This is a genomic window from Pararobbsia alpina, assembly GCF_965118125.1.
GTDB lineage: Bacteria > Pseudomonadota > Gammaproteobacteria > Burkholderiales > Burkholderiaceae > Pararobbsia > Pararobbsia alpina_A.
This window is the reverse complement of sequence record NZ_OZ221288.1, coordinates 2,593,776-2,824,461: the sequence shown is the minus strand read 5'-3', so window position 1 is coordinate 2,824,461 and position 230,686 is coordinate 2,593,776. Positions and strand designations below refer to the sequence as shown.

The following is a 230,686-nucleotide window of genomic DNA, read 5'->3' as shown; positions in this document are numbered from 1 at the left end:
GCCGAACTCAACGACGCCGGCTACCCGTTCGATCCGGCCTGGTTCGCACCGCACTTCGAATTCCGCTTCCCGGTCGTCGGTGAGCTGACCGTCGATGCCATCTCGCTCACGGTCCGCTCTGCGCTCGAACCCTGGCATGTGATGGGCGAAGAAGGCGCGCCGGGTGGCACGGTGCGCTATGTCGATTCGTCGCTCGAACGACTCGAAGTCCACGCGCTCGGGCTGAACGGCGACCGCCACGTGATCACGGTCAACGGGCAGGCGATGCCGCTTCAGCCGACCGGACGCGCGACGGAGTTTGTCGCCGGGGTGCGCTTCAAGGCCTGGGCGCCTGCTTCGGCGCTGCATCCGACCATCGGTGTGCACGCGCCGCTTGTCTTCGATATTGTCGATACCTGGAATGGGCGATCCATCGGCGGCGGGCAGTATCATGTGGCTCATCCGGGCGGACGGAACTATCAGACGTTCCCGGTCAATGCCTATGAAGCGGAAAGCCGCCGGCGCGCGCGCTTTCTGACGATCGGGCATAGCGGTGGGCCGATGCGCGTCGAACCGGCGAAACGGAGCCTCGAATTCCCGTTCACGCTGGACCTGCGGCAGCCGTGAGGCCCGAGCCCATAACACCAACAACGGGGTCGCCCCTTTGGCTTTTCAATCTTCACTCCCGTTCGAGCCGGGCGTGCCGCATGCGGACGCGTTGCCGCTGCGCGCACTGCCGGTTCGCGACGGCCATTGGGACGAACTGCGCGAAGACCCCGCGACCCTGCGCGAACCGTGGCGGCGATTCTTTGAGCTGCTTGGCGAACATGGCTATGCGAGTCTCGGCCTGCGGGCCGATGCAGTGCGCCGGCAGGTCCGCGACAACGACATCACCTATAACGTCTATGCCGACAAAGGCAGCTCGCGTGCGTGGGCACTCGACCTGCTCCCGTTTCTGATCGACGAACACGAGTGGCAGCTGATTGAACGCGGCGTGGTGCAACGCGCTCGCCTGCTGAATGCCATCATCGCCGATGTGTACGGACCACAGACACTGTTGCGCGACGGCTATATTCCCCCTGCGCTGGTATTCGGGCATCCCGGGTATCTACGCCCTGTCAAAGGGTATGTGCCACCGAACGGGCAGTATCTCCAGCTTGTGGCCGTCGACCTCGCGCGCAACAACGAAGGCGAATGGACCGTGCTCTCGCAGCGCACCGAGGCCCCGTCGGGCCTGGGCTACTCGCTCGAGAACCGCCTGATTGTGTCGGACATCTTCGCTGAAGCGTTTCGCGAGATGCGCGTGCCGCGGCTGGCGTCCTCGTATTCGCAACTGATCGCCTCGCTCGCGCAGCTTGCCACGCACACGATGCGCGGCACCAATGCGAGCGGCCATCCGCATATCGCGCTGCTGACGCCAGGCCCCTACAGCGAAACGTATTTCGAGCACGTGTTTCTCGCACGCTACCTCGGCATCACGCTGGCCGAAGGCAAGGACCTGACGGTCCGCGACGACGTGCTCTACCTGAAGACGCTCGGCGGACTCGAACGCGTTCACGTGCTGCTGCGGCGCCTGGATGATGCGTTCTGCGATCCCGTCGAGCTCCGCCCCGATTCGACCATCGGCGTGCCGGGCCTGCTGCAAGTCATGCGCGCCGGCAATGTCGCGGTATCGAACGTGCCGGGCAGCGGCTTTGTCGAGTCGACCGGCATGCATGCGTTTCTGCCCGCCATCGCGCAACACGTGCTGGGTCAGCCGCTCGTGTTGCCGAGCGTGCCCACGTGGTGGTGCGGCGAAGCCGCCGCGCGAGAAGAAGCCCTGAGCCAGCTCGAGCACGGTTACGTGATGCCGACATGGCCGGGGCGACGCGAAGGCCGCGCGCTGGGCATGGAGCAAGGCGTGCAGCGTCTCGACGCATGGCGCGAAGAAATCGCGCAGTCCCCTGCTGCGTTCACGATCCAGGCGGCGATGCCCCTGTCCTGCGCGCCGCGCTACGACGACGGCCTCCTCGATATGCGGGCTGCCGTCGTGCGCTGCTACGCGATCGGCGACGCGCACGGCAACTGGCATGTGATGCCCGGCGGCTTTACGCGCTTCGCGGCGGAGCGGCAGTCCGCCGTATCGATGCAACTGGGCGGCAGCAGTGTTGACACTTGGATTCTGTCGAGCGAGCCTGCTTCGTCGTTTTCGCTGATGCCCGCGCCGCTCAAGCCGGCCGACCTCAATCAGAAGCACCGCACGATTTCGAGCCGGGCTGCCGAAAACCTCTTCTGGTCCGGACGATACGGCGAGCGCGCCGAGAACAGCGTGCGCCTGTGCCGGATGATTCTCGGCTCGCTCGAAAGCGACGACAGCAGCGCACTGTTTGCCACGCTGGTCGAACTCGCGCGACGCTCAGGCCTTGTGCCGCCACCCGATCCCGCGACGCGATCGACCTCGCGAGATTTCGAGCAGACATTGATCGCGTCGCTTGACGAAAGCTCGCCATGGCCCAGTGTTGGTCAAAACCTCGCAGGTCAGGCGATGGCCTCGGGCGAGGTGCGCGGCCGGTTGTCGAGCGATCACTGGCGCACCATCGTTGCCGCGCGCAACGACTTTCGCGACGCCCTGCGACGGCTCGCGCCGCGCATCGAAGCGGGTCAGTACAACCGGCTCGAAGTCATGACCGCGCTCGATCGGCTCGCCGTGCAGCTTTCATCGATCAGCGGCGCGCAGGGCGACCGCATGACGCGCGATGAAGCATGGCGATTGTTGTTCGTCGGTCGTCATATCGAACGCATTGCCTCGCTGTCGACGTTTCTGCGCGTGGCCGCCGCACAGCAGGCCATCGACACGCACGCGGGCTTCGACCTGCTGCTCGAGCTGTTCGACAGTACGCTGACCTACCGCTCTTTGTACCCGGGACGGTTCCAGTTGCTGCCGCTGCTCGATCTGCTCGTTGTTGAGCCGACGAATCCGCGCAGCCTGTTCGGCGTCTACGAGCGCCTCAGGAACAAGCTCGACGATCTGCCCACTCCGGCCGCGCATGCGCAACGCGCGTCGCTGTCATCGCTATTGCCGCCGACGAGCGAATTCCCTGCGCTCGACACGTTGTGCGAGCGCGACGAACGTCGGCAATACACGGCGCTCGTGCAGTTATGCGATCGCTTCGGTGCGTTGATGATGGCCCTGTCCAATGAGATCAGCGCGCGCTATTTCAGCCATGCGAATGCTTCGCACGCGTGGATGTCGGCATGAGCACGAAATTCCCGACGCAGCCTTTGCTGCGAGCCACGGCGTTGACCGCATGAACACGATCTTCCCGACCTTGCCTTCGATGCGGCCCACAGTGCTGGCCGTGTTGCACCGGACAACCTATCGCTATTCGACGCTCGTCGAAACCGCGCAGCACCTGGCCACGATCCGGCCCGTTTCGACGCCGTCGCAGGAAGTGCTTCAACACGCGGAACGCATCGAGCCCGAGCCGTCGTATCTGCACACGCGCGTCGACACGTTCGGCAACGAGGTCGTCTACTTCGCACTCGATACGCAGCATGAAGCCTTGCAGGTGACGAGCGAGACGACCGTACGCTTGCGGGCGCGCTGGGCAAGCTTTGACCCGGAAGCAACCGAGCCCTGGGAAAACATCGCCGCAGTCACGAGCTATCGTGCGGGGGCGCCCTATGTGCCCGAGACGGAGTTCTGCTTTGCTTCGCCGTACGTCGCATTGCACCCGTTGCTAAGCACCTACGCGCTCGAAAGCTTCGCGCCCGGCATGCCCGTTGCGCAGGGCGCGATCGACCTGATGCACCGGATTCACGATGAATTCGAATATCACCAGACGACAACCGACTTCGATACGCAAGCGCTCAGCGCGTTCAAGCTCCGCAGCGGGGTCTGCCAGGACTTTGCACAGGTGATGATCGGATGTCTGCGTTCGATCGGCATTCCCGCACGCTATGTGAGCGGGTATTTGCGTACGGTGCCGTTGCCCGGGCACGCGCGTCTGCTCGGCGCGGACGCATCGCACGCGTGGGTGTCGGTCTGGTGCCCGCCGTTCGGCTGGATCGATCTCGATCCGACCAACGATGTCATGGCCGATCGCGACCACGTAACACTGGCCTACGGGCGCGACTACAGCGACGTGTCCCTGCTGCGCGGCATGATCCTCGGCGGCGGTGCACACGCGATCGATGTGTCCGTCAGCGTTATGGAGCTGTAAGCAGGTTGTTGCGCATCGCGTTCGCGGTGGGGTTGGGGACGTTGGCTGTTAGTTGCGGGATCACGCTTGTGGTGCTCTGCAGCAAACGGGCCTGTATTACTTCAAATTCGTGAATAGTCACTTCCGCCCGCGGCCCTTTTTCATGTCGGGTGAGAGGCCTACATTTGATCCCAACGGCGAGCGATTCAAACCGAATCCAGCCAAAGCCCTAAACAGATCAAATTGTCAGGAGTGACACCATGAAGCGCGCTATCCTTTCCGCACTGCTCGTCTCGGCCACGTTTGCAGCAGCTGTTCCCGCCTTCGCACAAGACACGGGTCTGACTCGCGAACAGGTCAAGGCTCAGCTGGTATCGGCTCAAGCCAGCGGTCAGCTGGAACAACAACGCGGTCGCAATGAATTCCCGATCTCGCGTGCAGCCACGTCGGGTACGTACGCAGTCGCTACGCAACACAGCCAGGCTCACTACGCCAAGGTTTCGGTTCCGAGCAACGCTCAGGAATAAAGTGCTGCAGCATGAGCCGGTGCGAATGGCCGGCTCAAGCAACAAAAAAGCGCCCGACGGGCGCTTTTTTTATTTCAGCGAGATGACAGTCCATCCCGTTTTGCAACGCTGACGCGCTAATGCACGAGTTGCGTCCATACGTTCCGAATGCGACGCGCGCGATCCTCGAACAGATACGAGGCGATCAGCGCCAGAACCCCCGACACGATGCCGGTGCCGATGTGTTCGATATACGGGTGCGGCGGATGTCCGTTATGCGAGTAGATATCGCCCACGATCGTCAGAAGCCCGACAAGAATCGCATTGCCGTAGCGATTCCCGTACAGCGACGCGGCGGGCGTGAACGTCAGAAGCACGGCTAGAAGACCCGTCAGCACACCCGTCTTGAACGCGACGGCCCAATGCAGGCTGCTTGCGATGTTCGTCCAGCTTCCGGGCATGCACGTCATGCACGCGCTGGTCGGTTGCCATAAACGCGAAACGAACAGTTTGATACGGTGGTTCCATTCGGGTGCCATGGTGGTCGTCATCCATCGTGTCATCGGCTACGGGCTGGGTATCACACCCTCAAAGCATACGACGCCAGCCGCTTTGTCGCATGTCGCTGCCCCGACCTTACACCCCTCCATCCGCCACTAACGAAGCCCACACGGCGTAACCAAACCCAGAGGCAAACACACTCACGCCGCGAGATCGCTCATCCACGCGGTCAATTCATGCTTTCTCATTCTGGATTATGACTATGCTCTTGACATTCTGGATTACGGTCATTATCTTGATTGCCAGATGCTAGACCTTGATCATCGAACCGGCGAGCTAGGACATACCCCAACGTTGCTTAGCCAGTTCCTTCCCACGAGATCGCTATGAATAACCGCATGGATCCAGCCGACGCCGGAGTGATTGTTCCGAAGAACTCCGCCGCTCCGGGTTCGACACGCTGGATCGGAAAAGCTGTTGCCGTTGCTGTCCTCGCCGCCGTCGCCGCAACGGCCTATCACGTCCACGGATCGAACGCGGCACCGGTCGCCGCGCCACCTCCACCCTCTGTCGCAGTGAGTGCCCCCCTTCAGCGAGCTATCGAGGGCCGGCTGGGTTTCCTCGGCCAGTTCTCCGCGGTCAATCGCGTCGAGCTTCGCGCGCAAGTGGGCGGCACGCTCACGCAGATCCACTTCAAGGACGGCGACATCGTTCACAAGGGCGACCTCCTCTTCGAGATCGACCCCGAGCCCTATCAGATCAAACTCAGTGAAGCGACCGCGGAACTCGAATCCGCGAATGCGCGGTTGACGCTGGCCGTGCGCGAACTCGCGCGCGCACAGGAACTGCAACGCTCCGAAGCGGGGACGGTCGAGAACGTCGACCAGAAAGTCGCGGAACAACATGCTGCTCAAGCGGCAGTCGACAACGCCAACGCGCTGGTGCGCGATGCGAAGTTCGATCTGGATCGCTGCAAGGTCTACGCACCGTTTGGCGGCCGCATGGGCACCCACCTCGTATCGGTCGGCAACCTGATCTCCGGCAGCCGCGCCGCAAGCAGCCCGACGACGTTGCTCGCAACGATCGTCTCGCTCGACCCGATCTATCTCGACTTCGACATGAGCGAGAACGACTACGCTGCATTCCAGCGTATTCGCGCCACGCAACAAGGCCCGCTCGCCGACAAGGTCAACATTTCGCCGACGGGCGACGATGCGTTCACACGACAAGGCACGCTGAACTTCATCGACAACACGCTCGATCGTTCGAGCGGCACGATTCACGCACGCGCCACCATTCCGAACGCGGATCTGTCGCTGACACCCGGTGGCTTCTCGCGCGTGCAGCTCGCCGTGACGGCACCGCAGGCTACGCTGCTCGTTCCCGATGCGGCCGTACTCGAGGATCAGACGAGTCACATGGTGTACGTCGTCGGCGATGACGATGTCGCGACGGCGCGTCAGGTTGAAGTCGGTGATCTTCGCGGCGGGTTACGCGTCATCCGCTCGGGCCTCAAGCCGGGCGACAAGATCATCATCGACGGCATCCCTACGGTTCGTCCGGGCTCGAAAGTGTCGCCCCATGCGGGTTCGATTCAATTTACGTCCGAACAGGGCGACGAAGGGGCGAAGTCATGAAGCTCACCCACTTCTTTATTGAACACCCGCGCTTCGCCGCGGTGCTCAATATCTTCCTCGTGCTGATCGGCCTGGCAACGATGTTCAAACTGCCGATCGCGCAATACCCCAACATTGTTCCGACGACGATTCAGATTCACACGTCGTATCCGGGTGCGTCGGCCGATACGATTGCGCGCACCGTCGCAACGCCACTCGAGCAGTCCGTCAACGGCGTTGAGAACATGGACTACATCACGAGCCAGTCGACCAGCGATGGCCAGCTGACGATTACCGTGATCTTCAAGGTCGGCACCGATCCGAACACGGCGCTGTTGCTCACGCGCAGCCGTGTCGAAGATACGTTGTCGCGCCTGCCTCAGGAAGTGCAATTGCAGGGCGTGCAGGTGAAAAAGACGATCCAGGCACTCCTGCTCGGCGTGCACGTCTATTCGCCGGACGGCTCGCGCAGTCCCGAATACATCTCGAACTACATGCTCAAGGTCCGCGACCAGATCGCGCGCTTGCCCGGTGTGTCGGACTTCCAGTTGTTCGGCGAACGGCAATACGCGATGCGCATCTGGATCGATCCGGATAAGGCGGCTTCCTACAACATCAGCGCGAACGAGATCCTCACCGCATTGCGTGCGCAGAATGCGTCCGTGTCGGCGGGTGTGCTCAATCAGCCTCCTGTTGCGGACAAGGGCATCGGCGCCTATCAGATCAACGTCGACGCGCTGGGCCGCCTGACGACACCCGAGCAGTTTGCCGACGTCGTCATTAAGGCCGATCCGCAAGGACGCGTGACACGCATTCGCGACATCGGCCGCGTCGAGCTGGGCTCTGTCGACTATGGCTCGAAGGCCTACGCCGACAAATACCCGTCCGCACCGTGGTTCGTGATCGCGACACCCGATGCCAACGTCGTAGCTGTCGAGCACGAAATCTGGGACAAGATGGCCGAGCTGAAAAAGACGTTCCCGTCGGGCATCGACTACATCCGCATCTATGACCCGACGACGTTCGTATCGCAATCGATCGAGGAAGTGATCAAGACGATCGCGATCGCGATCCTGCTGGTGGTCGGCGTGGTCTACCTGTTCCTGCAGAACTGGCGCGCGACGATCATCCCGGTGATCGCGATTCCGGTGTCGCTGCTCGGTACGTTCACGATCCTGTCGCTGTTCGGCGCGTCCATCAACAACTTATCGTTATTCGGGCTCGTTCTTGCCGTGGGGATTGTGGTCGACGACGCCATCGTGGTGGTCGAGAACGTCGAGCGGAACATGGCCATGGGCATGTCGCCACGCGAGGCCGCGCATCAGACGATGAACGAAGTCTCGACGGCGATCATCGCGATCGCGCTGACCTTGTGTGCGGTGTTCGGTCCGACCGCATTGATGTCCGGCATCTCGGGCCTGTTTTTCAAGCAATTCGCGATCACGATTGCGGCATCGACGGTGATCTCGTGCTTTGTCTCGCTGACGCTGAGCCCTGCCCTGTGCGCGGCGCTGCTGAAGCCGCATGAAATGGAACACACGCAGGATCCGGCTTCGACGGCATGGGGCCGCTTCCACCACGCCACGTTTGGCCGGTTCAACGCAGGCTTCGAATGGCTGTCGGACCGCTATGGCAAGACCACGAGCCGTCTGGTGCGTGCGACGACCTTGATGCTGATCGTGTACGCGGGCCTGATTGCCGCGACGGGTCTGCAGATGGCGAGGATGCCGACGGGCTTTATTCCGGATCAGGACATTGGCTACCAGGCCGTGATCGCGTTCCTGCCGCCCGGGTCCAGCCTCGAACGCACCGACAAGGTGATCCGCGAAATCAACGACGTCGTGCTCAACACACCGGGAATGAAGGGTGTGACGCATACGTCGCCTGTGACGGGCTTTGATGTGACGACGGGCACCATTGCACCGAACGTCGGGACGCTGTTCTACGGTCTGCCTTCGCTCTACGGAAAGCACGTCAAGGGCGTCAACGCGGAGACGATGCTCGTTGAAATCCGCAAGCGCGTCGCCGGCATCAAGGACGCGGTGGTCGTCGTGATCAACCCGCCGCCGGTGCAAGGGCTGGGTTCGGCAGGCGGCTTCAAGCTGATGGTCGAAGATCGTGCGGGCCTGGGTCCCCAGGCGCTTGCGCAAGCGACCAATGCGCTCGTTGCCGCAGCGAACAAGGACAAGGTATTCGGCGGCGTCTTCACGCTCTACAACGCAGGCGCCCCGTCCGTGTACGCCGATGTCGATCGTCTCAAGGCTCAAAAGGTGGGTCTCGTGCCGACCGATGTGTTCTCGACGATGGAGCTCTATCTCGGTTCGCAGTACGTGAACGACTTCAATTTCTTTGGCCGCACCTATCAGGTCCGCGTTCAAGGCGATCAGGAATTCCGGCGCACGCCAGAGGACATCGGCCGACTCAAGGTGCGCAATGCCACGGGCGACATGGTGCCGATCAGCAGTGTCGCAACGTTCAAGAGCACAACGACGCCGTATCGCACGCCGCGCTACAACATGTATCCGGCAGCCGAAGTCATGGGCGCGGCAGGCCCGGGGCATTCGTCGGGTGAGGCGATCGAGCGCATGGAGCAACTCGCGGAGCAAGTGCTTCCGAACGGCATCTCGTATGAATGGACGGACCTCGCGCATCAGCAGAAAGAGCAGACGATGTCTCCGCTCGTGATCTTTGCGGCGTCCGCGCTGTTCGTGTTCCTCGTGCTGGCCGCCCAATACGAAAGCTGGAAGACGCCGCTCGCGATCGTGCTGATCGTACCGATGTGCCTGCTCGCCGCGTCGATCGGCCTGAATATGCGCGGCATGCCGATCGATATCCTCGCGCAGATCGGATTCGTGGTGCTGGTCGGACTGGCGGCGAAAAACGCGATCCTGATTGTCGAGTTTGCGAAGCAGCGGCAGGACGAAGACGGTGTCAACGCGGAAGACGCGGCAGTCCATGCGGCGCATGTGCGGCTGCGTCCGATCCTGATGACGTCGCTTGCGTTTATCGCAGGCGTCGCACCGCTTGCGATCGCCAGCGGCGCCGGCGCGGAAATGCGGCAATCGCTCGGGACCACGGTGTTCTTCGGCATGCTGGGTGTGACGATCTTTGGCCTGGCGTTCACGCCCGCGTTCTATGCATTCGTACGGAAGCTGGGCTCGCGCAAGACGCCTGCGGGCATGTCTCAGCAGCTCAGCAGTGGAGAGGCAAAATGAAATCGTTCATGATGAAGACGCACAAGGCAATCATCGGTAGTCTGTTTGTGAGCGCATTTCTCGCAGGGTGCGCCGTCGGTCCTGACTATGTCGCGCCGAAAGACGATCTGGTCGGCTTTCACAACAAGGACGCGGTCGCAAGCCGTCAAACGACGCTGCCTGCGCCGAAGCTCGACACGTGGTGGACCGGGTTCAACGATCCCGAGCTTGAAAAGGTCGTGCAGCGTGCGCTGGATCAAAACCTGAGCCTTCAGGCTTCGATCGCGCGTGTCACCCAGGCGCGTGCCGCGGCCCAGGCTGCCGGTGCCGCCCTTCTGCCGACGGTCGATGCGGGCGCGTCTTACACGGCCGAGCATCAAAGCACGCAGAGTCCGCTCGGTACGCTGGCCAGCGCGTTCCCGAACTACAGCCGCGATCAGAAAGAGTACGTCGTCGGCGCGACCGCAAGCTGGGAAATCGATCTGGCCGGCGGCCTGCGCCGCGCTCACTCGGCGGCGCGCGACGAGGAACAGGCCGCCGAGGCCCAGCAACTCGGCACGCGCATCACCGTGGCAGCGGACGCCGCGGACGCATACCTGCAGATTCGCGGCCTGCAGGCTCGCCTCGCGGTCACGCAAGACCAGATCGATACCGACGCGCATCTGCTCGATCTGGTCAAGGCGCGCAAGCAGGCCGGCGCCGCTGACGAACGGGAAGTCGCACAAGCCGAAGCGCTGCTGCGTCAGGCGCGCGCCACGCTTCCGACGCTGCGCGTGTCGCTTGAGGCGCAGCTGAATCGTCTCGATGTGCTGATGGGCGCTCAGCCCGGTACGTACGCCGCAGAACTCGGTGCCGATGCCGGCGCGATTCCGGGCGTACCGGCCATCGGCACAGGTGACCAACCTGTCGACGTGCTACGCCGACGGCCCGACATCATCGCAGCGGAGCGTCACCTCGCCGCGTCCAACGAGCAGATCGGCGTCGCGATATCAGGCTACTACCCGAAGATCTCGCTCGCCGGCGCCTTGGGTTTCGATAGCATCTCGACCAATCATCTGCTCAGCGCGAAGTCATTTCAGCCGGTCGGCACCGGCGCGCTTCAGTGGCGACTCTTCGATTTCGGCAAAGTCGATGCTGAAGTCAAGAATGCGCGTGGGTCGTATGCGGAGGCATTGGCCGACTATCGCGAGGCGGCCCTCAAAGCGACCGAAGACGTCGAAGATGCGTTCATGACGCTGTCGCAAACCGAACTTCGCACGCAGGAACTCGAACAGGAAGTGGCCGCGCTCACACGTGCACGCGATCTTTCGGAGAAGGCCTACCGTGCGGGTTCCATCACGCTGACCGATGTGCTCGACGCCGACCGGCAACTGCTCGATTCGCGTGATGACCTCGACGCGACGAAGGCCGATGCAGCCCGCGCGGCCGTCAGAACGTTCCGCGCATTGGGAGGGGGTTGGGACGCACCGCAGCAGCTCGCGCAACGATAACGATCGCGGATCAACCGACGCGATCGATACGACGCGAACGACGCGAGCCATGTGGATTATCATTCTTATCTACAGCAATTCTTGCCCTCAGGGAGCCGACAATGGGTCATTCGCAAGCCGACAAGGCCGAGACGCACGAACGGATCGTCGAGGTGGCCGCGCGCCGTTTTCGTGAAGTAGGACTCGACGGCATCAGCGTCGCGGACATCATGAAGGAAGCCGGCTTGACGGTCGGTGCGTTCTACAAGCACTTCGCTTCACGCGACGATCTCGTCGTCGAGGCGATGGCTGCTGCGTGCGACGACATGGCCCACTCGGCGCTGACAGCACAACCGAATCTGAAAAAAAGCATTCAGACGTATCTGTCTGAAAAGCATCGGGACGATATCGACGGCGGATGCCCGATCGCCGCGCTCGTCAACGACACCGCGCGCAGTTCCGACAATACGCGCGCGGTCTATGCGCAGCGGTTCGAAGAGAGCCTTGCCCTGCTCGAAGGCCAGATGCCGGAAGGCACGACGGGCAATCTGCGCGCAAAGGCCATGTTGATCTATAGCGCGTATATCGGTGCCCTGGGTCTGTCGCGAGCCGTGCCCGATTCCAAGCTGTCCCGTCAGATTTTGAACAACGTGTCGGCGGAATTGATTGCACTCTTTCCGACCACCAAGTCCGAGAAATCTGCCTGACGATCGATCGCCGAGGCGTTTGGCGTTTGGCGTTTGGCGTTTGGCGTTTGGCGTTTGGCGTTTGGCGTTTGGCGTTTGGCGTTTGGCGTTTGGCGTTTGGCGTTTGGCGTTTGGCGTTTGGCGTTTGGCGTTTGGCGTTTGGCGTTTGGCGTTTGGCGTTTGGCGATGATTCAACCTTTTCGTCCTTAGCCAGCGCCAATCCAGTCACGCTTCGTTTTCACGCGTTTCCTTCAGCATTCGCCACGAACACGCCGCGCCTATAAGCGCGAGAACCGCAGCGGTACCCATCACGATGCGAAAGGCGTCCACGAATGACGTATCGATCGCATGCTGGATCGATGGATCGGCGTATTGCGCTGAAGCAAGCAATGGCTTCTGGCGATCGATTTCAGCCCTGGCCGAATCATTCAGCCTCAATGGCGCCAGCGCGTGATCGAGACGCGCGTCGAACGAAGCGGTCAGCACGAAGCCAAACGCAGCGATCGCGACAAGCCCGGCAACGCGCGACACCGCATTGTTGATGCCGGATGCGACGCCCAACTCGCTGTCGGGCGCGGATCCCATTACCGTCGTGGTCAGCGGCGCCACGCAGACCGACAAGCCGAGTCCGAGGCCCAGCACCGGGGCGAAGAACGTCGACCAGTATCCGCCGTCCGCACCGGGTATCGCCATGCTCGCGAGCGCTGCCGCGACGACGCAACACCCGACCGTCAGCGAGGCGCGCGCGCCGTAGAGCGTCAACAACTTTCCGGTCCACGGAGACAAAGCGAACAGCGTCAGGATCAGCGGCGCAATCGCGGCCCCGGCCTGTGACGCCGTGTAGTGATGGATCTGGATCAGGCACAGCGGGAAGAAATACATCGAGCCATACATCGCGCCATACAGAAAGAGCGTGATGGCGTTGACGCCGACGAACACGGGCGACTTCAACAGCACAACCGGTAGCAACGGTGCCGCGGACCGCCGCTCGAAGACGACAAACATTGCCAGCAATACGACGCAGGCGATGGCTGAAGGAATCGCATACGCCCCGCTCCCCTGCGCGCTCAACAAGGCATAGGTCAACGCGGCCAGTGCTGCGACCATGCTTGCGGCTCCGGCCCAGTTCGGAGTCGGACGACTTTGCGTGCCGGAGCTGTCCTGCAGCCGCGACGCAAAGAACACAGCCACCACCGCCATCGGCAGATTGATAAAAAAGACGGCACGCCACGATACGTTGTCGATCAGCCAACCGCCGAAGAAGGGCCCGATGGCCGACATCATGGCCGTCGCGCCCGACCAGATCCCGATCGCACGCCCGCGCTTGGATGGGGGATATGCGGCCGTGATGAGTGCAAGGCTGCCGGGAATCATCGCGGCTGCGGCCACCCCTTGCACAGCGCGTGCGAGGACGAGGCCAACGAGCGAATGCGCGACGCCGCATAGCAACGACGACACGCCGAACAGCACATTACCGTAGATAAAGACCCGCTTCTGTCCGTACCTGTCTCCGAGCACGCCTCCGACGAGCAGCAGCGCCGAGAGTGTCAGGGCATAGGCCTCGACGACCCATTGCACTTCCCCGGTCGTCGCCGCAAAGATCACCTGAAGCTTCGCCGTTGCAACGTTCACGACCGTGCCATCGATAAACGCCATGCCCGACGCGAAAATCGCGGCAATCAACGCGTTGGTACCCTGGCGCTCGTTGGACTTGTCAGCAGGCATACTTCTCGTCACGAGAGTGGAATGACGGAACGTGGCCTCACCATCTTATGACACGTTCCGCCGGATCGCCATGCGGCATGGCGTCCACCGGCTGTCTTGAACGTGCCTCATCCCGGTTGTCATTGGACCGCAACAACACCGGCGCTGAATCGCAGCACAGATAAAAAAAGGGCGACCCCAAAAGAATCGCCCTCGAAGACTACACTCACTCGGGAGGTCTTCGTCAGAAGACGGCGGACTCGCACAAAGCCCGCATCCCGAAACGGAATATAGCAAGCGCAAGAGCGATGCGCACCGCACGTGGACGAACTTCAGTATTGCGGTCACGTCAAGAATGAGACGCCCCGAAGTCACCCTGCCCGCTTAGGTCTACCTCGACCCTCACACCGCCTCGGTCGAGCCATCTCATCTATTATGTATTGACCAACACAGAAATCGCTTGACGCGGCCAGATCATCGCTTCTACTATTTTGTATCGATCAACACATAAAGGAGTCTGTGATGGTACTGAACGGCAAGCGTGCATTGGTGACGGGGGCAAGCAGAGGTATTGGAGCGGCAATCGCAAAGGCGCTGGCAGCTGCCGGTGCGGACGTGGCGATCACTTATGAAAAATCGGCGGACCACGCTGCTGATGTCGTCAAGGCGATCGAAGCAGAAGGCCGTCGCGGCGTGGCGATCCAGGCAGACAGCGCGAACGCGTCAGCAGTCCAGGCCTCCGTTCAAAAGACGGTTGAAGCCCTCGGCGGACTCGACATTCTGGTGAACAACGCCGGCATTCTTCGCATGGGCGATGTGAAGGACATCTCGATCGAAGACATCGACGCGACACTGAACGTCAACGTACGTGCCCCGATCGTTGCGGCGAAGGCGGCCATTCCTCACCTCACCGCGGGCGGCCGGATCATTTCGATCGGCAGCTACTTCGCGGATCGCGTGCCGGCCTCGATACTCGGTGTTTATGCCGGTTCCAAGTCCGCATTGGTCGCATTCACCCAAGGCCTCGCACGTGAGCTTGGCGCCAAGGGCATCACGGCCAACCTGATTCAACCGGGCTCGATCAACAGCGATATGAACCCCGCCGAAGGCCCGTTCGCCCCGACGTTGAAGGCCATTACGGCGACGGGCGACTACGGCAAGGGTGAAGACATCGCGCAAGCCGTCGTTTTTCTCGCCAGCGCGAACGCCAGCTACATCACGGGCTCGACACTCACGGTCGACGGCGGCGCTAACGCCTGAGACTGTTTACGGTGCCGGCCACGCGGCCATTGCGATTTCCGCAGTGCCAGCGAGGTCGGCCCGCGTCGCCCCGTCGCGGGCCTGAATGGCCATGCCTTGAACGACACCCAGAAAGAAACGGCTGAGCCGATCGACGTTCGTCGATGCGGGTAGTTCCCCGGCCTTGACCGCACGGCGGATGCCTGAGCGAAACACCTTGAGTCCAGCCAACCGCGCGTCCTTGACGACTTCAGCGACCGGCTCCGGACCACCCTCTCCGATCGCATACAGATGGACCATGCACCCTGACGGGCTCCCCTTGCCTTCGGGCAACACGTCCGCGGCGGCCTTCAGCACACTTCGCACGCCATCCTTCGCAGTGGCTCCATCCGAGATGTGATCCCAGATCATCCGGTCCGCGGACGCGTTGTATCGTTGAAGGGCCTCCGCATAGAGGCTCTCCTTGCTGCCGAACGCTGCGTACAGGCTCGGAGAGCGAATGCCCATCGCATCGCACAGGTCGTTCATCGAGGTGGCGAGAAAGCCTTTTCGCCAGAACACCAGCATCGCTTCGTGCAACGCGGCTTCTCGGTCAAACGCTCGCGGTCGTCCAGCGGTCGCCATAACAATCCTTTTTTGTGTCGATTGACACATTAATGGACTAGCGACCGAAAATCAACCGCGCGCCGGACGACCGGCATGCCGACCCGACATTCTGGCCCATAGCGATCGCTTGATCCCTAAAGCAACGACCGGTACAGCCGTCCTGGACGACACGCTGCGACGACCTCGATCGCTACATCGGCAACGCCAACTCCGCCAGCTGATCACGCAGCGCCCGCTTCAATACCTTGCCAATCGCGCTTCGCGGCAGTTCGTCGATAACGATCACACGCGCAAGCCGCTGCACTTTCCCAAGCTGCCCATTGGCCCACGTACACAGCTCCTCGGGCACGACCGCGTCGCGCACGACGACAAAGGCCACCGGCGTTTCACCCCATGCCTGGCTCGGCGCGCCAATCACCGCAGCATCCGCGACCGCCGGGTGCTGCATCAGCACATTCTCGAGATCGACCGCGTAGACGTTGAAGCCGCCGGTGATGATGACGTCCTTCTTTCGATCCAGCAGATGAAGGAAGCCCTCAGGATCCAGCCATCCGACATCGCCGCTTCGCTGAAACCGGTTGCCGTTTTCATCGAACCAGCTCGCCTCGTGCGTGGCTTTTTGCTGGTTGTGATAACCCGTCATCATGCGAGGCGACCGCCCCACGACCTCACCGACCTCACCTTGCGGCAACACCGCCCCGTTCTCGTCGATGATGCGCAGATCGACATCCGAGAAAGGCTTGCCAACGGTATCGAGCTTGTCCGGGTTGTCCTGTGCAATCAGGCAGCACGACACGCCGCCTTCGGTCATGCCATAGAACTCGGTGAGGCCCCCCGCAGGCCAGCGCCGCAAGATCTCCTGCTTTGTCGAGCCCGACAACGGCGCACTCGTACTGAACTTGCTGTGAAACGACGTGAGGTCAGCCTGATCGAACTCGGGGTGCGCGAGCAGTCGCGTGTACTGAACGGGCACGAGAATCACGTCGGTCGGCCGCCAGCTGTGTGCGAGTGCGAGCCACTTGCCGGCATCGAACTTTTCCATCAGCTTGATTCGGCCGCCCGCTGCAATCACCGAGAACAACACAAATAGCGTGGTGTTCGAGCACAACGGCGTCGAAAAGATCGTGCGGGTGTCTGCGTTCAGCTTCCATCCGTCGACCACCGTGATCGACTCGACAGCCCGATAGAGACGACTCTGAAGAATCCCCTTCGGCACACCCGTCGTTCCAGACGAGTAAATCAGATTGAATCCGTGATCGAGCACGCGCGGCATGGGCGGCAGTGTGTCGTCGGCACCGCCGATCCATTTGACGATGGAAGACTCGTCGACACGCACGACGGTCGGAGGCAGGTCGGGGTCCGCAAGCGCACCGATCTCCTGCGCATACGCATCGGAGACAAACAACGCTCGCGCACCACAATCCTTGAGCATCGCAACCCAGGTCGACGGCGACGCATAAGTCGGCAACGGCACAATGCAGGCACCGGCCCGCAGGATGCCGATCATGAGTTCGACATACCACACCGAATTCGGCGCCAGTATCGCGACTTTCTCGTCTGGCCTGACGTTGGAAGCGATCAACGCATGTGCGATCTGATTCGCACGTCGATCGAGTTCGGACCACGAGATGGTTCTCACCGAATCGGATATCGCCTCGCGCTCCGGCAGGGTCCGGGCCCAGTCGGCCACGAAGAGATCGATGTCACGATAGTGCTGCTCTGGCAAACCCACGCTCATTGCGCTGTCTCCGCTGCGAGTCTTTGACTTTTCACGACACGACTTCGAAGAGTCCTGCCGCACCTTGTCCGCCACCGACGCACATCGTGACGACCACATACTTCGCGCCGCGACGCCGGCCTTCGATCAAGGCATGCCCCGTCATGCGCGAACCTGACACACCGTACGGATGGCCCACGGCAATCGCGCCACCGTTGACGTTGAGGCGCTCGTCGGGAATACCCAGCGTGTCGCGACAGTAGAGAACCTGGCATGCGAACGCTTCGTTGAGTTCCCACAGGTCGATGTCGTCGACCGTCAAGCCCGCTTTCCTGAGCAGCTTCGGCACCGCGAAGACCGGACCGATACCCATCTCGTCCGGTTCGCATCCGGCGACCGCGAAGCCGCGGAAGATGCCAAGCGGCTCGATGCCACGACGCTCGGCAAGCTTCGCGTTCATCAGCACGCATGCAGAAGAACCGTCGCTGAACTGGCTGGCATTGCCGGCCGTGATCATCCCGCCCGGCAGCGCGGTGCGGATATTCGCCACGCCTTCCAGCGTCGTATCCGGACGGATCCCTTCGTCACCGTCGATCGTGACCTCGCGCGTCGACGCATTGCCTTCCTTGTCGACCACGCGCATCACCGTCGTCATCGGCACGATTTCGTCGTTGAACCGTCCCGCCTCGCGTGCGGCCGCGGCACGCTGCTGACTGCGTACGCCAAACGCGTCCTGCGCGGCTTTGCTGACCTTGTATCGCGTCGCGACCTGCTCGGCGGTTTGCAACATCGACCAGTAGATTTCCGGCTTGTTTTCCATCAGCCAGGGGTCCTGCGCCATATGGCGATTGACCTCGTTCTGCACGCACGAGATCGATTCGACGCCGCCCGCGACATACACGTCGCCCTCGCCGGCGACGATGCGTTGCGCCGCCATCGCTATCGTCTGCAAGCCGCTCGAACAGAAGCGATTGATCGTGACGCCGCCGGTCGTGACGGGCAGGCCCGCGCGCAACGCGGCGACGCGCGCGATATTGCCGCCGGTGGTGCCTTCGGACAGCGAGCCGCCGAGCATGCAGTCCTCGACCTCGGCCGGGTCGATGCCTGCGCGTTCCACCGCATGGCGAACGGCGTGAGCGCCCAGCGTCGCGCCGTGGGTCATGTTGAACGCGCCCTTCCAGCTCTTGGCGAGTCCCGTGCGTGCCGTGGACACGATCACCGCTTCTTGCATACGTCTTCTCCCTGTCGTTGATCCGCTCTTTGCTTCATACCGTGCGAGGCGCGCTCGCGTTGTTCTTCGTCGCCGGCCGCACGCCGAGCAGCAGCACCACGCCCGACAGGACGAAGATGGCCATCATCAGCATCAGGCTGGTATAAGGTCCGCCGGTCTTGCCGTTGATCCAGACCAGCATCGGCGGGATGCTGACGGCACCGAGATTCCCCAGGCTGCTGATCAACGCGATGCCCGCAGCCGCGGTTTTCTTCGGTACATATTCGGCCGCCGTCGTAAAGAACACCGGCGTGAGCGCCGTGGTTCCGATCGTCATCACACACAGGCCGACGAGCGACGGTGCGAACGAGCCCTTCGAGATGGCGGTGATGGCGAGACCCACCGCGGCAAGAACAGTGGCGCCAAAGAAGTGCCAACGGCGCTCATGATTGCGGTCCGAGCTGCGCCCGATCATCAGCATCCCGGCGATCCCGCACACATTCGGCAGCGCCGCAAAAACGCCGACGAGAAACAGATCGCTGATCCCCCAGCTCTTGATCAGGCTCGGCACCCAGAAAATCATCGAATACACGCAGCCGATAAACAGGAAGTAGACGGCTGCCAGTGCATAGATGCGGGGATCGGTCAGCAGTTGCCGCGCCGAGACATGAGACGCTTCGGCGACGAACTTGTGCTCCGTATTGAGCTGCTCGCGCAACGCGGCCTTCTCTTGCGTCGACAGCCATGAGGCCTTTTCGGGGCTATCGTCGAGCAACAGGAACGTCACGATACCGAGCACGATGGCCGGCAGGCCGCTCACGATAAAGAGCCACTGCCAGCCGCCGAGCCCTGCCGCGCCATTGAGCCCGCGCATGATCGCGCCCGCTGCGGGCGGCATCACGATCAAGGCAACGGACGGCGCAATCAGGAACGTCGAGACGATATAGCCGCGTTTCTGCGCGGGAAACCAATACGTCAGAAACAGGATCACGCCCGGGAAGAAGCCCGCTTCAAAACATCCGAGCAGGAAACGCAGGATATAAAACGACGTTTCGTTGTGCACGAACAGCATGCCCGTACAGACCGCTCCCCAGCACACCATGATCCGAAGCAGCGTACGTCGCGCACCGATGCGCTCGAGCATCAGATTGCTCGGCACTTCGAAGATCAGATATCCCACGAAGAAAATGCTCGCGCCGATGCTGTACGACACATCGCTGAACGGCAGCGATTGCTTCATTTGAAGCTGCGCCATACCGACATTCACGCGGTCGATATAGGCGTAGACGTAGCAAAGAAACAGCAACGGCAAGATTCGCCAGAATATTTTGGACGATAATGCGCGGTTTTCGTGTCCCGCACCGACAAGCGCGCGACCCTGCTCGATTGAATGCTGTGCACTCATTGTCTCCTGCCTCCTATTTATGCCGGCCTTTTATTAAAATAGTTGACCGCAATATCATTGAAGCCCTGAATAAAACAAATCCATTTAAATAAAAATACCCTAAAAAAATATTTACAATATTGTTTTCGAGCAACGCGATCACGCCGATTGACTTCTGTTGCTCATTTGCAAACGCACATCCGGCGCTGGATCCGCTGCACAGACGACGCTTCATCCTCTAGCCTCAAGCTTCCGGCAAAAGCGTGTGCCTCACCATTGGCAAAACCCGCCAAACTTTTTCCTTCCCCGCCAAAAATGTAAATCTCAGGGTAAATCCTCAATCGGCTTTGGTATGTTCTGCCCTGACACTGAACGCCGGGATCAGGAAAGCACTTATTCTTTTCCCATATTTTTCAGTAGGGATCGACACACCGTCGGTTTCAAAATACTTGTCGCGGCGCTTTTCTGCGCGTTCAAATCAAAGCGCGAATCAAGCCTCGAATCAAACCACTGATATTGAACAGGACATTCAATGAAACTCAGCTTTGACGGCCGCGTGGCCATCGTGACCGGCGCCGGCGGCGGATTGGGGAAGCAGCACGCACTCGCCCTCGCGGCGAGAGGCGCCAAAGTGCTCGTCAATGATCTGGGCGGCGACGTCAACGGCGCGGGCGGAACGCACAGCGCCGCTCAGCAGGTCGTCGACGAAATCCGCGCCGCCGGCGGTGAAGCCATGGCGAGCGGCGCGTCGGTGACGGACTACGAAGCGGTTCGCAAGATGGTCGACCAGGTGATGGACGCCTGGGGTCGTGTCGACGTGCTCGTCAACAACGCGGGCATCCTTCGCGACAAGACGTTCGCCAAAATGGACCTCGACGATTTCCGGCGCGTGATCGACGTGCATCTGATGGGCTCGGTCCATTGCACGAAGGCAGTCTGGCAGATCATGCAGGACCAGCGGTATGGCCGGATCGTCATGACGACATCGTCATCAGGACTGTTCGGCAACTTTGGTCAGTCAAACTACGCCGCCGCGAAAATGGCCGTAGTCGGGCTGATGCAGACGCTGGCCCTCGAGGGCGCGAAGTACGGCATCAAGGTCAACTCGCTCGCGCCGTCCGCATTCACGCGCATGACCGAAGGGCTGTTTTCCGAAGAGATCGCAGACATGCTGACGCCCGAATCCGTAGTGCCGGCGATGTTGGTACTGGCTCACGAGAACGCACCGACGCGAACGATTCTGTGCGCCGGGGCCGGCACCTTCGAAGCGGCCCATGTCACGCTGACCGATGGTGTCTTCATCGGCACGGCCGACGACTCGCCGGAGCGCCTGTATTCGAAACTGGACACCGTATTGAGCCGCGAAGGTTCCGTCGCGGCAGAAGCCGGCAGCGTGCAGTCGATCAACGAGATCAAGAAGGCTCACGCAGCCGGTGCGGTGGTGCTCCCGTCACTCTGAAGCGAGCGCCGGTACGAACCCGGCGCCACGCCGGTCCAGCTTCGAAACGCCCGATAGAACGACGCGATGTCCCGAAACCCGAGATCGGAGGCGATCTCGGCGATCGCGTCGGTGGTCTGGGTCAGGCGGTGAATCGCGAGGTCGCGACGCAAGGTTTCCTTGATTTCCTTGACCGACGTCTGTTCATTCTCGAGCCGCCTGCTCAACGTGCGCAGCGACATGTTGAGTGCCTTTGCAACCTCGGCGGCGCCGAGCGAGCCCATATCGCCTTCGAGCAGACACGTGCGCACCTGATGTGTGATCGGCTGTTTCGCATCGGGCGAGCACAACCAGTCACTGGGCTGATGCAGAAGAAACGTCCTGAGCTCGTGCTCGGTCCTCTGGAACTTGAGGTCGAGTAGCGCGGCATCAAACCGAATGGCGCACTGAGGCTGATTGAAACGAAGCGGTCCGGGAAACAGCGCGTTGAGGTCGTCGAGATAAGGCGGTGCATCGAACGCAAAGTCCACCGACTCGAGCGGGATATTGCGCCCGATGAGCCAGGACATGAGCCCGTGGAAGACCTTGAGCATCAGCTCCAGTCCGAGCGTTTTACACAGACGCGGACCGTCCGGCTCGACGATATACAACCTGCCGATATCGCCCTCACGTCGCACGACGACTTCGAAGTCGTTCGTGAGCATATGAAGGAACCGGGTGTAGCGATAAAAGGCCACGGCAATGGTCGGCGCCGCGATCATGATGTAGCCCGCATACTTCATCGCACCACCGGGCATGCTGCGCGGAAACAAGCTCAGCATCTCGTCGTTTCTTTCCGCAGCCATGGCGCGATAGAGCGCGGAGAACTGCCCCTCGGTGATACGGCCGTTGATGGCATGGACCGTATCGTGAGCGATGCCGGCACGCTCGAGAAGACGCTGCTGGCTGTCGATATCGGTCTGCGTTTCCGCAAAGAAGGCACGCAGGTATTGTGAAGAGAGCGTCAGCCGGAGCGACGATGCGGTGTACGGAAGGCGCGACATGTCGGTGGATATCTTCGCAGTTTTCTCGACGCCCTGATGCGTCGCGGCACGCTTAGCGCCGTGCCAATACTGCGTATGCTACCGTGGGCGACGCCGATCGCCCAACATCATGCCGCTCAACAGAGCGTTCCGCCTTCAATCATCAGCCGTGCACGAATCAGACCGACGTCGGGACAACGAGAGGCTAACGACAGGCCAACGACTGGCCGCCGTCATGCCGACGCGAGCTTGAACACGCTGACCGCTTCAAGCAACGAGTCGGCCTGCGAGATCAGCAGCGCCGTTGCCGCCCCCGATTGCTCCACGAGCGCGACGTTCTGCTGCGTGCTGCTTTCCACGTGACGGATCATGTCGCGCAGCTCGCCGATCGAGTAGGCTTGCTGCACGCACGCGTCGTTGATCTCGCTCATGATCGACGTGACGTTGCGCGATGAGGCAATGACTTCCTCGATCGTCGAGCCCGCGATATCGGCAAGCCGACCGCCTTCGCCGACGCGCGCATTGCTCTCCTCGATCAGCGTCTTGATCTCTTTTGCGGCCTCTGCGCTGCGGCGTGCCAATACGCGAACCTCGCTGGCCACGACGGCGAAGCCCTTTCCGTGCGTTCCGGCCTGGGCGGCTTCCACGGCAGCGTTGATCGCAAGAATATTTGTCTGAAATGCAATCGAGTCGATGACAGATACGATCTCGCCGATGCGCTGCGACGACGTCCGGATACCCGTCATGGTTTCGACCACACGGCCAACGGACTCGCCCCCGCCGCCTGCGGTCAGCGAGGCCTCGTTGGCCAGCTTGTTGGCGTGTCCCGCGTTGGTCGCGTTGGCCGACACGCTCTCATCGAATTCGCCAAGCGCATTGGTCGCCTGCTCGAGCGCCGCTGCCTGACTGTTCGTGCGCGTGCCGAGGTCAGCCGTGCCATCCGCGATATCCCGACTTGCCAGCACCACGCCATCGACGGCGCCACGCACGCGTTCGACAAGCTGGGCGAGGCTGTTTCGCATTTGCGTGACGGTCGCCATCACGCTGTCGCGATCGTCGTCGCGAATGGGAGACGGACTGGCAAGGTCCCCTTCCCGGATCGCTTCAGCAAAGGCGATCATGTCGCGAGGATCGGCGCCGAGCGTGCGCGCCACGTTGCGCGACACAAACCAGGCGACGCCGACGGTCAATGCACAAGCGATTGCAGCAAGACCCGCCATCAGTAGCGTGAATTTCGCGCTGATACTGCGCGCCTGATCGCCTTCGTCCGCGCTCTGCGATTCCTCATAGTCGATCATCGTATTGACCGCGGCGAGCCACTCGACCAGAGCGGGACGCGCGGTATCGAGCAACAGCCTGCGTGCTTCGTCGGTCTTGCCGGACTCCTGAAGCGCGATGACACGATCGATCAGCGGGTCGCCTCTGACCTGAGCCGCCTTGATATGCGCGTAGATGGACTTCTCTTCCGGCGTGGCGTTATCGCCTTGAAGGAAAACACCCTCCAGCGGCTGAGCGGACTCGCCGTAATCGCCCTTGAGCTTTTTGATCCTGCCGACGACCGCGGGGAGTTCGGACGGGTCCACGAGGATCACATCACGAAGCGCAATCGATCGATCGTGCACGCTGCCGCGAAAGTTGATGGCGTAGCGCTCCTTGACGCCATTGCCATCGATGATGCTGTCGAGCCGCTCCCGGACGTTCTGCACCTGCAGGATCGCAATGACCGACAGTGCGACCAGGGCGAGCAGCACGACGCCGAAGCCCGTGAACAGCCTTGCCCGAATACTCCAGCGTTCAAATTTCATGATTTCCCCGGCCCGTGCATCGACAGGTCTGTTCCAGAGGCCTGTTTTATGGGCCTGCTGGATAGGTCTGCCCGATAGGTCTGCCTGATAGGTCTGTTTTATAGGTCTGTTGATGGTGTTGTGCGCAGATGGGCCGGACAACGTTTGCGTCAGCACATTGAGGAATGACACATTCGTCCGGAGTGACACAGGCGTCCGCCCACGACGACTAGTTCGTCGGATCGGCCCGCACGGTTACACCGCGTCTGGATTTCATTGCTCTGCGTCCGGATTCCGCACAGGCCACGGATTCACTCGTGCAAAAACTGAAATAATTTTTGAGTGCGTGTAACCAGCACGAGAAACGGCCCGAATTTACGTGTGTATCCAGCACGGATACCTTCCATCCTGACCTTTTGGAGATTCTCATGTCCGCCAAGACCAACGTCACTGCTGCACTCCTCGCTGGCGCTGTTGCAAGCCTGATCGCATCGACCGCCGGCGCAGCTCCGCTTACCGACGCAGAAGCCAAGGCCGCCGTCGCCGCTCATAAGGAAAAGTGCTTCGGCGTCGCACTGAAGGGACAAAACGATTGCGCAGCAGGCCCGGGCACGACCTGCCAAGGCACGTCGACGATGGACTTCCAGGGCAATTCGTGGAAGTTCGTCCAAGGTGGCACGTGCACGAGCATTCAAGTGCCGGGCGGTGGCCACGGCTCGCTCACGGCAATCAAGTCGTAATCACGCATCAGCACCACGGAGGGCGGCATGAACGACATCGTGAGAACTCCAGGCTCCGGCACGTCACGCCGCCCACCCGGGCTGACCTCTCGTCCGCCCGCGCTCGCCGGCACCAGTTTCAAGCATGAACATCTGCAGGCCATCCTCGAGCTTCCGCTGACGGAAGGCTTCTTCGAGGTGCATGCGGAAAACTATATGGGCGCCGGCGGCCCCCCGCATCGTGCGCTCGAAGCGATTCGCGAGCGCTATCCCATTTCAGTGCATGGCGTGTGCATGTCGATCGGCGGGCAAGATCCCATCGACCTCGGCCACCTTGCACGCTTTCGGGACGTTGTCGAACGGTACGAACCGATGCTCGTCTCCGAGCATCTTGCTTGGTCGTCCCACGGCGGTACCTTCTTTAACGATCTTCTTCCTTTGCCCTACAGCGTCGCCACGCTCAGGCAAGTTTGCGAACACATCGATCAGGTCCAGGAGGCCATCGGTCGATCAATCCTGCTTGAAAATCCCGCTACGTACATCGCGTTTGCATCATCGACGATGAGCGAAACCGATTTCCTGCGCGCGATTGCACTCAGGACGGGATGCGGCTTGCTGCTCGACATCAACAACGTGTTCGTTTCCGCGACGAATCACGGGTTCTCAGCTGAAGCCTATCTCGACAGTTTTCCGCTCGAACACGTCGGCGAAATTCATCTTGCGGGTCACGTCGAACAGCAGGATGACGAAGGCGAGCCTTTGCTCATCGATAGCCACAACCGGGCCGTCGACGCCCGCGTCTGGGACCTGTATCGAAGCGTGATCGAGCGCGTGGGGCCGACGCCCACACTCATTGAGTGGGACAGCGAACTTCCGGCATGGCCTGAGCTGCGCGCGCACGCGCAGACGGCTCAACACGTGATGTCGACCACGCACGCCCTTGCGGAAGAAGAGGTCAGTCATCATGGCTGAGCCTTCATTGGAACGCGCGGCGCAAGACTACGCAGCCGCCTTCGCACCCGGCCTGATCGCACCGACCCTTCCCGCGCCGGCCGACGTCGTGGCCGCGAACGGCAAGCAAGTCGCGAAGCGCTACAACGTCTATCGAAACAACGTCACAGTCAGCCTGATCGACGCCCTTGCGTCGATCTATCCGGCCGTCCAGCGGATTACAGGCGTCGAGTTCTTCAGGGCCATGGCGCGCTTTCATGTCCGCGCGACCCCGCCTTTTTCGCCGCTGCTGTTTGAATATGGTCGCGAATTCCCAGCGTTTATCGAGTGGTACGAGTACGCGCAGCACATGCCCTGGCTCGCAGATACGGCCCGCATCGAACGCGCGTGGCTGGATGCTTACCATGCGGCCGATGCCCGTCCGCTCGAAGCCACCGCGCTTGCCTCCATCGATCCCGAGCGGCTTGCTCAAGTCCGATTCGTGCCGCATCCGGCGACGCGGATCGTCCGCTCTCCGTACCCAGCAGTCTCCATCTTCGCGATGAACCGCGTCGAGGCGCCGACCGGGACGATGCAGTCGGCCGAAGCCGAAGATGCCCTGATTACACGACCCGATAACGAGGTTGTCGTCTCGCGCCTGCCGGCCGGCGGCGCCACGTTCCTTCAGACGCTCATCCAGGGTCAGCCCTTCCATGCGGCAGTCGAAGCCGCATTCGAAGAGACGCCGTCGTTCGACCTGGCAACGATTCTTACCGCAACGATCTCGGCCGGCGTGTTCACGGCTATCAACCTAGGAGAGTAGTCAACATGTCGACACCACAGACCGCCAAACCCGAGGCCTCGTCTGCCGTCGTTCGCATCGTGGGCCAGGCCCGACGTCTCGTCGAGGCATTCGCGCAACCCTGGTTCGTGCAGCTTGCGCTGAGGCTTGCCTTGTCTGTCCCGTTCTGGAAGTCGGGCATCCTCAAATGGCACGGGTTCCTCCAGCTCAACGACACCGCCATCGATCTGTTCACCGACGAGTTCAAGATCCATCTTCCAGGCGGACCGTATCCGTTTCCTGCGCCCGCTGTCTTTGCGTTTCTCTCGGCGTGCGGCGAAGTCGGGTTTCCGGTTCTGCTGACGCTGGGCATCGGCACACGCTTCGCAGCGATCGGCCTGCTTCTCATGACCTGCATCATCGAACTGACTGTTCCTGACGGCTGGCCGATCCACATCACGTGGGCCGCCATGGCACTGGGCATCGCTGCATGGGGACCGGGACTGATCTCGATCGACTACCTGCTCGGAGACCGTACGAGCCGGTCATGAAAACGCGTGATCTGGTCAATCGGCTCGCGAGCGACGTATCGCCCGTCGAGCGCAGCGTCGTCGCCGATGCACTCGGCACGGCGCTGATTCACGGTCTGGCCGGAAGCGCCACCCTGCTTGTCGTGCTGTACGGCGTGCGCAGCGACATGCCCGAATTAATCCTGACTCCGATGTTCTGGCTACGCCTCGCCTTCCCGCTGGCGACCATCGTTGCGGCAATGAAGCTCGCCGAACTTCTGGGCCGCCCCGGGGCAGAGGTCAGCCGTGCGTGGCTCGCCGTAGCGGCGCCCGTCGTCACGATGATCGGCGTCGCGTGCTGCCTGCTGCTGACCGTGCCGCAGGCATACCGGCTCGATCTCGTGCTCGGGACCACGTGGAGGACAGCAACCTTCAATATCGTCTTCGTCTCGCTGCCGCCGCTTGTCACGACGCTGCGCGCCATGAAGGCGCTGGCGCCCACGCGTCTCGCGCTCGCGGGCGCGGGGGCCGGCGTGCTTGCCGGTGCACAGGGCGTGCTCGTCTATTCGTTGAACTGCGCCGAAATGGAAGTCCCGTTCTGGGCTGTCTGGTACGTGCTGGCGATCACGGCGACGACGGGTCTCGGTGCGGCCATCGCACCGCGCTATCTGCGGTGGTGAATCCCTACGACGAGTGAGGCCATGGCGACATGATGTACGCCCACGCAGTGCCCTCGCATCCGACCGCCCATCCCCGTCAGGCCCCGCGGTATCGCTGATCCGCCCCTGGAAGACGCACGGCCAGCAGGTCGACTCCGGGGTGCTCAAGCACGCTCTTGCGTCTCGCGCTATGCTCGCCTTTCCGTTCCGAAACCGATTGCAGAAACGACATGAGCGACTCAGCCGAATACACGCCTCCCAAGGTCTGGACATACACGCAGCCTAGCGGCGGCAGCTTCGCGAACATCAATCGTCCGATCGCCGGGCCGACGCACGAGAAAGTGCTCCCCGTCGGCCAGCACCCCTTGCAGCTGTACTCGCTGGGCACGCCCAACGGCGTCAAGGTCACCATCATGCTCGAGGAACTGCTGGCGCTCGGCCATACCGGCGCTGAGTACGATGCCTGGCTGATTCGCATCGGCGAAGGTGACCAGTTCGGCAGCGGCTTCGTGGACGTCAATCCGAACTCGAAGATCCCCGCGCTGGTGGACCGCAGCGGCGCCAAGCCGGTCCGCGTATTCGAGTCGGGTTCGATCCTCGTGTACCTGGCCGAGAAATTCAATGCGTTCCTGCCGAAGGACATTCCCGCCCGCACGGAAACGTTGAACTGGCTGTTCTGGCAGATGGGTAGTGCGCCGTATCTCGGTGGCGGCTTCGGGCATTTCTACGCGTATGCGCCGACGAAAAACGAATACGCGATCAATCGCTTCGCGATGGAAGTCAAACGTCAGCTTGACGTGCTCGACCGGCGCCTTGCCGAAAGCGAATATCTCGCGGGCAGCGAATTCACGATCGCCGACATTGCGACCTTCCCCTGGTATGGCGGGCTCGCGAAAGGATGGCAGTACGGCGCGGCCGAGTTCTTGAGCGTGCAGGATTACAAGAACGTGCAACGCTGGGCCGAAACGATCTGGGCACGTCCGACCGTGAAGCGCGGACGCATGGTCAACCGCACGAGCGGCGATCCTTCAGAACAACTTCGCGAACGTCATGACGCAAGCGACTTCGAGACGAAGACGCAAGACAAGCTGACGGAATCGAATCTGTAAGGATCGAAAAAATCGAAAAGATTGAAAAGGCTTAAGTGATCAAGACCCGGCGAGCACTTGCCGGGTCTCGCATCAAAGCTTGCGGTTATCCAGTGCCAGTTCTTCCAGCGTGAGTTCGCGATCGGGTCCATGCGGCACCACCTGCTGACCCGGCTCAAGATGCAGTTGCGCGCCGTCCAGATAGACATCCACTTTGTTCGCCTCGAACGAGATCCAGTCGGCAATGCGCGCAACTTCAGGGTACGTCTCCGGATAGGACCACGCGGCGAGCCGCACGTCACCGATATCGAAGTAGCTGCACACACCCTTGTACGGGCAGAACGTCTTGTTCTCCGCCAGCTTCAGCGCGGCCAGATCGATGTCTTCGCGGTTCACATACCATCGCGGCGCAAACCCGGATTCGTACAGCACCTGCGGACGGGACGTCTGCGCAATCGTCGTTTCGCCATGCTTGACGATCAGCTGTCGCGACGTCTGGCGAATATCGATTCGGTGATAAGGATCGGCAGCATGGCCGACGATCCGCTCGTCCTCTTCGAAGAACGCGTCCATCGAACGCCATGCGAAGGCGACACGGCCTTTGAGATCTTCTGCGTGAGCCGGCAGATTGGTATGTTGCCAGGCCGCTCGCTGCACCACACGATCACCAACACGCACGGAGTACCAAGTCGTTTCGCCAAGGTCGGTATGCTGCGTCACATGCCCGGACTTTTCCAACACGCCTTCAACGATGTCGCTTTCGAGGAAATAGGCGACCGGGTACCGGGTCGGCTCGAAGAGCAGCAGCACCTTCTCGCTATCGGCAATCCACGTCTTTTCGAATCGCACGCGCATACGTCGCCGTAGCGGCTCGACGTAAAGCATCCGCGCCGGCAACGGTTGCGGGACCAGGAACTTGCCGATTGCTCCCGACGACAACGGTCCTTGCTGCCACGAAAGGCCCATGTTTATTTCCTCCTTCGACATGTGCAATGCAGGCACAAATGAAGCGAATACCCGGCTCCGGTCTGTACGCGTCAAGCGGACGCCCAAAGGCCGCACTGACGAATCAGGATACGGGCCAATGTACTCACACTCAATGTTTCGAGCCTAAGGTCTATGCGTTCGATACGTGAGTATCGCGACGACGTTGTGACGGGTCTCGCGCACTGTGAACACGAAACGGTGCGACCTAGAATGCGAGTCGACGGGGTTGCATGACCGTCACGCGCCGCTGCCGTTATTTCGCCGTTCGATGTCACTTTATCGCCAGATGAACCGCACTACATACCGAGAGACCGGTCGCGAGATTGAGGACCGACTCAGGCACCTCTTCGTGATGGGTCTCGAAGGGGACGCTGTCTCGTATCGGCAGTTTCTCGACTCACTGACTGGTCACCTGCGAGCCTATCTGCGCAAGCGGCTTCAACACTGCCCTGATGACGTTGAAGACATCGTCCAGGAGACGCTGCTCGCTGTGCACAATGCAAGACATACTTATGACCCGGACCAACCGCTCACGGCCTGGGTCCATGCGGTCGCGAGATACAAGCTGCTCGACTATTTTCGTTGTCGGTTTCGACGCGGTACGTTTGACGTGCCGCTCGACGATCACCTCGAGTTGTTCGGAACGTGTGATGCGCAGGCCAATGAAGCGCGCAGCGATATCGGCCGGCTGCTGCAGATGCTTCCGGACAAGCAGCGTCTTCCGATCATGCACGTCAAGCTCCACGGACTCTCGGTCGTCGAAGCGTCGGCAATGACCGGGCTCTCGCAATCCGCGGTCAAGATCGGGATTCACCGCGGCCTGAAGGCGCTGGCGCTCAAGACCAAAGGTCTGCTGTAAAAACGTATGCGCGCAGTGCTGCGCTTAACGAACGTTGCAGTGCCCCTGACCTCTGAACCGCAGGCCTGGAGCACCGTATTCACATCGATCACGCGGTCACCTTTCCATAGGCGTGCGTATCCCGCCCACCCGCAGAACCTTGGGCCTCGACGACCCGGGAGAGATCCTGCTTGAGCAAGTAGATCGCCACCACCAGCAAGACCAGATCCTTCAACAGGAATGCCGATACGAGCGTCATGGCCGGAAACCCACCGGCCGTCGGTTCCCAGGCACCCGGAACAAACGGGAAGATCGTGAACGTGGCAATAAAGCTGAACGTAGCGCCCAGTGCGCCGAGCGCGCCGAGCTTCTTGTTCCAGAACCCGAGGAACAACAAAGAACCGAAGGTCCATTCCGCGGTGCCCAGCAGAATGCTTGTCCCCTTGAGGCCCAGGACAGCAGGCATCCAGAAGATCAGCGGGCCGTGCGTGATCAGAGGCAGCAGTCCAGTGATCTCGGACTGCCACCACTTGTCATAGCCAAACCACGCGAAGATCACTACCATCGCAGCGCGAATGAGGTGGTAATCGAAGTCGCGCTTCAAGAGGCCCGACCGATTCAGTACATCGAAGACGTATTGCATGATTTCCTCCAGCATAAAGCGGTAAGCCCTTCGGACCGATGCCGGCCTGAAGTGCATGGACTTGAACAAGCGACTTCGGAAAGACGTTTCGTCAGTTCGCGTTCGTCAGTAAGTGGGTGCACTATACGAGGCGGGCTTGATACTTTTAATACCTTTTATGATCTAAAATGGACTAAAACGTATCAGAGCATGACGGCAATCAAGGCATTCACGGGTGCTGCGTGACTCCTGGATTGAATATCCTTTCGTCACCGCGTTCAATCCGCGTGGAGTATCTGATGGCGATACCTGCGTCTGCCTGCGCGCATGCGTGTGCGTATGGCTGCGCGTCCGGCGTCGATCCCGCGTATTCGCGAGCCGGTGTAACCAACGACAACCTGGGACCGAACTACGTCGAAGCGCTAAAAGAAGGCACGGCCACTGCGAAAGAAAACACGGCGACTCCGGCCACGCTGGAAGCCTGGGCCGCAGCGCGGACCCTCACTGACTTCGAGCCACCTTCGCTATCCACGCTTGAGTGGCCTCGATCGCAACCTTCCATAAGGACATCATGATTCGCTTCTATTTCCACACGACGCCCAACCCCGCAAAAGTGGCGCTGCTGCTTGAAGAGACACACCTTCCGTACGAAGTCATTCCGGTCGACACGCGAAAGGGCCAGCAGCACGAAGCTGCATTCCTGAAGATCAATCCGAATGGGAAGCTTCCTGCGATCGTCGATACGGACGGTCCCGGAGGTCAGGAAGCCGCTGTGTTCGACTCGACCGCCATCCTTCTCTATCTCGCGAAGAAGACGTCACAGTTTCTCGGCACCGAGGCCGACGAGCCTCAACTGTTGTCCTGGCTTCTGTTCATCGCGTCGGGTCTTGGGCCCTACTCGGGACAAGCCGTGCATTTTCAGCACGCGGCACCGGAAAAGCTGCCGTACGCGATCAACCGCTATCGTCGTGAGGCAGCGCGGCACTATCAGATTCTCGACGACCGTCTCGCGGATCGCGAATTCCTGGTCGGCGATAGCTACACGATCGCGGACATGTCCGCGTGGGGATGGATCGGCAGAGCCGGGGTGGTGTTCGCCGGCGCCGAGGATCCGCTCGCTGCGTATCCGAACGTCAAGCGCTGGTATTCGGCGATCGATAGTCGCCCTGCCGCATTGCGCGCCAAGGACTTGAACAAGCAATTCACGTTCAAGCAGGAGATGGACGAAGAAGCGCGACGCGCGCTGTTTCCGTCCAACTATCCTCAGGCGAGCTGATTCGCTGAATTCACGCGGAAGGATTCAACTCCATATCAAACACGCAGATGCTGTCGGTGCCGCTCTCGAGCATGGCGACAAGTGCCGCGCCGAGCTTCTGGTGTTCGGGGTGAATCAGGTAAGCGTTGAGGTCCGCGGCGTTGGCGAATTCCATCGAGAAGCCAAGTTCGAGGCCATTCGACAGGTTCTCTTCCGACACATTGCGTCCACTCGCGAAGTGGCTGAAACGGATGCCGTCGATGGCTCCGAGTGCTCCGATCTGGCCAATGAGGTCCTGTTGGGCGGAAGCGGGAATGTCCTGACGGAACTTGCAAAGCACGATGTGACGGATCGGCATGGTGGCGGTTGTCCTGAGTCGAAGAGGAAGCGATGCATCGGGCGAGTCAAGGCCAGACTGCGACGTACTCGATGATGCATTCGCACGCTAATACAGAAGCAGTCTAACTGTCGACGCCTGGACGAGCTTGCCAAGCCGCTGTGAACAACTTGGGATCGCGCCACCTTATCCACATTTTCTGTGCAGAAAGCTGTGGATATCTGTCGGAGACCGTTTTCAACTGGCTGATGCGTAAGGGCTTTTGTTGCCTGCATCGGTTTCGCGTCAATCGAGCATTCGTCGACTGCTTAGCGCGCAAGCCATGGGCGCTCTATATGCCACCGGGATCGTTACAGATGGATGGGTACGGCGACCACGGTGCGTGAGAGAACTTAGGGGCGTGCGAATACGTCGCCGCTCGACGCATCAAGCCGATATACGCGCGCTCGATGCGACGCGAGCGCAAAGCCCGAGCGGCGAGGTGCAGGTGCAGGTGCAGGTGCAGGTGCATAACCTCAACACGCGAACGCACGCGCCGCAAGATCTCAATGATCTGCGGACGACCCCGCGCTATATTGCTCCGCGGTCGACGATGCGAGCGTCAAGCTCGCACCCATGCGACCGCTTAAGACTCTTTCTGGTTGTGAATCTTGCGCTTGACGCGCTTCGATGCGAACAGCGTCAGGTAGTCGCGCACGCGCGCACCATCGCTAAGGTCGTGTAAAGAATCGAGATATTCGCGCTCGACGACATCACGCGGCGCCTGGGTTTCGGCAGCCAACCGCGTGATGATTTCGCCTTGCGTATGCGTATCGGTTTTCATTTCCGTCCCCCAAAAGAGAAAAGCTTCCAGTCGGCAGCCTGTAGCGCGAAATGAAACGTACGAGATCGGCAAACACTCTAGAACCGTGCCAGTCGCTCGTATTTCTGACTGTGCGTGCTCACTGAATTGCGGTATGCAAAACGCAATCCTGGCACTGCGGAGTCGCGATTCTAACGAAACAAAAGCGCAGCGTCATCAGGTGTACTGCCCATTTGTGTTACCGAATTCAGGGCACGACCGGATGCGGTGCTAACGAATCCACGGCGGCGTCTGTCCCCACTGTTCGATGACGAAGTCGATAAACAGCCTCACCTTCGGTGACAAATGACGCCGCGTCGGATACACAAGCCGGATGGGGTCCGGCGGCGGGTCAAACGCGTCAAGCACGCGCACGAGACGTCCTGCCCGAATCTCGTCGTTCACGAGGTAATCAGGCAAGTGAATGACCCCGACGCCGTTGACGGCAGCCGCAAGCAACGCCTCGGCGCTATCCATCTGGAGCCGGCGCTTTCCCGCATGATGGGGCGTCGCGGAGTCGTTGAACTGCCAGGCTTGCGCACGCCCGGCGCTCATAAAGAACAGGCATGGGTGATCGGCCAGCTCGGCGACCGTGGCCGGCGTTCCATGCGCGGCGAGATACGCGGGCGATGCAGAAGTAGGCAAGCACTGCTGCGCGACCTGACGCGCAATCAGACGTGAATCGGGCTGCCGGTCACCGATCCGCATCGCCACATCGATGCCTTCGTCGATCAGATCGACGTAGCGATCCGTAAAGCTGACCTCCGCGTCGACCGTAGGCCATGTTTTCAGAAACACGTCGATCAGGGGCGTCAAGTATTTGTGCCCGATCGCAGGCGGCAAGCTCAGTCGCAGGATGCCCGTGGGCTTTTCGCTGCGAGCTGCCATCGCGACCTCGATCTCTTCGAGTTCGCCCAGCAACTCGCTGCATCGTATGAAGTAAAGCTGCCCATCGTCCGTGAGACTCAGACTGCGCGGTGTGCGGTTGAGCAAGCGCACATTCAGACGGTCTTCGAGGCGCGCGATGCTTTTGCCGACCGCCGAACGCGTGACACCCAGCTGCCGCGCCGCGACCGTAAAGCTCCCGGCTTTGACCACGCTGACAAATGTTGCGATGTCGTTGATATTGCCAAGGGCCATGAAAGGTCTCTGTTGTTAAGCACGCACGCGAGGCAGCGAACCTCTACGCTGAACAGTTTCGTCAATCCGGGAGCGGCGTGGCATCAGGGCCCTGCTTCAGCCTCGCTCGAGACTGCATTCACGTCGTCGCCATCGTATCCGAGTCGGCGCGCACGTGCCCGCAAGGCGCTGCCATGGGGAACCCTATTCCCCATGATTCCCCCTACGCTTGCCTCCATTGCGCGCGATGTCTTGCGATACGCGACGGGATGCGATCACGCATTGATACCCCGCATAGGTACCCGCTACGAAGCACGCGCGCCCCCACTCTCTGGAGGCTTTATGGACACCACCCCCGTCACGTCAACCGGGACGAACACACCCCATCCGTCGGGTTCGACTTCCCCCGCAGCAGGCGCTGCCACGCGCTCGCCGTCCTGGCTCGCCGTACTGTCTGTGGCTGTCGGCGCATTCGCATTCGTCGCGACGGAATATCTGCCCGTCGGACTACTGCCGCCGATCGCACACGACCTCGGTATCACCCCCGGCATCGCGGGGCTGATGGTTACCACACCTGGGGTCGTCGCGGCCTTCTCAGCGCCTGCATTGCTGCTTGCAGCCGGCCGAATCAACCGCCGCGCCATTCTCTTGTTGCTTGCCGCACTGCTGCTCGCCTCGAACCTGATTTCAGCCGTCGCGCCAAATTTCGCCGTCATGCTGATCGGGCGCTTCGTGCTTGGCATGAGTCTTGGCGGCTTCTGGACGGTCGCACTCGGTGCGTCGGGCCAACTCGCCAGCGAAGAACGCGCCGCTCAGGCCAGTGCGACGATCTTTATGGGCATTACGCTCGCGACCGTTATCGGCGTGCCGCTCGCCACCCTGATCGCCGAGCTGAGCTCGTGGCGCATGGCGTTCGTCGCCACCGCGGGCCTCGCGTCGCTCGCCCTCGCTGCACAGGCGATCTTCTTGCCGTCGCTGCCGCCCAAGTCGGCCGTACGGCTTCAGGACCTGCGCTCGCTGCTGGGCCGCAGCACCTTGCTCAAGAGTCTGCTCGTCGTGCTGCTTGGCTTCGGTGCGCACTTCTCGTCGTACACCTATATCGCGCCGTTCCTCGAACAAAGCGCGTCGTTCACACCGGCTGCCGTGACGGCCCTGCTGCTGGCCTTCGGCGTCGTAGGATTTATCGCGAACTTTGCGATTTCCACGGTCGTTGCCCACCATCTGAAGCGCTCGCTCGGCTCAATGGTCGCGCTCGTCATGCTGGCCTTGATTGCTTTGCCGCTGCTCGCGCATTCGCACGCGGGTGTCGCGGCCGCGGTGATCGCCTGGGGCATCGCGTACGGTGCCATTCCGCTGTGCCTGAGCATCTGGATGAGCTTTTCGACGCCGGACCAGCCTGAAGCTGGATCATCGATGTTCGTGAGCACGGTGCAAACGGCGATTGCGTCGGGGTCGCTTGTCGGCGGTGCCGTCGTCGATCACTTCGGCATCCCTGCGACGATGCACCTCGGCGCGTGGCTTGCGTTCGCAGGCATCGTGATGATCGCCACGTTCAGCACGCGTCATGCGTCGCTTAAAGATGTGCTCGCGCGTTGAACGACGCCGCGCCTCACAACGCGTCGTGCCGCACAACGACGCTGTCCGGGTCGTCGTCGCGGCCGTCGCGGTCTGCCTGAAACGGCGCATCGCTCAGGCCGTAGTTGATCAGCGCGCTGCGCTCGAACACTTCGGCCATCCAGTCGACAAACACCCGCACGGTCGGCGACAGGTGCCGGCTATGCGGATAGACGGCTGAGATCGGCACGGGCCGGTGGCGGTACTGCGGAAACAGCTCGACCAGACGCCCCGCCTGCAAGTGCTCCCACGACATGAAGTGCCCGGATTGCCCCAGGCCGTTGCCGTTGACGATGGCCGACGTATAAGCCTCGGCGTCGTTCACGGCCAGCACGCTGCGCATCTTGACCTCGACGGCTTGCCCGTCGATCCAGAAGGCGAAATCCATCGCACGCCCGGTCCGGCTGAAGAAGTAATTGACGGCGAGATGCTGCCGCAAGTCTTCGATTGTCTCGGGCCTGCCACAACGCTCGAGATACGACGGGCTCGCGACCGTCAGCCGTTGATACAGCCCAAGGCGTCGCGCCACGAGGCTCGAATCGCTCAGTGCGCCGATCCGGATCGCGCAATCGACGCCGTCCTGCACGAGATCGACCGCACGGTCGCCAACGCCAATCATGACTTCGATATTCGGAAATCGCTGGTGAAACTCGTGGATATGCGGCAATACGATCATGCGGCCTAGCGCGCCAGGCACATCGACGCGCAACTTGCCGCGCGGCCCGGTCGATGTCTGCGTAAACGCACTCTCGGCTTCTTCGATATCGGCGAGGATGCGCACGCAGCGCTCGTAATAGGCCGCCCCGTCGGGCGTCAGGTTCAGGCGTCGCGTCGTGCGCTGCAGCAACCGTACGCCGAGGTGCGATTCCAGGCCCTGGATAATCGTCGAGACCGTCGGGCGCGGCAAATCGAGCGTATCCGCCGCCTTCGAAAAACTATTGGTATCGACAACGCGCGTAAAAACCTGCATTGCCTGAAGGCGATCCATGCGGCGCTCCGTGCTTAAGCGGTAGTGAGTTCAGTGTCATGCCGGTCTTGTTGCCGGCGAAGGTGAGGTGCCGCAATCGGTATTCCGCCCGGTAACAGATATCGGAACATCAACGTCCGGCGCGGGTCACCTCAAAGCTCAAAGCTCAAAGCTCAAAGCTCGATGCTCGATGCTCGATGCTCGATGCTCGATGCCCGATGGCCAATGCCCAATGCCCAAGCATGATAGCCCCGCCGCATCCGGATTCCACCGCAAACGGCAACGGCTAGCAGAGGATCTTCTTGAGCATGACCTTGGCGAAGATGTCGAGCGGCTCGCGCTGACGCTCGACGCGTGCCCGAAGCAGCGCGCCTTCCCAGGCACAGAGCAGGAACTTGGCGAGATCGGCGGCGCGAATCTGCTTTGGAATCGAGCCGTCAGTCTGGCCGGCCTTGATGGCCACTTCGATCGCCTGCGTCCACGACGCATACACTTCGGCGAGGCGCTCGCGTATCAGCTCGCTCTGATCCGACAACTCTGCGCTGAAGTTGCCGATCATGCAGCCCTCGGCAAACTCGCGCTCGGCGAAGTAGTTGTTCACCGCCTCGAAATAGCGCTTGATCCGCCTTAACGGCGCGACCTTGGGGTCCGCGAGTATCGTCGCGCAGGCGCTGATCTCGGGCCAATAGGCCGCCACCACTTCGGCGCCCAATGCTTCCTTGCTTTCGAAATGGTTGTAGAAGGAGCCTTTGGGCACGCCAGCGTCCGACGTAATGTCCTGGACACTGGAGTAGTTGAAGCCGTGCTTGAGAAACAGCTTCATTGCCGAAGCAAATATGTCGTCGCGGAGACTGTGTCGGGCCATACCGGGTAGCGTCGATGAGCGCGGTCGAATCGAAACCTGTTCATCATACAAGTGGGCCAATTCTCGTGCAGTGGCGCACGTGTGCAAATACGACGCTCAAGCCGCCTTAAGACGAGCTGGGTTTTCGGGAATCGGCGTCGAACCTGAACAGGCATTTGGCGTGCCCATATGCGCCCTTTGCCAGGCGCGCGGGCTTTCGCCGGTGAGACGCTTGAACCATCGCGTGAGATGGCTCGGATCGAAAAAGCCGCTTCCGGCCGCTATGCGTTCAAGAGACAAGCGCGTGTGCAGCAACAAGGATCTGGCCGTCGCGACACGCTGAGTCATGGCCCAGCGATGCGGCGTGATGCCCGTGCTGCGCTTGAATTCGCGCACAAAATGGCTTTCGGTCACGCCACACGCCTGGGCGACTTCGGCAATGGATAACGCCGGGCGACGATGGACCGCCATGATCTGTTTGGCGCGGCGCAGCTGCCATGATGAAAGCCCGCCTTGCGAAGGCCCAGTCGTTTGGGCCGGCGGCGGTACGTCCGCGCCGTGGAGCACGACAAAATATTCGGTGTCCAGGGTGCGCACGCTGAAGAATGGGGCGCGAGTCTGCACCTGCTGCCCTTGACCCGCCAGCGTGTAAAGCCGGTCTTCGTCGATCTGGATCGACGAAAACACACGGCCGAGTTCCGCCTCGAGATGTTCGTCGAATTTCATGAATGATCTGCCTTGTCGCATGCGTCGACGTCCGTTGCGCTGCCCGGCGTGCCGTCGCCCGTCGCTGCCTCAGCGGTATCAGCGACCTCGGCGGCATCGCCTTCATCACGGGAAGCGGGCCCCCTGCCGGCAGACATCACCGCATAACCTTCGGGAAACAACGTGTGGACCGCTTCGTGAAAGTGTCCGAGCGGTGCGACGCCCCGCAGTACGACCGGGCGCATCTCGCCTTTGTCCGCCCCATTCACCTGATCGTCCGCCCCATTCGCCCCATTCGCCCCACGCGCCTCATTCGCCCGATCATCCGCCTCATCTGCCAGCTCACCCTTCCGGTTCCGCTCGGCTTCATCCGCCCCTCCATCCGGGCGGGACAACACGGTGAACGGAATGCCATCGACGCCCAGCCGCGCGGCAAGCGCCTTGTGCCGCTCGACCCGAATCGCGTGCCAGCCGATATCGAGCATATGGCGCAAGTCGTCGGCCTCGTCGGGCTGCGTCGTCGCGATACGGACCAGCGTTTCGACATCACCGATATCTTCCCCGCGCTCGAACAGCGCCGAAAACAGCGCGCGATGGACTTCGTCGAAGCGTCCGCGATCGGCCGCCCAGCTCGCGACCTCGAACGCAAGACGGCTTCGCGTGGTGAACGACGGCATACGAATCGACACGCCTCGCTCGAACGCCAGCGGGTAAATCCGCTTGGCCCACGTCTCGTGACGCGCCGGCGAATCCGGCTCGACGAGCGCAAACGGCTCGGGACGCATCTCGAACGGGTGCCAGCGAATGTCGACACCAGCGCCGTAGACCGCCTTGAAAGCGTCCAGCGTGGCGATATGAATCCACGAATACGGGCAGACATAGTCGACCCAGACATCGATACGGATCCGGTGGATACCCGTCGTCACCTGCGCTCCTTGCTCAAACGAAATGACAGGTATTGTGACAACGGTCACGCTGGCGATAAATTGCGCCAGCGCTGAAAGACTAGTTGCGTTACGTGAACAATCGACACAGACGAAGCGCACAATCGCGGTGCGAACACGAGAGCACAGCGTGTTCATGCCGCGGTCGAATGGCACGATTTTGCTGTTCCGCGCTAGACTGGCCGTGAATTCGGGCTTCAACGCCCTTGACGGTGCGTGGCAACCCCCAGCGCTGCGTGCCGCCGCCTGCGATTCACTTACTGCCCAGAGGAGCTTCCCCGATGAACAAGTCTGCCGCCGCCGAACACCGCGCCGCCGCCCTGCACACGCCGACCGACCTCAAGCCCGAAGCGACCAAGGACCTGACGGCCGCGCTGAACCTGCTGCTTGCGGATTACTTTGCGCTCTATCTGAAGACGAAAAACTTTCACTGGCACATGTCGGGTCCGCATTTCCGCGACTATCACCTGCTGCTCGACGAGCAAGGCGATCAGATCTTCGAGACGACCGATCCGCTCGCGGAACGTGTGCGCAAGATCGGCGGCAATACGCTGCGCTCGATCGGCCAGATCGGCAAGCTGCAACGCGTGCTCGACAACGACGCCGATTTCGTGACGCCGCAAGACATGCTCGCCGAACTCGGCGACGACAATCGCCAGCTCGTCACGCACCTTCGCGAAGCACACGACGTATGCGATGAATTCGGCGATGTCGCATCGGCCAGCCTGATCGAAAACTGGATCGACGAAGCTGAACGTCGTGCGTGGTTCCTGTTCGAAGCAAGCCGGTAATTCGCGGCACGCGCAGAACCAGGGCTACCTGGCGCATTGCGCAAAAAAAGAGGGCCGCTCAGAGCGGCCCTTTTAACACCATGCGCACCAACACGTGCGCACCACACACTCACTGCACACTCAACACTCGGAACACTCGGAACACTCGGAACACTCGGAACATTCGGTCAACATCGACCCTCGGTCAATCCGGGTCAAACAACGATCCGGAGTGGAAACTCGATCAACACTTGAACGAGCCTGAATGACACCGGGTCGACATCGAATCACATCCTGTCCAACATCCTGCCCCGGCTAAGGCTCATTAACGATGGTCGCCGTGCCAGCCACGATCACCGTGCCAGCCGCGGTCACCATGCCAACCGTGGTCTTCATGCCATTCGTGACGACGCCATTGCTCGCGACGCCATCCGTCGTCGTGGTAGTACCCGCCGCGATAGTCCACCGCGACAGCCGGGCCATATGCAGGACCATAAGCCGGCGCCGGCGCCGGCGCATAGACCACCGGGGGCGCCGGCGTGTAGACCGGCACGCCGATACCCAGCGACACATCGACGTGTGCCATCGCGGCACTCGATGCCACAAGGGCCGCTGCACCCATCACACCAGCAATAATCAGCTTCTTCATGTTCGGCCTCCGTTGGACCTGGTAAGTCGATTGCGTTGAGTTCACTGTATTCGCCTCACGCACACACAGGTGAAACCTTATTGAGAGAAACGTAACGCCACATTACGGTGCCGAAAGGTTTCGAAGAAGCCCTCTAAAGCGGCCCTGCACGCAGATCAGAGAGGGTTCTGCGAGTGTCCGGGTCACTACGACGCAAGGCGCCGCATGCACGATCGATGTCCAATGCCCGTGCGGCCGCCACCGGGCAACGCGTGTAACATGAAGTCACAACTCAAACGGGATTCGACGGAGCGAGACATGCCTTCAGCCGAAAAGCGCGCACGCGTACTGGTCTTCGACGTCAACGAAACGCTGCTCGACATCACGGTGCTCGAACCGTTGTTTACGCGCGTATTCGGCCACGCCGGCGTGATGCGGCAATGGTTCGCCGAGCTGGTGCTCTACTCGCAGACCATCACGCTCAGCGGTCAATACATGACATTCGCCGAGATCGGATCGGGTGTGCTGACGATGCTCTCTTCGATTCACGCCGTCCCGGTGCACGCGCAAGATCGCGAAGAACTCGTCGATACGCTGCGTCACCTGCCTGCTCACGAAGACGTCGAACCCGCCCTCGCCTCACTCACTGATGCAGGTTTTCGGCTCGCGACGCTCACGAACTCCGCGCCCAGCGCAGGACGCAGTCCGCTCGATAACGCCGGGCTGTCGCACTGGTTCGAGAAACAGTTTTCTGTCGATGAGGTCCGGCGATTCAAGCCTGCACCGCAGACCTATGGACTCGTCGCGCAAGGGCTCGGCATCGAGATGAGCCAGATCCGGCTGATCGCGGCACACCCGTGGGACACGCTCGGTGCGCAAGCCGCGGGATGTGTATCGGCATTGGTTACGCGCACGGGCAACGCGGTGCTGCCGGTCGGACCGCAATCCGACGTCGTGGGACCCGACCTTCCCTCGGTTGCGGCCCGTATTATCGACGTGGACCGCTGACCGTCGGCTCAATTCACCGCAAGACTGTCACGCTCATCGCGAGCGCCGCTCGCGTATTGCTCGACGACGGCGGCCAGTAACTCGACCTGGTGAACCGCATCCGACGCCACGGACGACGGCGACGACGCCGTCAGAACGGGCAGTGCTTGCGGCCGCCGACCGCCTTCGATCGCATCGACCAGCACCTCGCGGCTTGCGGCAATCCACGCCGACACATCTGATTCCGTTTGACCTTGAGCCGCCCGCAGTCGCGCCCGCGCAGCCGTGCCCGCCGCACGCCGGCATAGCGCCAGCGCAGTGAGCGCGATCCAATGCGCGCCCGAATGATTGAGCGTCTCCAGCCGCGCACGTTGCAGCGACGCCTCTGCCTGATTGCTCGCGAGTCCGGCTGCGCGCCGCAGCGGCTCCATTTCGGCAGCATCGCGCGCACCCTCGCTTAACGCCTGAGCGAGATACTCAAGGTTCGCGCCAAGCGCCGACGCGAATCGCTCGCGGAAATCATCGGGCTCGCGCGTTGGCCACAACAAAAAGGTCGCCGCAAAGGCGATCACGCATCCCAGCACGTTGTTCGTCAATCGCTCGACGGCGTACACCAGTTCATGAGAGCCCGGCGTCGCAAAGCCGGCGACGAGCACAAACGCCGGCGTCAGAAACATGACGAACAGACTGTAGCTGACCGGCCTCAGCGCCATCGTTGCGACGACCAACGGAAACACTGCGATCGATACGACGACGGGCGAGTGAATCAACAAACCGATCACCGCGGCAATCAAGCCGCCGATCACGCTGCCCGCCGCACGCTCGAGACTCCGCGGCCAGGTCGTTGCGATGGACGGTTGGAGAATCAGGAGAATCGCCATCGTCGCCCAATAGCCGGATGACAGATGCAGCGCACGCACGACAAGAAAACCGAGGGTCGTCGCGACACCGACGCGCGCCGCGTGACGCAGACTCATGGAATTCCATGTGAGGTTGGCGCGCCAGGCCGTGTGCGCTCGCGCGAGCGACTCCTTGATGGCTTCGACAAACGGCTTGCGTTCTGTGATCGCGCTCTCGAGTTCGACAGGCGGCAATGCGCCGACGGCGCCAAACGGCTCGCCGAGTTCGCGCTCGAGCAGCACCGCCAGCCGAACGAAGCGATCGTGCTGGCTCGCAGGCCGCATCTGCGACGCCGATGCGGCTTCCTTGCCGCTCGCGAGCAAGACCGCTTCGAGCGAGATCAGCGTGCGCACCACGCGCGCTCTCGCACGTAGCGTCGCATGCTGACGTTCGCAGGCGTCGCTCACGCCGATCAGAAACGCAAACACATGTTCGGCATCGGCCAATGCGATCAACAAGTTGGCATGGATATCGCGCAGGTCGGAACGCGTCGGCCCCACCCGCTCGATCGCAGCGCGGGCCTCTTCGAGTGCAGCACGTACCTCGCTGCGATAGTGCGCGAGATGATGGGTCCAGTCGCCGAAGTCCGCATGCTCGCGCTCGAGCAATCGTGCGCAATCGCGACACATATCGGCAAGCCGCTGAAACGCCCGCTCGATCGCTTTACGGCTCGGTTCAAAAGGATGGATCCGCCAGAACAGCAGACTCAGCGCCGTCGCGCAGACGCACCCCAGCAAATAGATGGCGCCCAGGCGTGCGGCGTCTTCGAAGTGATGCGCAGGCTTGTCGACCATCACGACGCAGGCGGTCGCGGACAGGATCGTCACTTGGGCGACCGCGGGGCCCCACACCCGTCCGATCGCGCCACCGGCCGCGAAAACAAATACCGCCAGCGCGGCGGTCGCGACACCGAGGCCCGATGAGAGCGCGGCCAGTGCGCCCCAGATCGTCGACAGCACGGCGAAGCCGGCCATCGATGCAAAGCGCATGCGGTTCGATCCGGCCGCATCGGCGAGACACGTCCAGAACGCGCCGATCGCCGCCCACGCGAAATCGGGCCGATGCAGCACGTCGCCGATCACCAGCATGCTGGTTGCTGCACAGGCTGCGCGCAACCCTTCCGACAGGCTGGTATCGGCCAAGGCGAACGTCGTCATCCAGACAGGACGATGGCGCGTCATCGCATCGCCTGCATGTAGCGCGGCGCGCTGCAAGCGACGCCTGCTTCGAAACGAGGACAACAAGTCTTGCAGGGCGCGAGGCAAACGAAACATCGGACAGTGGGTCGGCTCGGTCAAACGAGCATGGTAGCCGCAAAACAAGCGGATCCAAAAACGCATGACCGGACGGCTCGCACCCAATGGCCACGCGAATAGGTCGAGGCATGAGCGACGTCAAATGCCTCTGGCACTTCGGCCGCAAGCAAGCGCCCGCAAGTGTCGGGCTGCAAGCGTGGGCCGTAGGGCGCCGCCCTCATCCACGTCGATCGCTGCTATGACCGTGGCGTGATCACGCGGAACGTCAGGTTGATCCGCTCGCCTTCGATCTTCGGTGCCTTGGGCACGCGATGCCGCCAGTCGAGCTGCGTGCGTCCACGCATCACGAGCAGGCTGCCATGCGTGAGTTCGAGCGTATGCACCACGCGCGTCTTGACGTGCTGAAGCTGGAACGTGCGCGCCACGCCGAGGCTAACCGATGCGATCACCGGCTCGCGGCCCAGCTCCGGCTCCTTGTCCGAATGCCAGCCCATGCTGTCGGCACCGGTGCGATAGCGATTGAGCAGCACGCTGTTGAAACGCACGCCGCACGTCGCTTCGGCCGCCGCCTTGAGTTCGCCTACGGCCTTCGTCCAGGACTCCGGCTCGTTCCGGATGCCCGAATACACATAGACGGCATCCGGCTCGCCCTGCCACGCGGTCAGACGCGGAAACGGCATCATTCCGCCAGGCGTGCGCATTGAATCCTGCTTCCATGCCACTTCATCCACGAGCAGCGCCTGCAGCGCAGTCGCCCTCTCGGGCGTCAGCCAGGCCGGATACCAGTCGATATCGGGTTTCGCGATGTCGTCAAAAAGGTCGAACATAGTGAGTCGAAGGGACCGGAACCGATCGCGCGCCGTCGATGCGTGCCTGGCTCCAGGCTGCCGTGTTGCGCCCGGTGACACCATACGCCTCGAGCGCAAACCAGAAAATCAGCGGCGTGGTCGTCGCGTCATCGAGGCGCACGGGCGCATCGGACTGCGGATAGTCAGCTTCAGGCGGCCGCGAAAACAGCGCGAGCAACTCCGCGCCATGCCGGCTCGCCAGACCGAGATCCGACAGTGCCTCTTCTTCGATCAGATGAAGCAGCCGCCACGTGAGCGGCAAACCGCGCCGCGCATAGCGCCCGGCAATATCGCGCACGACACGGCGGACGTCGTCCGCAGCGCGGTCGAACGCGCGGTCAAGGTATTCGCTATCGATCATGATGTGCCCAGCCAGAGTCCGGCCCGGCGCCGAACGGCACCGGACAAATACTGTATGTTTATACAGTATAGGCGCCTTCCGGCAAAACGCACACCCCGAAAAACAAAACCCCGGCCGAGGCCGGGGTTTTGCGCATTCTGGTCAGAGGACCGCGGGTTCAGGCCGGCTTGATGTTAGCGGCTTGCTTACCCTTGGGGCCCGCCTTCGTTTCGAAGGTGACCTTCTGGTTTTCCTGCAACGACTTGAAGCCGTCGACACGGACTTCAGAAAAGTGGGCGAACAGGTCTTCACCACCGCCATCAGGCGTAATGAAGCCGTAGCCCTTCGCGTCGTTGAACCACTTGACAGTACCGGTTTCCATCTCTTGTTTCCATAACAGGGTGACTGGCGCGATCGATGTCACGGGGGTGACGCCCTGACGAGTCCGCGATGCACCGCAATGAATGCGGCCCGCATACACTTTTCCGTCAGAAGGTGATCGGCCGGCAAACTTTATAGCAAACCCAAATGGGTGGGTCAAATCAGGACAATCCCGTGTCGCCGACTCCCGACGCGACGCTGTGTCGCACTGCAATTCCGCGTATTTCGTGCAACAGCGTGTCAAGTGCTTCGGCGCAAGCGCTATAGACTCGACCTTCGTATAGGCCTTCAAACAAGGCACTTTGACGCGAAATGTAATCGCCGGCATAGCGCACCGGCTTATACAGAGTCGCGCGTACTTGTTTGTCCTTACGCCATCCTGACTCGCGCAAACGATGGCGCGGCAAGATGGCGCAAAACGATGGTGCGTTTACTCGCGTTCGAGAAACGCGAGCGTATGCCCATGCGCCAGCGCGGCGGCATGACGGTTGTACGAAGCGCGGTGCGAACAATTGAAGCCGTGGTCGGCGCCTTCATACACATGAAACTCGCTATTGGCGCGACCGGCGAACTTGGCCTTGATCGCATCAACCGCGGATTGCGGAATATGCGCGTCGAGTGCGCCGAAATGAAACTGGATGGGCACCGTGATCTTGTCGGCCGTGTCGAGGTCGTTGTGAATGCCGCCGCCGTAGTACGCCACCGCTTTGTCGACAGCGCCCGTCGCGGCCGTTTTGTAGGCCAGGCGACCACCAAGGCAATAGCCGATGGTCGCGAGCCAGCTCCCTTCTTGCGTCATGCCACGCAAGACCTTGGCCGTCGCGACAATATCGTTGACCGCAAGTGCCGGGTCGCACGCCTGCATCAGTTCCATCGCGCGCTTGCGGTCATCGCCGTCGTACGTCAGGTTCACGCGCGGCTCGCTGCGCCAGAACAAATCGGGCGCCAGCACCACATAGCCATCGGCCGCGTATTGATCGGCCACCGCACGGATATGGTCATTGACGCCGAAGATTTCCTGAATCAGCACGATGCCCGGGCCCGAGCGTTCGCCATGACGCGGCAACGCAAGATAAGCGCCGAACGTACCGTCGGCGGCCTGAATGTCGATCCACTTCGATTGAGTATTCATGGAAGGTCTGTGTCACGTTGAGGAAATAATGACCGTGCGTGCAGAGTCGAGGAGGACACTGCGAATGGCGCTGCGTGCAGCTCTGGGTGTTGCGTTGCCATGCACGGCGAGAAACATCGTGTTGAAAGGCGCGTTGGCTTGATCTGGATCATGACGTTGCGGCGATGATGCCACCAACCGCGCCACCGCGTGCAATCCCTTCGCATCCGGCCCGGACACATATCGGTGAGCCCTGAAAATACGGGCTATGGCGCGCTTTCGCCGCATGCGATCTCGCATGAACGACATCGAGACCCTTCGAAAAGAAGGATATATGGCGCCGCCATGAACATTCACAAAGACCAGTCTAGAATGCCCTTGCACGAAACCGCGGATGTTGGGGATATCCGCGCGATCGCGACGATGCGAAGTCACCTGGGTCATGCCGGTTGCACACAGGGTCAGCGGGCGGGTGGTCTGCGCTTTATATCGCTGTCTATTGAGGAGTCGAAATGAAATTCACCCAGCTTCTTGTCATTGCAAGCAGTGCCGTCGCTTTGAGCATCGGATCGGCCAGCGTCTACGCGCAAGCGAGCGACGCAGCGCCGGCTGCAGCCGCTCCTGCGACATCGAGCAAGGCAGCCAATCGCGCACTCGGCCGTGCAGTCAAGCGCGCGCTCACGAAGAACAAGCAAATCGACGCCAGCAACATCTACGTGCGCGCACGCGACGGCGCGATTCGCCTGACGGGCTTTGTGCCGGAAAATGCGCAGATCCAGATCGCGGGTGATGTCACTCAAGGCGTCAACGGCGTCTCGTCGGTCGACAACAAGCTGACGGTTCGCCGCCCCGGCCACTAACCTTCAGTACGACGCGTTGCCGGCACCGCGCCGGCACGCGTCTGCGGTTCATAGAAATAGTAGTCGGCCGAATACGGCACACGCGCAATCCGGCCCGCAGACGATGCGTTGCACGGCATCGACGGCACCACCCCACCCGACGTATGCAGGCGCTGCACATAGCGCACTTGTCCGAATACCCCCTGATTCACGATCGGCTTTGCTTCGAGCAGCAACCACGGAATTGCGCCCTTCGACGGACTGTCGACATGCGCCTTCACCGTGCCGACGATCTTGCTGCCATCCTTGGCTTCCCACGTCGGTCCGCCGTAGTGAATACCGATGCGATGACGGTCTTCTGCAAAGAGCGTCGCTTCCGGTGACATGAAGACCCAGCCGTACTGCTGTGGATCCGTGGTTGACGCCGCGCAACGATAGTTCTGGACGCCGACGCCCAGCGCCTGAAACGCAAGCGTCTGATGGGCTGGCACCACGAGTTCCTGCGGAACGTCGGTCGGGTCTGCGCCCGAATCGGCGTAGGCGCTGCCGAGGCCTGCGACGGCCGATGCGGCCACGATGCATGACGTCACGACGTGCTTTGAGACCTTCATTTGCGGCTCCCTGATCCTGTTGACGCGTTCAATTGTTAACAACGATGTCGATGACTGGCTACGGCGCGTGTCACGCGCCCGCTGCGCCCGAGCGAACAGTTCTCGGCAAACCTGGCAACGCGGCTTGCTTCCAGGACCGCTGCGTCGTCCGCTGCCCGGCACTCTCGAACCCGGCCACTCAGACCGCACCCGTGCGTGCGCGCGACAGGCACATATCGCTGACAAAACACCTGACGTGGCATCCCTATTCGCCTGCTCACAAAAAATAATAGGTACGGATTAAATTCACTATATTCATCAATCCATTTTATATATGAATTTGACGTAGTCCATCGACAGGAACAGTATGGCGCCATCGTGAGCCACGAGACCGCCATGAACACCGCCGCCACCTCCGCCCGCCCCGTCCCCGCCATCACGGACACGACCGGCGCATCCGCGACGGGAACCGCCCATGCCGCGCAAAAGGGTGGCTACGGCGTCGGGCCAAGCCCAATTTCCCGACTCGTCTGGGTGACCGTATTGACCGGCGTCGGCGCAGGCATCGGCGGCATGGCGCTCGCATTGCTGCTGCATGCGATTCAACACCTGGCCTACGGCTACAGCCTCGATCGACTCATCGGTGGTCCGAGTTTCTATGCGGGCGTCAGTGCATCATCGCCTGAACGACGCGTTGCCGTGCTCGCCGCATGCGGGCTTGTTGCCGGTCTCGGCTGGTATGCGGTCTATCGTTTCGCCAAGCCGCTCGTCAGCATCAAGAAGGCCATCGGCGCCAACGATCCGCGCATGCCGGTCGTCGCGACAGTCTCCCATGCACTGCTTCAGATCGTGACCGTTGCGCTCGGTTCTCCGCTGGGTCGTGAAGTCGCGCCGCGCGAAATCGGTTCGACGTTCGCGGGCTGGTTGTCGTGGCGTGCGGGATTGTCGGTCGAGGAAAGCCGTGTGATGGTCGCATGCGGCGCGGGCGCGGGCCTCGCTGCCGTCTACAACGTGCCGCTCGGCGGCGCCGTGTTCGTGCTCGAAGTCTTGCTCGGCACTTTCAGCCTGCCCGTTCTTATCCCGGCCTTAGCGACCTCGGTCATTGCCGCGCTCGTCGCATGGATCGGCCTGGGCGACGAATCGCAATACACGGTGCCGCACTTCGCGCTCAATGCCAGCCTCGTCACGTGGTCGGTTATCGCGGGCCCTGCGTTTGGTGTCGCGGCGTTCGGCTTTAGTCAGATCACGCAACATGCACGCAAACACGCAGCGCGAGGCTGGGCCTTGCCGGTCCTGTCCGTGATCAATTTCGCAGCGATCGGCATGCTCGCGATCTACCTGCCGCAATTGCTCGGCAACGGCAAGACACCCGCACAGCTTGGCTTCGACAGCATGATTGGAATCGGACTCGCGGCCGTGTTGCTCGTGATGAAAGTCGCGATCACCGTGAGCTCGCTGCGAGCCGGCGCCGAAGGCGGTCTGCTGACCCCCGGCTTGTCGAACGGCGCATTGCTTGCGATCGTGCTCGGCGGTCTCTGGACACTGGTCTGGCCCGGCACGCCACTCGGCGCATTCGCGATCATCGGCGCGACGGCCTTTCTGGCTTCGTCGATGAACATGCCGATCACCGCCATCGTGCTGATGTCGGAATTCACGCACATCGATCACGACTTCCTCGTGCCGATGTTGCTTGCAGTTGCAGGGTCGGTCGCAGTGAACCGTCTCTGTGCAAACTGGCTCAAGCAACGTCAGGGCACACGCAGCAACGGCTCCATCGCGCAGTCCGTCGTCGCCGGATAGGCTGGCGCATCGATTCGTATTCGATGACTGCAAAGAAAAACGCCACAACGCTGCTGGGGAAGCGTTGTGGCGGTATGCGACGGCCACCGGAGGTGCGGCCGTCGTTGTATTGCGTCTTTTAACTGCTTGTCGGACTACAGGGTACAGCGGAGACGATCTGCTGCTTAGAACGCGGTCATGATGCCGGCGAAGACGCCGGTCATGCTGTGGCCGTAGTCGGGGTTGTTCGCACCGGCACCGCTCGTCGTGTTGTTGGCGCCGTTGTAGTTATTCGGGCCCCACGAGTCGTTGCCGAGGTCGATGTTCGACGTCGAGCTGTTATGCAGGTAAGCGGCTTCCGTGTACAGGAACGTGCGCTTCGACAAGTTGTACGTCGCTGCGAGCGTGTACATCGTCGCGTTACCGTTACCGTGGTTCACGTTCGTGTGGTACACAGCGCCCGTGATCGTGGCAGCCGGCGTGACCTGCCATGCCGCACCGCCCCACTCGTGGTCAGCCGACGTCGGAGCCGACACGCCACCCGGCAGGTTCGCTGCGCTCACTGCGTCCGTACCGAACACCGATGCGTCCGACGCTTGCGGTGCGTTCAAGTGTTGGTAACCTGCCCACAACTTGACCGGACCGAGCGTGTACGTACCGCCGCCCATGATCGAGCGCGATGCCGCATACAGATTGTTGAAGTTGCCTTGCGTGCTGCGCAGTTCGTCATAAATCACGCGAACTTCGAGCGGGCCCGTTGCGTAGATCGCTTCGATCGCATCGCTACGGCCTTGACCTGCGGGCAGAACACCCGAGTTCCAGTTCGTGTTGTTCGACAGGTCGTATTGACCCTTCAACGTCAGACCGAACCACTTCGGCGACGTGTACTCGAAGCCGTTGGCGATGCCCGGCCAGTTACGACCGTGCGTCAGCGTCGAGATGGCGTAACGCTGCATCAGCTGCGGGTCGAGTGCCCAGCTATCTTGCTGGAGTTCGCCTGCGCCGAGGTTACCGAGCTTGAACGTACCGTAGTTCTCGTTCGTCAGACCAACCGTTGCGTGACGACCGAACAGAGCACCCGACGAAGTGCCGTTCTGCGTGTTGAGCTGGCCTTCCAATTGGAAGATCACGGCGGTACCGCCACCGATGTCTTCGCTGCCTTGCATACCGAACCACGAGCAGCCCCAGTCGCCGCTTTCGGCAGCGATCTTGTGACCTTGCGGCGAACCGTTTTCGTACTGGATACCGTTATCGATACGGCCGTACAACGTGACGCTGCTTTGCGCTTGCGCTGCTGCGGCGATAGCCAGCAGCGAGGTAGTCAGAACAACCTTTTTCATTACGTCTCCTCGGTCAGTAAAAACGCGGGTGGGTGGGTCCGCGAACGACGGCGCCCCAGTCCGTCGTGCTTCCGTAGATGTGAAATACCCGCTTCACATTTCGGCGCAATTTTAAGAGCCTGTTTTTGATGCGGATTCCCCAAAACGCGTTAGGGAAAACGTTAGGGATACGTTGTGTTGCAGATTGATGAAGGTTGATGTACCGAAGCGATCTAGTCAGGCCAATATGACCAGATTCAAGACTCATCCATATAAAACAATGACTTACACCACGCTTAAAATAAACGTCATAACCATAAGCAGGTGTTTGTAAATAATGAACTGGTTAAGAATAAATTTGCTCGGGCAATCATATACAGGTTAGCTTTTTTATTAGGCAGATCGGGCGTTGTGTCGATGCGACGCCTGTTTGAACCTAAATCGGCCGATTTTTAGCCGATTTACTGGTTAACCCTTGCAAGCGCTTGCATAAAAAGATCGGCCCTCAGAAGGCCATGCGGGGTCTGCATGTGAGGCGGTAACAGTTATGCGCGGCGGGCATCCGGCGAGGTCCGCGAGCGTCCCCAACGCATGCCGGGCAGCGACGCTGCCCGATTTGACGCTTTGTCAGTCAATCGCAAGTGATGAACGAAGCCACTCCTTCTATTCAGAAGATCGGCGTCGGGGCGCCCGACGCATAGTTCGATTCAGCCGGTTCCGCGTTCCGGCAGCCTCCCCCGAACCCATCCTCTGAAAGGGATTGCTCCCATGCGTATTCACAACACGTACACATCTCAGCAGAACACGTCGACGTCGAATTCCTCGAGCTCGTCGAGCCTGACGGGCCAGTCGGCATTCGCCCAGGTGCTCGCCAAGCTCAACACTTTCGTGGACGGCAGCCCGTCCGACCAGATGCGCGCCGAAGTACTTGCTCAGCTTGGCTACACGGAAGACCAGCTCAAGGCCATGTCGCCGAAAGACCGCGAAGCCGCGGAAAAGAAGATTGCCGAGCGCGAGAAGCAGCTCACGCAACAGCAGGTGCAGCAGGCCGAGCAGAAGGCAAGCGGCTCGGCAGGGCTGGCGATCTGATCACGTCGATCGACCGCATCAAACGATCACGGCCGCGAACAGGTCGGGCCGCAAGCGATCGCTGAGTGCCGTGACGAAGCCTGACTTGATCGCAGGCGTCCGCGCCCGCGGCTTGACGAGCCCGTCCGTTGCGCTCGGCCGCGACGTCCGCCTGCCGTTAGACTTCAGGCTTGCACCCCACAGGCCTGAGAGCACCCCATGAAAGTCTGTATATATGGCGCCGGCGCGATCGGCGGCTGGATCGGCGTACGCCTCGCGAAGGCGGGTCATGACGTGAGCGTCGTGGCCCGCGGCGCCACACTCGACGCCATCGGCGAGAACGGTCTCCAGCTCATCGAAGCCGGCGAGACCCATACTGTTCAAGTCAGTGCGTCGGACCATCCGTCCGATATCGGCGTCCAGGACCTCGTCGTGATCGCCGTCAAGGCGCCCGCCATGGCATCAGTCGCCGATGGCATCGCGCCCCTCGTCGGGCCCGGCACCCGGATCCTGACTGCGATGAACGGCGTGCCCTGGTGGTTCTGTGCGGGCCTCGGTGGCACATTCGCGACCCACCGCCTTGCGTCCGTCGATCCCGACGGGGCCATTACTGCCGCGCTGCCCGCTTCCCAGGTCATCGGCTGCGTCGTGCATGCGAGCTGCCTGCTCGCCGCGCCCGGCGTCGTTCAGCATCACCAGGGCAATCGCCTGATCGTCGGCAACGCGTCGGCGCAGCCCGCGTCATCCGGTGCCGGCCCCGGCTCCGGCTCCGGCGCAAGCGATGACGCGGCCACGGACGTGCAGGCCCTGCTCGCCGAAGCCGGCTTTGCCGCGGAGCGATCGGACTTTATCCAGCGGGATGTCTGGTACAAGCTCTGGGGCAATATGACGATGAACCCCATCAGCGCGATCACCGGCGCGACGACCGACCGGATCCTGAACGACGACCTCGTTCGCGCATTCGTGACGAGCGTCATGCTCGAGGCCAAGGAGATCGGCGCGCGCATGGGTATTCCGATCGATCAGCAACCGTCGGACCGGCACGCGACGACGCTCAAGCTCGGCGCCATGGAAACGTCGATGCTGCAGGACGTCAAGGCGCGGCGAGCAGTCGAGCTCGACGCACTCGTGGGCGCCGTGCGTGAGCTCGGTGCGATGTCCGGCGTGCCCACGCCGTTCACCGATGCGCTGATGGGTCTCGCGCGATTGCAGGCGAGGACGTTGGGACTCTATCCCGCCTAGACCGGCATGAAGCGGCGCCACGGCCGCCCGCGACCGGGCGGAAGAGCGACCGGCAAGGATGGACGCGACCTACGAAGGGGCGACCCGCAAAGCATGACCCGATAGAGACAGGCTCGCAAAAAAAAGCCGGCAAGAGCGCTCCCTTGCCGGCCTCTCGACGAAGGCGCGTCAGCGCCTCACGTACCCTTCCTTACGGCCTGGCCGCTGTCACGTGCGCACGCAATATCGCGTCGACATCGATCTCCCGCGCCATGGCTTCGTAACCCGCATCGCTCGGGTGCAGGTGGTCGCCGCTGTCGAACTCGGCCTTCATGCGGCTTGGATCCGACGGATCGCGTGTCGCGTCGTCGAAATCGATCACGCCATCGAATGCATGGCTCGTGCGGATCCACTCATTGACCTTCAGACGTTCGCCCTCGCCCGCAGCCGTGCCGTAATCAGACTTATAGGTCTCGTTCGAACCCATGAACGGCACCAGCGTTCCGCCGAAGATCGGCACACCTGTCGCATGCGCTTGCGCGATCAATTGCTGCATCGCGCCGATAACGTCGGCCGCCTTGGCCGACTTGTCGCCGATATCGTTGATCCCTTCGAGCAACACGACCGCTTTCAGATTGGGCTGCGTCCAGACGTCGCGTGCCGCTCGCGCTGCCGCGGCGACACCGAACATCTGCAGATCGCGATTCGTCAGCAGCTCGTTACCGGCAATGCCCGCGTTCGACACCGCGAACGTCGGGCCCTTGCGTTTCACCATCTCGCGCGCAACGTCGTCAGGGAAACGCAGGTTCTTGTCCGTCGTCGACTTGTAGCCATCGGTGATCGAGTCGCCGAGGAACACCACGGTGCCTTCCACATTGCGCGGCGCGTCGACATCGACGCCGGAGACGAACATCCAGCAACTGACCGGACGTGAGTACGCGGTGGCCGCGCCGTCGGCCGCCTGGTTGCCATCGGCGAGATAACTCGTCGCAGTAGCAAGGAAGTGCTGTGTGGCGGGACCCGTCTTCGCCGGCACGAAGATATTCACCGCGAGCGAACTCAGCGCGTGCACAGGCAGCGCCACCGCATCGCTGATGGCTTCCCCGCCTGCGGGCACGACGATGGATCCGGCACCCGCGAACGTCACTGTGCGTGGCGTGATGGACGTCGAGGCGTCTGTCCCGCCCGAGGGTGCCACAGTGACCTGCCCGACCTTCAGCGGCGTCGTACCGCCCGCATTCGACACCTTGATCCGGATACGCTGACCGCCCGCGCTCAGATAGACGACATTGCGGATCGTCTGGTTCTCGAGGCCCACATCCGACGGACATGATTTCGTATCGAATGTCGCACCCGTGGTCGGGCTGCCTTGCCACGCATTGACCCAATGTCCCTGCGCGGCACTGTGAGGCGTCGAGCTCGTTTGAGCCGGCGTCGCTGCATTCGCCACGGAAACCGTCGCGAATGCACCGGCGAGCACCAGCGTGGATAACAGCGGGAAACGGCATGCTGTCCGTTGATCCATGTCCCCTCCTTTATTAGTGGAGGGGCAAGTATCGAACGAACTCGAATTTGTCAGATTTATGAATTTGACTATGGCGATTCCGAATATTTGCGGGTGACCAGAACGCGATGACCAGATCGCGACGCCACTCAACCTCGCGCGATCTATAAAAGAGCACCCGCGCAAACAATAAAACAACGGTCGACGCGCATTTGCGTACCCGGGCGCCACCTTAGGCTTTCCTTAACCGCACAGGGTGACGACATTCCGCACTGCAACAGCCATTCCAGCCGATCCGAGGCCGATAAAAAGCCTCCAGAACTTCCGCGAATCGCTAGTGATTTCAATCCCGCGGAATCGCTTAACCGCGAGGAATATTTCGCACTCGCTAACGCCGTCCTTGCGCCCCGCTGGGAAACGCTCAGCTAGCAGAGATATTCATTGCAAGCAAGCCCGTAATCGGGGCCTTTTGTGCCGCTATTTCTCGCGTATCAACCACTAGCGCCCGAACTACACTTAAGTAACAAAAGAGGTAACCGATTTTTAGGGATCGGCGGGGAGATTTCGAGATGAATCGGCAGTTAGTGCGTATACCGCAACTTCGTACGTTCAGTACGGTTCCGGTATGGAAGTGGATCAAATGGGGTCTGCTGGTCGGCTTTTTAGTTGTGCTGGCCATTGTGGCCAAGCTTTGCCAGATCGAAATAGAAACATCGCGCTGGCAAGCACACTATTTGTCCGAGCTCACTCGGGATATTGCGTTCAAGGTTGAACCCGGGCCGAGCCCGCATATCCGGTTTCCGGCCGACGCGCCTTATGACTCGCGGCTCGGTTATGCGCAGTTACCTTCATTCCAGAAGCGGCTCCTCGCACAAGGATTTGTCGTCCAGTCACAGGGACGCAGTTCCGAGCGCATGCTGCAGCTCGCCGACAAGGGTTTGTTCCTGCCGTATGCCGAGAAGGATCAGGCCGGCCTGAAACTCTTCGACGCGACCGGGGCTCCGCTGTTCAGCATGATCTACCCGCATCGCACGTATTCAGGCTTCGATGCGATCCCGCCTGTCGTCGTCAATTCGCTGCTGTTTATTGAGGATCGCTATCTGCTCGATCCCGACCAGCCGAACCGCAATCCGGCGATCGACTGGGGACGCTTCAGCCGCGCGCTCGCCGACCAGGGGCTGCGCGTGATCAATCATCGTCAGGCGACCCCGGGTGGCAGCACACTTGCCACGCAGATCGAGAAATTCCGGCATTCGCCCGACGGCCGCACCGCCAAGCCCACCGAAAAGCTTCGCCAGATCGCATCGGCCTCGGTACGCGCCTATCTGAACGGGCCGCAGACAATGCCTGCGCGCCGCCAGATCGTCGTGCACTACCTCAACTCCGTGCCACTCGCCGCGCGGGCCCACGTCGGTGAAGTCACCGGCCTCGGCGACGGCATGGCCGCCTGGTACGGACGCGACTTCGAAGAAATCAATCGCCTGCTGATGGCGCCCACGACGCCGGACAACGTCAAGGACCAGGGGCTGGCCTTCCGTCAGGCGCTGTCGCTGCTGATCGCGCAGCGCGCGCCGTCGTACTTCCTGCGTAGCGGCTACGCTGAACTTCAGCGCATGGCCGATAGCTATCTGCGTCTGCTTGCCGGCGCCGGCGTCATCTCGCCTGCGCTCCGCGATGCGGCGATTTCCGCCCACCTCACTCTCGCAAACGCGCCCGACTCCGATACGGTTTCCGAGTACCTGACTCGGAAGGCCGTGACCTCGATGCGTTCGCATCTGATCAGCGTGCTCGACGTCCCGGGCGTCTATCAGCTCGACCGGCTCGACCTGAGCGCCACGACGACGCTTGACAACACCGTTCAACAGGCCGTCAGCGCCAAGCTCGCCGCGGCGTCGACCAAGGACGGTGCCAAGGCGTTCGGCATGTATGGTTTTGAAATGCTGGGCGCAAACGACGATCCTTCGAATATCGCCTTCAGCTTCACGCTTTACGAGCACCGGGGCGATTCGAACCTGCTGCGCGTACAGACCGACAGCGTCAACGAACCGTTCGACATCAATCAGGGCGCGCGGCTGAATCTGGGCTCGACGGCCAAGCTGCGTACGCTGACTACGTACCTGCAGATCGTCGAGGAACTGCATAACAAGTACGCTGACCTGAGTGCTGCCGAGCTCAAGCGTGTTCAGCCCGACCCGTCGGATGCGTTGACGAAGTGGGCCGTCGACTATCTGTCGCAGACCGAAGACCACTCGTTGCAGGCGATGCTCAACGAGGCAGTCGAGCGCAAGTATTCGGCGAACCCGGGTGAAGTGTTCTTCACAGGCGGCGGCGAGCAGACTTTCACGAACTTCGACAAGGACGACAACGGCCGCATCCTGACCGTCCACGTCGCGTTCCAGAACTCCGTCAACCTTGTGTTCGTGCGCCTGATGCGCGATATCGTTCACTACGAAACGATCAAGGCCGCCGGGCCTTCGGATCAGTGGCTCGAGGACCCGGCGATTCGCAACAAATACCTGACGAAGTTTGCCGATCAGGAAAGCCAGGTCTTTCTCAAGCGCTTTTACGACAAGTACGGCACGCTGAAAGCGGACGAGGTGCTCGATCAGATGCTGCATGGCGTGCACAAGTCGCCGGCAAAGATCGCCACGGTGCTGCGCAGCGTCGCGCCGGATGAATCGCAGTCGTGGTTCAACACCGAGATGCGTGAGCAGCTCAAGGGCACGCCGGCCGGTACCTCGTTGTCGGACGATCAGCTCGAGACGCTGTACGACAAGTACGGCATCGATCGATTCAACATTAACGACCGCGCCTATATCTCCGGCGTGCACCCGTTGGCGCTGTGGCTGGCGAACTACCTGCGCGCGCATCCCGGCGCCCAGTACGACGAACTGAAGAAAGCCAGCCACGACGTACGCATCCTCACCTATTCGTGGCTCTTCAAGCCGCGCTTGCATGCGGTGCAGGATCGCCGGATCAAACGGATGATCGAGCTCAATGCGTATGAGGCCATCGACCAGTCGTGGCAGGCGCTTGGCTATCCGTTCGACGATCTGACGCCATCGTACGCGGCCGCGGTCGGCGCCTCGGGTGACCGCCCTGCGGCGCTGGCGCAGCTGATCGGGATCATCGCGAACAATGGCGAATCGACGCCGACCGAAAGCCTGACGAAGCTCGACTTTGCGGTTGGCACGCCGTACGAGACGCATTTCGTGCGTGCGAAGTCGGAGCCCAAGGCCCTGCTCTCGCCGGAGATCACCAACGTCGAGAAGGTGTTGCTGTGCGACGTCGTCCAGAACGGCACCGGCAAGCGCCTTGCGGCTGGCATGGTGTTGCCCGACGGCACCGTGCTGCCGGTGTACGGCAAGACCGGAACGGGCGACCAGCGCTTCAATGTCTACGGTTCAGGTGCCCGTCTGATTGAATCGCGCAAGGTCAACCGTAGCGCCACGTTCGTGTTCGCGCTCGGCGACCACTTCTACGGTGCGCTGAGCGCAAACGTCCACGAACCGTACGCCGCGAAGTACGACTTCACTAGCGCGATGGCTGTCCAGCTGCTCAAGTCGATGGCGCCGGATCTGCAACCGCTGCTGACGCAGAAGGACGAGGCGTCGAAGACCGCCGTAAAAAGCGCAGCAAGCGCGTTAAGCACGGCGTCCGGTTTCGACAAGACAACGAAGACCAACGATTGGGAAGCGGTCGCGGACTTCAACTAAGCGTTGAGGGCGCCCGCGCCCTACGTAGGAAAGAGCCGTTCCGCTTCCGTTCCCCGAAGTCCCATGTTGCGTATCACGTGGGACTTTTCCATTCGGGTCCGACAACGCGCTTTACGGATGCAACGGCAATCCCTTGATGGCTTTGTCGATGGATTTTTTGGGGCCCCGCAAGGCGATGCCGACGAGGTCCGGGGCGCCGGCGGGCTCGGCGATAAAGGCGGCGCGATTGTCGTCGTCGTTGCCGGTTTCGAACATCGCCTTGACGAACACGGACATCGTCAACTCACGCTGATGCGCTTGCTCGAACGCGCGTTGCAGACCCGACGCATCGGCGCTGTGAATGCGGATTGGCTGGATCAGTAACGCCGAATAGTGGCGTCCGCTGGCATCTTCGTAGGGTTTGCCGATCGCGTCCGGCGCAGATGCCGCGACGCCGGTCGCAAGAAACGCCGCCACATTGAGCTTTTGCCAGGAGGCCAGATCCTCGCGCACGACGATCGCGACCTTCGTATCGAATTCCATCTCTGAGTTCCGGTAATCGAGGTATTCCTCGGAACCGTCGAGACTACCCAGTGCGACGCGGCAAGTCTGGAAGATTTGTGCGGCGTTTGCCGTACTGCCCCGGCGTCATGCCATACGCGCGGCGAAACCATCGACCCAGATGGCTTTGATCGGCAAAACACAGCCTGTGTGCGACGTCAGCCGGCGCCTCGCCCGCGGCAAGCATTCTGTAGGCATGCGTCAGTCGTAACTGGATCAGGTACGCATGCGGCGCGACGCCGAATGCTTCCTTGAACGCCCGCGTCAGGCGAAAACGGTCGACACCGCATGCCGCGGCAACGTCTTCGAGGCTGATGTCGTCATTCAGGTGATCGTGCAGATACTCGCGCGCCCGATAGGCGATCGCCGGCATGCGCGGATCGCTGCCCGCGCCCGTTCGCCAGTCCACATGCGGTACGAGTTGCCGGAACATCCCGTCGATCGCCGCGTGCCGCACGATGCGCGGGACGGGCTCCCTGAACGCTTCGAATACGTGTGCGATCGACTGCGCAAGGCGCACATCGTCACAGAGCGTCTGCGGAAAGTGTGGCTGACCATCGAGCGGCAAATCGTTCGACCAGGCCCGCATCTCACGCATCAGCCAGTCTGGCTCGATGTACAGCATCGAATACGTGAATCCGCCTTCGGACGGGCCGTGTCCGTCGTGAATGTCACCGGGCTCGATCAGCAACGCGCGGCCCGGGGTGCTCCGGATCCGCGTACGGCGGCAGTCGAACTGCTGGACGCCCTGCTCCGTATAGCCGATCAGGTAGGTGTCGTGCCAATGGGCGTCGTATGCGTGCCCTTCGAAATGGGCGCGCAACGTCTCGACGCCGGTGTCCGCATCGACACGCAAATCGACCCAGTTCTGCTCTTTCATCGAACGCCCATCCGTTTCCCCGCCGCCCGCACGCTTGCCTCAATCAGCCATTCCCGACGCAACAGTGTAGCGCCGGATGCCGACGCGCGTTTCAGGTCTTCGCAAGCCGTCCTACGCTTTAAGCACAAACTCGTCGCTCGGCCTCGCCACGAGTTGCAGCGGCCAGACTTGTTCGATCCGCGTGCCTTCATAGTGCCCCGTCCCCGGAATCTGCGAAAGCATCGCCTCGGCCATGCGCATGCCCAGCTCGCGAGGCGCCAGCGTAAAGCCCGTCAGCGCCGGCGACAGATAGGCGGTCACCTCGCCCGTCAGCAGCCCCGTCGTGACGGCAATGTCCTTGCCCGGTGTCAGTCCGGCCTCATGGAAGCGCCGATACGCGCCGATGGCCATCGCGTCGCTTTGGAACAGCACCGCCGTCGGTACGTCCTCCATCGAAACCAGCGCGTCGGCGGCGCGATATCCGCCGCGTTCGCTGAATTCACTGTGCCGCACCAGCGTCGCATCGAACGCGAGGCCGTGACGCTTGAGGGCGCGCTTGTAGCTCTTCAGGTAGATATGCGCCTGCATCGCATCCTGCCCGGGCATGACGACAGCAATCCGCCGATGCCCGAAACCCGCGAGCCGGTCGACCGCCTGCTCGGCCAGAGCTTCGATGTCGAGATCGAGCCACGCGTGCTCGCCGCCCGATTCGCTGCGTCCAAAGGCGAGAAAGGGAATGTCTTGCGTCGCCAGAAAATCGAGCCGGCTATCGTGCCGCCGCGTGTTCGACACGATCAGCGCATCGACCTGGCGGCGCCCGACAATGCGCTTGATCTGCGTAAGCTCGCTCTCACTCGAATGGCTCTGAAACAGCGCGAGATCGAGTTGATGCCGCATCAGCACGGTCTGCATGCCGTCCGCGAGCGCCATAAAGAGCGCGAGCGGATAACTCTCCCCTTGCGTATAGACCGGCAGCATGAGCCCGATCGTATCGACGCGCCCCTTGCGCAAGCTGCCCGCCGAGATATTCGGCGAATAGCTCATGGCGGCGGCCGCCTCGAGTACGCGCTTGCGCGTGTCAGCACTGACAGGCCCGCTCGAATTCAATGCACGCGACACCGTCGCGATCGACAGATTGAGTTCCTTGGCCAGCGCCTTGATGCCTACGCTCACTTGTTTCCCCTATTGTTTACCCGCATCGGGTTCACGCTATGCCTTGCTTGCCATGGTGATCGACGCCGGCGCGCCACCATTGTGCAGCAAGCTTTTCGACGATTCGACATGCAACGTCAAGCACGCCGCGTCATTGTGTTTTTGTCCGTCAGCCATTGCGATTGATCGCATCTCGCCTTGACACCTTCCGGTCCAGCGACAAGAATTTGTCGTGTCGGCGGGAAACGTTTCCATAACTATACACGCTGACATCGCTGCTGCCGAGGCGTTTTTCCCGACCCGCCGCGTAATCATGGTCTTTTTTGCGGGCTTGGTCCCAGCCTGATGCGCGTTCCGTACGCCTATTTAGGGAAACGTTTCCACAAATCTCTGTAACACGACAGAGTCAGCACGATCCAGGACAGCGCCACTCACCCTTTGGAGGAGCACATGAAGCGAACTGTAGTTGCGATCTGTGCAGGCTGGAGCCTCGCCGCCGCGATGCTGATGCCTGCCGCGCACGCCGACACACCGACCCTGAACATCTGGGCCAACGACGAACAGAAGTCGATCACGATCGATCTCGCCAACGAGTTTCAGAAGCTGCATCCCGAGATCAAGGTTCAGATCCGCCGCGTAGGCTTTGCCGCGCTCAATGACGAAACGATGCGCGCAGCGATGTCGGGCAATGGTCCCGACATCGTGACGATCGACAACCCGAATGTCGCCATGTTCGCGGCACGTGGTGCGCTCGTCGATCTGACGCCGTACCTCGCGAAGTCGAAGGTCATCGACACCCATCAGATCTACACGGGCCCGCTCGAGAATGCGACATGGGATCACAAGGTCTATGCGATTCCGCGTGAGGTCAACACGCTTGCGCTGTACTACAACGAAGACCTGTTCAAAGCGGCCGGACTCGACCCCGACAAGCCGCCTCAAACCTGGGACGAGCTCTATAACGACGCGAAGAAGCTGACCAACGCGCCCAAGGGTGTCTACGGTCTTGGCTTCTCGGCAATTGGCACTGAAGAAGGTACGTTTCAGTTCCTGCCATTCATTCAAACCGCAGACGCCAGCTGGAATTCACTCAATTCACCGGGCGCAATCCATGCCGTGCAGTTCTGGCAGAAACTGATCGACGACAAGGTTGCGTCACCCGATACGCTGACCCGCACGCAGTCCGAAGCCGCACAAAGCTTTATCAACGGTAACGCCGCGATGGATATCGACGGCCCCTGGGAACTGCCCGGCATCTCCAAGGGCGCGAAATTCAAATGGCGTGTCGCGTTGTTGCCCGTTGAAAAGACCGGCGCACCGCGCGCATCCGCGCTCGGCGGCCTCGACCACGCGATCCTCAAGACGAGCAAGAACCCGCAGCTCGCGTTCGAATTCCTCGAGTACATGTACTCGCAGCAGCCGCGGCAGTGGAACGAATTCGGCCTGCTTCCGCCGTCCAAAAACGTCGTGACGCAAAATCCGCAATGGCCGGAGGCCTACAAGGTCTTCAGCGAGCAGATGGTCTATGCGCGTCCGCGTGGCCCGAACCCCGACTGGATGCAGTTCTCGAAGGCCATCTATACGGCGATGCAGCAGGTGCTCACGCACCAGGCCGATGCGGCAACCGCAATGAAAAACGCACAAGCCGAAGTCGACAAGGTCAACAAGCTCGCCCAGAAGTAACGATGAATATCCTGACTGAACAACGCGTCGTGCGGCCTCGTTCCGTTCGCGCCACAACGACCTTCTCGCGCAACCGGTTCGAGATCGCCATGGGCTCGCTCGCCCTGCTCTACCTGCTGTTGTTTGCCGGCATTCCGTTGATCTATAACGTGGTGCTGTCCTTCCAGCAGGTCGATCTGATGAGCCCCGCGTTCTTCGTCAGGCCCTTCGTGGGCCTCGCGAACTACCTCGATGTGATGTCACGTCCCGAATCGCGGATCGTCGTCGTGAACACGGTGCTCTTCGTTGCACTGTCGCTCGTGTTCCAGATCAGCATCGGCCTTCTCCTGGCGCTGTTGTTCATGCAGCGCTTTCCGGCCGCATCGTTTTTACGCGGCCTTTTTCTTGCAGGCTGGATCATGCCGGGGCTCGTGGTCGGCGCGATCTGGAAGCTCGTGTTCGCGGGCGACTACGGCGTACTGAATCACCTGCTGATATCAGCGGGTCTGATTCACGCGAAGATCTTCTGGCTGTCCGATCCCCACTTCGCGCTCTACGCCGTGATCATTGCGAATATCTGGCTTGGCGTGCCGTTCAACATGTTGCTGCTGTCGGTCGGACTGATCGGCATTCCGGCCGAGATCTACGAAGCGGCCAAGATCGACGGCGCGGGCCCGGTGCGGCGCTTCTTCGCGATGACGCTGCCGATGATGCGTTCGACGCTAGGCGCTGTCGTATCGCTCGGCGCGATCATGACGATGCAGCAGTTCGACCTGATCGCCGCACTCACGCAAGGCGGTCCGGCCAATTCATCGCAGGTTGCCCAATACTGGTCGTGGCAGCTCTCGTTCCAGACCTTCGAAGTGGCTCAAGGCAGCGCCGTGGCCACCGTCATGCTGGTGCTCGTGCTGATCGTGGCTGTCGTATATGTCCGGTCGATCCGGCATGAAACGACTGCGTGAGTACGAGTGCGTGAGTACGACTGCATGGACACGACTACATGAACATGACCGCATGAGAATGCCTGCAATGAAAAAGACCCTGCTGCTGGTCGTCGCGCTGCTTGTGACGGCCCTCTATCTATTCCCGCTGTACTGGATGTACATCACGGCATTCAAGAGCGCGGCCGAGATGTTTCGGTATCCGCCGACCTTGTGGCCGCTCGCACCCGAGTCGCACTTTGTCGCGACCTTTGTCGACCGGCAAATGTCGACCTTCCTTTGGAACTCGTTTGCGATCGCGTGCGGCACGACGATCCTGACGATCGTGCTTGGCACGGGTGCCGCGTATGCCCTGGCTCAAAGCCAGAATCGCGTCACGAGCATCGCCATCTTCGCGGTGCTCGTGCTGCAGGCGCTTCCGTCGTCGCTGATGGTCACGCCACTCTTTACGGCGTTCAAGACACTCGGGCTGCTCACGTCACCGCGCACCGCGGTGGTCCTTGCGCAGATCTCGAAGACCTTGCCGTTCTTTATCGTGCTGTGCCGTTCGAGCTTCGTGCAGGTCCCGCGCGACCTGCGTGACGCCGCGATGGTCGACGGCGCGTCGCCCGCGGGTGCGTTCTTTCGTGTCGTCCTGCCGCTCGCCGTCAATGGCGTGCTGGTGAGCGGCATCCTCGTGTTCCTGCAGTCGTTCGGGGAATACGTGTATGCGCGCTCGCTGATTCTCGACGATGCCTACCAAACCGCGACCGTCGGGTTGTCGACATTCGTCGGCGCAACGAACACCGACTGGATCGGGATCATGACGTACTCGGCGATCTATGTGACGCCCGTGCTCGGCATCTTCATGTTGCTGCAGCGTCGCATCGTCGGTGGCCTGACGGCGGGCGCGATCAAGTAGCTCACACGAATCCACGCGTACGACGAACCTTCGCCGGCGTGCTTTACGAAATCACACAGCAGGATCACTGACCGATATGGATGCCAAAGCCAACGTACCGAACTCTTCGACCCACGCCGGGCACGCGGCGCGACTCCCCTCCACACTCAGCATCCGCGATCACGCGTTGATCTGGAAGCTCAACGATCATCAGTTACGCATCGAGCCGTGGGGCGAAAACAGCCTTCGCGTACGTGCGACCAAAGCGCGCGAGATCGAGCTGAACGAGGACTGGGCGCTCTTGCCGGCACCTGCCACAACGCCGACCTTCACCGAAGATGCGTTCTCGATGACGATCACGCACGGCCAGATCAGCGCAACGGTCGACAAGCAGGGCCGGCTCACCTTTCACAATGCTCGCGGCGAGAAACTACTCGAAGAGCTCTGGCGCCAGCGCGATGTTGGCGAAGCGTTCTGGGGTGTCGGCCCGGGCAGCACGAAGACCATCAGCGCCCTGAAGACCGAGGGGCGCGAGATCCGTCCCGGCCAGGGCGACGCATGCGAGCTCACAGTCCGCTTCGAAGCCACACACGGAGAGCGCCTGTTCGGCATGGGGCAATATCAGCAGCCGCATCTCGACCTCAAGGGCTGCACACTCGAACTGGCGCAACGCAATTCGCAAGCAAGCGTGCCGTTCGCCGTATCGAGCCTCGGCTACGGATTCCTCTGGAACAACCCGGCCGTCGGCGAAGCCGTGTTTGCAAAGAACGAGACGCGCTGGCATGCGCGGTCGACCCGACAAATGGACTACTGGATCACGGCGGGCGATACACCTGCCGAGATCCTGCGTGCCTATGCGACCGCAACGGGAACGCCGCCGATGATGCCCGACTACGCGCTTGGTTTGTGGCAATGCAAGCTGCGCTACCGCACGCAAGCCGAACTGCTCGAGGTCGCGCGCGAATACAAGCGACGCGGCATCGACTTGTCGGTGATCGTGATCGACTTTTTCCACTGGACCAATCAGGGCGACTGGCGCTTCGATCCGCGTGACTGGCCCGACGTCCCCGCGATGACCAACGAGCTGCACAGCATGGGCATTCGGCTGATGGTGTCGATCTGGCCGACCGTCGACAACCGCACAGAGAATTTCCGGATCATGCAGGAGCGTGGGCTGCTCGTGCAGACCAATCGCGGCATCGGCATCGACTTCGACTATCTCGGCAAGACGAAATTCTTCGACGCGACGCATCCCGAAGCGCGGCGCTACGTGTGGGAGCAGGCCAAAGCTCACTACGCCGACCAGGGTGTCGACCTGTTCTGGCTCGACGAAGCGGAGCCTGAATATACCGTCTACGATTTCGACAACTATCGCTATCACCTCGGCCAGGTGCTCGAGGTCGGCAATATCTATCCGGCACTCTATTCCAAGGCGTTCTACGACGGTCAGGCGGCCGACGGGAAAACCGAAATCGTCAACCTCGTGCGTTGCGCATGGGCCGGCAGTCAACGCTATGGCGCGCTCGTGTGGTCGGGCGATATTCACTCGTCGTTCGACTCGATGCGCAATCAGCTGAGCGCGGGCCTCAATATGGCCATGGCCGGTATTCCATGGTGGACGATGGATATCGGCGGGTTTCATGGCGGCCATGTCGACGACCCCGCATTTCACGAGCTGATGATCCGGTGGTTCCAATGGGCGGTCTTCACGCCGATCCTGCGCATGCATGGCTATCGCGATCCGATGACGGAACCGGCCGAGGCCTATCGCGACGGTATCGCGCAGTGCAACACCGGTGCAGGCAATGAACTGTGGAGCTTTGGTCCGGCAACGTACGACGTGTTGCTGCGCTTCCTGAGAATCCGCGAAAGCCTGCGGCCCTATGTGCGCTCACTGATGGCACAGGCGCATACGGACGGCACGCCGCTGATGCGGCCCATGTTCTACGCCTATCCGGACCAGCCCGCTTGCTGGGAGATGGATGACCAGTATCTGTTTGGTCCGGACCTGCTGGTCGCCCCCGTGCTCGAGGCCGGACAGACTTCACGCACCGTGTATTTACCCGAAGGGAGCGCCTGGATCGACGCGTTCAGCGGAGCGCGTCACGCGGGCGGCACGCGCATCGAGCACACGGTCAGCATCGATACGTTGCCGGTATTCGTCCGCGAAGGCGCGCCGTGGCTGGATGCCTTCAGGCAAGAATGACCCGTCGTTGCCGGACGTGGCCGGTGATCCGCCTGTGAGCAAGAAAAGCGCTTCCGTTCAAGCATTGTCCAAAGGCGGGCACTGAATAACCAGTGTGCGCCGCGGTCGCCCGCTCGTCAGGCGCGCCATAAATTGCCTTCAATCGCCCGTATCGGGTACGGGTCATGCTGAGTGTTCCACGACGACCGCCTCACTGTCTGTGCCGTGATCGCAGGCGGGCTCTGTCGGATCAGCCTGTTAGGAGGAAGCCATGCTTTACTATGCAGCCGTGTTTTTCGTGATCGCCCTGATCGCGGCCGTGCTCGGGTTTGGTGGTATCGCCGCGGGCGCGGCAAGCATCGCCAAGGTCCTGTTCTTTATTTTCCTGGTGATATTCCTTGTCACGTTGTTCATGGGTTCGCGTCGACGGCTATAACCGTTGATAGCCGCAACGCCAAAACCGCAGCGTATTGCCCGGAGTGCGTTGGAATCAGCATAAAAGTTTCCAAGGCCCCGGCTGAGCAAAAAAAGATCCCTGTCGGCGCAGTCACGCGCCGTCAGGGATCTTTTCTTTGGACCTCGTATTGTCTGGTGCACATGGCGAGGAATGGCCCTTGCGATCCCTAAGGCAGGCAGTGCCCTATCAACCTGCACACAGAGCAAGGAGCCGACCATGGCAAGCACGCTTTTGCCACCCGATGAGCAAACGCCGGACGCCCCCAAAGGACACGGCACCGCCGCGCTCGGACCGAGCGATTCGTCCGACAGTGGCAGCGATATGTTCGGGGCCAAGCGCCACGAATTCGATGTCGACTCCGAACTCGACGCTCATGCGCTCGAGACCGGAGAGATTGAAACGTCGAGCGACACCGACCGCTACGGCACCGGCGAGCGCGCGGCCGCCGACGGCGATGAAAACCTTGTCGAAAACGCGGACATCGAGCCCGATCGGCTCCGCTCGGAGTTGAGCACTCGCGACGTCAGCGACGAAGGGATTCCTGATCAGATCGATGAGGATGAAGGTACCGACGCCGACTTCGACGTCAATCGCTAGCGCGCCCAGATGTTGATGTTGATGCGCGTCAAAACCCGTCAAGACTCAAGTCGAGGCTCAAGTCGAGGCTCAACTCAAGACTTATGTCGAGACGCACTCACACCCGGCAACACTTCACCAAGGAGGAAACCATGATCACGGATATCGACGTGCCCCAGCGAATCGAGGAGCTCGAAATGCTGCTTGCAGGCCTGTTCGATGCCGCCAAGCGTCCGACCGTCAGCAGTGTTGACGAAGAAGAACGCCGCTATTTTCAATTGTCATGGGTGACCGCATCCAGCGCCGACACCTCGCTCGATTCGCGTTGCGCGCTGACGGTCTGCTTCACGCGCGACCAGATCGACGCGTATTCACACATGCCGACCAACGCCCGCGACGCGTTTCGTGCGCGCCTCGGTCACGACCTGATCGGCCGCTTCAACACGACCCATGCGGAAAAGGTCGATTGCAGCGATTGCTCGGTCGAATACCAGGTCCGCGATGCGTTGTTGACCAAACGCGCTTAACGGCGCGCCGTCACGCGCGAGACGTCGACCCATGACATGACGTCAACGCGTGACACGCCATGCTTAATCGTCGACGCCATCGGACACCATGACGCCCCGGTCCGCGCGAGCCTGCGCGGATCGCCGGCGTATCCCGCGAAATGAGACGAACGAGCAGATATTTGGCCTAGCAGAGTATGCAAATGCGGTGTCGATGTTAATAGAATCTTCATCGATATCACGGCAAGTCATCGCCGCGATCATCGATAACCGCTTCTGATCGGCACGCAATCGCATGAGCATCCTGCATACGTTCAACTTGAATCGGCTGACTGTGTTTGTCGCGGTCATCGAGGCGCGCTCGATCACGGGCGCTGCGAGCAGGCTCGGCATGTCGAAAGCCGTCGTCACCACGCATTTGCAGCGTCTCGAAGCCGAGCTCGGTGTTGCCTTGCTGGCGCGTACAACGCGCCAGATCAATCCGACTGATGCGGGACGTACGCTGTACGAGGCAAGCCTCGATGTGTTGCGCCGGGCCGAGGACGCGCTGGCCGCCGCGCAGGATGGCGATGCGCTGCGCGGCACATTGCGCGTAGGCACGCCCGTCGATTTCGGCGCGCTCATCCTCACGCCGATGCTCGTGGAGCTGCGTGCGCGACATCCGGACATTCACGTAGAGCTGATTTCGAGCGACCGTCGCCACGACCTGATTGGCGAAAACATCGATATCTCGATTCACTTCGGGCCGCTAGCCGACTCGACACTGCGCGCGGTGAAGATCGGCGAGTTCGAAAAGTGGCTCGTGGCAAGCCCGGAACGTGCAGCGAACCTGTCGCCAGGACTACGCCCGGAGAATCTGGTGTCGATGCCTTTTGTCGGCTTTTCCGCGCAACCCAAGCCGCTGTCTGCGTCGCTTGTGTCGACGCAAGGCGAACACGCCGAAATCACGTTCGAACGCGGCTTTGTGGCCGACACGACAGCAGCCTGTCGCGCCGCCGCCGTCGCAGGGGGAGGTATTGCCTTCGCGACACGCTGCGTGATCGCGAAGGATGTGGCCGCCGGACGGCTCGTACGCGTCCTGCCCGAATGGAAATCGCCGATGCAGGATATTCACGCAGTGATGCCGCCATCGAGATTCCGGGGCGAAAAAGTCCGCGTCTTTCTCGAGGCCCTGAAAACACATACGCCGAATGCCATTAAGAGAATATATGGCGAAGCGCTTGAACCGACCCCCGCGCCCTTTATCAATATTGCGGATCCGGCGGAATCGTTGACGCTGATTGAATCATAAAGCGCGACTTCAATGCGCTGGCGGTCAGCCATACCGCTCAATGAATTTCAATGGCCCGCCATCACCGACCCGCGCGTGAATAGGCGTTCACGGGATATTCGCCTCGCCGCTTCCGCCCGAACCGCTCACCACGCCGAACCCGCCCCGCGCCACGTTCCGGCTGCCGCAAGCCTCCCCGGCGCTCTGTCATGCGTTTCACGCATTGCAAATCACTGCAATGCCTTTCGCGTTTGATGATTTCATTCATCGCTCTACTGCATGCAATCGATTCAAGATTCTTAGTCCAGAAACGCAATATCAAATCCGCATTTACTCAATAAGTTATTCCACAAATACAGACCGATTTATAAGCCGGATTACGGACTTTTTATTAAGCCGTGAATATCCTCTCCGTAAACAAAAACAACGCCAGCGATTCGATATTCACTCCATCGATATCGAACGCAAAGCGTGACGGCAGTGCGCCGAAATGCACGCATTCTCAATGTACGGAGAACGGTTTCATGGCATCGATCATCAACACCAACATCCTTTCGCAGATCGCCCAGAACAATCTGGCGACCTCGCAAACCGATCTGACCTCGGCTGTGACGCGTTTGTCGTCAGGCAAGAAGATCAACAGCGCGGCGGATGACGCAGCAGGTCTGGCGATTTCGGACCGCATCACGACCCAGATCAACGGTCTCACGATCGCTCAGCAAAACGCCACCAACGGCATTTCGCTTGCGCAGACGGCCGGCGCGGCACTGTCGCAGATCACCGCCAATCTTCAGCGCATCAGCGAACTGGCGACCCAGGCATCGAGCTCGTCGTACACCGACGCAGACCGATCGTCGATGAACCAGGAAGTCCAGCAGCGCCTCGCTGAAATCAACCGTATCGCGTCGCAAACGCAATACAACGGCCTGAACCTGCTCGACGGCTCGCTCGGCGTCGCGACGTTCCAGGTCGGCGCCAATGCTGGCCAGTCAATCAGCGTCGATCTGTCGAATAGCGTCAAGACATCGCAGATCGGTCAGACGTCGGCAGTCACGTTCAATATGGGCACGGCCACCGGGACGAACCTGTCGTCGGGCGGCCTGTCGATTCAACTCGGCAGCGGTCAGACGTACGCGATCGCAAGCGCGAGTCAGGGCAACCAGGCCGGCCAGGCCGCCGACAGTGCTTACGCCGCGGCACAAGCCATCAACAACGCCGACATCAACGGGCTGAGCGTCACGGCGACGAACGTGCAGAACGTTTCGATCGGTGCCACGGCAACGACGGCGACGTCGCTCGAGATCAACGGTGTCGACGTGTTCGATCCGGGCACGGGCCAGACGCTCGATAGCGGCTCGATCGTCAACGCCATCAACGCCAAGACGAATCAAACGGGCGTGAGCGCGTCGATCAACTCGGACGGCACGCTGGCATTGACGGCTGCAGACGGCCGCGATATCGACATCAAGGACACCAATGGCGGCGGCGTTCTGCAAACCGTCGGCGCGACACCGACGGCGATCTCGAACGTGACGCTGCAGGGCACGGTCACGCTGTCGTCGAGTCAGGTTATCGGCTTCTCGGGCTCGAACGCCACGACGCTGGCCGCTAACTCGAACAACGCGAGCGCAACCGGCAAGGCTGTCGACTCGGCGGCTTCGCTGAGCGGCACGTCGGCAGCGAGCGTCACGATCAACGGCACGGTCGTGACGACGGGTCAGAACTGGAACGCCTCGGATCTGGCTGCCGCGATCAACGCAGCGCACATCACGGACGTGAGCGCCTCGGCGGACTCGAGCGGTCACCTGCACCTCGAATCGTTCGCGAACGCCGGCATCACCATCTCGGGCACGGGCGCCATCGCAACCGACACGGGCCTGGCCGGCACGGGTACGACGATCTACACGGCTTCGACGGGCAGCACGAGCATCGCGAACATCGACGTCCTGCATATCTCCGACGCACAAACCGCGCTGCAAGCGGTGCAGTCGGCGATCTCACAAGTCGATGCGCTGCAAAGCCAGCTCGGCGCGATCCAGAACCGCTTCTCGTCGACGATCTCGAACCTGCAGGCCGCGACGCAAAACGCGCAAAGCTCGGAGTCGGCCATCGCCGACGCCGACTACGCGTCGGAAGCGTCAAACCTCTCGCGCGCTCAGGTGCTGCAGCAAGCCGGTACGGCAATGGTCGCTCAGGCGAACCAGATCCCGCAGACGGTCCTGAAGCTCCTGCAGTAAAGCGTTAGGCCAAGTCCTGAATCCCGTCGTACGGCGGGTTCAGGACTTCTTTCCTGTTCCTGGTTCACATGGCTGCCCTTCTCGAATACGTGACCGCTTCCGCGTCGCTCGCTTCTTCTGATGTGCTGGATTCGCCCGACTCCGTCGCATCGCACCCTGTTCTCGACTTCGCCGCATTGGCCGTCTTACCGGTTGCCGTGCCGGCGCAGCATTCAAGTGCCTTGCTTGGTTCGGACGGCTCGCTGCATCGAGGGCCGGACGCGAAGGCGCAGGATGCAAGCTACGCTCGACACCGGTTCACCTTCACGCCCGCCCAACGCACGCGCGCACTGGATCGATTCGCGGCCTACGATACCCCGAGTCCGATGACCGAATCGCAGGCGCGATACGTCTTCGACGCTGCGAGTGCGTTGATCGCAACGGGCGGAGCCGGAACAGGAAAGTCACTCACGCTCGCGCGCCGCGCGCTCGTTCTGCGCGAGGCATATGGATACGAAGCGAGCACCATGTCGATGCTCGCACCCACGCGCGAGCTGCGCCAATCGCTTGCGCACACGCTAGGCAACGAGGCCGCGCGCAGGCGCATCATGCCGCGCGACGCAAACGATGCGGGTGATGCCACGGATGTCGGTGATGTCGGTGATGTCACTGCCGTTGCTGATGTCGCTGATGTCGCTGATGTCGCTGATGTCGCTGACAGAGCGTATCTGGAGCACGCCGTCGTACGCTCGTACCAGTCCAAGGCGCTCGAACTGTCGCGCGGTCTGCTGCGCCCGGGCGCGCGCCTGTTCGAATTGCTCGGTACCTCCACCGAGACGATCGAACCGATCGAAACGATTGCAACGATCGATGCGCCCGCACCTCAGACCCACGTGTTCGGTCTCACGCCAGCCGAACTCGCCGCGAATGCCCTGCCGGGGCTGTACCCAGAACTCAGCGACGCACAGCGCGCATGGCTCAACAAGCTCTTTGCCGCCAATCATGCGGCCGACCCCGTGCTCAGCGAAGCACTCGATGCCTTGCGCACCGCCTCGCTCAACACCCCGTGCCTCGCAGCCGACGACGCAGAGGTGATCGAAGCGATGTCGCGAATCGACACGGTCGAACGCGAGGATGAGCGTTTCTTCGACCGCATCGAACGCGACTGGCGCTCGGCCGGACTGTGGCCGGTCGCTGGTGTGGAAGCTTTTGAACGTCGCGATCCGCGCGCAGTGATCGATATCGACGGACGCACGATGCATGCGCATGGCTGGATCGAAGCCACACAGACCTACGTCTTTCTTGGTACACGCAGCCGGATCCGCGAGCGCCTTCTCGATGAAGCGGATGCATCGAGCCCGACGCTCGCTCACGCCAACTGGAATCGCTCGCGCGTCGTGCTGGGCCTCGCCGGCGTGCGCGTCCTGTTCTGCAACACGGTGAGCCAGCTGCAGCAACTCGCGCAACAGATCAAATACCTGTCGGCACAGCGTCTCAAGGGATCCGGTGCCTTCATGATGATGGCGCCCGCCGGACACGTGCTGAAACCGATTGTCGATGTGCTCTACGAGATGGGCGCGTTCGCCGAGCATCTCGATCTCGACCCACGGGATATCCCGGGCGACACACCGCTCGGCACCGCGACTTCGCGGTTTTTCACCGCGCTGTACGACGCTTTCGATCGCGACAATATCGAGTCGGCTCCGCGACTCATGCGCAAACTCGCCACACGAGGGGAATGGCTCGATCGTCTGACGCCTCAGGCACTGCGTTGCATGCAGCATGTGTTCATCGACAACGCCGAACACCTTTCCCCGCTTGCTGCACGTTGGATCCGCAGCATGCATGAACGTCTTGCGGTCATTGGATCGGCGGACGATGCACCGTCGTTGCATGTCGTCGCCGATCCGTCTCAGGGTGGCTTTGGCGCGCAAGGCGCAAGCGTCACGTTGATCGAGCAATTCGAGAACGTCTACCCTGGCGTGTGTCGACGCGACGACCTCTTCGAGACGCTGTTCCAACACGACGCGCGCATTGTCGATACGGCGCGAGCGCTGACGGGTGCGCAACGCCGCAACACACTTCCTGCCCAGCGCGCGACGCTGATTTCGGCGCCAGCATCCATCGACAACGCACGCACGCCCGATGGCAATCTTCGTGAGATCGACCCGACCCGACGTGGACGTGCGCGTGACAAAGCAAAACCGTTCTTGCTGGTCGAACGCTGCGCCCCCTCAGAAGCCATCGATATCGTGCGCGCACTGCGCAATCGAGCGGAGCAACGACACCAGGACGCCGGTCAGATTTCCTCAATCCCGCATAGTGAGCAGGCGAGTCATCATTCGGCGATTCTCGTTCTGGCCCACGCACTCGACGAACCCGTCTTCACCGCGCTGAGACGTGCTTTCGGCACGACTCCGAGAGAACAGATTGCATTCGCAACCTGGGCGCAAATGTCCGCATTCACGGCAAATACAGTTGTGCTGGTCGGCGATTGCGCGCCATCGGGTACGCATGCTCTTCGCGAAACGTTTTACCGCGCAGCAGGCATCGAGCGCAGCTATGACGATATGCAGCGCGACGAAGCCAACCGGCTTGCATATACAGCACTGACGCGTGCGCACCACCGATGCATATGGATCGGCAACCCCTATACCCACGGCACGTTCCTTCGTATCGCTAAACGAAGCCGCACGTGCATATGCACGAATGGAGCCAGTGCAATAATCTCGATCAGCGATGGGGATGCGAGCGAACGAACAGTGTTTTCGACATGACGCAGCTACTCGCGCAAGCCAAATGTAAATAAAATCTCATCTACCCTCAAAGCCAGCGCTCGACTGCGTAGCGCGTATCTGGATCACGGCCGCGCTCCACGCGCATCCGTCATTGGCATGGATACACAGGGTTTCGGTCGCCACGCGCTACCGATCAGTATCCGCGGAGAGAATCATGGAAGTGAAATGGATCGAGGACTTTCTGGCCCTCGTTCAGTACAAGAGCTTTTCCCGCGCCGCCGAGGCGCGACGCGTCACCCAATCAGGCTTTAGTCGCCGCATTCAATCGCTGGAAACGTGGTTTGGCGCCGAGTTATTCGATCGAAGCACGTTTCCTCCTGTGCTGACCAGCGCAGGCAGCGTATTCGAGGACCTCGCCGAAGATCTGCTTGAACGGCTGCACGACGCACGCACCGTCGTGCGCAAGCAGCAACGCATGACCGGCCATGCGCTACAGATCGCCGCCGATCAGGCCGCATCTGTTCACTTTCTGCCAGACTGGCTTCAGTCGTTGCGCGTACGGAATGGCGATGTCCGTGCACGCGTCGTGCCCTCGTCGCTGCATGACGCCGTCGCTTCGCTGGTGAGCCGCAATAGCGATTTGCTACTCACGTATCTGCACACCCCGACGCCGATCCAGCTCGATGCCGCGCGCTACCCGGGACTGCTCGTCGGACGCGATGCCTTGCTTCCCGTCAGCAAGCCTTCATCGGACGGATCTCCGCTTTACCGGCTGACGTCGGCCAATCGCGCCTCGCTGCCCTATGCCGCGTATGCGAAGAGCGCGTACTTCAGCCGCAGCCTCGAAACGCAGTTCTCGAACAGCAGCCTGTTGTCGTCGCTCCAGCCACAGTACGAATCCGAATCGGATGAAGTGCTCAAGCGATTCGTGCTGAATGGCGCGGCACTCGCGTGGCTGCCGCGCAGCTCCGTCAAGCACGAACTGGCGACAGGCACGCTCGTCGAGGCCGGCGATGCATCCCACACCGTCGACCTCGAAGTCCGCTTGTATCGTGATGCCCTGAACCGCGCCGAACTTGTCGACAAGATCTGGTTCTCGCTCGCGTCGGTGGACTAGCTTACTTCGTGACTGCGGCGTCCTTCTCCGCAGTCTGAGTCTGACGTGCCGGGACTAGCGCGAGCAGCAAGTTGAGCCCTTCGGTCAGCGTCGGGTGTGCGATCGGCGCATCACGCAGTACGGTGTACGGCACCTTGCCGAGCATGGCGATCTGCACCGTCGACACGATTTCACCCGCTTCGCTACCCAGCATGGTGAAGCCGAGAATCTCATCCGAATCGGCGGCGACCAGCACCTTCATAAAGCCACGGGTATCCGAGTTCGTCCGCGCACGCGGCACCGCCTTCATCGGCAGTGTGGCCACGCGCACCGCAATGCCCTTTTGCGCGGCTTCGGTTTCGTTGAGTCCAACGCGGCTCAGTTCCGGTTCGATGAACATCGCATACGGGATATCGCGCCCGCGTGTCGTCTTCGATCCGCCCTTGAGCTGCGAACTCAGCACACGATAGTCGTCGAACGAGGCATGCGTGAACATCGGCGTGCCGGCGACTTCACCGATCGCATAGACATTCGTCGCAGACGTCTGAAGCTTGTCGTCGACCTTGATGATGCCGCGCTGATCCACCTCAACACCTGCGATATCCAGACCGATGTCCTTGGTATTCGGTACGCGACCCGTTGCAACGAGAATATGCGACGCTTCAATCGTCTTTCCGTCGCCCAGCGTCACCGTCACCGACTGACCTGAGCGCCCGGCCACCCACACGATATCGACGTTCGTACGGATATCGATACCGTCTTCCTTGAGCGAATCCGCAATCGCCTGGCTCACATCGGCATCTTCGCGGACCGCAACGCGCGACTCGCGTTGCAGGACCGTGACACGCGCGCCCAGGCGATGCACGGCCTGTGCCATTTCAAGGCCGATATAGCCACCGCCGATCACGATCAGATGCGAAGGGACATCTTCGATTTGCAGCGCTTCGACGTGGGTCAGCGGGTCGGATTCGCGCAAACCCGGAACTGGCGGCACCGCAGCGTGGGTGCCGGTGTTGATATATACGCGATCGCCCTGGATCACGCGTGTACCACCATTGTTGAGCTGAACTTCGAGCGTACGCGGTGCGATAAAGCGGCCATTACCGAGCACGAGATCGAAGCCGGCTGCCTTGAAGCCGTTGAGATTGAGTTCGACCATGCCGTCCACAACACCCTGGACGCGATCGCGCACCTGCTTCATGTTGACGCGCGCCGGACCGACCTCGATCCCGTACGCCGCCGCTTCATTGATCGCATGCGCGACACGTGCGCTGCGGATCAATGCCTTTGTCGGAATACACGCGACGTTGATACACGAGCCGCCGATCATGCCGCGTTCGATCACCGCGACGCGCTTGCCTGCCTTGGCCAGTTCCGTTGCAAGCGACTTGCCGCCTTTGCCGCCACCCAGAAATACGTACTCGAATTGTTCAGCGTTCTGCATGATTCACTCCGTAGTCATACACCGTGTCCATGCGGCGCGCGCGTTACGCTTCAGCGCGAAATTCTTCTGCGGGGTATATCGCCCGCTCCACTGCACTGCGCCGCTCCATGTATGCACGATACGGCGCGAGTTTTGATGCCGGAATGCGATATCAGCGCCATTTCATGCTCAAACGTCTCAAGCTCGGCGGACCGCTGGTCCGCCCAATGCCAGCCTGTAAATCCAGTCCGCCGATAGGCACCGATGGCCAGTTATGGCCATCCTTAGCGACCCTTCGCCACCCTCTTGGCGCCAGCCACCCTGGCCACCCTGCCCATAGCCGCCTATCACCATCCAAGGCCGCTTACAGGACTAGTGCGTTTTCATGAATAGTCGACGCGCCGATGAAAAGTCGTCGCCGAAAGCCTGCGGAGGCCGCTTGCTAAGGCCCGTGAAGAGTACGACGCGTTGAGCGCCCACGCAGACCGTCAACGGGGAATTTCATTCCCCTTGCCGTGGGCTAGTCTTCGCGCAACGTGCTACGGCACAGCGATGACGAAGGGTCGCCATCGCGCTTTAGCCATCTACTTGAAGGTTGCGCAATCATGGTCACGTCCACACAGACACCGGCGTCGTCACCCATTCGTGTCGGCATTGTTGGGATTGGAAATTGGGCTCGTCACGGACACGTCCGCGTGCTGAAGCTGCTCCCGCAATACGAACTCACGGGCATCTATAGCCAACGCAAGGAGGCGGCAACGCAGGCCGCCAAAGAACTGGGATTCAAATTCGTCGCGGACTCTCTCGATGAGCTCGTCAATCATCCGGATATCGATCTGGTCATCGTGCTGACGACCGCGCCTCAGCATGAGGAAGGCATTCGCGCCGCAATCGCCGCGGGCAAGCATGTGTATTCGGAGTGGCCGCTGACCACCAGCACTGCGACGTCGCGTTCGTTGATCGAAGCGGCCAACGCCCGCGGATTGCGTCACGTCGTGGGGCTTCAACGACGTCTTGCTCCGCACAACCGGTATCTGCGCGATCTGCTGGCACAAGGCTTTGTCGGCAAGCTGCGCTCGGTACGGATTCACGTGAGCATGAACTACTTCCAGGCGCTGCGTCACAACGCGTTGCGCTGGACCATTCCGGAAGAAAACTTCTCGAGCGTTGTCGCCATCTATGCGGGACACTTCCTCGACATGCTCTTCGAAGCAACAGGCTGGCCGCTCGACGTGTCGGCACTCAGCATCAGTCAATTTCCGAAGGTCACGATCAAGGAAACCGGCGAAGTCTTCGATTCGACGGCACCTGATCAGCTCGTAATGGTTGGCCACCTCGCGAATGACGCGGTGGTTTCGGTGCATATCGAAGGCGGCAAGCGCAACGGCTCGGGTGTGCAGATCGATATCACGGGCGACGAAGGCGATCTGCGCATCACGAACACATCGGCATTCGGCGATGTGGGCGACGACTACCAGATCGAAGGCGCACACGGCGACAACCTTCCGCTGGAGCCGATGCTCGTGCCGTCGTCTTACGACGTGCTTCCCGAATCCGACCTGCCTTCCGCGGTGCTCGAACTCGCGGAGCTCTACGCCGCCTATGCCGCCGACGTCGCGAACGGCACAAAGACCGCCCCGACCTTCGACGACGCCGTGCGCATGCACGAGCTGCTCGACGCGGTCGAGCAGTCGACGAAAACGGGGCAGCGGGTTTCGTTGGGTTGAACGCGCGGAGCTTTTCAAAAAACGCTCACGCCGCCTGATTAACGGTGGAAAAGGCGGTGACGGCACGGATCCGGGCGGCCATTGCGTCTAGACTGCTTGAACTGCTCGTTAAATCGAGCGCAAATCAATTGGCGAACGATTTAACGAGCATGAAAGTCAACCAAGCTGCCGCCCTCTCACCACGACTTCTTGACGAAAGCAAACGTCTCGGCGCATTGCTGGCACGCTTGCGAATCGCACGCAGCGTAAAGCAGAGCGAAGCTGCGCTTCGTGCCGGCCTGTCGCGAAACACAGCCTACCGCATCGAACATGGCGATCCTGGCGCAGCGATCGGTCAAATAATGCGATACCTCGACGCCATCGCGCCCGGCATGTCGCTCGGACTTCTCTATTCTGAAAAGGATCCCGCACTTGCGGCCCTCGCAATGCGCGAACGCAGATCTCGCGTGCGCGAGCTCACCGCAGCCGAACTAATGGAGCTGAACTTCTAGATTTTGATTCGCTAAAAGAAAAACGGATGACACATCTGTCGTCATCCGTTTTCTTGCGTCGCTTCTACCGACGTGCCTCAAAACCGATACGTCACACCCACCTTCACGATCGGATAAACACGCAGACGGTCGACCTTGTCCTGCAGGCTCGCTTCTTCCGCATTGACGTTGGCCTGACCTGCAGCCGCGACGATGTCGGAGGGCACGTCGTAGTCCACATGCGGACGGCCGAACGCGACGCCTGCGTCGAAGAATGCAGACAGGCCCTTCGATTGCGGGCTGTGACCGAAGCCGAAGCCCACGTACGGACGCGCCGTCGGGAATTTCGCCTTCGCGTGGATCGTCTCGCCATTGGCGTTCACGGTCACGCCGTTGATCGTGTACGTGCCCGACATCGGGTTTGCATCGGCGTCGATGTTGTCGCCGCCGAGCAGCACGCCCGCTGTCACATGGAACGGCACGATCGATGGCGCCGGGAACAGGTCGACAAACAACCCGCCGTGATACAGATTGAGCTTCGCGTCGTAGTTGACGTCGCCCGACGTGAACGAATGCGACACGCTGAACCCGTCGAATTCCGCGCGTACGTTCGCAAACGACGTCACCGAGTAGGCATAACCGATACCGATACCGTCAGTCCCTACGCCGCCGTAAATTTCGTGTGCTTGCGCCACCGACCCCACGGTGCACGCCAGGCCCGCGACCACTGCAAAAACCAGTTTCCTCATCGTCCATTCTCTAAAGGTGTGTCGAATGCCCTCGAGTCGTCACGGGTCAGGTCCAAAACCGTGTGTATCTTCGACTCATGCATTTCCAGGGCTCAGCAAGTGGCTTGATTGCGTGTTGTGTCCACCCGCCTTGTTATCGGCAACGCTTTGGAAAAAAAGAGGGCCGCAATCATGCGACCCTTGTTCCGCTTTCCTTCCGCTTGGTTACCTGCGCACCGCTGTCGTAGTCAAACCCGCATGGGCGCTTGCGATCCCGAATGTTCAGATGAAAGCGGGCCATCAACGTGGCCAGCCTGCTGCACATCCTGAGCTTGCTCAACACCTGTGTTCTGCCACACCGATGATGGAATGCCCACCTCGCCGTCGAACAACCAGCGCGCGGTGCGCAGCAGCGCGGCATCGGTAACTTCGACATCGCCTGCAGCGTTTTCACTGACCTGCAACTCGACGGTGAACTCGCCGGTCGGATGTCCGACCGAGACGCGTTTGCGCGCACCCGGCGGCACGCGGGCAATGCCATCGCATACGGTGCCCGCCATGACGGCCGCCGTGGCAACGCTTACCGCACCGAGCACGCCGATCGACGCATGGCATCGATGTGGAATGAATGACCGTGTATTGATTGTCACGCCCACCTGATCATGTAACGGTTCCGAGATCAGACACATTTTCGGAACGGTTCGCTCGGCGACGTCGCCCAGGTTCATCATCGGGCCTGCCTTCAGACGGATCGACTCGACACGCGCTTTGAGCGTCGCATCAGCATCGAGCTGTTCGCGCGTTTCGTAGCCCGACCGATCCAGATCGCGCGCACGCAGCAAGACAAGTGGCATGCCGTTGTCGATGCATGTCACGCGAACGCCATCGATCTCGTCGATCAGCGATCCGGTCGGTAACAAGGCGCCACACGTGGAGCCCGCCGTGTCGCGAAAGCTCAATGCGATGGGCGCGGCCGTACCCGGCACGCCGTCGATACGCGCATCGCCTTCGTATTCGACGTAGCCCCCGGGGGTCGGTACGGTGGCGATGGCGATTTGCTGCGTGTTGACCATATGTATCGCAACGCGCGTCTGCCCGGATTGCGCGGGCACGAGACCGCGCTCGATCGCGAACGGACCGACCGCGGCGAGCATGTTTCCGCAGTTCTGCCCGTAATCGACACGCGCCTCGTCAACGACCACCTGAGCGAACAGATAGTCGACATCGGCATCTGCGTGCTTCGACGGCGAGACGATGGCGACCTTGCTCGTCAGCGGATCCGCACCACCGACGCCGTCGATCTGGCGTCGGTCGGGCGAACCCATCACGGCGAGCAACACGCGATCCAGCTCGGCCTGGTCGGCAGGCAGATCGGACGCCAGGAACACGGCGCCCTTCGATGTGCCGCCTCGCATCAACATGCATCGAATGCGGGTCTGACGATGCACAGACGTATTTCGCATGCCTGATGGGCCTCCGGATGTTCCGCGTCATGTTCCGCGTAGGGATGCGGATATCACTCGATTCTAGGTGCCAGAGCGGGGCGCGAGCCTACGCAATCTGTGCGAGTACCGTTCCGTTTTACTTATTGCGCCTCTTCGTCGAGAGGCTCGATGGTCCGCCCCGCCTCGTCTTCGCGCATATCGGCGACAACGGCGCGTATGGTCTCGAGCAGCAGCCGCACAGCCGGCGCGGGCACCGAATCGGCACGCAGCGTCAGACCAATCTTGCGTTCCGTGCGCGGCAAATGAAGCGCGAGACGAACGATATCGCCCGATTCGATCTCGTGGCCAAGTTGGTGAGCCGACAGCGCAGCGAGCATATTCGAGCGGGTCAGCACACCGCGAATGATCGCGAGATCGGCGGTTTCGACCGCAGCAGGCGGGATATCGAGGCCCTTCGCCGCAAACAGGCGTTCGAGAATCCGCCGCGCCGGTGCATGAACGCGCGGCAGGATCCACTGCTCGCCCGTTGTCTGACTCAGCTTGAGTGAGGCCTTCGCCGCAAGCGGATGGCCGCGACGGGCCAGCACAACCATATCCTCGATCCACAGCGATTCGACGACGAGTCCGCTATCGGCAGCCGGTTCGCGCAATGCTCCAAGAATAAAGTCGATGTCTCCTGAACGAAGCTTCGCGCAAAGCAACTCGTACGCGCTTTCGTCGGTCACGATCATGATGCCCGGGTGTTCGCGGCTAAGCCGCGCAATCGCTTCCGGCAGGGCAAACGCACGCCCGAGCGGCAACGCGCCGACATGCACGACGCCGAGCACCGTACCGTGCAGCGCAGCAAGGTCTTCCGGGATCCGGCGCAGCTCATTGAGGGCGCGCTGCACATAGAGCGCGCAGGTGTCCCCGTTCGCTGTCAGCGACAGCCCGCGGCCGCTTCGGTAAAACAACGGTGACCCCGCCCCCGACTCGAGTGCGCGAATCGCGATGCTGATCGCCGGCTGGCTCACGTCGAAGGCACGCGCGGTGGTCGGCATATGCCGGTCGCGGGCGAGCCCCACGAAGATCTCAAGGCGCCGCGTATTGAGCAGACACGACGCCACGCCAAGCGTCGCCTGCGCCGGCCCTGCCTGTGCTTTGGGGATCAACAGGCGTGTGAGCGTCTGAAGCTCGTTAAACACACGCTGCGCACGTTCGGCGACGCAGCGGCCACTGGCCGTGGGCAACATGCCCGAAGGCGTACGTTCGAACAACGGCGCGCCGAGCATGTGCTCGAGCTCGTTGAGAGCGCGGCTCACCGCCGATTGCGCCTTGAAGACCTGCTTGGCCGCGAGCGACGCGCTGCCCGTTTCGATCACGTGCAAAAACACCTTGAGATGCGCAAGGCTCAAAAGGGTCAATGTCCCGTTGTCTCGTTCTTTCCGTGCTTTCATGGCGCTGCGCAACCTGAAGTGCCCGATTTGCCTTGAGTGTAGCGACGCCTGGGCCGTGTAATCAAACGCTGCGGCATCACTGTCGGGTCGGCGCCGCACTCCACTCCGGACAGCCTTGCCAACTCATGCAAGAGCGTTCTGTTTTTCTTATCGGCGGATCCAGGCCAACGCAGGAAATTGTGACCTGCGGCGCGCCCGTCAATGAACGATCAACTCAATATCCTTCCTTCCAGTCGATCAATTTAATTTTTACTTTTCAACGACTTACATAATTTTTCCCAAGCAGACGAAGATGCAGCACAGGCAAACATTGTCCTGACATCTCCCACGGCGGCATTAGCAGTTTTACTGATCGATCTGCCAAAACGCCTCCCCTCGCCCCCTACCCGTACCCCGCCAACCTCTCTATATTCGGATCCATGGACAACGGCCAGCAGGAACGCAGCAATGGCAAGGATTATTGGTGGAATCGGCACGTCGCATGTGCCAACGATTGGCGTGGCGTACGACAAGGGCAAACAGAACGATCCGGCATGGGCGCCGCTCTTCGACGGCTATAAGCCGGTTGCGAAATGGCTCGCGGACAAGCAGCCCGACGTGCTGCTGATGTTCTACAACGACCACGCGAATAGCTTCTTTTTCGATTGCTACCCGACGTTCGCACTCGGCGTCAGCCCGACTCACGACTTTGCCGACGAAGGTGCGGGCCCTCGCCCGCTACCGCCGATCGCAGGTCACCCGGAACTGGCGGCGCATATGGTCGACTGCCTCGTCAACGACGAGTTCGATCTCACTGTGTTTCAGGAGCGTCCGCTCGATCACGGCATCAATTCGCCGCTCGGCCTGCTCTGGCCGCACGACGGCGGATGGCCCGGCGCACTGATTCCATTCGAGATCAATGTGCTCCAGTATCCGCTGCCCACCGCGGCACGCTGCTACAAGCTCGGCCAGGCGATTCGCCGCGCGATCGAGAGCTTCCCCGAAGATCTCAAGGTCGTGGTCGTCGGCACGGGTGGTTTGTCGCACCAGGTGCACGGCGAACGCTCGGGCTTCAACGATGAATCGTGGGACATGACGTTCCTCGACCTGATCGTCAACGATCCTGAAGCCCTCGCACGCATGAAGCACGCGGACTACATCCGCCGCGGCGGCGCCGAAGGCGTCGAAGTCATCATGTGGCTCGCCATGCGCGGCGCGCTCGGCGGTGCCATTCAGGAAATGCATCGCAACTACTACCTTGCTACGAGCACCGCCATGGCCGTCACGATCTACGAGGCCGCCGAGGCGAAGGAGGTCGCAGCATGAATCCGCAGCTTGAAGGTCTCGAAGACCTGCCCGGTACCTATCCGTTCGATGTGAAGCAAAGCATCAAATGTATCCGCCTCAATCGCTTTTTCTGGCGACTGCGCGAGAAGGCATCGCGCGACGCATGGCTGGCGAATCGCTCGGCCGCCTATGACGAGGCGCGGCTGACCGAAGAAGAGCGGCGGCTCGTCGATGCCGCCGACTGGCTTGGGCTCATTCAGTACGGCGTCTGCTTTTTCGTGCTCGAGAAATTCGCGCGTGTCGTGGGCATCACGAATCTCGGTGTGTATGCGTCGATGCGTGGCGAGACGCTCGAGGCGTTTCTCAAGACTCGACGCGTACCGACCGCGGTGTAAGGCCGCGCCAACGACGACGCATCGGTATCGAACAACGCCGCGAGCCGATCGGCAGGCGGCGCATGCCGGCTCGTTGACCGGTCGTCGAAAGACGTCCGCGATCCAGCACCCGAATACGTACACCGCCCCGTACGGACATAAATCAAGCCGGATGCCTCAAGGCATACCGGCACAGGAGACAGACATGACATCCCCCGCCATCAACATCAAGTCGTATATCGACGAGCGCCCCGTCAAGGGTTATCAGTGGCTCGTCCTCGCCCTCTGCTTTTTTATCGTGATGCTCGATGGCATCGACACGGCCATCATGGGCTTTGTCGCGCCGTCGCTGATGCATGAGTGGCAGATCTCGCGTGCAGCCTTTGGTCCCGTCATGAGCGCGGCGATGTTCGGCCTTGCGGTCGGTGCGCTCGTCGCCGGTCCGTATGCGGATCGCGTAGGTCGCAAGCGCGTGCTGATCGGCTCGGTATTTCTGTTCGGCCTGTTCAGCGTCTGCTGCTCGTTTGCCCAGACGCCGACGCAACTGATGACCCTGCGCTTTCTGACCGGACTCGGTCTGGGAGCGGCGATGCCGAATTCGACCACGCTGCTCTCGGAATACATTCCCACGCGCGTGCGTTCGCTGCTCGTGACGATCATGTTCACGGGATTCAATCTTGGCTCGGGCCTCGCGGGCTTTATCGCGTCGTCGATCATCAGCGTGCACGGCTGGCGCGGCGTGCTCTTTATCGGCGGGATTCTGCCGCTCATCGGCGTGCCGTTCCTGATCTGGCTGTTGCCTGAATCGGCGCGCTTTCTCGTCGCACGTCAGCGTCCGGCAGCGCAAGTCTCGAAACTGCTCAATCGCGTGTGCGGCAGCCGGTTCGATGCGAACACCACCTTCACGACGACTGAGCCGGACACGGGCGGCAAGGCCCCCGTTCGCGTGCTGTTCAGCGACGGCTATGCCTTCGGCACGCTGATGCTCTGGACCACCTATTTCATGGGTCTTCTGATCATTTATCTGCTCACGGGCTGGCTGCCGACGCTGATCAAGGATGCGGGCTACCCGATCGAAAAGGCGGCATCGATCACGGCCATGTTCCAGATCGGCGGCACGGTCGGTGCGATTCTCGTGGGCTTCGCGATGGACCGTCTCGATCGCAACGCCGTGATCGGCATCGCCTATGTGCTCGGTGGCATCTTTATCTTCGCGCTCGGTGCAGGTACGTTGAGCTCTGACTGGCTGCCGCTGCTCGTGACCACCGCCGGGTTCTTTATGAGCGGCGCACAGACCGGCCTCAACGCACTTGCCCCGACCTACTATCCGACGCGCGTACGTGCCACCGGTGTGAGCTGGATGCTCGGAATCGGTCGATGCGGCGGCATTCTCGGCTCGCTCGTCGGCGGTGTGCTGCTGTCGATGGGCTATCAGTTCAGCGTCGTGTTCTCGATTCTGGCGGTGCCCGCGCTGCTCGCGGCGACCGCGATTATTCTCAATCGTGTCGCGGTTCGATTCATCACGTACGAAGTGAATTTCTAAACGCAGCCTGAGGCGGGCCCGATCGAGCACCGTTCGGGCCGAACCTTTCGCGCTACACTGAGCCTTTCGAAATTCAAGGGCTCATTCCGTGGCCAAGACGTCGACGATTCGCGACGTAGCCGAGCATGCCAACGTGTCGAAGGCGACGGTGTCTCGGTATCTGAACGGCAGCCTCACCCTGCCCCCCGACACCGCGCAACGCATCGACGCGGCCATCGTCGAACTGAACTACCGTCAGAACAGTCTCGCGCGCCGCCTGAGCCTTGGGAGCAGCGAGACCATCGGCCTCGCGATGCCCGACGTCGCCAACCCGTTCTTCGCCGAGATCGCGGACGAGGTCGAACTCGCCGCATCGGAGCGCGGCTTCGGTCTCTCGCTGTGCATCACGCGTAACGAACTCAAGCGCGAGTCGCTCTACCTGAGCTGGCTCGACACTCAACATCTCGACGGCCTGATCCTGGTTTCGAATCGCCCCGATGACGGCTCTCTTCGCGAGCTGATCGGCAAGCGACGCAACATCGTGCTGATCGATGAAGACATTCCGGGCACCGACGTGCCCAAGGTCTTCGTCGATAACGTACAAGGCGGCTATCTCGCGACGCGGCACCTGATTCGCGCGGGCCACACACGCATCGGGCATGTGTCAGGGCCGCAGACACTGTTCACCGTGCAGGAACGTTTCGAAGGCTATCGGCGCGCATTGTCCGAAGCCAATCTTCCGTTCGACCCCGACCTCGTCCGCTTCGGCTCCTATGAACGCCACTTCGGCGAAGCCGCGCTGTGCGAACTGCTCGCCCTCGCCGACGCGCCCACGGCGATCTTTGCGTCGAGCGACTACCTCGCGGTCGGCATGCTCGAGGCACTCCGCGACCGCGGCATCGAAGTCCCCCGCGACATGTCGATCGTCGGCTTCGACGACATGGAATTCACCAGCCTGCTGATGCCGCCGATTTCGACGCTCCGCCAGTCCGCGCGCGATCTCGGGCGCAAGGGCGTCGAGATGCTGCTCGCCCGTCTGGCGGGTGAAGCCCCTTCCACGGTTCATCGCCTTCCCGTGCGCCTGATCGAGCGCGCGTCTGTTGCACCGCCGCGAAAATAGCTCGATTTTTGAAATCGTTGACAGCACCTCGCCGACAGCAGTAACTTGTGTAAACCGGTTTACAAGCGTCGGGCGAGCCCTGCGGTTTCGCCTTTTCCGAAGTCTCATCCACTGGACCTTCCACGGATTCGAGCATCCTTCGCAGGCGTCCAGTCGCATCGCAAGGGGAAGTCAATGAACGCACATCCGCAGTTCCGCCAGACCCTGAAGACCGTCTTTGCCGCCGCCGCACTGGCCTCGATCCTCGGCTTCGCCGGCGCCGCCCAGGCCGCCGGCAAGAAAATCGCGCTGGTCCAGATCAACCAGGAGGCGCTGTTCTTCACGCAGATGGACGACGGCGCGCAAAAGGCCGCCAAGGCCGCCGGTGTTGACCTCGCGATCTTCAATTCGAACAACGATCCGAACGCGCAGAACAACGCGATCGAAACCTACATCCAGCAAAAGGTCGACGCGATTCTCGTCGTCGCAATCGACGTCAACGGCATCAAGCCCGCCATCACCGAAGCCAAAAAGGCTGGCATTCCCGTGGTGGCGATCGATGCCATCGTCGGCGGCGACAACGACGTCCAGGTCGGCGTCGACAACAAGAAGGTCGGCGTGGATATCGGCACGTACACGGCCGACTACATCAAGAAGTCGCTCGGCGGCAAAGCAGACGTGGGCGTGGTCGGCGCGCTCAATTCGTTTATCCAGAACGTGCGTCTCGACGGTTTCAAGAGCGGACTGGCCTCGGCGCCTGGCGCCAAGGTCGTCTCGGTCGTCGACGGACAGAACGTGCAGGACCAGGCGCAGACCGCGGCTGAAAACCTGATCTCGGGCAATCCGGAGATGAAGGTGGTCTATGCCACCGGGGAACCCGCCCTGATCGGTCTGGTCGCAGCCGTATCGGCGCAAGGTGCGACGGACAAGGTCAAGATCTTCGGCTGGGACCTCAGCGCGGCAGCCATCAAGGGTATCGATCAAGGGTTCGTGGCCGCCGTCGTGCAGCAGGATCCCGAAGGCGAAGGCAAGGCTGCCGTCGGCGCCGCGCTCAAGCTGATCGCCAAACAGCCTGTCGAGAAGAATATCTCGGTGCCGGTCACGATCGTCACGAAGGCCAACGTCGGGAAGTACCGCAGCGTGTTCAAGTAAGCCGAGTTTCAGCGGACGGGCCAGCGATCATGCCGGCGCGTCCGCGGATAGGGATGTCCGTGTTGCACGCCGTATGACGTATTGCACGCATGCACACGTCTTGCCGGAGGAACCGATGAATCAGGTTGTCACACCCGCAGACCCCGCTGCAGTTGCTCAAGCCGGCGTCGCGCCGCGCGTGCGCATGCGCGATATCGCCAAACGCTACGGTGCCATCCAGTCGCTCAAGGGCGTCAATCTCGAGGTCGCACCGGGCGAGGTGCTCGGACTCGTCGGCGACAACGGCGCGGGCAAGTCGACCGTGTCCAAAGTGCTGTCGGGTGCGGTGATTCCCGATAGCGGCACCATCGAAATCGACGGCCGGCTCGTGCACTTCAACGACCCCGGCGACGCGCGCGCCCATCACATCGAGATGGTCTATCAGGACCTGTCGCTGTGCGACACCGTCGATGTCGCGGGCAATCTGTTTCTCGGACGCGAGCCGATGCGTCGCGTGTGCGGCATGCCGATGCTCGACCACGCGAAGATGCATCGCGAGGCGCGCGAGATGCTTGAAGGCCTCGGCATCCGGATTCCGGATACCCGACTCGACGTCGAAAACCTATCGGGCGGACAACGTCAGGCCATCGCCATTTCGCGCGCGATTTCGTTCAATCCGAAAGTGCTCATCATGGACGAGCCCACCGCGGCGCTTGCTGTTGCCGAGGTCGAAGCCGTGCTCGAAATCGTGCGCGCCGTCAGCGCACGCGGCGTCAGCGTGATCCTGATCAGCCATCGCCTGCAAGACCTGTTTCTCGTGTGCGACCGCATCAGCGTGATGTACGAAGGCCAGAACATCGCTGATCGTGCGATCCAGGACACGAACCTTCAGGAAGTCGTCGATCTGATCGTGGGCCGCAAATTCATGGCGCGCTCGGCGCGCCCGCTTGCCCATCACGAATCCGGGAACTGATCATGGGTGTGACCGTGTCCGACTCTCCAGCACCGCGCCGTATGTCAATGACTCACCGGCTCGGCAAGAATACCGGCGTGGCAAGCATTGCCGCGTTCTTCGTTTTCTGCCTGATCGCGTTTACGCTCGCGACCGATACGTTTCTGACGGCAGGGAATCTGCTCAACGTCGTGCGCCAAAGCGCGCCGCTGCTGATCGTGGCGACCACCATGACGCTGGTGATCACGACGGCGGGCATCGACCTGTCGGTCGGCTCGACGCTCGCGCTCGTCGGTGCGCTCGCGGCCATCGCGCTCCATGCCGGTGTGCCGGACACGATCGTGTTCATCGGCGGCCTGGTCGTCGGCGCGCTGATCGGGTTGATCAACGGCTATTTCATCGCGATCGCGGGCATGCCGGCGTTTATCGTGACGCTCGGCACGCTGTCGATCGTGCGGGGTATCGCGCTGCTGATCACGCAAGGGTATTCGGTTCCCGTCGACGGCAATGGCTGGTTCGTCGAGCTGGGCCGTGCGTGGTTTCTCGGTGTGCCCTTGCCCGCCGTCATCGCGATCGCCGTGTTGTTCGCGGGCTGGGTGATCCTGCGGCACACGCGTCTTGGACGCTATATCGTCGGCATCGGCACCAACGCAGAAGGCGTGCGTCGCGCCGGTGTGAACACCCGCTCGGTCGTCATCAAGGTCTATGCGCTCAGTGGCGCGGCGGCGGGCCTCGCGGGTTTGATCACCACGGCGCGGCTGGGTAGCGGCTCATCGAATCAGGGCGTGGGATTCGAGCTGGCCGTGATTGCCGCGGTCGTACTCGGCAGCACGAATCTGTTCGGCGGACGCGGCACGATTCTCGGCACACTGCTCGGGGCGCTGACCATCGCCGTGCTCGGCAACGGCCTGATTCTGGTTCACGTGTCGCCGTTCTATACGCAGATCATCCAGGGCGCGATCATGCTGTTTGCGATCTGGATGAACACGCGCATCTTCTCGCCGCAGCGCCGGCGCAAGGGCTGATCGATGACATCGATTCCATCCCCCACGCGCAGCGAACCGACGATGCAGGGATCGTCCGCGTCTGCATCGCCTTCGTCTGCATCATCGTCGGCGTCGTCTTCATCGGCGTCCACGACATTGACGGCTGGAAGCCGCGCTTTCGGTCATCCAGCACCGTTGCCCATCGGTGTCGGCAGCGGCTACGTGATGACCGTGCTCGGACCGATTCCCGTCGCGCAGATGGGTATCACGCTGATGCACGAGCACATCCTGATCGACGCGTCCGGCAAGTGGGTCGCGCCCGCGTGCTGTTCGCAGCGCCATATCGGCGAGCAGAAGGTCCATATGGGCATTCTTGGCGCGCTGCGCATGAACCCGCTGATGAATCGCGACAACTGCCAGCTCTTCGACGTCGACCTCGCCGTCGAGGAACTCATGAAGTTTCGCGAACTCGGCGGACAAACCGTCGTCGATCCGACCAATATCGGCATCGGCCGCGATCCGCTCGCGCTGCAACGCATCTCGAGACGCACCGGGCTCAATATCGTGATGTCGACTGGCTTCTATCTCGAGCCATCGCACCCGGCCTACGTGCGTGACAAATCGATCGACGAACTCGCGCAACAACTGATCTTCGACGTCGGCGGCGCGGAAGAAAAACCCGACGTCCTCGCCGGACAGATCGGCGAGATCGGCGTGTCGGCCGCGTTCACGGCAGAGGAAGAAAAATCCCTGCGGGCAGCGGCGCGAGCGAGCGCGAAGACACGCGTGCCGCTCTCCGTGCACCTGCCCGGATGGGTCCGTCACGGCCATCGTGTGCTCGATATCGTCGAGGAGGAAGGCGCAGACCTCTCGCATACCGTGCTCTGCCATATGAACCCGAGCCACCTCGACGTCGCGTATCAGCATTCGATTGCGCAACGCGGCGCGTGGCTCGAGTACGACATGATCGGCATGGACTATTACTACGCCGACGAACAGGCACAGTCGCCTTCCGATGAGGAGAACGCGCGCGCAATCCGTGCGCTCATCGACGCCGGCTATATCGACCGTGTGCTGCTGTCACAAGACGTGTTTCTGAAGATGATGCTCACGCAATTCGGCGGCAATGGGTATGGCTACATCCTCGAGCATTTCGTGCCTCGCCTGCGTCGGCATGGCGTGAGCGATGCGCAGATTGAAACAATGATGGTGACGAACCCGGTCCGGGTGTTTTCGGACTCGGGCGATGCAACCCAAGGTCGGCGCAGCCGATGATCCCTGCACCAAGGAGATTCGAATGAAAAAGTCCGTTTTGCTCGCCGGCGAATCGTGGACGAGCACGGCTACGCACGTCAAAGGCTTCGACCAGTTCGCGTCGGTTACCTATCACACCGGGGCTGAACAGTTTCTTGCCTTGCTGTCGCAGGGGGACTATGTCGTCACGCATATGCCAAGCCACGATGCGCAGACGCACTTTCCGCAAACCGTCGAAGGCTTGCAGGCGTACGACGCGATCATCCTGTCCGATATCGGGGCCAACACGTTGCTGCTGCACCCCGATACCTGGGCCAAAAGCCAGCGCACGCCGAATCGCCTCAAGGCATTGCGGGACTATGTCGATGCCGGCGGCGGGCTCATGATGATCGGCGGGTATCTGAGTTTTCAGGGCATCAACGGCAGCGCGCGCTTTCGCAATACGCCCGTCGAAGAGGTACTGCCCGTGCGTTGCCTGCCCTACGACGACCGTGTCGAAGTGCCGGAGGGATTCACGCCCGCCTGTGTCGCATCGCATCCGGTCATCGAAGGCCTCACGGAACCGTGGCCGCATTTGCTCGGCTATAACGAAGTGGAACTCAAACCCGATGCAACGCTGATTGCCGAGGTGCCCGGCACGCATCATCCGCTGCTCGCTGCCGGACAGTACGGCAAAGGCCGCACGCTCGCGTGGACCAGCGATATGTCGGTGCACTGGCTGCCCCCCGAGTTTTCAGACTGGAACGGTTACGCGACGCTCTGGCGCAATTGTCTCGACTGGCTGACCGAGGGCCGCGGCAAGGGCTGAGCGGCAACGCCGCGCACGGCCCGACCCGGGTCGGGTCGGCGCGCATGCAGCGCATGCAGCGCATGGAACGCAGTAGATCGCAGCAGTCCATTGTTCGGCGCCATGCGCTTTCCCATGCTTGCATGCACCATCGCATACCGTCAGATAAGGCATCTATGAACACGCTGGATCCCGTTGCCCTCACTCGCGAACTCATTGCGTTGCCATCCGCCAACCCGCCCGGCGACGAGGAAGCGTGCGCACGGTATCTCGCCACCCTGCTCGAAAAGCTGGGTTTCGACGTCGTGCTTCATACGTTCGGCGAGCGACGGTTCAACCTGATTGCGCGCCTGGTCGGCACCTCCGTCGGCGCACCGCTCGGATTCACAGGCCATCTCGATACCGTACCGCTTGGCGCGGCCGAGTGGACGCATGATCCGTTCGGCGGCGAAATCGCCGACGGAAAGCTCTACGGCCGAGGCACCAGCGATATGAAGGCCGGCATTGCGGCGTTTATCGTCGCGTGCGCATCATCGATCGACACCGTCCGCCGAGGCACGGGCGTACATCTGATCCTGACTGGCGGCGAAGAGACCGGGTGCGACGGCGCGCATGCATTGGCTGCCGATCACCCGGAGTTATTGCAGTCGCTCGGCGGCCTCATCGTCGGCGAGCCCACCGGGAATCGCGTATTGCTGGGGCACAAGGGTGCGCTGTGGCTGCGCGGCATTGCGCGCGGCGTGACCGCGCATGGCGCGATGCCCGAGCAAGGTATCAACGCGATTCGCGTCGCGACCGACGCGTTAGCGCATGTCTGGGATTTCAGCGTCGGCGATGCGCACGAAGTCATGGGCAAACCCACGCTCAATGTCGGCACCATACGCGGCGGACTCAATATCAACTCGGTGCCCGATCGCGTCGAGTTTACGATCGACATGCGCACCGTGCCTGGTATCGAGCATCATTGCGTCGCGGACCGATTGCAATCACAGCTGGGCGACGTCGTGCTGTCGCCCGTGATTGATTTGCCATCGGTGTATTCGGAACCGTCCGACGCGTGGATCGCGCGCGTGATGGACATCGCACGCCCCTACGACGATCTTCCCGCCGGCCCGCGCACCGCCCAATACTTCACCGACGCCGCAGTACTTAAACCCGCCACCGCATGGCCGCCGACCGTGATTCTCGGTCCGGGCGAAACGGCGATGGCGCACAAGACCGACGAGTATTGCCGGGTCGATCGGCTCAACGATGCCGTCGCGCTGTATGGCGCGATTCTGCGCGACTGGATCCAGACATCATGATGTGGCGATCGTGAACGACATCTCTCATCCGGCTCCCGCCTCGCATCCGTCGTATCCATCGCACCCGGCACGCGTCATCGTCGTCGGCAATGCAGCAATTGACCTCACGCTGCGCGTCGATGAACTGCCGCGTGCGGGAGAGACATCGCTCGCGTTATCGACGCGCTTCGACTTCGGCGGCAAGGGCGCCAACCAGGCCGTGATCGCATCGCGCGCGGGAGCACATGTCGCCCTGTGGGCCGCGGTCGGCAACGATGCCGACGGCGAGCGCATCGTCGTCATGCTCGAGCAGGAAGGCATCGATATACAGCATCTCGAACGGGATACGCACGCGACCGACATGTCGATCGTTACCGTCGATGCGTACGGCGAAAACACAATCGTCACGCGCAACGAGGCGGCCAACGCCTATCTGCCCGATATCGACCAGCTCGAAGCGGCAACACGGCCCGGCGACTGGGTCGTGTTGCAAGGCAACCTCGGCGAGGCCGTGACGCGCGACGTCTTGCGTCATCTGCATCGCGGCGGCCGGCATACGATGCTCAATCCCGGCCCGGTGCGCTTCAACTGCGTGCCGATGCTGCACGACGTGGATGTGCTCGTGGTCAATCGTGTCGAAGCCCTGACGCTGACGAAGCAACCCGACGCCGAACACGCAGCGCGCATGCTCTGCGAAGCCGGCACCGCGCACGCGCTTGTGACGCTCGGTTCAGACGGTGTCATCGTCTGCGATCGCGACGTCGCGACACGACAGGTCGCCGCACCGCGAGCCCATGCGATCGACACCGTCGGTGCGGGCGATGCACTGTGTGGCGCGCTCGTCGCCGGGCTTGCGCGCGGCTCGACCCTCACCGCCGCGTTGCCGGCCGCGATGCGTGTGGCCGCTTACGTCGTCGAACATCCCGGCACCTATAGCAGCTTCCCCGAGCGCGCCGATATGCGCGTGCTGACCGACTCCCTGCAGCCTCTCCAGACCCGCACATCATGAATGCATCCAACGTGGTCGGCCGCGGCCGAACCGACAGTCTTCAACAGATCTTTCAACGCGCACGCGGCATCGTTATCGGCGTGATTCATTGCCCGGCGTTTCCCGGTGCGCCACGCTACGATGGCCAGTCAAGCGAAGCGCTCTACGAAACGGCGCTCGCGGACGCACGTGCATACGCGCAAGGTGGCGTCGACGGACTCATTATCGAAAACCATGGCGATGTGCCGTTCTCGAAGCCCGAAGACATCGGCCACGAAACGTCGGCGTTTATGGCCGTGACAGCGGACCGGATTGCAAGAGACACGGGACTGCCGATCGGGATCAACGTCCTGGCCAACGCATCGATTCCGGCGCTCGCGATTGCCGCCGCCAGCAATGCAGCCTTCGTGCGGGTCAACCAGTGGGCGAACGCTTACGTCGCCAACGAAGGGATCATCGAGGGCGAGGCGGCTAAAGCGTTACGCTATCGCGCACAGTTGCGGGCACAGGGCGTACGCGTGTTCGCCGATGCACACGTCAAGCATGGTGCGCATGCCATTGTCAGTGACCGCTCGCTTGAGGAGCTTGTGCGCGACGTCGAGTTCTTCGATGCGGACGCCGTGATCGCCACGGGACAACGCACGGGCGATGCGGCGAGCGTCGACTATCTGCGCCAGATCCGCGCCGCAACGCAACTGCCGCTGCTCGTCGGCAGCGGCTGTACCGAGCACAACGTCGCCGAGATACTGTCCGTCGTCGACGCGGTGATCGTCGCGAGTTCGCTCAAGGTGGGCCGTGTGTGGTGGAACCCTGTTGACGAAACCTATGTGCGCGATTTCATGCGCGCCGCGCGTGGATAGCACGAAATTATTTTGGCGCATTGCCAAATCATTTTGTGGCTTGCAAGGTGTGTATTCCTAAACCGGTTTCCTATCTGCATCTGATCTGAAGCCGGCACACCTTGCCGCGTTGTGTCCGTTGTATGACGCGAGCAAATGCATCGGGTCATGAAGCGGATGAATAACTCGACTCAAGTTTCACCTCAGGCCCCTACACCATACGGGCACGTCGAAGAACACGTGCACGTTTCGCATCAGTCAAGTCCGGCCAATCAGGCACGTCAGCCGCATCCGGCACTTCACGATGGCGCATCGCTTGGTGACGCGCTCGCGATGCGCTCGCAGCAGCGCCCCGTTCTCGATGTGACAGATTTGAGTCATGCCTTCGAGCGAGACGACGGCGAGCGCACCGCTGTCTTCGATCGCCTCGAATTCAGCGTCGCCGCAGGCGAGATTGTCTCGATCGTTGGTCGCAGCGGTGCGGGCAAGAGCACCTTGTTCAATCTCGTTTCGGGTCTGCTCAAACCGCAGTCGGGGCGTATCTCGATCGCGCCGCACGCGGACGGTAGCGCGGGGCGTATCGCCTATATGCTGCAGAAAGACCTGCTGCTCCCCTGGCGCTCCGTGTTGCAAAACGCACTGCTGGGCGTCGAGTTGTTTCGCAAGGTCACGCGCGAAGATGTCGACCGCGCGCGGTCGATGCTGTCGAAATACGGCTTGCACACCGTCGCCGACGCCTACCCGCATGCGCTATCCGGCGGCATGCGCCAACGCGTGGCCCTGACCCGCACCTTGCTCGTCGATCCCAACGTCGTCTTGCTCGACGAACCGTTTTCCGCGCTCGACTATGAAACGCGCCTTGCGCTCGAAGACGACGTCATGAGCCTGCGCGACAGCACGGGCACGAGCGTCGTGCTCGTCACACACGATATCGAAGAGGCCATCGCGATGAGCGATCGCGTGATCCTGCTCGGCGGACGCCCCGCGCGGATCGAAGATTCGATCGATATCGAACTGAGCGTGCACGGTCCCCGCACTGCGGTTTCCGCACGCGAGTCGGCCGAGTTTCGCACCTACCACTCGCGCATCTGGGACGGGTTGCGCAGCACATCGATCTATCACGCAGGAGCCCCGGCATGAGCGAAGTTGTCATGCAACGTCGTGCGGTCAGCGCAGCACGACGCAAGCGTTCGAAAGCGCGGCGCAGCGCATCAGGCATTGTCGCCGCCATCATGATCGCGCTGATTGCGCTCTGGCAGATCGCCGCAACGCACGGCTGGATCAACGGCAAATTGCTGGGGTCACCGCTTGGCATCTGGCAGGCGGCACAGACCGGCCTCACGCAAGGGACGCTCGTTACCGACACGTGGGCCACGCTCTACGAAACGGTGATGGGTCTTGTGATCGGCAGCGGTCTCGGTCTGGGCCTCGGACTCATGCTCTGGTTCGTGCCGCGTGTCGCCGGCGTGGCCGAAGGCCTGTCCGTCATTCTGAACAGCATTCCGAAAATCGCGCTCGGGCCGCTGATCGTCATCTGGTTCGGCTCCGACATGACCTCGAAGATCTGGCTCGCGGGCATATCGACCTTCGCGGTCGCGATGATCTCGTCATCCGCGGCGGCTCGCGAAGTCGACCGCGATTTGCTGAACCTCTTCCGGTCATTCAACGCAAAGCCCCGGCTGATCTTCACGAAGCTCATCGTGCCGAGTGCACTGCCGTGGATCTTCTCGACGCTGCGCGTGAATATCGGCTTCGCGTTGATCGGCGCCGTCGTCGGCGAATACATCGCATCGCAAACCGGCCTGGGACATGAAGTCTTCGTTGCCGGATCCCTGTTCGACCTCAATACCGTATGGCTCGGCATCATCGTGCTCACGCTGATGGCGGCCCTGCTGACCTGGATTGTTCAACTTGCCGAGAGCCGGATCGTCACATGGAAGTCTCAACGATGAGCATCACCACACCATCCCGCACCGTGTCGCAGACCACCGCGATATCGCAAAAGCCGCTGAATAAGCGCCTGGTAACAGGTGCTGCGCTGACGGCACTCGCCTTCGCGGCCATGGCGTCGATGCAGAGCGCCCACGCTGCGGACAAAGCCGTGATCTATCAGGCCTTTCAGTCGATTCAATACTTGCCGCTCTACGTGGCCATCGACAAGGGCCTCTTTGCGAAGAACGGCCTCGAAGTCGAGAAAGTCACAGCAGGCAGCGGCGCTGCCGGCGTCGCTGCCGTGATCGGTGGTCATGCCGATTTCTCCTTGCAAGACCCGATGACGGCCTGCCTCGCCAATCTGAAGGGCGCCTCTCTCGTGCATGTGGCCAACGTGGTGGCCGGCGTGCCGGTGTGGATCCTGACGCCGCCCGATTCGACGCTCAAATCGTCGGCCGAGCTCAAGGGCAAAACGGTCTCGACCGCGTTGCCACCGTCGACGACCACGTATCTGCTGCAGCGCCTGATCAAGGAACAGAACATCGCCGACGTCAATATGAACACCGTGCAGATCGGCACCGAGCTAGCCCCCGCAACGGCCGGCCGTGCCGACGCCGCGACCGTGTATGAGCCGCAGGCCGACCAGGGCATCGCCGCCGGCTTCAAGATTCTTTACGCCTTCCCGAAGGCCTACCCGGGGGGCTACGCCTTCTCGGCCATTGACACACTCACGTCAACGATCAAGGCTAAACCTCAAATGGTGGCGGCCTTCGTCAAATCGATCGGCGAAGCCGAAGCGCTGATTGCGCAATCGCCCGAGACAGCGCGTGCGGTCGCCGAAGCTGAGTTTCCGTCGCTCGACAAGAAGATCGTCGATGCTGCCGTCGATCGTCTGATCAAGGGAAATATCTATGCGACATCGCCCGAGATATCTGAGCAGGCATTCCGCAATGCCCTCGACCTGCAGGAGTACATCGGCAATATCAAACCGGGAACGGTCACGTACGCGAACTCCGTCGACAATTCGTTCGCGCGCGACGCCGCCAAACAGGTCGCGTCGAAATAGGACGCTTGCGCGATGAACGAACTTGCAACCGCCTCATCGGTATCTGTCATTGACACAGTGATCGCTGCGCGCGGAGACGCGGGCGCCTGCCAGAAGCAGCTTGATATCGCGACGTTGCGCGCGGACGCGTGCGAACCCTGGCTCCATGCGTTCACGTATCGGCCCACGCAGCAGACCGTTGCCGATGCTGTGGTCGACAGTCCGCTTGCGGGGCTGCCCATCGGCGTCAAGGACCTGGTCGCGACAAGCGATATGCCGACGACGTATGGGTCACCGATCTACTCGGGCCATCAGCCGGCAAACGATGCATGGATCAGCGCGCAAATCCGTCGCATGGGCGGCACGATCTTCGGCAAGACCGTGTCGACCGAATTTGCGTGGCGCGAGCCGGGTCCGACGGTGAACCCGTGGAATCCATTGCATACGCCTGGGGGGTCATCGAGCGGATCGGCCGCAGCGGTCGGCGCGGGCATTGTGCCGCTGGCGATCGGCACGCAGACGGTGGGTTCGATCATCCGGCCCGCTGCGTATTGCGGCGTGATCGGATTCAAGCCGAGCCACGGTCGCATTCCGACCGAGGGTGTTCACCCGCTCGCGCCCTCGCTCGATCATCTGGGTTTCTTTGCAAAGCAGGTCGATCTTGTGGCGTTGGCCTATGCGCTGATCGTCGAGAACAAGCCTGAGGTCATCGACGACGTCGCGAGCTGGAACGCGTACTTCAACCCACGCAAGCCCACGCGTCTGGCTGTCGTCCGTACACCGTTCTGGGATCGCGCCAGCGACGACCAAAAGGCCAACTTCGATCAGGTGCTGAGCGCCCTTGGCCAGCACGGCGTCGAACTCGTCGAACGCGAGCCGTACCCGGCCATGCCGGCGATGATCGACGCATTGATGACCATTCTTCGCGTCGAAGCCCACGAGGGCATCGAACCGCTCGTGGCGCAGTACCCCGATCAGGTCAGCAAGCACATCCGGACGCTGACCGCCGCCGGAGCAGAAACGTCGCGAGACAGCTACCTGAGCGCACTCGCGCTGCAGCGTCGCCTGCGTGAGCAATCAGCCGAACTGCTCGGCGACTGTGACGCCATCGTCACCCTCCCTGCAACCGGCGAAGCGCCGCTCGGCCTGCTCGACACCGGCGACGCGACCTTCTGCGCCCCCTGGAGCTTCATCGGCACCCCCGCCATCACCCTACCCTCAGGCCGCGCCAAAACCGGCCTGCCACTCGGGTTCCAGCTCGTCGGTGCGTTCAACGACGACGTGCAGGTGCTGAGGATGGCGGCGTGGGTCGAGGGTCGACTGGGCCACTTCAAATAGGTGCGCGAGAGAGAATCCAGTTCGGTGCGACTACAGGAGACTCGCATCGACTCGAGGGACCTCTTGCGCGATTTTTTGCAAGCGACGCGCTTGAGCGCACACGTAGTCGGCGATCCGCGCGACTGTCGCTCGCTCCTCACCCGAGTAGGCGTCAGAGGCTGCCAGCGACGGGGCCAGGGTAAGCGCCAAGTCCGCCATTTTGGTCAGCTCGCGCGCGAGTTGTGGTCGTGGTGTGTCAGTACGCCTTGCGAAATCAGCAAGCGCAAATGGCGAAATGTCCTCCATGCGGAACACGTCCCCGTAGGCCATCGCCATATCGCCATCGATCTTGTCGCCATAGACATGAACACACACGAGGTCATATAGCGGTGCAGGAGCGAGCCCTTCCTTTTGCACGCGAAACGAAATGTTCTTGCCATGGGCATCGCTGTTGCCGAGCAAAAGTTGCAGCAATGCGAACCGCAGCAAGAATTGCCGTGCCTTCGCTGAAGCGACCATCATGTCAAGCAATGAGAAGAGTCGTTCAAAACTCACGCCTTCGCGAATGTCGCGCACGTCGGCTCCCGCCCCGAGGTTCCGCTCATATTTAAAGGTCGACGGCACATCCAGCGCTTGGCAGGCGTCAATCACATGGATCCTTGTAACGGCTTCCGCCCGGGCCTCAACCTCTTTACTCCACAGCACTGTTCGATCAAATCGCTCGATCAGCAAGACCGGTTCGGGCAGACGTCGAATCGTCACGGGGGCGACGGGCAAGCCCATCCGTGCGGCGAGCGTCATGCAGAAATGTTCGTTAGCCACCATGTGCGGCGTGAACGGATTCAGGCTTTCGGGCTTAAGCAAATGCGTCGAACTGAGTGCGCCGTCGGCAAAAGACAGTTCGTCACCTTCGACGAGGACCTGCAGCTTGTCCTGATACCCGGCAAGCGAGAGCCGAACCTTTCCGTCCCAAACAGGAAACGGGAAAGCATCGCGCTCACGAATGCGTTGGCTCAGCTCCTCATGCGAAAGCCGTCGGCGGATCGGTTCGATCTCTTGCTTTAGTGCTGCGCGGGCAGCCTCTTCGGAATCCGCATTCAGCGCGAGAAAGCTCAATGCACCCACGGGCTCCTTTCCGAGCGCGTGTATCAAAGCAAATGTATTTGCCTTGGATACCTGATTGACGATCGCCGCGATATCGAGTGCGCGCCCTTCGGGAAGCAAGTTCTCGAGAAATCGATGCACGGCGCCTGAGGCAGCAGCGTCACCACTGAGCGGAATGGCTGGCGCAAGAAAAAAAGCTGACCGCGCCTTGACCCATTCTGCGGCATAAGCAAACGCGTAGCGGTCCTCACGTGCGTCGAACGAAAGCTGGCCCACACCTGTCCCGCCGGTCGAAACATGAAGCACATGCCGCGAGATCATCGAATCCCCTTTGTGCAATGACGCCGTCAGTCCGAAGTCGACGCGACGTCGGGACGTGCCGGATCAAACTGCGAGGCCATTTCCTTTGTTGTCACGATCATGCTGAGCCCGAATCCCGACAAGATCCGAAGAAGGCGGTCGACACCGATCGGACGTCCGTTTTCCAACCTTGAAAGCACGTTCGCGGCGACCCCGCACGCGTGTGCCGCGTCATCAATCCGAAGCTCCAGTTCGAGCCGACGGTGGCGAATCAAATGACCGAGGCCCTCTAATTCCCGGATCTGCGGGACAGGTGTCGGACCGCGATAGGATCGTGTGCTCACAATAATTTCTCTATAAAGAAACAATCATCCCTACAGGGCATTATAGGCACTAGTTTCTCTAAAGAGAAATTATTGCGTTGATGCTCGTTGCGCGCCGGTAATTTCTCTTTAGAGAAATTTTATCGGACTTTGCTCCATCGATTCGTGAGTTTCCCTCTTCGGGCCAACCCCTAGTTGACGACTGAAGATCAAAAGCGCACATTTCGCGGAACCGGTTCCGAAACCGGTTCCGGAATCGGTTTCATCGTCACTTCGGAACCGGTTTCAGACAGCACTTAATAAGGAAGCCAACGTGTCCTCCAAGTGGACGATCAGCGATATTGCGCGCGAAGCCCAGGTCTCGAAGACGACCGTTTCACGCGTGCTCAACGGACGGCCCGACGTCGATGCGGAGACGTCCGCGCGCGTGCTCGCCCTGGTCAAGGAGAGCGGCTACGTCCCAAGCGCGCGGGCGGTTCAGCTCGCGAAGGGCAAAGCCAACGCAATTGGGCTGCTCGCCCCGTTCGACACCTCGGCGTGGATGATCGAAGTACTGCGCGGCGCAATGGAGCGCGTGCAAGCCGCCAACTCGAGCCTCGTGCTGCATGCCTATCCGAGAACACCGGCCGATGAGGCCCGCCTCGCCGGCGAGTTGCGCAATGGCGCGATGGACGCCTTGATCGTGGTCTCGCTCCAGCGCCCCCTTCCCGTGCTCGAAGCCGCGGCCGCCGAAGGCCTGCCCGTGATCGTGCTCGACGACTATGGCTTCAATGGCGCGCTGCCCGCCGTCGTTCCCGACGAAGGCGCCGGTATCTCGGCAGCCGTCGACCATCTTGTCGATGTCGGCCGCACGCGTTTCGCCTTCCTGGCAGGTCGCCCCGACAACCCGGTCACGGCGCCCCGCCTCGAAGCGTTCCGCGCGGCACTCGCACGGCGTGGGATCCCGCTCGATTCGCACTGCATCGCATCCGCTGATTTCACGCTCGAATCCGCGCAGTCAGCAACGGCGGCTCTGCTCGCTCGTGGCGCCGTATTCGACGCGCTGTTCGCCTCGAGCGACGCGATGGCCATCGGCGCGATGCGGGCCCTCAAGCAACACGGCCTGTCGATTCCCCGCGATGTCTCCGTGGTCGGGTTCGACGATTTCGCGTCGGCCGAATATGCGGAGCCGCGCCTGACGACGGTCCACAACCCGCTTTACGAAATGAGCGCACGCGCGGCGACGTTCGTGCTAGACGCTGTGAGTGAGAACCGGCGCATCGCACCCGTACGCGACCGCGTTCGCACGTTTCTGAAGGTGCGTGATTCGAGTGACCCAGGCCTCAAGGCCGCCCCGGTACCCACCGGGCATCTATAAAACCCACGGAGGAGATCCGTCATGAGTCGTCTTTCGCGATCGCTGCTTGGCGCAGCGTATGTCGCTGTATCGGGCGTTGCCGGGCTGTTGGGATTCACAACGACGGCCCACGCTGCGGGACCGGTCATCGCATTTCTGATGCCCTGCTCGACGTGTGCGGACCGGTTCGAAGGTCAGGACAAGCCCGCGTTTATCGCCGCCGTCAAAGCGCTTGACCCCACGGCAACTGTCATCGCCAACAACGCACAAGGCTCGGCCGACACACAGGTCAGCCAGGCGGAGGCCGCGTTGACCAACGGCGCGACCGTCCTTGTCGTCTCGCCGTTGACCGAAGCCGCAGGCGCCGCGATTCTCGCCAAGGCCCGTGCGCAACACGCAGCGCTGGTGTCCTATGACGGGCTGCTCACAGGTGCGCAATCGGACTTCTTCGTCTCGTTCCAGAACCCGCGCGTCGGTGTGTTACAGGGTCAGTTTCTGATCGATCACCTGCCCAAGGGCGCAACGATTGCAGTGATCAACGGCTCGCAAGACATCGCACCCGGGCGTGAATTCAAGGCGGGCGCGCACGAGGCGATCGATCCGGCCGTCAAAGCCGGCAAGCTCAAGATTGGTTTCGAAGCGGATACGCCCATGTTCGATCCGGCCAAGGCCCAGGCCGAGATGGAGCAAGGGCTCACCACGCTGAACGACAAGGTGGATGGCGTGCTCGTCGCCAACGACGGCATGGCGGGCGCCGTTGTCGCGGCGCTCAGCGCTCGTCACCTCAACGGCAAAGTGCTCGTGACAGGGCAGGATGCGACGGATGCCGGCTTGCAGCGCATTCTGACCGGCGACCAGACGATGAGTGTCTACAAGGCCATCAAGGCTGAAGCCACCGCCGCAGCCAAGGTCGCACTGCTGCTTGCGCACAACAAGACAGACGATGCGAAGAAGCTCGCGACAGGCAGCGTCGACAGCGGCGCCGGTCAGGTGCCGTCGATCCTGCTCGAACCGAAAATCGTGACGAAGGACAATATCAAGCAGACCGTCATCGCCGACGGCTACACGACACTCGACCGCATCTGCGTCAATGCCGCAGCTGCATCCCCCGTCTGCAAAAGGTAAAACCGTGAGCAGCCCGATCATCGATCCACTCACTGATCAACGCGACGGCGCGCGTATCTCCCGCCTTGCCTTGCGCGGCATTCGCAAGCGGTTCGGCGCCGTCGTCGCACTTCATGGCGTCGATTTCCACGTCGACGCAGGGGAAGTCGTTGCCCTGCTCGGCGATAACGGCGCCGGCAAATCGACGCTGACGAAAATCATGTCGGGCGTCTACCGGTCCGACGAAGGCGAGTTCGTATTCGAAGGCGTGCCGCGTGACGTCACCTCGCCCGAGGACGCGAGCGCACTGGGCATCTCCGCCGTCTATCAGGATCTCGCTCTCTGCGAAAACCTCGATGTCGTGGAGAACCTGTTTCTCGGACGCGAACTCGGGCCACGCAATGTACCCGCACCGTTTCGGCCTATCGACCGCTACACGATGGAAGCGCGCGCGGCCGAGGTTCTGTCCGGGTTGGCAGTTCGGCTACCTTCATTGCGCCGCCCGGTGTCGATGCTCTCGGGCGGCCAGCGCCAGGCCGTGGCCGTCAGCCGTGCCGTGCTCTGGGGCTCGAAGGTCGTGCTGCTCGACGAGCCGACCGCCGCGCTCGGTGTCGAGCAAACCGCAATGGTGCTCAATCTCGTCCGGCAATTGCGCGATCGCGGCCTCGCGGTCGTGCTGATCTCACACAATCTGTCCGACGTGTTTCGCGTGGCCGACCGCATCACGGTGTTGCGCCTCGGGCGCTGCGTCGCGAACTTCAACACATCGGACGTCAAACGCAACGACGTCGTCGCCGCGATCACGGGTGGCAACGAACTCGAGGAGATCGGATCATGACGACGTCGACGGCCCCTGCTCACGAGGAGCCCATATTGCTCACGCATCTCCGCGAACGGTTGCGTCACGGCGAGTTCGGCCCTGTGCCGGTGTTGATCGGTCTGGTCGTGATCGCGCTGATTTTCCAGAGCCTGAACCCGAACTTCCTGACGCCGCGCAATATGTCGAATCTGATTCTTCAGATCGGCGTGGTCGGCACGATCGGCGTCGGCGTGGTGCTCGCCTTGCTGCTGGGCGAAATCGACCTGTCGCTCGGCGCGGTCGCCGGCGTCTCGGCGGCGGTGCTCGGCGTCTTGCAGGCAGGATATGGCTGGCCGGGCTGGCTCGCGCTACTTGTCGCGCTTGCATCCGGCGCGCTGATGGGCCTGCTGCAGGGCCTCATCATCGTGATGCTTCGCGTTCCATCGTTTATCGCCACGCTGGCGGGCTTGCTTGCCTGGCAAGGCGTGCAGCTGATCCTGCTTGGTCCGACGGGAGAGCGGCTTGTCGTCGACCCGATGATTCGTGCGATTGCGTCGGGGTATCTGAGTCCGCTTGCCGGGTGGCTCGTCGGTGTGGTGGTCCTGCTGGTCGCTGCCTTGAGCCTCATGCGCCAGCGTACGCTGAAAGCGCAAGCCGGCCTGCCCCATGAATTCACCCGCGGCGCCCTCTCACGATATGTCACGTTTGCGATTGCACTCACATTGATCATCGGCGCGCTCAACGCCTACTTCGGTGTGCCCTACATCCTGCTGCTGCTCGGCGCACTCGTTGTCGCGCTGACGCTCTTTACCGAACGCACCGTCACGGGCCGCCACATCTATGCGATCGGGGGCAACGCCGAGGCCGCGCGTCGGGCCGGCATTCCCGTCGCGGCGATTCGTGTCGGCGTGTTTTCGCTGATCGGCGCGCTTGCCGGACTCGGCGGCGTGATCAGCGTCTCCCGGCAATTCGCCGTGTCGATCGGCACCGGCGGCGGCACGCTGCTGCTCGATGCAATCGCCGCAGCGGTCATCGGTGGAACCAGCTTGTTCGGCGGCCGCGGTCGCATCTATCACGCGATCCTCGGTGCACTTGTCATCGGCAGCGTCGCGAATGGTCTTGATCTTCTGGGCTCTCCATCAAGCACGAAGAACATCGCGACGGGCTTGATTCTCGTCGTCGCAGTGGCGCTCGATGCAGCGAGCCGCGCAGGCAAAAGCACGCGCTGAACGGATTTGAACTTCGGGCGCGCAAGCGCCCTCAACAAGGATAGGTATGTCTTCTTTCCCGAACGATTTTCTCTGGGGAGCGGCCACCGCCGCGTATCAAGTCGAAGGCGCTGTATCGGAAGACGGCCGCGGCCCGTCGATCTGGGATGTATTCGCCCACACGCCCGGCAAGACGTTGAATGGCGACACGGGCGATATCGCCTGCGATCAATACCATCGTCTCGACCAGGATCTCGACCTGATGGCCGAACTCGGCATCCGGCTCCATCGCTTTTCGATTTCATGGTCGCGCGTGTTGCCCTACGGTAAAGGCGCCGTCAACGCCAAGGGCCTCGACTACTACGAGCGCATGGTCGACGGACTCCTTGCGCGCGGCATCCGTCCGATGGCGACCCTGTATCACTGGGATCTGCCCCAGGCCTTGCACGAGAAAGGCGGATGGGCGTCACGCGATACGGCGATGTACTTCGCGGATTATGCGACTTTGGTCAATCGCCGGATCGGCGATCGCATCGCCTTCTGGAACACGCTCAACGAACCGTGGTGCGTGGCCTTCCTCGGGTATCGGGATGGCCTGTTTGCGCCGGGCATCCGCGATGAAGCGCTGGCCTATCAAGTCGTTCATCATCAATTGCTCGCGCATGCGCACGCCGCAGCACAACTGCGCGACGATGGCACCAACGGCAAGATCGGGCTTGCACTGAACCTCGTGTCCGAAGTGCCTGCCACCGAGTCGGATCTCGATCGCGCCGCGGCAACGCGGATGGATGCGCTCGAAAACCGCATCTTTCTCGATCCGCTGTTCAAGGGGCAGTACCCCGAAGAAGTGTTGCGGTTCGCCGAGCCGTCGACCGATTTCTCATTCGTTCGTGAAGGTGATCTCGACGCGATTCGCCGGCCCATCGATTTTCTCGGCGTCAACTTTTACGAACAGCACATCACGAGCGCGGATCCTGCCGACCCCGAACGCAAGGTTCGTGTGACGGTGCCGGGCAAGCGGCGCACCGCAATGAATATCGGCGTGACGCCGGGCGGCTTGTTCGACGTGCTGACGCGCGTGAAGCGCGACTATGGCGATATGCCGATCTATATCACCGAGAACGGCATTGCCCAGGAGAATGTCGTATCGCCCGACGGCATCGTGCACGACACCGCACGCATCGAATACTGGGCCGAGCATATCGACGCGGTCTCGCAGGCGATCGATCGTGGCGTCGACGTGCGTGGCTATATCGCGTGGTCCCTGCTCGATGTGTTCGAGTGGCAGGTCGGCTACTCACGCCAATACGGCATGGTGCATGTCGATCGGGCAACGATGAAGCGCACGTGGAAGGACAGTGCCCACTGGTATCAGCGCGTCATCGACAGTCACGGCGCGATGATCGAACCAGTCCACGCACACGAGTAAGCCGGCACCGGCTCCGGTGCCGGGTTTCCCCTAACCCTGCCTGTCTCCTTGCCGCGCAAAGGCATTGCCGGAATTGATGGAAAACCATCAACATTCCCGGTGCCTTTGCAGGGTCATTCCACTACCGTACATCCCAACGAAGCGCACATCGCGCCTCGAACTCAAGCGCCACAAGGCGATCCGGGATTGTCGGACTGACGGAAATCCCGCAGACAGGAGACACGCATGGCCTCGATGCCCTCGAACGGTGAAGCCCAACCCGGCCTGACCGACTCGACGTTTGACGACCGGATCAGCGAGGCCTGGTATCAGCCGCGCATTCCACGTCCGGTGCTCAAGGAGCTGATGAAGCGCAGCGATGCGAAGGGCCTCAAGGACTTCGGCCTCTGGATCGCGCTGCTGATCGCATCGGGCGTCATCGCCGGCTATACGTGGGGCACGTGGTGGGCGGTGCCGGCCTTCTTTGTCTACGGCACGATCTACTCGTCAAGCGACGCACGCTGGCACGAGCTGGCCCACGGCACGCCGTTCAAGACACGCTGGCTCAACGACGCGTTCTATCACCTGTCGTCGTTCATGACGATTCGCGAGGCGTACTGGTGGCGCTGGAGCCATGCGCGGCACCACACCCATACGTACTTCCAGCAACGCGACCCCGAAATCCAGGTCGCGCGCCCGACGAAAGTACTGCCGATCCTTCTCGACTTCTTTGCGGTGATCGGTGGCACGGGCGAAGTGCTCAAGACCGTGCGCCATGCGCTGGGCCGCGTCGATGCCGAGACAGAGACCTTTCTGCCGCCGAGCGAGAAGGCCAAGATGATTCTCTCGAGCCGGATCTACGTGCTCGTCATCCTCGCCACGATCGCCCTGGCCGTCGCGCTGCACAGCTTCCTGCCGCTGATGTTCGTCTGGACCCCGCGCTTCTATGGCGGCTGGCTTCACCAGTTGCTTGGCCTCACGCAGCACGCCGGCCTCAGCGTCAACGTCAAGGATCACCGGCTCAATACGCGCACCGTGCATGTGAACCCCGTGTTCCGGTTCCTGTACCTCAACATGAACTATCACCTCGAGCACCACCTGCTGCCGATGGTGCCGTTCCACGCGCTGCCGCGCCTGCACGAGGCCATCAAGGATCAGTTGCCGCCTGCGTATCCGAATCTGCTCGTCACGTATCGCGAGATGGTGCCTGCGCTACTGCGTCAGCGGCATGAGCCGACCCACGTGATCGAACGTCAGCTTCCTGAGCGCGTGCGCACTGCGGAACCGCCGTTCGCTGCTCAGCCCAATGCGTGATCCGGCATCACAGCAATCGCATTACTCGCAGCAATCGCATCAGCAGCACGACAACACACAGCACGGGACGCACGCCGTACCGGCAAGGCGAATGGAATCAGGAGACATCATGGCCGAAATCGCACAACTGAAATGGGTCGTTGCCTGCAACGTCGACGATATCGACGAAGAGGATGTGATTCGCTTCGACCACGGCGGCGCAACGTACGCGATCTACCGGCTCGAGAAAGGCTTTCATGCGTCCGATGGCTTCTGCACGCATGAGAAGGCGCATCTGGCGGATGGATTCGTCGTGAATGGCGAAATCGAATGCCCGCTGCATCAGGGCCGCTTCGATATCGCAAGCGGTCAGCCGAAGAGCGCGCCGGTCTGCGTCAAGCTGCGCACGCATCCGGTTCGCGTTGACGGTGACCAGGTCATGATCGGCATTGCCGACAAGGACGCAGCATGAGCCCGGCCACGCCCACATCAAAGCCAGCGTCTGTGTCCTCGGCACATGCTCCGATGGTCATCATCGGCGCGGGCCAGACAGGCGCGCGCACGGCGCATGCATTGCGCGAGAACGGCTGGGAGGGCGAGATTGCATTGCTCGGCGACGAGGGCATCGCCCCTTACGATCGCCCGCCGCTCTCCAAGAGCGTGCTGCTTGGACAAAAGACCGCAGGGGAATGCGCACTCTACGACGACGCGTTCTACCGGGACAACCGGATCGATCTGCGCCCGCATGCCCGAGTCGCCGCGATCGATCGCGCCGCGCGTCGCGTCACGCTCGGCAACGGCGACACCCTGCCGTTTCATCGCCTGCTGATTGCCACGGGCGCCGAACCGCGACGCCTTTCTGTACGCGGCGCCAATCTGCGTGGCGTGCACTATCTGCGTACGTTGCCCGACGCGCTCGCGATCGTCGACGCGCTCGCGCCGGGCCAGCGCATTGCCATCGTCGGTGCCGGCTTTATCGGCCTGGAAATCGCGGCCACTGCGATCACGCGAGGTTGTGAGGTCGTCGTCGTTGAAGCCGCGGCACGCGCCCTGATGCGCGCCGTGCCCGAAATCGTCGCGGGCTATCTGATCGAGCGCCACCGCGCCATGGGTGTCGACGTGCGCTTTGCGACGCAGGTCGACGCCGTGCTCGGCGAGTCGCGCGTGACCGGACTCAAGCTCTCCGATGGCGCAACGCTCGACTGCGATGCCGTCGTCGTCGGCATCGGCGTGACGCCGCGCACGGCGCTCGCAGAAGCAGCGGGCATCGATGTGGCCGACGGCGTCGCTGTCGACGATACGCTGCGCACCAATGATCCGAACATCTTTGCGGCTGGCGACGTCTGCTCGTTTCCGCATCGCCTGTTCCGCCGGCGCATCCGCCTCGAATGCTGGCGCAACGCCGAAGACCATGCGCGCGTCGTCGCCCGCAATATGCTCGAGTACGGCGAGACCTATTCCGCCGTGCCGTGGTTCTGGTCCGATCAGTACGATATGACGATACAGATCGCCGGCATGCCTGCCTTCGGTACGACCAGCGTGGTTCGCGAGACCGGCACCTCGTCGCGCGTGTTCTTCGCCCTCGACAATGACGGCGTTTTGGTCGGCGCGAGCGGTGTCGGCGTGACGGGCGAGATCGCGCGTGATGTGCGCGTCGCGCAGGAACTCATCGCCCGACGTGCCATCGTGCCACCTGCCCTGCTCTCCGATCGCTCGACCAAACTCAAGTCCCTGCTCACCGCGGAGGCCGTATGAGCCAGCGCCTGCTCGTGTTTCAATCGATGTGGGCGATGGAACGTCGCCATACGGACGGCTTCGAGCGAACGCTTGAAGAGAACATCGCGATGATCGCCAACGCGGGATTCGACGGGGTCAGCACGCACTACGAAGATCGCGCGAAAGTGCGGCGCCTTGCCGAATTGCGTGCCGCGCATGGCGGCCTGCAAGCTGAAGGTCAGTGCTTTCCGCGCACGGTCGACGACCTCAAGCCTGTGCTCGAGATCGCCAGCGAGTTCGGCGTCCATCACATCGATCTTCAGCCTGACGTGCGACCGCGCACGCTCAAGGAAAGTCTCGAACTGATCGACGGCTGGACGCGTCTTGCCGAACAAGTCGACTTTCCGGTCTACATCGAGACGCACCGCGACCGCCTCACGACCGACCTCTACTTCACGCTCGATCTGCTCGACGCGCGACCTGATCTCAGGCTGCTTGGCGATATCTCGCACTTCCTCGTCGGGCGCGAGTTTGCGTGGCCCGTATCCGACGAGAATCACGCGCTGATGCACCGGATCCTCGACCACTCGTGGGCCTTTCACGGCCGCGTCGCGAGCCGCGAGCAGGTGCAGATCGAGATCTCCTTCGAGCCGCATCGCATGTGGGTCGATCTCTTTCTCGACTGGTGGCGCTACGGATTCGAATCGTGGTGCGAACGCGCGGGCGCCGACGATTCGCTGACGTTCACGTGTGAACTCGGTCCGAAGCCCTACGCCATCATCGGCCGCGACGGTAACGACACAACCGATCGATGGGTCGAGTCGCTGCTGATGCGCGACTGGATTCGCGAGGTGTGGCACGGCGTGCAAACGCGGCGCGAGGCGCAGGCGGTGCCCACATGACGCATCGCAAACGAGCGTCTGCCCCGTCACTCAGTCCGCCGGCGGCAGATTCTCGCGCAGGATCACGGTGACAGGAATCTGCTGAGGCAGTGCGACGCCGGGTTCGCGATGGTAATGCCGAAGGATCAACTCAATGGAGTGCACGGCTTCGCCGGTCGCATTCTGGTCGATCACGGCATCGAGCGTCCCTTCGATCAGCAAGCCTCGCGAGACGTCGCTGAGTTCATGGCCGACGAGCACGGTGGAGCGTGAGCGGCCAAGGCCTTTGAGCGCGGTGCCGACCCCTTCGTCGCCGACGGAAATGTTGTAGATGCCGCGCAGGTCCGGAAAGCGCGCAAACGCATCGCGAGTCAAACGCTCCGTGCGTGTCGCGTCTTCCCGGCTCTCGACAGTCTGAACGATGTCGCAACGCGGAAACCAGCGTCGCAGCACCGAGCGGAAGCCGTTTTCCCGCTCTTCATGGCCGAGGAAATCATGCATGCCTGTGATGACGAGTACCTTGCCCCCCGGCTCGCCGAGAAACCGGCCCATGAGTTCGCCGGCCACACGGCCCGCGCGGCGGTTGTCGATGCCGACATAGGCGATGCGGCCCGTCCCGGGCAGATCGCTGGCAAGCGTCACGACGGGCATCGAGAGACTGACCTTGCGCACAGCGGCACTGATATCCGGATGTTCGTAGGTCACGACAACCAGCGCATCGGCCTTCTGTGTGGCTCGCGCAATCGTCTGCACGACGCTCGCCGGGTCGAACTTGTCGAGATAGGTGACGACGCAGATCACACGCTGCGACTCGAACGATTGCTGCGCAAGCTCGAAGCCGTGCTTGAGATTCAGGTAGTACGGATTGGACGGATGCTCCATCACGATGGCCACGCGCAACCAGCGGGCCGGCACATTGCCGAGCGCGCGATCCAGCTTGAGCTTGCGCGCCCATTCGAGCACACGTGCTTCCTTGTCGCGTGCGACGCCCCCTCGTCCGTTGAGCACCCGATCGACCGTGGCCTCGCTGACGCCTGCCGCTTTCGCGACATCCGCCATGCTCGATTTGCGACGTGCCGTATTCGTCATCGGTCGTATCGGTCGTGAGTCAAACGAAATAAAAAGGATTGCAGGGGTCTGCGATGCGTATGCCGCACCATCATCGCATCGAGACCCTTGCACCATCAAGGGCAGGCCCGAAAAACCTGCCTCAATACGGAGACACGCTCCCTTGACCTCAGGGTCGCCCGGGGAGTCGTTCAGGAGGAATCGGGTAATGAAGACAAGCCTTGACCATCAAACCACGGCGATGTCCGCCGCAACACGTATCGAAGCCACGATCGGGACGCAGGCGGCCTCGCGGGCTGAGTCGCGGGCTGGACGCAAGCGTTGGGCTGCCGCCGCATGCGGCCTCGCCTTGCTGCTCGGAGGCGGCGGCGCGATGGCCGCCGATGCACCGGCGCAGCCGCTGAATATCGTGATGCTCACCCATGGCGCCGCAAGCAACGCATTCTGGCAGGCGGTCAAGCGCGGCTTCGACGACGCGTGCGCGAAGGTTCATGCGCAGTGCCAGATGGTGTTCACGCAGACCGATAGCTCGATCGAACAACAAACCGCCAACTTCCAGACGGCGCTCGCGCGCAAGCCCGATGCGATCCTCACGACGATTGTCGACGACAAGGCGATGACGTCGCTGATCAACGACGCGCGCAGCAAGAACGTGATGGTCATTGCCTACAACGTCGATCAGACCGGCGGCGCTGCAGGCGCGGCGAAGCGTCAGGCATTCGTCGGGCAAAACTTCGTTCCTGCCGGCCGCAACCTCGCAAACCAGCTGACCGCGCAGTTTCCGAAAGACGGGCCGGTGCGCGTGCTGATCGGCGTCAGCGCACCGGGGCAAAACTGGGCCGAGCAGCGTGCCAAGGGTGTGCAGGAAGGACTCGACGACTGGAAGCGCGCCAACCCGAATCGCCAGCTGACTGTCGATCGTATCGATTCGAGCACCGACCTTGCCGTCACAGGCGATCGCGTCGGCGCCTATCTGACGGCGCACCCCGACACCACGGCCTACTTCGACATGGGGTTCTTCCATGCATCGGTCGCACGCGTGCTCAAGGATCGCGGCGTCCCGCCGGGCAAGGTTCTGCTCGCCGGCTTCGATATCGTGCCGCCCGTGCTCGAGATGATGAAGGCCGGCTACATCCAGGCCGAAGTCGACCAGCAGCCCTATATGCAGGGGTTTATCCCGGTCATGGAAGTCTATCTGTCGAAGACCGTCGGACTGGCGCCTGCTGATGTCAACACAGGCAACGCCATCGTGACGCCCCCGCAAGCGGGCAACGTCCTGGCATTGTCGGAAAAGGGGCTTCGCTAAGAAGCGAGCGTGATGCGCCGCTCAACATCGCGACGCCCGCCACATTGCGCGCCGACGTCTCTTGTCGGACTTGCATGTGTATTGCGGGGGGCAACGCCATTCGATCGGTCGTTGGGTCGTTGGGTCGTTGGCTCGTCGGGTCGGGTCGTCGAGCGGATTGAATCTCTTTGACTTCGGTCGGAGGCCGGTGTGAAAAAGCTTCTGAAAATCTATTTGCAAAAGCCCGAACTCGCGGGCGTCGTGCTGCTCGTCGTGCTGATCGGGTTGTTCCAGGTACGTTCGGGCGCGGCGTTTCTGAGCGCGGACAATCTGCGCGGCATTCTGGGTGTGCTGCCCGAGGCCGGCCTTGTCGCGATCGGTGTCACGGTACTGATGATCTGTGGCGAGTTCGATCTGTCGGTCGGTTCGGTTTTTGCACTGATGCCGATGACGATCACGTTGATCGTCAACGCGGGCGTGCCGTTCTGGATCGCGCTGCCGATCGGACTTGCCGTGGCCGCGGGGGTCGGTTTGCTCAACGGCCTGATCACACTCGCGTTCAACATACCGAGCTTTATCACGACGCTCGGCATGCTCTTCATCGTGCGTTCATTGACCGTTGTCGCATCCGGGGGCTTTCCGCCCAACCTGCCATCCGATCAGATGCCGATCGATCTGTTCGTCCACTACATCGGACCGAACGGCCTGTTCCGTGCGTCGTTCGTCTGGTTCGTCGCGATCGGCCTGGGGACAGCGTTGCTCCTGACGTCGACCAACCTCGGGAACTGGATCAAGGCAACCGGCGGATTTCTCGAAGCGTCCGTATCGAGCGGTGTGCCGGCACGCCGCGTGAAGTTGTTCTGCTTCGTGCTGTGCTCGGTGCTCGCGGGCTTCGCGGGCATGCTCCAGGTCTTCCGGCTCGGCGCTCCGCTCCCCTCGATCGGTGACGGCATGGAGCTGCAGGCTGTGGCAGCAGCCGTGATCGGCGGTACAGCACTCACCGGCGGCATCGGCAACGTGCTCGGTGCAATCGTCGGCGCGCTGCTGATCCGCGTGATCGACAACGGCCTCGTACTGACTCAGGTCGACGCGAACTGGTTCAAGTTCGCCGTCGGCGCCCTGACGATCGTCGCGGTCGTCGCCAATGCATGGATGCGCCGCACGGCGCGACGCATGAAGGTACAGCTATGAACACTGTGACGACATCATTCGGTTCGGACGAACTCGATTCCGCGCTGGCCGCGGCTCGCGCGAGCGGCGCGTATGCACACGGTCTTCAGGACATCGCCGATGAAGACAAGGTCGACGGTCTCGCATCGGGCGGCTATCCGGGTGCGCAGCACGAAGCACGATCAAACGCGCGATCGGGATCGGTCCTGGTCGGCGTACGCGACCTTCATAAGTGGTATTCCGGCGTGCACGCGCTGAAGGGCGTCACGCTCGATTTCAAGCGAGGCGAAGTCGTCGGTCTGCTCGGCGACAACGGCGCGGGCAAATCGACGCTGATCAAGATTTTGTCGGGCGTGCATCGCCCGGACGACGGCGAGATTCTGTTCGAAGGCGAACCGGTGCGAATCGGATCGCCGAAGCAGGCCATGCGCCTGGGCATCGAGACGATTCACCAGCACAACTCGCTCGTGCCCTCGCTGTCGATCGCGCGCAACTTGTTTATCGGTCGCGAGCCTTTGCGTTTCTCGATGTTCGGCATCGGACCGATGAACTACGCGCGCATGCGTGACGACGCCAATCGCGCGCTCGCCGATGTGGATCTGCATCTGCGATCCGCCGACGCACTGCTGGGCGAATTGTCCGGCGGACAACGTCAGGGCGTGGCGATTGCACGTGCGATGCACTTCAAGTCGAAACTGCTGATACTCGACGAGCCGACCAATCACCTGTCGGTCAAGGAGACCGACAAGGTCATTGGCTTTGTGCGTGGATTGTCGACGCAGGGTGTGACCGGCATCTTTATCAGTCACAACCTCCAGCACGTGTTTCACTCATGCGATCGCATTGTCGCCATGGCGCGTGGCCAAGTCGTTCTCGACAAGCTCGTCCACGAGACGTCGCCCGAGGAAGTCACCGAGATGCTTTAGGCAGACAACGTAACACCGGAGCCAGCCCATATGGATCGGGCTGGCACGGCAGGCACACTCAGGGAGGAGTCGTGCAACAACCCGCCACTATGGATAGGAATCACGGATGAAGACAAAGGCAGCGATTGCATGGAAAGCCGGCCAACCCCTGACCGTCGAAGCGGTCGATCTCGAAGGACCGCGTGCGGGTGAAGTGCTGATCGAGGTCAAGGCGACCGGAATCTGTCACACCGACTACTACACATTGTCGGGCGCCGATCCTGAAGGCCTGTTCCCGGCAATCCTCGGTCATGAAGGCGCGGGCGTCGTGGTCGACGTCGGTCCCGGTGTCGGCAGCCTGCGCAAGGGCGATCACGTGATTCCCCTCTATACGCCCGAATGCCGTCAGTGCAAGTTTTGCCTCTCGCGCAAGACCAACCTGTGCCAGGCGATCCGCTCGACCCAGGGCAAGGGCCTGATGCCCGACTCGACCTCGCGCTTCTCGCTCGACGGCAAGCCGCTGTTTCACTACATGGGCACCTCGACGTTCTCGAACTACATCGTCGTGCCGGAGATCGCGGTCGCCAAGATCCGCGAAGACGCGCCGTTCGACAAGGTCTGTTATATCGGCTGCGGCGTGACCACGGGCATCGGCGCGGTCGTCTATTCGGCGAAAGTCGAAGCGGGTGCCAATGTCGTGGTGTTCGGTCTGGGCGGCATCGGCCTGAACGTGATCCAGGGTGCGAAGATGGTCGGCGCCAACAAGATCATCGGCATCGACATCAACCCGGGCCGCGTCGAGCTTGCGAAGAAGTTCGGCATGACCGATTTCATCAACCCGAAGGACGTGGGCAATGTCGTCGACGCGATCGTGCAGCTGACCGACGGCGGCGCGGACTACTCGTTCGAATGCATCGGCAATGTGACGACGATGCGCCAGGCGCTCGAATGCACGCACAAGGGCTGGGGCCAGTCGTTCATTATCGGCGTGGCGGCTGCGGGTCAGGAGATCAGCACACGGCCGTTCCAGCTCGTGACGGGCCGCGAATGGAAGGGCTCGGCCTTCGGCGGCGCACGCGGCCGTACCGACGTGCCGACCATCGTCGACTGGTACATGGAAGGCAAGATCAATATCGATGATCTGATCACGCACCGCCTGCCGCTCGAGAAGATTAACGAGGGCTTCGATTTGATGAAGGCCGGCGAATCGATCCGGTCGGTTGTGCTGTACTGAGATTCTTAACTTGTGAAATTTCAACGAGCTTGATCGCCAACCTGATCAAGTCCCGTAACCGGGCAGTGTCGATGTCTCCAGCGTGAACTTGACGAGCCGGGGCGAGACCGCCGTGCACGCCTCAAAAACACGGCAATCTCCCTCGGTGTTTTTTGTCCTAGCGGGCCCCATCTTCCGGAGCAGCTGCAAAGACTCGCGCACGTCAAATAGCCTTGGCGGCAGCACGCGTTTGAGCATGCTCAAACGCCGGCTCAAACTCATCGAGGTCCGCCGCCTTCATTCCAACCGCGGCTGACTTCGCGACACGCTTCCAGCCACGCACCGCCGTATGCACCTCTTGCAGTATGTGGATCGCGTCTATTTTCGGCAATTGAAAGCGAGGCGCTGCGGCCAGCACAGATTCGATCGAATCAACAGGACCGGAATCCTCGGTCAGCCAGAGCTTCAATTCCGGATCTTTATCAGGGAACGGATTGATATCGAATGCCGGTGCGAGACGCCAAAGCCCATTTCCGACATATAGAAAGCCGTGGTTCTGGAGATGGTCGTCTACGTTCGTGATCAGCAAATTGAAGACGATCCTCCGCCAAAGTTCTGCAAGGTCACGTTTTGGATCCGCACTCACGACAAGGATGCGTTCGGCGATCTGGGTGTATGCATAGTCACCCTGCCTTGATGCCTGAAGCATCGAGGCAGCTGACAGGTAGTGAACGCGTCCTCCCCCGGCGACCCGGTCAAAGCGCCGAATCAACGCAACCGGCACATCGTCGGACATTTCTATCCTCGATTGCGCGACGTTTATCCCCGCCTCATGAGCCAAATGAAGCGCCAGGACCTCACCGCGTGTCACGCATCGCTCGTCGCCCACGCTGGGGAACTTGCCGATCGCCAAATGCCCGTCGTTGTCCAAAATGGAACACTTCGGCCGCATCCCTCCTAGCGAAGTCCCCCTTCCGCGGAGATAGCGAAGATCCGCCGCCGTTTCTTTTCCTAGTTCAACGGCGCGTGTGGCACTGATCAAGTCGCGCAACTCGATCAGAGGCGGAGTGCCTCGTCCACCCTCTTCAATCGTCCGAAGACAGTTACCCGACTCGTCCAGCAACCGCAAGGCACCCACGCGGCTGATATCGTCGACTCCCAGAAGGTAGTCCATCTCGGTCAGTGCAGCGCTAGTTGCCCGTCGCGCCGACGCATCGGTTGCTTTTCGACGCTTCGCATGATCGCGAGCGATGACTCGGCAACCCCAGCCGTCGGGCTCCGTGTCAGCGAAACAAAAGTGAAAAACTGAATCGTCGCGAGTCGGCGCGCGCCGATATTGGTGGCCTTGCACCAGTGGAAGATCGGGCGAGATTGAAAATCGCTCCGGCGCGCTCAACCAGGAATCCGCGTAAGCAAAAGCGGAGTTTTCGCGCGAAGCTTCCTTCGCGTAGGTGAGCGTTCCAGCGTCGCGCCCAATGTCGCCGATCGCGACTCGTACAGTACGCCGCGCGACTGCCGGATTCACATCGCCCCCGTATCCGGCGTTAGTCGCCGGGTACGAACGCGTTGCGGCACTTGCTCGTTCATCAACGTCAAGCCGATTTCATCCACGGATGAATCTAGAACCTGCGCAAGCCGGTCGAGTTCGCCGAGCACGTGGAAGGCGCGCAATACAACGCCGAACGCGACCTGCGGATCGCCGTGTTCCAAACGACGAAGTGTCGCCGTCGACGTCTGAATACGTTCGGCCATCGAAGCCTGTGTCAATCGGCGCCGTCTGCGCGCAAGCGCAAGATCATGGCCAAGCTTTACCAGCGCCCTTTCAACGGGCACAGGAAGTGTTTTCTCGACAATCTTATCGCTCACATGTGAGCGCTTAGCCTGTTTTAACGACGCCATGTGAGCGTTTATCTGGCGGTATTGAATCATTTCAGTATCGGAGCGCGCCTCGGACAAGTCAAGCCTTGTTAAGTTAAGCGATCATATATGCACGTTTAATCGGAATTAGCGATCACATATGAGCTATTAGAAGTCTGCCGTTTTACGTCGCGGAAAGCTTTCAAAAAGCGATGACTTCCTCGCGTGGTCGTCAGAGGGGCAAGCGCAGGGCACCGAGGAAGTACAGCTACGAAGCGAGGAGGCATGTCGAAAAAAGGACGCCTGAGGACTCACGAAGAGGAAGCGCTTGCGTCTTCGGCACGACGAATTGGCGCCTCGCAAATACATCACAACATGATATGTGTGCAATTACGAAACGTTTTGGGCAGGCGTTTCGGGGTGTCGGGATGACGGGAAATGCGGCTACCTTACGCATAGATTCACCTTCCCCGCCTGTTTTAACGGCTGATCGCGGCGACATCGCGAATGTTTAATCAGACGAGCGAAATAGCGCCGCGGCGGCCCTTCGCTGTATCCCGTGTTACGCCGCATTTCCGTGTAACGCGCTGAAACGCGAACTGACCCTTTTGCGCGTTCCATGTATCAGTTCTGAAACGTCTGGCCGATGCACTGGCGGAAATCGACAGTACGTCTGAAGCTTTCCCTTACCCACATTGCCCGAGCCTGCGCTGGCATACCCATTGCTCTAGTGGCCCCGGTCGCATCCACCAGTGCGATGCACCGCAGACATAAAACAAGTCGCTAACGACACATGGGCCAACTTTCGTTTCAACCGGGGAAAATCGGGGAAGGCATGCGCCAGGAGCACGGCTCCGGGTTCGCCTTCGCATCTGTGCTTGCCGCAGTCGCGCTTGCCGCGTCGCTCGTGACAGCGCCTTCATTCGCCTTCGAACAAGCCATCTCGCCGGCACCCGCACCGGCCGAAACCAGCACGCCCGAGCCGCTCGACTCGACACGCCATGACGTGTCCGAACACGCGCCGATTTCGAATTCGTCGACACCCAAAGGCGAAAGCAGCGCAACGCCCAAAGCCAGCGACAACCCGCCCGTCTTGACCGAACACCGGCCGCTCGAGGAATCGATCCACGGCATCGTCACGAACCAGGTCATCACGCTCGTCGGCCAGGACTTCTACAACGCATTCGTCTCCGCCTGGCGCGGCACGCCGCTGTCCGAGCGCTACAACATCTCCATCTACGAACGACCCTCGGCTCGCTGGGGCAGCCTGGTCTGGGTCGAGTTCCAGCATCGGCGGCTCTTCGAAGCGTTCCTGCCGCCGACACGCAATCGTATTCGGCCCATCGCAGAGCGCGCGGCCGACCAGGCTTATCACAACATCGTCCAGGCAGATCTCGACCGGTTGCTGTTCCGGGACCCCGATCTCGCCGCCGACGAAATGTAAAACGCAGATGTAATCAGAGTCCAACCATGAAACGCTTCCTTGCCATCGCATTCGCGTCAGCGACCGTCGCTCTGGGGACGACGACCGCCTACGCAGGCTCGCTTGTGTATCAGCCCGTGAACCCGACATTCGGCGGTTCACCGGACAACGGCGCCTATCTGCTGTCGACCGCCAACGCCGTCAACAAGCATCAGGCACCCGCCACGGACAGCAGCCTCACGGGATCGTCGCCGCTGTCGGAGTTCAATCAGGAACTCGAGCAGGCCATTCTTTCGCGTCTCGCCACGTCGATCACGTCATCAATCGTCGGCACGAACGGCACGCTGCAACCCGGCACGATCTCGACAGGGCAATTCACGGTACAGGTTCAGCAGGTCGGCAATGGCATGCTGCAGGTCACGACGACGGACACGACCACCGGGCAAACCACGACGTTCCAGGTGAGCCAATGATCCGTCTTGCACTCTATACAGGCCTCATCGCCGGAGCACTGGTTCTTGGCGGTTGCGCGTCACCGGTTCAGACGTTCGACAACGCGGCGCTGACACCCGCCACGGCCTTCACGAACGATCTCGCCGCCCTGCCGCAACCGAAGGGCAAGATGGTCGCCGCAGTCTATGGCTTCCGGGATCAGACGGGTCAATACAAGCCCTCGCCCGACAGCTCGTTCTCGTCGCAGGTCACACAAGGCGCGGCGTCGGTGCTCGTCGATGCGCTGCGCACGTCGGGCTGGTTCGTGCCGGTCGAACGCGAGAACCTGCAGGACCTGCTGACCGAACGCAAGATCGTTCGCGCGCTCGAAACCCCGGAAGACAAGGGCAAGTCGATTGCATCGATCGGCGCACTCACGCCGGCAAGCGTGGTCATCGAAGGCGGCATCGTCGGTTACGACGAAAACCTGCGCACGGGCGGCCTCGGCGTCAACTACCTCGGCATCGGCGGCGCGACGCAGTATCGCGTCGACCAGGTCACGATCGCGCTCCGCGCAGTCGATATCCGCAATGGCCAGATCCTGAACAGCGTATCGACGACGAAGACCGTCTATTCGTACGAACTCACCGCGGGCGTCTACAAGTTCGTCGGCTACCAGAACCTGCTGCAGGTCGAAGCTGGCGTCACCTACAACGAACCCGCTCAGCTCTGCGTGAAGGAAGCCATCGAAGCCGCCGTCATGTACCTGATCGTTCAAGGCATCAGCAGCAATACGTGGGAACTCAAGTCGCCTGCCGACTGGAGCTCTCCGATCATTCAGAAGTACGCAGTACGCGACCCGGGCTTCCGCCAGGTTCAGGCACCGGCCAAAACGGCGGAGCCCACGCCGCCCGCGCCGACCAAGGGAAGCTGATCTTCGCGGCGGCCGACGCGCCCCCGCGCGTCAGCCGTCGTCGCACCACCTGTCGTCTAGCAGCACCTGTCGTGTTTCCGCGCCAGCGTGCTGCGCCAGTCGCACATTGCCTTGCTGTCTTGCCGCATTCCCGAGCTGTCATTCGCTGTCGAACTCCGAACTCCGAACTCCGAACTCCGAACTCAATAGAGGAGCTGTCACGTGAGAATCCGTTCTCCGTTCCGCCCGAGCATGGGCCGCGCTTCGCGTGCCCCGCGCGGATCGCATTCGTTCACCGGCGCATCGCGCATCGCAACGATCTCGCGCGCGGCACGCATTGCCACGCTGCTGACCACACTGATGCTGGGCGCCGGCGCCTACAACGCGTTTGCACTGCAGCCCGCGCCGGCCTCCGATCTCGGTGCCGACGAACCTGCATTCGCTGCCGGCGGCAACGTCGCTCACATCACGCAGGGCGGCTACGCGCAGTCGGCCACGCTCGACCAGAGCGGTCGCAACAACGTCGGCATCACGACGCAAGCGGGCGCCAACAACGTGGCCTCCGTCATTCAGGCCGGCATCCAGAACAACGCGTCACTGACGCAGAACGGTCAATGGAACCAGTCGGCGCAATCGCAGCACGGTAACGGCAACACGTCGTCCGTCACGCAAGTCGGCAACGCGAATTCGAGCTCGGTCACCCAGAACGGCAATTCGAATTCGGCCCAGATCCAGCAGTACGGCAATAACAATTCCGCGCAGGTCGTTCAAAACGGCCAGCACGACACGATCGCAATTCGCCAGAGCGGTAATGGCGGATCCGCAAAAGTCGTTCAGCACTAGGCAACTGACGGCTGACATTTCCACGCCTAACAACACGGAGCACATTCATGAAGGTCAAGAGCATCTCCCTCGCAGTGACCGCAGCCCTCGCACTTGGCTTCTCGATCGGCGCAGTGGCCGGTACGCAGAACGAAACCGCGACGATCAATCAGTCGGGTGTCGCTCAATCGGCATCGATCGATCAAAACAACTCGGCTAACGACGTTGCCACGATCAATCAATCGAACTTCCGCAACGATGCTTCGATCAACGAAAAGAACACGGGCAGCAACACGGCCGCTGTGACGCAACAAGGCCAGAAGGACGACGCTTCGATCAAGACGACGGGTGGCGGCTACAACTGGACGTCGGTCTACCAAGGCGGCAACCACGACGACGCAACGGTCAAGCAAACGAACGAAATCGCCGACACGACGAAGGTCACGCAAACGGGCGACTACAACAGCGCTTCGATCCAGCAAAGCGGCGGCCACAACAACTACGCAACGGTGACGCAGTCGTACGGCGGCAACACGGCTGATCTCGCGCAAGAAGAAGCCTACTCGTCGTCGACGACGATCGGTCAAGGCGGCGGCTTCGCGAACTACGCTTCGACGACGCAATCGGGCACGAACGAAAGCATCTCGGTCTCGCAAAACGGCTACTTCAACACGGCATTCGTTTCGCAAAACGGCTCGAACGACCACGCTACGGTTTCGCAACAAGGCAGCGGTCACTACGCAAGCATCACGCAACACTAAGCCTGTCGGCTGCTGTGGCCTTGCCTGATCGGGCGGGCCGCGACATCGATGGTCTTCGTCAGTCTTGTCGACCGGCGAAGCCGGCGCGGCGATCGCTGCGCCGGATAGTTGAACCCGAAGGACATGTGGGGTGCTTCAGGACGGACTTTGGGGGTTTCTCTTCAGGTTTCCGGTTGAAGTGCGTTCCTGAGGTTCCCCGTGTCCTTCGGGGTTTTTCCGTGGCGGTTTTTGATCAGGCGTTCCCATTTCCATGTTCGCACCCTCGACTGCCGGCATGCGCACGCATGCGGCGCACATGCAGACCCGTCCGAACGACGTCTACAGCACGGCGCTGACGTTCTGCTGCGCCGCCGGTCTCGTTGCGTCGATCTTCACCGTCGCCAATCAACTCGAACACAACGCAGCCACGCGCGATTCGTATGCCGACGCCGTCGCCTGGAGAGAAAGCGCCGGTGCGATCATGCGCGCCGATCGCAGCGTGCCGCGTGAAGGTGTTTCCGGACCGGCGACAGATAGCGCCTCGCGCAGCGACGATACCCTCCAGGCTCCGGCCATTCGGTATGCGGCGCCCGGCATCGATACGCCGGCATCCAGCGTCAATGCGAGCGGCCGTCTGATCACGGGGCCGATCCGCCGTGCACCCGAGGCTTCGAACGCGGCATCGCCGGCTCAGGACGTCGAACGCGCGGCTGAAGCGACGAGCGCCACGTCAACGTCGGCCACGTCCGCAACGTCCATCACATCCGTCACGCAGTCTCCGCGTGTCTACGCGCCTGTGCTTGCGATGGAAAGTCCGCGCGATGCGAACCTGCGCGTCGCCCCGGTCAACGTACCCTCGAAGGCCGGCACATCGGCGCTCGCACCGCACCTTTCACCGGCGCCCGTACCGGGCCAGAGCCCGGCTCCCGCCCCTGCGCCCGCGCCCTCGGCGCCCGTGCCGCCGCCCGTCGCTGTCCGACCCGACTCGCCGTCGTTCGCAACGCCTGCACCGGCTCGCATGGCGCTCGTTGCCCCACCGACGTCAGACCCCGGTCAGTTTGTCGTGCCGCATGCGGCGGCCAACCTCGTTGCGCTTCATCACGGCAGCGACGCCGATGCGTCCAGGGACATCGACCCGGCCGTGCTTGCCAAAAACGGCAAGGACCTCGGTGGTCAGACCGTATCGTTTGTCGTGGGTGGGGAGATCAGTCTCGACGCGAATGCGAAGACGGCGAACCATCTGACCATCACGCGCTACACCGCACTCGATCCGCGCATGAACCGCGGCCTGCTCGAGAAGTGGCTGAGCCTGGAAAGCGACGACGCGACGTCGGGCAACGTGCGCATCACGGGCGTCGTGCGTCCCGATCAGGCCGGCGAGCGCGTGACGATCGATGTCACGGATATCGCGGCTGCGGACCCTGCGGCGCAGTGATCCGCCCGATGTGCGGAAGATTCAAACCTTGAAGCGGCTCGCACTCTGCTGCAACACGCGCGACTGATCCTCGAGCGACACAGCCGCTGCCGTCGTCTGCTCGACGAGTGCCGCGTTCTGCTGCGTGACCTCGTCCATCTGCGTAATGGCGCGGCTGACCTGTTCGATGCCGTCAGCCTGTTCCTTCGACGCAACCGTCACGCTGTCGATAATGCCGTTGACCTTCTCGATCGAACCGACGATTTCGCGAATCGTGGCGCCTGCGCGCTCGACGAGCTCGGCACCGTCATTGGCCTGACTCGTTGCGGTATCGATCAGCGCCTTGATTTCCTTGGCCGCGCCAGCCGAACGTTGCGCGAGCGTGCGCACTTCAGTCGCCACGACCGCAAACCCGCGGCCCTGCTCGCCGGCGCGCGCCGCTTCGACGGCAGCGTTGAGCGCCAGGATATTGGTCTGGAATGCGATCGACTCGATTGCACTCGTGATCGACGCCATCTGCTGCGACTGTGCGTTGATCTGCTGCATGGCTTGCACCACGCGCACCATCAACTCGCCGCCCGAGCGCGCGACGTTGCCGGCATTGGCCGCCACATCGCTCGCGACCGAGGCGCTCTCGTGGTTGTGTTTGACCGTCGCAGTCATCTGCTCCATGCTCGCGGCCGTTTGTTCGAGCGCAGCGGCCTGTGATTCGGTGCGGCGCGAGAGATCACGATTGCCGGCTGCGATTTCCTGCGTCGCCATCGCCATCGAGGCGGTGCTCGTGACGATTTCTTCGACGGTGTCTTTCAGGCCGTCGCGCATCTGCGCGAGCCCGCGCATCAACTCACCCATCTCGTCCGCGCGATCGGCATCGATCTTCACCGACAGATCGCCGTGCGCGATCGAACGGCATGCAGCGAGTGCCTTGCCAAGCGGCACGGCAATGGCGCGATGCACACCCAATCCCGCGGCCACCGCAAACACTGCGCTGACCACGAGCAACAACGCCGAAGCGATGGCCACGGTGTTGAGCCGAGTCAGGAAATCGTCATAGTTGGATTGCCCCGAGCTCATCAGGCTTTCGTTGAGCTTGTTGGACGATTGTGTCAGTGCGAGCGACAACTTGGGCGTCGTGTTCATTGTCACGTCGCGTGCCTTGTCGGTGTCGCCGGCTTCGAGTGCCTGCAGGGTCGGGTTGATTCCGGACTGCACCAGCGCGTCCATATCGCTCGATACGGCGTCGGCGAGACGTTGCTCGTCCGGGGTCTTCGGCAATGCCAGAAAGCGCTGATACGCCGACTGGGCGGTCGACATGTAGTCGCGCACCTTCTTCAACAGCACCTTGCTCTCAGGGCTTCCAGGCGCGACCGGGCTCAGGATGCCGCGATCGATCGTCACGCGCGCGATCGCAAGGTTGTATTTGAAGTCGCCCAGCGCGATCGCGGCGGTCATCTGCACGGAATACGTCTGCTTGAGCGCCGAGCGCCCGGCACGCGTACCGTACTGGCCGAGTGCCGCCGTGGCGAGCAACAGGACGATCAGGCAGCCAAAGGCCGCGAAAACAGAGGCTTTAATGGAAAGGCGCTTGAACATAGGAGTCGTCCGCAAACTTCATGGGCCGGGGGGAACCCCGGCTTTCAAAAGCGTTAACGGCTATATTTCCGGGCGCTGCAGGGCAGCAAAATTAAAAAATATTGCTGACAGGTCCCTTGGAGCCGGCTGACATCGCTGCGACATCGCCTCGACATCGATGCGACTTATGGGCGACACACGCACGACACGGTCCGCTCGGCTCGACTCAAGTCGCTTGCGTTTCCTCATCGGAATGGCCGGTGCCCGGCGAGCGATCCTGCGGCGGGCGCTCCCGCATCAGCAGGCGCAGCAACGCAGGCAATAGCAGCAACACGAGCGGCAACTGCACCACGAGCCCCGAAATGATGGCGATCGCAAGCGGCTGCTGCATCGCCGATCCTTGCCCGAGCGCAAACGCGAGCGGCATCAAAGCCAGAATGGCTGCGATCGTCGTCATCGCGATCGGTCGCAGCCGGTTCCGGCCCGCGTCGATCAGCGCCTGCTCGAACGGAACGCCTTCGTCACGCACCAGGCCTTGCAGCTCCGACACATAGAAGATTGCAACTTCAGTCACGATCCCGATGATCATCGTCATACCCATCATGGCCGAGATATTGAGTTCAATACCCGTGATCCACAGCCCGACAAACACCGCTCCTGTCGCAAGCAAGGGCATCGCCATCACCGCAAGCGCAATGCGGAAGCGCTCATAGAGAAAGAGCAGCAAACCGAACACCAGTGCGACTGCCGCTCCGAACACCGTGACAAGTCCCTTGAACGCGATCTGCTGTTGCTGGTAAAGACCGCCCAACTCGTAATAGACGCCGTGCGGCAGCAGATTCGCGTCGCCCAGCACGCGTTGCACGTCGGCGATGGTCGAGCCCAGATCGCGCCCATCGATACGGGCCGTGACGGCCACCATCCGCTTCAGATTGTCGCGGCTGATCTCGGGCTGTCCCGTCACCGTCACGCGATCGGCAACGCGGCGCAGCGGAAACAGGTGCCCGTCGGGTGCACGAATCTGCAACTGTCCCAGTTGCGTATCGTTGAGTTTCAATGCCCCGGCCACCCGGACTCTCACGCCGATCGTTTTCGGCCCGTTCTGGAACTGCGTGGCGACGGCGCCATCGACCATGTCCGACACGGCCTGCGCAACGGATTGCACATCCATGCCTTCGGCCGCGACGGCGTCGGGTCGAATATGGAGTTCGATCGCGTCTCCCGCCGGATTGATCCCGTCTTCGACGTCCACGATGCCCTGGACCTTCCCGATCCGATCGGCAACCTTGCGCGCGGTGGCGTCGAGCGTCGCCGCATCGTCGGAATAGATCTTGATCTGCACGGGTTGCGGCACGGCCGTCAGGTCGCCGATCAGGTCCTCCATCAGCTTGGCGAGTTCGACACTCACGCCGGGCACCTGGGCCTCGACCTTCGAGCGGATCTCCTCCATGACGGTATCGAGTGGCTCACGATTCCCCGATTTGAGCCGCACGAAGAAGTCACCCCGATTCGGCTCGTTGAGGTCGCCGCCGAGACCCGCCCCGGTACGGCGCGAATAGGTGGCCACGTTCGGATTTGCGCGGATGATCGTCTCGACCTGCCGCATCAAACGGTCCGTCTCGGTGATCGAGGTGCCGGGCTCGGTGTGATAGTCGAGCACAAAGCCGCCTTCATCCATCGAGGGCATAAAGCCGCTGCCCACCCGCGTAAAAGCCAGCGCGGAAATCATGATCAGCGGTATCACGCCGGCAAGCACCCATATCGGGCGCCGTGTCACCCGCTCAACCAGCACCGCATAGCGTGTATTGAGCCAACGCGCGACGCGTGTTTCGCGGTGTTCCTCAGCGTCGTGCGCCTTGAGCCAGCGGTCGCAGAGAATCGGCACGGCAAGCCATGTCACCAGAAATGAAATCAGCAACGCGCTGGCCATCGTGATCGACAGTGCCTTGAAAAAGGCACCGGTGACGCCTGACAGGAACGCAAGCGGCACAAAAATGATCAGCGTCGCCGCCGACGAACCCGCCAGTGGCCGTGTGAATTCAAGCGCAGCCGCCATCACGCGCCCGTGAAACCCCTGCGAGCCGCCTTCGCGCATGCGACGCACGATATGCTCGATCATTACGATCGCATCATCGATAACCAGCCCGACTGCCGCGGCCATGCCACCGAGCGTCATGATATTGAAGCCCATGCCGAACACGTCCAGCAGCAGGATCGTCGCGGCCATCACGATCGGCACGACCGCCACGGCGATCAAGGTGATCTTTGCATTGCGAAGAAAGACAAAGAGCGTCAGGGCTGCGAGCACGACACCGATCAGGATGGCGTCGCGCACGCTGCTGGCCGATGCAATCACGAGTTCGCTCTGGTCGTACCAGTTCGCGAGTTCGACGCCCGGTGGCATCTGGTGTCGAAAGTCAGCAAGCTTTGCGCGAATGGCCTTTGCCATCGCTACGCTGTTGGCTCCCGGTTGCTGATAGATATTGATCAGCACCGCATCGCGGCCATCTGCCGTCACGCGCATCCATTGCGGTACGACGCCTGCACGCACGTCCGCGATATCGCCGAGGCGAATCTGCGTCGCACCGTTGGCCGCGACGACGACTTGTCTGAGCGCGTCGATGTTCGTGACGGTCGAATTCGCAATCACGAGAAACAGCTTGTCGTGATCCTCGATGCGCCCCGTTGCCATCAACACATTGCTCGACCCAATCGCCTTCGACACATCGGCAAGCGAGAGCTTGTAACCCGCCAGTCGACCGGGATCGATCGCCACTTCGAGTTCATCCTGTGCACCACCGACCGTGTCGACACGCGCAACGCCTGCGACCGAAGACAGCAAGGGGCGCAATTGAAACTGTGCGAGGTCACGCAGCGCCGACAACGATTGCCGGTTTGACGTCAGGCTATACGCAAGCACGGGAAAGACGGTCGGATCCATCCGGCGCACCTGCATCGACGTGCCCTGAGGCAGCGTCGGCAGAATTTCGCCGATGGCAGACTGCGCCTGCAACACAGCCTGGGCCATATCAGTGCCCCAATCGAAATTGATCGAAATCTCAGCGGACCCACGGCTGGTCTTCGATTCGACGTCGCGCACGTTCGGCACACGTCGCAAGGCTTCTTCGACCGGCATGGTCACCAGCGTCGTCATCTGTTCGGCCGGCCGATCGCCGGCGTCGAGCGTGACCACCGCACGTGGGAAGGAGACATTGGGGAACAGCGAGATCGACAGGTGAAATGCCCCGATCACACCAGCCATCGCAAGCAGCGCGATCACAAACAGCAGCGAGCGCCGATGCATTTGCATCCATTGACCGAAATTCATGGTGCGGCACTTCCGTTCGCGCTCTTCTCGATCGTGACGGCCATGCCGTCCTTAAGCTCGTAGTTGCCGACGACAACGACCGGCTGCGCCGCGTTGAGCTTGCCGTCCACACCATAGCGATCGCCATCCTCGGCGCGCGTCGCCACTTCGACACGATGTGCGTGATGGTCATCGCCGATCTGAAACACGTAGGCACCTTCATCGTCGGTGAGCACCGCGGCGCGTGGCACGATCCAATACGTCTGGGGATGCGTTGCGATATCGGCCCGCACGCGGGTACCTGCAATCAACGCGGTCTGCCCGAGCGCGACCGATACACCGACGTTGACGAGCTGCGTCTGCGCATCGATCGACGCGCCGACCATGACGACGTGGCCGACGACGGGTGTCTTTGCGAGCGCACTCGACAGACCTCGTATCGTCGCCGCATCGCCCACGCGTACCGAGGTGGCATCGGACGGCTCGACGCCGAGCAATACGTTGGAATGGTTCGGCGTCGAAGAGGCTGTCGCCGACGACATGGCCGTCGACCTCGTTGCCTTCGATGCCGATGCAGTGCCTGTCGACGCGTCCTTCGCGAACGGCTGCGCGCCCGATCGAGTCGCGTCTTGCCCGCTTGTGCCGGTCGTTGCCGCGAGCTGGAGAATGGCAGCGCCCGCCTGGATCTGATCGCCCTGGCCCACCGAAATCTGCGAGACCACGCCGTCGAAAGGTGCGACGACTGTCGTCGTCCCTGCCCCGACACCCATCTCGTCCTGCGCCGTCTGTGCCTGGCGTGCATCGAGCAAGGCCTTGCGCGCGGTCGCCAACTGCGATGTCGTCGCGAGCCCGGTGTCGTACAGCGATTGGGTGCGCTCGAACTCGCCCTGCGCCAATGCAACCGCGCTTTTCGCCTGACGGGCAGCGAGTACAGCCGCCGGGTCGGCCTCGACCACGGCAAGCGGCGCGCCTCGTCTGACCGATTGCCCCGCTTGCACACGAAGCTGGGCGATCCGGGCGACGTACGGAACACTGATCGTTGTCACGTTCGACGATGCAGTCCCCACTACGCCATACGCATAGACGGGCTGCGCAAGCGGCGCGCGCTGAACCGGCGTGGCCTGCACGGACACGCTGGCATGATCCTGAGCATCGACTGTCGCCGACCATGCTCCATGACAAAGAAGCAACACAAGCATCGCCGGCATCCGCCGCAATGCGTAGCCAGAATTATTTCGCATGAGATTCGGTGAAATTCAAATCAGGGGATCGCGCGTCGGGAATCGCACTGCCGAGCAGCGCTTGCAGTCCGACACGTTGCTCATCGAGCGACTCACGCAACGTCGCGATATCGATACGTTTGGTGAGCGCCGCGTTTTGCGCGTCGACATACGCGCCAAGAGCGAGGTCGTGGTGCGTCCACGCCTGTTCCGACTCGCGTGCGGTGCGTTCGACTTCGGGGAAGGCAGCCTGCACGTCGTCGAGTTGCCGGGCAAGCACCACGCTGTCCGCACGCAGACGCGCGACGTCCGCATACACCTGGTTCAGGCGAACCTGATATTCGTCGCGCAGCCGCTCGCGCGTGGCCTTTTCGATCGCCACGTTGCCGCGGTTGCGATTGAAAATCGGCAGGCTCATATTGATCTGGAACCCGCTCGTGTAGATATTCGACGTATCGCGTGCCCGCACGAAGCCGACCGACAGGCTCGGGAATTGATTCAGAATCGCAGCGCGATATTTCTGGTCTTGTGCCTCGTATCCCGCTTCAAGCGCGAGCAGATCGGGGCGCCTCCGGGACAGCCCCGCGAGTGCTGCGTCAATGGTTTCGTCGTCGACACGCACCGCTTCGTCCGAATCCACCAGATTCAATGACACCTCGGGCGCGAGTCCGAGCAGCGCATTCAGATCGTGATGCGTCTGCAACGCCGTGCGTTGGGCATCGGTGTATTGCTTGCGTGCGTCCTGATATGAAGTCAGAGCAGCTGCCAACGCGTCATCGGTGATGTCATGCGTTCGTTGTGCTCGCGACATGCGCTCGTAGCGCATCTGTGTCAGATCACGCTCGCTTTGCAGCAGTGGCAATGTCGCGTCTTCAAACCGCGTTTTGATAAACAGCTGCTTGGCTTGCGCGACAACTTGCCACTCCTGCCAGAGCAAGCCGAGATCGGTTTTCGCTACGCTCGCGTCAGCCGAGCGGCTGTTCGCCCCGCGCGTGACAACGGCCATCACATCCATGCTCAGGCCGTAGCTGAACGCACGCGTCGCGCCCTGCAAGCCCGGATAGTCGCTCGATACACTCAGTTGCGGATCAGGCAACAGCCCTGCTGAGAATGCTTGCGCACGTGCGATGCCGAGATCGTCGCGCGCCAGTTTGAGGTCGGGGTTGTTCGCGACCGCAAGCATCGCGACTTCTTCGATATCGAGACCGTCGGACGGATCGAAACGATGCGCGGCCAGTTCGGGCAGCGGCATGGTCGATGGATCGATCGTGATGCGGTCGAGCGCCGTTGCGGACGTCGACGTCTGCGAGACAGACAACGGCTCGTGCCGATAGGTCTCGCAACTCGAAAGGAATACGGAGGCGCCGACCGCACACGCGATCGACAAGCCGCGGTGCGCAGCGAACGCACGTGCTAGGTCACGGAGGAAATACCTGCAAGGAACACGCAAATCGAGACTCCCGATAACGCGTTGCCTGCTTGCGAATGTCCAGAACTCGAAGCAATGCAACGCAACGGGGGTCGATTCTCGTCAGCGGGAGCTTAAGTCCGCCTTAACTGAAAATAAGGGGCGATCAGGTCACCGGCGCCGGGTTGAACAGCACCAGCTGATTGTGAAGCCCGAGTTTCTCGGCGCATGTCTGCTGTTTGCCGCTGGCGATCTCGAGCATCGAGCGGAACAGTTGCCAGCCGATATCCTCGATCGTTGCTTCGCCGGTTGCGATACGTCCCGCATCGATATCCATGAGATCGAACCAGCGACGCGCGAGATCGGAGCGCGTCGCCACCTTGATCACGGGTACTTCAGCGAGGCTATACGGCGTGCCGCGCCCTGTCGTAAAGACATGCAGGTTGATGCCCGCCGCGACCTGAAGCGTGCCGCAAATAAAATCGCTGGCCGGCGTCGCCGCGTAAATCAGCCCCTTCTGCCGGACCTTGTCTCCGGGCGCAACCACACCCGAGATCGGCGAGTTGCCCGACTTGATGATCGAACCCATCGCCTTCTCGACGATGTTCGACAGTCCACCCTTCTTGTTGCCGGGCGTCGTGTTTGCGCTGCGATCGGCACCGCCACGCTTGAGGTAATCGTCGTACCACTGCATCTCGCGAATGATCTCGTGCGCGACGTCCGCATTTGCCGCGCGACGCGTCAGCTGATCGACGCCATCGCGCACCTCCGTCACTTCCGAGAACAGTACGGTCCCGCCTGCGCGCACCAGCAGGTCTGTCGCGAAACCGACTGCCGGATTGGCCGTGAGTCCGGAAAACGCATCGCTGCCGCCGCATTGAACGCCGACAACAAGATCCGATGCCGGGCACGTCTGTCTGCGTCGCCGATTGAGTCGCTCCAGATGCGACTCGGCCGTCGTCATGATCGAGTCGATCATCGACTGGAAGCCCACGTGCTCGTCATCCTGCAAGCAGACGACTTCTCCATTGAGCGCGTCTTCCGCACCCGCATCGTCGACCGAACGGATCGGGATCGTGCCAGCGGGCATCAGACGCGTCGGCTGCAGCTTCTCGCAGCCGAGACTCACCAACATGACTTCGCCGCCGAAGTTCGGATTCAGGCTGATATTGCGCACCGTGCGAATCGGCACGTTCGCATCGGGCGCATCGATGGCCACACCACAACCGTACGTGTGTTCGAGGCCCACCACGTCATCGACGTACGGATAGCGAGGCAGGAGTTCGCGCTTGATGCGTGCGACCGCGTGTTCGACGACACCCGACACACACTGCACCGTCGTCGTGATCGCCAGGATGTTGCGCGTGCCCACCGAACCATCGGCGTTGCGATAGCCCTCAAACGTGTAGCCGTCGAGCGGTGGCATCGGCGGCGGCACGGCGGTCGCGATCGGCAGGTTGTCGAGCTCGGGCGGACTCGGCATGCGAATCACGTGCTCGTTGATCCACGAGCCGCGCGGCAATGCTTTCAGGGCGTATCCGATGACCACGTTGTAGCGGATCACCGGGTCGCCTTCCGCGAAATCGGTCAGCGCGACCTTGTGCCCCTGAGGCACCCGCTCACGCAGTTCAAGGCCATCAGCGAAGCGCGCGCCTTCGGCAAGCCCGCCGTTGTTGACGACGATCGCGACGTTGTCTTGCGGGTGAACTCGGATATAAAGCGGGGGCAGTTCCATGAAGCTTCCTTGCGGCCTTGCATGGCCATTCATTGGTAAGTCATCCTACAACTCAAATGACCCTTACAGCAATAGTTTCGAGGAATTATGGCTTATTTTTCATTGGGGTGTTGTCTGACGATCAGAGATGTCATACGATGACTGACATCAACACTTCATCGCGGCACCCGAGCCGTACGAGTCCACCATGACGACACCGCAAGAACTCAAGCAGATCATCTCCGAAGGCCTGCTCTCGTTTCCCGTGACCGACTTCGACGCGCAGGGCGAATTCCGCGCCGACACGTACGCCGAGCGCCTCGAATGGCTTGCGCCGTATGGTGCATCGGCCCTGTTTGCGGCGGGTGGCACGGGTGAATTCTTCTCGCTGACGCATGCGGACTATACGAACGTGATTCGCACCGCGACGCAGACCTGCAAGGGCAAGGTGCCGATTCTGGCCGGCGCCGGCGGCCCGACGCGCGTGGCGATCGAGTACGCAAAGGAAGCCGAACGTCTCGGTGCGAACGGTGTGCTGCTGATGCCGCACTACCTGACCGAAGCGTCGCAGGAAGGTGTCGCAGCGCACGTCGAACAGGTCTGCAATGCCGTCAAGAATATCGGCGTGATCGTCTATAACCGCGCGAATTCGAAGCTCAACGCCGACATGCTCGAGCGCCTCGCGGACAAGTGCCCGAACCTGATCGGCTTCAAGGACGGCGTGGGCGATATCGAAAGCATGGTGACGATCCGCCGACGTCTGGGCGATCGTTTCTCGTATCTGGGCGGATTGCCCACCGCGGAAGTCTATGCCGCCGCGTACAAGGCACTTGGCGTGCCGGTGTATTCGTCGGCGGTGTTCAACTTCATTCCGAAGACCGCGATGGACTTCTACCACGCGATCGCACGCGACGATCACGAGACCGTGGGTAAACTGATCGACACGTTCTTCCTGCCGTACCTCGCGATCCGTAATCGCCGCCAGGGCTATGCCGTCAGCATCGTGAAGGCCGGCGCGAAGCTCGTAGGCCGCGATGCCGGCCCGGTGCGCGCACCGCTGACGGATCTGAACGAAGAAGAGCTTGCTCAACTCGACACGCTGATCAAGCGACTGGGCAGCCAGGAGCCGGCCGCGTCGAATACGCGCGCGGCGGCGTGACCGTTCGCTGTCGCGTGCCATGCACACCCACCCTGTAGCACGACGCCCGTAGCATCTGCAGCACCCGGCACAGCCCGCATCGCCTGCTCAGGCTTTGCGGGCTTTTTTGTGCCACCCGTACGGCAAAAAATAAGGGCGTCGACTCATCGACGCCCTTTTTACTGCGCGCCCCGCTTAGTGCGGGTTATTCCTTCGTAAATCGTCCGTCACGCAGACGCCACAGCCCAAGCGGGTTGTTGTCGGCGAGCGCGGCCGGCAGCAGCGCAGCCGGGAAGTCCTGATAGCAGACCGGACGCAGGAAGCGCTCGATCGCCATCGTGCCGACCGACGTCGTGCGACTGTCCGAAGTCGCCGGGTACGGGCCGCCATGCACCATCGCATGCGACACCTCGACACCCGTCGGATAACCGTTGACGAGCAGGCGCCCCGCCTTGTTCTCGAGAATCGGCACCAGCCGCTGAGCCAACGCGATATCGCCCTCGTCCAGTTGCAGCGTCGTCGTAAGTTGCCCCTCGACGTGAGCGGCAACCGCCAGCAATTGCGCGGCATCGTCGCACGCGATGATGATTGACGCCGGACCAAACACTTCGTCCTCGAGCGCATGCGTGCCCAGGAACGTCGCCGCATCGGTCACAAACAGCGCAGCGCGCGCTTGCGTCGGGCCCGTTTCCTTCGCGCCACGCGCAGCCGTCGTCACGCCTTGCGTGGCCATCAGACGGCCCTCGCCCTTCGCATACGCTTGCTGAATGCCTTCGGTCAGCATCGTTTGCGCAGGCTTGCCGGTGACCGCTTCTGAAGCCGCTGCGATAAACGCGTCGAGTGCCGGCCCGCGGATCGCGAAGACCAGGCCCGGGTTGGTGCAGAACTGTCCCGCGCCGAGCGCGAGCGAGTCGACATAGGCACGCGCCATAGCTTCGCCACGCGCAGCCAGCGCTGCGGGCAATGCGAAAACCGGATTGATACTGCTCATCTCGGCGTACACGGGGATCGGCACACGACGCGCCGCCGCGATACGCATCAGCGCCGTGCCACCGCCGCGCGAGCCCGTGAATCCCACTGCGCGAATCGCCGGGTGGGCAACCAGCGCCTCGCCCACCGCATTGCCTGCGCCGAGCACCAGCGAGAACACGCCGTCAGGCATGCCCATTTCCTTTGCGACGTGCTGGATCACACGACCGACCATCTCTGACGTGCCGAGGTGAGCACCGTGCGCCTTGACGACGACCGGGCATCCGGCGGCCAGCGCCGATGCGGTGTCACCACCCGCCACCGAAAACGCGAGCGGGAAGTTGCTCGCGCCGAACACCGCCACCGGGCCGAGAGGAACTTTCTGCATACGCAGGTCGGAGCGTGGCAACGGCTTGCGATCCGGCAACGCCGAATCCAGCGTGGCATCGAGCCAGCGGCCGTCGGCGACGAGTTGCGCGAACAGCTTCAATTGCCCCACCGTGCGGCCACGCTCGCCTTCGAGACGCGCCTTCAGCAAGCCCGACTCCTCATGCGCACGCTCGATCAGTGCATCGCCCAGATTCGCAATGCCATCCGCAATGCGCTCGAGAAATTCTGCACGACGGCTCAAAGGCAACGCGCGATACGGCTCAAAGGCCTGCTGAGCCAGTACGCAAGCTGCATCGACATCCTTGATCGACCCGGCACCGAACACCGGCGTCGCAATCGCCTGCCCTGCCGCGGGGCTGAACGCCTTGATCTCGCCTTCCGCACCCCGCACTGCCTTCGCTCCGATGAGCATTTCGCCGCTGATCTGCATCGCTTCTCCGTGATTCCTATCGCTATTCAATATCAGTCATCGTACAACATACATCTTTGTATCTTCAAGGCCAACGCTTCATGTCACCCCTGTCACGACGATGAAACGCTTATACAACAAGGCTATTCGACACAAAATGCATGCATGGATTGGTGCTGGTATTTACCCTTATAAACGGTAAAAAACACGCGATCCGGGTTGTCGTGGTTCGGTCCATGTCATACGATGACATATATCCAAGACCACAAACGAAGCTGCTCGAGACACCCCATCCGCCGTGCGCCCGACAGGGTACGCCAAAGCGCCGACATTGGTGTGACGCGGATTCAGGACTAAACCATGGAAATGAGCCGTACTGTGAATGCCATCGGCGCCGCCGAACGCACGCGGGTCCGCTACTGGATTCTGCTGCTGATCTTCGTGATCACCACGCTCAACTACGCGGACCGTGCCACGCTCTCGGTCACCGGATCGGCGATTCGCAAGGAGTTCGGCTTCGATGCGATCCAGATCGGCTATATCTTCTCGGCGTTCAGCTGGTCATATGTGCTCTCGCAATTGCCCAGCGGCTGGCTGCTCGACCGCTTTGGCGCACGACGCGTCTATGCATGGAGCATCTGCCTGTGGTCGGTGTTCACGCTGTTTCAGTCGACGATCGGGCTTGCGGGTAGCGCGGCCGCATCGCTGGTGGCGCTGTTTGCGCTGCGCTTTGCGATGGGCATCGCCGAAGCGCCCGCGTTTCCTGCGAATGCGAAAGTCGTTTCAAGCTGGTTCCCTACCGCGGAGCGGGGCACGGCATCGGCGATTTTCAACTCCGCGCAGTATTTCGCGGCGGTCGTCTTTACGCCGTTGATGGCGTGGATTACGCACGCGTTCGGCTGGCACTACGTCTATATCGTGATGGGCATCACGGGGCTGGCACTCGCACTCACGTGGCTCAAGAGCATGAAGAGTCCGGCCGATCACCCGCGCGTCAATCGCGCCGAGCTTGAGCATATCGCGGCGGGTGGTGGCCTTGTGCAGGGCCATCAAAATGTGCGGGCCCGAAGTACAGATACGGCGAACAATGCGTCCGCCTCCCCGAATGCGTCGTCGGCGACGCCGCATCAGGGACCGGCTCGCGCCCCCAAGGGCAACGGCTTCGCGCATGCCCGCCAGCTACTGTCGAATCGCATGCTGTTCGGCGTGTACCTCGCGCAATACTGCATCAACGTGCTGACGGCGTTCTTCCTGACCTGGTTTCCGATCTATCTTGTTCAGCAGCGTGGCATGACGATTCTGCAGGCGGGCCTGATTGCTTCGCTGCCGGCGATCTGCGGCTTTGTCGGAGGCGTGCTCGGCGGCGTCATTTCCGATTCGCTGATTCGGCGCGGCTTTACGCTGACCGTAGCGCGCAAGGTCCCGATTATCGGCGGCATGCTGCTGTCGACCACGATCATCGGCTGCAACTACGTGACGACCGACTGGATCGTCGTCGCGCTGATGTCTCTGGCGTTCTTCGGCAAGGGCGTGGGCGCACTCGGCTGGGCAGTGGTCTCGGATACCTCCCCCAAGGAGGCACTCGGGCTGTCCGGCGCGATCTTCAATATGTTCGGCAACATCGCCGGTATCGTGACGCCGATCGTGATCGGCTACCTGGTGGCCAAGACAGGCTCATTCAACGGTGCGCTCGTGTTTGTCGGCGCCAACGCGTTGTTGACGGTGTTCGCCTACCTCGTGATCGTGAAGGACATCAAGCGGGTCGAACTGCGCGCCGAGTGACGCCCGGGCGCATCGGAGCCGGTCGCAGACGTACGACGAGCGGCGGTGCGGGAGGGATCAGACCTGCGCAGATCGAATCTGCATGCGCCCTCCGCGGCAACGCAAAAAACAACGCCGATTAACGAGTCATCAGACAACTACTATAATGAGGGCCATCGTCCCAGCTTGATTCGATTCGAACCAGGAGCGCATCTGATGCCAGCCACGTCCCCGACTTCCGCACCGCCGGCGAGCCGCGCGCGCAATCTTGCGCAAACCGTCGTCATGTATGTGAAGGAACAGGTTGCGGCCAACAAGCTGATGCCGGGCGACAAACTGCCGACTGAATCGGAGCTGATGCGCGAGCTCGGTGTGAGCCGTACGGTCGTGCGCGAAGGCATTTCGCGGCTCCAGGCCGGCGAGATCATCGAAACGCGTCACGGAATCGGGAGCTTCGTGCTCGAACCGCCGCGCGAAAAGCTGGGTGTGGAGATGGTGCCCGCGACGACCGTCGAGGATCTGCTTGCGATTCTCGAACTGCGGATCAGCCTCGAAACCGAAAGCGCCGGCCTTGCCGCACAGCGCGCCCAACCCAAGGACATCGCGCGAATCCGCTCCGCGCTAAGCGCCATCGAAGCCGCTGCACGCAACGGCGGCGACAGCGCGGCAGCCGACCTCGAGTTTCATGTGTCGATCGCACGTGCGACCGGCAATCGCTACTTCGTCGACATCCTGACGCAAATGGGCAGCGCCCTGATCCCGCGGAATCGAATCGACTCGGCCGGCATCGCAAAGTCAGACCCCAAAGCGTACGTCGCGCTCGTGAACCAGGAACACGAAAGCATCCTCGACGCCATCGCCCGCAACGAAGCCGACGCCGCCCGCGCGGCCATGCGCATGCACCTGTCAAACAGCCGCGAACGACTCCGCAAAGCCGCAGACCGCACGAAGAGCGTCAAACGCTGATCAATTGAGGCAAAGCATCATCGTGAGCGGGTGGATCGGCGAAGGGCTGAATCCATAGTGCGAGTAAAACTGAGCTGCTTGCGCGTCGATCGCATGTACGACCATCGCTCGCACACCCATCTCGTCGGCGATAACGCCCGCTCGCTTAACGGCATCCTTCAGCAGCGCCAGACCTAACTGGGTGCCCGATGCTTCGGTATCGCGCGCGAGTCTCCCGAGCACAACGACCGGAATCGGATCGGGCATATTCCGACGAATCTTGCCTGTAGCATGCGTACGAGCCGCTGCGCCAGCGGAAAGCGCGTAATAGCCGAAGACCCGACCGCCAGCATCGATGGAAACAAAAACGCGGCTCGCGCCGCTTTGATGATTTGCGAACGCCCGACGTCTTAGCCACTCATCGAGTTCTGGCTTCCCACAGGAAAATCGACTGACATCATGCTCTGCCGCAAGCGGCCGCGGGGCCGAGAGCGTCAGAATCATTCACTGCCCTCTTGCCAGGGGGCCTTCACTTCCATCAAGCGTGCGAGACCCGCGTTGGGCGTTTTTGGCGCATCGAGCAAGTCAGAAAACTGTTTGAACTTTTCGGCATCCAGCCCGAAAAACACACGATCCAGGATGACCGTCTGGGCGCGTTCACAAGCGACTTCCAACATAAAATCGGACCGGTTTTTGCCAAGCAGGCTGGCGGCGTAGTCGATCAGATCACGCTGCTCCGGCAAGGCACGCAGATTAATGAGCGCGTCGCGCATGGCGAACTCCATGACGTGTGTACAACAGATACACAAATCTTAGGATCGCGTATATCTGTTGTCAACACGCCGAGAATCCGGCCACCCAAGTCCCAATATCAAATCGGAATCGGAGCACCGGACTTCCTGGATTGATCCGAACAAGCCAAGCCTGTCGTCTCGCGGCCATGCGGATCGCGAAAAGACTATGTTGATATCGGCCTTCCATCTCGAATTGCCGAATCCACTCGGATCATTGCGTCGGTCGCGTTTGCACTACGACTCACTGACACCGCACTTGCCCGATGCGGGCCTGGAACTAACTGGCCTGCAGGTCCGGATTGCTGCGCGCGAGTTCGGTGAACCAGTCGATAAACGCTTTGACGCGTGGGCTCAGGTTGCGGCGGTGGGGCAGGACGATCGACACGGGGGTCGACGGGCATTGGTAGTTCGTGAGGATTTCCTTGAGTTCGCCGTTGGCAATGTGATCGGCGACCATGTAGCGCGACGGCTGGATGATGCCGTACCCCTTGCATCCCGCACCGATATACGTCGACCCGTCATTGACGGCCAACGCGCATTTCATTTCGATGCGCGTGAGTTCGCCGTTGACCAGATAGTCGAACGGGAAATTCTTGCGCGTGCGCGCAGACACGTAATTGACCGCCGTGTGCTCGCTGAGTTGCTCGAGCGTCGCAGGCTCGCCAAAGCGTTCGATATACCCGGGCGACGCGCACGTCACGATCCTCGCACGCCCCATCGCCCTCGCGACGAGACTCGAATCCTCGATCGAACCCATCCGGATCACGCAATCCACGCCATCCTGGAACAGATCGATATTCCGGTCGGCCAGTCCGAGCCGCACTTCGATATCCGGGTACTGCTCGTAAAACGATCCGAGTGCAGGAATCAGCAGTGCGCGTGCAAGCGTGCCCGACGTATCGACGCGCACCGTACCCGAAGGCTTCTGCTTGTGCGTCGACAACGACGACTCCGCATCGGCGACATCGGCGAGAATCTTGACGCACCGGTCGTAAAACACCGCCCCGTCCTCGGTCACGCCCACGCTGCGCGTCGAGCGATTGAGCAAGCGTGCGCCGACGTGCTCTTCGAGTAACTGAACGGTCCGGCTCACTTTGGCCGGTGAAAGGTCAAGCATCTCCGATACCTTCGTAAAGCTGTTGGCATCGACGACCTTGACGAAAATCTGCATGGCTTCGAAGCGATCCATGTTCTTGGCCTGCGCGTTAGAGTTGTGGACACACCCAAGATCATCTTAGGGTGTTTCCGCATTATCCTCTCGCCGGCGCATCCCTCCCATACGCCAAAATGCCGCCCGAGACCGCCACGCAACGGTTCGCGCCCTGCTGCCCATGTTGCATATGCACGACGCGACGTCCTGCAAGCCCTGCCTATTGCGGTCCGAGCTTGCGAATCAGTGCGTCGAGTTGCGACATTTCGTCGTCGGTCAGATCCGTCAGCGGCGCACGCACGGGGCCCGCGTCGCGACCGACCAGCTTCGCCCCCGCCTTCACAATGCTCACCGCATAACCCGCACGACGATTGCGAATCGCAAGGTAAGGCAGGAAGAAACTGTCGAGCAGTTGACCGGTCGTCGCATGATCATTCGACGCGATGGCCCGATAAAACTGCAGCGCCGTCTTGGGAATGAAATTGAACACGGCCGACGAATAGACCGGCACGCCGAGCGCCTTGTAGGCCGCGGCGTACACCTCGGCGGTCGGTAATCCGCCCAGGTAGGAGAACCGGTCGCCGAGCCGGCGACGGATCGTCACCATGCTTTCGATATCGCCGACGCCATCCTTGAATCCGATCAGGTTCGGGCACTTGTCCGCGACACGCTCGAGCATGTCGGCGTTGAGCTTCGAATTCGCTCGGTTGTAGACGATCACGCCGATGTTCGGCACCGCGCTGCACACTTGTTCAACGTGCGCGGCAATGCCTTCCTGCGAGGCCTCGGTCAAATAGTGCGGCATCAGTAGCACGCCATTCGCCCCCAGACGTTCCGCCTCCTGCGCATACTCGATGGCGACCCGCGTCGGGCCACCTGCGCCCGCGAGAATCGGCACCTTGCCCTTGCAGGTCTGAGTCGCCGTGCGAATCACGTTGGTGTAGTCCGCCTTGCTCAGCGAAAAGAATTCACCCGTGCCGCCGGCCGCAAACAGAGCAGTCGCACCATACGGCGCGAGCCATTCGAGACGTGCCGCGTACGTATCGGGACGGAAGTCGCCGTTCGCGTCGAAGTCCGTCACGGGAAACGAAAGCAAGCCCTCGGACACAATGCGCTTGAGTTCCTGTGGAGTCGTCATAGTCGAATTCGTTTGAGTAACCGGTGGTCTATAAGGGCAACGGGTTCAGCTCGACAAGCCGTCCGATTCAATCCGTCCGCATGCACTTGAGAAACTCGCGGATATCGATTCGCTGCGGTCAATGCAGCGAATTCAATCGTCGGGCTGTCGAGGCGTTCATCGGACAAGGCAAGGACGTTTGTTGTCGAACTTCCAGTTCGGAACCAGGTATTGCATGGCGATCGCATCGTCGCGCGCGCCGAGGCCGTGTTCGAGATACAGCGCGTGAGCCTTCTCGATCGCATCCATATCGATCTCGATGCCGAGGCCCGATTTTTCAGGGACCTTCACCTTGCCGCCGACGATCGTGAGCGGGTCACGCGTCAGGTATTGGCCGTCCTGCCAGATCCAGTGCGTATCGATTGCCGTGATCTTGCCCGGTGCCGCAGCAGCAACCTGCGTGAACATGGCAAGCGAGATGTCAAAGTGATTGTTCGAATGCGAGCCCCATGTGAGCCCCCAGTCGTTACACATCTGCGCCACGCGCACGGAGCCCTGCATCGTCCAGAAGTGCGGGTCAGCCAGCGGGATATCGACCGATTGCAGTTGAATCGCATGGCCCATCTGGCGCCAATCCGTTGCGATCATATTGGTCGCTGTCGGCAAACCCGTCGCGCGACGGAATTCAGCCATGACTTCACGGCCCGAATAGCCGTTTTCCGCGCCGCACGGATCCTCGGCATAAGCGAGCACGTCGTGCTGGTCACGGCAGAGCCGCACGGCTTCGGCGAGTGACCACGCACCGTTCGGGTCGAGCGTAATTCGCGCCTTGGGGAAACGCTCAGCCAGCGCCGTCACTGCTTCGATTTCCGCATCGCCCGCAAGCACACCGCCCTTGAGCTTGAAGTCGTTGAACCCATAGCGCTCGCTGGCCGCTTCCGCGAGCCGCACGACAGCCTCAGGCGTCAACGCCACTTCCGTGCGCAGGCGCTCCCAGTCGTCGCGGCCATTGGCACCACTCGCATACGGCAGGTCCGTCTTTGCGCGATCGCCGACGTAAAACAGATAGCCGAGCATCTCGACTTCGTCGCGCTGCTGCCCTTCACCGAGCAGCGCCGCGATCGGCACACCAAGATGTTGGCCGAGCAGATCGAGGAGAGCGCACTCCAGCGCCGTTACGGCGTGAATCGTCGTGCGCAGATCGAACGTCTGCAGACCGCGGCCACCCGAGTCGCGATCCGCAAATTGCTGGCGAACCCGATTCAGCACCGCTTGCGTATTGGCGATTGACTGGCCCACGACCAGCGAACGTGCATCATCGATCGTCTTGCGAATGCTTTCGCCGCCCGGGACTTCGCCTACGCCCGTATGCCCCGAACTATCGCGCAGGATCACGATATTGCGCGTGAAGAACGGGCCATGCGCGCCGCTGAGGTTCAGCAGCATGCTGTCGCGACCGGCGACGGGTACGACACGCAACTCGGTGACGGTTGGCGTCGTATGCGTTTGAGAGGAAGTGGCAGACATAAGCATGGTTCTTTGAAGTCAATAAGTACGATTCGGTTCGATGCAATGGCACGCGTGCAAATGGGCTGAGTGCGTCTAGTGCGCCTCCCGATGTCTCGGGTGACCCGTCGGTCCCTGTTCGGCCCTGTGATTCCTTGCCAGAAACGCGGCCGCTGCGGCGGCCAGCGACGCGATGCCCAGGCCGTAGAGGCCGCCAGAAATTGAGCCGGTATGTTGCTGCAGATAGCCAAATGCGGCCGGTGCGAAAAAGCCGCCGAGATTGCCAAGCGAATTGATCAGCGCGAGCACACCCGCGGCAACGCGCACGTCGAGATAGCCCTGCGGAATCGGCCAGAACAGCGACGATGCGGCCTTGAAGCCGATCGCCGAAAAGCAGATCGCGACAAACGAAAAGAGCGGGCTGCCATGAGTCGACGCGAAGAGTCCGATCGCTGCGATGACGAGCGCCACGGCGAGCCACGCTTGCTGGAATTTCCAGCGTGCCGAGACGACTGCAAACACATACATGGCGACAATCGAAATGAGCCAGGGAATCGAGTTAAGCAGACCGACTTCAAAATCACCCAAGTGGCCCATCTTGCGAATGATGGTGGGCAGCCAGAACGTGACCGCATAAATCGTGAGCTGGATCGCGAAGTACAGCAGACAGAACAGCACGATCTGCGGATCCTTGAGCAGTCTCGCAGCCGGAACACGCCCGCCACCGGCCGCGTCGCGCTCAGTTTGCTCGGCCGCGATCGTCGATGCCAGCACGCCCTGCTCCTCTGCGGTCAGCCACGAAGCATCGCGAATATGTGACTTCAGGATCATCCAGCTCGCGCCGCACAACACGATCGAGAAGCCGCCTTCGATCAGGAACATCCACTGCCAGCCCTGCAGGCCAAGGCCTTGAATCGATAGCAGGCTGCCCGTAATCGGTCCCGAGAGCACCGATGCGAATGCCGACCCACCGAGGAAAATGGCGACGGCCTTGCCGCGTTCCTTTTGCGGCAGCCATTGCGTGAAATAGAACACCACGCCCGGGAAGAACCCTGCTTCAGCGACACCGAGGAGGAAGCGCAACGCATAGAACGACGTGTCGTTCCAGACAAACGCCATCGCACCGGCGACAAGCCCCCACGTGCCCATGATCCGGGTCAGCCACGCACGCGCGCCAAAGCGTTGCATCAGCATGTTCGACGGCACTTCGAACAGCGCATAACCCACGAAGAACAACCCGCTGCCGAAACCGTAAGCGGCTGCACCAATGCCCAAGTCTGCCTTGAGGTGCACGTTGACGAAGCCGATGTTCACGCGATCGATGTAGTTCGCGATAAACATGATCAGGAACAGCGGCAGAACGTGCCGCTTGACCTTGGCGACCGCCGAGTCGAGCGGGTTTGCCGGGGATGCACTTGCTGAAGTCACGCCTGTCTCCGCCTACGTGATATGTTGTCTGACGACATTCTACGACTCGCAAGTTGAATGACGACTCAGCGTTTACCCTGCGACAACTTCAAAATTCTGGCAAAACCCCGCCGGTTAAGGCTCAACGGTTACGCGTCATCATGAATCTTTCGAAATAGGATGTCTGACAACATAGCCAGAGCATTCGTTGAAGTTCAGGCGATCCCGCTTGCCGCCTCGCCGGCCACCGCACCCTCGTTCCCAGTCGCTTTCGTTCTGCACAGGGCACAGCCTAGCTCACGCGCATCGATTCGAGGCAATGGCGAGCGTCGCCGTAGCCGTAGCCGTAGCCGTAGCCGTAGCCGTAGCCGTAGCCGTAGCCGTAGCCGTAGCCGTAGCCGTAGCCGTAGCCGTAGCCGTAGCCGCATCGGTGTGACCACACAACGACAAGTTGTATTTTTTCGCGTACTGAGTAAAGCTCGACGCCGTCCACCGCCCTGCGCCATCCCACTTGAACGCTCACCTCGTCTACACCGTGCTCGACATGATCGGCACGTTCGTATTTGCCATCAGCGGCGCCGTCGCGGCGCGCCAACGCAAGCTCGACTTGTTCGGCATTCTGTCCGTGACGTTTATGGTCGCGTGCGGCGGCGGCATCATCCGCGATGTTTGTATCGGCGCAACGCCGCCGGCCGGGCTCTCCGACTGGCGTTATCTGGGTATCTCGGTGCTCGCGTCGGTCGTCACGATCGCCGCGTATCCGCAAGTGCGCCGCATGCGCTCGCCTGTGTTGCTGTTCGACGCAATCGGGCTCGGGATGTTTGCCGTAGCGGGCGCACAGAAATCGATGATCTATGGAAACAGCGCTGAGCTCGCCATTCTGCTGGGCACGGTCAGCGCCGTCGGGGGAGGCGTGATGCGCGACGTCATGCTGTCGCGCATTCCTGCGATTCTGCAGCGGGAGATCTACGCATCCGCCGCGCTCCTGGGCGCGACGATTCAGACCGTGTCGATACGCGCGGGTATCGACGGCGCGTGGACACCGTGGGTGGCGACCATCGCCTGTGTGAGCGTAAGACTGCTGTCATTGCGCTTTGGCTGGAAACTACCGGTGTATGTGACGAAGCCGGCAGATACGGAGCACCATGACAGGTGATGGGCTGCCCCTGCATCCGGACGTGGACACCCACTTAACCGGGATGCCGCCCGAAGCAACCAGGCCTATCAAACCTTCAACACACCTCGATCGATCTGATCGCGCTCGATCGATTCGAACAGCGCGCGGAAATTGCCCTCGCCGAACCCGTCATCGCCCTTGCGCTGAATGAATTCAAAGAACACCGGGCCCAGCACCGTCTTCGAAAAGATCTGAAGCAGCAAACGCGGTGAACCGTTCTCGACTTTGCCGTCGAGCAGAATGCCGCGCGCTTCAAGCTCGCCGACAGGCTGGCCGTGACCCGGTACCCGTTTCTCGAGCGCGTCGTAGTAGAACTTGTTCGGCGCCGTCATGAGCTCAACGCCGGACGCGCGCAGCTTGTCGATGACCTCAAGCAGGTTGTCCGCCAGCAGCGCAATATGCTGAATGCCCTCGCCATTGAACGCCATCAGAAACTCTTCGATCTGACCGCCGCCCTTGGTCGACTCTTCGTTCAGCGGGATGCGGATCTTGCCGTCGGGCGCCGTCATCGCACGCGAAGTCAGGCCCGTGTACTCCCCAGAGATATCGAAGTAGCGGATCTCGCGGAAATTGAAAAACTTCTCGTAGAACTTGGCCCAGTGCGCCATGCGGCCGCGGTACACGTTGTGCGTCAAATGATCGATCAGACGTAGCCCATGACCGACCGGATGCCGATCGACGCCTTCAAGATATTCGAAGTCGATGTCATAGATCGACTTGCCGTCCTCGTACCGGTCGATCAGATAGATCGGTGCGCCCGCAATGCCCTTGATGGCCGGCAGCTTGAGTTCCATCGGACCGGTCGGGATATCGATCGGCTCCGCACCCAGCATCAGCGCACGCGCATAGGCCTGATGCGAATCCTTGACGCGAAAAGCCATGCCGCACGCACTCGGGCCGTGTTCGGCCGCGAAATACGCGGCGCGGCTCGTCGGCTCCCGATCGACAATGAAATTGATGTCGCCCTGGCGATACAGCAGCACATCTTTCGAGCGATGCCGGGCCACCAGCGTAAAGCCCATGCTTTCGAACAAAGGCTCGAGCACATTGGGCTCGGGCGACGCGAACTCAACAAACTCGAACCCACGCAGGTTCATCGGGTTATCGAACAAATCGGTCATGTCGCAACTCCGGCACAAGGGTCATGTGGGTCGGCGCATCGTGGCCACGCAATTCTGTTGCGCGGACTCAGCCGGCCCGATTCGAACGCGGAATTCGCCATTCGCTCCATGAAACCGGTCTCGATACGCTCTTGGATACCTAAAGTGTAGTCAGACTGACGAGAAATATGATTTCATTCTTCGTCGCGATCACGCGCGCAAGTGAACGAATATTTCGAAAAAGAGGCAATACGATGATGACCATCGCACTCGACAGGATCGATACCAAGCTGCTGGGTGTCCTGCAGGACAACGGACGCGCAACCAATCTCGAGCTTGCCGAGGCGATCAATCTGTCGCCGGCACAGACATTGCGACGGCATCGCCGGCTCGAGGAAGCCGGCTTGATCCGCCGCTATGAGACACGCCTCGACGCGACCGCGCTCGGTCTCGGGGTCGTGGCCTTCATTCAGGTCAAGATGGAGCGCGGGCATATCCGCGATCTCGGCAAATTCATCAAGCTCGTCGTCGAATTGCCGCAAGTGCTGGAGTGCTTTTCCGTCACCGGGCAGACCGACTACATGCTGAAGGTTGTCGAGCGCGATCTGAAGTCGCTGTCGAGCTTTCTGCTCGATACCTTGATGCGAATCCCGGGCGTCAGCTCCGTCAATTCAACGGTGTGCCTCGAAGAACTCAAGAGCACGAGCGCATTGCCTTTGCTGGGATGACGCGAACACCACGTGAGCCCGGCGCACGGACAATAGAAAAGGCAAACAAAAAAGGCCGACGCGAAGCGTCGGCCTTCCATGCGGGATGCGCTATCCGCAGCGCCTCAGAAGCACTCGTCCAGGCTCAGCTTGAAATAACGGTAGCTCATGCCCACCGCACGCTCGATCGCATAGACGTCGCGTGATGCCGGATGACGCCCGAGCAGCGCCGTTACGATCTGCAGCGCTTCCCAAGGATGCGTGTCATCGTATTTCGCATGCATATGCAGCCAGCGCATCGACGACTTGCGCGTCGACTCCTCGAAGCCATTCGCATAGTCATCGGTGCTGCATACAAAACCGGCCCATTCGCCCGTCACGCCTTCGATCGCATAGTTCGTCGCGGCCATGCCGACAGCGAGCGAATCGCCGTGACTGCTGCGCCAGCACCAATGGCTCAGCGCAAGCGCTTCAGGCGTTTGCTTGTCGGCAAGCAGATCCTCTTTGGTCAGCCCGTGACCCGCGGCCCAATCGACCCAGTAATTGGCGTGGTTCTGCTCGACGCGCAAATTGCGCGTCAAAAACCGCCGTGCCATGTCCTGACCTTCGCTTCGACCCCACGACAGCTTGGTCAGGTTCATCGCCATGTACTGCGGAAACTGCTCGACAACCGGCCATCCGTTAAGCAGGAACGCATGCGCTTGCTCCTGGCTAAGGCGGCCTTCCTGCATCAATGCAAAGATCGGATGATCCAGAACCTCGTTTTTCAGCTCGGAAGTGCGACCGACAACATCGACGACCCACTGAGGATAGCTGGCGATATCCATGAGATCGCCAGTCAGTTCTAATGTTGAACTCACGTCGTTTTTCCTAACTTAGCGTTTCGGCACTCGTCTCACAGACCCACGGCTGCGGACGACCAAAGTAGTACCCTTGAACATAGTCGACCCCCATCTTCCTGAGCGCCATCAACGTATCGCGATCCTCGACGTATTCTGCGATGGTTTTTCTTCCCATCGAGTGCGCGATATCGTTAATGGCCGCCACCATCTCCTGATCGACGGGGTCGCTGAGCATATCTTTAATGAAGCTGCCGTCGATCTTGAGGTAATCCACAGGAAGGCCCTTCAGATAACCGAACGACGACATGCCTGCACCAAAGTCGTCGAGCGCAAAGCGACAGCCGCGATCCTTAAGCTCTGAAATAAATTGGCCCGCAATACCGAGATTTGCAACCGCAGTGGTTTCAGTTATTTCAAAGCACAGGCTTTGCGGCCGTACGCCGGACTGCGTGATCTGCGCGAACAGATAATCGATAAAGCGCTCGTCGCCGATCGACGCGCCCGACAGATTGATCGCAAACTCGACACGCGGGTCGTTCGGCAAGCTGCGGATGCGCCGCAGACTTTCCTTGACGACCCATCGGTCGATCGCGGACATCAAACCGTACCGTTCGGCTGCCGGGATAAAAGCGCCCGGCGCGATGATGCTGCCGTCTTCGTCCACCATACGCAACAGAATTTCGTGGTGGTGATGCTCGACTCGACGATCAGGATCGAAATCGTCGCTCGTGCGGCAAATCGGTTGAACGTAAAGCCTGAAACGATTCTGCGCGAGCGCATCGCGAATGCGCCCTGCCCACGACACTTGTCCGACCTGCCTCGTGAGTTCACCGTCTGTCGACGACGCGATCTGCACACGATCACGGCCGCGCGCCTTCGCCATATAGCAAGCGACATCGGCATACCGAAGCGCGAGCTTGGCATCGCTGAGCGCATTGACTCGGAGGTCGACAGCACCAATGCTCGCCGTCGCCGTCAAATGATGCGTGCCCCATGTCCATTCAAAAGCAGCAAACGAGCGGCGAATGGTTTCCGCGCGCTCATGAGCGGTTTCATACTCGCGCGTTGCCAGCAACAATCCGAATTCGTCTCCACCCAGCCGGCCCGCCAGTTCGCCCGGCTCAAGACCCGCCGCGATGAACTGCGCGATCTGCTGCAACATGACATCGCCGGCCGCATGACCAAAGCTGTCGTTGACCGTCTTGAACTGATCGAGGTCGAGCACGATCAGCGTCGTCAGCCCGTTCTTCTCGTCTGCAGCACGCGCATTCACGACTTCTCCGAGGCGATGCTCGAACGCTTCGCGATTGAGCAGCCCCGTGAGTTTGTCGTGCGTCGCCTGCCACGCAAGGTTCTCGACGTACTCGCGATGCTCCGTCATGTTCCGAAGCAACAGCACCACCCCGGAGGGTGCGTCGTTGAAATCGCGCAGCACCGAGGTCACTACCTGCACGTACGTCGTCGCGCCGCGATGCGTGTTGAGCTGCAGCTCGACCGGACCCGAGGGCGACTCGTCGGATGCAAACGCCTCGCGGATCAGATCGACCAGTGTCCCGTCATGCTCGTCGCGAAACGACGCCAGCGTGGCGAACGACTGGCCCAGCGCAGCGCCCGGCGTTGTGTCGAGCAACCGTTCCGCAACCGGGTTCAGGAATTCAACCACCCCCGAAGGGCGCAGCGAAATGACCGCTTCGCCGATGGAACCCAGCATGGCCCTCGCACGCGCTTCGCTCGCACGCAGCGCCTTTTCCTTCGAGAGCACCGCAGCCAGATAACGCCGCGCGTAGATCCCTGACAGCGCGGCAAGAATCAATGCAACGGCCACATTGGTCACCAGCAGCAACGTCGCGACTTTTCTGAACGCTGAACTCAACACGTTTGAAAATGCCACCGAAATCGGTGACACCGTTTCATTGATGCGCTCGAGTTCGGCCATGAGCCGGTCGATGTCGTCGGGCCCCGGCCGCGGACTCTTGAGTTCGGCCTGAAGGCGGTCACCGACACTCGCCATGCTGTTGATCAGGGTATCGCCTTCGCTCCAATAGCCTAACGCGGTCTTGAAGTCGTCGAGATGACGGAAGGTGCGGAACACCCAGATCACGCCGTCGACGTCGCCCGGAAAAATGCCGCTGAAGATGAGGGCCTGGCGTGCCGCCGCGACATCAGGCGTGTCCCGATCGAGTGCGAGACGCGCGCGCTGAAGCGCAAGGGGGCGTGCAATCGCCGCCTGATATTTGTCGAAGGTCGGTCCGTCGCCCGTGTGGCCGTACATGCTCAGATAGAACACGGCGTCCTTCTGGCCTTTGGACCATGTGCTCTCCCCGCCGATGTACGCGCGCACCGACGACATGATCTGCAAGCTCACTGAGGCAAGCGCGACCATCAAGACGACGACCACCAGAAACGGCCAGGTCGCCCTGAGCAGTTGCCGGTTCGTCGCCCTGTCCATCCCTCGCATAGGCGCCCTCTTGATTTTTTGAGTTGTCAGTGGGTCCTGCAATCTGCGCGCGCTCGTATCTGTTCGCCAAGCGGTATCACACTGGCACCCCTGCACCAGCATGGCCTACGAACAATGACGGCAGATCGATAGCGGGGATAAAGGGGGGTTAACCACGAGCAGCCTGTCGCGTGCTCAAGGGTCCCCGTGATTCCGCTCTGTGCGCACAGTCGGACGGCATCGCGCAGGATTGGCCCCATGCGCGGATGCATGCGTGGGGCAGAATAACCGTGCCGTTTCAAACTGTCGAGAAGAGGCTGATAGCGCAAAGCATCGCTGTGGGAAAAAACGCCGAAAGCGTAGCAATCTCAGTAACAATTACCTTTCGATAGACTAACGATTGCAAATGCATACTGATTGCGTGCCGATGTATGCCAGGTCATGCAGTGAGCAATCGATGTATCTGTAATTTTGACCGACACGTATCCGTATCGGTATTTCAGTCTGCACGTCGAAAGAACACAAACAAGACGAAGCAAGCAAGCCAAGATAAAGACGGGTCAGGACGAGCTGGCCAGCGCAGAAACTCACGCGTTGGCAACGCCCTCATCGCGTCCTCATCAATGCGATATGTTCATCGCCCCACCACGACGCGCAGAGACCCCTACTGATCTCTGCACGCACAGCCTCCTGGGGAGCAGGCCGCCGACCCTACTTCGGTTATGGCTTTACCCGGCCATCGGCCATTTTTTCCATTTCTTGCTATGCTCGCCCGCGACACGTTCACGCTGCCGGGCCGCACACGACGGGCTCGATCGCCCGGCCAACGCAGAGCGGAGCTTTCCCGTCCCACGGGTTCCCCCACACATTGTCTGGAGTACAACAATGGCTAAAGGCTATTGGGTCGTCACCTATCGCAAGATCAGCAACCCCGAACAGGCTGCGGAGTACAGCAAACTCGCCGGCCCGATCATTCGTGAGCACGGTGGCCGCATTCTGACGCGCGGTCCTGCAGCGGTGGCCTACGAACTCGGACTGACCGAGCGCGTCGTCATTTCCGAATTCGAAAGCGTTGCGAAAGCTGTCGAGACCTATGAGTGCGAGGCATACAAGCACGCGCTAGAGGTACTGGGTACCGCCGCGGACCGCGACTTCCGGATCGTCGAAGGCGTCGAGTAAGCGACCTGCCTCGAAGGCCGGGTAGCAATAAAAAAACGCCGCATGGAACGCATGCGGCGTTTTTTCTTCGGCAGTGCCAGTCAACGTCAGCGTCAGCGTCGGCGGCGAGCACATCGCATAACCAGCGACACACATTCGACCCGGGTCCCCAAGCGAGAACCTGTCGTCACCACCGGCCGTTCTTACTTCGCAGTCGGCATCGCGAACTCGGCACCCTTCTCGATGCTTTCGGGCCAGCGCTGCATGATCGACTTCTGCTTCGTATAGAAGCGCACGCCTTCTTCGCCGTACGCATGCATATCGCCGAACAGGCTGCGCTTCCAGCCACCGAAGCCGTGCCATGCCATCGGCACGGGAATCGGCACATTGATGCCGACCATGCCCACTTCGATACGGCGGCCGAATTCCCGTGCGATCTGGCCATCCTTCGTAAAGACCGCGACACCGTTGCCGAATTCGTGCGCGTTGACCAGGTCGATCGCATCGCCGAAGTCCTTCACGCGGACGCAACCCAGCACCGGTCCGAAAATCTCTTCCTTGTAGATGCGCATGTCGGGTGTCACATGATCGAACAGGGTTCCGCCTGTGAAGAACCCGTGTTCGTGACCCGCGACCTTGTGACCACGGCCATCGACCACCAGCGTCGCGCCTTCTTCGACGCCGAGTGCGACATAGCCCTCGATCCGCTCGAGCGCCTGCTTCGTGACGATCGGTCCCATTTCCGCATCGGGTTCCATACCGTTCTTGATGACCAGTTGCTTCGCGCGCTCAGCAAGGCGCGGAATGATCTTGTCTGCCACATCGCCGACGAGCACGGCCACCGAGATCGCCATGCAGCGCTCGCCTGCTGAACCATAGCCCGCACCGATCAAGGCATCGACGGCCTGATCGAGATCCGCATCGGGCATCACCACCATATGGTTCTTCGCGCCACCCAGTGCCTGCACACGCTTGCCGTGCTTCGCGCCGGTTTCGTAGATGTAGTTGGCAATCGGTGTCGATCCGACAAAGCTGATCGCACGAACGTCGGGGTGCGTGAGCAGCGCGTCGACGACGACCTTGTCACCCTGCACGACGTTGAACACACCGTCGGGCAACCCGGCTTCCTTGAGCAGGCGAGCCATGAACAGCGACGCCGATGGATCACGCTCGCTCGGCTTGAGCACAAAGGTATTGCCTGCCGCCAGGGCGACCGGGAACATCCAGCACGGCACCATGCACGGGAAATTGAACGGCGTGATGCCCGCAACCACACCAAGCGGCTGACGCACCGTCCAGTTGTCCATGCCCGTCGATACCTGCTCGGTATGCGCGCCCTTGAGCAATTGCGGAATACCGCACGCGAATTCGATCACGTCGATGCCGCGCGCGACCTCACCCTGCGCATCCGAGAACACCTTGCCGTGTTCGGCGGTGATGATCGCCGCCAGTTCATCGCGGTGCTGGTTCATGAGTTCGAGGAAACGGAACATCACGCGTGCACGGCGAATCGGCGGCGTATCCGCCCACTTCGGAAACGCTGCACGCGCACTCGCAACCGCCGCCTCGACGTCCGACACCTCGCCCAGCACCAGCGTACGTGCTTCCTCACCCGTCGCCGGGTTGAACACCGGTTGCGTGCGCCGCGCTGCGCCGCGCGCAGCGGCGCCCTGAATGAAGTGTGCAACGTCGGCCGTGTCCGTAAAGGGGGCTGCCGCGTAGGAGGTCTTGACCTGGGCTTCCATCGTGAATCGTCTCCGGTGTGAGGGAATCGTGAAGCAAGTGTAGAAACCCGCCGTCGAAGCGCATAGACTCGGGCCCTGAACTTATTGTTTTCTATCGTGAACAATCAAGGCATGGATTCGCAAAAAATAGAGAACCTCTGGACGCACCTGCACTGGCTCACGATGCTGGCCGAACAAGGCTCCTATACGCGTGCTGCAGCGCGGCTAGGCGTGAGCAAGGCCGCCATGAGCCAGCGCATTGCGGAACTCGAGCGTGCAGCAGGCATTTCACTGGTGCAGCGCACCACGCGCAGCGTGCGCCTCACCGAGGCCGGTCAACATCTCGTCGACAGTACGCGCGGGCAATACGAACAGATCGCGGCAAGCTTTGCCGGGGTGCGTGAGCTGGCCGGCGTGGCGCGCGGACTCGTTCGCGTGACGGCCCCCGTTGCGTTTGCACGGCAACAGCTCGGGCCGAGAATGTCGGCGTTTCTGCGCGCAAACCCCGAGGTGCGCGTGCAACTCGAGGTGTCGGACCGACTCGTCTCCCTGGCGACCGAGGGGTTCGACCTCGCGATTCGTCACAGCGCGCAGGCACCGGAAACACATGTCGCGTGGAAGCTTTGCGACACCCGCTCGGTCATCGTCGCGACTCGCGCCTACCTCAAGCGTCGCGGTCGCCCGGAGCATCCGTCTGAACTGAGCGACCACGATTGCCTGTTCTATCCACGCGCAGCGGGCCCTGCGATCTGGACCTTCGAACCGAAATCGGCACGCAAGGCCAAAGCCGGCCCGGTTGCCGTGACCGTCAGTGGCCCTTTTGCCGCCAACAACAGCGAGTCGCTGCGCGATGCGGCCACCGATGACCTCGGTATTGCACTCGTGCCGGATTTCAGCGCACAGGCTGGCGTCCAGGCCGGCAAGCTCGACCTATTGCTCGACGACTGGCGGCCAGTCGGGGCTTTCGCCGAGCAGCTGTACGTGGTGCGTCCGTATGCGCCACACGTGCCGCGCGCGGTCGCGCTCTTTATTGCGTATTTGCGCGAAGCTTTCGCAGATGGGTTTCCGCTTTAACGATATTATTGAATGCGCACCACGATAATCGGTGAAGATTTAATTGATTTGCCTTATATCAATTTTAATTAAACCGATTTACTTTTACCGGAAAACAATCATGGAACATCTGCACGATTTAGGCAGTCATCAATAAACCAATCACAATGACTTCACATTCGAAGCATAACTTCATCGTCAACAAGCAAGCGCGTAACGCCATCAATATTTTCTAAGCGAAACTGCGGCATTTCCAGCGTTTTGACCAGGCCACAACGTACCGTAGCACTGTCAAGTATCTGGCTTATGTCATGCATGTATCACATTGTATCGCATGCGATTTAATCGATTACGCTTGACATGAAAAAATGAATTGAACATGATTCAGTCCAAGCGATTGCCACGCACTACTTTATTCAACGCCCAACAATCTCGCGCCATTCCGCGCAAATGATTCTGCTGAATAAAACACCTCGCGCTTTATAAACATGCTGCGAGCGGTTATCGGGTTCACGCAATCGCCCATCCAGTTCAAGACCGCCGAATGGCATTCGGCACACGGAGATTTACCATGGCGAACACGACCGCGAATCCATCCCTCAACCCCGACGCATCCGCCGCGACCCATACGCCGGATGGCGCCACGCCCCGGACAACGCAAGGCGCCGTGCCCCGTCTTCGCGTCGATACCTACACCAACGGATTGCTAGGCCCGAGCCAGCCGATGCTCGGCCCTCTTGCGAACGGCGGCACGCTGATCGCCGGGACGCCACCCGGATGCTGGGGCCCGATGATCACCCCCGCGTTCGAGGGCGGCCATGAGGTGACTCAGCCCGTCGCGATCGAGGGCGCTGAAATCGGCGACGCCGTCGCGCTCACGATTCAACGCCTGCGCGTGACATCGACGGCGACGTCATCGGGCGTCATGGAATTTGTCGAAGGGCGCTATCACGGCGATCCGTTCGTTGCCAAATTCTGCGCTTCGTGTGGCACGGAACACCCTGCGAGCCACGTCGACGGCATCGGTGCGGACGCGATTCGCTGCAGCCAGTGCGGTGCCGAGGTCAATGCGTTTCGCTTCAGACATGGCTATGTGATCGTCTTCGATGAGGCCAGTCAGGTGAGTCTGACCGTCAATCAGGACATCGCCGATCGCCTCGCCGGCAAAGCGTCGCTCATGTCGGCATTGCCCGAGCTTGCCGCGCAACATTCAATCCTTTCGCTTGCGCGCGCCGACATGCCTGGCGTGGCGGCTCCGATGCGGCCGTTCCTCGGCAATATCGGCACGACGCCGTCGCGGGATCTGCCCGACTCACACAACTGCGCGGATTTTGGCCAGTATCTCGTCGGCGCCCCCCATCGCTACGCGCTGACGAGAGACGAGCTGCATGCAGCCAAGACAGACGGACACATGGATACGAATTCCGTGCGCGAAGGCGCGATCCTGATTTGCCCGGTCAAGGTTCCGGGTGCCGGGGTCTACCTTGGCGATATGCACGCTCAGCAGGGCAACGGAGAAATCGCGGGGCACGCGACCGATGTATCCGGCGAGACTGAAGTGACGGTCGAGGTCATCAAGCACCTCAAACTCGAGGGTCCGATTCTGCTTCAGAACCTCGACGACTTGCCGCCGATGGCGCGTCCGATGACTGCGGAGCAACGGCAAAAAGTGGCAGAACTCGGCGCGCGCTGGGGTCAGCATGAGATCGAGGAAACCGGTCCGATCACGTTTATCGGCAGCGGCGAGAACCTGAATGCCGCCGTCGAAAACGGGCTGCGCCGCGCGGCGCAAGTTACCGGGCTCCAATACGAAGAGGTGCTCAATCGCGCAACGATCAACGGCTCGATCGACATCAGTCGCCTGCCCGGAACGATCCGCGTCACGTTCCTCTGCCCGCTCGAGATCCTTGACCGGATCGGCATCGGCCATCTCGTGCGGGAAAAATACGCGCTGTAAACGCGCCCCTCAGGCCGGCATCGCAAACTCGGCGCTGAGCGCGCGATACAAGCGCCGATAGCGCTCAAGCCGGCCGCTCAGTATGTCGCTACGCATCGTGCCGGCGTCGCGTGTTTCGATCACGCGAGGCGCCACGCAGACATCCGACGGCGCTTCGTGCGTGACGGCGAGCCGCGCGAGGCGGGCTGCGCCAAGCGCCGCACCGACTTCGCTGCCTTCGTGACGGCGCATCGAGATGCCAGTCGCATCCGCGCAGAGTTGTGCCCAGAACGCACTGCGCGACCCGCCACCCAGAATCGATGCGTGTGAGAGGGTCGTACCTGCCCCCTGGAGCGCGGCATAGCCATCGGCCATCGCGAACGCGACGCCTTCCATCACGCTATAGGCGAGATGCGAAGCATCGTGCGAGCCGGTCAAGCCGTAGAACACGCCCTTTGCGTTCGCATCGTTGTGCGGTGTGCGTTCGCCGCTCAGATACGGCAGGAAGATCGGCGCGGTGGCGACCGCTTGCGACACGGACTCCGCCGGGGCGTTCGAGGCAGCCGACTCAGGTAAGCCGCCGACGCGTTCCGCCGCTTCGACGAGCGAAGCCACATCCACCTTCAATGTCGCAGCCAGCCAGCTCAGACTCGAAGCAGCCGACAGAATCACACTCATCTGATGCCACTGTCCGGGCAGGCAGTGGCAAAACGCGTGGACGGCCTGCGCCGGGTTGGGCGCGAAGCGATCCGTGCCGGCAAACAAGACGCCCGACGTGCCCAGCGACAAAAACGCATCACCCGCGCCCGCCACGCCGATTCCCACTGCGCTTGCAGCGTTGTCGCCGGCACCACCGCACAGTGTCACCGCCGCATCGATACCCCACTCCCGGCGCAAGTCGTCGCGCAACGACGATGCCGCGTCGCTGCCTTCGACAAGGCGGGGCATGTGATCACGCGACAACCCCGTCGCCTCGAGCATCCGGTCCGACCAGTCACGACGCGCGACATCGAGCCACAGCGTGCCTGAAGCATCGGACATCTCCGACACGAACTCGCCGCTCAGGCGCCACGCCACATAGTCTTTGGGCAGCAACACCTTGTGTATTGCACGGAACACCGCAGGCTCGTACTTCGCAAGCCAGAGCAACTTGGGCGCCGTAAATCCCGGCATCGCGAGGTTGCCCGTGATCGTTCCGGACTCCGGCACGAGCGTTTCAAGCTCGACGCACTCCGCATATGAGCGCGTGTCGTTCCAGAGAATCGCCGGACGCAGCACCTGCCCGCCCTTGTCGAGCAGCGTCGCACCATGCATTTGTCCCGACAGGCCGATGCCGCGAAGCGCCTTGAATGGCACCGGGGCCTTCGCGCGCACTTCGGCAATCGCGTCGACCGTGGCGTGCCACCATGCCTGCGGACTTTGTTCGGACCAGTGTGGGTGGGGCGTATCGACGCGCAGTCTGACGGCGCCGCTCGCGATGATCGTGGAGTCCTGTTCGGTCAGGATAACCTTGACCTCGGAAGTGCCGAGGTCGATGCCGAGGAACGTCAAGTGGATGTCCGTAAAAAGCAGAAGAGGAATGTCCGCCAGTGGGTCAGGCCGCCATCGAGCCGCCCGCTCAAGCGACAATCAAGCGCCAATCAGGCAACAATCAAGCGGCGATCATGTGTTCTTTGACGGTGAGGTCTTTGACGGCAAGCTCGTTGAGCTGATGCAATGCACGGAACCGCGACGGCGGCATGCCCTTCGCGGTAAGAAACTGCCGATTGAAGTTCGACAAGTTATTGAAGCCGATCCGGTAACAGATATCGGTGACGCTCAGATTCGAGCACATCAGCAGTTCACAGGCCTCGTTAATCCGCAGGCGGTGCAAATACTGCATGAATGTGCAGCCCGTGTTCTTGCGGAAGAAGCGCGTAAACGTGCTGACACTCATGCCCGCGAGCTCCGCGACGTCGGCCTCTCGCAGGGTGCCTGCCACGTTCTGCTGGATATACGAAAGCACCTGATTGATCGTCGACGACATATAGCGCTGCGCCTTGACGTCGTAGGCCGGCCCGGCAAGCAGCGTGCGGTCTGCACTGCTCATCAGTTGCTCGAACAGCGACATCAGCAGGCCGACGCGATGCGGCCCGTGCGAGGTCGACAACTCCACCATCAACGGGGCAATCGCCGCGCCGAGCGCATCGGGAAACTGAATGCCGCGCGACGCCTCGTCGAGCAGACCCAGCACCGGCTGAAGCTCCGGAAACGCGGACACCATGCGCTCGACCGCCTCGCGAGAAAACTGCAGCACATAGTCACGCGAGGGCACCGTTACGCCCTCGCCGGTATCGCAGATCCAGTTATGCGGGAGATTCGGCCCCGTCATCACCAGATTGCCCGGCGCAAAATCACCGATATAGTCCCCGACAAAAAACTTCCCTGTCGACGCACGGATCACATGCACTTCGTATTCCGGATGGAAGTGCCATTTCGCAACCGTGTGAGGATAGTCATGGACCCATGCTCGGAACGACTCGTCCTTGCGTGTGTGCACAAGTTCCAGATCGGGGTTCATACCGGCTCTCCTGCGCCTCACCCAATCGCGTGGGCGACGCGTGTTCTCTGTGTCTCTTGTTGTTTCGTTCCGGCGTCGCGCTCCAACGCGACATTCAGCTCGCTCTGCGCATCGAAGACGTGCAGGTCCGCCTCACGGAATTCGAACATCACCACGCTATTGAGCGCCGGCACGGCATCTGAAGGAATCAATGCCGCGACACGTTCACCCGCGCAATCGAACGTGACCAGCGCTTCCGCGCCGAGCAACTCCACCAGTTCGACCGTGCCGCGAATCTGCCGCAAATCGCCGTCCGCCTCGCGCGTCACCACCCGGATGTAGTTCGGGCGAATCGCAAGTTTGACCGTCTGCCCGTTCTGCAACCGGCTGAACCGGCCCGCCTTGAGCGGCCAGCGCTGACCGACCGCCTTGACGAACACACCGTCGGCGCCACGCTCCACCACGCCGGAAACCACATTCATCGCCGGCGTGCCGATAAATCCTGCCGCAAACAGCGTACGGGGGGAATGATATAGATCAGACGGTGTTCCTGCTTGCTCGATCAATCCGCCCTTCATCAGCACCACGCGATCGGCCAGTGTCATCGCCTCGAGCTGGTCGTGGGTCACATAGACGGTCGTCGTCTTGAGGCGTTGATGCAGCCGCTTGATGTCGCCACGCAATTGGGCACGCAGCTTCGCATCGAGATTCGACAGGGGCTCATCGAACAGGAACACGGCGGGCGTCTTGATCATCGCCCGCGCGATTGCCGCGCGCTGTTGCTGCCCACCCGACATTTGCCGGGGCTTGCGCTCGAGCAGCGTGTCGAGATTGAGCAGCGATGCGACGTCGCGCACGCGCCGGTCGATCTCGGCCTGAGCCACCTTGAGGCGACGCAGACCGAATGCAATATTGTTGTACACCGTCATATGCGGGTACAGCGCATAGTTCTGAAACACCATGGCCACATTGCGTTCACGCGCCGGCACGTCGTTGACGACCTTATCGCCAATCGACAATTCGCCGCCCGAAATGCCTTCGAGCCCGGCAATCATGCGCAGCATCGTCGACTTCCCGCACCCCGAAGGCCCGAGCAGCACGACAAACTCGCCGTCGTCGATCTGCATATCCAGCGGATGCAAGACCGGTGGTCCGCCGTCGTATTGCTTGGACAACCCTTTGCAAGCGATCTTGGCCATGGCTTAGTCCATCTCGATCTGGATCTTGACGTCCTGCGGGCGTGCCGCGGCCGCCTCTTCGAATGCCTTCAGACCTTCGGAGAACGAGAATTTACGTGAGATAAACGGCTTGACGTCGATCATGCCCGAGCTGATCAGCGCCAGCGCGCGCGGGAAGATATTCGCGTAACGGAACACCGACTCGAAACGCACTTCCTTCGCTTGCATCGACACGACGTCGAGCGCGACGGGCTCCGGCGGCATGCCCACGAGTACCGCGCAACCGCCCGGGCATACGAGATCCAGCAGGTTGTCGAACGCGCGCGTGCTGCCCGATGCTTCGAACACCACGTCGGCACCCCAGCCATCGGTGACCTGCCTGACGACGTCGACGAGTGACTGCTCACGTACCGCCACGGTCGTCACCGCCGGATTGCTGGCAAACAGCGCGAGCTTGTCCTTGACGACATCGGCGAGGATCACGCGCGACGCGCCGCCGGCCAGCGCGGCCAAAGCGGTCATTGCGCCGATCGTCCCCGCCCCGATGACCACGGCGACATCGCCTGGCTTCATCGCCGCCTTCTTCGCAGCCTGCAGACCGATCGACAGCGGCTCGACAATCGCGCCTTCCGCAAAGCTCACGTTGTCGGGCAGCTTGAACGTAAAGGCCGCCGGATGCACGACGAATGGCGTGAGGCAACCGTGAATCGGCGGCGTGGCCCAGAAGCGCACAGCAGGATCGAGGTTATAGAGGCCGCGCATCGTTGCAGGCGAATCGAGCTGCGGAATGCCGGGTTCCATGCAGACGCGGTCACCCACGCGCAGATGCGTGACATCGGTACCCACTTCGACCACCGTGCCCGACGCTTCATGTCCGAGCACCATCGGCTCTTCGACCTTGAACGGCCCGATGCGTCCGTGCTGGTAGTAATGGACATCGCTACCGCAGACACCCACCGTGTGAATCTTGATCTTGACGTCGCGCGGGCCGACCGACAGCGGCAATTCGATATCGCGCAGCGTGAGGCGGTGTGCTTCTTCGAGGACGAGTGCTTTCACCAGAATCTCCTTTACTTGCCTTTGAGCATTGAATTCAACAGCCGGCTGAGAACGCCGACAAAAATAATCGGGGGCAGCGCGAGCAATACGGTCGATGCATTGATCACGCCCCAGGGCACTTCCTGACCCAGCGATGTGAAGGCCGACGCGACCACGGGCAACGTTGCGCTACGCGACGAAGTCAGCGCGAGCGCGATCATCAGCTCGTTCCACACCAGCACGAAGCTGAAAATGATCCCGCCCATCAGCGTGCTCGCGCTCGTGGGCATCGCAATGCGCCAGAACACTTCATACGGTCCGTAGCCATCGAGCGTCGCGGCTTCTTCGATTTCCCGCGGAATACGCTGAAACACGGGGATCGACAGCCACGTGATGGTCGACAACGTCGTGAGCAGGTACGTCACGATCATCGAAAAGCGCGTGTCGTAGAGACCGAGATCGACCCAGATCGCAATCAACGGAATCGCCACCGCAACAGGCGGCAAAAAGCGCAGCGAGAGCAGAAAGAACTGGATATCGCGTTTGCCCGGCACATGGAAGCGCGCAATCACATACGCAGCCGGCACGCCGAGCAACGCGCCGAGCACGACGGCCGTGCCGACGATCGACAGGCTATTGCCAAGGCTGATCAGCACTTCCGGGCTCGACACCACCTGACGGAAGTTGTCGAGCGTCGGCGTGAAGATAAAGCGTGGCGTCGGCGTGACAATATCCAGCAGGTTCTTCAACGCGTTCAGAAACGCCCAGAAAATCGGGAACACGGCGACGAGCACGAGTGCCACGCCGAACACGATCACGGAGCTTCGAGATATCAGTCTTCCCATTTGTTGACCCGCTTCCAGATAAACGTGAAGACCACCGTCGTTGCGATCATCATGAGCACAGCCATGCTCGATGCGTACGACACCTTGCCTGATAGCCCGATCCCTTGCGAATACGCGTACATATCGAGCGTTTCAGTCGAGATGCCGGGGCCGCCCTTGGTCATCACGTAGATCAAGTCGAAAGAGCGCAGCGATTCGACCATCTTGATGAAGACCAGACTCATGATCGGCGCCTTGAGCATCGGCACGGCGATGTAGGCGTACACCTGCCATGTCGCCGCATAGTCGAGGCGTGCGGCTTCGAGTGGTTCAGGCGGCAATGTTTCGAGCAGCTTGAGCACGACGACCGAGAAGAACAGCCCCCATTGCCAGATGTCGACGAGCGCAACGGCATAGAGCGCCCAATGCGGGTCCGACAAAAAAGCCGTGTCGCTGATGCCGAGCGTGCTGAGCAACCAGCTCAGAATGCCGGTCAGCGGCGAGTACATGAACTTCCAGATAAACGCCGCAGACACGCGCGGCAACAGCACCGGCACGATCAGCAGCAGCGTGATCACATTGCGCAGCTTGCCGCGCACATGCTCGAACAGATAGATCGCCAGCAGGATGCCGACGATCACGGCGCCGAGCACCGTCACGAGTTCCCAAATGGCCGAGACTTCGATCGAGTTGATAAAACGGCGGTCTTCGAACAGCCGGCTGAAATTCCGGAACCACACATAGTGGCTGTCGGTGTAGCGCAGCACCCGGTTCTTGAGCGCCAGGTTGATCGCAGCGATCGTCGGCACCAGACCCAACACCGCCATCACCACGAGCGGCGGCCCGAGAAACACATACGGAAGGCTGGTTTTTCCGCGATTGAACATTCACATCTCCAGCGATGTGCGATCTGCCTGGTAACAGATCGCATCGAGTCGATTTCTTAAGAACAGGATGTCCTGCGTCCGCGGACTCTTACCTTGATGTGCGTCGGCGCAGGTCATCCGTACGGCATTCGCGAGGTACTCGCCTACTTCTTGGCGTGCTCCATCGCGTCCTGGGCGTACTGCACCGAATCGTTCAGCGCGCCCGGAATATCCTTCTGCGTGCCCGTAAAGACCTCTTCTAGCGCAATGCCAAGGTTGTCGCCGATGTCGGGCCATTGCGGGCTCGGCCAGAACGTGACTTTGGAGACCGGCGTCGTATCGTTGAGACCCGCAAGAATCTGCGGCTTCACGTGCTTCTGGAAGTAGTCGCTCTGAACGGTGCTCGTGCGGTTGTAGTCGCTGAACACGTTGTCACGCAAACGGGCCTGCTCCTGTTCCTTGCCCGTCGCGAAGGCGATGAACTTGCCCGCGGCCTGACGCGTGCACTCGTCCTTGGCGCCAACTGCCGAAATCGCCAGACCATGACCGTAAGCGGCCGACGGCAACGGTGAAGGCGGACGCGAATAGCCGACCTTGTCCGCGACGCTCGACTTCGACGGGTCTTCCATCCAGTCGGCGAACGGTGTCGACTCGATCATGAATGCGACCTTGCCCGAACGGAACGCCTCGAGCGCATTGCTCCAGTCATACGTCGCAGAGCCCGGAGGCGCGTACTTGAAAAGGTCCGTGTACAGCTGTGTCGCCTTGACCGCGGCCGGCGAATTGAAGGCCGGCTCCTGGTTCTTGTCCGTCCACGTGCCGCCTTCGGCGAGCATGAACGGCGCCCAGCGCCAGACGTTCATGCCCGAGCCACGTTGCCCGCGAGCCACCCATCCGTACAGATTCGGCGGTGCGTTGAGCTTCTTGATGTCGGCCACCATTTCGTCGAGCGTCTTGGGTGGCTGCATGTGATTCTTTTCGAGGATGTCGCGGCGATAGAACAGGAAGTCCGATCCCCCGATCAGCGGGGCGAAGTAGGCCACACCCTTATAGCTCGCGATTGCGCGGCGGCCCGGCAGGAAGTCGTCGTAGTCCGCTTCCTTCGGGTAGTACTTGAGCAGCGGCACGATCCAGCCGGCCGAAGCGAACTCCGACACGTTCGCTTCGTCAACGTAGTAGATCTGATACGAGCCCGCGCCCGTCGAGGCATCGAGCCGCGACTTCGAGCGACGATCGCTTTCGCCGAAGTAACTGATTTCGATTTTTGTGCCGCTGCTCTTTTCATACGCCGGCAGCGATTTCTCCATGACCGTCAGGCCAAGGCTCTTCTGCGCAAGCACTTTAAGGACGGGCACGTTGCACGATTGTGCAAAGGCGGAAAACGGAAGGGCCGCGCCGACAAGAGCGCAAACCGCCGTCAAGCGGAAAGTCTTCACAGCTGTCTCCTGGTTGAATTGTCTTTCCAACGTGTGGCTATCCGCCGGCTGGAAAGCACCACAACCGCGGACAGTGCCCGCAATGTAGCCCTCTGATATATCGGTCCACTACGTCAAAACGCGGGAGGCCACCGATACTTTTTGCTCACGTTTTTTGTGCAGGTGCGGAAAATGAGGAAGGCGCTCCTTCGGAGCGCGAACGCTTATGCAGTGGGGCGGGCGGACGATCGTCGCCCGGTCAGATGGCCGGGCGCATATCTGTCACGACGCGATGTGCGTCTTTTGGCTTGCAATGAGCGCGCTGATGGCGCGTGCCTGTTCCGTCGAACGCGGCGTAAAGACCACCATGCTTAGCCCGTCCGCTCCATCGACAGAGAACGTCGAGTAGTCGAGTTCGAGTGCACCCAGCACCGGGTGTGTGAGACGTTTGATCCCTACCCCGTGATCGCGGACGTCCTGATCTGCCCATAGCCGTCGAAAGTCTTCGCTGCTTTCGTGCAGCTCGGCGGCGAGCTCGACAGCTTCAGGACTGCCTCCCGTGCGCGCCACATCGATGCGAAACACGGCGATGGCCAGCCGTGCGACCTCTTCCCAGTCGGGCAATGCCGCGCGAACCTCGGCATTGGAAAACATGCGCCGCAGCACATTGCGTTCGCGAGGCTCGAGCACGGTGAAGTTGGTCAGCACGGCCATCGCGGCCTGATTCCAGGCGACGATGTCCCACGTCGGCGTCTTGACGATTGCCGGGCTCGCGGGCATGCCATCCAGCACGCTTTGCAATGCGGGGGAGATCGGCCTGAGCTCGACCGGATTCACGGGCGGCAAACGCTGCTGTGCCAGCAGAAACAGCATTTCGCGGCCCGTCGCGTCGAGTTCGAGCGCGATGGCGAGCCGTTCGAGCACTTCGCTCGATGGCGGACCGCCGCGACCTTGCTCGAGCCACGTGTACCACACCACACTGACATGGGCTCGCGCCGCGACTTCTTCGCGCCGAAGCCCCGGCGTGCGACGACGCCCTTGAACGTCAGTCCCGGGCTGCAGTTTTGAACGCCGGTCGCGCAGAAAAGATCCGAGTGTCGCTACGGGATCCGGAAGGGTGTTAACGCTCATAACAGTATACGTTCCCGGCTTTTCGCATCGTGCCGTGCGCCCGACAATGCACCGACCGACGTTCGATTCATCAAGGAGAAAGGAATGCGTGTATTCGTCACAGGCGCGACAGGATTTATCGGCCAAATCGTCGTACGAGAGCTTTTGCAAGCCGGACACAACGTATTGGGTCTCGCGCGAAACGACGCCGCTGCCGATACTCTAGCGCGAGTCGGCATTGACGTGCACCGTGGAGACCTCAACGACGCGCAAGACCTCGCCGCAGCGGCGCGGACATGCGACGGCGTCATTCACACGGCGTTTATTCACGATTTTGCCAATTGGCACGCGTCGATCGCCACCGATCGTCACGTCGTCGAATCTTTCATCAACGCGCTTGAAGGATCAGGCAAGCCTCTGGTGATTGCCTCCGGTACGGCCATGCTGCCGCATGGACGGCTTGGCACGGAGCACGATACGTACGCGCCGGATGCCATGACCTCACCGCGCGGTGCCACGGAGGCCGTCGTGCTGTCCGCGGCGCAACGTGGCGTGCGTGGCATTGCGGTGCGCTTGTCCCCCACGGTGCACGGCGCGGGCGATCACGGCTTTGTGCCGCGACTCGTGCAGATCGCCAAAGACAAGGGTGTGGCCGCCTATGTGGGTGAAGGCGCCAACCGGTGGCCTGCGGTTCATCGCTTCGACGCTGCAAAACTGTTCCGGCTCGCTTTTGAAAGCGGCAAAGCCGGTACGCCCGTTCATGCGGTCGGGGAAGAAGGCGTGCCGATGCGTGACATCATGACCGCCATTGGCGAAGGCCTGGGATTGCCAGTCAAGAGCATCGCCCCCGCAGAGGCCGCGGCGCATTTCGGCTGGATCGGACCGTTTGCCATGATCGACAATCCGACATCGAGCCGCATGACACAGGACAACCTGAACTGGCGTCCGGAGGGGATCAAACTGCTTGACGATATTCGGGCGAATTATCTTGGATAAAGGACTGCAGAGCTAAAGGGCTAAAGGGAAAAAGGAATAACGCACGAAAGGGCCAACGTGCCGGAAAGCCAATTTCCTGAAGAACACACTGAAACTGCGCGGGCGGGCGTGACGCACCTACTGTGATGCTTTGCGCCTCACTTTGATTCCATGCGTCAGCACGTCGTGCATGCACGTGCGCCGAAGCTCGCTCAAGCGATCGCCTGAGCGAGCATCAGCAACGCTTAGTGTTCGTTGCCTCCCTGGCCACGGTTGTCGTTCCAGCCGACTTGAGCACGGTGATAATCGCTCCAGCCATTGCCGCCCTTGCAGACGAGCGTCGAGCCCTGAGCCTGGCACCACGACTCATAGCCCGGCGAATACAGCCATTCGCCCGCCCAATGCAGATTGAGGCGCGGGTCCTGCGACGGCGTCGATGCAACGAAGTTCGACGCATCGTCGGTGCTGCCTGAACCCGTGTAGTGCGCAACCGACGGATACGGGAACACCGGACGTGTACGCGTCGTCTGGCCACTCGAATTCACAATCGATGCGACGATCTTGCCCGGCTTCGTGCCCGTTTCAGCCCAGGCCATCACCGTCGTCATGATGTCGAACGTATTCGGGCCTTCACCGCCACCGCAGTGTGCGACACCCGGGAACAGATAGAGCCGCGTGAATTGATCGACTTTGTCAGCACCCATCACGTACTTCATCTGCTCGTAGTACTCGATGGTCCCTTCCGGCGTGATGTGCTGGTCTTCAAGACCGTGCCACATCAGCAGCTTGCCGCCGTGACGCGCGAACGGGCTCAGATCCGGATCCGTGGCCGAGAGATAGCTAGACACCGGCATCGTCTTCAGGAAGTTCTCAAGCGTGAACTTGAAGTCGCTGAACGCAAACGTCGTCTTCGATCCGTTGAAGTAGTCGAGGTACTGGAAGAACGGCATCACGAACATGATCGATCCGCTCGGTCCGTCCGCTGTCGCGGGCACAAACAGGCTCCAGTTCAATTCCCCGCCCCACTCACGCGAGATCGGTTGTTCCAGATGGATGCCATTGGCGTCGGTCGCACCATCGTGAATCGCACGCACGACATCGGCTTCCGCCTGCGAAAGACACGTCGAAGGGTCCTGGCCCTTCTTGCAGAGCATCGTCGACGGATTGAAGTGGCAGACTTCGGGGTTGTCGATCACGCCATCGACGACGCCGTCGAGGCCATCGCATGCTGCAAGCACGGCCGCATGGACCAGCGGCAACTTGCCTGCGAGCAGGATGTATTTGCCGGTCTTCGGATCGATGTTCGCTGCAGCTCCCCACGCGTGGTGGAACGTGTTCTGCACGATCAGGTCGCTGGCCGGTGCGCCGGCTGCGATGCCGTCGAAATCGTCGGGATAGCGCTGTGCTTCCATCAGTGCTTCACGACCGCCATCCGAACATCCGTCGAAGTACGCGTACTTCGCGGGGCGCGCATAGAACTTGTTGATGATGGCCTTGGCGACTTGCGCCGTCGCATGTTCAGCGCGATAGGCAAAATCGATCTTTGCTTGAGGACTGACGGCCCATGAACCGTCATTGGCACCCTCGTGGCCCATATCCGTTGCGGCCATCGCGATCTGCCCGTCCGTGACCGGCACGCAGGTCGATGCCATCGGTGCATTGACCGACAGGTTTCCGCACAAGCCACCACAACCCGCTTGAAGATAACGTTGCGTCCACCCTTGCGTCGGCAGTTGCAGTTCAAACAACGATGCACCGGGCCCGATCGTTCCCTTGACATCGCATACGGCAGCAGGAAGTGCGTTCTGGCCGACCACTGTGCCTGCCGCGAGCACTGTTGCAGACGTAATGGTCACCGTGCCGTCCGTGACGCCGCTGAGGTCCAGGCTCGTGACGGCAGCGCAGTTCATCGCAGGCAGAACCGCGGGAAGATTGGCAAGGCCCGTCGCGGTGCTGCCCGACGATGAGGCCACCGCATTCGATGGCAGCCCCGATATGACGAGAAGCGAGAGCATCGCAACGATCGCGATACCAACGCGTGCCCATAGACTTCGCGAGGTCGCTCGTGTCCTGAGCGCTCTTTTGCGGCGTATTACCCACCCTGCCCTGCTGAGTCGAGCCATGTTTGTCTCCAGTCATTGTCTTCAGTGAAATACGCGCGTGCAGGGTCCCCACACAGTGACGTGTGGCACTCGGAACGCGATGTCGATGCGCGTACCAATATATGCAACAAGCACGCATCAAAGAAGAGTGTCGCTAGGACGACTAAAGGTAAATGGCGCGCCAAAGGCGAGGTTTTAAGCGAGGGGTACGCACGCTGAATCGGCGCGCACCCATCACGGAATCGCAAAAATTACAGCGCAAAATCAGCAACCTGGGAGAGGAATCTCAATTCACGCTTCGACCACTTGACTTCAAAACGCGCGCGACACGGCACGCAAACGCGTGGTCAGACGATAAAAAAAACAGATAGCATTGCTCGACTTTCGCAATCGAAAACGGCCTCATCAACCAGGAGTCATTCATGCCGATGTTTTGCATCAGTACGTTGAGTCACACCGCACGCCGGATCGGTGGTCAAGCCGCTTTGCTCGGTGCGCTCGCCGTAGCGGGATTGTCGATCATCCCGACGGCGGCCTCAGCCCAAACCGTCGCATCGCCACAGGTCGGCTCGGCCACGGCCACGCCCGACAATGCCGTGCTACTGACGATTTTCCTGCGGCATGATCAATCGCGCCCGCTTGGCGAACTGAATGCTCAGCTATCCAAGCAGGGCTTTTATAAGGCCTTTCCGCCGCCCGGCATCGAAGTCGTGAGCTGGACCGTCGCAATGGGGATCGGCCAGGTCGTCGTGCTTCGATTGCCCGCATCACGGATCCGCGAAGTCAATCGCGTGCTCGAAGACACCGCATGGGGCGTCTACAAGACCGAGTTCTACCCAACGTACGACTACAAGGACGTCGGCATGGCTGAGCACGACAAGGCGAAATAGCCGACAGGCCGTTAAGCGACCGGCTTCACCGCGACGGACCGGAGCAACCCTTCGCACGTTGCGTGTTGGGGGTCGTTTGCCTGCAGCTTGCCGCAGACGCCGCCAAGCTCCGACGCAACCTTATCGATCGCTGCGCGATGCGCGCCGTGCGCGTTCCACTTTGCCAGGCCTGTGGTCACGCGATCGAGCGCGGCGCGGTTCGCGCCGTAGAACGCGTCATGCGTCTGCGAGATCTCGCTGATCACGCCGGTCGCAATCTGCTCGACACGGGCATCGTCGTTCGGTGCGAGGTCAATCACACCGGCAAGATACTTCGCGCCCCAGCGCAGGCGTGTGGCCGGACCTTCCGATGCGTCGTATGCGGCCTGATACCACTTGAGCGCACCGGCGGTGTCGCCACGCGCCTTCGCATTGCGTGCCAGCCCCGACATAAAGTAGTACGGCGCGGGCGAGCGCTTAAGCTCCGCGGTCAGCAGGCGATCGGAGTCGTCGAGCAGGCCCGCGTCGGCCAGGGTGTCAGCTGCCGCATCGATGACCGACTGCCGCTCGAACGCGTTCGTCGTGCTCTTGTCGGCCAGCGCGGCTTGCTCTCGCACCGTATCGACCAGCGACTTAGGCAAGGGCGTTCCCTTCGGCACGTCGAGCTTCGCGAGCTCGACCCGACCATCGACCGCGGACAGGCGATCGGTCGTGGAGATCGACGTGTCGGCCGACAAGGTGTGAAGCGCGGCGTCCCACTGTGACGCGAGCTGCGTGCGTTGCGGAGTCGCCGGCTGGGTCAGGTACGCGACAATCGTCGGCCCGTAGTTCACGACAACATCGAAATTGGCCCGGGCCAGCTTTGCATCCGCAAGTACGGCCTGAGTCGTCGCAAGCGCTGCTGTCTTGTCCAGCGTACCCGTCTGAGCCGGTTGAGACAGTGCCGCACTCGCGACTGCCTCGAGCTCAAGACGCAGCGCCTCGTCGGAAGCGTGGTTCGCCTGCGCGTGCTTTGACAGCGTCTGCAGCGTGACGGCCACCTTGTCTTGCGCGATCGGAAGATCGGCTTGCTGGTCCCACGAATAGTCGGCCAGCATGCGCCATTCACCGTCGCTAAGCTTGGCGCCGTTGGCAAGCCCGGCTGCCACCGTTTGCCGCACCGGATGCGTCGCATTCATCGCAAGCGCGAGCGCCTGCATATAGCGGTCAAAGTCCACTTCTCCCGGGATGCGCGAGACCTCCGTCCCATCAGGGCTGAACAAGATCATCGTCGGATAGCCGCGGACCTTGAATTTCTCGCCAAGCTTTTGTGCGCTTGCGCTATCGCCGTCGACGTAGACCGGCACGAATAGCGCCGCCCGATCCTTAAAGGCTTGTTGGCTGAAGATCGTCGCCTTGACCTGATTGCAAGGCGGGCACCAGACAGCGCCCCAATAGAGGAACAAGGGTTTACGCGTCGACTTGGCCAAAGCAAAGGCGGCATCGACATCGCCCTGTTGCCAGTTGATTCCCGGCGGCAAATGCACAGGGGCTGCCGCTACAGGTGCGGACGTCGCCGACGGCGCATTGGCCGCGTGACTCGACGTAGCCAGTGTGAAGCTGGAAGCGAGCGCTGCGCCGACCAGCAAGGCCGTCGTTTGAATTCGTGTTTTCATATCCGGATCATCATTCCATGCAGCATTGATGCATCTATACCCAACCCCGATCGATGCGCCGCGACCAAGGAGCATAACGTAGCGTTTGCGATCACTGGAAACGGTGATCAAATTCAAGCCAGAACGCGCGGCCGTAGGGCATGTAGTAGCCAACGTCGTAGTACGGCCATCCCGCCGAGTCGTCGTGCTTGATCGTGTCGAGCACGTTGTTGACGATCAGCATTAACGACGTGTTCTTTGTGAACTGGTAATTGACGCTTAGGTTTGCCAGGGTCGTCGGCGACAGATAAGCGGTCTGCGCGGAGTTCGGTACCTTGCCGTAGCGCTCGGCCTGCACGGTCGTCGTCCACTTGTCGATCGACCAGGTAAGGCTCACCATCAGCTTGTCGGGCCACTCGGGGTTATCCGTCGGGTTCGACAACGAGTGCAACAGGTCCTGTACAGGGCCATTCGAATATTGCTGGTACTTGTGCGAGAGCACCTTGGTGAAATTCGCCGTCCACAGGAACGTGCCATAGCCTTGCGTACGGATGCGCCACTTGCCGCCGATATCAAAGCCGCTCGTGCTTTCCATTGCCGCGTTGATCGGATTGACGAGGATGTAATTAATCGCGCCCGGATTCAACACCGCGTTGAGCGGGTTGCGCACGACGCGCGTCAACGCGTCCTGGCAGTCGGGCGAATTGATATTCAGCGTGCCTTCGCGGCAGCTGGCTTCGGTGCGCAACAACGAGTCCGCGTCGATAACAGTCACGAGGTTGTTGATGCGAATGTTGTAGTAGTCGGCCGAGATATCGAATTCCGAACTCGGCGACCATACAAAGCCCGTTCCCCAGGATCTTCCGTTCTCGGGTTTGAGATTCGTGTTCCCCGTCTGAACATAGTTGGAGCCCGGCGCGACGTTCGCAAATTCGCAATTGCTCAGCGGCTCACCTGCCTGATTACACGCCCAATAGTCCGTCGTGCTTTCGTAGTAGCCCTTCGTCTTACCCTGGAACAGATAGTTCATGTCCGGTGCACGGAAGCTTGTCGCATAGCTGCCGCGCAGCAACAGCGCGTTGACCGGTCGAAACTCGAGACCGAGGTTGTACGTGAACTTGCTCGCACTCGTCCCGCCGTATTGATAGTCGTCGAAGCGGCCTGCTGCGCTTGCCGTCAAATTCGTCAGGATCGGAATGCTGAGTTCCAGCGCTGCCGCATAGCGTGAGCGATCGCCGCTCGCGTTCTCCGCACCGCCGACGTTGTAGTACGCACCTTCGTTGACCAGCGGGTCGTTCGTATTGCTGAAGCCTTGTGTGCCGTATTCGACAACACCTGCCGCGCGAACCATGCCGGCGGGCAGACGGAACAGGTCTCCGTTCGCGCTCAGGCTGAACGTCTGTTCCCAGGTGTTGTTCTGGCTTGCCGACTCGGCGAGGAAAGACTGGAATTGCGCCGGCGTCAGGGGCGTTGCGAAGCGGCTCGCGTTCGGTGCATAGATCGGCGCGCCGTCCGCAGAGGTGCCCAATTGCGGACCCAGGTAGTAGTCGTCAATGCTCGTTAGCAACCGCGGCACGGTTGCACGGCTTTGATAGGCCGAGGCACTGTACGACGCTTCATAGTTCCAGCTGCTGTCGAGAATCTGCCCGCGCGCACCGAGCACGACGTTTTCAAAGGTGTCGTTCCACTCTTTATCCCAGACCGAGGCGCCGCCGAGTTCTTCGGGTGCAAAGCGGCGAGTCCACACTTCGTTGGCACCCGTGTTCTGGTCAAAGAAGTAACCCGTGGTGGCCGCCGCCGATGTCCAGCTCGGGCCGCGCGTATTGTTCTTGGTCTGATTCCAGGCCACCGACGCATTGCCAAAGAGTGTCGCTTTGTCGCTTAAGCGATATTCGAGTCCGCCATAGAGATTCTCGCTATCGTTGGCCGTCTGCGTCGTCCAGTACGACGGCTGTGCGCGTCCGCTGCCGCAATACGTACCGCTCTTAGATGTCACCGTCGATACGGTGCCGCCGAACGCACCGATGCTACCAAGCGCGTTACATGCAGTGCTCGATCCGACATATTGTCCCGAGTCGAGATTCCGTTGCGACCAGACTGCGGTCGGCGTTTCTCCTTCAAGTGTCGTTGAAGACATGAAGTCGCGCTGCGTCGCCCAGATCGGATTGGTGCGGCTGACCTCGATGCCGAAGACCGTGCTCAGATCGCCGAAATCCTTGCCACCCGTGATCTGCACGCGTCCATTCGACCCACCGCCATGGTCGGTGATGCCGCCTTTGAGATTGATCTCGAGGCCGCTCGCGTGCTTCTTCATGATGATGTTGACGACCCCGGCAATAGCATCGGAACCATAGATGGCCGATGCCGCGCCATTGAGGATCTCGATTCGATCCACCAACGCCGTCGGGATATTCGCGAGGTTCACGAAATTCACGTTGCCGTTGTAGGCGATCGGGTAGTCGGCCACCCGGTGACCGTCGATCAGCACCAGCGTGTGGTTCGGCCCGAGCCCGCGCAGACTGATCGTATTCGCAGCGGGCGTAAACGTGTTGCCGTAGTCCGCGCCTTGCGTGAAGCCCGTGTTTTGCGTCTGCGCTTCAAGCGCGTCGTAAACGCTCTTATAGCCTTTATCTTCGAGATCCTTGCTGGTGATGACCGTTACGCCTGTCGCACCTTCTTTCTCGGCACGCGGGATGCGCGAGCCTGTGACAACGACGCGACCGAGATCGGACGTGGAGTTCGAAGTGCCGGGAGTAGGTGTCGGCGCTGACGCATCGGTCGCCTGACTGGCGGACGCGGGCGGCGCTGCGGGTTCGGTCGATTGTGCGAAAGCAATGGCCTGATGTGACAACGCGAAGGCGAGCACCAGCCTGCCCAGCTTGATAAGCCGAGTCGAATATGGATTCATTGTGTTTGGTGTGCAGTTGCCGCGGCGATCTTGTCGCCACCCCTGTTATGTCCCGGGCAAATGAAACAGATTCAGTTTCATTTACTCGGCTCAGTGGGATCGCACGATAACAATCCTCACACCAACTTAGAAACGATTTAGAACGATATGAATATGGCGATTCGTGCTGAGGCCGACACTTAAACGCGTGCTATGAGCGCGGCAGCCCGGTATGAAAATCGGGCGCTTTTACCGTGGTGCCTATAGGCTGAAAAAGATGCACGCGGACAGCGCCAAATGTACGCACAATACGTTGCTGCATTGAGCGTTAAAGGAGAGGCGAGTGTCGTGCGGATGACTACGTCGCTCGAAAACGATCCTCAACCAGCGCCTTGAATGCACGTGCGCTTGGACTCAAGCCTCGTGCCTTGCGCCAGATCATATTGAGGTCGCGCTCGATCTTGAGATCAGCCACCTGCAACTCGACAAGCTTGCGAGCTGCGAGGTCATCCGCGACGGCGTGCCGCGAAACCCACGACACCGATTCGCCGAGATACAGCACACGCTTGATCCCTTCCGAGCTGCCAAGCGATAGCTTGGGTTCCAGGGCGATCTTGTGGGACGCATAAGCCTCTTCGACAACTTTGCGCGTGCCAGAGCCTGCTTCGCGCATCACGAGTTCCGCTTTACCGATCTCCTCGGCGCTGAGACGACGCTTGCGCGCGAGCGCATGGGACGGCGCTGCAACCGCGATCAATTCGTCGTGTCCGACCACGACCGCATCGAAGGTCTCATGATCGAACGGGCCTTCAATCAAACCAATCTGTCGTTCCTGTGCGAGCACCGTGTGCTCGACGCGCTCCGTGTTTGAGACCGCGACATCGACAACGACGCCGGGGTATCGCCTGCGGAATTCGCTGAGCACGCCTGGAAGCAGATGCTCCCCAATCGTGCGGCTCGCCGCTACGCCGAGCTGACCACGCGCGAGCCCTGCGAATTCACCCACAGCGTTTTCCGCGGCATCCGCCAGCGCAAAGATCTGCTTTGCATAGTCGGCCAGCAGGCGCCCAGCCTCGGTCGCTTGCATGCCACGCGGCATGCGGTCGAAAAGCGGCACGCCCATGCGCTCCTCGAGTTCTCGGATTTCGCGCGTGAGTGCGGGCTGACTCACATGCAGGCGCTCTGAGGCCGCGGTCACGCTGCCCGTGTCGGCGACGGCGAGAAAGGCGGCAAGGTGGGTGAAGTTCATGGAGTGTCTATGCCTGCGCAATCGAGCAGGTGCGTGGAGTTCAACGACAGAGCTTCCAGCCGGGGCGCGAGGCTTCGACTCCCCTCAACGACGGGCCAGAACGTTGTGACAGGTTTTTGTAAGCACTCGTCTATATCTCAAAGGCATTGCTTGGATATAAAACATGTATTTTTACTATATCGCGTCCGAGCCTACATTGCAGTCATCCAATCCGTTCCTTCAAAGACGAGGACGACGATGAACACCCAAACCAACGCCTTTTCCACCGCTGCAGCCGCTCCCGGGTTTGCAGCTGCGCATCCGTTTCTCGACAAGATCCGCAATTTCACGCCGAACTGGTTTGCCTCGACGATGGGCACCGGCATCGTATTTCTCGTGCTTGCAAGCCTGCCAGTTCACTTTCAAGGCCAACACGCATTGGCGCTGACCCTCTGGGTCGCCGACATCGTGCTGTGGTTCACGTTCGCGCTGATGTTCCTGGCCCGTTGGGTCCTGTTTCCCGAAACCATGCGCCCGATGCTGCATCACCCCGTGCAGTCAATGTTCCTCGGTACGATTCCGATGGGCCTGGCTCCGCTGATCAACGGCATTGCCCTGTTTGCAGAACCGCACTTCGGTGCATCGGTTCATTCGCTGGCGCTTGGGCTCTGGGCGTTCGACGCCGTGCTCTCGATCGCCGTGGCGATCGGCGTGCCGTACGTGATGTTCACCGAACAATCGCACGCATTCGAACGCGTGACCGCCGTCTTGCTGCTGCCGATCGTCGCACCCGAAGTGGCCGCGACGACCGCATCGACGCTGGCTTCGCATATGCCCGTGGAGACCGCACGCTTTCTGATCGGCTCCGGCTATGTGCTCTGGGCGCTGTCGGTCCCGCTTGCTTTCTCGGTCCTGACGATGCTGTTCTTCCGCCTGGTGATTCACAAGCTGCCGCATCGTGACCTCGGTGCTTCGACATGGCTCACGCTTGGCCCGATCGGAACCGGCGCGCTGGGTCTGCTGACGCTTGGCCAGAACGCACCCGCCGCGTTTGCCGGCACCGCGCTCGAAAGCGTCGCGACCGTGGCCCGTGATCTCGGTGTGATCGGTGGTCTGATGCTCTGGGGCGTTGGCCTCTGGTGGCTTGCGATGGCCGTGCTGTTTGTTCTGCGCTATCGCCGTGAAGGCTTCCCGTTCAACCTGGGTTGGTGGGCATTCACCTTCCCCCTTGGTGTGTTCACGATCGTGACCTTCACCCTCTATCGCGTCACGCACTTCAGCGCGTTCGAGTTCATGGGTCTGGGCCTGGCCGCCGCACTCGGTGTGCTTTGGGTGGTGGTGGCTTCGAAGACGATTCGAGACGTCACACTGGGCAAGGTCTTTGTCGCGCCGTGCCTCTTGAAGATGAACGCAGCTTGATCCACGCCAGATGGCATCCGACTCGATCGGGTGAGGGCGGCGGCGATATGTGTCGAAAGTGTGACCCCCGTTAAGGCACACGACACGGATCGCCGCCGTTAAGCTGTTTTCAGGGCCGCCGGATCGTGAGTGCCCGCTTTCCTTAGGCTCTGTCAAAGTCCGGCGCTCTCAAGCAACCTGCTTGCGTCGACACAATTCAATAGCACGACTTCCGCGCGGTGACGCATCAAAGACGAACAAGGAACGCGTTGAAATCTTGTATGCCGATAAGGACTTGATCTTGGCCGGAGATTGGCTTGATATCAGCGCCGGCGCTATCTATTGTTCTTGGACGTCCCCGTCCACACCATGGAGCACGCGCTATGGCGACCAAGTCGAACGGCACTTCGAAGAAAAACGGTAAAGGTGCATCGTCCAAAACCACTCCGCCGCCTGAGCAACCACCCGCATCTCCTTCGCCATCTCCGTCACCTTCGCCTTCGCCTTCGCCTTCGCCACATCAGCTTGCGCCTCGTCAGCTCAGTGGTCCGGTGTTCTCGCAACCGCAACCGACCGCCGATCCGACCAAATTCACGATCAAGCATGCCTCCGATACACCGGCCTATACGGAGATCGACGAGCTCAACAAAGAGCACAAGCTCCACGCGATGCCGTTCGATGCGCCGCGCGGTGTACCGGAGCCGACCCTGACCTACGCCGACGTTGTCGCGAACAACAAGACCGTGCTGGATGAGATCAATGCGAACAAGCAGATCGTGTTTCATGCCTTAGGCGATTGCGGCAGCACGAAAGGACCAAAGACACAAAACGAGGTGACCGACAAGCTTGTCAGCGACTTTGACGAAGCCGACTCCAGCGATGTCCCCAAGTTCGCGTTCCTGCTCGGCGACATCGTCTATAGCTTTGGCGAGAGCCAGTACTACTACGACCAGTTTTACGAACCGTACCGCGACTATCACGCACCGATACTTGCAGTGGCCGGCAATCACGACGGCATGGTGTCACCGCTGGCCAACGCCCAGAGTCTGTCAGCGTTTTATCGGAATTTCTGTGCCGATTGCAAACAAGGCTTCCTGGTGTCGCCCGACGCGGGCAATCTGTCGAGAACTGCGCAGATCCAGCCTGGCGTGTTCTTTACGTTCGAGGCGCCGTATGTACGGATCATTGCGCTCTACAGCAATGTGCTGGAAGACCCTGGCGTCATTTCAGACGACGGCACCTACGTCGGCAACAGCCAGTTGACGTTTCTTGAAGCGGCGCTCAACCGGGTCAAGAGCGACAAGTTCAAGGGCGCCTTGCTGTTTGCACATCATCATCCTCCGTACGTTGCACGCGGCCGCCACGGTTGGAGTGTCGATATGCAGAAGCAGATCGACACGATCTGCGACAAGGTCGGCGTGTGGCCGCATGCCGATCTTGCCGGCCATGCGCACAACTACCAGCGCTTTACACGCCTGCGTCCCGACGGCACACAGATTCCGTACATCGTCTGCGGGAACGGCGGACACAACGTTCAGCGGCTGACGTCGAAAGGCGAATCGCCGTTGCGGGCGCCGACAATCATTCAGACCAAGACAGCGACGACCGATCAGGTCACGCTCGAGAACTACGACGACCAGAACTATGGGTACTTGCGTATCGTCGTCGACAGCGCGCAGTTGCGGATCGAATATCACCCTGCGTCGGATGGCACGCAAACCAAAACACCCGACGACTCGGTGACCATCGATCTGGCGAACCGGCAGATCGGGCACTACGACGGCAGCAATGAGGTCGTTGCCCAGCAAGCGCAGCAGATTCGCGAACATGTGGCCAAGCTCAAGGCCAACACCAAGTCAACGGGAGGGGGAGCGACGAAGGGAGCAAAGGCTGCGAAGGCGCGTTAGCAGCCAGAGTCCCCCGGCAGGACGCATCGCGGCGTCGAGGAAGCCGACGTCGCGATGCCAACACTCCGTTAGCGCAATGCTTTGGCTCAATGATTCAGCTCGACGCTATAGCTCAATGCGTCGTCGAGCCTGACTCATCCGGCGTAACCACCGCCATCGCCTGCTTTGCAGCGCGGCGTGCTGGTTGAACGGACTTCCATGCGCCTTCCGTCACTTCGCTGACGAGTTGTGCAGGCTCGTCGCGCGTGGTTTTGTAGAAGCTGAAATACGACTGATTGAAAGCGGCGAGTACATCCTCACAGAAGCCCAGTCCAATCTCCGTTGCGTGAGAGAGATAAGCAAACCACTTTGCCTGCGACGCATAGAGATTGGAGCTTTGCAGCGACAGCAACTCGCTGGGCTCGATATGTGCGCGTGCTTCCTGCTCGACCGCGACTTGCTCGTTCGACGCACGTTCGAACGCACGCGAGTTGAGTTCCGTGAGGCGTTGCGCGAATTTCGAAGACGCTTCGAACACCTGGCGTTGATACGACTCGGCTGCTTGAGCGCCGACGGCGATCAATTGGGATTCTTCCATTTCGTCACCTTGCTAGAGGGATGGGCGAAAGACACAAAGACGCTGCGCCCGCCGCGACCAGGATCGGTCGTCGAAGGCATTTCACTTCAATAGAAATATGTCCGTGCGATGTCGACGGAGAGCGGCACCGACGGGTCACAGCTGTCGTGATGCAGTGCAGCGAGAAGCGTTCCAGGGGGCGGTGAATGCGCAGTGGCGAGTGCCGGACAACGGGGCGCGGTTGCGTCGGAGTTGACCGCGGCGTGTCGCACAAGCGTTGTCGGATTGTCCGTGGCCGCCGCAGACAAGCGGCCTGCGTCTGCACGGATTTCAATGCGTCGGTAGAGATGGGAACACGGGTAAGCTATTCCGGTTCCGAACCCAATACGGCAAGCCGGCGCGCTGCCGAGAAAGCTGGCGCCCAATTCGAGTGCGTCGCAAGGAGCCGCTTACAACTCAAGGGCCGCTCCTACCCGGCTGCGGTCTACTCACTGATCAAGAGTGACTTGTACTGATACACATATCCGTCGAGGAATTCGAATACCATGCTTCCGCCCTACGATTCGCTTCCTGTGAAAACCTCGATGAAACCAGCCTTCACCCTGCTCGCCGCCCTGACCTGCGCGGCGACGTTCTTCAGCGCCACGCCAACGTTCGCTGCCGATCTCAAACTCGACACCGGCACACCTACCACCCTGACCACCGAACAGCTTCTGGCACGTCCGGACGCCGCAACGATTCAGGTCCCCAACGACGTCAGCTATAACCGCACCATGACGTATCGCGCGGTGCCGCTTCGGGCGCTGCCGGGGATCGCCAATCTGCGCAAGGATGAAGACCTCCAGATCACTGGCACTGACGGCTTCGTGACGAACCTGCCCGCGTCGCTCGTCAAGGACACCTCGGGCAAAGGCGCCGTGCCTTGGCTCGCCATCGAACCCACCGACAAGCCTTGGCCGAAAACAAACGACGGTCAGTCCATCGGCGCGTTCTATGTGGTCTGGATCAACCCGTCCGCTTCGCACGTGAACAGCGAACAATGGCCGTATCGCGTCGACTCCATTCGCGCGGTCGAGTCGCGTGCGACGAAATGGCCCCAGATCGCCGTCGGCAGTGAAGTGTCCGCCAACTCGCCGATTCGACGGGGTCAGGAAGTTGTCGCCACGCAATGCATGGCCTGTCACAAGATGAACGGCGCCGGTGACGCGTCGATCGCACCGGATCTCAACCTGCCGCACGGCCCGACCGAGTACTTCAAGCCGTGGGCGCTCAAGCAATACATCCGTGACCCGAAGTCGATTCGCTCGTGGCCCGACATGAAGATGCCCGGCTTCTCGAAGGATATGTTGAGCGACGCCGATCTTGACGCGGTGGTGACGTATCTGACGTACAAGGCCAGTAAGCGTAAGTAAAGCGCAAGCCAGTCGGCCACAAACGTTAAGCATTCGTTCCGTGGCCGATAACGGTCCTCAAGACTGCAAGCGCATTCCGAACGACTGGGGTCGGAAGCAACGTCGTAAGCTTCCGGGTCACGAACGGGACCGGATTGGCAGCCAGCGCGTTCGGAAGCCAAGCGGCCCGACACAAGCGCCGCACGCACTGGCAAACGCCCTTCATTACCAAACACCTTACAGGCCTGACTCATTCGCACAAAAACGAAAGCAATTCGTTTTTCACGCAGACACACTTTCCGCAAGAAAAACCGCATAGCATCTCTCCGTGAAGCTTAAGAAACCCTTAGGCGCGCAACAAATCCCCCTTGTTTCAAGACATATTTCAACGCGTGCAATCAATACCGCCGCGCTACCTTTTTTGTCACGCATTCATCACTTCGCACTGTTAACGTTTTCGGGTTGTACCGAGTAGTCCCCCTCAAGAACAATCCCCCAATAGATGGAGACGCACATGCAACAGGGCAAAGGCTTGGTCGCATCGCAGTCCTTGAATCGGTTCACCCGGCAACATCCCCAGCAGTCAAAAACGAAAGCACACACGCTCAAGCTGCTCGCCGCAGCGGCATCGCTCGCCATCGTGAGCACGTCGGCACTCGCGGACGCCGACGACTTCGGCGGCCGTCATGGCGCCCAGCTCTTCCCGGGCAATCTGGTCATCTCGCGTAGCGTCTACGACAACAAGTCGTCGAACGTGACTGTCGGTACGGTGCTCCCACCCGGATGCGCCCAAACGACGGGTGGCTGCAGCGCCTCGACGGGCGCGCCGTATGACGGCACCTATCCGTTCGTCTGGAACGACGACACGTACGATGCGGCCTTCGGCATCACGTCGAAGATCTTCCTCGATCAGATCACGACGACGGGCTGGCCGATCAATACGATCGAAGTGCCGAACACGACGAACGAGAACTTCTCGCACGATCACCTCGCAACGAGCTTCAGCTCGAAGTCGGAACTCGCGCTGAATCTGTCGAGCGATCGCAAGTACCTTACGTTCATGGGCTATGTCGCGCCGATCAATGCGATCGACGTGTCGAACTCGAACACGCCAGGTGCTGTCGACACAACGAACCCCGATGGCCAGTCGTTCTATCGCGCTGTCGCACGCGTCGACGCAAACGGCCGCTTCACGTTCACGGAAACAAACGCCTATAGCGGCAACAACGGCCGCGCTGCGATCCTGCTCAACGGCGGCAAGAACCCGTTCTATGTCACGACGGGTAACGCCGGCAACGGCGCCAATCCGCAACCGAACGGCATCATCCTTGGCGCAGGTACGCAATTCGTGAACGAAGTCCTCACGAGCGAAGCAAGTCAGACGGTGGGTACGCCCGCGCCGCTGGCAAGCTTCTCGGTGACGGAACTCGGCGCGAAGGCAGACAAGATCGGCAAGGACGACAACTTCCGCGGCCTGACGGTGTTCAACAACGTCGTCTACATGACGAAGGGCAGCGGCAGCAACGGCGTCAACACGGTCTACTTCGTCGACACGACGGGCAAGGCCTGCCCGAACGGCGTCGGTGTCCCGGCTGCGAACGCACCGCTGCCGTCGTCGGCTCTGAGCTACGACGCTGCCACGCTTCAGACGGCGGGTCTGCCCAACAATATGTGTATCCTCGCGGGCTTCCCGACGACGCCGAACAAGTCGGCCACGACGACGGCGTTCCCGTTCGGCGTCTGGTTTGCCGATGCGAACACGCTCTACGTCGCGGATGAAGGCGATGGCTACACGGGCGGCACGGACCTCTACACGCACGCGGCTGCGCAAACGACGGCTGGTCTGCAAAAGTGGGTCTACAACGCGAGCAAGAAGACGTGGTCGCTGGCCTACACGCTGCAAAAGGGGCTCAACCTCGGCACGCCGTACACGGTGCGTGGCTACCCGCAAGGCACGAACCCGGGCACGAACCTGCCCTGGTCGCCCGCAACGGATGGTCTGCGTAACCTGACGGGTCACGTCTATCGCGACGGCTCGGTCTATATCTGGGCGATGACGTCGACGATCTCGGGTAACGGCGATACGGGTGCCGATCCGAACAAGCTCGTCGTCGTGCGCGATATCGTCAGCAACACGAATCCGACGGTTGCACAGCGCTCGCAATTCGTGACGCTGCGCGACGCAGGCTTCGGTGAAGTCTATCGCGGCGTGTCGTTCACGCCGGACGCCGGCTTCGGTTTCGATCCGCAACACTAAAGCAGGTGTAGGACGGCTCTTGCCCGGCGCAAGGAATACGCGTCGCGCGAGAGCCGCGGAAGCACGTACACGACCCGCTCAATCGATTCCCAGCGCGGTACGTAGCGGCTCAAAGCCCGCTCCATGTTTGAGCACCAGGCCTCGAGCAACATCCTCCAATACGTCCCGCCTCACTGACATCGCGGCATCAAGCACATCCGCGATCGCGTCGACCCCAACGATGATTCGCGCATCCGGCACTTCCCGTGTTAACTTTGACCGGGAATAAGTATTGCTGTGCCTGACCCCAATGCGGAACCGCACGCTTCGCCCGTGTAGACAAGCTCCATGGCGAGCGGACCGGCAATGGCCTGATACTCGAGTCACGGTGATAGTCGTCACGGCGGCGGTGACGACATCAACGAAGCACGACAACTTCAATTTCCGAGCGCGACGCATGCGGCGCTCGCTCCACCGGCCAACGGCTCATGAAAACCCCCGACACCAACAACGACCTGCACCGTCACGCGTTTCATCTGCTCCTGCTGATCGTCACGGTCGGACTCGCCTGGGTGCTTCTGCCGTTCTTTAGCGCGCTGTTCTGGGGCGTGATGCTGGCACTCATTTTCTATCCGGTGCAGCGTCGCGTCGCCGCGCGTCTGGGCAATCACCGCAATCTCGCCGCCATCATCACGCTGCTGATCGCCGTCCTGCTCGTGATCATTCCGTTGATCTTTATCGTGATGCGCCTCGTGGAAGACGTCAGCACCGCCATCGACCAGGTTCGGTCGGGGCAGATCGATATCGCAGCGTCCTACGGAAAGATCGTCGATATCCTGCCGGGCTGGTCTCAGTCTCTGCTATCGCAGTTCGGCGTGCACGATATCTCGGCCGTCCAGCAACGCCTCACCGAGGGCGCGGCGCAGATCAGCCGCTTTGTCGGTGCGCAGGCCCTGCTCATCGGCCAGAACACGATCCAGTTCATCGTCGGCCTCGGTGTCATGCTGTATCTCGTCTTCTTTCTGCTACGGGACGGCGCACATATCAGCCGACTGATTCGACGCGCCATCCCGCTTGACGACGAGCACAAGACGCTCCTGCTTGCGAAGTTCACCACGGTGGCCCGCGCCACCATCAAAGGTAATGTCGTCGTCGCGGCCGTGCAGGGTGCGCTCGGCGGCATTATCTTTGCCATCCTCGGCATTCAGGGCGCCCTGTTATGGGGCGTGCTGATGGCGTTCCTTTCCCTGCTGCCTGCCATCGGTGCCGCAATCGTCTGGGCACCGGCCGCGCTTTACTTCCTTGCGACGGGTCATCTTGCGAAAGGCATCATCCTTGTCGCCTTCTGTGTTTTCGTCATCGGCTTTATCGACAATCTGCTGCGCCCGATCCTGGTCGGCAAGGACACGCGCATGCCCGACTGGGTCATCCTGATCTCGACACTCGGCGGCATGGCCGTGCTCGGCATCAATGGCTTCGTGATCGGTCCGTTGATCGCCGCGCTGTTCATGGCGAGCTGGAGCCTGTTTGCCCAGGAAAAGGACGCGAACAAAGCGACGTAGGCAAGATCAGCGAATGCAATCTCCTAAATGTCCTTAGTGCCTTAAGCGACTTAGGCGACTTAAGCGGCAAGACCGAGCGCGCGATCGTGCGCTTGTATAAGCCTCTTCGCTGACCTATGTTCGGTAATGCCCTGCCCCGATCTGCCGGCAGGCTCGATGCAGCATGCTTGAACGATGCCGGCCTGCGCGCAGCACACGGCGTCGGAAGCGTCGTGTTCACCCATGATTAGACCGCGATTCAATATCGCACCAACCAGCCGCGCCGGATGACTTCGGGCTTGGATGCCGCAAACTTGCCCGCGATCACGCCGTGCGTGGCTCACTCACTGCACGGAGGCCAACGATGGGAATGCAAATGAGCGACCACGGTCGCGGCTTGCTCACGCAATGGGAAGGATTCAAGACGCAGGTCTACGACGATGGCGTCGGTGTCGCGACGATCGGCGTCGGACACGCACTGACCGGTACCGAAAAAACATCGGGCATGCTGATGATTGATGGCACCCAGGTGCCTTACGTCCACGGCCTCACCGCCATCCAGGTTCAGGGCCTGCTAGCGACGGATCTGCATGCCTATGAGAACGCCATCAACGAGGCCGTCGAAGTCGCGGTCAGTCAGAACCAGTTCGACGCCCTTGTGGCTTTCTGTTTCAATATCGGCATCAATGGATTTCATGGCAGCTCGGCACTCAAGGACCTGAATAACAATGTCCTCAACGAAGTGCCGGACGATATGCGGAAATGGAACAAGGCCGGTGGCGTATTCAATCAGGGACTCGCGAATCGCCGGGAAAACGAGATCAAACTTTGGTTAGGGCAGATCTAGCGTTACGGAAAGTCTCAGAACCCGCTCAGTCCGCGCAGTCGGCGGGTTCCCTTCTCACGCCGTCGTATCGAACGACCCGTATCCGTCTCACAGTTGCGGCGATGCTCGCTTTTGTCCCGTGTACCGGTTCGCTGGCCGCGCCTGCATCGTCGGGCCCAACGATGATCGAGATGCAGCAGACCGCAGTCGAAAAGCTCGCAAAGGCTCAGCATCAGCTCCAGACACTGATTGGCGAACTCGACAAAACGCTGCCGCCCGACTCCGTCAGCGATTTCCATTCGAATCAACATGAATGGTCGACATTGACCCAACGCGAGTGCGCGTGGCAACGCGAATTGTCAGGCGGATCGATGGCACCGTTGATGTACACATCGTGCCTCGAAGCACGCACGCGCCAACGCATTAACTGGCTCAAGCTATTTCTTTGCGAAGGCTACGGCAGCACCGGTGAATGTGATGCGTCGAAGCGGTACTAAGACGGCGCGCCAGGCACTTAGCCGGCGATCGGATCCGCGCCGTATTTGTTGCTCCCGATCGTACCTTTGCGACACAGCAGAATCAGGTTGGCGAACGGCACGAGAATCCACCAGCCACTGTGCTCCGAGTCGTGCAGGCGTCTGACGCCGACCGCAATGTGGGGCACCACAACGGCAAAGTTATAGAGACCCGCCAGAGGCAAACCCGTCCTGTGCGGTCCCGACATCAGGCCCAGGACGATCGCGATAATCAGGTTGAACAGATAGAAGTACCAATACTCCTTGCGGCGCGCGCGACCGCTGAACGTCGCATATTTCTTGAGCACCACGACGTACCAGTTGAGCGTTCGCACGAGCTTTTCAACGAAGGTCGCGTTGTCGACGACAGGTTGTGACGCTCCGCACCCCGGGCAGCCGTGAGCCATGCTGTCGATCTGTTCGCCGCAGGCGTGACAGGACACCGTATCCATCGCTTTTCCCCGTTGATGTGTGTTTTTCTTTGCCCTGAACATCGCGCCCGGGCTTTGTCTGAGTAATTAACGTCACTCCGGAGAAAACCTTTAGGCCCGGGGTTCCTTTACGCACCGAGACACGCAGCCGCCGAACAGGCTTTGAGCCGTCAGGCCGAAATGTGTGGTATTTCTGCGGGGCCAGAACACCGCCGGAGTCATGTCTCGTGATGCGTCAGTCGTCGGTCGAAAGACTCAGCCGCTTGCAAGCACTTGCCCACCACGCCCCCCTGCGAGTCGGGCATCGCGGCGCTCGTGGCTATGCGCCCGAAAACACGATCGAAGCGTTCCGCAAGGCCGTCGAACTCGGCTGCGACATGATCGAGTGCGACGTGCATCTCTCGCGCGACGGGCATCCCGTCGTGGTTCACGATGACACGCTCTTGCGATGCAGCGACGTGCGCGCCCGCTTTCCGGGGCGAACCGGCTATTTCGTCTCCGACTTCGATCTCGTTGAACTGCAGTCGCTCGACGCTGGCTCGTGGTATGTCGAGCAACTCGAGCTCGCCCCGCTTGAGCGGCAAGCCTTTCTTCAAGCGCTACGGCCCGACGAACAGTCGCGCTATGTCAGCGACGCCGACATGCAGGCGTTTTCTTCGGGCAAGGTCCGTATTCCTTCGCTGACGGAGACGCTCGATTTTGTTGCGGATACCCGTCTGCTCATCAACATCGAACTGAAGACGCTCCCGCGCATGTATCCCGGCATCGCCGAAAAAGTGCTCGCGCAAATCAGCCACCACGGCCTGGCCTCACAGGTGCTCATCTCATCGTTCGATCATGAGCAATTGCGGGCCGTCCGCGCGCTCGATAAGCACATTGCGACGGCCGTGCTGACAAGTGATCGCCTGAGCGCGCTCACAAGCTATCTCGACGCACTCGATGCCGATGCGTTTCACCCGGGCTGCTACGACGCTTTCGACTCGCTTGGCTTCGGTTCGGTCGGTGGAGAATTGCAGTTGAACGGTGTCGACGACGTGCTTGCGTCGGGTCGATGGGTCAACGTCTGGACATGCAATAACGAGGCGCATATCGGCGCACTGGTTCGTGCAGGGGTCAGCGGCATCATGACGGACTATCCGAACCGCTTGCAGCCCGCCGGGCCTCAAATCGACTCTGCGACGTAGCTGTGGTGCATGCCTGCGATACGTACGTATAGTGAATAAGCACGCCGTGTCCACTATCATGCGACGGGCACCCCCGTTCGACCCATGTCGCATCGATGAACGCCCCGATCGCTTCCTCGCACCTGCCCGTCAATCGCCGTGTCGCCACCGTCACAGCATGCTTGCTGCTTGCCGGGTGCGTGTACCTCGCCACGACCGTCAGCGGTCGTCAGGCGGCGCTCTTCGTCGTCGGCGCGTTGATCGGGCTGGCTGCCTACCATAGCGATTTCAGTTTCCCCGCAACCTGGCGCCTTCTGATCACCGAGCGCGACGGCACGGGCGTACGTGCTCACGCCTTGATGCTCGCCGTCGGCGTCACCTTGTTCGTACCGGCCTTGAGTCTGGGCTCGTTGTTCGGCGTCACGCTGAACCCGACCATCGCGCCTGTCAGTGCGTCGCTTTGGGTGGGTGCGTTGATATCGGGCATCGGTATGCAGCTCAGCAGCCGGTGCGCATGCGGCACGCTTTACACGTCGAGTGGCGGCAGCTCCGCCATGATCACCACGTTGATCGCCTTTATCTGCGGCTCGGTACTTGCCACCGCGCATATGGCGTATTGGAACGCCTGGCCGGCGTGGCAGCCGATTTCCCTGCATGCATCGTTTGGCGCGCTGCCTGCGTTGATACTGACGTGGTGTGCGATTGGCTGCATCGTGATTGCCACACGGGTCATTGAGCGTCGACCGGGCGAAAGCACTTCGACTCAGTCATGGCTTCGTGGTCCATGGCCGCTGCTTGCAGGCGCATTGACACTCGCCGCGCTGAATTTCGCCACCCTGGTCCTGTCGGGCCACGCATGGCGCGTCACTTCGGCCTTCGCACTCTGGGGCGCCAAAGCGTTGATGGCCAGCGGCTTCGACGTGACGCACTGGGCGTATTGGACCACCCCGGACAACGCAGCGGCGTTGGCGGCGCCGCTGTCGCACGACGTCCCCTCGATCATGAATATCGGCATCATCATCGGCGCCTTATTGGCCGCAGCGCTTGCCGGCCGCTACGGTCCGGTCTGGCGCATTCCGTGGCGTCCCTGGCTCGCGGCGACGTGTGGCGGATTTCTGCTCGGATACGGAGCACGCCTGGCGTTCGGGTCAAACGTTGGTGCCTATTTCAGCGGCGTCGTGTCGACGAGCGTTCATGGCTGGGTCTGGGGGATCGCCGCGTTCGCGGGCAGCATCATCGGCATTCGCCTGCGCCCGCTATTCGGCTTGCCCTTAAGGGGTGGCACGCCCGTACACGACTGCACGTAACGACGTCGAGTGCAACACAGGCGCTAGGCCGTCATCGGAATCCGCACTTCAAACGTCGTCCCGGCATCCACGATCGACTCCACGCGCAGCGTTCCTTCATGCACTTCAACAATCGATTTGCAGATGGCCAGCCCCATGCCCATGCCATTTTCCTTGGTCGAAAAGAACGGCTGAAAAATCTTGTCGCAAAGATCCGCAGGCATTCCGACGCCTGTGTCGGACACGCGCACGACGGCCAAGGTCCGATTCGCATCGGCCGCACACGCGAAGCTCAAACGGCGATGGTCCCTGTCAACGTTACGCATGGCGTCGATCGCATTGGCAAGCAGATTGAGCATCACCTGCTGGATCTGGACCGGATCGCCGGTGACGGTCAACGAATCTTCAAGGTCGAGCTGGACCCGGATATGCTGACGGCCCAGCTCCGCATCCATCAGTTTCACGACCTCTCGCGCGGCGACGCCGAGATCGAATGGCTCATGGCTTGGGATCGACCGCGTCATCAGATTGCGAAGATGTTTGACCACACTCAACGCGCGGGTCGCATCGTCGCGCAGGCGCTCGACACACGCCCTCGCTTCGCGAACGCGCGCCACGTCCTGATCAAGCCATCGGCTTGCCGCGTTTGCGCCGCACACGAGCGCCAACAACGGTTGGCTGAGCTCATGTGCGATCGACGCTGCAAATTCGCCCAGTGTCGCGATACGCCCGACGCGCTCGAGATCCGACTGGACTTCTTTAAGGCGCGCCTGCGCCGCCTTCGTCTCGGTGACGTCGACCATCACACCGAAGTAGATGAGATCGCCCCTCGCATCGACATGGGCGTTGCCCTGCGTCTTCAGGTAGTGCACCGTGCCATCGGGATGGATCACCCGATATTCGCAGGGGATGTCGGCGCGTATCGCGATCGCTGCCTCCATCTGACGGATCAGATCGGCGCGATCATCGGGATGCACCAGCGAAAGGTAATAGTCATAAGTCGGCGGCACCATTGGATCGGCCCCGAGAATGCGGCACGCTTCCGGGGTCCATCGATTCTCACCGGTGCGCACGTTCCAGTACCACTTCGCAGCGTTGGTAATGCGCTGGGCTTCGGCCAGCTCGCGCTCGAGTGTCAGCACGCGTGCAAGCAAGCGGTTCGCCACCTCGTCCACCGACTTGGCGCTCGAAATCAACGCCTGGACATGGGACATGTCGCCAGGGAGGCGCGATTCGAATTCGAAGTCGGGTTTCGCTTGCTCAGACGCCATGCTTGAGGTTTCCACGACGAAGGGACCCTATCGTCTGATCTTTACGAATCGATAACGAACGAGCGCAGATCCCAAAGCGGCTTCAATCAGCGGGCGCTGCAAGCAGCCATCGCGAAGCAGGATCACGCATCGAAAGGAAGCAGACGACGATTCAGGATTCTAGGACGACCCTGAATATCCTTCAGACGGAAAACCGATTGAAAAAAAGAAGGCGACACGAGTGTGTCGCCGTGGTCCAACCCGGACTGAAAAAAGCACGACGGCGCCCCGCCGTCCTGCGCTGTGAGCACCCCAAAACCAGACTCGCACGCAAGATGGCTGACCGCGCGTGTGCCTCGCCACCTACGCCGGTTGAAGTGCCGGAACCCTGGACAGCAGCGGGCCGATGGCCTCCGCATAAGTCAGATGCGAGATCACCGCATCACGAAGCGTCGGATACGCAAGGCGGCCCAGAATGGCCGTCTGCATGACGGTCATCACTTCACCCGCTTCCGCGCCGAGCATCGTGAAGCCAAGCACGCGGTCATCCTGCGTGCCGACGATCACCTTGAGCATGCCTTGCCGTTCATCCGTGGCCATCGTGCGAAGTACATTCGCCATCGGCAACGTGGCGACTCTGACTTCGATGCCCTGCCGCGCAGCTTCGCGTTCGTTCAAGCCGACGTGCGCGAGCGGCGGATCGGTAAACATCGTGTACGGCACGAGCCTGTCTTTCTTGGAGCGCGTCTTGCCAGCCAGGTTGTCGCGCACGATGCGGAAGTCGTCGACCGATGCATGCGTGAACTGGGGACTGCCCGCAGCCTCTCCGATCGCCCAGACATCCGGTGCGGTCGTCTGCAGACGATCGTTGACGAGAATGAAGCCACGCGCATCGAGTTTGATCCCGGCCTCTTCAAGCCCGATGCCCGTCGTATTCGGGATGCGTCCGGTCGCAACCAGCACGTCGGTGCCCTGAATCACGCGCTCGGTACCACTTTCCAGCACATGGAGCGCGACCCCTTTGCCGGACTTTCCGTCGACCTTGACGAGTTCGGCGCCGAGTACGATGTCGATCCCCTCCGCGGTCAGGATGCGATGCATTTCCTCTGCGATGTCCGCGTCTTCACGGCCCATCAGTTGCTTGCCATGTTCGACGATCGTAACCCGGCTTCCGAATCGCCGGTAAGCCTGCGCCATTTCGATGCCGATATAGCCGCCGCCGATCACGACGAGATGCGCAGGCGCATAGTCGAGCTCAAGCGCGCCGATGTGCGTGAGGGGTTCCGCTTGCCGCAGTCCAGGCACATCAGGAATTGCCGCGTGCGTGCCCAGATTCAAGACGACGTTGTCGCCGGTCAGCGTGCGCGTTCCCCCATCGTTAAGCTTGACCTCAATGACCTTGGGCTTGATCAGGTGGCCCACGCCCATGATGATTTCCGCACCGGTCGACGAATACATCTGCAGATGCAGCGCATCTTCCTTGGCGACCATGTCGCGCTTGCGTTGACGCACCTTTGCCATATCGACTCTGACGGGCCCGGTGACGGTCCCCGCATCGCCGGCATGACGCGTAAGATGGGCAATACGTGAGCTCCAGATCTCGTTCTTGCTGGGCAGACACGCGACGGCGGGACACGATCCGCCGACCCACTGCCGTTCGACGACGGCCACACGATGCCCTGTGCGTCCGAGATGCCACGCCAACTGCTTGCCGCCCTGACCACTGCCGAGAATCAGCACATCCACATGCTCGATTTGGGACATCGACTCCTCCCATGATGAATGAATACGCGGTCGTCGCATGCCGTCACGCGCAAGGCACCCTCCATCGTGCCCTTGCCGAGGCGATTGGCCTCAGACTTCACACTTCGCGTTCAGCCGCATGCACCGCTGCGTGCAGAAGCCATGGTAGGGGCGCCGATTCGCGACAACAACGATCCCCGCGTATCTCGTGCGCATCCGCGCGTATGGCTCGCACAGGACACATCGGGCGACTATCCTTGGGTATATCTGTCCATACTCGCGAAGCACTTGAGTCGTGACCCGATTTGCTACGCTCGCCAATGAGCATCTCCATGCCTTCTGCGCCGACAATGGAACAACCGCCTCTGATTTATATCGTCGACGATGACGCTTCCGTTCGACATGCCTTGTCCGACCTGATGGCCAGCGTCGGCTTCGACGTGGTCGCGTTCCCGTCGGCCATTGAATTTCTTGAAAGGCTGCACAAGGTCCTTGAAAAGCGCGCCGCGCGGCCGAATTGCGTGATCCTCGATGTACGCATGCCGGAAATCGACGGGCTCGAGGTTCAGGAAATGCTTCTGGAACGCAAAGCGTGTTTCGGCATTGTTTTCATGACCGGCTACGGCGACGTAGAAATGACCGTCAAAGCCATGCGAGCAGGCGCCAGTAATTTTCTGGAGAAGCCGTTTCGCGACGACGACATCCTGAACGCCGTGCACGAGGCGCTTGACCAGGACAAGGCGTATCGGGAAGGCCAGGCGTCGCTGATCGATCTGCAGCAACGCTATGCGTCGCTCACGCGTCACGAACGCATCCTGCTCGACAAGATCACAGACGGCCTGATGAATAAGCAGATCGCGTCGGACATGCATTTGAGCGAGATCACGATCAAAGTGCATCGCCGCGAACTGATGCGCAAAATGGGGGCCGAAAGCCACGTCGAGCTGATCCGGCTCAGCACGCGACTGAAGACCCTCGAATTCAATGAACGGCTTACAGACATCGCAACGGGCAGCTAAGCCGCGATGTCTCGCCATCGATATCCGGGAGGCGCCATGCTCGTTCAATCCTGCACATCGCAGCGACGCGCGGAAACTGTCGAAGTCCCCGTTGTCTATGTCGTCGATGACGACGAACTGACTCGCCAATCCATCAGCGCACTGCTGCGTTCGGTGGATCTGCATGTCGAGACATTTGCCTCCACACGCGAGTTTCTGTCGAGCCCGAGGGCCGATGCGCCGAGTTGTCTCGTACTCGATGTGCGACTACCCAACGAAAGCGGGCTCGACCTGCAACAGCAGCTCAATCGGCTCGGTATCACGCTGTCGATCATCTTTATCAGCGGGCACGGCGATATCCCGATGACCGTGCAAGCCATGAAGGCCGGCGCACTCGACTTTCTGACCAAGCCCTTTCGCGATCAGGATCTGCTCGATGCCGTGCGCAACGGGCTGCGCATGGACAAGGAACGCCTGAGCAGCGCGCGCTCGATCGCCTCGCTTCGCAAGCGCTATGACGCCATGAGCGCGAAAGAGAAGACCGTCATGAGCCTGGTCGTCGCCGGCTATATGAACAAGCAGATTGCAGCGCGAATGAATCTCAGCGAGATCACGATCAAGACGTACCGAGCACATGCGATGAAGAAAATGGAGAGCCGCAATCTCGCGGAATTCGTGCGTATCGGCGAAATACTCGGGCTCGAGCCTTCGCGCGAGTTTCTTTCGACGCGAAGTGCCTCAGGCCGAAGTGCGGGCGAGGAACCCGGCTCTTTCAAGAACGTCTGGGACTGAGCGCCGAATCGAATAGCACGACTTCGAAGCGCGCGCCGCCGGACGGACTCTGTGCAACGTTCAGGCGGCCTTTGTGGCCCTCAACGATCGACGCGCATATCGACAGCCCCATCCCCATGCCGCCCTCCTTTGTCGTGACAAAGGGAGCGAACATTTTGTCGCGAGTGTGAGGCGCGATGCCGGGCCCCGTGTCCACAACGGCGAGCCATGTCGCGCCTTCGCCGCGCTGCGTCGACAGCGTCAACCGGCGCTCGCGCCCCGCCACCTCGCTCATCGCCTCCACGGCATTCATCGTCAGGTTCAGCACGACCTGTTGAATCTGCACGCGATCTCCCCAGGCGACACACGGGCCGTTCAATGCTTCCGCGTCGATGCTCACCGCACGCTTTTCAATCTCGCTGCGCACGACGAGCAAGACCTCGCGTACCGCATCATTGAGGTCGAACTCGGTGAAATTGAGCGCCGAGCGCTTGGCCAGGGCGCGCAGCCCGCGCACGATATCGCGGGCTCGCGTGCTGTCGAGCTGAATGCGTTCGAGAGCGTCGTTCACTTCGTTCAGGTTGGGCTCGGGTCGATGAAGCCAGCGCATGGCCGCTCCCGCTCCGGTTGCGATGGACACCAAAGGCTGGCTGACCTCGTGTGCAATCGATGCGACCATTTGTCCCATCGTCGTGAGCCGCGATATGCGCGCCAGCGCTTCGCGTGAGTTGCGCAGGGCTTCCTCGGCCGCTTCGCGACGCGCATTGCTTTCGATGGTCTGCGCGTAGAGCCGCGCATTCTCGAGTGAAATGGCCGCCTGGGACGCGAGCACCTCGAGCAGGCGTGTTTTCTCAGGGGTAAACGCACCGACGATCTGATTGTTCTCTACGTAGAGCACGCCGATCAGCGCCGACTGCTTGAGTAGTGGCAAGCACAGTACCGATCGAAGACGCTGTCGCGCAACGACAGGATCGTCGCGAAAACTGCCGCTTTCCGCGGCATGATCGAGCAGGATGCTCTGGCGCGTCCGGCTGACGGCGAGCAAGAGACCCGTGGGCATATCCACGCTCGAGAGTTCGCGCGTAGCGACCGCGACCTCGACACTCATGCCCACCATGCGCGCCTCGGCCTCGATATGCAATACGCCGTCGACGAGCAAGGTCACCACACCGTGGGTCGCACCCGCATGTTCCAGCACGTTCTTCATCAGCACATCGAGCAAACGCGGCAAGAGCATCTCGCTCGACAAAGCATGCGACGCGGTGATGATCGCTTGTGTGTCGAGTTGCTGTTCGAGTTGCGGTGAAACGAACGCCGCGGCGACCGAGTCCACGATTCGTGGCAGTCGCCGCTCAATGTCGTCGACTTTGGCATCGGCGCCATAGTGGCGATAGGCTGAGCGCGCGCTACGCAGAAAAGATTCCGCCGTGGTTTTCAGATGCAGGCTCTCGTAAAACCCCGCAGCGGCTTCATTGGCCAAAGCTTCCATATGCACGAAGCCCTGCGAGCGGGCACACGCAATGGCTTCCTCATAAAGCGCCTGCGCTTCGAGCACCAGGCCCTCGACACGCGCGATTTCCGCACGCACCAGCGCCGCCCGGTCGCCGAAATTCGCCGGGCAATTGTCCGCGAAACGGCACAACTGCGATCCGTACGCGCGCAACGCCGCCCTGTGCTCGTCGCGCAAGGCACTGTCGCTTTCGTTGCTGTAAGCCCAGGCTCTGGCCAGGCCGCCGTACAAAGGCAAGTCAGCTGCTTCGACATGCCCTATCGACGCGGACACGATGTCTGCCGCGCGAGCTTCAAATTTGAGTGCGTCGCTCCACTGACGGAACATCACGGCAATTTGCAGCCGATGCACCCAATAGGCGTAGGCTCCAGTGCTCGTGGCCAAGGGTCCCGATACGAACTCATCCGCCCAGGTTGCCGTCAGTCCGAGCGAGCTCAGCGTGCTCTCGTAGGTGCCACGTAGCGTCGATATCAGCATCACCTGGGCAAGCACGGCGCCAAATACCATGCGGAAACCCGCTTGATTCACGTAGGCAAGCGCACGCTCGGCTGTCTGATCGAGTTCGTCCAGCGATACACCTGCAAACAGCAAATGCGACACCATGTTTCGCTGGCAATACACCGCGAATGTGAGGTCGCAATCGTCATAGGCGCGAACCGCTGCATCCAGAAGATGTTGCTTGCTCTCCCGGATCGGCGACATCCACGGCATGGCGATCGTGCCGAGGCACATCAGCACGCGCGCGGCCAGCCGGTCGAGTCCCGGTGTCCGGATCAGTTCGTGTGCCATCTGAGCAGCGATACGGCCACGTCTGGCGTCCATGAAGCGATACACAAGTCCGCTCGCCGCGCACACCATGCCGTATGAAGACGATCCGCAGCACCCATGCTCGAGCGTCATGCTGACGATCGTGAGTGCCACGCAGTGGCCCAGGTTGCTGTTGTTCGAGAACAGCACGGGCGGAATCAGGTCGGCGAACACGTCCATCACGCCGGTCCATTTTTCGTCGGCCCTTGCGTCGCCGATTTGCCGGCCGTCGCGCTTGAATGCGTCAATCAGCGTCACGACATGGGCGCAGATGCGATCGGTGTCCTGATCGGTCGGCGTGGTGGTGAACTGAATGCCCGCCTCGTTGACAAACTGAAGGCCGACGTCGATCGCCGTGCGTATGTCGCCGATGGTCGTGTAGAGCGCCGTGCGCACACGCGCAACGTCCGCTTTCAGGCGTTCGTCGATCGGCGCGACGGCAAGGTCGCGAAGACGCTGCTCGGCTTGCTGAAACCGGCCGGTCATGAACTCGCATTCAGCCGTATGAAACTCAATCCGGTGATGCGTCGGCGCGTCGTCGGTATCGTGAAGGAACTGCGCAGCGAAACCCAGAAAGTTCAGTGCCGTGAGATAGTCCGCAGACTGCCTGGCTTCGATGCCCGCCTGGAGATTGATCGCACCGTATCGCTCGCGATCGTGCGGCGACGCAATGCTCTCCATGCCGAGGTTCACCTGGTTCGCACCGAGAAACAGCAACGCGCGCGGCATCGACTCCGCCAGATGCGTGACAATGCGATCGCCAATCCGGGCGTGAAGCGTCGACGGACCTCGGCCGCGATGCAATGTCAGGTAGACGGTTTCACGGATCCGGTCGTGCCAGAAAACGTACTCGGCGCCATTCCATCTGACGAGTTCCGCACCCTCGATCGCTGCGAATGCCTCCCGGACCTCGTCTTCGTTCATACCCAGTGCAATACTGAGCGTCGATACGCTGGCCCGATCGCCCAGACAAGCCAGGTGCTGAAGCACGCGCAAGCCGCTTTCACTGAGCGTTTCGACTCGCGGCAGTAAAAAGTCGACAACATTCGACGTGATGTCGCGGTCGCGAATGCGCTCGAGATCCCAACGCCAGATGCACGTCGACCGATCGAAGCTGACGAGCCCTTCCTGAAGCAAGGCGCCAAAGAAGCGAACCGTAAAGAACGGGTTCCCCTGCGTCTTCGTCCGAATCAGTCGCGCGAGCGGCAGCGCTAGTGTGCTGGCGCAAGCCAACGTGTCGCTGACGAAACTCGCAACGGACTCGAGATCGAGCGCCCCGAGCGACATCTGTGTCCGGAACCCGTACCGATGCTCGGCGGACGACACGCCATCGTCCGTCTCGGCACGCCGCAACGCCCCAACCAGAACAAGATGGTCAACCGGATCGGCACTTTGCAGCAGATACTCGATCACCGACAACGTGCCGCCATCCGCCCATTGAAGGTCATCGATAAACACGATGAGCGGCGCACCCTCACTCGCGAAGCATGCGAGAAATCGCCTGACAATTTCCAGAAAACGCTGTTTGTCGACCGTCTCCGAGTTGCGGTCCGTATTGCGATTCAGTTCGCGGCCCGGTTCGCGATCCGGTTCGATCGGCTGAGCGGCAAAGAAGCGCAGTTCAGGCAGTAAAGGCACGAGGACGGACATATTCGCGCCAAGCGCCGCGCGCAGCCTGACGGCAACCTCCTGAAAGGCGTCTTCCGCCTGCCGCAGGCTCATCGACAACAACGCGTTCATCGCCGTCGCGATGCACCCGTACGGTACCGTCGCTTCGATTACGCCGCATTTGCCTGCGGCAAATCGATGCGGCCTGTCGCCAAGCGATGCAGGCAGCGATCGCGCGAGCGCCGTTTTTCCGCTGCCCGATTCGCCGAGTATCAGCACACCCTCGGTACCGCCTTGCAGGGCTACCCGGTCAAACATTGACTTGAGCTGTTCAGTCTCAGCGTCACGCCCGTAGAGGAACGTCGCCGTGTTCAACCGATGAGCGACATTGCTGTGATCGAGCAGGAACGCGTCAACGCTTCCCTGCTCCCGCCATTGGATACCGCATTGCTCGAGATCCCATGCGAGACCGTCAGCATTGGCGTATCGGTCGTTCGCGTCCTTGGCGAGCAATTTCTCGACAATCTGCGCGAGCACTTCCGGCGTGTCACGTCGCAATTGCCTGACATCCGGTGGTTGACTCGCCAGATGCGAATGCACGACCCCGCGCAGATCGTCGTCGCCAAACACGCGCACTCCGACAAGCAGTTCGTACAGCATGCAGCCAATCGAATAAAGATCGGCCCGGGCATCGACAGTTCGATTGATCAGCCCGCTGAGCTCGGGCGCCAGATAGGACAACGACGAGATAGTCAGGTCCCGAACCGTCGCTTGTTTCGATGCACCCGGCCCGGTGACAGCGTTGCCGAATCCCGTTAGCCACGCATGCTGGTTATCCGCGTCGAGCAGGATATTGTCCGGATTCAGGTCGCGATGAACGATGCCCGCTGCGTGCATGGCTGCCGTGGCCGTCGCAATGGCGACACCGATCGACAAGACCTGCCCCACCGGCAAATGCTGTCCGCAGAGGTCGCGCAAGGTCAGCCCACCCGGATCTCCGAACCACAGCTCGGCATGATCGACTGCGTGACTGAGTTCGAAGGGCACGCACGCCCATGAAGCGTCGAGCATATGCCGCAGCGCGTATTCGCGCTGCAATACGCGAAACGCGCCGTCGGCCTTCTCGGCCGAGGCCGTCGAAACCAGATACGAAGTCCCGTCGGCCCGCCAGTGTCGTTGCAGGTCGATCGAGCCGACACGCAACACGGCCGTGCGGCCACTCTGAAAATCCGTCATTTCGGTCTGTCCGTTTCGCGTCGGGGGTCCGCGCTGCTTCTTGTACTTTTCCCGGACGGTCGCCTGGACCGACGCTTGTGCGTCTCCTGCGTGCGGTGCGGTGCGCGCCGTCGAGCACCGGTCACACTAGCACAATGACCGGCGCGAAACGGATTCGCATACTCGAGTATCCGAAGTCCATACTCGCGGATGGGGGCTTAGCCGGCGACTTTCGACAAGGTCGTCGGCACACTCGCGGGTTCATCCCGATCGGCCTCGACGCGGTTGCGCCCATGGTGCTTGGCGGCATAGAGCGCATCATCGGCGGCTTTAAGCAGCACCACGGCCGAGGCGAACGAGGCATCCCGATCCACCGTCGCGCAGCCGATGCTGACGGTCACTACGCGGTGATCGCTTGCGTCGTTCGGGATAGAAAGCGCTTGCACCGCCTCGACAATTCGCCAGGCAAGCGAAACGGCGCCGCGCCGGTCGGTCTGCGGCAGCACCATCGCAAACTCTTCACCGCCATAACGCGCCGCAAAATCGGCCGGGCGCTTGAGCTCGCGCTTCATGGCGAGCGCCACCGAGCGCAGGACATCGTCACCCCGTTCGTGACCGTAGCGGTCGTTGAACTGCTTGAAGCGATCGACATCGACAAAGAGCACCGACAGCTCCGTACCTTCGCGCCGCGCGCGCTTCCACTCTTTCTCAAGCACCTCGTCGAAGAACCGGCGATTTCCCAGCGTCGTCAGCGCATCGGTATGCGACAGGGTTCGCAACTCTTCCTCGACTTCGGAACGGCGTCGCAACTCGCCTGCCAGTAACTCCGCCAGTAACAGATAGCCTAGCGCCAGCACGACCATCCCACCGCCGATAATCCATGCGCGGTGGCGCCATGCCGCATAGATATCTTCCTCGGCCGGAGAAATGACGAGCGTCAAGCCGAATGGATCGATCTTCGTATGCACGAACAGGCGCTTTCTTCCGTCAAACGACGAGCGGCCCAAAAACGCGCCCGACGCCTCGCTGATAAAGCGATTGAAATTGACGCCACCGCGGATCGACGTCGCCATCCCGTTGAGCGAGGGAAGCCGCATGAGCAACGTGCCGTCGTGCTCGAACAACGCGATCGCGCCGTTAGGCCCGATATTGAGGCCGGCAAACAGGTCGCGGAAATAGTTAATGCTGATCGTGATCAGCGCGATGCCACCAAACGAGCCGTCGGGGTGATTAAACCGACGGCTGATCGCCACGATCATCGACCCGTCATGCAAGAGCTTCGATGCGACGGGATGACTGATCAGAAGCCCGAGATCCGGATGGGTTTTTTGCGCCTTGAAGTATTCCCGATCCGCATAGTTTTGTATGCGCGGCGTCATGTGTCCCGCATCGAGCAGGATATTGCCGGCCGCATCGAGGATCAGCACCGCTCCCAGATACTTGGCCGAGAGCGCCTGATCAAACATGACTGCATCGCGCTCCTTTGCCGGCAGCGCCATGATGGCGGGATCCTCGGCGCCTTTGACCATCGCCCCGAGCGAGAGATCGATGATTTCGAGGTTGCGGTGGATATCGCGCTCGGCGACCATCGACAGATTCTGACTGACCGTCTGTGCGCGTTGCATCGCGTCCTGTCGCGCATCCAGGAGGACGGCACCGCAAATCGTTAGCAACGCAATCACCAGGATCGCCGCACTGACGATGACAGCATTGGCGCGTTGCCGACCGATCGCGCGCCACCGATCCACGATCCGAAGTTCCATATCGAGCGGACAGTTAGACGTAACGCGACCTTATCATGGGCACCGCCTTATGTGCCTTGCTTTGAGCTTTTGATCCTGCCCCGGGAAATTACCCATACTCCCTCGTCGCGTGCTGTTCTACGCGTGCCATCGAGATTCAGCGGGCGTTGCCGCATGGAACGGTTGCCCAGCAATTTTTACCTCAAGCGCGATGCCCGCGTATCGGTTAGGCGCGATAGGAGCGCACGTCGTCAAGAATCGGAACGGCACACAGCACCAGCAAAACGATCGCGAGCGGCACCGTCGAAATGAACCCGAGGTGTCTGAAGCCTAAGGCGCCAGCCAGACCGCCCGACAAAAACGACAGCAGCAACGATCCGAGCAGCGCGAGCTTTCGACGATCCGCGCGCACCTTGCCCTCGTGCGTCGCGCCGATATTCCAGTAGAAGAGCTTGCCCAGTTCGATACCGATATCGGTGACAAGACCCGTGACATGGGTCGTGCGGATCTCAGCGTTGGAGACCTTCGTGATCATCGCGTTTTGCAGGCCCATCACATAGCAAAGCAGACACACGGTCGCCGGCACGAACATCACGCGATGGGTTTCCATATTCGAGCCAAGCAAGCCGAAGCAGAGAAGCAGCGACGCCTCGAGCATCAATGGCATCGCATACCGGCTGCGCAGATCGTTACGTCGCCCCCAATTGATCAGAACCGCGGACGTCGCCGCGCCGACCAGAAACGACAGCAGCGAGCTGAATGCCGCAGCGAGCACACCGATATTGCCCAAAGCGAGGTTGTCGGCCAGCGACGACACAACACCCGACATATGCGAGGTGTATTGCCCGACGGCAAGAAATCCGCCCGCATTCGCCGCTCCGGCGACAAACGCCAGCGACCGTCCTAGCCGGCGATTCGTCACATCATTTCGCTCAGGCTTAGTCAGACCGCGAAGATAGTTGATGGGCATGGCGGACGGCCCCCTTTTGCCAACGGCGTCAGCGCAGACAAGCCTGCGATGGCCGGATGCTAGCACGGCAGAACAGCCCGCCAGCCGGGCCTCTGAAGCGGAAGTGTGACCGGCGTCACAACAATGCTTGTCTGTTATCAGTCGATGTTGCATTCGGATCAAAGTGCATCGATGCGCGTGCCTATAATTCGTCCCACTTAGCAGGACCCCTTCGCAGCAAAGAAGAACTATGACAATCGGAGACACATATGCAACCAACGTATAGCGCTTGGCTGGGCCGGCTCGTTCCTACTTTTTTGTGCTGTGTTGCGACCAGCACTGCCCTTGCCGATACGACGACCATCGGGTTCGTCACGCATTCGCAGGGTGATGCGTTTATTCAGCAAATTATCGACGGTGCGCAATCGGCCGCCAAGGATCTTGGCGTCACGCTCAAAGTCGCGCAGCAATCGGGTAGTGCGCCAGACGGGCAGCTCAAGCTGGTTCAGAACATCGTGAACGCAGGCGCGGCGGGTGTCGCTACATCGGTGCCGGGTGAATCGATGACGCGCGGTCTCAACGACATCGTCTCTTCGGGTGTCCCGGTCGCTCAGTACAACTTAATTGGCGCGAACGTCAAAGCACCCTATGTCGGCGAGCGTTCGACCGAAAGTGGCCGGATTCTCGGCAAGATGATCGTCGAAAAGCTCGGTGGCGCAGGCGCGAAGGGAAAGGTCGTGATCGGCAACTGCTTCCCGGGACTTGCCTCCCTTGAGAATCGTGCCAAGGGCGTCGAAGAATCGCTAAAGGCGGCGCCCGGCCTGCAAGTCCTCGGGCCTTACGACGTCAAGGTCAGTGCCGTCGAAAACTACAACCACTGGGAGCAATTGCACGCCGCCAATCCGGATGCAGTGGCGATGATCGGCCTCTGCGCGCCGGACGTCGCGAGCCTCGGCAAGCTCAATGCGTCCACGGGCGACAAGTTCATTGCCGGCGGCTATGACTTGACCGAGCAGAATCTCAAGGCCGTCAAGGAAGGGCACGCCTACGTGACGCTCGGTCAGAGCGCGTACGTGCAGGGGTATTTGCCGGTCGCACTGCTCGTCAACGCGATCCGCAATAAGACGACGCTTCAGGCCGGATTCATGGACGCAGGCACACAGATCGTCACGGCGCAAAGCGTGGACATGGGTAACGGCCTGCCCAAAATCACCTTCGAGCAATTGCAAGCCATGTCGGCCTCACCCGCTGCAACAGCCGAGTACTACAAAAACTGGGCGAAGACCGTCGACGACCCCAGCGTGCTCAAGCGTCTGAGTCCGATTTCCACGGAAGGAAAATAAGCGATGGCTCCCGCTCCGGGCACACACGGCAACACGGCGACGCCTTATGTCGACGGCGCGGCGGGCTCGACCACGCCGCTGATCACCGTGCGCCACTTGAGCAAGCGCTATGGCGGCGTGCTTGCGCTACGCGATATGAATCTCGAAGTCGCACGCGGGACAGTCCACGCGGTCGTCGGCGAGAACGGCGCGGGAAAATCGACGCTGATGAAGACGTTGGCCGGGGCCGTCCGCCCCGACGACGGCGAGATCATTCTCGACGGCAGGCCCGTGCGCATCGACACGCCAAAGGAAGCACGCGCCGCCGGCATCGGGATCGTCAACCAGGAACTCAGCCTGTTCCCTGAGCGATCGGTGCTCGCCAATCTGTTCGCGAATTGCGAGCCCCGTCGCTATGGGCTGGTCTCGACCCGAATCATGGAGGCCCGAAGCCGCGACTTGCTCGAACAACTCGGACTCGACGTCGATGTGCGCAGGCCGGTCGGAGAGCTGTCGATCGGCGAGCAGCAGCTCGTCGAGCTGAGTCGGGTCATGCTCGAGAAGCCTCGTCTTCTGATCCTCGACGAGCCGAACTCGGCACTGAACGAGCGCGAGACCACTCGGCTCTTTGCGATTCTCAGGCATCTTCGAGCACAAGGGATGACCATGCTGTATGTCTCCCATCGGCTCGAAGAAGTCTTCGATATCTCCGACACGATCACCATCACCCGCAATGGCGCCGACGTGACCACACGACCGCGAGCCGCGCTCACGATTCCGGAAGTGATCGAAGGCATGATCGGCACGCAACAACGCGCACTGTTTCCGCCGCCGATACCCGTCAAAGAAGGTAGCGCGCCGCGCGAGATCGCGGTCGAAGCGCTAGGCGGATACGACCTCAAGGAGATGTCATTCACGGCGCGCTCCGGCGAAATTGTCGGGTTCGCCGGACTCGAGGGCGCCGGGGTATCGACGCTGTTCGCGATGCTGTTCGGCACACGCCGCGCCGAGGCAGGGCGAGCCGTCTTTCCGGATAAGGGGCCTCTGCCCGCGTCGCCCACTCAGGCCGCGCGGCGCGGCATCTGTCTTGTGCCGGCAGACCGTCGGCATCATGGCCTGATGCTCGACAAAAGCATCGCCTTCAATATGGGCCATATCGCGGTCGGCGCGCTGACGACGGGCTCGTGGTGGGTCAGCACGATTTCCGCGTATTCGCGCGCATTGCGTCAGATCGACCGCCTTCGCATCAAGGCCCGCTCGCCCGACTCGCTTGCGAGCGAGCTCTCGGGTGGCAATCAACAAAAGATCGTGATCGGCAAGTGGCTCGAAACCGATCCGGACGTCATCTTGCTTGAAGACCCGACGCGCGGCGTCGACGTCGGCGCCAAACGGGAAATTTATGAGCTGATTCGCCGGATGTCGGCCGACGGAAAAATCGTGCTGTTCAGTTCGACCGAGTTACCGGAATTAATCGGCCTGTGCGACCGCATTCTCGTGCTCTATCGCGGTCGTCTCGCCGGCGAAGTGGAAGGTCGATCGACCGATGACAAGACCCTGCTTCACTTGATCAACACCGGTTCGCTGGATCAGGAGCGTCAAACGGGTGCATCCGGCGCCTCCCATGCGCCTCATGGGTCCCGTACGTCAGCGTCGATCGAACATCGCTGAACGCTTGCAGCGTCCGTCGACATATTAAGAACAATCAACGTCATTCAAAGAACCATCGAGGAGATTGAGCGTGCACATGCTGGAAGGAAAAATTGCGATCGTAACCGGCGCGAGCCGTGGCCTCGGACGACGCGTCGCCATCAGGCTCGCAGGGCTCGGCGCGCACGTTGCACTCCTCGCACGCAGCGCGCAGGCGCTGGAGGAGACCCGTGCAGCGATTGAGTCGCAAGGCGGTCACGCGCTGTCGATCCCTGTCGATTTGTCCAGGCCGGACGCAATCGATCATGCGAAGAGTGTGATCCACTCGGCCCTGGGTGCGCCTTCCATCCTGGTCAACGCCGCTGGAGTCTTTGGCCCGATCGACCTGCTCAAGGACACGGACCCGCACGCGTGGATCGAAACCATCATGGTGAACACGATCAGCCCTTACCTCACGTGTCGGGCATTCGCCGGAGACATGGTCCAGGCAGGCTGGGGACGTATCGTCAACGTCACGTCGGCGGCCGCGCTGCACGAACCCGGTCCCATCAATAGCGCGTACGGCACCAGCAAGGCTGCGCTCAATCAGATGACGCGACACCTCGCCGCCGAACTCAAGGGCACGGGCGTAACCGCCAATGTGATCCATCCCGGTGACGTCAAGACGGATATGTGGGCCGAAATCAAGTCGGCGTCGGAGCGCCTGGGCGACGTCGCCGACGCATACGTCAAGTGGGCGCAATGGGTCGAGCAGACCGGCGGTGACGATCCGGAAAAAGCGGCGGACCTCGTTGCCGATCTCATGACCGACGCAGCCGCAAGTGTCAGCGGTCAGTTCTTGTGGATCAAGGACGGTTTGCAGGCCCCCATCCCGAGTTGGGGCGAGCCGGGCGAATTGCAGCCGTGGCGAACCTGATTACGGCTGTGCAAGCGACATCACAGTACCTATCGATGACCGGCGTCTGTCGATGCGGCGACCGGTCGCTCAAGACCTTGATGGAGACACGCGCGTCATGAACGCCGAGAATTCCCAACCTGAACCCGGCACAACGGCCGCACGGCAAACCGAACGGCGTCGCGCCTTCGGCTTGCCCGACGAGGTCGGCGTCGCTGTCGCGCTGATCGTCCTCGTCGTCCTGATCGGCATTGCACGGCCCCGGTTTATCAATCCGTTCAATCTGCTGACCATTCTCGGCAACACGACATTCCAGGGATTGCTGTCGCTGGGCATGGTGTTCCTGCTTGCGATTCGCGAAATCGATCTGTCCGTTGGCTGGATGTTCAATTTCTCGGCCGTGTTTTCGGCGATGCTGATGACGATGGGATGGAACCCGTGGCTCGCGGCATGCGGCGGCATCGGCTTCGGCGCTGCGCTCGGATTGATCAATGGCGTGCTGGCCGTGGGACTTCGCCTGCCTTCGATCATCGTCACGCTTGGCACCTATTCCATGTTTCAGGGCTTGTCGCTCGTGGTCAACAAGGGGCGTGCGATCGTCCCGCCCGATACGGCCAGCGCGTTCTTCGACATCGTCTCGGCGAAGGTCTTCCACATCGTGCCCGTCGTCGCCGTGATATTCGTCGTGATCGCCGTGCTACTCCACGTCGTGCTGCGACGCACACGGTTCGGCTACCGCGTTCAGGCGGTTGGCAGCAATCCCGACGCAGCGCGCCTGGCAGGCATGCCGCTCGGCTGGATCCGCTTGCAGACACTCGTACTGATGGGCGCGATCAGCGGACTCTCGGGCGCGATGTATGTCGGATTCCGTGGCGCGATCGATCCGAACGAAGGTTCCGACTTTGCGCTGATCGTGATCGCCGCGGTGATCGTCGGCGGCACGCCTCTGTCGGGCGGAGCGGGCACGGTCATCGGCGCTGTGATCGGCATGCTGATCATTCAGGTCATCAGCAGCGGTATCGTGTTCTTCGGCATCGACGCAACGTGGAGCACGTTCGTGACGGGTGCGGTCATCGTACTCGCGGTGACACTGGATCAGTTCGTCAAGTATCAGCGGCGGCGCAGCCGGGAGAAATTGCGTGCGCAGCCATAGACATGGAGAGGCATGACGCAGACATAGGTATGCGTCCCCGCCTTGCCGCGGTGCGGTAGCTGCATCGATCTTCGTACGGCGTGGCGCGCCGCCAGCCGCAATGTTGCGGCTCACTTCTGCCTCAACGCGCGCACGGCGAATCCATTAGAATCCACTCACTTTTGCCCGACATTGAGGTAGGTGAGTGGATCGACTCGAAGCCATGGCCATGCTGATCGCCGCGGTCGATGCGGGAAGCCTCTCTGCCGCGGCGCGGACCTTGCGCGTGCCTGTGCCGACGCTGACGCGCAAGGTCACCGACCTCGAGACGCAGCTCAACACGCAATTGCTGATGCGTACGACACGCAAGCTCACATTGACGGACGCGGGCGTGGCGTATGTCGAGAACGCGCGCCGCATCCTCAAGCTCGTTGACGAACAGGAACGCGAAGCGACCGGCGAATTCACGACGCCGCGCGGAGAACTCGTCGTCACCGCACCGGTGGCGCTCGGACGCCGCTACGTGATTCCCGTCATCGCCGACTTTCTGGCTGAGTTTCCGGATATCCGGGTCAAGCTAATACAGGCGGATCAGAATCTGGATCTCGTCGAATCCCAAATCGATCTTGCCGTACGAGTGGGAAAACTACCGGACAGCAGCATGATCGCGACACAAGTGGGATCGATGCGCACCGTCGTGTGTGCGAGCCCGCGTTACTTCGACACGCATGGTGTGCCGCAAACGCCCGACGATCTGACGCGCATGCCGTGCGTGACCTTCAGCGGTCCCATGCTGTCACCGAACTGGCGGTTTCATCTGCCCGGCTCGGACGTCTCGACAACGATCGCGGTGCCTTCACGGCTCGAAACGACAAGCCCGGAAGCGGCCGCACAAGGCGCGATTGACGGCGTCGGCCTGACCCGCCTGCTCCACTATCACATCGTCGATGCGCTGGACGCCGGGACATTGCGCCTCGCGCTCGAGGCCTTCGAGATCGAGCGGGTTCCCGTACACCTCGTACACGCTTCGCGTAGCCAGATGGCGCTCAAGCTGCGCCGTTTTCTCGACTTTGCGATTCCGCGCTTCAGAAAGGATCTCGCACGATTCGGCGCGTGATCCCACTCCGCGCCTGAACACACTCCGCGCATCCTGGCCGCATTCCACCTGGTACACGACACGACCCCACGCCGACAAAGATAAATAGCCGGTGCAAGGCGTACGCCGCGACCTGTCCACTTCCTCAAAATCCGAGTAGCAGATGCTCAGCCGTTTCGTTGCGCCACCCGGTTCGGCTCACTATAGTTGCATCACGCAACTTAAACCATCCTCCTCCGAGGTTAGTCATGGACCGACGTCTACTCATCCTTGCATTGGGCATGTTCGCCAATGGCACCGACAGCTTCGTCTTTGCCGGCATCCTTCCCCATATCGCACAGCAGTTTCACGTCAGCATCGGCGCGGCAGGCCAGCTGACCACGGTGTATTCGATCACCTTTGCGCTTCTGGCGCCGACGATCGCGGCCGTTGCCGCGCACGTCCCTCGCAAGTACCTGATGATCGGCGGGCTCAGCCTGTTTGTCGTTTCGAACCTGGCGACGATCCTGTCGCCCACACTCGGCTTTGCGCTCGTCACGCGCGCGTTTGCCGGCCTTGGTTCGGCCATGTTCTCGCCAACCGCAAGCGGCACGGCCACGCTGCTCGTGCCGCCCGAACGCCGCGGCTTTGCATTGTCCGTCGTCGTCGCCGGCCTGACGACGGCCACAGCGCTCGGCACGCCACTGGGCGCGGTCATCGGCGGTCTTGCCAGCTGGCACTGGACGCTGATCTTTGTCGCCGCACTCGGTGGCGCCGCCGCCGTCGGTGTCTGGGCACTGCTGCCTGACGTCGGCCTGCCGCCTGCCATTTCGCTGGCTCATCGCCTCGCCCCGCTGACCGATCATCGCGTAGGCCTTACGCTGCTCGCGACGCTGCTTGCGCAAGTCGGCACGTTCATCATGTACAACTACTTCTCCGTCGTGTTCGACCGCGCCATTGGCAATAGCGCGACCGTGCTCGGCGCGCTGCTCGTGCTGTGGGGGCTGGCGGGGACGGTGTCGAACATCCTGACGGGCCGCATTCTCGACCGGATCGGCGCACGCAAGGTTGTGATCGCCATGATGTTCGCGGTATCGATCCTGATTCTCGTCATGCCGCTCGCCGGCGCGCACCTCTGGAGCGCCGCTCTCGTGATCACGCTCTGGGGCGCCTGCTGCTGGGGCGTACTCGTTCCGCAGCAATTCCGCCTCGTGTCGCTCTCACCAGCTATTGCACCGGTCCTGGTCGGCCTGAACAGTTCGGCGACGTTCGTCGGCGTATCGATCGCGGGTGTCGTCGGCGCCGCAGCGATTCCCCTGATCGGCAGCCATAGCCTCGGCTACCTCGCAAGCGGCATCGTCGCCATGGCGATCGTCGTGTCGGAGATGGCCACACGCGCCATTCGCAACAAGCAGCAAGCCAAAGCGGCGCACGCGCATCAAGCTGCCTGAGACTCATCCCTCGCTGCTACAGCACCCTGTTGAAGCCGATCCCAAGGGTTGGACAAAGGTCCGATCCCTGGGATTTGTCACGTCGGGCTTTCGCCCTGCCTTAGCTCCAGCTCGCTCAGCCTGGCTGCTGCACCTCTGCACGCAGTTGCGCAACGCTGGCCATGAACAGGCGCACGGAAGCCTGGATGTACATGGGATCGAACCCCAGGAAAAGATCGTCGGCGCCGAGACGCAACGCTTCCACTGCCTGCTCGGGCGTGACCGCGAACGAGACCTGCCGCATACCCCGGGCCTTGATCTTCTTCATGACTTCCACGACGGTGTCGCGAACCTCCGGATGTCCGGGTCCGTCCGCAAAACCCATATTGACCGCAAGATCGAATGGCGCTGCGATCGCTCCCGCGAGACCATCGATCGCAAGAATCTCATCGAGATCGCGCACGGCGCCCGGATGTTCGATCAGCGCAACGACCCCCGTCTCCGCATTGGCGCGTTTCCCGTAGTCGAGCATGTTCGTACCCCACTGATACTGCGTGCGAAAAGGGCCATAGCCACGCACGCCGCGAGGCGGATACTTTGCATACGAGACGGCAAGTTCTGCCTCTTTCGCGCTCGTGATCATGGGCACGATGATGTTCTTCGCCCCGGCGTCGAGTGCCAGCTTGAATTGCGCGGCGTCGTTGTGCGTAATGCGTATCCATGCCTCGGCCCTCGTGCCGATCGTCGCCGTCACCATGCGATAGGCGGTTTCGATCGAAATCGGACCGTGCTCCATATCGATCACAATGTAGTCCATTCCCGCATGCGCAAACATCTGCACGAGTTCTGGCGATGGAGATGTGATGCCGATACCGATGCGAACCCCTTCGGGCTTTTGCAGCGTGTCGTGCAGGTAGGCGGCGGGATTCGTAGGGCTGTGTAGCATGGCAGGGTTCCTGGGGCATCGCGCTCGGAATCGGGCGCATTGATTGCGGACATTGAAGGCTTTGTACAAGCCCTCTCCGACGCATGGGTGCGTCGAGCCATCCTCTATTTCGACGAGGTCGGAACCAAAGTTACACCGCAAATATGATCTTTCGCCTGGCGAGCAGCAAGGTGGATCGCTGGGAGTACGAGCAGCGCGGGAACCGCCTGCGGGGTCGGGTACGGGTACGGGTCGATGCTTCCGGCATGCTCGCGTTTGCTGATAGCGGTCAGCGCGAGTTCCCGAGCACGCGCTCGTTGCGATTGTCGATGACCTTGTGCGTATTGGACGTCGCACCCGGCCCGGGCGCAAAACGGACATCCTTGAACGATAGCGGCCGGCCGCCCTTTTCGCGAACTGCGACGGGTTCGATCGTGCCGCCGTTTTTCGCCGTCACGAGCTTCGTCGGCGGCTTGCCATTCGGCGCGAGCCACTTGTCGCCCCATTGCATGAGCGCCACGAGCACCGGATATAACTCCTCGCCCTTCGGCGTCAGGCGATATCCGTCGGTATTCGCGCGCTCCTCAAGTGGAAAGCGCTCCATGATCCCGAGTTCGATCAGGCGCTCCAGCCGCGTCGTCAGAATATTGCGCGCGATACCCAGCTCGCTCTGGAATTCGTCGAAGCGCTGGGTACCTTGCGTGCACTCGCGCACGATCAACAAAGTCCACCATTCGCCGACCTGGTCAAGCGCACGAGCGATGGAACAATTCATGTTCGCGAATTCTTTGCGGCGCATGGCGGTACTCCCTGTTGAACATGACGCGTGACGGTCTGCCGGACTTTGACCTCCCTTCGACTATACGCCCGTACGTTGCATCATGCTACTTACGGCCGAAAAGCGCGGGCGGTCGCTTAAGGAAGCACGCGCCCAAAAAACCCCTCGAAATCGAGTTACATCTCCTCAGAATTTGAGTAACTCGCCGCGGAACGCGTTTATTCCCCCGAAAGCGCCACAAGCGCATCCATCGCGCGCTGGAACGACGCCGTTTCGCCGGTTGCCGCCTGCATGACCAAAGACCCTTGCACCCACGCAATCCAGTCACGCGAAAAGTGATGCGCACGCTCGGCCGGCATTCCGCTTTCAAGCGCAAGGGATTCGATCGCGCCGATCCAGTGATCAAACGCAATGCGTAGCCCCTGCCGGACTTCAGCGCTCGCATTCGAGCTCGCGAGTTGCCCTAGCACGCACGCCGTGCGGCCTCCCGCGTACATCTGCTCGAGCGTCGCGACGACCTTGTGAAGACGGGCCTTGAGCGGAATGCCCAGTTTTGTCACCCCTGCGATATCGCTATCAATGACCGACGTGGCTCGTTCGAGCACCGCCTCGGCCATCTGCGTCTTGCCGTTCGGAAAGTGGTGATAAAGGCTTGATTTGCCCAGACCTGTCGCGCGCGACAGGTCCGAAAGCGAGGCGCCTTCGAATCCGTGGTCCCGGAACACGGTAAAAAGCCGATCGATGATTTCGTCCTTCGACGCTAAGGGTGCTGGCATGCGCTGCTCCGTACTGAACATTCGGTACACAAAGCGAAGCGTATGCCAGCGGAAGGCTTGAAACAAGCAGAAACTTTAGGTTGACATTGTGAAAGTCGACGCCTATTGTACCGATCGTTCGGTTCAGTTTAATGACGCGACGAACTCGCTCGGCAGACATGAATCGGTGCTTCGTCCCTTTTTCCGGAGACTTTCATGTCCACGCAAAACCTGTCGCAATCCGCTTCGACTCACGCTCAATCGCAATCCCAAGCACTGTTTGGCGCGCTGGATGAATCCACGGCGCCCGCGGAAGCGAAGCCGCTTCTCGACACGATGCGTTCTGTGTTTGGGTTCGTTCCGAATCTGGGTTACGCCATTGCCGCGGAACCTGCGGTGCTCGGCGCGTACTTGACCATGCTTCAATCGCTGGGATCGACGTCGCTGACGCCTGTGGAGCAACAGGTTGCTCTCGTCGCGGCAAGCCGCGCCAACTCCGCAGACTACGGGATTGCCGTACACGCAACGCTGGCTGAAAAGGTCGGCGCCCCGGCGGGCGTCGTCAGGGCGCTTCGACAAGGCACGCCGCTCGACGATGTCAAGCTCGAGGCAGTCCGGCGCTTTGCAACGGCGATCGCGAGTCAGCGGACGCAGCCGACCGCCGACGATATTGCTGCACTCAAGGCCGCCGGGTTCGATCGACGTGCGGCCGTGGCCATCGCATTGGCCTGCGCGGCGAAGACGCTCGTGAACACGGTCGCTCATCTCTCGCATGCGGAGATCGATGAAGCGTTCCGAGGTTAAGGGAACGCGTCGGCCTCACCGTGCGAGGCGTGCGACCGGCGCTGGCATCGAAGAACCCGACGGTCCCGATGTCAGCATCGCTTCATCTTCAGCACGCGCGACACCTGATTCGTCGTAAAGCTGCTGTTGCGCACATACGGCGCGTAGTCCATCGGTGCAGTCAACGATTCGCTGACGACATACAGCCCGACGTAGCGAAACGCATCGACCTCCATCTTCACGAACACCGGGATCGCCACACCCTGACCTGCGAGTGTGCGACCGGCGGCGCGCGCCGAAGCACTGCCGTCGCAGATGATCACATCCGGCGCGTTCGGGTTGAGATCGGTACGCAGGCACGCTGCGACGACACGTCCGTTCTTCGTCGGCAAAAACGCCTGCTTGCTGCCGCCACATGCGGTGTGAATAAATTCGCGTGAATAGTTCTTGTTGAGGTCAAACATGGAAAGGCTCCAAAAAATACGAGTTCATCGTCTGGACTTGCGCGACCACACAAGCCAACGGAGCGCACGAATACCCGCATCACCGCGATCGCGGCGAATCAAGCTGCAAGCAGCAAACGACATTGCGTGGAAAAGTGACTACGACGCGCACCGCTGACCTGCTGGCAAGACGGTGGCTTCAAGGAAGAGAGGCGCAGACGTCCTGCCCGTCAGGCAGCGGAACGACTGGGTGGGCGAAGGAATCGGATCGACATGTCACCAGCTCTCAATTGAATGGCAGTCACAGTGTAGTGACGGTGGCATAGACGCCGGGTAAAAGGATCAGGGACCGTCATAAACGAAACGTAGCGATGCTTGAGTGATAATGTGCGCGTTGCCCTTCCACATTCCCTCACGGAACGATCGAGCATGGCTACGGACTACGACCGCAACAACATCTTCGCCAAAATTCTGCGTGGGGAAGCGCCGTGCTTCAAGGTCTTCGAAGACGAGACGACGCTTGCATTCATGGACGTGATGCCGCAGTCCGAGGGGCACGTGCTTGTCGTCCCTAAAGAAGATGCCGCGCAAATCTTTGAATTGTCCGCCCCTGCGGCGCTCGCATGCATGCAGACCGTCCAGCGCCTTTCGCTCGCCGTGCGTGCTGCGTTGGAGCCAACCGGGCTGATCGTTGCGCAGTTCAATGGAAGCGATGCGGGGCAGACCGTGCCGCACGTACATTTCCATATCATTCCGCGCTGGAAGAGTGAGCCATTGCTTCCGCACGCGCGTGTGCCCGCGGACCCGGCCAAGCTCGAAGCGATCGCCAGAAAGATCCGGGCCCAACTTCAGTAGCTGGCGACTCTTTAAGCTCACGACCAATCAGCGATCGATGCGCGTGCTCGAGAAATGCGGCTTCGAATTTGAAGGCGTGCTGCGTGCCTATCGCATGGTGCGCGGCACGCCCGGCCACTTCAATATGTTCGCGTTGATCAACGGGCCGGCGTCGTAACGCGCGCGGCGGCTGGCAGCGACGCCAGATACGCCCGAACCACCTCTTCGAAGTTTCGATCGCCTTCCAGTCCGAGTTGCCGGCCGCGTGTCGGGTCGCATGCGCCCGGCCATGAACGGACCATACGCTCGATACGTGCGTCAGGCACCCAGTCAATCAAGGCGGCGACGTCAGCGCCGCAGACATGGGTCAACGCATCGACCATCTCCCGGATGCTGACCGACAGGCCCGGCAAATTGAGCACGGGCCAGTCTCCGAGCGCTTGCCGATCGAGTTCAACAACCCGAATCATCGATTCGACCGCCCGATCAGGCGACATGACCCACATCCGCGCATCCTCGCTGACCGGGCACACGGCACGCTCGCCGTTCAAAGGCTCGCGGATGATGCCACTGGCAAACGACGATGCCGCAGCATTCGGCCTTCCGGGACGAACCGTGATGGTCGGCAGTCGAACCGCACGGCCGTCGATAAAACCGCGCCGTGCCTGATCGACCAGCAGCAACTCTGCTGCAGCCTTCTGCGTGCCATATGAGGTTTGCGGATGCACCGCCGTATCGTCTTTCACCACGGCCGGCAGCGAACCGCCGTACACCGCGACCGAACTCGTGAAGAGCACACGGGGTCGGTGTGCGCGTTCGCGGCACACATCCAGCAAGATGCGCGACGCATCGAGGTTGATGCGCATGCCCAGATCGAAATCCGCTTCGGCCTGGCCACTCACGATGGCGGCCAAATGGAAGATCACCTGCGTTTCCGCGTCGATCGCGGCGTCGAGCACGGCCGGGTCGCCGATGTCCCCAGTGAGCGCTTGCACACGTGGATCGTCGAAACCCGTCGCTGAAACGATATCGAGCAGCGTGATCCGCGATATCTCGTGCGCACGGCCGTCGAACACGAACCGTCCGCGCTCGAGCAAGGCCCGTGCAAGTCGTTGCCCCAGAAACCCTGCTCCACCGGTGATCAGTATTTTCATTGGATGCTCCACGGTTGCCGACCGAGTCAACACAAGATAAGATTATCATACAACTTTACCAAGCCAGAACATGTCGCAACGCTTGGTAGCAAGACCGGGTCAGCGACCGTCGTTTCGTCGCCGGACCCATGAATCGCTCAGGGATAGTGCGCCGGGGTTGGCCTGACCGCCTCAAACCAGCTCAAACCGGCGCACTCAGTTACGGAAAAAAGACGTCCTCGCGCAGCCGTGCTGCGCGACAAGACGCTGTTGCCTAACAACACCGACGCTCAGATGACGACTTCTTCACCTGCTTTGCTCGGCTGTATCGCCGACGACTTCACCGGTGCAACAGACCTCGCGAACATGCTCGTGCGGGGCGGCATGCGCACGATTCAGACGATCGGGGTGCCGAACGCGCCGCTCGACGAGCCGGCGGAGGCCATCGTCGTCGCCCTGAAGTCGCGCACGGCACCCCGCGAAGATGCGATCAGCGAGTCGCTCGCAGCGCTGGCCTGGCTACGCGAACGCGGCTGCCGGCAGTTTTATCTCAAGTATTGTTCGACGTTCGATTCAACGGCGAAAGGCAACATCGGCCCTGTCGCCGATGCGTTGATGGAAGCACTCGATGTGTCGTTCGCCATCGCGTGTCCGGCGTTTCCGGAGGCCGGACGCACCGTGTATCGCGGGCATCTGTTTGTCGGTGATGTGCTGCTCAACGAGTCCGGCATGCAGAACCATCCGCTCACACCGATGACGGATGCCAACCTCGTGCGTGTGCTTCAGCAGCAAACGCGCCAGCGTGTCGGGCTGCTGCGGTATGACAGCGTCCAGCGCGGCGTAGAGGCCATTCACGAGGCACGCTTCGCGCTGGCCGCGCAAGACATCGGACTTGCCATCGCCGACGCCATTTCCGACGACGATCTTTACCGCCTCGGCGCCGCCTGCGCGAACGATGTGCTCCTGACCGGCGGATCGGGACTCGCGCTTGGACTGCCGCGCAATTTCGCTAATGCGGGTCTGTTGCCCGAAGCGGCAAGCGCCGCACAGCTACCGGCCATCGAAGGCCCTGCCGCGGTGTTGTCGGGCAGTTGTTCGCGTGCGACCAACGGACAAGTCGCGCATTGGCGCGAGCAAGGCCGCCCCGCATTCCGGATCGATCCGCTCGCCCTGGCGGCGAATCGCCCCGTCGTAGCCGAAGCGCTCGAATTCGCGCGCGCCCGCATCGAACACGAACCTGTACTGCTCTACGCGACGAGCGAGCCCGACGATGTCGCGGCAGTGCAGCAGGCGCTCGGTGCCGCGCAATCAGGTGCGCTTGTGGAGAACGCGATGGCCACGATCGCCCGGCAGCTGCGCGACGACGGCATGCGGCGTTTCGTCGTGGCAGGCGGAGAGACTTCCGGCGCCGTCGTCAAAGCACTCGGCGTCACGTCATTGCGCATCGGCCCGCAGATCGATCCCGGCGTTCCATGGACGGCGTCGCTTGGCACGCCCGCTCTCGCCCTTGCACTTAAATCCGGCAACTTCGGCACGCCGGATTTCTTTAGCAAGGCTTTGACGCAATGCGAGGCTGTGGCGCGATGAACATGTCCAGCTCCCAGCAAGCCACCGAGAACGCACTGCGCGAAGAGATCGTGCGTATTGGCGCCGATCTCTATCAGCGCCGCTATACCGTGGGTTCATCGGGCAATATCAGCGCACGGCTTGTCGACGGCTGGCTGATCACGCCGACCGATGCTTGCCTCGGCCATCTCGACCCCGCGACGATCTCAAAGGTCGACCCGTCCGGAAACTGGCTCAGCGGCGACAAGCCCTCGAAGACGCTGCAATTGCACCGCGCGATCTACGACAACAATAGTGAAATGCATGCGGTCGTCCATACGCATTCGACGCACCTGGTCGCACTGACGCTCGACGGCGTCTGGCACAACGACGACGTGCTGCCGCCGATTACGCCCTACTACGTCATGAAAGTCGGCCACGTGCCCTTGATGCCCTACCACCGCCCCGGCGACCCGGCCGTCGCCGAACGCCTGCGCGAACTGGCTACGCGTACACGCGCCGTGCTGCTCGAAAGGCTTGGCCCTGTCGTATGGGGTGCGACGGTATCCCAAGCCGCCTGGGCGCTCGAAGAACTCGAAGAAACGGCAAGGCTCTGGCTGATGACGAATCCCAAACCGGCGCCACTCGACGAGCGGCATATCGAAGAGCTGCGCACGGTATTCGGCGCGAAATGGTAAGCGACACAGACTTCACGCGACGCTAAGCAACTTGACGCAGAGCACCCCCGTCAAAACCCAACACATTCTTTAAGCCATGCCCAGATTCGCAGCGAACCTTTCGATGATGTATCAGGAGCACCCGTTTCTCGAACGCTTCGGCGCCGCGGCACACGACGGCTTCAGCGGTGTCGAGTATCTGTTTCCCTATGCTTTCGAGGCCCGCGACATCGCGAGCCGCCTGCACGAACACGGACTGACTCAGGCGCTGTTCAACGCCCCGCCCGGTGACTGGGACAAGGGCGAACGCGGTATTGCCGCTTTGCCCGGACGTGACGACGAATTCAAGCGCGGCATCGCCACCGCACTCGACTACGCCGAGGCGCTCGGCAACACGCATATTCACGTGATGGCGGGTGTCGTCGGCCCGCACGACGATCGCGCCCGCATGCGTGCGACCTATATCGAGAACCTCGCCTATGCCGCCAAGGAAGCCGCCGCGCGCGGACGAACGATCCTCATCGAGCCGATCAACACACGCAATATGCCGGGCTATTTCCTGAATCGGCAGGACGATGCCCACCAGATCCGGACCGAAATCGGCGCGCCGAATCTCAAGGTGCAGTTCGACCTGTATCACGCTCAGATCGTGGAAGGTGACCTCGCGGTCAAGCTCCGCTCGACCATCGCGAATGTCGGGCATATCCAGATCGCGGGTGTCCCGGATCGCCACGAACCGGATGAAGGCGAAGTGAATTACCCGTACCTGTTGAAGCTGATCGACGAGCTCGGCTACGCAGGATGGGTCGGATGCGAGTACGTACCGCGCGGACGCACGTCCGACGGTTTGTCGTGGTTCAAACGCTGGAATGCAGAACACGCATGAAGGAAGGAGACGCGCAATGTGGTTCGCCGGACAGATCGAACTGATCCCGCTCATCGAGCGCAATGGCCTCCATGAGGCGCTTCCCGCATTTAACGATCAGAGAGCAATACGCAAGCATTCGACCCTCTATACGCCGGACGACGACAGTGACTTCGTCTGTCTGCTCAAGTCGGGCAGCGTGCGCCTCTATCGGCTCACTGAAGACGGGCAGGAGGTCACGTTGTCGTTTATCAAGCCGGGCATGATTTTCGGCGACGGTGATGCGCTCAACGAGGCCAAGTACACGCATTTCGCGCAGACCCTTGCGTCGAGCGTGGTGTGCTACGTCCGGCGAGCGGTTTTCCGCGACCTGGTGGCCAGGTACGACGTGATCTGCGACTTTGTGTCATCGAGTCAGTATCGCCGCTGGAAGGAATCGCAGCAGCTGATCGAAAATCTGTCGCTGCATGACGTACGGAAACGCCTGACGAACGTCTTCGTCATGCTCGCCGGCCAGATCGGACGCCAGTTCACTCACGATGGCAATAGCCACGCGATTCTGATCGATCTTTCGATTCCGCAGGACAAGATCGCCGAATTCATCGGCACGTCGCGCGAGTCGGTAAACCGGCACTTTAACGATCTGCGGGCCGAAGGCCTGGTCGATCTGCATCAACGCAAGGTCGTGCTGACCGCGTCGTTTGTCCGGCGCTATATGCCGGCGTATGCCGCGCCACAGGAACTCGACGATCTTTCGTACGATGCGCGCAAGGCACGGCTGAGCGAAGGCGAGGCCCACCGCTTCGGCAGCCCTCCCCATGCGGCCGGCAGCACCGGGCTGCGCGCGAGCAGCGCGGTGACCCGGTGACGATCCGGCTTGCACTCACTTCGTCGCGAACGAGGCTTCGAGTTCGCGCTTGACCGCTTCGACTCCGCTGCGCGGGCTCGACAGCACCGGCACGCGCGTCTTGCCCAGCAGCGGCACGAGGCGCGCCATCGACACTTGAGCGAGCACGACGACGTCGACTTCGTTCATGAGGTCGGTGATCGTGCGCGTCAGGATGTCGTCATGCTTTTGCGCATCACCCGCAAGCAATGCATCGAACGCGCCGTCGGCGATACGCTCGACGACGGTGATCGAGCGTGCGTGCTCGGCAGCTTTCTTCTGAATCAGGCGCGTAGTGGGTTCAAGCGTCGTCTTGACGGTCGCGACCACGCCGATACGTTTCCCGATGCGGCTCGCCTCTTCGGCCATCGACTCGTCGACCTTGACGATTGGCGTGCGGATCAGGTTGCGCAGCAGGTCCGTCGCTTCGCCGACCGACGAACACGCGTTAAGAATAATGTCTGCGCCCATCGCCTGCGCGTTGGACATATACGAATACAGGCGTCCCGTGACTTCGCTCGTCAGGTGCCCCGCAGTGCGAACGTCGTTCAGCAAGCTGTCGTCGACGATATTGATCACACGCGCATCGGGCAGGTGCTCCTTGAACTGGTCCTTAAGCGGCTGCACGGTCACGGGGCCGGTGTGCACAACAACAATGGTGGTCATACGCTTTAAAACTCCCGGTAAAAAAGCCGTTCGACACGTTGCGACCGGCCAACTTTCGACGTCGACGCGCGACGGATGTCAACGCGCCGCGTGGCAAGATCATTCAGGCCGTCGCCGCCGCCATCACCCGTTCCTGCGTCGCTTCGTCCCGGCGCATCTCGCCACTGATCGCGCCTTCGCGCACGACCAGGATGCGGTCGCTGATCGCGAGCACTTCAAGCAAATCGGAAGAAATCACGATCACACCGATGCCCTGCGCCGCCAGCCTTGCCAGCAAGGCATGGACCTCGGCCTTGGCGCCGATATCGATGCCACGCGTGGGCTCGTCGACGATCAACACTTTCGGGTGGCGCGCGACCCATTTGGCGATCACCACTTTCTGCTGGTTGCCGCCGCTTAAATTGATCACCTTCTGCTCGAGCGAAGGCGTTTTAACGCCCAGCGTTTTCACGTACTCGCGGCAACGTTCCTGCTCGCTCGATCGATTCACGAACTGAAACGGCGAATACGCCTCGAGATGCGTGAGGCTGAAGTTTTCGCGCACGCTCATTTCGAGCACGAGACCCTGGCTCTTACGATCTTCAGTCACAAACCCGAGACCGCGCGAAATCGCGTCGTGAGGATTGCGGATATTGACGCGTTCGCCCTCAACGAAAATCTCACCCGTGTGCGCACGCATGCCGAAGATCATTTCGACAATCTCGGTGCGCCCTGAACCCACCAGGCCCGCGATACCGAGCACTTCACCGCGATGCAGTTTGAAGCCAACGTCATGAACGCGCGCTCGCTCGCCCTTGCCGACACGCATCGTCAGGTTGCGCACTTCGAGCACCACGTCCTCGCTCGCGTGCGAGACGGGCTGCGCATAAAGCTCATTGACGTCGCGATCGACCATCGCGCGCACGAGCTTGTCGCGCGTCAGTTCAGCAATGGGATAAACACCCACCGTCGAGCCATCACGAAGAATTGCAACGCGATCGGCCAGCTCGAAAATCTCTTCGAGGCGGTGCGAAATATAGACAACCCCGATATGACGTTCGCGCAAGTGCCTGATCATGTCGAGCAGGATCTGCGTCTCCTGATGACTCAGGGAAGCAGTCGGCTCATCCATGATGAGGATCTTCGACTCATACGAGATCGCCTTGGCGATCTCGATCATCTGCTTCTGGCCGACGCTCAGCTCGCTCACACGCTCGGCAGGATCAATCGATCCCATGCCTAAAGACTCAAGAACTTCCTTGGCCTCGTCGTGCATGCGTCGCTGATCGAGCAAGCCGAACCGTCCGATCGGTTCTCGGGCCAGAAAAATATTCTCTGCGACCGTAAGGTTGTCGACGACCGACAACTCCTGATAAATGATGCCGATGCCGAGATCACGTGCGTGATTGTTGCTGCGCAGTTCGACCACCGCGCCTTCGATCGAGATGCTGCCGCCCTCGTCGTGGCCCAGCACACCGGTCAGGATCTTCATCAAGGTGCTCTTGCCAGCGCCATTCTCGCCGGCAAGAGCAAGCACCTCTCCGCGGAAGACTTCGAAATCCACTTGCTTGAGCGCCTTCACTCCAGGAAACGTCTTGGAGATATTGCGCATCTCGAGAAACGGCTTTCGCGTCTCCACGTCCGTGTGCATAGGAGCCTCGATTTACTTCGTGTAGCTGCCGATATTGTCCTTCGTGACGACCGTCACGCCGGTGTCGATATCCTTGCCTTGTGTCTCGGTGCCTTGAATTTGCGCAACAAGATGTTCAACCGACAGGCGACCCATCGTCACCGGACGCTGGACAATGATGCCCTCGATCGTGCCGTCCTTGACGCCCTTGATCGTGTCGGGCAGATCGTCAAACGCGAACACGGCGAGCTTGCCCTTCATGCCGCCGAACTCTTTCGTATCGAGTACCTTCGACACGGCCGGGCCGCCCACCTGACTGACGCCGAAAATGCCCTTGAGTTGGGGATGTGCGCGCAACGTCGTTTCCACAACGGAGACACCGCGCGCGAGGTCGTCATCCGTGCCTTGCGTTTCGACGATCTTGATATCCGGATATTTCGCGAGGCCCTTCTTGACGCCGGCGATCCGCTCGTTGAGGTTCACTGCGCCAAGCTGCCCGGTCACAATCGCGACGTCGCCCTTGCCGCCAATCGCCTTGGCCATCGATTCGGCCATCGTTTCGCCGGCCGCTTCGTTGCTGGTGCCGATGTACATCGAGCGTCCGCTCTTGGGCGAATCGGAGTCAAATGTCAGCACCTTGATGCCCGCCTGTTCCGCACGCTTCATCACGCTTTCGACCGACTTCGGCTCGTTGACCGAAATCGCAATGCCGTCGACGTGCTTCGACATCAGATCCTCGATGATCTGCACCTGCGTCGCGCCCTGCGTATTCTGCGGAACCACCCATTGATAGTTCACGCCGGCCTTTTGCGCGGCGTCTTTCGCACCCGTGTTGCAGTCGTCAAAGAACGGCACCGCGACCTTCGGCACGACGGCAACCGAAATGTCCTTGGCATCTTTGGCTTGTGCGCCGATCGCGCCCATCGCCAGCGTCGATAGCACCGCGGCGGCGAGCAGTCGATTCAATGTGTTCATGTTGTCTCCAATTATCGTTGTGAGCTGAGGGTTCAAACATCGGAAATGCGAAGACACTGCGAGAGGCATTCCGTGCGTTCGCAAAGGCGCACGGTCCCGGTGAGAAAGAAGCGCCGTACGCGCTTAGCGACCCTTGCGGCGGATGCGCCAGATATCGATGCTGACTGCGATCAGGATCACGCAGCCCGTAATCGCCTGTTGCGCATAGGTGTTGATATTGAGCAGCACGACACCGTTGGAGATGATCCCCGCGAGCGCGGCGCCGATGATGGCGCCTTCGATACTGCCCGCGCCGCCCGACAGGCTTGCTCCGCCGATCGCGGCCGCCGCAATGACGTCGAGTTCGGCGCCGAACCCCGATGCGGGCTCGGCTGATACGAAGCGGGAAAAACTGATCACGCCGGCCAGCGATGCAATCAGGCCCGACACCACGTACACAGCGAATTTCACGCGATGCGTGCGCACACCGCTGAGGCGCGCGGCCACTTCATTGCCACCCGTCGCATAGACGTGACGACCGAAACGCGTGCGGCGCATGACGATCGCAAAGATGATCGTCAGCACGATCATGACGACCACCGGAAACGGCACCAGACCGATATAGCCCTGACCGATATACGCGAAGCTATCGGGAATGTCGGGCGTGACCGGCACGCCCTTGGTGATGATGTACATCAGCCCGCGTCCGATACTCAGCGTGCCCAGCGTCGCGATAAACGGCGGCAGGCCGATCAACGTGATCAGCAGCCCGTTAAAGCTGCCGACGATCAGACCGACCGCGAGACCACACAGCACCGCGACAATGGGGCCATAGCCGGCTTGAAACGCGAGCGCCGTCATCAGCGACGACAAGCCCATGACCGATCCGACGGAGAGATCGATGCCCGCCGTGATGATCACGAGCATCATGCCGATCGCCATGATCGCGACGAGCGAAAACGAACGGAACACACCCATGAGGTTGTCCGTCGTCAGAAAGTACGGCGAGAAAAAACTGATGACGATGCCGACGAGGATCAGCACCGACAGAATGTTGAGCTCGCGAATCTTGAGCAAGGATTTCACGCTCGCAGCCACCGAACCGGGTGCGCCGTCAGGACTTTTCTTGGAAGAAAGGGCACTCAACAGATGTCTCCTGCTCGATATCGGCTCGTTGTCCGCCGGCTGTTTTGCGCACTCAGTCGTGCGTTGCAAAGCGCATCGCCTCTTGCATCGCTGTCACCCGCAGGTGCCGGTCATGAGGCTCGAACCATCATAGGCGGATCGCTCTTGCGATTCTGTGACGGGGGTCATACATCGGCCGCCTCGTTGATCTGCATCGCTTCAGGTACGAGCCGTGCGGCAGAAGAACGTGACCCGTGTCACAGAAAGCGACGTCTTCTGGGGCTAGCATGTCGATGTGCCTGCCCCGTAGTGCCCTCTCTAAGCCTGACTCAGTGCATTGAAGGACAATAAAGGGGCCATCAAGCGCAATACGCCAGCAAAGCAGCGGCAAGGCAGCGACTCAACGTAGCCAGCCATTTCGATGAATCAAGGAGCGAGACGCATGAAAAAGCGTGTGATAGTGACAGGCGGTAGTGGTTTGGCAGGCAAGTGGGTGGTCGAAGATCTCGTCAATCACGGGTACGAAGTGCTCAATCTCGATCGCGTGCCGATGGCCAAGCGCACTGCGCGTACCCTGATCACGGATCTGACCGATGCCGGCCAGGTCTTCAACGCGCTGGCATCGACGACAGTGCCGCAGGAATTCGCCGACGACCTCGAGCCGCAGCCGATCGACGCGATCGTGCATTTCGCCGCGATCCCGCGCATTCTGGTCACGCCGGATAACGAAGTGTTCCGCATCAACGTGATGGGCACCTACAACGTTCTCGATGCGGCATCGAAATTCGGCATCAAGAAGGTCATTCTGGCGTCGAGCGAAACGACGTACGGTGTGGTGTTCGCGCACCGCCATCGCGACCCTGAGTACTTCCCGCTCGACGAAGACTACCCGGTCGACCCGATGGACAGCTATGCGACGTCGAAGGTCATCAACGAAGTCACGGGCAAGGCATTCCACCGTCGCACGGGAGCGGACATTTACTGCTTCCGCATCGGCAACGTGCTCGACCCCGTCGACTACGAGAAGTTTGCGACATGGAACAAGGACGCGAGCCTGCGCAAGCGTATTGCGTGGAGCTATATCGACGGCCGCGATCTTGCGACGGCGTGCCGGCTCGGCATCGAAAAGGACGGCCTGGGCTTCCAGGTGATGAATGTCGCCGCGGATGATGTGTCGTCTGATCAGCCGACGGCCGCGCTGCTCAAGCAGTTTTACCCGAATGTGCCCGTCAAGAAGCCGTTGGGCGAGAACGAGACGCTGTTGAGCAATGAAAAGCTCAAGCGCCTGCTTGGATGGAAGCCGCAATACGCCTGGCGCGATCAAATCAAGTAAAAGCCGGCTTTGCCGCTTGATCGATTTGTTGTGTAGCTCCGCAGGTCTGCAGTGGCAGATTGTTTTGGGTGGTCTGTCTTCGTCGCAACGCTCTCTCCAGACGCTTGCGATTTAGCGAGCCGGTGCACATGGTTTTGTGTGCACCGGTTTTTTTCTTTTAGGCTTTGGCGGGCAGGTCGATACCCGGGAAAATCTTGACGACAGCCGAGTCGTCTTCGCCACCGTGTCCAGCGGACGACGCCATCATGAACATCTGATGCGCGGCCGAAGACAGCGGCAGCGGGAATTTGGACTTGCGCCCGGTATCCAGCACGATGCCGAGGTCTTTGACAAAGATATCGACTGCAGAAAGCGGCGTGAAATCGCCCGCAAGGATATGCGGCACGCGATTCTCGAACATCCACGAATTGCCCGCGCTGTGTGTGATGACCTCGTACAGCACCTTCGGATCGACCCCTTCACGAACGCCAAGAGCGACCGCCTCTGCGGCAGCGGCGATATGAACGCCCGCGAGCAATTGATTGACGATCTTGATTTTCGACCCTATGCCATGGGCATCGCCAAGCCGATACACCTTAGCAGCGATGGCCTCGAGCACGTCGTCGCACAGTGCGTACGCGGCTTGAGGCCCCGAACTCATGATCGTCATTTCGCCCGATGCCGCGCGCGCAGCGCCGCCTGAAACGGGGGCGTCGAGCATCTGAAGTCCTGCCGCTTCGACGCGTTGTGCGAGTGTGACGACCGAATCGGGTGCTGCAGTCGCGCACGCGACGATCACACTGCCCGGCCGCATCGCAGCGACCGCGCCGTTTTCGCCGAACAAGACCGTCTCGGTTTGTGCCGCGTTCACAACCAGCGTCAACACGACGTCGCACACGGCACCCAGCTCAGCCGGCGTCGCACAGCGTTTGCCGCCGGCTTTTTCGAATGCGTCCAGCGTTGCGGGGCGTACGTCACAGCCATACGTGTTGAAACCCGCACGCACAAGTGTCGACGCGACGCCAAATCCCATTGCCCCGAGCCCGATGACGCCGACGTTTCTGGAAGACATGAATATTCCTCTTTAGAAAAACACCGAGTGATTCGGTCCGAAGGCAGCAGGACGAGCGGCGTGCGGTGAACGAAATGCCCGCCCCAAACCGTAGGTTTTTAGCGTCGTCTCGTTCGCCTGGCGCGATGCGCTAGCGCCGGGCCTCGCGCAGTCTTCGGGCCGCGTTGATCATATGTGTCTGTGCGGCGCGCCGAGCGCCTTCGACATCCTTCGCGCGCACGGCCGCCACGATGGCGTTGTGCTCTTCCTTGACCTGCAGCGCGAAATTTTCGTGCGTCGCCTCGTTATGACGTGTGACCTTCATCCCGGCTTCGAGGTATTGATGAAGGAATGCCAGCGTCTTAAGGAAGAACGGATTGCCCGTGGCAATCGCAATCGCACGGTGGAATTCAAGGTCTTCGCGAACGCCATCGGAACCGGCCTCGACGGCCTTATCGATTGCTGTGAGCGCTTTGTCGATCGCCGTCATTTGCTTTTGCGTACGGCGCTCTGCGGCAACCGCGGCGACCTCGGATTCGATCGCGCGACGCAGCTCGATGATGTAAGGAACGCCATCAGGGTCGGAGGCTTCCGCAAAGTCGATACGTAGCGGCCGTGCGACGTCGCCAGATCGAACATACATCCCGCTGCCCTGACGCGATTCAACGACGCCTTCATTACGCAAACGCGACACAGCTTCACGAATCACCGTCCGGCTCACCCCGAAAGCCTCGGCCAAAGCGGCCTCGGTCGGCAGCTTATGCCCCTTGGGAAACGTGCCGTTATCGATCTGCGCGAGCAACCTTTCGGCGACGTTGTCGCTCATGGTCTGCACGGGAATTTTTTCGAACATGGTGATGCAAAGAGAGGCGAAGTCGTAGGGTCATACTATAACTTATTCGAGGGGATGACTGAAGGAGAAAAAGGCTTGGCGGAGCCGAACCATAGGATCCGCATCACGCGTTGCGTGAGACATCCGGGTCCACCCCAATGTTGGTGAACGACGTACCTAATGAAGTCGACAAACAAGCGGCAGCTCGCCTTATTGCTCGGGCGACTTCGCTTCTTTCAACTTCGACGGGTCTTTGACGGCGGAATATGCCAGCATCGCGATCGGCCCGAACGCAGCACGCACGATGGCCTTCATCTCCTCCGCGCGTTCGTCACTCGTCCAGATAACGTCTCTCAGGAAATCCCCTTTGTTAAGTAACACCTGGACTGACGAGGGGACGTTACCGCCCCCACTCACGAGCGTTCTTTGGAGTGCAATGTAGTCGACGAGCGGGTACGTGACACTGACGCTTCGATTCAGATCGTCCAATTCCGTCTGTGCCTGTCCAAAACCGTTCTTCAACGCGTTCATCGCGTCGCTGGCGAACGATCGCGATATCTGCTCAACCCGGTTCACAATGCCGGGTGCCTGTGCTTCCTGCGCGTTGGGTGAAGGTGCGGGTTTAGCGGCGGCCTGGATGCTTGCCTGTGCGTCAGCTCTATCGGTAGAGATACCAAGCCATTTGAGTACGCCGGCAGCGGCCGCTCCAATACCGGCGACGCTGAGCGCTCCAGACGCGCCACGAGTCCCGGCGTGATCGTACTGCCCGAAAAGCAGAATGACACCTATGCCGATCACTGCGACCGCAAGGATACCCAGCGGCCATATAAAGGCCCTTGCCGCGACGAACATCTTGTCGATTGCCTTTCCCGCCGCCTCGGTGGCCTCCTTGGCCAACTCGGCTGCGGCATCCTCCGCGTGCCGCACCGTCTCTCCAATATCTTCGGCGAGGCCTGCCTGAATTTCAGTCCAGACTTCGTCGACCAGCTTCTGAGCGATGTTTTCGGTGCTGAATGCTCGAAGCGATTGTTGGCCAGTGATTAGCGTCTGCCAGATGCTCACTTGTTTGGTCAACGCAAGTCGCATTGTTCTCGACCATTCGTAATGGTTTCGATAGTCGTCGTACACGTTCACCTTCGGATCCGACGCGCTTGCCGTGCTCGACGGATCTTGCGTCGACTTCAACATCTTTTCGACCGCGCGACGCCAGAATTCAAGTCCCTGCTTTATCGCTCGAATGGAGACGCTGGGCAAGTCTGCGTCGACATCCTTGGCGCTTTTTCCCGCGACGTTCGCATCGGCAGAATGCTGAGCCAGGTATGCCTCATCCAGCTTCGAGCTCAAGGCCACAACGTCGTGCTGCAGGCGAATGATGAAGTCTTGCCTGAACGCGCTCTGCCATGCAGCCCCCACTCCATCGTTGCGCACAATGTCATCAATCACACTGGCTCTTGATGCGACCAAGCGTTGATTGCCTTCCAGGACGCCTGCGCGCGCCACGGGGCTCGGCAACGTTCGCTCCCAATCAAGCGTTTTGCTGGTAATTGACCACGACAATGAGGCCATCGACCGACCTGCCTCATACGCTGTTACCTCAAGATCGGTGTCGGGCAACAGTCCGCCCGCGTAGAAGTGCTCGCGAAGGAACCCGTCCCACGCGATAAGAAATCGCTTCACCAGCGTGGTAATTTGTTCTTTTGGATTGTCACTTGACTGCAGCGCGCTATCCGCCGCGATAAGCAGGTCTTGCAGATTTTTGATTCGGTCGCTGTCCAGACTGTCTTCTGGATTCACATAGAGCAACGCAAGACAGTTGATCGCTCGTTTCGTGACGTCATAGAGCTTGAAGTTGACGAGAAGGCGGTCCTGGTCGGCCTTCGGATTTAAAGAACTGAATTGCGTGTAGTCGTTGGGACCAGCAGCTGGGAACAAATATCCGGGTAAATTCACCTGCGGCGCGTAGAACGTCTTGTCCGTCGTGGTACCGCCGAACGCCTGATAGTGCATCGATGCGATTCGCGATAGCGAAACGCGCCACAGACTCGCAACGCGCATGCCGCGTTGCTCCACTTCCCCCAACTCCGATTCGATTCGTCCGGTAAGTTCAACTAGACTCCACCCGAGCGAAAATGCGTTGCGAACCGCCTTAAAAATGGTGGCCCCATCAGGCTCTGGTGCGTCCTTGACGGGCTGCGCGTCGGTCGTGCTGTTGATGTCCTGCTGCGCATCAGGCGAGCCCTTGGCTTCCTGCTGCGCACCGTTGGCGCCATCACCGGCCAGCTGTGTACCGGCATCGCCATTGACCGCCGGCTGCACCGGATCGGATGGATTGTCGTCAGCCATAGAGCCTCCAGCGGGATTCGTTAGTCGGCGATGGGCCGCCTGAATTCATTTCGCCGAACGCGTCACGTGGCCGAAATGCTTGATCCAATCTAGAGCACGAGAAGAAGAAATCAAGCCGGCTGGAATGCTTAGGCGGTCCACCTTTTGTCAGGCCGTGCTCGCGAGTTGTCAGATGCCCATGAGAAGTGTGCGGAACCCCACACTATTTCGATCAACGCGTGGCTCCAAGGCATCCTCATTGTCGGCTCAACGCCAGCCTCGCAACGGACGCGCTGGTGCGTGTCGAACTGAATCGAGTCCGGACCGCGTCGTGTTCCAAGAACGTTGCCGACTCACATGCGCGCGAAAACTCATCGCACTCGCGATCTTATGTTTACGAATTCCGTTCTATGTCCTTTTATTCGCATTGCATCTTCGGTCTTGCGAATCGCTGCGTCGCGTGCAGCGTTTCACCCCGAAGAAAGGCGAATTCAGACGCGCAACGCATCGCCGTCACGAAGATGCAATTCCGTCAGATCGCCGCCCAAGAATGCGCGCTGATGCTAGCGAAAATGTCCCCACTCGACCCATCACTGTAGTGACCTATCGGAGGGCGCCATGGCCTTCGAACATCCGCTTGCGGTATTGCAGCCCGGCGATCTGAACAACGATCGCGGACACATTCTGACAACCTCGACATGGCGGTTGCTGGCTCAGGGGGATTCGTGGTTCTCCATAGGGCAATTGCCGCCGTGGGCGACGACCAACATTCTGTTCAACCTTCGATTGCCGAACAGTGCAGCGGCGGTTTCCCTGGCCTACCCCGGCAAAACACTCGCGCAAATGGTGCAATGGGACAGGGAGGTCAAATTCGTCACCTATCTCGCCGGTGGACGGCTCGCGTACAAGTGGGATGCGATCCTGATGTCGGCCGGCGGTAACGATCTGTTCGACGCGATCCTGACACCGCCCAATGTGACTGACCCAACCAAGGCAGCGCTTCGTCTCCTTCAGGACCACGACAAGGTGCCCGCCGGTGCGTCCATGAGCCGGTACTTGCGACCGGAAGGATGGACAGCGTTCTTTGACATGATCACCCAATGCTTCAAAGCGGTGATCGACAAACGCGACGATCCGAACAGTCAGTCTGCCGGCATTCCGATCTTTGTCCATACCTACGATTGCCCGCAGCC

The 230,686-nt window shown here is 61.1% G+C and carries 196 protein-coding genes and 1 pseudogene (2 of these 197 only partly in view); 110 read left to right on the top strand and 87 right to left on the bottom strand.

Annotation, left to right across the window (positions count from 1 at the left end):
- The 4 genes from ACMFWR_RS30575 to ACMFWR_RS30560 form a co-directional block, all read left to right on the top strand.
- A protein-coding gene (locus tag ACMFWR_RS30575) for a DUF2126 domain-containing protein (RefSeq protein ID WP_413196127.1) crosses the window boundary here: on the top strand, nucleotides 1–606 show its 3' portion. 2,955 nt of this gene lie to the left of the window's left edge; the window shows 606 of its 3,561 coding nt (coding positions 2,956–3,561); its start codon lies beyond the left edge, outside the window; its stop codon occupies nucleotides 604–606.
- 37 nt (nucleotides 607–643) lie between these two features.
- Complete coding sequence (locus ACMFWR_RS30570) at nucleotides 644–3,217, top strand: circularly permuted type 2 ATP-grasp protein (RefSeq protein WP_413196126.1); 2,574 nt, start codon at nucleotides 644–646, stop codon at nucleotides 3,215–3,217.
- A gap of 49 nt (nucleotides 3,218–3,266) precedes the next feature.
- Nucleotides 3,267–4,181, top strand: coding sequence for a transglutaminase family protein (locus ACMFWR_RS30565; protein WP_413196125.1), 915 nt, complete (start codon nucleotides 3,267–3,269; stop codon nucleotides 4,179–4,181).
- 239 nt (nucleotides 4,182–4,420) lie between these two features.
- Complete coding sequence (locus tag ACMFWR_RS30560) at nucleotides 4,421–4,687, top strand: DUF4148 domain-containing protein (protein ID WP_413196124.1); 267 nt, start codon at nucleotides 4,421–4,423, stop codon at nucleotides 4,685–4,687.
- A 116-nt stretch (nucleotides 4,688–4,803) separates the two neighbouring features.
- On the opposite strand, the gene ACMFWR_RS30555 is transcribed toward ACMFWR_RS30560, so the two are convergent.
- Nucleotides 4,804–5,205, bottom strand: coding sequence for a hypothetical protein (locus ACMFWR_RS30555; RefSeq protein WP_413197389.1), 402 nt, complete (start codon nucleotides 5,203–5,205; stop codon nucleotides 4,804–4,806).
- A 360-nt stretch (nucleotides 5,206–5,565) separates the two neighbouring features.
- Between ACMFWR_RS30555 and ACMFWR_RS30550 the strand changes: the two genes are divergently transcribed.
- The 4 genes from ACMFWR_RS30550 to ACMFWR_RS30535 all read left to right on the top strand — a co-directional run bounded on the left by ACMFWR_RS30550 (nucleotide 5,566) and on the right by ACMFWR_RS30535 (nucleotide 12,153).
- Nucleotides 5,566–6,804 carry an efflux RND transporter periplasmic adaptor subunit gene (locus ACMFWR_RS30550; RefSeq protein ID WP_413196123.1) on the top strand — a complete coding sequence of 413 codons (1,239 nt, stop codon included), beginning with the start codon at nucleotides 5,566–5,568 and terminating at the stop codon, nucleotides 6,802–6,804.
- Nucleotides 6,801–9,998 carry an efflux RND transporter permease subunit gene (locus tag ACMFWR_RS30545; RefSeq protein ID WP_413196122.1) on the top strand — a complete coding sequence of 1,066 codons (3,198 nt, stop codon included), beginning with the start codon at nucleotides 6,801–6,803 and terminating at the stop codon, nucleotides 9,996–9,998. Before ACMFWR_RS30550 ends, ACMFWR_RS30545 begins: the two co-directional genes overlap by 4 nt.
- Nucleotides 9,995–11,467 (top strand): efflux transporter outer membrane subunit, encoded by a 1,473-nt coding sequence (locus ACMFWR_RS30540; RefSeq protein WP_413196121.1) that lies wholly within the window; start codon nucleotides 9,995–9,997, stop codon nucleotides 11,465–11,467. Before ACMFWR_RS30545 ends, ACMFWR_RS30540 begins: the two co-directional genes overlap by 4 nt.
- 101 nt (nucleotides 11,468–11,568) lie before the next feature.
- Nucleotides 11,569–12,153: a TetR/AcrR family transcriptional regulator gene (locus ACMFWR_RS30535; protein WP_413196120.1), complete on the top strand. Its 585-nt coding sequence runs from the start codon at nucleotides 11,569–11,571 to the stop codon at nucleotides 12,151–12,153.
- 204 nt (nucleotides 12,154–12,357) lie between these two features.
- Here the strand turns inward: ACMFWR_RS30535 and ACMFWR_RS30530 are convergent, their stop codons facing one another.
- Entirely contained in the window at nucleotides 12,358–13,857 is a 1,500-nt protein-coding gene (locus tag ACMFWR_RS30530) for an MFS transporter (RefSeq protein ID WP_413196119.1), read from the bottom strand.
- A 501-nt stretch (nucleotides 13,858–14,358) separates the two neighbouring features.
- Here ACMFWR_RS30530 and ACMFWR_RS30525 point away from each other — a divergent pair.
- The gene (locus ACMFWR_RS30525) at nucleotides 14,359–15,096 is read left to right on the top strand and encodes an SDR family oxidoreductase (RefSeq protein ID WP_413196118.1); all 738 of its coding nucleotides are present in this window, start codon (nucleotides 14,359–14,361) and stop codon (nucleotides 15,094–15,096) included.
- A gap of 6 nt (nucleotides 15,097–15,102) precedes the next feature.
- On the opposite strand, the gene ACMFWR_RS30520 is transcribed toward ACMFWR_RS30525, so the two are convergent.
- The 4 genes from ACMFWR_RS30520 to ACMFWR_RS30505 form a co-directional block, all read right to left on the bottom strand.
- Nucleotides 15,103–15,699, bottom strand: a complete 597-nt coding sequence (locus tag ACMFWR_RS30520) for a TetR/AcrR family transcriptional regulator (RefSeq protein WP_413196117.1) — start codon at nucleotides 15,697–15,699, stop codon at nucleotides 15,103–15,105.
- A 172-nt stretch (nucleotides 15,700–15,871) separates the two neighbouring features.
- Nucleotides 15,872–17,419 (bottom strand): class I adenylate-forming enzyme family protein, encoded by a 1,548-nt coding sequence (locus tag ACMFWR_RS30515; RefSeq protein ID WP_413196116.1) that lies wholly within the window; start codon nucleotides 17,417–17,419, stop codon nucleotides 15,872–15,874.
- Nucleotides 17,420–17,450: 31 nt separating this feature from the next.
- Nucleotides 17,451–18,629 carry an acetyl-CoA C-acyltransferase gene (locus ACMFWR_RS30510; protein ID WP_413196115.1) on the bottom strand — a complete coding sequence of 393 codons (1,179 nt, stop codon included), beginning with the start codon at nucleotides 18,627–18,629 and terminating at the stop codon, nucleotides 17,451–17,453.
- A gap of 34 nt (nucleotides 18,630–18,663) precedes the next feature.
- The gene (locus ACMFWR_RS30505; RefSeq protein WP_413196114.1) at nucleotides 18,664–20,013 is read right to left on the bottom strand and encodes an MFS transporter; all 1,350 of its coding nucleotides are present in this window, start codon (nucleotides 20,011–20,013) and stop codon (nucleotides 18,664–18,666) included.
- Nucleotides 20,014–20,524: 511 nt separating this feature from the next.
- On the opposite strand from ACMFWR_RS30505, the gene ACMFWR_RS30500 reads away from it, so the two are divergent.
- The gene (locus tag ACMFWR_RS30500) at nucleotides 20,525–21,451 is read left to right on the top strand and encodes an SDR family NAD(P)-dependent oxidoreductase (protein ID WP_413196113.1); all 927 of its coding nucleotides are present in this window, start codon (nucleotides 20,525–20,527) and stop codon (nucleotides 21,449–21,451) included.
- Here the strand turns inward: ACMFWR_RS30500 and ACMFWR_RS30495 are convergent.
- A complete protein-coding gene (locus ACMFWR_RS30495) occupies nucleotides 21,415–22,473 on the bottom strand; it encodes an AraC family transcriptional regulator (protein ID WP_413196112.1) in 1,059 nt (352 codons plus the stop codon). The two genes, ACMFWR_RS30500 and ACMFWR_RS30495, sit on opposite strands and share 37 nt — an antisense overlap.
- Before the next feature lie 212 nt (nucleotides 22,474–22,685).
- Nucleotides 22,686–24,428, bottom strand: coding sequence for a methyl-accepting chemotaxis protein (locus ACMFWR_RS30490; protein WP_413196111.1), 1,743 nt, complete (start codon nucleotides 24,426–24,428; stop codon nucleotides 22,686–22,688).
- Between the two features lie 236 nt (nucleotides 24,429–24,664).
- Between ACMFWR_RS30490 and ACMFWR_RS30485 the strand changes: the two genes are divergently transcribed.
- The 6 genes from ACMFWR_RS30485 (at nucleotide 24,665) to yghU (ending at nucleotide 28,943) form a co-directional block, all read left to right on the top strand.
- Nucleotides 24,665–24,976, top strand: coding sequence for a DUF2282 domain-containing protein (locus ACMFWR_RS30485; protein WP_413196110.1), 312 nt, complete (start codon nucleotides 24,665–24,667; stop codon nucleotides 24,974–24,976).
- A 27-nt stretch (nucleotides 24,977–25,003) separates the two neighbouring features.
- The gene (locus ACMFWR_RS30480; protein ID WP_413196109.1) at nucleotides 25,004–25,927 is read left to right on the top strand and encodes a DUF692 domain-containing protein; all 924 of its coding nucleotides are present in this window, start codon (nucleotides 25,004–25,006) and stop codon (nucleotides 25,925–25,927) included.
- On the top strand, nucleotides 25,920–26,708 hold the full coding sequence (locus ACMFWR_RS30475) for a putative DNA-binding domain-containing protein (protein ID WP_413196108.1): 789 nt from the start codon (nucleotides 25,920–25,922) through the stop codon (nucleotides 26,706–26,708). Before ACMFWR_RS30480 ends, ACMFWR_RS30475 begins: the two co-directional genes overlap by 8 nt.
- 5 nt (nucleotides 26,709–26,713) lie before the next feature.
- Entirely contained in the window at nucleotides 26,714–27,217 is a 504-nt protein-coding gene (locus tag ACMFWR_RS30470; protein ID WP_413196107.1) for a DoxX family protein, read from the top strand.
- The gene (locus ACMFWR_RS30465) at nucleotides 27,214–27,855 is read left to right on the top strand and encodes a DUF1109 domain-containing protein (protein WP_413196106.1); all 642 of its coding nucleotides are present in this window, start codon (nucleotides 27,214–27,216) and stop codon (nucleotides 27,853–27,855) included. The genes ACMFWR_RS30470 and ACMFWR_RS30465 overlap by 4 nt, the downstream gene beginning before the upstream one ends.
- A gap of 209 nt (nucleotides 27,856–28,064) precedes the next feature.
- Nucleotides 28,065–28,943 (top strand): glutathione-dependent disulfide-bond oxidoreductase, encoded by an 879-nt coding sequence (yghU, locus tag ACMFWR_RS30460; RefSeq protein WP_413196105.1) that lies wholly within the window; start codon nucleotides 28,065–28,067, stop codon nucleotides 28,941–28,943.
- 72 nt (nucleotides 28,944–29,015) lie between these two features.
- Here yghU and ACMFWR_RS30455 read toward each other — a convergent pair whose 3' ends face one another.
- Nucleotides 29,016–29,888 carry a DUF427 domain-containing protein gene (locus ACMFWR_RS30455; protein WP_413196104.1) on the bottom strand — a complete coding sequence of 291 codons (873 nt, stop codon included), beginning with the start codon at nucleotides 29,886–29,888 and terminating at the stop codon, nucleotides 29,016–29,018.
- A gap of 307 nt (nucleotides 29,889–30,195) precedes the next feature.
- Between ACMFWR_RS30455 and ACMFWR_RS30450 the strand changes: the two genes are divergently transcribed.
- The gene (locus ACMFWR_RS30450; RefSeq protein ID WP_413196103.1) at nucleotides 30,196–30,768 is read left to right on the top strand and encodes a sigma-70 family RNA polymerase sigma factor; all 573 of its coding nucleotides are present in this window, start codon (nucleotides 30,196–30,198) and stop codon (nucleotides 30,766–30,768) included.
- 88 nt (nucleotides 30,769–30,856) lie between these two features.
- Here ACMFWR_RS30450 and ACMFWR_RS30445 read toward each other — a convergent pair whose 3' ends face one another.
- The gene (locus ACMFWR_RS30445) at nucleotides 30,857–31,390 is read right to left on the bottom strand and encodes a DUF417 family protein (protein ID WP_413196102.1); all 534 of its coding nucleotides are present in this window, start codon (nucleotides 31,388–31,390) and stop codon (nucleotides 30,857–30,859) included.
- Between the two features lie 550 nt (nucleotides 31,391–31,940).
- Between ACMFWR_RS30445 and ACMFWR_RS30440 the strand changes: the two genes are divergently transcribed.
- A complete protein-coding gene (locus ACMFWR_RS30440) occupies nucleotides 31,941–32,645 on the top strand; it encodes a glutathione S-transferase family protein (protein ID WP_413196101.1) in 705 nt (234 codons plus the stop codon).
- A gap of 10 nt (nucleotides 32,646–32,655) precedes the next feature.
- Here ACMFWR_RS30440 and ACMFWR_RS30435 read toward each other — a convergent pair whose 3' ends face one another.
- The 3 genes from ACMFWR_RS30435 to ACMFWR_RS30425 all read right to left on the bottom strand — a co-directional run bounded on the left by ACMFWR_RS30435 (nucleotide 32,656) and on the right by ACMFWR_RS30425 (nucleotide 34,942).
- The gene (locus ACMFWR_RS30435) at nucleotides 32,656–32,982 is read right to left on the bottom strand and encodes a Dabb family protein (protein ID WP_413196100.1); all 327 of its coding nucleotides are present in this window, start codon (nucleotides 32,980–32,982) and stop codon (nucleotides 32,656–32,658) included.
- 604 nt (nucleotides 32,983–33,586) lie between these two features.
- Nucleotides 33,587–33,784 carry a DUF3562 domain-containing protein gene (locus tag ACMFWR_RS30430; protein ID WP_413196099.1) on the bottom strand — a complete coding sequence of 66 codons (198 nt, stop codon included), beginning with the start codon at nucleotides 33,782–33,784 and terminating at the stop codon, nucleotides 33,587–33,589.
- Between the two features lie 249 nt (nucleotides 33,785–34,033).
- Nucleotides 34,034–34,942, bottom strand: coding sequence for a LysR family transcriptional regulator (locus ACMFWR_RS30425; RefSeq protein WP_413196098.1), 909 nt, complete (start codon nucleotides 34,940–34,942; stop codon nucleotides 34,034–34,036).
- Nucleotides 34,943–35,263: 321 nt separating this feature from the next.
- On the opposite strand from ACMFWR_RS30425, the gene ACMFWR_RS30420 reads away from it, so the two are divergent.
- The gene (locus tag ACMFWR_RS30420; RefSeq protein WP_413196097.1) at nucleotides 35,264–36,517 is read left to right on the top strand and encodes an MFS transporter; all 1,254 of its coding nucleotides are present in this window, start codon (nucleotides 35,264–35,266) and stop codon (nucleotides 36,515–36,517) included.
- Between the two features lie 13 nt (nucleotides 36,518–36,530).
- Here ACMFWR_RS30420 and ACMFWR_RS30415 read toward each other — a convergent pair whose 3' ends face one another.
- The 4 genes from ACMFWR_RS30415 to ACMFWR_RS30400 all read right to left on the bottom strand — a co-directional run bounded on the left by ACMFWR_RS30415 (nucleotide 36,531) and on the right by ACMFWR_RS30400 (nucleotide 39,977).
- Nucleotides 36,531–37,523, bottom strand: a complete 993-nt coding sequence (locus ACMFWR_RS30415) for a LysR family transcriptional regulator (RefSeq protein ID WP_413196096.1) — start codon at nucleotides 37,521–37,523, stop codon at nucleotides 36,531–36,533.
- Nucleotides 37,524–37,788: 265 nt separating this feature from the next.
- Nucleotides 37,789–38,367: a TetR family transcriptional regulator C-terminal domain-containing protein gene (locus ACMFWR_RS30410; RefSeq protein ID WP_413196095.1), complete on the bottom strand. Its 579-nt coding sequence runs from the start codon at nucleotides 38,365–38,367 to the stop codon at nucleotides 37,789–37,791.
- A 96-nt stretch (nucleotides 38,368–38,463) separates the two neighbouring features.
- On the bottom strand, nucleotides 38,464–39,072 hold the full coding sequence (locus tag ACMFWR_RS30405; protein WP_413196094.1) for a helix-turn-helix domain-containing protein: 609 nt from the start codon (nucleotides 39,070–39,072) through the stop codon (nucleotides 38,464–38,466).
- Complete coding sequence (locus ACMFWR_RS30400) at nucleotides 39,069–39,977, bottom strand: DsbA family protein (RefSeq protein ID WP_413196093.1); 909 nt, start codon at nucleotides 39,975–39,977, stop codon at nucleotides 39,069–39,071. The genes ACMFWR_RS30405 and ACMFWR_RS30400 overlap by 4 nt, the downstream gene beginning before the upstream one ends.
- A 299-nt stretch (nucleotides 39,978–40,276) precedes the next feature.
- Here ACMFWR_RS30400 and ACMFWR_RS30395 point away from each other — a divergent pair, with 299 nt between their 5' ends.
- Nucleotides 40,277–40,786, top strand: coding sequence for a Dps family protein (locus ACMFWR_RS30395; protein WP_413196092.1), 510 nt, complete (start codon nucleotides 40,277–40,279; stop codon nucleotides 40,784–40,786).
- A 304-nt stretch (nucleotides 40,787–41,090) separates the two neighbouring features.
- On the opposite strand, the gene ACMFWR_RS30390 is transcribed toward ACMFWR_RS30395, so the two are convergent.
- Nucleotides 41,091–41,414 carry a hypothetical protein gene (locus ACMFWR_RS30390; protein ID WP_413196091.1) on the bottom strand — a complete coding sequence of 108 codons (324 nt, stop codon included), beginning with the start codon at nucleotides 41,412–41,414 and terminating at the stop codon, nucleotides 41,091–41,093.
- A gap of 297 nt (nucleotides 41,415–41,711) precedes the next feature.
- Here ACMFWR_RS30390 and ACMFWR_RS30385 point away from each other — a divergent pair, with 297 nt between their 5' ends.
- The gene (locus tag ACMFWR_RS30385; protein WP_413196090.1) at nucleotides 41,712–42,401 is read left to right on the top strand and encodes a haloacid dehalogenase type II; all 690 of its coding nucleotides are present in this window, start codon (nucleotides 41,712–41,714) and stop codon (nucleotides 42,399–42,401) included.
- An 8-nt stretch (nucleotides 42,402–42,409) separates the two neighbouring features.
- Here ACMFWR_RS30385 and ACMFWR_RS30380 read toward each other — a convergent pair whose 3' ends face one another.
- From ACMFWR_RS30380 to ACMFWR_RS30355, 6 genes are all read right to left on the bottom strand, one after another.
- The gene (locus ACMFWR_RS30380; RefSeq protein WP_413196089.1) at nucleotides 42,410–44,461 is read right to left on the bottom strand and encodes an FUSC family protein; all 2,052 of its coding nucleotides are present in this window, start codon (nucleotides 44,459–44,461) and stop codon (nucleotides 42,410–42,412) included.
- Between the two features lie 311 nt (nucleotides 44,462–44,772).
- Complete coding sequence (locus ACMFWR_RS30375) at nucleotides 44,773–45,363, bottom strand: alpha-ketoglutarate-dependent dioxygenase AlkB family protein (RefSeq protein WP_413196088.1); 591 nt, start codon at nucleotides 45,361–45,363, stop codon at nucleotides 44,773–44,775.
- Nucleotides 45,347–45,745, bottom strand: coding sequence for a DUF2471 family protein (locus ACMFWR_RS30370; protein ID WP_413196087.1), 399 nt, complete (start codon nucleotides 45,743–45,745; stop codon nucleotides 45,347–45,349). The genes ACMFWR_RS30375 and ACMFWR_RS30370 overlap by 17 nt, the downstream gene beginning before the upstream one ends.
- A gap of 157 nt (nucleotides 45,746–45,902) precedes the next feature.
- Entirely contained in the window at nucleotides 45,903–46,106 is a 204-nt protein-coding gene (locus ACMFWR_RS30365) for a cold-shock protein (protein ID WP_413196086.1), read from the bottom strand.
- 429 nt (nucleotides 46,107–46,535) lie between these two features.
- The gene (locus ACMFWR_RS30360; protein WP_413196085.1) at nucleotides 46,536–47,237 is read right to left on the bottom strand and encodes a dienelactone hydrolase family protein; all 702 of its coding nucleotides are present in this window, start codon (nucleotides 47,235–47,237) and stop codon (nucleotides 46,536–46,538) included.
- 12 nt (nucleotides 47,238–47,249) lie between these two features.
- Nucleotides 47,250–47,660: a hypothetical protein gene (locus tag ACMFWR_RS30355; RefSeq protein WP_413196084.1), complete on the bottom strand. Its 411-nt coding sequence runs from the start codon at nucleotides 47,658–47,660 to the stop codon at nucleotides 47,250–47,252.
- 68 nt (nucleotides 47,661–47,728) lie between these two features.
- On the opposite strand from ACMFWR_RS30355, the gene ACMFWR_RS30350 reads away from it, so the two are divergent.
- Nucleotides 47,729–48,076: a BON domain-containing protein gene (locus ACMFWR_RS30350; RefSeq protein ID WP_413196083.1), complete on the top strand. Its 348-nt coding sequence runs from the start codon at nucleotides 47,729–47,731 to the stop codon at nucleotides 48,074–48,076.
- On the opposite strand, the gene ACMFWR_RS30345 is transcribed toward ACMFWR_RS30350, so the two are convergent.
- On the bottom strand, nucleotides 48,073–48,666 hold the full coding sequence (locus ACMFWR_RS30345; RefSeq protein ID WP_413196082.1) for a DUF3455 domain-containing protein: 594 nt from the start codon (nucleotides 48,664–48,666) through the stop codon (nucleotides 48,073–48,075). The genes ACMFWR_RS30350 and ACMFWR_RS30345 overlap by 4 nt on opposite strands.
- 375 nt (nucleotides 48,667–49,041) lie before the next feature.
- Between ACMFWR_RS30345 and ACMFWR_RS30340 the strand changes: the two genes are divergently transcribed.
- Nucleotides 49,042–50,445 carry a chloride channel protein gene (locus ACMFWR_RS30340; RefSeq protein WP_413196081.1) on the top strand — a complete coding sequence of 468 codons (1,404 nt, stop codon included), beginning with the start codon at nucleotides 49,042–49,044 and terminating at the stop codon, nucleotides 50,443–50,445.
- 164 nt (nucleotides 50,446–50,609) lie between these two features.
- On the opposite strand, the gene ACMFWR_RS30335 is transcribed toward ACMFWR_RS30340, so the two are convergent.
- Nucleotides 50,610–51,764 (bottom strand): porin, encoded by a 1,155-nt coding sequence (locus ACMFWR_RS30335; protein WP_413196080.1) that lies wholly within the window; start codon nucleotides 51,762–51,764, stop codon nucleotides 50,610–50,612.
- 747 nt (nucleotides 51,765–52,511) lie between these two features.
- On the opposite strand from ACMFWR_RS30335, the gene ACMFWR_RS30330 reads away from it, so the two are divergent.
- Together ACMFWR_RS30330 and ACMFWR_RS30325 are read left to right on the top strand one after the other, a co-directional pair.
- Nucleotides 52,512–52,832 (top strand): hypothetical protein, encoded by a 321-nt coding sequence (locus ACMFWR_RS30330; protein WP_413196079.1) that lies wholly within the window; start codon nucleotides 52,512–52,514, stop codon nucleotides 52,830–52,832.
- Between the two features lie 198 nt (nucleotides 52,833–53,030).
- Complete coding sequence (locus ACMFWR_RS30325; RefSeq protein WP_413196078.1) at nucleotides 53,031–54,053, top strand: 2-dehydropantoate 2-reductase; 1,023 nt, start codon at nucleotides 53,031–53,033, stop codon at nucleotides 54,051–54,053.
- 190 nt (nucleotides 54,054–54,243) lie between these two features.
- On the opposite strand, the gene ACMFWR_RS30320 is transcribed toward ACMFWR_RS30325, so the two are convergent.
- Nucleotides 54,244–55,557, bottom strand: coding sequence for a GDSL-type esterase/lipase family protein (locus ACMFWR_RS30320; RefSeq protein ID WP_413196077.1), 1,314 nt, complete (start codon nucleotides 55,555–55,557; stop codon nucleotides 54,244–54,246).
- A 548-nt stretch (nucleotides 55,558–56,105) separates the two neighbouring features.
- On the opposite strand from ACMFWR_RS30320, the gene ACMFWR_RS30315 reads away from it, so the two are divergent.
- Nucleotides 56,106–59,252: a transglycosylase domain-containing protein gene (locus tag ACMFWR_RS30315; RefSeq protein WP_413196076.1), complete on the top strand. Its 3,147-nt coding sequence runs from the start codon at nucleotides 56,106–56,108 to the stop codon at nucleotides 59,250–59,252.
- 111 nt (nucleotides 59,253–59,363) lie between these two features.
- Here the strand turns inward: ACMFWR_RS30315 and ACMFWR_RS30310 are convergent, their stop codons facing one another.
- The 3 genes from ACMFWR_RS30310 to ACMFWR_RS30300 form a co-directional block, all read right to left on the bottom strand.
- Nucleotides 59,364–59,774, bottom strand: a complete 411-nt coding sequence (locus ACMFWR_RS30310; RefSeq protein ID WP_413196075.1) for a DUF2000 family protein — start codon at nucleotides 59,772–59,774, stop codon at nucleotides 59,364–59,366.
- A 43-nt stretch (nucleotides 59,775–59,817) separates the two neighbouring features.
- Nucleotides 59,818–60,672, bottom strand: a complete 855-nt coding sequence (locus ACMFWR_RS30305; RefSeq protein WP_413196074.1) for an AraC family transcriptional regulator — start codon at nucleotides 60,670–60,672, stop codon at nucleotides 59,818–59,820.
- Nucleotides 60,673–60,783: 111 nt separating this feature from the next.
- Entirely contained in the window at nucleotides 60,784–61,824 is a 1,041-nt protein-coding gene (locus tag ACMFWR_RS30300) for a substrate-binding domain-containing protein (protein WP_413196073.1), read from the bottom strand.
- Between the two features lie 429 nt (nucleotides 61,825–62,253).
- Between ACMFWR_RS30300 and ACMFWR_RS30295 the strand changes: the two genes are divergently transcribed.
- The 11 genes from ACMFWR_RS30295 (at nucleotide 62,254) to ACMFWR_RS30245 (ending at nucleotide 76,351) form a co-directional block, all read left to right on the top strand.
- Nucleotides 62,254–63,486 (top strand): ABC transporter substrate-binding protein, encoded by a 1,233-nt coding sequence (locus tag ACMFWR_RS30295; RefSeq protein ID WP_413196072.1) that lies wholly within the window; start codon nucleotides 62,254–62,256, stop codon nucleotides 63,484–63,486.
- A 2-nt stretch (nucleotides 63,487–63,488) separates the two neighbouring features.
- Nucleotides 63,489–64,427 (top strand): carbohydrate ABC transporter permease, encoded by a 939-nt coding sequence (locus ACMFWR_RS30290; RefSeq protein WP_413196071.1) that lies wholly within the window; start codon nucleotides 63,489–63,491, stop codon nucleotides 64,425–64,427.
- Nucleotides 64,428–64,494: 67 nt separating this feature from the next.
- Nucleotides 64,495–65,307: a carbohydrate ABC transporter permease gene (locus tag ACMFWR_RS30285; RefSeq protein WP_413196070.1), complete on the top strand. Its 813-nt coding sequence runs from the start codon at nucleotides 64,495–64,497 to the stop codon at nucleotides 65,305–65,307.
- 76 nt (nucleotides 65,308–65,383) lie between these two features.
- On the top strand, nucleotides 65,384–67,492 hold the full coding sequence (locus tag ACMFWR_RS30280) for a TIM-barrel domain-containing protein (RefSeq protein ID WP_413196069.1): 2,109 nt from the start codon (nucleotides 65,384–65,386) through the stop codon (nucleotides 67,490–67,492).
- A gap of 250 nt (nucleotides 67,493–67,742) precedes the next feature.
- The gene (locus tag ACMFWR_RS30275) at nucleotides 67,743–67,907 is read left to right on the top strand and encodes a DUF1328 domain-containing protein (RefSeq protein ID WP_413196068.1); all 165 of its coding nucleotides are present in this window, start codon (nucleotides 67,743–67,745) and stop codon (nucleotides 67,905–67,907) included.
- A gap of 237 nt (nucleotides 67,908–68,144) precedes the next feature.
- A complete protein-coding gene (locus tag ACMFWR_RS30270; RefSeq protein WP_413196067.1) occupies nucleotides 68,145–68,525 on the top strand; it encodes a chemotaxis protein in 381 nt (126 codons plus the stop codon).
- A 131-nt stretch (nucleotides 68,526–68,656) separates the two neighbouring features.
- Nucleotides 68,657–69,031 (top strand): hypothetical protein, encoded by a 375-nt coding sequence (locus ACMFWR_RS30265; protein WP_413196066.1) that lies wholly within the window; start codon nucleotides 68,657–68,659, stop codon nucleotides 69,029–69,031.
- A 274-nt stretch (nucleotides 69,032–69,305) separates the two neighbouring features.
- Nucleotides 69,306–70,301 (top strand): LysR family transcriptional regulator, encoded by a 996-nt coding sequence (locus tag ACMFWR_RS30260; protein ID WP_413196065.1) that lies wholly within the window; start codon nucleotides 69,306–69,308, stop codon nucleotides 70,299–70,301.
- A 503-nt stretch (nucleotides 70,302–70,804) separates the two neighbouring features.
- Nucleotides 70,805–72,517 carry a flagellin gene (locus ACMFWR_RS30255; protein ID WP_413196064.1) on the top strand — a complete coding sequence of 571 codons (1,713 nt, stop codon included), beginning with the start codon at nucleotides 70,805–70,807 and terminating at the stop codon, nucleotides 72,515–72,517.
- A gap of 68 nt (nucleotides 72,518–72,585) precedes the next feature.
- Nucleotides 72,586–75,273 carry a hypothetical protein gene (locus ACMFWR_RS30250; RefSeq protein ID WP_413196063.1) on the top strand — a complete coding sequence of 896 codons (2,688 nt, stop codon included), beginning with the start codon at nucleotides 72,586–72,588 and terminating at the stop codon, nucleotides 75,271–75,273.
- Nucleotides 75,274–75,448: 175 nt separating this feature from the next.
- Nucleotides 75,449–76,351: a LysR family transcriptional regulator gene (locus tag ACMFWR_RS30245; protein ID WP_413196062.1), complete on the top strand. Its 903-nt coding sequence runs from the start codon at nucleotides 75,449–75,451 to the stop codon at nucleotides 76,349–76,351.
- A 1-nt stretch (nucleotide 76,352) separates the two neighbouring features.
- On the opposite strand, the gene ACMFWR_RS30240 is transcribed toward ACMFWR_RS30245, so the two are convergent.
- Nucleotides 76,353–77,774, bottom strand: a complete 1,422-nt coding sequence (locus ACMFWR_RS30240) for a dihydrolipoyl dehydrogenase family protein (RefSeq protein WP_413196061.1) — start codon at nucleotides 77,772–77,774, stop codon at nucleotides 76,353–76,355.
- Nucleotides 77,775–78,358: 584 nt separating this feature from the next.
- On the opposite strand from ACMFWR_RS30240, the gene ACMFWR_RS30235 reads away from it, so the two are divergent.
- Together ACMFWR_RS30235 and ACMFWR_RS30230 are read left to right on the top strand one after the other, a co-directional pair.
- The gene (locus ACMFWR_RS30235; RefSeq protein ID WP_413196060.1) at nucleotides 78,359–79,480 is read left to right on the top strand and encodes a Gfo/Idh/MocA family protein; all 1,122 of its coding nucleotides are present in this window, start codon (nucleotides 78,359–78,361) and stop codon (nucleotides 79,478–79,480) included.
- Nucleotides 79,481–79,629: 149 nt separating this feature from the next.
- Nucleotides 79,630–79,971: a helix-turn-helix domain-containing protein gene (locus tag ACMFWR_RS30230; RefSeq protein WP_413196059.1), complete on the top strand. Its 342-nt coding sequence runs from the start codon at nucleotides 79,630–79,632 to the stop codon at nucleotides 79,969–79,971.
- 77 nt (nucleotides 79,972–80,048) lie between these two features.
- On the opposite strand, the gene ACMFWR_RS30225 is transcribed toward ACMFWR_RS30230, so the two are convergent.
- The 3 genes from ACMFWR_RS30225 to ACMFWR_RS30215 all read right to left on the bottom strand — a co-directional run bounded on the left by ACMFWR_RS30225 (nucleotide 80,049) and on the right by ACMFWR_RS30215 (nucleotide 83,559).
- The gene (locus tag ACMFWR_RS30225) at nucleotides 80,049–80,699 is read right to left on the bottom strand and encodes a hypothetical protein (protein ID WP_413196058.1); all 651 of its coding nucleotides are present in this window, start codon (nucleotides 80,697–80,699) and stop codon (nucleotides 80,049–80,051) included.
- A gap of 227 nt (nucleotides 80,700–80,926) precedes the next feature.
- Complete coding sequence (locus tag ACMFWR_RS30220) at nucleotides 80,927–82,141, bottom strand: 4-oxalomesaconate tautomerase (RefSeq protein WP_413196057.1); 1,215 nt, start codon at nucleotides 82,139–82,141, stop codon at nucleotides 80,927–80,929.
- Between the two features lie 122 nt (nucleotides 82,142–82,263).
- Nucleotides 82,264–83,559, bottom strand: coding sequence for a LysR family transcriptional regulator (locus ACMFWR_RS30215; protein WP_413196056.1), 1,296 nt, complete (start codon nucleotides 83,557–83,559; stop codon nucleotides 82,264–82,266).
- Between the two features lie 447 nt (nucleotides 83,560–84,006).
- On the opposite strand from ACMFWR_RS30215, the gene ACMFWR_RS30210 reads away from it, so the two are divergent.
- The 16 genes from ACMFWR_RS30210 to ACMFWR_RS30135 all read left to right on the top strand — a co-directional run bounded on the left by ACMFWR_RS30210 (nucleotide 84,007) and on the right by ACMFWR_RS30135 (nucleotide 100,355).
- Nucleotides 84,007–84,864, top strand: a complete 858-nt coding sequence (locus tag ACMFWR_RS30210) for a gallate dioxygenase (protein ID WP_413196055.1) — start codon at nucleotides 84,007–84,009, stop codon at nucleotides 84,862–84,864.
- Nucleotides 84,861–85,220 (top strand): protocatechuate 3,4-dioxygenase, encoded by a 360-nt coding sequence (locus ACMFWR_RS30205; RefSeq protein WP_413196054.1) that lies wholly within the window; start codon nucleotides 84,861–84,863, stop codon nucleotides 85,218–85,220. The genes ACMFWR_RS30210 and ACMFWR_RS30205 overlap by 4 nt, the downstream gene beginning before the upstream one ends.
- 184 nt (nucleotides 85,221–85,404) lie before the next feature.
- Nucleotides 85,405–86,742: an MFS transporter gene (locus ACMFWR_RS30200; RefSeq protein WP_413196053.1), complete on the top strand. Its 1,338-nt coding sequence runs from the start codon at nucleotides 85,405–85,407 to the stop codon at nucleotides 86,740–86,742.
- Between the two features lie 88 nt (nucleotides 86,743–86,830).
- Nucleotides 86,831–87,841 (top strand): LacI family DNA-binding transcriptional regulator, encoded by a 1,011-nt coding sequence (locus ACMFWR_RS30195; protein WP_413196052.1) that lies wholly within the window; start codon nucleotides 86,831–86,833, stop codon nucleotides 87,839–87,841.
- Nucleotides 87,842–88,015: 174 nt separating this feature from the next.
- Entirely contained in the window at nucleotides 88,016–88,972 is a 957-nt protein-coding gene (locus ACMFWR_RS30190; RefSeq protein WP_413196051.1) for a substrate-binding domain-containing protein, read from the top strand.
- A 115-nt stretch (nucleotides 88,973–89,087) separates the two neighbouring features.
- Nucleotides 89,088–89,924, top strand: a complete 837-nt coding sequence (locus ACMFWR_RS30185; protein ID WP_413196050.1) for an ATP-binding cassette domain-containing protein — start codon at nucleotides 89,088–89,090, stop codon at nucleotides 89,922–89,924.
- A gap of 41 nt (nucleotides 89,925–89,965) precedes the next feature.
- Nucleotides 89,966–90,928, top strand: a complete 963-nt coding sequence (locus tag ACMFWR_RS30180) for an ABC transporter permease (RefSeq protein WP_413196049.1) — start codon at nucleotides 89,966–89,968, stop codon at nucleotides 90,926–90,928.
- 3 nt (nucleotides 90,929–90,931) lie between these two features.
- On the top strand, nucleotides 90,932–92,164 hold the full coding sequence (locus ACMFWR_RS30175) for a phosphotriesterase (RefSeq protein WP_413196048.1): 1,233 nt from the start codon (nucleotides 90,932–90,934) through the stop codon (nucleotides 92,162–92,164).
- 22 nt (nucleotides 92,165–92,186) lie between these two features.
- Nucleotides 92,187–92,951, top strand: a complete 765-nt coding sequence (locus ACMFWR_RS30170; RefSeq protein WP_413196047.1) for a glutamine amidotransferase — start codon at nucleotides 92,187–92,189, stop codon at nucleotides 92,949–92,951.
- A 44-nt stretch (nucleotides 92,952–92,995) separates the two neighbouring features.
- A complete protein-coding gene (locus tag ACMFWR_RS30165; RefSeq protein WP_413196046.1) occupies nucleotides 92,996–94,234 on the top strand; it encodes a M20 family metallopeptidase in 1,239 nt (412 codons plus the stop codon).
- Nucleotides 94,235–94,244: 10 nt separating this feature from the next.
- The gene (locus tag ACMFWR_RS30160; RefSeq protein WP_413196045.1) at nucleotides 94,245–95,222 is read left to right on the top strand and encodes a ribokinase; all 978 of its coding nucleotides are present in this window, start codon (nucleotides 94,245–94,247) and stop codon (nucleotides 95,220–95,222) included.
- On the top strand, nucleotides 95,219–96,061 hold the full coding sequence (locus ACMFWR_RS30155; protein WP_413196044.1) for a BtpA/SgcQ family protein: 843 nt from the start codon (nucleotides 95,219–95,221) through the stop codon (nucleotides 96,059–96,061). Before ACMFWR_RS30160 ends, ACMFWR_RS30155 begins: the two co-directional genes overlap by 4 nt.
- Before the next feature lie 312 nt (nucleotides 96,062–96,373).
- Entirely contained in the window at nucleotides 96,374–97,180 is an 807-nt protein-coding gene (locus tag ACMFWR_RS30150; protein WP_413197388.1) for an ABC transporter ATP-binding protein, read from the top strand.
- A complete protein-coding gene (locus ACMFWR_RS30145; RefSeq protein ID WP_413196043.1) occupies nucleotides 97,177–97,992 on the top strand; it encodes an ABC transporter permease in 816 nt (271 codons plus the stop codon). The genes ACMFWR_RS30150 and ACMFWR_RS30145 overlap by 4 nt, the downstream gene beginning before the upstream one ends.
- Entirely contained in the window at nucleotides 97,989–99,038 is a 1,050-nt protein-coding gene (locus tag ACMFWR_RS30140; protein WP_413196042.1) for an ABC transporter substrate-binding protein, read from the top strand. Before ACMFWR_RS30145 ends, ACMFWR_RS30140 begins: the two co-directional genes overlap by 4 nt.
- A gap of 12 nt (nucleotides 99,039–99,050) precedes the next feature.
- On the top strand, nucleotides 99,051–100,355 hold the full coding sequence (locus ACMFWR_RS30135; protein WP_413196041.1) for an amidase: 1,305 nt from the start codon (nucleotides 99,051–99,053) through the stop codon (nucleotides 100,353–100,355).
- Between the two features lie 30 nt (nucleotides 100,356–100,385).
- Here the strand turns inward: ACMFWR_RS30135 and ACMFWR_RS30130 are convergent, their stop codons facing one another.
- A complete protein-coding gene (locus tag ACMFWR_RS30130; protein WP_413196040.1) occupies nucleotides 100,386–101,759 on the bottom strand; it encodes a HipA domain-containing protein in 1,374 nt (457 codons plus the stop codon).
- 26 nt (nucleotides 101,760–101,785) lie between these two features.
- Nucleotides 101,786–102,082, bottom strand: coding sequence for a helix-turn-helix domain-containing protein (locus ACMFWR_RS30125; protein WP_413196039.1), 297 nt, complete (start codon nucleotides 102,080–102,082; stop codon nucleotides 101,786–101,788).
- 292 nt (nucleotides 102,083–102,374) lie between these two features.
- Here ACMFWR_RS30125 and ACMFWR_RS30120 point away from each other — a divergent pair, with 292 nt between their 5' ends.
- The 9 genes from ACMFWR_RS30120 (at nucleotide 102,375) to ACMFWR_RS30080 (ending at nucleotide 111,827) form a co-directional block, all read left to right on the top strand.
- Nucleotides 102,375–103,418, top strand: coding sequence for a LacI family DNA-binding transcriptional regulator (locus ACMFWR_RS30120; RefSeq protein ID WP_413196038.1), 1,044 nt, complete (start codon nucleotides 102,375–102,377; stop codon nucleotides 103,416–103,418).
- 21 nt (nucleotides 103,419–103,439) lie between these two features.
- Entirely contained in the window at nucleotides 103,440–104,522 is a 1,083-nt protein-coding gene (locus ACMFWR_RS30115; protein WP_413196037.1) for a sugar ABC transporter substrate-binding protein, read from the top strand.
- A gap of 4 nt (nucleotides 104,523–104,526) precedes the next feature.
- Nucleotides 104,527–105,339 (top strand): ATP-binding cassette domain-containing protein, encoded by an 813-nt coding sequence (locus ACMFWR_RS30110; RefSeq protein ID WP_413196036.1) that lies wholly within the window; start codon nucleotides 104,527–104,529, stop codon nucleotides 105,337–105,339.
- Nucleotides 105,336–106,529, top strand: a complete 1,194-nt coding sequence (locus ACMFWR_RS30105) for a sugar ABC transporter permease (RefSeq protein WP_413196035.1) — start codon at nucleotides 105,336–105,338, stop codon at nucleotides 106,527–106,529. Before ACMFWR_RS30110 ends, ACMFWR_RS30105 begins: the two co-directional genes overlap by 4 nt.
- 46 nt (nucleotides 106,530–106,575) lie before the next feature.
- Complete coding sequence (locus ACMFWR_RS30100) at nucleotides 106,576–107,937, top strand: GH1 family beta-glucosidase (RefSeq protein ID WP_413196034.1); 1,362 nt, start codon at nucleotides 106,576–106,578, stop codon at nucleotides 107,935–107,937.
- Between the two features lie 225 nt (nucleotides 107,938–108,162).
- Nucleotides 108,163–109,230 (top strand): fatty acid desaturase family protein, encoded by a 1,068-nt coding sequence (locus tag ACMFWR_RS30095; protein ID WP_413196033.1) that lies wholly within the window; start codon nucleotides 108,163–108,165, stop codon nucleotides 109,228–109,230.
- A 109-nt stretch (nucleotides 109,231–109,339) separates the two neighbouring features.
- Complete coding sequence (locus ACMFWR_RS30090; RefSeq protein ID WP_413196032.1) at nucleotides 109,340–109,681, top strand: non-heme iron oxygenase ferredoxin subunit; 342 nt, start codon at nucleotides 109,340–109,342, stop codon at nucleotides 109,679–109,681.
- The gene (locus ACMFWR_RS30085; RefSeq protein ID WP_413196031.1) at nucleotides 109,678–110,964 is read left to right on the top strand and encodes an NAD(P)/FAD-dependent oxidoreductase; all 1,287 of its coding nucleotides are present in this window, start codon (nucleotides 109,678–109,680) and stop codon (nucleotides 110,962–110,964) included. Before ACMFWR_RS30090 ends, ACMFWR_RS30085 begins: the two co-directional genes overlap by 4 nt.
- Nucleotides 110,961–111,827, top strand: coding sequence for a sugar phosphate isomerase/epimerase family protein (locus tag ACMFWR_RS30080; protein ID WP_413196030.1), 867 nt, complete (start codon nucleotides 110,961–110,963; stop codon nucleotides 111,825–111,827). The genes ACMFWR_RS30085 and ACMFWR_RS30080 overlap by 4 nt, the downstream gene beginning before the upstream one ends.
- Nucleotides 111,828–111,857: 30 nt before the next feature.
- Here the strand turns inward: ACMFWR_RS30080 and ACMFWR_RS30075 are convergent, their stop codons facing one another.
- The gene (locus tag ACMFWR_RS30075; protein WP_413196029.1) at nucleotides 111,858–112,895 is read right to left on the bottom strand and encodes a LacI family DNA-binding transcriptional regulator; all 1,038 of its coding nucleotides are present in this window, start codon (nucleotides 112,893–112,895) and stop codon (nucleotides 111,858–111,860) included.
- Nucleotides 112,896–113,082: 187 nt separating this feature from the next.
- On the opposite strand from ACMFWR_RS30075, the gene ACMFWR_RS30070 reads away from it, so the two are divergent.
- The 4 genes from ACMFWR_RS30070 to ACMFWR_RS30055 all read left to right on the top strand — a co-directional run bounded on the left by ACMFWR_RS30070 (nucleotide 113,083) and on the right by ACMFWR_RS30055 (nucleotide 117,468).
- On the top strand, nucleotides 113,083–114,180 hold the full coding sequence (locus ACMFWR_RS30070; protein WP_413196028.1) for a sugar ABC transporter substrate-binding protein: 1,098 nt from the start codon (nucleotides 113,083–113,085) through the stop codon (nucleotides 114,178–114,180).
- A 189-nt stretch (nucleotides 114,181–114,369) separates the two neighbouring features.
- A complete protein-coding gene (locus ACMFWR_RS30065; RefSeq protein ID WP_413196027.1) occupies nucleotides 114,370–115,350 on the top strand; it encodes an ABC transporter permease in 981 nt (326 codons plus the stop codon).
- Complete coding sequence (locus tag ACMFWR_RS30060; RefSeq protein ID WP_413196026.1) at nucleotides 115,347–116,255, top strand: ATP-binding cassette domain-containing protein; 909 nt, start codon at nucleotides 115,347–115,349, stop codon at nucleotides 116,253–116,255. Before ACMFWR_RS30065 ends, ACMFWR_RS30060 begins: the two co-directional genes overlap by 4 nt.
- 106 nt (nucleotides 116,256–116,361) lie before the next feature.
- Complete coding sequence (locus ACMFWR_RS30055) at nucleotides 116,362–117,468, top strand: S-(hydroxymethyl)glutathione dehydrogenase/class III alcohol dehydrogenase (protein ID WP_413196025.1); 1,107 nt, start codon at nucleotides 116,362–116,364, stop codon at nucleotides 117,466–117,468.
- A 202-nt stretch (nucleotides 117,469–117,670) separates the two neighbouring features.
- Here ACMFWR_RS30055 and ACMFWR_RS30050 read toward each other — a convergent pair whose 3' ends face one another.
- On the bottom strand, nucleotides 117,671–118,972 hold the full coding sequence (locus ACMFWR_RS30050; RefSeq protein WP_413196024.1) for a type II toxin-antitoxin system HipA family toxin: 1,302 nt from the start codon (nucleotides 118,970–118,972) through the stop codon (nucleotides 117,671–117,673).
- Entirely contained in the window at nucleotides 118,969–119,376 is a 408-nt protein-coding gene (locus ACMFWR_RS30045) for a helix-turn-helix domain-containing protein (RefSeq protein WP_413196023.1), read from the bottom strand. The genes ACMFWR_RS30050 and ACMFWR_RS30045 overlap by 4 nt, the downstream gene beginning before the upstream one ends.
- A gap of 721 nt (nucleotides 119,377–120,097) precedes the next feature.
- Here ACMFWR_RS30045 and ACMFWR_RS30040 point away from each other — a divergent pair.
- The 6 genes from ACMFWR_RS30040 (at nucleotide 120,098) to ACMFWR_RS30015 (ending at nucleotide 125,069) form a co-directional block, all read left to right on the top strand.
- Nucleotides 120,098–120,748 carry a CsgE family curli-type amyloid fiber assembly protein gene (locus tag ACMFWR_RS30040; protein ID WP_413196022.1) on the top strand — a complete coding sequence of 217 codons (651 nt, stop codon included), beginning with the start codon at nucleotides 120,098–120,100 and terminating at the stop codon, nucleotides 120,746–120,748.
- Nucleotides 120,749–120,774: 26 nt separating this feature from the next.
- Complete coding sequence (locus ACMFWR_RS30035; protein ID WP_413196021.1) at nucleotides 120,775–121,200, top strand: curli assembly protein CsgF; 426 nt, start codon at nucleotides 120,775–120,777, stop codon at nucleotides 121,198–121,200.
- Entirely contained in the window at nucleotides 121,197–122,093 is an 897-nt protein-coding gene (locus ACMFWR_RS30030; protein ID WP_413196020.1) for a CsgG/HfaB family protein, read from the top strand. The genes ACMFWR_RS30035 and ACMFWR_RS30030 overlap by 4 nt, the downstream gene beginning before the upstream one ends.
- 201 nt (nucleotides 122,094–122,294) lie before the next feature.
- Entirely contained in the window at nucleotides 122,295–122,915 is a 621-nt protein-coding gene (locus ACMFWR_RS30025; protein ID WP_413196019.1) for a hypothetical protein, read from the top strand.
- A gap of 47 nt (nucleotides 122,916–122,962) precedes the next feature.
- Nucleotides 122,963–123,655 (top strand): hypothetical protein, encoded by a 693-nt coding sequence (locus ACMFWR_RS30020; RefSeq protein ID WP_413196018.1) that lies wholly within the window; start codon nucleotides 122,963–122,965, stop codon nucleotides 123,653–123,655.
- Between the two features lie 250 nt (nucleotides 123,656–123,905).
- Complete coding sequence (locus ACMFWR_RS30015) at nucleotides 123,906–125,069, top strand: hypothetical protein (protein ID WP_413196017.1); 1,164 nt, start codon at nucleotides 123,906–123,908, stop codon at nucleotides 125,067–125,069.
- A 21-nt stretch (nucleotides 125,070–125,090) separates the two neighbouring features.
- Here the strand turns inward: ACMFWR_RS30015 and ACMFWR_RS30010 are convergent, their stop codons facing one another.
- From ACMFWR_RS30010 to garD, 5 genes are all read right to left on the bottom strand, one after another.
- The gene (locus ACMFWR_RS30010; RefSeq protein ID WP_413196016.1) at nucleotides 125,091–126,641 is read right to left on the bottom strand and encodes a methyl-accepting chemotaxis protein; all 1,551 of its coding nucleotides are present in this window, start codon (nucleotides 126,639–126,641) and stop codon (nucleotides 125,091–125,093) included.
- Nucleotides 126,642–126,846: 205 nt separating this feature from the next.
- A complete protein-coding gene (locus tag ACMFWR_RS30005) occupies nucleotides 126,847–129,948 on the bottom strand; it encodes an efflux RND transporter permease subunit (protein WP_413196015.1) in 3,102 nt (1,033 codons plus the stop codon).
- The gene (locus tag ACMFWR_RS30000; protein WP_413196014.1) at nucleotides 129,945–131,168 is read right to left on the bottom strand and encodes an efflux RND transporter periplasmic adaptor subunit; all 1,224 of its coding nucleotides are present in this window, start codon (nucleotides 131,166–131,168) and stop codon (nucleotides 129,945–129,947) included. The genes ACMFWR_RS30005 and ACMFWR_RS30000 overlap by 4 nt, the downstream gene beginning before the upstream one ends.
- Nucleotides 131,158–132,465, bottom strand: coding sequence for a TolC family protein (locus tag ACMFWR_RS29995; protein WP_413196013.1), 1,308 nt, complete (start codon nucleotides 132,463–132,465; stop codon nucleotides 131,158–131,160). The genes ACMFWR_RS30000 and ACMFWR_RS29995 overlap by 11 nt, the downstream gene beginning before the upstream one ends.
- 256 nt (nucleotides 132,466–132,721) lie before the next feature.
- Entirely contained in the window at nucleotides 132,722–134,290 is a 1,569-nt protein-coding gene (gene garD / locus ACMFWR_RS29990) for a galactarate dehydratase (RefSeq protein ID WP_413196012.1), read from the bottom strand.
- Nucleotides 134,291–134,477: 187 nt separating this feature from the next.
- Here garD and kdgD (ACMFWR_RS29985) point away from each other — a divergent pair, with 187 nt between their 5' ends.
- Nucleotides 134,478–135,428, top strand: a complete 951-nt coding sequence (gene kdgD / locus ACMFWR_RS29985) for a 5-dehydro-4-deoxyglucarate dehydratase (protein ID WP_413196011.1) — start codon at nucleotides 134,478–134,480, stop codon at nucleotides 135,426–135,428.
- A gap of 184 nt (nucleotides 135,429–135,612) precedes the next feature.
- Here the strand turns inward: kdgD (ACMFWR_RS29985) and ACMFWR_RS29980 are convergent, their stop codons facing one another.
- Entirely contained in the window at nucleotides 135,613–137,196 is a 1,584-nt protein-coding gene (locus tag ACMFWR_RS29980) for an aldehyde dehydrogenase (NADP(+)) (protein WP_413196010.1), read from the bottom strand.
- Nucleotides 137,197–137,535: 339 nt separating this feature from the next.
- Here ACMFWR_RS29980 and ACMFWR_RS29975 point away from each other — a divergent pair, with 339 nt between their 5' ends.
- On the top strand, nucleotides 137,536–138,957 hold the full coding sequence (locus tag ACMFWR_RS29975) for an MFS transporter (protein WP_413196009.1): 1,422 nt from the start codon (nucleotides 137,536–137,538) through the stop codon (nucleotides 138,955–138,957).
- A gap of 195 nt (nucleotides 138,958–139,152) precedes the next feature.
- Nucleotides 139,153–139,902: a FadR/GntR family transcriptional regulator gene (locus ACMFWR_RS29970; protein ID WP_413196008.1), complete on the top strand. Its 750-nt coding sequence runs from the start codon at nucleotides 139,153–139,155 to the stop codon at nucleotides 139,900–139,902.
- On the opposite strand, the gene ACMFWR_RS29965 is transcribed toward ACMFWR_RS29970, so the two are convergent.
- The 7 genes from ACMFWR_RS29965 to ACMFWR_RS29935 all read right to left on the bottom strand — a co-directional run bounded on the left by ACMFWR_RS29965 (nucleotide 139,903) and on the right by ACMFWR_RS29935 (nucleotide 146,378).
- Entirely contained in the window at nucleotides 139,903–140,385 is a 483-nt protein-coding gene (locus tag ACMFWR_RS29965) for a GNAT family N-acetyltransferase (protein ID WP_413196007.1), read from the bottom strand.
- Entirely contained in the window at nucleotides 140,382–140,654 is a 273-nt protein-coding gene (locus ACMFWR_RS29960; protein WP_413196006.1) for a DUF1778 domain-containing protein, read from the bottom strand. Before ACMFWR_RS29960 ends, ACMFWR_RS29965 begins: the two co-directional genes overlap by 4 nt.
- A gap of 298 nt (nucleotides 140,655–140,952) precedes the next feature.
- Nucleotides 140,953–141,864: a LysR family transcriptional regulator gene (locus ACMFWR_RS29955; protein ID WP_413196005.1), complete on the bottom strand. Its 912-nt coding sequence runs from the start codon at nucleotides 141,862–141,864 to the stop codon at nucleotides 140,953–140,955.
- A gap of 181 nt (nucleotides 141,865–142,045) precedes the next feature.
- Entirely contained in the window at nucleotides 142,046–142,963 is a 918-nt protein-coding gene (gene kdgD, locus ACMFWR_RS29950; RefSeq protein ID WP_413196004.1) for a 5-dehydro-4-deoxyglucarate dehydratase, read from the bottom strand.
- A 156-nt stretch (nucleotides 142,964–143,119) separates the two neighbouring features.
- Entirely contained in the window at nucleotides 143,120–144,469 is a 1,350-nt protein-coding gene (gudD, locus tag ACMFWR_RS29945) for a glucarate dehydratase (protein WP_413196003.1), read from the bottom strand.
- A 75-nt stretch (nucleotides 144,470–144,544) separates the two neighbouring features.
- On the bottom strand, nucleotides 144,545–145,789 hold the full coding sequence (locus ACMFWR_RS29940; protein WP_413197387.1) for an MFS transporter: 1,245 nt from the start codon (nucleotides 145,787–145,789) through the stop codon (nucleotides 144,545–144,547).
- Between the two features lie 358 nt (nucleotides 145,790–146,147).
- Nucleotides 146,148–146,378: a hypothetical protein gene (locus tag ACMFWR_RS29935; protein WP_413196002.1), complete on the bottom strand. Its 231-nt coding sequence runs from the start codon at nucleotides 146,376–146,378 to the stop codon at nucleotides 146,148–146,150.
- Here ACMFWR_RS29935 and ACMFWR_RS29930 point away from each other — a divergent pair.
- Nucleotides 146,367–147,011, top strand: a complete 645-nt coding sequence (locus tag ACMFWR_RS29930) for a trimeric intracellular cation channel family protein (RefSeq protein WP_413196001.1) — start codon at nucleotides 146,367–146,369, stop codon at nucleotides 147,009–147,011. The genes ACMFWR_RS29935 and ACMFWR_RS29930 overlap by 12 nt on opposite strands.
- Before the next feature lie 68 nt (nucleotides 147,012–147,079).
- Here ACMFWR_RS29930 and hppD read toward each other — a convergent pair whose 3' ends face one another.
- Entirely contained in the window at nucleotides 147,080–148,153 is a 1,074-nt protein-coding gene (gene hppD, locus ACMFWR_RS29925; RefSeq protein WP_413196000.1) for a 4-hydroxyphenylpyruvate dioxygenase, read from the bottom strand.
- Nucleotides 148,154–148,386: 233 nt separating this feature from the next.
- On the opposite strand from hppD, the gene ACMFWR_RS29920 reads away from it, so the two are divergent.
- Nucleotides 148,387–148,860, top strand: coding sequence for an Lrp/AsnC family transcriptional regulator (locus ACMFWR_RS29920; protein WP_413195999.1), 474 nt, complete (start codon nucleotides 148,387–148,389; stop codon nucleotides 148,858–148,860).
- Nucleotides 148,861–148,964: 104 nt separating this feature from the next.
- Here ACMFWR_RS29920 and ACMFWR_RS29915 read toward each other — a convergent pair whose 3' ends face one another.
- Entirely contained in the window at nucleotides 148,965–149,699 is a 735-nt protein-coding gene (locus ACMFWR_RS29915) for a TenA family transcriptional regulator (protein ID WP_413195998.1), read from the bottom strand.
- 10 nt (nucleotides 149,700–149,709) lie between these two features.
- Nucleotides 149,710–152,139, bottom strand: coding sequence for a putative bifunctional diguanylate cyclase/phosphodiesterase (locus tag ACMFWR_RS29910; RefSeq protein WP_413195997.1), 2,430 nt, complete (start codon nucleotides 152,137–152,139; stop codon nucleotides 149,710–149,712).
- Between the two features lie 864 nt (nucleotides 152,140–153,003).
- On the opposite strand from ACMFWR_RS29910, the gene ACMFWR_RS29905 reads away from it, so the two are divergent.
- Nucleotides 153,004–153,297 carry a DUF1330 domain-containing protein gene (locus ACMFWR_RS29905; protein ID WP_413195996.1) on the top strand — a complete coding sequence of 98 codons (294 nt, stop codon included), beginning with the start codon at nucleotides 153,004–153,006 and terminating at the stop codon, nucleotides 153,295–153,297.
- A gap of 182 nt (nucleotides 153,298–153,479) precedes the next feature.
- On the opposite strand, the gene ACMFWR_RS29900 is transcribed toward ACMFWR_RS29905, so the two are convergent.
- The gene (locus ACMFWR_RS29900) at nucleotides 153,480–155,021 is read right to left on the bottom strand and encodes a CoA-acylating methylmalonate-semialdehyde dehydrogenase (RefSeq protein ID WP_413195995.1); all 1,542 of its coding nucleotides are present in this window, start codon (nucleotides 155,019–155,021) and stop codon (nucleotides 153,480–153,482) included.
- 111 nt (nucleotides 155,022–155,132) lie between these two features.
- On the opposite strand from ACMFWR_RS29900, the gene ACMFWR_RS29895 reads away from it, so the two are divergent.
- Both ACMFWR_RS29895 and ACMFWR_RS29890 read left to right on the top strand, forming a co-directional pair.
- Entirely contained in the window at nucleotides 155,133–156,074 is a 942-nt protein-coding gene (locus ACMFWR_RS29895; RefSeq protein ID WP_413195994.1) for a LysR family transcriptional regulator, read from the top strand.
- Between the two features lie 550 nt (nucleotides 156,075–156,624).
- A complete protein-coding gene (locus ACMFWR_RS29890; RefSeq protein ID WP_413195993.1) occupies nucleotides 156,625–158,010 on the top strand; it encodes an acetamidase/formamidase family protein in 1,386 nt (461 codons plus the stop codon).
- A 9-nt stretch (nucleotides 158,011–158,019) separates the two neighbouring features.
- Here the strand turns inward: ACMFWR_RS29890 and xylB are convergent, their stop codons facing one another.
- The 8 genes from xylB to ACMFWR_RS29850 form a co-directional block, all read right to left on the bottom strand.
- Nucleotides 158,020–159,540, bottom strand: coding sequence for a xylulokinase (xylB, locus tag ACMFWR_RS29885; RefSeq protein WP_413195992.1), 1,521 nt, complete (start codon nucleotides 159,538–159,540; stop codon nucleotides 158,020–158,022).
- Nucleotides 159,541–159,640: 100 nt separating this feature from the next.
- The gene (locus ACMFWR_RS29880) at nucleotides 159,641–160,549 is read right to left on the bottom strand and encodes an AraC family transcriptional regulator (protein ID WP_413195991.1); all 909 of its coding nucleotides are present in this window, start codon (nucleotides 160,547–160,549) and stop codon (nucleotides 159,641–159,643) included.
- 17 nt (nucleotides 160,550–160,566) lie between these two features.
- Complete coding sequence (locus ACMFWR_RS29875) at nucleotides 160,567–161,727, bottom strand: ABC transporter ATP-binding protein (protein WP_413195990.1); 1,161 nt, start codon at nucleotides 161,725–161,727, stop codon at nucleotides 160,567–160,569.
- 3 nt (nucleotides 161,728–161,730) lie between these two features.
- On the bottom strand, nucleotides 161,731–162,765 hold the full coding sequence (locus ACMFWR_RS29870; protein ID WP_413195989.1) for an NAD(P)-dependent alcohol dehydrogenase: 1,035 nt from the start codon (nucleotides 162,763–162,765) through the stop codon (nucleotides 161,731–161,733).
- Between the two features lie 11 nt (nucleotides 162,766–162,776).
- Nucleotides 162,777–163,589, bottom strand: a complete 813-nt coding sequence (locus ACMFWR_RS29865) for a carbohydrate ABC transporter permease (RefSeq protein WP_413195988.1) — start codon at nucleotides 163,587–163,589, stop codon at nucleotides 162,777–162,779.
- Nucleotides 163,577–164,455, bottom strand: a complete 879-nt coding sequence (locus ACMFWR_RS29860; RefSeq protein ID WP_413195987.1) for a carbohydrate ABC transporter permease — start codon at nucleotides 164,453–164,455, stop codon at nucleotides 163,577–163,579. The genes ACMFWR_RS29865 and ACMFWR_RS29860 overlap by 13 nt, the downstream gene beginning before the upstream one ends.
- A 143-nt stretch (nucleotides 164,456–164,598) precedes the next feature.
- Nucleotides 164,599–165,870 (bottom strand): ABC transporter substrate-binding protein, encoded by a 1,272-nt coding sequence (locus ACMFWR_RS29855; protein WP_413195986.1) that lies wholly within the window; start codon nucleotides 165,868–165,870, stop codon nucleotides 164,599–164,601.
- A 261-nt stretch (nucleotides 165,871–166,131) separates the two neighbouring features.
- A complete protein-coding gene (locus ACMFWR_RS29850; protein ID WP_413195985.1) occupies nucleotides 166,132–166,980 on the bottom strand; it encodes a helix-turn-helix transcriptional regulator in 849 nt (282 codons plus the stop codon).
- An 84-nt stretch (nucleotides 166,981–167,064) separates the two neighbouring features.
- On the opposite strand from ACMFWR_RS29850, the gene ACMFWR_RS29845 reads away from it, so the two are divergent.
- A complete protein-coding gene (locus ACMFWR_RS29845) occupies nucleotides 167,065–167,955 on the top strand; it encodes an SDR family oxidoreductase (RefSeq protein ID WP_413195984.1) in 891 nt (296 codons plus the stop codon).
- Between the two features lie 224 nt (nucleotides 167,956–168,179).
- Here the strand turns inward: ACMFWR_RS29845 and ACMFWR_RS29840 are convergent, their stop codons facing one another.
- Nucleotides 168,180–170,057, bottom strand: a complete 1,878-nt coding sequence (locus tag ACMFWR_RS29840) for a tannase/feruloyl esterase family alpha/beta hydrolase (RefSeq protein WP_413195983.1) — start codon at nucleotides 170,055–170,057, stop codon at nucleotides 168,180–168,182.
- Nucleotides 170,058–170,464: 407 nt separating this feature from the next.
- Here ACMFWR_RS29840 and ACMFWR_RS29835 point away from each other — a divergent pair, with 407 nt between their 5' ends.
- The gene (locus ACMFWR_RS29835; protein WP_413197386.1) at nucleotides 170,465–170,926 is read left to right on the top strand and encodes a hypothetical protein; all 462 of its coding nucleotides are present in this window, start codon (nucleotides 170,465–170,467) and stop codon (nucleotides 170,924–170,926) included.
- Between the two features lie 11 nt (nucleotides 170,927–170,937).
- Here ACMFWR_RS29835 and ACMFWR_RS29830 read toward each other — a convergent pair whose 3' ends face one another.
- The 3 genes from ACMFWR_RS29830 to ACMFWR_RS29820 form a co-directional block, all read right to left on the bottom strand.
- Nucleotides 170,938–172,560, bottom strand: a complete 1,623-nt coding sequence (locus tag ACMFWR_RS29830; protein ID WP_413195982.1) for a thioredoxin family protein — start codon at nucleotides 172,558–172,560, stop codon at nucleotides 170,938–170,940.
- A 91-nt stretch (nucleotides 172,561–172,651) separates the two neighbouring features.
- On the bottom strand, nucleotides 172,652–175,447 hold the full coding sequence (locus tag ACMFWR_RS29825) for a TonB-dependent receptor plug domain-containing protein (RefSeq protein WP_413195981.1): 2,796 nt from the start codon (nucleotides 175,445–175,447) through the stop codon (nucleotides 172,652–172,654).
- A gap of 337 nt (nucleotides 175,448–175,784) precedes the next feature.
- Nucleotides 175,785–176,675, bottom strand: coding sequence for a LysR family transcriptional regulator (locus tag ACMFWR_RS29820; protein ID WP_413195980.1), 891 nt, complete (start codon nucleotides 176,673–176,675; stop codon nucleotides 175,785–175,787).
- Between the two features lie 237 nt (nucleotides 176,676–176,912).
- Between ACMFWR_RS29820 and ACMFWR_RS29815 the strand changes: the two genes are divergently transcribed.
- Together ACMFWR_RS29815 and ACMFWR_RS29810 are read left to right on the top strand one after the other, a co-directional pair.
- Nucleotides 176,913–178,073, top strand: a complete 1,161-nt coding sequence (locus ACMFWR_RS29815) for a TDT family transporter (RefSeq protein WP_413195979.1) — start codon at nucleotides 176,913–176,915, stop codon at nucleotides 178,071–178,073.
- A gap of 362 nt (nucleotides 178,074–178,435) precedes the next feature.
- Nucleotides 178,436–179,959, top strand: coding sequence for a metallophosphoesterase family protein (locus ACMFWR_RS29810; protein ID WP_413195978.1), 1,524 nt, complete (start codon nucleotides 178,436–178,438; stop codon nucleotides 179,957–179,959).
- 112 nt (nucleotides 179,960–180,071) lie between these two features.
- Here ACMFWR_RS29810 and phaP read toward each other — a convergent pair whose 3' ends face one another.
- Nucleotides 180,072–180,536 (bottom strand): TIGR01841 family phasin, encoded by a 465-nt coding sequence (gene phaP / locus ACMFWR_RS29805; RefSeq protein WP_413195977.1) that lies wholly within the window; start codon nucleotides 180,534–180,536, stop codon nucleotides 180,072–180,074.
- Between the two features lie 563 nt (nucleotides 180,537–181,099).
- On the opposite strand from phaP, the gene ACMFWR_RS29800 reads away from it, so the two are divergent.
- The 5 genes from ACMFWR_RS29800 (at nucleotide 181,100) to ACMFWR_RS29780 (ending at nucleotide 187,006) form a co-directional block, all read left to right on the top strand.
- Nucleotides 181,100–181,927, top strand: a complete 828-nt coding sequence (locus tag ACMFWR_RS29800) for a c-type cytochrome (RefSeq protein ID WP_413195976.1) — start codon at nucleotides 181,100–181,102, stop codon at nucleotides 181,925–181,927.
- 493 nt (nucleotides 181,928–182,420) lie between these two features.
- Nucleotides 182,421–184,163, top strand: coding sequence for a hypothetical protein (locus ACMFWR_RS29795; protein ID WP_413195975.1), 1,743 nt, complete (start codon nucleotides 182,421–182,423; stop codon nucleotides 184,161–184,163).
- 467 nt (nucleotides 184,164–184,630) lie between these two features.
- Nucleotides 184,631–185,704, top strand: coding sequence for an AI-2E family transporter (locus tag ACMFWR_RS29790; protein WP_413195974.1), 1,074 nt, complete (start codon nucleotides 184,631–184,633; stop codon nucleotides 185,702–185,704).
- A gap of 355 nt (nucleotides 185,705–186,059) precedes the next feature.
- The gene (locus ACMFWR_RS29785) at nucleotides 186,060–186,530 is read left to right on the top strand and encodes a lysozyme (protein WP_413195973.1); all 471 of its coding nucleotides are present in this window, start codon (nucleotides 186,060–186,062) and stop codon (nucleotides 186,528–186,530) included.
- Nucleotides 186,446–187,006 carry a lysozyme inhibitor LprI family protein gene (locus ACMFWR_RS29780; protein WP_413195972.1) on the top strand — a complete coding sequence of 187 codons (561 nt, stop codon included), beginning with the start codon at nucleotides 186,446–186,448 and terminating at the stop codon, nucleotides 187,004–187,006. The genes ACMFWR_RS29785 and ACMFWR_RS29780 overlap by 85 nt, the downstream gene beginning before the upstream one ends.
- 17 nt (nucleotides 187,007–187,023) lie before the next feature.
- Here the strand turns inward: ACMFWR_RS29780 and ACMFWR_RS29775 are convergent, their stop codons facing one another.
- Nucleotides 187,024–187,476, bottom strand: a complete 453-nt coding sequence (locus ACMFWR_RS29775; RefSeq protein ID WP_413195971.1) for a DUF805 domain-containing protein — start codon at nucleotides 187,474–187,476, stop codon at nucleotides 187,024–187,026.
- Nucleotides 187,477–187,685: 209 nt separating this feature from the next.
- On the opposite strand from ACMFWR_RS29775, the gene ACMFWR_RS29770 reads away from it, so the two are divergent.
- Nucleotides 187,686–188,639 carry a glycerophosphodiester phosphodiesterase gene (locus ACMFWR_RS29770; protein ID WP_413195970.1) on the top strand — a complete coding sequence of 318 codons (954 nt, stop codon included), beginning with the start codon at nucleotides 187,686–187,688 and terminating at the stop codon, nucleotides 188,637–188,639.
- A gap of 95 nt (nucleotides 188,640–188,734) precedes the next feature.
- Entirely contained in the window at nucleotides 188,735–189,925 is a 1,191-nt protein-coding gene (locus ACMFWR_RS29765) for a YeeE/YedE family protein (protein ID WP_413195969.1), read from the top strand.
- A 23-nt stretch (nucleotides 189,926–189,948) separates the two neighbouring features.
- On the opposite strand, the gene ACMFWR_RS29760 is transcribed toward ACMFWR_RS29765, so the two are convergent.
- Together ACMFWR_RS29760 and ACMFWR_RS29755 are read right to left on the bottom strand one after the other, a co-directional pair.
- Nucleotides 189,949–191,175 (bottom strand): sensor histidine kinase, encoded by a 1,227-nt coding sequence (locus ACMFWR_RS29760; protein ID WP_413195968.1) that lies wholly within the window; start codon nucleotides 191,173–191,175, stop codon nucleotides 189,949–189,951.
- A gap of 342 nt (nucleotides 191,176–191,517) precedes the next feature.
- Entirely contained in the window at nucleotides 191,518–192,918 is a 1,401-nt protein-coding gene (locus ACMFWR_RS29755; protein ID WP_413195967.1) for an FAD-dependent oxidoreductase, read from the bottom strand.
- A 329-nt stretch (nucleotides 192,919–193,247) separates the two neighbouring features.
- Between ACMFWR_RS29755 and ACMFWR_RS29750 the strand changes: the two genes are divergently transcribed.
- Nucleotides 193,248–193,916 carry a response regulator transcription factor gene (locus ACMFWR_RS29750; RefSeq protein ID WP_413195966.1) on the top strand — a complete coding sequence of 223 codons (669 nt, stop codon included), beginning with the start codon at nucleotides 193,248–193,250 and terminating at the stop codon, nucleotides 193,914–193,916.
- A 36-nt stretch (nucleotides 193,917–193,952) separates the two neighbouring features.
- Nucleotides 193,953–194,687: a response regulator transcription factor gene (locus ACMFWR_RS29745; RefSeq protein WP_413195965.1), complete on the top strand. Its 735-nt coding sequence runs from the start codon at nucleotides 193,953–193,955 to the stop codon at nucleotides 194,685–194,687.
- On the opposite strand, the gene ACMFWR_RS29740 is transcribed toward ACMFWR_RS29745, so the two are convergent.
- The 3 genes from ACMFWR_RS29740 to ACMFWR_RS29730 form a co-directional block, all read right to left on the bottom strand.
- Nucleotides 194,668–199,827, bottom strand: coding sequence for an AAA family ATPase (locus ACMFWR_RS29740; protein ID WP_413195964.1), 5,160 nt, complete (start codon nucleotides 199,825–199,827; stop codon nucleotides 194,668–194,670). The two genes, ACMFWR_RS29745 and ACMFWR_RS29740, sit on opposite strands and share 20 nt — an antisense overlap.
- Nucleotides 199,828–200,024: 197 nt before the next feature.
- Entirely contained in the window at nucleotides 200,025–201,554 is a 1,530-nt protein-coding gene (locus ACMFWR_RS29735; RefSeq protein WP_413195963.1) for a diguanylate cyclase, read from the bottom strand.
- Nucleotides 201,555–201,774: 220 nt separating this feature from the next.
- Nucleotides 201,775–202,518: a YoaK family protein gene (locus ACMFWR_RS29730; RefSeq protein WP_413195962.1), complete on the bottom strand. Its 744-nt coding sequence runs from the start codon at nucleotides 202,516–202,518 to the stop codon at nucleotides 201,775–201,777.
- Between the two features lie 248 nt (nucleotides 202,519–202,766).
- Between ACMFWR_RS29730 and ACMFWR_RS29725 the strand changes: the two genes are divergently transcribed.
- The 6 genes from ACMFWR_RS29725 to ACMFWR_RS29700 all read left to right on the top strand — a co-directional run bounded on the left by ACMFWR_RS29725 (nucleotide 202,767) and on the right by ACMFWR_RS29700 (nucleotide 210,019).
- Nucleotides 202,767–203,840, top strand: coding sequence for a sugar ABC transporter substrate-binding protein (locus tag ACMFWR_RS29725; protein ID WP_413195961.1), 1,074 nt, complete (start codon nucleotides 202,767–202,769; stop codon nucleotides 203,838–203,840).
- 3 nt (nucleotides 203,841–203,843) lie between these two features.
- Nucleotides 203,844–205,487, top strand: a complete 1,644-nt coding sequence (locus ACMFWR_RS29720) for a sugar ABC transporter ATP-binding protein (RefSeq protein WP_413195960.1) — start codon at nucleotides 203,844–203,846, stop codon at nucleotides 205,485–205,487.
- Between the two features lie 76 nt (nucleotides 205,488–205,563).
- Nucleotides 205,564–206,382 (top strand): SDR family NAD(P)-dependent oxidoreductase, encoded by an 819-nt coding sequence (locus tag ACMFWR_RS29715; RefSeq protein ID WP_413195959.1) that lies wholly within the window; start codon nucleotides 205,564–205,566, stop codon nucleotides 206,380–206,382.
- A 97-nt stretch (nucleotides 206,383–206,479) separates the two neighbouring features.
- Nucleotides 206,480–207,514 carry an ABC transporter permease gene (locus ACMFWR_RS29710; RefSeq protein WP_413195958.1) on the top strand — a complete coding sequence of 345 codons (1,035 nt, stop codon included), beginning with the start codon at nucleotides 206,480–206,482 and terminating at the stop codon, nucleotides 207,512–207,514.
- A gap of 184 nt (nucleotides 207,515–207,698) precedes the next feature.
- A complete protein-coding gene (locus ACMFWR_RS29705) occupies nucleotides 207,699–208,610 on the top strand; it encodes a LysR substrate-binding domain-containing protein (protein ID WP_413195957.1) in 912 nt (303 codons plus the stop codon).
- A 227-nt stretch (nucleotides 208,611–208,837) separates the two neighbouring features.
- A complete protein-coding gene (locus ACMFWR_RS29700; RefSeq protein WP_413195956.1) occupies nucleotides 208,838–210,019 on the top strand; it encodes an MFS transporter in 1,182 nt (393 codons plus the stop codon).
- 115 nt (nucleotides 210,020–210,134) lie between these two features.
- Here ACMFWR_RS29700 and ACMFWR_RS29695 read toward each other — a convergent pair whose 3' ends face one another.
- From ACMFWR_RS29695 to ACMFWR_RS29685, 3 genes are all read right to left on the bottom strand, one after another.
- On the bottom strand, nucleotides 210,135–210,944 hold the full coding sequence (locus ACMFWR_RS29695) for an HpcH/HpaI aldolase family protein (RefSeq protein WP_413195955.1): 810 nt from the start codon (nucleotides 210,942–210,944) through the stop codon (nucleotides 210,135–210,137).
- A gap of 268 nt (nucleotides 210,945–211,212) precedes the next feature.
- Complete coding sequence (locus tag ACMFWR_RS29690) at nucleotides 211,213–211,722, bottom strand: winged helix-turn-helix transcriptional regulator (protein ID WP_413195954.1); 510 nt, start codon at nucleotides 211,720–211,722, stop codon at nucleotides 211,213–211,215.
- Nucleotides 211,723–211,919: 197 nt separating this feature from the next.
- Nucleotides 211,920–212,477, bottom strand: coding sequence for a TetR/AcrR family transcriptional regulator (locus ACMFWR_RS29685; protein ID WP_413195953.1), 558 nt, complete (start codon nucleotides 212,475–212,477; stop codon nucleotides 211,920–211,922).
- A gap of 195 nt (nucleotides 212,478–212,672) precedes the next feature.
- Between ACMFWR_RS29685 and ACMFWR_RS29680 the strand changes: the two genes are divergently transcribed.
- Complete coding sequence (locus tag ACMFWR_RS29680; protein ID WP_413195952.1) at nucleotides 212,673–213,260, top strand: carboxymuconolactone decarboxylase family protein; 588 nt, start codon at nucleotides 212,673–212,675, stop codon at nucleotides 213,258–213,260.
- Nucleotides 213,261–213,331: 71 nt separating this feature from the next.
- Here the strand turns inward: ACMFWR_RS29680 and ACMFWR_RS29675 are convergent, their stop codons facing one another.
- Nucleotides 213,332–213,703, bottom strand: a complete 372-nt coding sequence (locus ACMFWR_RS29675) for a DUF6697 family protein (RefSeq protein WP_413195951.1) — start codon at nucleotides 213,701–213,703, stop codon at nucleotides 213,332–213,334.
- Nucleotides 213,704–214,111: 408 nt separating this feature from the next.
- On the opposite strand from ACMFWR_RS29675, the gene ACMFWR_RS29670 reads away from it, so the two are divergent.
- On the top strand, nucleotides 214,112–214,537 hold the full coding sequence (locus ACMFWR_RS29670) for an HIT family protein (protein ID WP_413195950.1): 426 nt from the start codon (nucleotides 214,112–214,114) through the stop codon (nucleotides 214,535–214,537).
- Nucleotides 214,538–214,553: 16 nt separating this feature from the next.
- Nucleotides 214,554–214,694: pseudogene (locus tag ACMFWR_RS29665) on the top strand (GNAT family N-acetyltransferase); the annotation flags it as partial.
- On the opposite strand, the gene denD reads toward ACMFWR_RS29665, so the two are convergent.
- Nucleotides 214,675–215,670, bottom strand: coding sequence for a D-erythronate dehydrogenase (gene denD / locus ACMFWR_RS29660; RefSeq protein WP_413195949.1), 996 nt, complete (start codon nucleotides 215,668–215,670; stop codon nucleotides 214,675–214,677). The pseudogene ACMFWR_RS29665 and the gene denD overlap by 20 nt on opposite strands.
- A 273-nt stretch (nucleotides 215,671–215,943) precedes the next feature.
- Between denD and otnK the strand changes: the two genes are divergently transcribed.
- From otnK to ACMFWR_RS29640, 4 genes are all read left to right on the top strand, one after another.
- A complete protein-coding gene (gene otnK / locus ACMFWR_RS29655) occupies nucleotides 215,944–217,236 on the top strand; it encodes a 3-oxo-tetronate kinase (RefSeq protein ID WP_413195948.1) in 1,293 nt (430 codons plus the stop codon).
- A 2-nt stretch (nucleotides 217,237–217,238) separates the two neighbouring features.
- Complete coding sequence (locus ACMFWR_RS29650; protein ID WP_413195947.1) at nucleotides 217,239–217,892, top strand: aldolase; 654 nt, start codon at nucleotides 217,239–217,241, stop codon at nucleotides 217,890–217,892.
- Between the two features lie 76 nt (nucleotides 217,893–217,968).
- A complete protein-coding gene (otnI, locus tag ACMFWR_RS29645) occupies nucleotides 217,969–218,757 on the top strand; it encodes a 2-oxo-tetronate isomerase (protein WP_413195946.1) in 789 nt (262 codons plus the stop codon).
- 16 nt (nucleotides 218,758–218,773) lie between these two features.
- Nucleotides 218,774–219,604, top strand: a complete 831-nt coding sequence (locus ACMFWR_RS29640) for a Crp/Fnr family transcriptional regulator (RefSeq protein WP_413195945.1) — start codon at nucleotides 218,774–218,776, stop codon at nucleotides 219,602–219,604.
- 15 nt (nucleotides 219,605–219,619) lie between these two features.
- Here the strand turns inward: ACMFWR_RS29640 and ACMFWR_RS29635 are convergent, their stop codons facing one another.
- The 4 genes from ACMFWR_RS29635 to ACMFWR_RS29620 form a co-directional block, all read right to left on the bottom strand.
- Nucleotides 219,620–220,288, bottom strand: a complete 669-nt coding sequence (locus tag ACMFWR_RS29635) for an aspartate/glutamate racemase family protein (RefSeq protein WP_413195944.1) — start codon at nucleotides 220,286–220,288, stop codon at nucleotides 219,620–219,622.
- Between the two features lie 103 nt (nucleotides 220,289–220,391).
- Entirely contained in the window at nucleotides 220,392–221,918 is a 1,527-nt protein-coding gene (locus ACMFWR_RS29630) for a sugar ABC transporter ATP-binding protein (RefSeq protein ID WP_413195943.1), read from the bottom strand.
- A gap of 12 nt (nucleotides 221,919–221,930) precedes the next feature.
- A complete protein-coding gene (locus ACMFWR_RS29625) occupies nucleotides 221,931–222,821 on the bottom strand; it encodes a sugar-binding protein (protein WP_413197385.1) in 891 nt (296 codons plus the stop codon).
- A 174-nt stretch (nucleotides 222,822–222,995) separates the two neighbouring features.
- The gene (locus tag ACMFWR_RS29620; protein WP_413195942.1) at nucleotides 222,996–223,997 is read right to left on the bottom strand and encodes an ABC transporter permease; all 1,002 of its coding nucleotides are present in this window, start codon (nucleotides 223,995–223,997) and stop codon (nucleotides 222,996–222,998) included.
- Between the two features lie 421 nt (nucleotides 223,998–224,418).
- Between ACMFWR_RS29620 and ACMFWR_RS29615 the strand changes: the two genes are divergently transcribed.
- On the top strand, nucleotides 224,419–225,309 hold the full coding sequence (locus ACMFWR_RS29615) for an NAD-dependent epimerase/dehydratase family protein (RefSeq protein WP_413195941.1): 891 nt from the start codon (nucleotides 224,419–224,421) through the stop codon (nucleotides 225,307–225,309).
- A 157-nt stretch (nucleotides 225,310–225,466) separates the two neighbouring features.
- Here the strand turns inward: ACMFWR_RS29615 and ltnD are convergent, their stop codons facing one another.
- The 3 genes from ltnD to ACMFWR_RS29600 form a co-directional block, all read right to left on the bottom strand.
- Nucleotides 225,467–226,360: an L-threonate dehydrogenase gene (ltnD, locus tag ACMFWR_RS29610; RefSeq protein WP_413195940.1), complete on the bottom strand. Its 894-nt coding sequence runs from the start codon at nucleotides 226,358–226,360 to the stop codon at nucleotides 225,467–225,469.
- 130 nt (nucleotides 226,361–226,490) lie between these two features.
- Entirely contained in the window at nucleotides 226,491–227,192 is a 702-nt protein-coding gene (locus ACMFWR_RS29605) for a FadR/GntR family transcriptional regulator (RefSeq protein WP_413195939.1), read from the bottom strand.
- A gap of 189 nt (nucleotides 227,193–227,381) precedes the next feature.
- Nucleotides 227,382–229,514, bottom strand: a complete 2,133-nt coding sequence (locus ACMFWR_RS29600; RefSeq protein ID WP_413195938.1) for a hypothetical protein — start codon at nucleotides 229,512–229,514, stop codon at nucleotides 227,382–227,384.
- A gap of 597 nt (nucleotides 229,515–230,111) precedes the next feature.
- Here ACMFWR_RS29600 and ACMFWR_RS29595 point away from each other — a divergent pair.
- Nucleotides 230,112–230,686: the 5' portion of a hypothetical protein gene (locus ACMFWR_RS29595; protein ID WP_413195937.1), read on the top strand. The gene runs 322 nt beyond the window's last position; 575 of the gene's 897 nt are visible here — the first part of the coding sequence; the start codon lies at nucleotides 230,112–230,114; the stop codon falls past the right edge of the window.

Coding starts and splice junctions, on each gene's coding strand:
- ACMFWR_RS30565 (WP_413196125.1), top strand. CDS start 3,267: ATGAACACGATCTTCCCGACCTTGCCTTCGATGCGGCCCACAGTGCTG.
- ACMFWR_RS30560 (WP_413196124.1), top strand. CDS start 4,421: ATGAAGCGCGCTATCCTTTCCGCACTGCTCGTCTCGGCCACGTTTGCA.
- ACMFWR_RS30555 (WP_413197389.1), bottom strand. CDS start 5,205: ATGGCACCCGAATGGAACCACCGTATCAAACTGTTCGTTTCGCGTTTA.
- ACMFWR_RS30550 (WP_413196123.1), top strand. CDS start 5,566: ATGGATCCAGCCGACGCCGGAGTGATTGTTCCGAAGAACTCCGCCGCT.
- ACMFWR_RS30545 (WP_413196122.1), top strand. CDS start 6,801: ATGAAGCTCACCCACTTCTTTATTGAACACCCGCGCTTCGCCGCGGTG.
- ACMFWR_RS30540 (WP_413196121.1), top strand. CDS start 9,995: ATGAAATCGTTCATGATGAAGACGCACAAGGCAATCATCGGTAGTCTG.
- ACMFWR_RS30535 (WP_413196120.1), top strand. CDS start 11,569: ATGGGTCATTCGCAAGCCGACAAGGCCGAGACGCACGAACGGATCGTC.
- ACMFWR_RS30530 (WP_413196119.1), bottom strand. CDS start 13,857: ATGCCTGCTGACAAGTCCAACGAGCGCCAGGGTACCAACGCGTTGATT.
- ACMFWR_RS30525 (WP_413196118.1), top strand. CDS start 14,359: ATGGTACTGAACGGCAAGCGTGCATTGGTGACGGGGGCAAGCAGAGGT.
- ACMFWR_RS30520 (WP_413196117.1), bottom strand. CDS start 15,699: ATGGCGACCGCTGGACGACCGCGAGCGTTTGACCGAGAAGCCGCGTTG.
- ACMFWR_RS30515 (WP_413196116.1), bottom strand. CDS start 17,419: ATGAGCGTGGGTTTGCCAGAGCAGCACTATCGTGACATCGATCTCTTC.
- ACMFWR_RS30510 (WP_413196115.1), bottom strand. CDS start 18,629: ATGCAAGAAGCGGTGATCGTGTCCACGGCACGCACGGGACTCGCCAAG.
- ACMFWR_RS30505 (WP_413196114.1), bottom strand. CDS start 20,013: ATGAGTGCACAGCATTCAATCGAGCAGGGTCGCGCGCTTGTCGGTGCG.
- ACMFWR_RS30500 (WP_413196113.1), top strand. CDS start 20,525: ATGAAACTCAGCTTTGACGGCCGCGTGGCCATCGTGACCGGCGCCGGC.
- ACMFWR_RS30495 (WP_413196112.1), bottom strand. CDS start 22,473: ATGTCGCGCCTTCCGTACACCGCATCGTCGCTCCGGCTGACGCTCTCT.
- ACMFWR_RS30485 (WP_413196110.1), top strand. CDS start 24,665: ATGTCCGCCAAGACCAACGTCACTGCTGCACTCCTCGCTGGCGCTGTT.
- ACMFWR_RS30480 (WP_413196109.1), top strand. CDS start 25,004: ATGAACGACATCGTGAGAACTCCAGGCTCCGGCACGTCACGCCGCCCA.
- ACMFWR_RS30475 (WP_413196108.1), top strand. CDS start 25,920: ATGGCTGAGCCTTCATTGGAACGCGCGGCGCAAGACTACGCAGCCGCC.
- ACMFWR_RS30470 (WP_413196107.1), top strand. CDS start 26,714: ATGTCGACACCACAGACCGCCAAACCCGAGGCCTCGTCTGCCGTCGTT.
- ACMFWR_RS30465 (WP_413196106.1), top strand. CDS start 27,214: ATGAAAACGCGTGATCTGGTCAATCGGCTCGCGAGCGACGTATCGCCC.
- yghU (WP_413196105.1), top strand. CDS start 28,065: ATGAGCGACTCAGCCGAATACACGCCTCCCAAGGTCTGGACATACACG.
- ACMFWR_RS30455 (WP_413196104.1), bottom strand. CDS start 29,888: ATGGGCCTTTCGTGGCAGCAAGGACCGTTGTCGTCGGGAGCAATCGGC.
- ACMFWR_RS30450 (WP_413196103.1), top strand. CDS start 30,196: ATGAACCGCACTACATACCGAGAGACCGGTCGCGAGATTGAGGACCGA.
- ACMFWR_RS30445 (WP_413196102.1), bottom strand. CDS start 31,390: ATGCAATACGTCTTCGATGTACTGAATCGGTCGGGCCTCTTGAAGCGC.
- ACMFWR_RS30440 (WP_413196101.1), top strand. CDS start 31,941: ATGATTCGCTTCTATTTCCACACGACGCCCAACCCCGCAAAAGTGGCG.
- ACMFWR_RS30435 (WP_413196100.1), bottom strand. CDS start 32,982: ATGCCGATCCGTCACATCGTGCTTTGCAAGTTCCGTCAGGACATTCCC.
- ACMFWR_RS30430 (WP_413196099.1), bottom strand. CDS start 33,784: ATGAAAACCGATACGCATACGCAAGGCGAAATCATCACGCGGTTGGCT.
- ACMFWR_RS30425 (WP_413196098.1), bottom strand. CDS start 34,942: ATGGCCCTTGGCAATATCAACGACATCGCAACATTTGTCAGCGTGGTC.
- ACMFWR_RS30420 (WP_413196097.1), top strand. CDS start 35,264: ATGGACACCACCCCCGTCACGTCAACCGGGACGAACACACCCCATCCG.
- ACMFWR_RS30415 (WP_413196096.1), bottom strand. CDS start 37,523: ATGGATCGCCTTCAGGCAATGCAGGTTTTTACGCGCGTTGTCGATACC.
- ACMFWR_RS30410 (WP_413196095.1), bottom strand. CDS start 38,367: ATGGCCCGACACAGTCTCCGCGACGACATATTTGCTTCGGCAATGAAG.
- ACMFWR_RS30405 (WP_413196094.1), bottom strand. CDS start 39,072: ATGAAATTCGACGAACATCTCGAGGCGGAACTCGGCCGTGTGTTTTCG.
- ACMFWR_RS30395 (WP_413196092.1), top strand. CDS start 40,277: ATGAACAAGTCTGCCGCCGCCGAACACCGCGCCGCCGCCCTGCACACG.
- ACMFWR_RS30390 (WP_413196091.1), bottom strand. CDS start 41,414: ATGAAGAAGCTGATTATTGCTGGTGTGATGGGTGCAGCGGCCCTTGTG.
- ACMFWR_RS30385 (WP_413196090.1), top strand. CDS start 41,712: ATGCCTTCAGCCGAAAAGCGCGCACGCGTACTGGTCTTCGACGTCAAC.
- ACMFWR_RS30380 (WP_413196089.1), bottom strand. CDS start 44,461: ATGACGCGCCATCGTCCTGTCTGGATGACGACGTTCGCCTTGGCCGAT.
- ACMFWR_RS30375 (WP_413196088.1), bottom strand. CDS start 45,363: ATGTTCGACCTTTTTGACGACATCGCGAAACCCGATATCGACTGGTAT.
- ACMFWR_RS30370 (WP_413196087.1), bottom strand. CDS start 45,745: ATGATCGATAGCGAATACCTTGACCGCGCGTTCGACCGCGCTGCGGAC.
- ACMFWR_RS30365 (WP_413196086.1), bottom strand. CDS start 46,106: ATGGAAACCGGTACTGTCAAGTGGTTCAACGACGCGAAGGGCTACGGC.
- ACMFWR_RS30360 (WP_413196085.1), bottom strand. CDS start 47,237: ATGAATACTCAATCGAAGTGGATCGACATTCAGGCCGCCGACGGTACG.
- ACMFWR_RS30355 (WP_413196084.1), bottom strand. CDS start 47,660: ATGACCCAGGTGACTTCGCATCGTCGCGATCGCGCGGATATCCCCAAC.
- ACMFWR_RS30350 (WP_413196083.1), top strand. CDS start 47,729: ATGAAATTCACCCAGCTTCTTGTCATTGCAAGCAGTGCCGTCGCTTTG.
- ACMFWR_RS30345 (WP_413196082.1), bottom strand. CDS start 48,666: ATGAAGGTCTCAAAGCACGTCGTGACGTCATGCATCGTGGCCGCATCG.
- ACMFWR_RS30340 (WP_413196081.1), top strand. CDS start 49,042: ATGAACACCGCCGCCACCTCCGCCCGCCCCGTCCCCGCCATCACGGAC.
- ACMFWR_RS30335 (WP_413196080.1), bottom strand. CDS start 51,764: ATGAAAAAGGTTGTTCTGACTACCTCGCTGCTGGCTATCGCCGCAGCA.
- ACMFWR_RS30330 (WP_413196079.1), top strand. CDS start 52,512: ATGCGTATTCACAACACGTACACATCTCAGCAGAACACGTCGACGTCG.
- ACMFWR_RS30325 (WP_413196078.1), top strand. CDS start 53,031: ATGAAAGTCTGTATATATGGCGCCGGCGCGATCGGCGGCTGGATCGGC.
- ACMFWR_RS30320 (WP_413196077.1), bottom strand. CDS start 55,557: ATGGATCAACGGACAGCATGCCGTTTCCCGCTGTTATCCACGCTGGTG.
- ACMFWR_RS30315 (WP_413196076.1), top strand. CDS start 56,106: ATGAATCGGCAGTTAGTGCGTATACCGCAACTTCGTACGTTCAGTACG.
- ACMFWR_RS30310 (WP_413196075.1), bottom strand. CDS start 59,774: ATGGAATTCGATACGAAGGTCGCGATCGTCGTGCGCGAGGATCTGGCC.
- ACMFWR_RS30305 (WP_413196074.1), bottom strand. CDS start 60,672: ATGAAAGAGCAGAACTGGGTCGATTTGCGTGTCGATGCGGACACCGGC.
- ACMFWR_RS30295 (WP_413196072.1), top strand. CDS start 62,254: ATGAAGCGAACTGTAGTTGCGATCTGTGCAGGCTGGAGCCTCGCCGCC.
- ACMFWR_RS30290 (WP_413196071.1), top strand. CDS start 63,489: ATGAATATCCTGACTGAACAACGCGTCGTGCGGCCTCGTTCCGTTCGC.
- ACMFWR_RS30285 (WP_413196070.1), top strand. CDS start 64,495: ATGAAAAAGACCCTGCTGCTGGTCGTCGCGCTGCTTGTGACGGCCCTC.
- ACMFWR_RS30280 (WP_413196069.1), top strand. CDS start 65,384: ATGGATGCCAAAGCCAACGTACCGAACTCTTCGACCCACGCCGGGCAC.
- ACMFWR_RS30275 (WP_413196068.1), top strand. CDS start 67,743: ATGCTTTACTATGCAGCCGTGTTTTTCGTGATCGCCCTGATCGCGGCC.
- ACMFWR_RS30270 (WP_413196067.1), top strand. CDS start 68,145: ATGGCAAGCACGCTTTTGCCACCCGATGAGCAAACGCCGGACGCCCCC.
- ACMFWR_RS30265 (WP_413196066.1), top strand. CDS start 68,657: ATGATCACGGATATCGACGTGCCCCAGCGAATCGAGGAGCTCGAAATG.
- ACMFWR_RS30260 (WP_413196065.1), top strand. CDS start 69,306: ATGAGCATCCTGCATACGTTCAACTTGAATCGGCTGACTGTGTTTGTC.
- ACMFWR_RS30255 (WP_413196064.1), top strand. CDS start 70,805: ATGGCATCGATCATCAACACCAACATCCTTTCGCAGATCGCCCAGAAC.
- ACMFWR_RS30250 (WP_413196063.1), top strand. CDS start 72,586: ATGGCTGCCCTTCTCGAATACGTGACCGCTTCCGCGTCGCTCGCTTCT.
- ACMFWR_RS30245 (WP_413196062.1), top strand. CDS start 75,449: ATGGAAGTGAAATGGATCGAGGACTTTCTGGCCCTCGTTCAGTACAAG.
- ACMFWR_RS30240 (WP_413196061.1), bottom strand. CDS start 77,774: ATGCAGAACGCTGAACAATTCGAGTACGTATTTCTGGGTGGCGGCAAA.
- ACMFWR_RS30235 (WP_413196060.1), top strand. CDS start 78,359: ATGGTCACGTCCACACAGACACCGGCGTCGTCACCCATTCGTGTCGGC.
- ACMFWR_RS30230 (WP_413196059.1), top strand. CDS start 79,630: ATGAAAGTCAACCAAGCTGCCGCCCTCTCACCACGACTTCTTGACGAA.
- ACMFWR_RS30225 (WP_413196058.1), bottom strand. CDS start 80,699: ATGAGGAAACTGGTTTTTGCAGTGGTCGCGGGCCTGGCGTGCACCGTG.
- ACMFWR_RS30220 (WP_413196057.1), bottom strand. CDS start 82,141: ATGCGAAATACGTCTGTGCATCGTCAGACCCGCATTCGATGCATGTTG.
- ACMFWR_RS30215 (WP_413196056.1), bottom strand. CDS start 83,559: ATGAAAGCACGGAAAGAACGAGACAACGGGACATTGACCCTTTTGAGC.
- ACMFWR_RS30210 (WP_413196055.1), top strand. CDS start 84,007: ATGGCAAGGATTATTGGTGGAATCGGCACGTCGCATGTGCCAACGATT.
- ACMFWR_RS30205 (WP_413196054.1), top strand. CDS start 84,861: ATGAATCCGCAGCTTGAAGGTCTCGAAGACCTGCCCGGTACCTATCCG.
- ACMFWR_RS30200 (WP_413196053.1), top strand. CDS start 85,405: ATGACATCCCCCGCCATCAACATCAAGTCGTATATCGACGAGCGCCCC.
- ACMFWR_RS30190 (WP_413196051.1), top strand. CDS start 88,016: ATGAACGCACATCCGCAGTTCCGCCAGACCCTGAAGACCGTCTTTGCC.
- ACMFWR_RS30185 (WP_413196050.1), top strand. CDS start 89,088: ATGAATCAGGTTGTCACACCCGCAGACCCCGCTGCAGTTGCTCAAGCC.
- ACMFWR_RS30180 (WP_413196049.1), top strand. CDS start 89,966: ATGTCAATGACTCACCGGCTCGGCAAGAATACCGGCGTGGCAAGCATT.
- ACMFWR_RS30175 (WP_413196048.1), top strand. CDS start 90,932: ATGACATCGATTCCATCCCCCACGCGCAGCGAACCGACGATGCAGGGA.
- ACMFWR_RS30170 (WP_413196047.1), top strand. CDS start 92,187: ATGAAAAAGTCCGTTTTGCTCGCCGGCGAATCGTGGACGAGCACGGCT.
- ACMFWR_RS30165 (WP_413196046.1), top strand. CDS start 92,996: ATGCAGCGCATGCAGCGCATGGAACGCAGTAGATCGCAGCAGTCCATT.
- ACMFWR_RS30155 (WP_413196044.1), top strand. CDS start 95,219: ATGAATGCATCCAACGTGGTCGGCCGCGGCCGAACCGACAGTCTTCAA.
- ACMFWR_RS30150 (WP_413197388.1), top strand. CDS start 96,374: ATGCGCTCGCAGCAGCGCCCCGTTCTCGATGTGACAGATTTGAGTCAT.
- ACMFWR_RS30145 (WP_413196043.1), top strand. CDS start 97,177: ATGAGCGAAGTTGTCATGCAACGTCGTGCGGTCAGCGCAGCACGACGC.
- ACMFWR_RS30140 (WP_413196042.1), top strand. CDS start 97,989: ATGAGCATCACCACACCATCCCGCACCGTGTCGCAGACCACCGCGATA.
- ACMFWR_RS30135 (WP_413196041.1), top strand. CDS start 99,051: ATGAACGAACTTGCAACCGCCTCATCGGTATCTGTCATTGACACAGTG.
- ACMFWR_RS30130 (WP_413196040.1), bottom strand. CDS start 101,759: ATGATCTCGCGGCATGTGCTTCATGTTTCGACCGGCGGGACAGGTGTG.
- ACMFWR_RS30115 (WP_413196037.1), top strand. CDS start 103,440: ATGAGTCGTCTTTCGCGATCGCTGCTTGGCGCAGCGTATGTCGCTGTA.
- ACMFWR_RS30105 (WP_413196035.1), top strand. CDS start 105,336: ATGACGACGTCGACGGCCCCTGCTCACGAGGAGCCCATATTGCTCACG.
- ACMFWR_RS30100 (WP_413196034.1), top strand. CDS start 106,576: ATGTCTTCTTTCCCGAACGATTTTCTCTGGGGAGCGGCCACCGCCGCG.
- ACMFWR_RS30095 (WP_413196033.1), top strand. CDS start 108,163: ATGGCCTCGATGCCCTCGAACGGTGAAGCCCAACCCGGCCTGACCGAC.
- ACMFWR_RS30090 (WP_413196032.1), top strand. CDS start 109,340: ATGGCCGAAATCGCACAACTGAAATGGGTCGTTGCCTGCAACGTCGAC.
- ACMFWR_RS30085 (WP_413196031.1), top strand. CDS start 109,678: ATGAGCCCGGCCACGCCCACATCAAAGCCAGCGTCTGTGTCCTCGGCA.
- ACMFWR_RS30080 (WP_413196030.1), top strand. CDS start 110,961: ATGAGCCAGCGCCTGCTCGTGTTTCAATCGATGTGGGCGATGGAACGT.
- ACMFWR_RS30075 (WP_413196029.1), bottom strand. CDS start 112,895: ATGACGAATACGGCACGTCGCAAATCGAGCATGGCGGATGTCGCGAAA.
- ACMFWR_RS30070 (WP_413196028.1), top strand. CDS start 113,083: ATGAAGACAAGCCTTGACCATCAAACCACGGCGATGTCCGCCGCAACA.
- ACMFWR_RS30060 (WP_413196026.1), top strand. CDS start 115,347: ATGAACACTGTGACGACATCATTCGGTTCGGACGAACTCGATTCCGCG.
- ACMFWR_RS30055 (WP_413196025.1), top strand. CDS start 116,362: ATGAAGACAAAGGCAGCGATTGCATGGAAAGCCGGCCAACCCCTGACC.
- ACMFWR_RS30045 (WP_413196023.1), bottom strand. CDS start 119,376: ATGATTCAATACCGCCAGATAAACGCTCACATGGCGTCGTTAAAACAG.
- ACMFWR_RS30040 (WP_413196022.1), top strand. CDS start 120,098: ATGGGCCAACTTTCGTTTCAACCGGGGAAAATCGGGGAAGGCATGCGC.
- ACMFWR_RS30035 (WP_413196021.1), top strand. CDS start 120,775: ATGAAACGCTTCCTTGCCATCGCATTCGCGTCAGCGACCGTCGCTCTG.
- ACMFWR_RS30030 (WP_413196020.1), top strand. CDS start 121,197: ATGATCCGTCTTGCACTCTATACAGGCCTCATCGCCGGAGCACTGGTT.
- ACMFWR_RS30020 (WP_413196018.1), top strand. CDS start 122,963: ATGAAGGTCAAGAGCATCTCCCTCGCAGTGACCGCAGCCCTCGCACTT.
- ACMFWR_RS30015 (WP_413196017.1), top strand. CDS start 123,906: ATGTTCGCACCCTCGACTGCCGGCATGCGCACGCATGCGGCGCACATG.
- ACMFWR_RS30010 (WP_413196016.1), bottom strand. CDS start 126,641: ATGTTCAAGCGCCTTTCCATTAAAGCCTCTGTTTTCGCGGCCTTTGGC.
- ACMFWR_RS30005 (WP_413196015.1), bottom strand. CDS start 129,948: ATGAATTTCGGTCAATGGATGCAAATGCATCGGCGCTCGCTGCTGTTT.
- ACMFWR_RS30000 (WP_413196014.1), bottom strand. CDS start 131,168: ATGCGAAATAATTCTGGCTACGCATTGCGGCGGATGCCGGCGATGCTT.
- garD (WP_413196012.1), bottom strand. CDS start 134,290: ATGGAACTGCCCCCGCTTTATATCCGAGTTCACCCGCAAGACAACGTC.
- kdgD (WP_413196011.1), top strand. CDS start 134,478: ATGACGACACCGCAAGAACTCAAGCAGATCATCTCCGAAGGCCTGCTC.
- ACMFWR_RS29980 (WP_413196010.1), bottom strand. CDS start 137,196: ATGCAGATCAGCGGCGAAATGCTCATCGGAGCGAAGGCAGTGCGGGGT.
- ACMFWR_RS29975 (WP_413196009.1), top strand. CDS start 137,536: ATGGAAATGAGCCGTACTGTGAATGCCATCGGCGCCGCCGAACGCACG.
- ACMFWR_RS29970 (WP_413196008.1), top strand. CDS start 139,153: ATGCCAGCCACGTCCCCGACTTCCGCACCGCCGGCGAGCCGCGCGCGC.
- ACMFWR_RS29965 (WP_413196007.1), bottom strand. CDS start 140,385: ATGATTCTGACGCTCTCGGCCCCGCGGCCGCTTGCGGCAGAGCATGAT.
- ACMFWR_RS29960 (WP_413196006.1), bottom strand. CDS start 140,654: ATGCGCGACGCGCTCATTAATCTGCGTGCCTTGCCGGAGCAGCGTGAT.
- ACMFWR_RS29955 (WP_413196005.1), bottom strand. CDS start 141,864: ATGGATCGCTTCGAAGCCATGCAGATTTTCGTCAAGGTCGTCGATGCC.
- kdgD (WP_413196004.1), bottom strand. CDS start 142,963: ATGACGACTCCACAGGAACTCAAGCGCATTGTGTCCGAGGGCTTGCTT.
- gudD (WP_413196003.1), bottom strand. CDS start 144,469: ATGTCTGCCACTTCCTCTCAAACGCATACGACGCCAACCGTCACCGAG.
- ACMFWR_RS29940 (WP_413197387.1), bottom strand. CDS start 145,789: ATGTTTATCGCGAACTACATCGATCGCGTGAACATCGGCTTCGTCAAC.
- hppD (WP_413196000.1), bottom strand. CDS start 148,153: ATGACCGATTTGTTCGATAACCCGATGAACCTGCGTGGGTTCGAGTTT.
- ACMFWR_RS29920 (WP_413195999.1), top strand. CDS start 148,387: ATGATGACCATCGCACTCGACAGGATCGATACCAAGCTGCTGGGTGTC.
- ACMFWR_RS29910 (WP_413195997.1), bottom strand. CDS start 152,139: ATGCGAGGGATGGACAGGGCGACGAACCGGCAACTGCTCAGGGCGACC.
- ACMFWR_RS29905 (WP_413195996.1), top strand. CDS start 153,004: ATGGCTAAAGGCTATTGGGTCGTCACCTATCGCAAGATCAGCAACCCC.
- ACMFWR_RS29900 (WP_413195995.1), bottom strand. CDS start 155,021: ATGGAAGCCCAGGTCAAGACCTCCTACGCGGCAGCCCCCTTTACGGAC.
- ACMFWR_RS29895 (WP_413195994.1), top strand. CDS start 155,133: ATGGATTCGCAAAAAATAGAGAACCTCTGGACGCACCTGCACTGGCTC.
- ACMFWR_RS29890 (WP_413195993.1), top strand. CDS start 156,625: ATGGCGAACACGACCGCGAATCCATCCCTCAACCCCGACGCATCCGCC.
- ACMFWR_RS29880 (WP_413195991.1), bottom strand. CDS start 160,549: ATGAACCCCGATCTGGAACTTGTGCACACACGCAAGGACGAGTCGTTC.
- ACMFWR_RS29875 (WP_413195990.1), bottom strand. CDS start 161,727: ATGGCCAAGATCGCTTGCAAAGGGTTGTCCAAGCAATACGACGGCGGA.
- ACMFWR_RS29865 (WP_413195988.1), bottom strand. CDS start 163,589: ATGGGAAGACTGATATCTCGAAGCTCCGTGATCGTGTTCGGCGTGGCA.
- ACMFWR_RS29860 (WP_413195987.1), bottom strand. CDS start 164,455: ATGTTCAATCGCGGAAAAACCAGCCTTCCGTATGTGTTTCTCGGGCCG.
- ACMFWR_RS29850 (WP_413195985.1), bottom strand. CDS start 166,980: ATGAGCGTTAACACCCTTCCGGATCCCGTAGCGACACTCGGATCTTTT.
- ACMFWR_RS29845 (WP_413195984.1), top strand. CDS start 167,065: ATGCGTGTATTCGTCACAGGCGCGACAGGATTTATCGGCCAAATCGTC.
- ACMFWR_RS29840 (WP_413195983.1), bottom strand. CDS start 170,057: ATGGCTCGACTCAGCAGGGCAGGGTGGGTAATACGCCGCAAAAGAGCG.
- ACMFWR_RS29835 (WP_413197386.1), top strand. CDS start 170,465: ATGTTTTGCATCAGTACGTTGAGTCACACCGCACGCCGGATCGGTGGT.
- ACMFWR_RS29830 (WP_413195982.1), bottom strand. CDS start 172,560: ATGAAAACACGAATTCAAACGACGGCCTTGCTGGTCGGCGCAGCGCTC.
- ACMFWR_RS29825 (WP_413195981.1), bottom strand. CDS start 175,447: ATGAATCCATATTCGACTCGGCTTATCAAGCTGGGCAGGCTGGTGCTC.
- ACMFWR_RS29820 (WP_413195980.1), bottom strand. CDS start 176,675: ATGAACTTCACCCACCTTGCCGCCTTTCTCGCCGTCGCCGACACGGGC.
- ACMFWR_RS29815 (WP_413195979.1), top strand. CDS start 176,913: ATGAACACCCAAACCAACGCCTTTTCCACCGCTGCAGCCGCTCCCGGG.
- ACMFWR_RS29810 (WP_413195978.1), top strand. CDS start 178,436: ATGGCGACCAAGTCGAACGGCACTTCGAAGAAAAACGGTAAAGGTGCA.
- phaP (WP_413195977.1), bottom strand. CDS start 180,536: ATGGAAGAATCCCAATTGATCGCCGTCGGCGCTCAAGCAGCCGAGTCG.
- ACMFWR_RS29800 (WP_413195976.1), top strand. CDS start 181,100: ATGAAACCAGCCTTCACCCTGCTCGCCGCCCTGACCTGCGCGGCGACG.
- ACMFWR_RS29795 (WP_413195975.1), top strand. CDS start 182,421: ATGCAACAGGGCAAAGGCTTGGTCGCATCGCAGTCCTTGAATCGGTTC.
- ACMFWR_RS29790 (WP_413195974.1), top strand. CDS start 184,631: ATGAAAACCCCCGACACCAACAACGACCTGCACCGTCACGCGTTTCAT.
- ACMFWR_RS29785 (WP_413195973.1), top strand. CDS start 186,060: ATGAGCGACCACGGTCGCGGCTTGCTCACGCAATGGGAAGGATTCAAG.
- ACMFWR_RS29780 (WP_413195972.1), top strand. CDS start 186,446: ATGGAACAAGGCCGGTGGCGTATTCAATCAGGGACTCGCGAATCGCCG.
- ACMFWR_RS29775 (WP_413195971.1), bottom strand. CDS start 187,476: ATGGATACGGTGTCCTGTCACGCCTGCGGCGAACAGATCGACAGCATG.
- ACMFWR_RS29770 (WP_413195970.1), top strand. CDS start 187,686: ATGCGTCAGTCGTCGGTCGAAAGACTCAGCCGCTTGCAAGCACTTGCC.
- ACMFWR_RS29765 (WP_413195969.1), top strand. CDS start 188,735: ATGAACGCCCCGATCGCTTCCTCGCACCTGCCCGTCAATCGCCGTGTC.
- ACMFWR_RS29760 (WP_413195968.1), bottom strand. CDS start 191,175: ATGGCGTCTGAGCAAGCGAAACCCGACTTCGAATTCGAATCGCGCCTC.
- ACMFWR_RS29755 (WP_413195967.1), bottom strand. CDS start 192,918: ATGTCCCAAATCGAGCATGTGGATGTGCTGATTCTCGGCAGTGGTCAG.
- ACMFWR_RS29750 (WP_413195966.1), top strand. CDS start 193,248: ATGGAACAACCGCCTCTGATTTATATCGTCGACGATGACGCTTCCGTT.
- ACMFWR_RS29745 (WP_413195965.1), top strand. CDS start 193,953: ATGCTCGTTCAATCCTGCACATCGCAGCGACGCGCGGAAACTGTCGAA.
- ACMFWR_RS29740 (WP_413195964.1), bottom strand. CDS start 199,827: ATGACGGATTTTCAGAGTGGCCGCACGGCCGTGTTGCGTGTCGGCTCG.
- ACMFWR_RS29730 (WP_413195962.1), bottom strand. CDS start 202,518: ATGCCCATCAACTATCTTCGCGGTCTGACTAAGCCTGAGCGAAATGAT.
- ACMFWR_RS29725 (WP_413195961.1), top strand. CDS start 202,767: ATGCAACCAACGTATAGCGCTTGGCTGGGCCGGCTCGTTCCTACTTTT.
- ACMFWR_RS29720 (WP_413195960.1), top strand. CDS start 203,844: ATGGCTCCCGCTCCGGGCACACACGGCAACACGGCGACGCCTTATGTC.
- ACMFWR_RS29715 (WP_413195959.1), top strand. CDS start 205,564: ATGCTGGAAGGAAAAATTGCGATCGTAACCGGCGCGAGCCGTGGCCTC.
- ACMFWR_RS29710 (WP_413195958.1), top strand. CDS start 206,480: ATGAACGCCGAGAATTCCCAACCTGAACCCGGCACAACGGCCGCACGG.
- ACMFWR_RS29700 (WP_413195956.1), top strand. CDS start 208,838: ATGGACCGACGTCTACTCATCCTTGCATTGGGCATGTTCGCCAATGGC.
- ACMFWR_RS29695 (WP_413195955.1), bottom strand. CDS start 210,944: ATGCTACACAGCCCTACGAATCCCGCCGCCTACCTGCACGACACGCTG.
- ACMFWR_RS29690 (WP_413195954.1), bottom strand. CDS start 211,722: ATGCGCCGCAAAGAATTCGCGAACATGAATTGTTCCATCGCTCGTGCG.
- ACMFWR_RS29685 (WP_413195953.1), bottom strand. CDS start 212,477: ATGCCAGCACCCTTAGCGTCGAAGGACGAAATCATCGATCGGCTTTTT.
- ACMFWR_RS29680 (WP_413195952.1), top strand. CDS start 212,673: ATGTCCACGCAAAACCTGTCGCAATCCGCTTCGACTCACGCTCAATCG.
- ACMFWR_RS29675 (WP_413195951.1), bottom strand. CDS start 213,703: ATGTTTGACCTCAACAAGAACTATTCACGCGAATTTATTCACACCGCA.
- ACMFWR_RS29670 (WP_413195950.1), top strand. CDS start 214,112: ATGGCTACGGACTACGACCGCAACAACATCTTCGCCAAAATTCTGCGT.
- denD (WP_413195949.1), bottom strand. CDS start 215,670: ATGAAAATACTGATCACCGGTGGAGCAGGGTTTCTGGGGCAACGACTT.
- otnK (WP_413195948.1), top strand. CDS start 215,944: ATGACGACTTCTTCACCTGCTTTGCTCGGCTGTATCGCCGACGACTTC.
- ACMFWR_RS29650 (WP_413195947.1), top strand. CDS start 217,239: ATGTCCAGCTCCCAGCAAGCCACCGAGAACGCACTGCGCGAAGAGATC.
- otnI (WP_413195946.1), top strand. CDS start 217,969: ATGCCCAGATTCGCAGCGAACCTTTCGATGATGTATCAGGAGCACCCG.
- ACMFWR_RS29640 (WP_413195945.1), top strand. CDS start 218,774: ATGTGGTTCGCCGGACAGATCGAACTGATCCCGCTCATCGAGCGCAAT.
- ACMFWR_RS29635 (WP_413195944.1), bottom strand. CDS start 220,288: ATGACCACCATTGTTGTTGTGCACACCGGCCCCGTGACCGTGCAGCCG.
- ACMFWR_RS29630 (WP_413195943.1), bottom strand. CDS start 221,918: ATGCACACGGACGTGGAGACGCGAAAGCCGTTTCTCGAGATGCGCAAT.
- ACMFWR_RS29625 (WP_413197385.1), bottom strand. CDS start 222,821: ATGGGCGCGATCGGCGCACAAGCCAAAGATGCCAAGGACATTTCGGTT.
- ACMFWR_RS29615 (WP_413195941.1), top strand. CDS start 224,419: ATGAAAAAGCGTGTGATAGTGACAGGCGGTAGTGGTTTGGCAGGCAAG.
- ltnD (WP_413195940.1), bottom strand. CDS start 226,360: ATGTCTTCCAGAAACGTCGGCGTCATCGGGCTCGGGGCAATGGGATTT.
- ACMFWR_RS29605 (WP_413195939.1), bottom strand. CDS start 227,192: ATGTTCGAAAAAATTCCCGTGCAGACCATGAGCGACAACGTCGCCGAA.
- ACMFWR_RS29600 (WP_413195938.1), bottom strand. CDS start 229,514: ATGGCTGACGACAATCCATCCGATCCGGTGCAGCCGGCGGTCAATGGC.